Annotated in this window: 201 protein-coding genes, 1 tRNA gene and 17 pseudogenes (1 of these 219 cut by a window edge); 132 read left to right on the plus strand and 87 right to left on the minus strand. The window is 61.2% G+C overall.

All coding sequences use genetic code 11. The annotated features are described in order from the left end of the window. Positions 1–358: 358 nt before the first annotated feature. Positions 359–1,057: a hypothetical protein gene (locus AC3FMM_RS16020; RefSeq protein ID WP_488686212.1), complete on the plus strand. Its 699-nt coding sequence runs from the start codon at positions 359–361 to the stop codon at positions 1,055–1,057. On the opposite strand, the gene AC3FMM_RS16025 is transcribed toward AC3FMM_RS16020, so the two are convergent. From AC3FMM_RS16025 to AC3FMM_RS16065, 9 genes are all read right to left on the minus strand, one after another. Beyond that, the gene (locus AC3FMM_RS16025; protein WP_488686213.1) at positions 1,054–1,482 is read right to left on the minus strand and encodes a hypothetical protein; all 429 of its coding nucleotides are present in this window, start codon (positions 1,480–1,482) and stop codon (positions 1,054–1,056) included. The two genes, AC3FMM_RS16020 and AC3FMM_RS16025, sit on opposite strands and share 4 nt — an antisense overlap. Then, positions 1,439–3,436 (minus strand): integrase, encoded by a 1,998-nt coding sequence (locus AC3FMM_RS16030; protein WP_488686214.1) that lies wholly within the window; start codon positions 3,434–3,436, stop codon positions 1,439–1,441. The genes AC3FMM_RS16025 and AC3FMM_RS16030 overlap by 44 nt, the downstream gene beginning before the upstream one ends. Before the next feature lie 4 nt (positions 3,437–3,440). Next, on the minus strand, positions 3,441–5,081 hold the full coding sequence (locus AC3FMM_RS16035) for a hypothetical protein (RefSeq protein ID WP_488686215.1): 1,641 nt from the start codon (positions 5,079–5,081) through the stop codon (positions 3,441–3,443). Then, positions 5,078–6,274 carry a tyrosine-type recombinase/integrase gene (locus AC3FMM_RS16040; protein ID WP_488686216.1) on the minus strand — a complete coding sequence of 399 codons (1,197 nt, stop codon included), beginning with the start codon at positions 6,272–6,274 and terminating at the stop codon, positions 5,078–5,080. Before AC3FMM_RS16040 ends, AC3FMM_RS16035 begins: the two co-directional genes overlap by 4 nt. Before the next feature lie 137 nt (positions 6,275–6,411). Continuing rightward, positions 6,412–6,882: a toll/interleukin-1 receptor domain-containing protein gene (locus AC3FMM_RS16045; protein ID WP_367394840.1), complete on the minus strand. Its 471-nt coding sequence runs from the start codon at positions 6,880–6,882 to the stop codon at positions 6,412–6,414. Between the two features lie 606 nt (positions 6,883–7,488). Beyond that, complete coding sequence (locus AC3FMM_RS16050) at positions 7,489–8,010, minus strand: single-stranded DNA-binding protein (protein WP_488686925.1); 522 nt, start codon at positions 8,008–8,010, stop codon at positions 7,489–7,491. 12 nt (positions 8,011–8,022) lie between these two features. Beyond that, on the minus strand, positions 8,023–8,814 hold the full coding sequence (locus AC3FMM_RS16055; RefSeq protein WP_488686926.1) for a hypothetical protein: 792 nt from the start codon (positions 8,812–8,814) through the stop codon (positions 8,023–8,025). 2 nt (positions 8,815–8,816) lie between these two features. Continuing rightward, the gene (locus AC3FMM_RS16060) at positions 8,817–9,245 is read right to left on the minus strand and encodes a hypothetical protein (protein WP_488686927.1); all 429 of its coding nucleotides are present in this window, start codon (positions 9,243–9,245) and stop codon (positions 8,817–8,819) included. 98 nt (positions 9,246–9,343) lie between these two features. Then, positions 9,344–9,649 carry a hypothetical protein gene (locus AC3FMM_RS16065; RefSeq protein ID WP_488686928.1) on the minus strand — a complete coding sequence of 102 codons (306 nt, stop codon included), beginning with the start codon at positions 9,647–9,649 and terminating at the stop codon, positions 9,344–9,346. Positions 9,650–10,291: 642 nt separating this feature from the next. Here AC3FMM_RS16065 and AC3FMM_RS16070 point away from each other — a divergent pair. The 4 genes from AC3FMM_RS16070 to AC3FMM_RS16085 all read left to right on the plus strand — a co-directional run bounded on the left by AC3FMM_RS16070 (position 10,292) and on the right by AC3FMM_RS16085 (position 14,234). After that, positions 10,292–11,500, plus strand: a complete 1,209-nt coding sequence (locus AC3FMM_RS16070; RefSeq protein ID WP_488686929.1) for a hypothetical protein — start codon at positions 10,292–10,294, stop codon at positions 11,498–11,500. A 12-nt stretch (positions 11,501–11,512) separates the two neighbouring features. After that, positions 11,513–12,688 (plus strand): FlhC family transcriptional regulator, encoded by a 1,176-nt coding sequence (locus AC3FMM_RS16075; protein ID WP_488686930.1) that lies wholly within the window; start codon positions 11,513–11,515, stop codon positions 12,686–12,688. A 15-nt stretch (positions 12,689–12,703) separates the two neighbouring features. Beyond that, positions 12,704–13,039 (plus strand): PLDc N-terminal domain-containing protein, encoded by a 336-nt coding sequence (locus tag AC3FMM_RS16080; protein WP_488686931.1) that lies wholly within the window; start codon positions 12,704–12,706, stop codon positions 13,037–13,039. A 178-nt stretch (positions 13,040–13,217) separates the two neighbouring features. After that, on the plus strand, positions 13,218–14,234 hold the full coding sequence (locus tag AC3FMM_RS16085; protein ID WP_488686932.1) for a CAP domain-containing protein: 1,017 nt from the start codon (positions 13,218–13,220) through the stop codon (positions 14,232–14,234). 76 nt (positions 14,235–14,310) lie between these two features. On the opposite strand, the gene AC3FMM_RS16090 is transcribed toward AC3FMM_RS16085, so the two are convergent. From AC3FMM_RS16090 to AC3FMM_RS16165, 16 genes are read right to left on the minus strand one after another with little or no spacing between them, the layout of a single operon-like run. Continuing rightward, a complete protein-coding gene (locus tag AC3FMM_RS16090; protein WP_488686933.1) occupies positions 14,311–14,793 on the minus strand; it encodes a hypothetical protein in 483 nt (160 codons plus the stop codon). Positions 14,794–14,807: 14 nt separating this feature from the next. Beyond that, on the minus strand, positions 14,808–16,055 hold the full coding sequence (gene pilV, locus AC3FMM_RS16095) for a shufflon system plasmid conjugative transfer pilus tip adhesin PilV (RefSeq protein ID WP_488686934.1): 1,248 nt from the start codon (positions 16,053–16,055) through the stop codon (positions 14,808–14,810). Between the two features lie 7 nt (positions 16,056–16,062). After that, positions 16,063–16,542, minus strand: a complete 480-nt coding sequence (locus AC3FMM_RS16100) for a hypothetical protein (protein ID WP_488686935.1) — start codon at positions 16,540–16,542, stop codon at positions 16,063–16,065. 37 nt (positions 16,543–16,579) lie between these two features. After that, positions 16,580–17,080, minus strand: a complete 501-nt coding sequence (locus AC3FMM_RS16105; RefSeq protein WP_115737246.1) for a prepilin type IV pili — start codon at positions 17,078–17,080, stop codon at positions 16,580–16,582. Positions 17,081–17,113: 33 nt separating this feature from the next. Continuing rightward, positions 17,114–18,154 carry a type II secretion system F family protein gene (locus AC3FMM_RS16110; RefSeq protein ID WP_488686936.1) on the minus strand — a complete coding sequence of 347 codons (1,041 nt, stop codon included), beginning with the start codon at positions 18,152–18,154 and terminating at the stop codon, positions 17,114–17,116. Next, positions 18,151–19,956: an ATPase, T2SS/T4P/T4SS family gene (locus AC3FMM_RS16115; RefSeq protein ID WP_488686937.1), complete on the minus strand. Its 1,806-nt coding sequence runs from the start codon at positions 19,954–19,956 to the stop codon at positions 18,151–18,153. Before AC3FMM_RS16115 ends, AC3FMM_RS16110 begins: the two co-directional genes overlap by 4 nt. Then, entirely contained in the window at positions 19,953–21,215 is a 1,263-nt protein-coding gene (pilO2, locus tag AC3FMM_RS16120; RefSeq protein WP_488686938.1) for a type 4b pilus protein PilO2, read from the minus strand. Before pilO2 ends, AC3FMM_RS16115 begins: the two co-directional genes overlap by 4 nt. Positions 21,216–21,218: 3 nt before the next feature. After that, the gene (gene pilP, locus AC3FMM_RS16125; RefSeq protein ID WP_488686939.1) at positions 21,219–21,956 is read right to left on the minus strand and encodes a type IV pilus biogenesis protein PilP; all 738 of its coding nucleotides are present in this window, start codon (positions 21,954–21,956) and stop codon (positions 21,219–21,221) included. A gap of 16 nt (positions 21,957–21,972) precedes the next feature. Next, positions 21,973–23,631, minus strand: a complete 1,659-nt coding sequence (locus tag AC3FMM_RS16130; RefSeq protein WP_488686940.1) for a type II secretion system protein GspD — start codon at positions 23,629–23,631, stop codon at positions 21,973–21,975. Next, positions 23,628–24,134: a toxin co-regulated pilus biosynthesis Q family protein gene (locus AC3FMM_RS16135; RefSeq protein ID WP_488686941.1), complete on the minus strand. Its 507-nt coding sequence runs from the start codon at positions 24,132–24,134 to the stop codon at positions 23,628–23,630. The genes AC3FMM_RS16130 and AC3FMM_RS16135 overlap by 4 nt, the downstream gene beginning before the upstream one ends. A 28-nt stretch (positions 24,135–24,162) precedes the next feature. Next, positions 24,163–24,600 (minus strand): lytic transglycosylase domain-containing protein, encoded by a 438-nt coding sequence (locus AC3FMM_RS16140; protein ID WP_488686942.1) that lies wholly within the window; start codon positions 24,598–24,600, stop codon positions 24,163–24,165. Next, positions 24,597–25,844 (minus strand): TrbG/VirB9 family P-type conjugative transfer protein, encoded by a 1,248-nt coding sequence (locus AC3FMM_RS16145; protein ID WP_488686943.1) that lies wholly within the window; start codon positions 25,842–25,844, stop codon positions 24,597–24,599. Before AC3FMM_RS16145 ends, AC3FMM_RS16140 begins: the two co-directional genes overlap by 4 nt. After that, positions 25,841–26,635: a lysozyme family protein gene (locus AC3FMM_RS16150; protein ID WP_488686944.1), complete on the minus strand. Its 795-nt coding sequence runs from the start codon at positions 26,633–26,635 to the stop codon at positions 25,841–25,843. Before AC3FMM_RS16150 ends, AC3FMM_RS16145 begins: the two co-directional genes overlap by 4 nt. After that, positions 26,628–27,857, minus strand: coding sequence for a TraB/TrbI/VirB10 family type IV secretion system protein (locus AC3FMM_RS16155; protein WP_488686945.1), 1,230 nt, complete (start codon positions 27,855–27,857; stop codon positions 26,628–26,630). The genes AC3FMM_RS16150 and AC3FMM_RS16155 overlap by 8 nt, the downstream gene beginning before the upstream one ends. Beyond that, positions 27,857–28,753, minus strand: a complete 897-nt coding sequence (locus AC3FMM_RS16160; protein WP_488686946.1) for a TrbG/VirB9 family P-type conjugative transfer protein — start codon at positions 28,751–28,753, stop codon at positions 27,857–27,859. The genes AC3FMM_RS16155 and AC3FMM_RS16160 overlap by 1 nt, the downstream gene beginning before the upstream one ends. 16 nt (positions 28,754–28,769) lie before the next feature. Beyond that, complete coding sequence (locus tag AC3FMM_RS16165) at positions 28,770–29,477, minus strand: VirB8/TrbF family protein (protein ID WP_488686947.1); 708 nt, start codon at positions 29,475–29,477, stop codon at positions 28,770–28,772. 357 nt (positions 29,478–29,834) lie between these two features. Here AC3FMM_RS16165 and AC3FMM_RS16170 point away from each other — a divergent pair, with 357 nt between their 5' ends. From AC3FMM_RS16170 to AC3FMM_RS16230, 13 genes are all read left to right on the plus strand, one after another. Then, positions 29,835–30,887 carry a TadA family conjugal transfer-associated ATPase gene (locus AC3FMM_RS16170; RefSeq protein WP_488687153.1) on the plus strand — a complete coding sequence of 351 codons (1,053 nt, stop codon included), beginning with the start codon at positions 29,835–29,837 and terminating at the stop codon, positions 30,885–30,887. A gap of 18 nt (positions 30,888–30,905) precedes the next feature. Beyond that, the gene (locus AC3FMM_RS16175; RefSeq protein WP_115737233.1) at positions 30,906–31,253 is read left to right on the plus strand and encodes a TrbC/VirB2 family protein; all 348 of its coding nucleotides are present in this window, start codon (positions 30,906–30,908) and stop codon (positions 31,251–31,253) included. Positions 31,254–31,255: 2 nt separating this feature from the next. Then, the gene (locus tag AC3FMM_RS16180) at positions 31,256–31,585 is read left to right on the plus strand and encodes a VirB3 family type IV secretion system protein (protein WP_115737232.1); all 330 of its coding nucleotides are present in this window, start codon (positions 31,256–31,258) and stop codon (positions 31,583–31,585) included. After that, entirely contained in the window at positions 31,579–34,035 is a 2,457-nt protein-coding gene (locus AC3FMM_RS16185) for a VirB4 family type IV secretion system protein (protein WP_488686948.1), read from the plus strand. The genes AC3FMM_RS16180 and AC3FMM_RS16185 overlap by 7 nt, the downstream gene beginning before the upstream one ends. Before the next feature lie 10 nt (positions 34,036–34,045). Beyond that, positions 34,046–34,780, plus strand: a complete 735-nt coding sequence (locus AC3FMM_RS16190; protein WP_488686949.1) for a conjugal transfer protein TrbJ — start codon at positions 34,046–34,048, stop codon at positions 34,778–34,780. After that, a complete protein-coding gene (locus tag AC3FMM_RS16195; protein ID WP_488686950.1) occupies positions 34,777–35,826 on the plus strand; it encodes a type IV secretion system protein in 1,050 nt (349 codons plus the stop codon). Before AC3FMM_RS16190 ends, AC3FMM_RS16195 begins: the two co-directional genes overlap by 4 nt. After that, complete coding sequence (locus AC3FMM_RS16200; RefSeq protein ID WP_488687154.1) at positions 35,826–37,091, plus strand: TraI domain-containing protein; 1,266 nt, start codon at positions 35,826–35,828, stop codon at positions 37,089–37,091. Before AC3FMM_RS16195 ends, AC3FMM_RS16200 begins: the two co-directional genes overlap by 1 nt. After that, positions 37,091–38,947: a conjugative transfer system coupling protein TraD gene (traD, locus tag AC3FMM_RS16205; protein WP_488686951.1), complete on the plus strand. Its 1,857-nt coding sequence runs from the start codon at positions 37,091–37,093 to the stop codon at positions 38,945–38,947. The genes AC3FMM_RS16200 and traD overlap by 1 nt, the downstream gene beginning before the upstream one ends. 8 nt (positions 38,948–38,955) lie before the next feature. Further along, a complete protein-coding gene (locus AC3FMM_RS16210) occupies positions 38,956–39,462 on the plus strand; it encodes a hypothetical protein (RefSeq protein WP_414248241.1) in 507 nt (168 codons plus the stop codon). Continuing rightward, complete coding sequence (locus AC3FMM_RS16215; RefSeq protein WP_488686952.1) at positions 39,437–39,727, plus strand: hypothetical protein; 291 nt, start codon at positions 39,437–39,439, stop codon at positions 39,725–39,727. The genes AC3FMM_RS16210 and AC3FMM_RS16215 overlap by 26 nt, the downstream gene beginning before the upstream one ends. Positions 39,728–39,730: 3 nt before the next feature. Then, a complete protein-coding gene (locus tag AC3FMM_RS16220) occupies positions 39,731–40,348 on the plus strand; it encodes an IncC plasmid conjugative DNA transfer DtrJ family protein (protein ID WP_488686953.1) in 618 nt (205 codons plus the stop codon). A 59-nt stretch (positions 40,349–40,407) separates the two neighbouring features. Continuing rightward, entirely contained in the window at positions 40,408–41,274 is an 867-nt protein-coding gene (locus AC3FMM_RS16225) for an ATPase (RefSeq protein WP_488687155.1), read from the plus strand. 455 nt (positions 41,275–41,729) lie between these two features. Further along, a complete protein-coding gene (locus AC3FMM_RS16230; RefSeq protein WP_488686954.1) occupies positions 41,730–43,457 on the plus strand; it encodes an ATP-dependent helicase in 1,728 nt (575 codons plus the stop codon). Between the two features lie 95 nt (positions 43,458–43,552). On the opposite strand, the gene AC3FMM_RS16235 is transcribed toward AC3FMM_RS16230, so the two are convergent. Continuing rightward, complete coding sequence (locus AC3FMM_RS16235; protein ID WP_488686955.1) at positions 43,553–44,962, minus strand: replication initiation protein; 1,410 nt, start codon at positions 44,960–44,962, stop codon at positions 43,553–43,555. A gap of 1,272 nt (positions 44,963–46,234) precedes the next feature. On the opposite strand from AC3FMM_RS16235, the gene AC3FMM_RS16240 reads away from it, so the two are divergent. Continuing rightward, on the plus strand, positions 46,235–47,446 hold the full coding sequence (locus AC3FMM_RS16240) for a ParA family protein (RefSeq protein ID WP_488687156.1): 1,212 nt from the start codon (positions 46,235–46,237) through the stop codon (positions 47,444–47,446). Continuing rightward, positions 47,443–48,414, plus strand: a complete 972-nt coding sequence (locus tag AC3FMM_RS16245; RefSeq protein ID WP_488686956.1) for a ParB/RepB/Spo0J family partition protein — start codon at positions 47,443–47,445, stop codon at positions 48,412–48,414. Before AC3FMM_RS16240 ends, AC3FMM_RS16245 begins: the two co-directional genes overlap by 4 nt. Positions 48,415–50,188: 1,774 nt before the next feature. On the opposite strand, the gene AC3FMM_RS16250 is transcribed toward AC3FMM_RS16245, so the two are convergent. Further along, positions 50,189–51,001: a tyrosine-type recombinase/integrase gene (locus AC3FMM_RS16250; RefSeq protein WP_488686957.1), complete on the minus strand. Its 813-nt coding sequence runs from the start codon at positions 50,999–51,001 to the stop codon at positions 50,189–50,191. A 1,284-nt stretch (positions 51,002–52,285) separates the two neighbouring features. On the opposite strand from AC3FMM_RS16250, the gene AC3FMM_RS16255 reads away from it, so the two are divergent. From AC3FMM_RS16255 to AC3FMM_RS16265, 3 genes and pseudogenes are all read left to right on the plus strand, one after another. Then, a complete protein-coding gene (locus tag AC3FMM_RS16255; RefSeq protein WP_488687157.1) occupies positions 52,286–52,540 on the plus strand; it encodes an AbrB/MazE/SpoVT family DNA-binding domain-containing protein in 255 nt (84 codons plus the stop codon). After that, positions 52,540–52,902, plus strand: coding sequence for a type II toxin-antitoxin system PemK/MazF family toxin (locus AC3FMM_RS16260; protein WP_488686958.1), 363 nt, complete (start codon positions 52,540–52,542; stop codon positions 52,900–52,902). The genes AC3FMM_RS16255 and AC3FMM_RS16260 overlap by 1 nt, the downstream gene beginning before the upstream one ends. A gap of 1,084 nt (positions 52,903–53,986) precedes the next feature. After that, positions 53,987–55,567, plus strand: a pseudogene (locus AC3FMM_RS16265) (ATP-binding protein); the annotation flags it as partial. Between the two features lie 716 nt (positions 55,568–56,283). Here the strand turns inward: AC3FMM_RS16265 and AC3FMM_RS16270 are convergent. After that, the gene (locus tag AC3FMM_RS16270; protein WP_488686959.1) at positions 56,284–57,189 is read right to left on the minus strand and encodes a LysR family transcriptional regulator; all 906 of its coding nucleotides are present in this window, start codon (positions 57,187–57,189) and stop codon (positions 56,284–56,286) included. A gap of 228 nt (positions 57,190–57,417) precedes the next feature. Between AC3FMM_RS16270 and AC3FMM_RS16275 the strand changes: the two genes are divergently transcribed. From AC3FMM_RS16275 to AC3FMM_RS16295, 5 genes are all read left to right on the plus strand, one after another. Further along, complete coding sequence (locus tag AC3FMM_RS16275; RefSeq protein WP_488686960.1) at positions 57,418–58,476, plus strand: tripartite tricarboxylate transporter substrate binding protein; 1,059 nt, start codon at positions 57,418–57,420, stop codon at positions 58,474–58,476. A 113-nt stretch (positions 58,477–58,589) separates the two neighbouring features. Further along, positions 58,590–59,705 carry an NAD(P)/FAD-dependent oxidoreductase gene (locus tag AC3FMM_RS16280; protein WP_488686961.1) on the plus strand — a complete coding sequence of 372 codons (1,116 nt, stop codon included), beginning with the start codon at positions 58,590–58,592 and terminating at the stop codon, positions 59,703–59,705. Next, entirely contained in the window at positions 59,689–60,000 is a 312-nt protein-coding gene (locus tag AC3FMM_RS16285) for a (2Fe-2S)-binding protein (RefSeq protein ID WP_488686962.1), read from the plus strand. Before AC3FMM_RS16280 ends, AC3FMM_RS16285 begins: the two co-directional genes overlap by 17 nt. Next, a complete protein-coding gene (locus AC3FMM_RS16290) occupies positions 59,997–61,457 on the plus strand; it encodes an FAD-dependent oxidoreductase (protein WP_488686963.1) in 1,461 nt (486 codons plus the stop codon). Before AC3FMM_RS16285 ends, AC3FMM_RS16290 begins: the two co-directional genes overlap by 4 nt. A gap of 5 nt (positions 61,458–61,462) precedes the next feature. After that, positions 61,463–61,831 carry a RidA family protein gene (locus tag AC3FMM_RS16295; protein ID WP_488686964.1) on the plus strand — a complete coding sequence of 123 codons (369 nt, stop codon included), beginning with the start codon at positions 61,463–61,465 and terminating at the stop codon, positions 61,829–61,831. Positions 61,832–62,492: 661 nt separating this feature from the next. Here AC3FMM_RS16295 and AC3FMM_RS16300 read toward each other — a convergent pair. Then, the gene (locus tag AC3FMM_RS16300) at positions 62,493–62,807 is read right to left on the minus strand and encodes a LysR substrate-binding domain-containing protein (protein ID WP_488686965.1); all 315 of its coding nucleotides are present in this window, start codon (positions 62,805–62,807) and stop codon (positions 62,493–62,495) included. Further along, the gene (locus tag AC3FMM_RS16305; RefSeq protein WP_488686966.1) at positions 62,758–63,165 is read right to left on the minus strand and encodes a LysR family transcriptional regulator; all 408 of its coding nucleotides are present in this window, start codon (positions 63,163–63,165) and stop codon (positions 62,758–62,760) included. Before AC3FMM_RS16305 ends, AC3FMM_RS16300 begins: the two co-directional genes overlap by 50 nt. Before the next feature lie 107 nt (positions 63,166–63,272). On the opposite strand from AC3FMM_RS16305, the gene AC3FMM_RS16310 reads away from it, so the two are divergent. The 7 genes from AC3FMM_RS16310 (at position 63,273) to AC3FMM_RS16340 (ending at position 72,432) form a co-directional block, all read left to right on the plus strand. Then, positions 63,273–64,241, plus strand: a complete 969-nt coding sequence (locus AC3FMM_RS16310; protein ID WP_488686967.1) for a Bug family tripartite tricarboxylate transporter substrate binding protein — start codon at positions 63,273–63,275, stop codon at positions 64,239–64,241. A 141-nt stretch (positions 64,242–64,382) separates the two neighbouring features. Next, positions 64,383–65,630, plus strand: coding sequence for a CaiB/BaiF CoA transferase family protein (locus AC3FMM_RS16315; protein ID WP_488686968.1), 1,248 nt, complete (start codon positions 64,383–64,385; stop codon positions 65,628–65,630). A gap of 14 nt (positions 65,631–65,644) precedes the next feature. Continuing rightward, a complete protein-coding gene (locus AC3FMM_RS16320) occupies positions 65,645–66,427 on the plus strand; it encodes an enoyl-CoA hydratase/isomerase family protein (RefSeq protein ID WP_488686969.1) in 783 nt (260 codons plus the stop codon). Beyond that, positions 66,424–68,250 carry an acyclic terpene utilization AtuA family protein gene (locus AC3FMM_RS16325; protein ID WP_488686970.1) on the plus strand — a complete coding sequence of 609 codons (1,827 nt, stop codon included), beginning with the start codon at positions 66,424–66,426 and terminating at the stop codon, positions 68,248–68,250. The genes AC3FMM_RS16320 and AC3FMM_RS16325 overlap by 4 nt, the downstream gene beginning before the upstream one ends. Positions 68,251–68,517: 267 nt before the next feature. Continuing rightward, the gene (locus AC3FMM_RS16330; RefSeq protein ID WP_488686971.1) at positions 68,518–69,666 is read left to right on the plus strand and encodes a zinc-binding dehydrogenase; all 1,149 of its coding nucleotides are present in this window, start codon (positions 68,518–68,520) and stop codon (positions 69,664–69,666) included. A gap of 89 nt (positions 69,667–69,755) precedes the next feature. Continuing rightward, positions 69,756–70,919 (plus strand): acyl-CoA dehydrogenase family protein, encoded by a 1,164-nt coding sequence (locus AC3FMM_RS16335; RefSeq protein WP_488686972.1) that lies wholly within the window; start codon positions 69,756–69,758, stop codon positions 70,917–70,919. Between the two features lie 400 nt (positions 70,920–71,319). After that, entirely contained in the window at positions 71,320–72,432 is a 1,113-nt protein-coding gene (locus tag AC3FMM_RS16340; RefSeq protein WP_488687158.1) for a porin, read from the plus strand. Between the two features lie 1,848 nt (positions 72,433–74,280). Here the strand turns inward: AC3FMM_RS16340 and AC3FMM_RS16345 are convergent. Further along, positions 74,281–75,177: a LysR substrate-binding domain-containing protein gene (locus AC3FMM_RS16345; RefSeq protein WP_488686973.1), complete on the minus strand. Its 897-nt coding sequence runs from the start codon at positions 75,175–75,177 to the stop codon at positions 74,281–74,283. Positions 75,178–75,357: 180 nt separating this feature from the next. Here AC3FMM_RS16345 and AC3FMM_RS16350 point away from each other — a divergent pair, with 180 nt between their 5' ends. The 3 genes from AC3FMM_RS16350 (at position 75,358) to AC3FMM_RS16360 (ending at position 79,429) form a co-directional block, all read left to right on the plus strand. After that, positions 75,358–76,719 (plus strand): MmgE/PrpD family protein, encoded by a 1,362-nt coding sequence (locus tag AC3FMM_RS16350; protein WP_488686974.1) that lies wholly within the window; start codon positions 75,358–75,360, stop codon positions 76,717–76,719. Between the two features lie 3 nt (positions 76,720–76,722). Then, a complete protein-coding gene (locus AC3FMM_RS16355) occupies positions 76,723–77,727 on the plus strand; it encodes a Bug family tripartite tricarboxylate transporter substrate binding protein (protein ID WP_488686975.1) in 1,005 nt (334 codons plus the stop codon). A gap of 220 nt (positions 77,728–77,947) precedes the next feature. Beyond that, the gene (locus tag AC3FMM_RS16360; protein ID WP_488686976.1) at positions 77,948–79,429 is read left to right on the plus strand and encodes an amidase; all 1,482 of its coding nucleotides are present in this window, start codon (positions 77,948–77,950) and stop codon (positions 79,427–79,429) included. A gap of 240 nt (positions 79,430–79,669) precedes the next feature. On the opposite strand, the pseudogene AC3FMM_RS16365 reads toward AC3FMM_RS16360, so the two are convergent. From AC3FMM_RS16365 to AC3FMM_RS16385, 5 genes and pseudogenes are all read right to left on the minus strand, one after another. Then, positions 79,670–80,022: pseudogene (locus AC3FMM_RS16365) on the minus strand (CoA transferase). Between the two features lie 19 nt (positions 80,023–80,041). Beyond that, positions 80,042–80,272, minus strand: a pseudogene (locus tag AC3FMM_RS16370) (CoA transferase); the annotation flags it as partial. A 22-nt stretch (positions 80,273–80,294) separates the two neighbouring features. After that, positions 80,295–80,372 (minus strand): annotated as a pseudogene (locus tag AC3FMM_RS16375) (hypothetical protein); the annotation flags it as partial. Then, positions 80,369–80,482: a CoA transferase gene (locus AC3FMM_RS16380; protein ID WP_488686977.1), complete on the minus strand. Its 114-nt coding sequence runs from the start codon at positions 80,480–80,482 to the stop codon at positions 80,369–80,371. The pseudogene AC3FMM_RS16375 and the gene AC3FMM_RS16380, both read right to left, overlap by 4 nt. Positions 80,483–80,499: 17 nt before the next feature. Then, a complete protein-coding gene (locus AC3FMM_RS16385) occupies positions 80,500–80,859 on the minus strand; it encodes a tripartite tricarboxylate transporter substrate-binding protein (RefSeq protein ID WP_488686978.1) in 360 nt (119 codons plus the stop codon). Positions 80,860–81,350: 491 nt separating this feature from the next. On the opposite strand from AC3FMM_RS16385, the gene AC3FMM_RS16390 reads away from it, so the two are divergent. After that, the gene (locus AC3FMM_RS16390; protein ID WP_488687159.1) at positions 81,351–81,605 is read left to right on the plus strand and encodes a cupin domain-containing protein; all 255 of its coding nucleotides are present in this window, start codon (positions 81,351–81,353) and stop codon (positions 81,603–81,605) included. A gap of 263 nt (positions 81,606–81,868) precedes the next feature. Here the strand turns inward: AC3FMM_RS16390 and AC3FMM_RS16395 are convergent, their stop codons facing one another. Continuing rightward, positions 81,869–82,798, minus strand: coding sequence for a LysR family transcriptional regulator (locus tag AC3FMM_RS16395; RefSeq protein ID WP_488686979.1), 930 nt, complete (start codon positions 82,796–82,798; stop codon positions 81,869–81,871). Positions 82,799–82,895: 97 nt separating this feature from the next. On the opposite strand from AC3FMM_RS16395, the gene AC3FMM_RS16400 reads away from it, so the two are divergent. The 5 genes and pseudogenes from AC3FMM_RS16400 (at position 82,896) to AC3FMM_RS16420 (ending at position 86,269) form a co-directional block, all read left to right on the plus strand. Next, complete coding sequence (locus tag AC3FMM_RS16400) at positions 82,896–83,372, plus strand: Bug family tripartite tricarboxylate transporter substrate binding protein (RefSeq protein ID WP_488686980.1); 477 nt, start codon at positions 82,896–82,898, stop codon at positions 83,370–83,372. Between the two features lie 280 nt (positions 83,373–83,652). Further along, the gene (locus AC3FMM_RS16405) at positions 83,653–84,468 is read left to right on the plus strand and encodes an HpcH/HpaI aldolase/citrate lyase family protein (RefSeq protein WP_488686981.1); all 816 of its coding nucleotides are present in this window, start codon (positions 83,653–83,655) and stop codon (positions 84,466–84,468) included. Positions 84,469–84,556: 88 nt separating this feature from the next. Next, positions 84,557–85,408: pseudogene (locus AC3FMM_RS16410) on the plus strand (ATP-binding protein). Further along, the gene (locus AC3FMM_RS16415) at positions 85,405–85,833 is read left to right on the plus strand and encodes a hypothetical protein (protein ID WP_488686982.1); all 429 of its coding nucleotides are present in this window, start codon (positions 85,405–85,407) and stop codon (positions 85,831–85,833) included. The pseudogene AC3FMM_RS16410 and the gene AC3FMM_RS16415 overlap by 4 nt, the downstream one beginning before the upstream one ends. A 169-nt stretch (positions 85,834–86,002) precedes the next feature. Continuing rightward, positions 86,003–86,269, plus strand: a complete 267-nt coding sequence (locus AC3FMM_RS16420; RefSeq protein ID WP_488686983.1) for an alcohol dehydrogenase catalytic domain-containing protein — start codon at positions 86,003–86,005, stop codon at positions 86,267–86,269. 141 nt (positions 86,270–86,410) lie between these two features. Here the strand turns inward: AC3FMM_RS16420 and AC3FMM_RS16425 are convergent, their stop codons facing one another. Beyond that, positions 86,411–87,310 carry a LysR family transcriptional regulator gene (locus AC3FMM_RS16425; protein WP_488686984.1) on the minus strand — a complete coding sequence of 300 codons (900 nt, stop codon included), beginning with the start codon at positions 87,308–87,310 and terminating at the stop codon, positions 86,411–86,413. Between the two features lie 193 nt (positions 87,311–87,503). On the opposite strand from AC3FMM_RS16425, the gene AC3FMM_RS16430 reads away from it, so the two are divergent. Then, on the plus strand, positions 87,504–88,664 hold the full coding sequence (locus AC3FMM_RS16430; protein WP_488686985.1) for a CaiB/BaiF CoA transferase family protein: 1,161 nt from the start codon (positions 87,504–87,506) through the stop codon (positions 88,662–88,664). Beyond that, positions 88,661–89,506: an HTD2 family dehydratase gene (locus tag AC3FMM_RS16435; RefSeq protein WP_488686986.1), complete on the plus strand. Its 846-nt coding sequence runs from the start codon at positions 88,661–88,663 to the stop codon at positions 89,504–89,506. Before AC3FMM_RS16430 ends, AC3FMM_RS16435 begins: the two co-directional genes overlap by 4 nt. Before the next feature lie 573 nt (positions 89,507–90,079). Here the strand turns inward: AC3FMM_RS16435 and AC3FMM_RS16440 are convergent. Beyond that, a pseudogene (locus AC3FMM_RS16440) lies at positions 90,080–90,295 on the minus strand (IS3 family transposase); the annotation flags it as partial. Positions 90,296–90,307: 12 nt separating this feature from the next. Further along, positions 90,308–91,356: pseudogene (locus AC3FMM_RS16445) on the minus strand (IS110 family RNA-guided transposase). 365 nt (positions 91,357–91,721) lie between these two features. Between AC3FMM_RS16445 and AC3FMM_RS16450 the strand changes: the two are divergent. The 5 genes from AC3FMM_RS16450 to AC3FMM_RS16470 all read left to right on the plus strand — a co-directional run bounded on the left by AC3FMM_RS16450 (position 91,722) and on the right by AC3FMM_RS16470 (position 95,354). Further along, positions 91,722–91,883, plus strand: coding sequence for an ABC transporter permease subunit (locus AC3FMM_RS16450; protein ID WP_488687160.1), 162 nt, complete (start codon positions 91,722–91,724; stop codon positions 91,881–91,883). After that, a complete protein-coding gene (locus AC3FMM_RS16455; protein ID WP_488686987.1) occupies positions 91,883–92,233 on the plus strand; it encodes an ATP-binding cassette domain-containing protein in 351 nt (116 codons plus the stop codon). Before AC3FMM_RS16450 ends, AC3FMM_RS16455 begins: the two co-directional genes overlap by 1 nt. A 452-nt stretch (positions 92,234–92,685) precedes the next feature. Beyond that, the gene (locus tag AC3FMM_RS16460; protein ID WP_488686988.1) at positions 92,686–93,714 is read left to right on the plus strand and encodes a Bug family tripartite tricarboxylate transporter substrate binding protein; all 1,029 of its coding nucleotides are present in this window, start codon (positions 92,686–92,688) and stop codon (positions 93,712–93,714) included. 402 nt (positions 93,715–94,116) lie between these two features. After that, positions 94,117–94,575 (plus strand): hypothetical protein, encoded by a 459-nt coding sequence (locus AC3FMM_RS16465; protein WP_488686989.1) that lies wholly within the window; start codon positions 94,117–94,119, stop codon positions 94,573–94,575. Beyond that, on the plus strand, positions 94,569–95,354 hold the full coding sequence (locus AC3FMM_RS16470; protein ID WP_488686990.1) for a Bug family tripartite tricarboxylate transporter substrate binding protein: 786 nt from the start codon (positions 94,569–94,571) through the stop codon (positions 95,352–95,354). The genes AC3FMM_RS16465 and AC3FMM_RS16470 overlap by 7 nt, the downstream gene beginning before the upstream one ends. 128 nt (positions 95,355–95,482) lie before the next feature. Here AC3FMM_RS16470 and AC3FMM_RS16475 read toward each other — a convergent pair whose 3' ends face one another. The 8 genes and pseudogenes from AC3FMM_RS16475 to AC3FMM_RS16510 form a co-directional block, all read right to left on the minus strand. Continuing rightward, the gene (locus AC3FMM_RS16475; RefSeq protein WP_488686991.1) at positions 95,483–96,853 is read right to left on the minus strand and encodes an MmgE/PrpD family protein; all 1,371 of its coding nucleotides are present in this window, start codon (positions 96,851–96,853) and stop codon (positions 95,483–95,485) included. Positions 96,854–97,086: 233 nt separating this feature from the next. Then, a pseudogene (locus AC3FMM_RS16480) lies at positions 97,087–97,433 on the minus strand (tyrosine-type recombinase/integrase); the annotation flags it as partial. 161 nt (positions 97,434–97,594) lie between these two features. Continuing rightward, positions 97,595–97,840, minus strand: a complete 246-nt coding sequence (locus tag AC3FMM_RS16485; protein ID WP_488686992.1) for a hypothetical protein — start codon at positions 97,838–97,840, stop codon at positions 97,595–97,597. Between the two features lie 189 nt (positions 97,841–98,029). Then, positions 98,030–98,572, minus strand: a complete 543-nt coding sequence (locus tag AC3FMM_RS16490) for a DUF1016 N-terminal domain-containing protein (RefSeq protein ID WP_488686993.1) — start codon at positions 98,570–98,572, stop codon at positions 98,030–98,032. After that, a complete protein-coding gene (locus tag AC3FMM_RS16495) occupies positions 98,569–98,853 on the minus strand; it encodes a hypothetical protein (protein WP_488686994.1) in 285 nt (94 codons plus the stop codon). The genes AC3FMM_RS16490 and AC3FMM_RS16495 overlap by 4 nt, the downstream gene beginning before the upstream one ends. Positions 98,854–99,507: 654 nt before the next feature. Further along, a pseudogene (locus tag AC3FMM_RS16500) lies at positions 99,508–99,903 on the minus strand (citrate/2-methylcitrate synthase); the annotation flags it as partial. Positions 99,904–100,049: 146 nt separating this feature from the next. Next, complete coding sequence (locus AC3FMM_RS16505) at positions 100,050–100,733, minus strand: GntR family transcriptional regulator (RefSeq protein WP_488686995.1); 684 nt, start codon at positions 100,731–100,733, stop codon at positions 100,050–100,052. Between the two features lie 78 nt (positions 100,734–100,811). After that, the gene (locus AC3FMM_RS16510; RefSeq protein ID WP_488686996.1) at positions 100,812–101,642 is read right to left on the minus strand and encodes a shikimate dehydrogenase family protein; all 831 of its coding nucleotides are present in this window, start codon (positions 101,640–101,642) and stop codon (positions 100,812–100,814) included. A 119-nt stretch (positions 101,643–101,761) separates the two neighbouring features. Here AC3FMM_RS16510 and AC3FMM_RS16515 point away from each other — a divergent pair, with 119 nt between their 5' ends. The 12 genes and pseudogenes from AC3FMM_RS16515 to AC3FMM_RS16570 all read left to right on the plus strand — a co-directional run. Beyond that, positions 101,762–102,871 carry a glycerol dehydrogenase gene (locus AC3FMM_RS16515; RefSeq protein ID WP_488686997.1) on the plus strand — a complete coding sequence of 370 codons (1,110 nt, stop codon included), beginning with the start codon at positions 101,762–101,764 and terminating at the stop codon, positions 102,869–102,871. Next, complete coding sequence (locus AC3FMM_RS16520; protein WP_488686998.1) at positions 102,868–104,322, plus strand: NAD-dependent succinate-semialdehyde dehydrogenase; 1,455 nt, start codon at positions 102,868–102,870, stop codon at positions 104,320–104,322. Before AC3FMM_RS16515 ends, AC3FMM_RS16520 begins: the two co-directional genes overlap by 4 nt. Before the next feature lie 153 nt (positions 104,323–104,475). Beyond that, a complete protein-coding gene (locus AC3FMM_RS16525) occupies positions 104,476–105,288 on the plus strand; it encodes a transketolase (protein ID WP_431189932.1) in 813 nt (270 codons plus the stop codon). Beyond that, on the plus strand, positions 105,288–106,274 hold the full coding sequence (locus AC3FMM_RS16530; protein ID WP_488687161.1) for a transketolase family protein: 987 nt from the start codon (positions 105,288–105,290) through the stop codon (positions 106,272–106,274). The genes AC3FMM_RS16525 and AC3FMM_RS16530 overlap by 1 nt, the downstream gene beginning before the upstream one ends. Before the next feature lie 93 nt (positions 106,275–106,367). Beyond that, a complete protein-coding gene (locus AC3FMM_RS16535; RefSeq protein WP_488686999.1) occupies positions 106,368–107,633 on the plus strand; it encodes an ABC transporter substrate-binding protein in 1,266 nt (421 codons plus the stop codon). 85 nt (positions 107,634–107,718) lie between these two features. Continuing rightward, positions 107,719–108,603, plus strand: a complete 885-nt coding sequence (locus AC3FMM_RS16540; protein ID WP_135706810.1) for a branched-chain amino acid ABC transporter permease — start codon at positions 107,719–107,721, stop codon at positions 108,601–108,603. A 27-nt stretch (positions 108,604–108,630) separates the two neighbouring features. Further along, on the plus strand, positions 108,631–109,653 hold the full coding sequence (locus AC3FMM_RS16545) for a branched-chain amino acid ABC transporter permease (RefSeq protein ID WP_488687000.1): 1,023 nt from the start codon (positions 108,631–108,633) through the stop codon (positions 109,651–109,653). Positions 109,654–109,663: 10 nt separating this feature from the next. Further along, a complete protein-coding gene (locus tag AC3FMM_RS16550; RefSeq protein ID WP_488687001.1) occupies positions 109,664–110,398 on the plus strand; it encodes an ABC transporter ATP-binding protein in 735 nt (244 codons plus the stop codon). Next, positions 110,379–111,095, plus strand: coding sequence for an ABC transporter ATP-binding protein (locus tag AC3FMM_RS16555; protein WP_488687002.1), 717 nt, complete (start codon positions 110,379–110,381; stop codon positions 111,093–111,095). The genes AC3FMM_RS16550 and AC3FMM_RS16555 overlap by 20 nt, the downstream gene beginning before the upstream one ends. Positions 111,096–111,127: 32 nt before the next feature. Then, on the plus strand, positions 111,128–111,826 hold the full coding sequence (locus AC3FMM_RS16560; RefSeq protein WP_488687003.1) for an SDR family NAD(P)-dependent oxidoreductase: 699 nt from the start codon (positions 111,128–111,130) through the stop codon (positions 111,824–111,826). Between the two features lie 472 nt (positions 111,827–112,298). Further along, positions 112,299–112,379 (plus strand): annotated as a pseudogene (locus AC3FMM_RS16565) (hypothetical protein); the annotation flags it as partial. A gap of 99 nt (positions 112,380–112,478) precedes the next feature. Then, positions 112,479–112,990, plus strand: a pseudogene (locus AC3FMM_RS16570) (IS21 family transposase); the annotation flags it as partial. A gap of 129 nt (positions 112,991–113,119) precedes the next feature. Here AC3FMM_RS16570 and AC3FMM_RS16575 read toward each other — a convergent pair. Next, on the minus strand, positions 113,120–114,340 hold the full coding sequence (locus tag AC3FMM_RS16575) for a tyrosine-type recombinase/integrase (RefSeq protein WP_488687004.1): 1,221 nt from the start codon (positions 114,338–114,340) through the stop codon (positions 113,120–113,122). Between the two features lie 136 nt (positions 114,341–114,476). On the opposite strand from AC3FMM_RS16575, the gene AC3FMM_RS16580 reads away from it, so the two are divergent. The 8 genes from AC3FMM_RS16580 (at position 114,477) to AC3FMM_RS16615 (ending at position 123,084) form a co-directional block, all read left to right on the plus strand. After that, positions 114,477–115,679: a DNA-binding protein gene (locus tag AC3FMM_RS16580; RefSeq protein ID WP_488687005.1), complete on the plus strand. Its 1,203-nt coding sequence runs from the start codon at positions 114,477–114,479 to the stop codon at positions 115,677–115,679. Then, positions 115,663–115,932, plus strand: a complete 270-nt coding sequence (locus tag AC3FMM_RS16585; protein ID WP_488687006.1) for an H-NS family nucleoid-associated regulatory protein — start codon at positions 115,663–115,665, stop codon at positions 115,930–115,932. The genes AC3FMM_RS16580 and AC3FMM_RS16585 overlap by 17 nt, the downstream gene beginning before the upstream one ends. Before the next feature lie 814 nt (positions 115,933–116,746). Next, positions 116,747–117,664 carry a hypothetical protein gene (locus AC3FMM_RS16590; protein WP_488687007.1) on the plus strand — a complete coding sequence of 306 codons (918 nt, stop codon included), beginning with the start codon at positions 116,747–116,749 and terminating at the stop codon, positions 117,662–117,664. Next, positions 117,657–117,992 (plus strand): hypothetical protein, encoded by a 336-nt coding sequence (locus tag AC3FMM_RS16595; protein ID WP_488687008.1) that lies wholly within the window; start codon positions 117,657–117,659, stop codon positions 117,990–117,992. The genes AC3FMM_RS16590 and AC3FMM_RS16595 overlap by 8 nt, the downstream gene beginning before the upstream one ends. A gap of 834 nt (positions 117,993–118,826) precedes the next feature. Next, positions 118,827–119,072 carry a hypothetical protein gene (locus AC3FMM_RS16600; protein WP_488687009.1) on the plus strand — a complete coding sequence of 82 codons (246 nt, stop codon included), beginning with the start codon at positions 118,827–118,829 and terminating at the stop codon, positions 119,070–119,072. A 31-nt stretch (positions 119,073–119,103) separates the two neighbouring features. Beyond that, complete coding sequence (locus AC3FMM_RS16605; RefSeq protein WP_488687010.1) at positions 119,104–120,021, plus strand: hypothetical protein; 918 nt, start codon at positions 119,104–119,106, stop codon at positions 120,019–120,021. A gap of 981 nt (positions 120,022–121,002) precedes the next feature. Next, a complete protein-coding gene (locus tag AC3FMM_RS16610; protein WP_488687011.1) occupies positions 121,003–121,782 on the plus strand; it encodes a hypothetical protein in 780 nt (259 codons plus the stop codon). A gap of 423 nt (positions 121,783–122,205) precedes the next feature. Beyond that, on the plus strand, positions 122,206–123,084 hold the full coding sequence (locus AC3FMM_RS16615; protein WP_488687012.1) for a hypothetical protein: 879 nt from the start codon (positions 122,206–122,208) through the stop codon (positions 123,082–123,084). A 453-nt stretch (positions 123,085–123,537) separates the two neighbouring features. On the opposite strand, the gene AC3FMM_RS16620 is transcribed toward AC3FMM_RS16615, so the two are convergent. Next, positions 123,538–124,113, minus strand: coding sequence for a DUF1294 domain-containing protein (locus AC3FMM_RS16620; protein ID WP_488687013.1), 576 nt, complete (start codon positions 124,111–124,113; stop codon positions 123,538–123,540). 408 nt (positions 124,114–124,521) lie between these two features. Between AC3FMM_RS16620 and AC3FMM_RS16625 the strand changes: the two genes are divergently transcribed. Further along, entirely contained in the window at positions 124,522–125,277 is a 756-nt protein-coding gene (locus tag AC3FMM_RS16625; RefSeq protein WP_488687162.1) for a restriction endonuclease, read from the plus strand. Between the two features lie 267 nt (positions 125,278–125,544). Here the strand turns inward: AC3FMM_RS16625 and AC3FMM_RS16630 are convergent, their stop codons facing one another. Further along, positions 125,545–126,477 (minus strand): LysR family transcriptional regulator, encoded by a 933-nt coding sequence (locus AC3FMM_RS16630; RefSeq protein ID WP_488687014.1) that lies wholly within the window; start codon positions 126,475–126,477, stop codon positions 125,545–125,547. A 116-nt stretch (positions 126,478–126,593) separates the two neighbouring features. Between AC3FMM_RS16630 and AC3FMM_RS16635 the strand changes: the two genes are divergently transcribed. Together AC3FMM_RS16635 and AC3FMM_RS16640 are read left to right on the plus strand one after the other, a co-directional pair. Further along, a complete protein-coding gene (locus tag AC3FMM_RS16635) occupies positions 126,594–127,346 on the plus strand; it encodes an SDR family oxidoreductase (protein ID WP_488687015.1) in 753 nt (250 codons plus the stop codon). A gap of 14 nt (positions 127,347–127,360) precedes the next feature. Further along, positions 127,361–127,978 carry an NADPH-dependent F420 reductase gene (locus AC3FMM_RS16640; protein ID WP_488687016.1) on the plus strand — a complete coding sequence of 206 codons (618 nt, stop codon included), beginning with the start codon at positions 127,361–127,363 and terminating at the stop codon, positions 127,976–127,978. A 101-nt stretch (positions 127,979–128,079) separates the two neighbouring features. On the opposite strand, the pseudogene AC3FMM_RS16645 reads toward AC3FMM_RS16640, so the two are convergent. From AC3FMM_RS16645 to AC3FMM_RS16670, 6 genes and pseudogenes are all read right to left on the minus strand, one after another. Beyond that, positions 128,080–128,681: pseudogene (locus AC3FMM_RS16645) on the minus strand (tyrosine-type recombinase/integrase). 395 nt (positions 128,682–129,076) lie between these two features. After that, on the minus strand, positions 129,077–129,472 hold the full coding sequence (locus AC3FMM_RS16650; protein WP_488687017.1) for a ubiquitination-like system serine protease family protein: 396 nt from the start codon (positions 129,470–129,472) through the stop codon (positions 129,077–129,079). After that, complete coding sequence (locus tag AC3FMM_RS16655; RefSeq protein WP_488687018.1) at positions 129,462–130,679, minus strand: ThiF family adenylyltransferase; 1,218 nt, start codon at positions 130,677–130,679, stop codon at positions 129,462–129,464. The genes AC3FMM_RS16650 and AC3FMM_RS16655 overlap by 11 nt, the downstream gene beginning before the upstream one ends. Further along, positions 130,639–131,073: a multiubiquitin domain-containing protein gene (locus AC3FMM_RS16660; protein ID WP_488687019.1), complete on the minus strand. Its 435-nt coding sequence runs from the start codon at positions 131,071–131,073 to the stop codon at positions 130,639–130,641. Before AC3FMM_RS16660 ends, AC3FMM_RS16655 begins: the two co-directional genes overlap by 41 nt. A gap of 127 nt (positions 131,074–131,200) precedes the next feature. Further along, positions 131,201–132,421: an ImmA/IrrE family metallo-endopeptidase gene (locus AC3FMM_RS16665; RefSeq protein ID WP_488687020.1), complete on the minus strand. Its 1,221-nt coding sequence runs from the start codon at positions 132,419–132,421 to the stop codon at positions 131,201–131,203. After that, positions 132,418–132,729, minus strand: coding sequence for a type II toxin-antitoxin system HigB family toxin (locus tag AC3FMM_RS16670; protein WP_114158299.1), 312 nt, complete (start codon positions 132,727–132,729; stop codon positions 132,418–132,420). The genes AC3FMM_RS16665 and AC3FMM_RS16670 overlap by 4 nt, the downstream gene beginning before the upstream one ends. Before the next feature lie 848 nt (positions 132,730–133,577). Here AC3FMM_RS16670 and AC3FMM_RS16675 point away from each other — a divergent pair. From AC3FMM_RS16675 to AC3FMM_RS16735, 13 genes and pseudogenes are all read left to right on the plus strand, one after another. Next, positions 133,578–133,763: pseudogene (locus tag AC3FMM_RS16675) on the plus strand (DUF736 domain-containing protein); the annotation flags it as partial. 901 nt (positions 133,764–134,664) lie between these two features. Continuing rightward, positions 134,665–135,258 carry an integrase gene (locus AC3FMM_RS16680; RefSeq protein WP_488687021.1) on the plus strand — a complete coding sequence of 198 codons (594 nt, stop codon included), beginning with the start codon at positions 134,665–134,667 and terminating at the stop codon, positions 135,256–135,258. Then, a complete protein-coding gene (locus tag AC3FMM_RS16685) occupies positions 135,255–135,917 on the plus strand; it encodes an RES family NAD+ phosphorylase (RefSeq protein ID WP_488687022.1) in 663 nt (220 codons plus the stop codon). The genes AC3FMM_RS16680 and AC3FMM_RS16685 overlap by 4 nt, the downstream gene beginning before the upstream one ends. Before the next feature lie 791 nt (positions 135,918–136,708). Further along, on the plus strand, positions 136,709–137,680 hold the full coding sequence (locus AC3FMM_RS16690; protein ID WP_116379736.1) for a Bug family tripartite tricarboxylate transporter substrate binding protein: 972 nt from the start codon (positions 136,709–136,711) through the stop codon (positions 137,678–137,680). Positions 137,681–137,713: 33 nt separating this feature from the next. Beyond that, entirely contained in the window at positions 137,714–138,751 is a 1,038-nt protein-coding gene (locus AC3FMM_RS16695; RefSeq protein ID WP_115681675.1) for a TauD/TfdA family dioxygenase, read from the plus strand. A gap of 53 nt (positions 138,752–138,804) precedes the next feature. Beyond that, complete coding sequence (locus AC3FMM_RS16700; RefSeq protein ID WP_116379737.1) at positions 138,805–139,578, plus strand: class II aldolase/adducin family protein; 774 nt, start codon at positions 138,805–138,807, stop codon at positions 139,576–139,578. 210 nt (positions 139,579–139,788) lie between these two features. After that, the gene (locus AC3FMM_RS16705; RefSeq protein ID WP_488687023.1) at positions 139,789–142,530 is read left to right on the plus strand and encodes a winged helix-turn-helix domain-containing protein; all 2,742 of its coding nucleotides are present in this window, start codon (positions 139,789–139,791) and stop codon (positions 142,528–142,530) included. Between the two features lie 164 nt (positions 142,531–142,694). After that, the gene (locus AC3FMM_RS16710) at positions 142,695–143,831 is read left to right on the plus strand and encodes an acyl-CoA dehydrogenase family protein (RefSeq protein WP_115681673.1); all 1,137 of its coding nucleotides are present in this window, start codon (positions 142,695–142,697) and stop codon (positions 143,829–143,831) included. A 28-nt stretch (positions 143,832–143,859) separates the two neighbouring features. Beyond that, a complete protein-coding gene (locus AC3FMM_RS16715) occupies positions 143,860–145,053 on the plus strand; it encodes a lipid-transfer protein (RefSeq protein WP_488687024.1) in 1,194 nt (397 codons plus the stop codon). Between the two features lie 59 nt (positions 145,054–145,112). Beyond that, on the plus strand, positions 145,113–145,562 hold the full coding sequence (locus tag AC3FMM_RS16720) for a MaoC family dehydratase N-terminal domain-containing protein (protein ID WP_116379739.1): 450 nt from the start codon (positions 145,113–145,115) through the stop codon (positions 145,560–145,562). Positions 145,563–145,585: 23 nt separating this feature from the next. Next, on the plus strand, positions 145,586–146,005 hold the full coding sequence (locus tag AC3FMM_RS16725) for a MaoC family dehydratase (RefSeq protein ID WP_488687025.1): 420 nt from the start codon (positions 145,586–145,588) through the stop codon (positions 146,003–146,005). A gap of 38 nt (positions 146,006–146,043) precedes the next feature. Continuing rightward, positions 146,044–146,877, plus strand: a complete 834-nt coding sequence (locus AC3FMM_RS16730; RefSeq protein ID WP_115681669.1) for an SDR family NAD(P)-dependent oxidoreductase — start codon at positions 146,044–146,046, stop codon at positions 146,875–146,877. A 169-nt stretch (positions 146,878–147,046) separates the two neighbouring features. Further along, positions 147,047–148,597, plus strand: coding sequence for an acyl-CoA synthetase (locus AC3FMM_RS16735; protein WP_488687026.1), 1,551 nt, complete (start codon positions 147,047–147,049; stop codon positions 148,595–148,597). A gap of 24 nt (positions 148,598–148,621) precedes the next feature. Here AC3FMM_RS16735 and AC3FMM_RS16740 read toward each other — a convergent pair whose 3' ends face one another. Continuing rightward, on the minus strand, positions 148,622–149,446 hold the full coding sequence (locus AC3FMM_RS16740; protein ID WP_488687027.1) for an IclR family transcriptional regulator domain-containing protein: 825 nt from the start codon (positions 149,444–149,446) through the stop codon (positions 148,622–148,624). Between the two features lie 126 nt (positions 149,447–149,572). Here AC3FMM_RS16740 and AC3FMM_RS16745 point away from each other — a divergent pair, with 126 nt between their 5' ends. From AC3FMM_RS16745 to AC3FMM_RS16810, 14 genes are all read left to right on the plus strand, one after another. Beyond that, positions 149,573–150,559, plus strand: a complete 987-nt coding sequence (locus tag AC3FMM_RS16745; protein WP_488687028.1) for a Bug family tripartite tricarboxylate transporter substrate binding protein — start codon at positions 149,573–149,575, stop codon at positions 150,557–150,559. Positions 150,560–150,599: 40 nt separating this feature from the next. Next, positions 150,600–151,514, plus strand: coding sequence for an SDR family NAD(P)-dependent oxidoreductase (locus AC3FMM_RS16750; RefSeq protein ID WP_488687029.1), 915 nt, complete (start codon positions 150,600–150,602; stop codon positions 151,512–151,514). A gap of 18 nt (positions 151,515–151,532) precedes the next feature. Then, positions 151,533–152,405 carry a MaoC family dehydratase gene (locus tag AC3FMM_RS16755; RefSeq protein WP_488687030.1) on the plus strand — a complete coding sequence of 291 codons (873 nt, stop codon included), beginning with the start codon at positions 151,533–151,535 and terminating at the stop codon, positions 152,403–152,405. Between the two features lie 13 nt (positions 152,406–152,418). Next, positions 152,419–153,960: an acyl-CoA synthetase gene (locus tag AC3FMM_RS16760; protein WP_488687031.1), complete on the plus strand. Its 1,542-nt coding sequence runs from the start codon at positions 152,419–152,421 to the stop codon at positions 153,958–153,960. A 14-nt stretch (positions 153,961–153,974) separates the two neighbouring features. After that, positions 153,975–155,135, plus strand: a complete 1,161-nt coding sequence (locus AC3FMM_RS16765) for an acyl-CoA dehydrogenase family protein (protein WP_488687032.1) — start codon at positions 153,975–153,977, stop codon at positions 155,133–155,135. A 7-nt stretch (positions 155,136–155,142) separates the two neighbouring features. After that, positions 155,143–156,303 carry an acetyl-CoA acetyltransferase gene (locus AC3FMM_RS16770; protein ID WP_488687033.1) on the plus strand — a complete coding sequence of 387 codons (1,161 nt, stop codon included), beginning with the start codon at positions 155,143–155,145 and terminating at the stop codon, positions 156,301–156,303. 3 nt (positions 156,304–156,306) lie between these two features. Further along, the gene (locus tag AC3FMM_RS16775) at positions 156,307–156,717 is read left to right on the plus strand and encodes a Zn-ribbon domain-containing OB-fold protein (protein ID WP_116379747.1); all 411 of its coding nucleotides are present in this window, start codon (positions 156,307–156,309) and stop codon (positions 156,715–156,717) included. A 26-nt stretch (positions 156,718–156,743) separates the two neighbouring features. Further along, positions 156,744–157,736 carry a Bug family tripartite tricarboxylate transporter substrate binding protein gene (locus AC3FMM_RS16780; protein ID WP_116379748.1) on the plus strand — a complete coding sequence of 331 codons (993 nt, stop codon included), beginning with the start codon at positions 156,744–156,746 and terminating at the stop codon, positions 157,734–157,736. A gap of 123 nt (positions 157,737–157,859) precedes the next feature. Continuing rightward, entirely contained in the window at positions 157,860–158,975 is a 1,116-nt protein-coding gene (locus AC3FMM_RS16785; protein ID WP_488687034.1) for a CaiB/BaiF CoA transferase family protein, read from the plus strand. Positions 158,976–159,387: 412 nt separating this feature from the next. Next, entirely contained in the window at positions 159,388–160,941 is a 1,554-nt protein-coding gene (locus AC3FMM_RS16790; RefSeq protein ID WP_488687163.1) for an acyl-CoA carboxylase subunit beta, read from the plus strand. A gap of 89 nt (positions 160,942–161,030) precedes the next feature. After that, the gene (locus tag AC3FMM_RS16795) at positions 161,031–162,197 is read left to right on the plus strand and encodes an acyl-CoA dehydrogenase family protein (RefSeq protein ID WP_488687035.1); all 1,167 of its coding nucleotides are present in this window, start codon (positions 161,031–161,033) and stop codon (positions 162,195–162,197) included. A 15-nt stretch (positions 162,198–162,212) separates the two neighbouring features. Then, positions 162,213–164,315 (plus strand): acetyl/propionyl/methylcrotonyl-CoA carboxylase subunit alpha, encoded by a 2,103-nt coding sequence (locus AC3FMM_RS16800; RefSeq protein ID WP_488687036.1) that lies wholly within the window; start codon positions 162,213–162,215, stop codon positions 164,313–164,315. Positions 164,316–164,395: 80 nt separating this feature from the next. Continuing rightward, positions 164,396–166,249 (plus strand): acyclic terpene utilization AtuA family protein, encoded by a 1,854-nt coding sequence (locus AC3FMM_RS16805; RefSeq protein ID WP_488687037.1) that lies wholly within the window; start codon positions 164,396–164,398, stop codon positions 166,247–166,249. Positions 166,250–166,298: 49 nt separating this feature from the next. Further along, a complete protein-coding gene (locus AC3FMM_RS16810) occupies positions 166,299–167,348 on the plus strand; it encodes a Bug family tripartite tricarboxylate transporter substrate binding protein (RefSeq protein ID WP_488687038.1) in 1,050 nt (349 codons plus the stop codon). Between the two features lie 14 nt (positions 167,349–167,362). On the opposite strand, the gene AC3FMM_RS16815 is transcribed toward AC3FMM_RS16810, so the two are convergent. Next, the gene (locus AC3FMM_RS16815; protein WP_116381010.1) at positions 167,363–168,217 is read right to left on the minus strand and encodes a LysR substrate-binding domain-containing protein; all 855 of its coding nucleotides are present in this window, start codon (positions 168,215–168,217) and stop codon (positions 167,363–167,365) included. Positions 168,218–168,288: 71 nt separating this feature from the next. On the opposite strand from AC3FMM_RS16815, the gene AC3FMM_RS16820 reads away from it, so the two are divergent. From AC3FMM_RS16820 to AC3FMM_RS16830, 3 genes are all read left to right on the plus strand, one after another. Next, complete coding sequence (locus AC3FMM_RS16820; protein WP_488687039.1) at positions 168,289–169,188, plus strand: enoyl-CoA hydratase/isomerase family protein; 900 nt, start codon at positions 168,289–168,291, stop codon at positions 169,186–169,188. A 37-nt stretch (positions 169,189–169,225) separates the two neighbouring features. Further along, entirely contained in the window at positions 169,226–170,419 is a 1,194-nt protein-coding gene (locus AC3FMM_RS16825) for a CaiB/BaiF CoA transferase family protein (protein WP_488687040.1), read from the plus strand. 555 nt (positions 170,420–170,974) lie between these two features. Further along, positions 170,975–171,148: a hypothetical protein gene (locus AC3FMM_RS16830; protein ID WP_488687041.1), complete on the plus strand. Its 174-nt coding sequence runs from the start codon at positions 170,975–170,977 to the stop codon at positions 171,146–171,148. A gap of 1,002 nt (positions 171,149–172,150) precedes the next feature. Here the strand turns inward: AC3FMM_RS16830 and AC3FMM_RS16835 are convergent. The 5 genes from AC3FMM_RS16835 to AC3FMM_RS16855 all read right to left on the minus strand — a co-directional run bounded on the left by AC3FMM_RS16835 (position 172,151) and on the right by AC3FMM_RS16855 (position 176,690). Continuing rightward, complete coding sequence (locus AC3FMM_RS16835) at positions 172,151–172,498, minus strand: hypothetical protein (protein WP_488687042.1); 348 nt, start codon at positions 172,496–172,498, stop codon at positions 172,151–172,153. Next, positions 172,495–173,160: a helix-turn-helix transcriptional regulator gene (locus tag AC3FMM_RS16840; protein WP_488687043.1), complete on the minus strand. Its 666-nt coding sequence runs from the start codon at positions 173,158–173,160 to the stop codon at positions 172,495–172,497. The genes AC3FMM_RS16835 and AC3FMM_RS16840 overlap by 4 nt, the downstream gene beginning before the upstream one ends. Positions 173,161–173,899: 739 nt before the next feature. After that, positions 173,900–174,721, minus strand: coding sequence for an ABC transporter permease (locus AC3FMM_RS16845; protein WP_488687044.1), 822 nt, complete (start codon positions 174,719–174,721; stop codon positions 173,900–173,902). Between the two features lies 1 nt (position 174,722). Further along, positions 174,723–175,571, minus strand: a complete 849-nt coding sequence (locus AC3FMM_RS16850; RefSeq protein ID WP_488687045.1) for an ABC transporter permease — start codon at positions 175,569–175,571, stop codon at positions 174,723–174,725. Positions 175,572–175,664: 93 nt separating this feature from the next. Then, entirely contained in the window at positions 175,665–176,690 is a 1,026-nt protein-coding gene (locus AC3FMM_RS16855; RefSeq protein WP_488687046.1) for an ABC transporter substrate-binding protein, read from the minus strand. Positions 176,691–177,079: 389 nt separating this feature from the next. Between AC3FMM_RS16855 and AC3FMM_RS16860 the strand changes: the two genes are divergently transcribed. The 4 genes from AC3FMM_RS16860 (at position 177,080) to argE (ending at position 180,490) form a co-directional block, all read left to right on the plus strand. Beyond that, positions 177,080–177,493, plus strand: a complete 414-nt coding sequence (locus tag AC3FMM_RS16860; RefSeq protein WP_488687047.1) for a RidA family protein — start codon at positions 177,080–177,082, stop codon at positions 177,491–177,493. A gap of 7 nt (positions 177,494–177,500) precedes the next feature. After that, positions 177,501–178,172: a DUF1028 domain-containing protein gene (locus AC3FMM_RS16865; protein ID WP_488687048.1), complete on the plus strand. Its 672-nt coding sequence runs from the start codon at positions 177,501–177,503 to the stop codon at positions 178,170–178,172. A 109-nt stretch (positions 178,173–178,281) separates the two neighbouring features. Further along, positions 178,282–179,256, plus strand: a complete 975-nt coding sequence (locus tag AC3FMM_RS16870) for a LysR family transcriptional regulator (RefSeq protein WP_488687049.1) — start codon at positions 178,282–178,284, stop codon at positions 179,254–179,256. Between the two features lie 58 nt (positions 179,257–179,314). Then, positions 179,315–180,490, plus strand: coding sequence for an acetylornithine deacetylase (argE, locus tag AC3FMM_RS16875; RefSeq protein WP_488687050.1), 1,176 nt, complete (start codon positions 179,315–179,317; stop codon positions 180,488–180,490). A gap of 47 nt (positions 180,491–180,537) precedes the next feature. Here the strand turns inward: argE and AC3FMM_RS16880 are convergent, their stop codons facing one another. After that, the gene (locus AC3FMM_RS16880; protein ID WP_488687164.1) at positions 180,538–181,683 is read right to left on the minus strand and encodes an alpha-hydroxy acid oxidase; all 1,146 of its coding nucleotides are present in this window, start codon (positions 181,681–181,683) and stop codon (positions 180,538–180,540) included. 106 nt (positions 181,684–181,789) lie between these two features. Continuing rightward, the gene (locus AC3FMM_RS16885; protein ID WP_488687051.1) at positions 181,790–183,043 is read right to left on the minus strand and encodes a flavin-containing monooxygenase; all 1,254 of its coding nucleotides are present in this window, start codon (positions 183,041–183,043) and stop codon (positions 181,790–181,792) included. Between the two features lie 412 nt (positions 183,044–183,455). On the opposite strand from AC3FMM_RS16885, the gene AC3FMM_RS16890 reads away from it, so the two are divergent. The 5 genes from AC3FMM_RS16890 (at position 183,456) to AC3FMM_RS16910 (ending at position 187,824) form a co-directional block, all read left to right on the plus strand. Then, a complete protein-coding gene (locus AC3FMM_RS16890) occupies positions 183,456–184,604 on the plus strand; it encodes an ABC transporter ATP-binding protein (protein ID WP_488687052.1) in 1,149 nt (382 codons plus the stop codon). A 93-nt stretch (positions 184,605–184,697) separates the two neighbouring features. Then, complete coding sequence (locus tag AC3FMM_RS16895) at positions 184,698–185,675, plus strand: NAD(P)H-quinone oxidoreductase (protein ID WP_488687053.1); 978 nt, start codon at positions 184,698–184,700, stop codon at positions 185,673–185,675. A 13-nt stretch (positions 185,676–185,688) separates the two neighbouring features. Then, a complete protein-coding gene (locus AC3FMM_RS16900) occupies positions 185,689–186,309 on the plus strand; it encodes a glutathione S-transferase (RefSeq protein WP_488687054.1) in 621 nt (206 codons plus the stop codon). Between the two features lie 17 nt (positions 186,310–186,326). Further along, on the plus strand, positions 186,327–186,788 hold the full coding sequence (locus AC3FMM_RS16905; protein WP_488687055.1) for a type II 3-dehydroquinate dehydratase: 462 nt from the start codon (positions 186,327–186,329) through the stop codon (positions 186,786–186,788). A 79-nt stretch (positions 186,789–186,867) separates the two neighbouring features. Continuing rightward, positions 186,868–187,824 (plus strand): 2-hydroxyacid dehydrogenase, encoded by a 957-nt coding sequence (locus tag AC3FMM_RS16910; RefSeq protein WP_488687056.1) that lies wholly within the window; start codon positions 186,868–186,870, stop codon positions 187,822–187,824. Positions 187,825–188,198: 374 nt separating this feature from the next. On the opposite strand, the gene AC3FMM_RS16915 is transcribed toward AC3FMM_RS16910, so the two are convergent. The 3 genes and pseudogenes from AC3FMM_RS16915 to AC3FMM_RS16925 all read right to left on the minus strand — a co-directional run. After that, a complete protein-coding gene (locus tag AC3FMM_RS16915) occupies positions 188,199–188,465 on the minus strand; it encodes a hypothetical protein (protein ID WP_488687057.1) in 267 nt (88 codons plus the stop codon). Between the two features lie 653 nt (positions 188,466–189,118). Continuing rightward, positions 189,119–189,337, minus strand: a complete 219-nt coding sequence (locus AC3FMM_RS16920) for a hypothetical protein (protein ID WP_488687058.1) — start codon at positions 189,335–189,337, stop codon at positions 189,119–189,121. After that, positions 189,334–189,516 (minus strand): annotated as a pseudogene (locus AC3FMM_RS16925) (dihydrofolate reductase family protein); the annotation flags it as partial. The pseudogene AC3FMM_RS16925 and the gene AC3FMM_RS16920, both read right to left, overlap by 4 nt. 383 nt (positions 189,517–189,899) lie before the next feature. On the opposite strand from AC3FMM_RS16925, the gene AC3FMM_RS16930 reads away from it, so the two are divergent. Then, positions 189,900–190,367 carry a fumarate hydratase gene (locus tag AC3FMM_RS16930; protein ID WP_488687059.1) on the plus strand — a complete coding sequence of 156 codons (468 nt, stop codon included), beginning with the start codon at positions 189,900–189,902 and terminating at the stop codon, positions 190,365–190,367. Positions 190,368–190,497: 130 nt separating this feature from the next. Next, positions 190,498–190,576, plus strand: a tRNA-Ile gene (locus AC3FMM_RS16935). Between the two features lie 198 nt (positions 190,577–190,774). Here AC3FMM_RS16935 and AC3FMM_RS16940 read toward each other — a convergent pair. Beyond that, complete coding sequence (locus AC3FMM_RS16940) at positions 190,775–190,960, minus strand: hypothetical protein (protein ID WP_488687060.1); 186 nt, start codon at positions 190,958–190,960, stop codon at positions 190,775–190,777. Between the two features lie 447 nt (positions 190,961–191,407). Here AC3FMM_RS16940 and AC3FMM_RS16945 point away from each other — a divergent pair, with 447 nt between their 5' ends. Then, positions 191,408–191,719: an H-NS histone family protein gene (locus AC3FMM_RS16945; RefSeq protein WP_488687061.1), complete on the plus strand. Its 312-nt coding sequence runs from the start codon at positions 191,408–191,410 to the stop codon at positions 191,717–191,719. 212 nt (positions 191,720–191,931) lie between these two features. Continuing rightward, positions 191,932–192,246: an H-NS histone family protein gene (locus tag AC3FMM_RS16950; protein ID WP_488687062.1), complete on the plus strand. Its 315-nt coding sequence runs from the start codon at positions 191,932–191,934 to the stop codon at positions 192,244–192,246. Positions 192,247–193,422: 1,176 nt separating this feature from the next. Here AC3FMM_RS16950 and AC3FMM_RS16955 read toward each other — a convergent pair. The 3 genes and pseudogenes from AC3FMM_RS16955 to AC3FMM_RS16965 form a co-directional block, all read right to left on the minus strand. Continuing rightward, positions 193,423–193,566: pseudogene (locus AC3FMM_RS16955) on the minus strand (DUF808 family protein); the annotation flags it as partial. Between the two features lie 30 nt (positions 193,567–193,596). After that, the gene (locus tag AC3FMM_RS16960; protein ID WP_488687064.1) at positions 193,597–194,766 is read right to left on the minus strand and encodes an extracellular catalytic domain type 1 short-chain-length polyhydroxyalkanoate depolymerase; all 1,170 of its coding nucleotides are present in this window, start codon (positions 194,764–194,766) and stop codon (positions 193,597–193,599) included. 78 nt (positions 194,767–194,844) lie between these two features. Next, positions 194,845–195,246, minus strand: a complete 402-nt coding sequence (locus AC3FMM_RS16965) for a CopG family transcriptional regulator (RefSeq protein WP_488687065.1) — start codon at positions 195,244–195,246, stop codon at positions 194,845–194,847. Between the two features lie 851 nt (positions 195,247–196,097). Here AC3FMM_RS16965 and AC3FMM_RS16970 point away from each other — a divergent pair. Beyond that, on the plus strand, positions 196,098–197,246 hold the full coding sequence (locus AC3FMM_RS16970) for a Fic family protein (protein ID WP_488687066.1): 1,149 nt from the start codon (positions 196,098–196,100) through the stop codon (positions 197,244–197,246). Between the two features lie 343 nt (positions 197,247–197,589). On the opposite strand, the pseudogene AC3FMM_RS16975 reads toward AC3FMM_RS16970, so the two are convergent. Further along, a pseudogene (locus AC3FMM_RS16975) lies at positions 197,590–197,961 on the minus strand (haloacid dehalogenase-like hydrolase); the annotation flags it as partial. Positions 197,962–198,114: 153 nt separating this feature from the next. Here AC3FMM_RS16975 and AC3FMM_RS16980 point away from each other — a divergent pair. Together AC3FMM_RS16980 and AC3FMM_RS16985 are read left to right on the plus strand one after the other, a co-directional pair. Next, positions 198,115–199,782: an arylsulfatase gene (locus AC3FMM_RS16980; protein ID WP_488687067.1), complete on the plus strand. Its 1,668-nt coding sequence runs from the start codon at positions 198,115–198,117 to the stop codon at positions 199,780–199,782. 623 nt (positions 199,783–200,405) lie between these two features. Continuing rightward, entirely contained in the window at positions 200,406–200,585 is a 180-nt protein-coding gene (locus AC3FMM_RS16985) for a hypothetical protein (RefSeq protein ID WP_488687165.1), read from the plus strand. A gap of 449 nt (positions 200,586–201,034) precedes the next feature. Here AC3FMM_RS16985 and AC3FMM_RS16990 read toward each other — a convergent pair whose 3' ends face one another. From AC3FMM_RS16990 to AC3FMM_RS17005, 4 genes are all read right to left on the minus strand, one after another. Continuing rightward, positions 201,035–201,997, minus strand: a complete 963-nt coding sequence (locus AC3FMM_RS16990) for an alpha/beta hydrolase (RefSeq protein ID WP_488687068.1) — start codon at positions 201,995–201,997, stop codon at positions 201,035–201,037. Between the two features lie 386 nt (positions 201,998–202,383). Further along, the gene (locus AC3FMM_RS16995; RefSeq protein WP_488687069.1) at positions 202,384–202,737 is read right to left on the minus strand and encodes a type II toxin-antitoxin system HicB family antitoxin; all 354 of its coding nucleotides are present in this window, start codon (positions 202,735–202,737) and stop codon (positions 202,384–202,386) included. A 338-nt stretch (positions 202,738–203,075) separates the two neighbouring features. Next, positions 203,076–203,435 (minus strand): nucleotidyl transferase AbiEii/AbiGii toxin family protein, encoded by a 360-nt coding sequence (locus tag AC3FMM_RS17000; protein WP_488687070.1) that lies wholly within the window; start codon positions 203,433–203,435, stop codon positions 203,076–203,078. A gap of 128 nt (positions 203,436–203,563) precedes the next feature. After that, a complete protein-coding gene (locus AC3FMM_RS17005; protein ID WP_488687071.1) occupies positions 203,564–204,007 on the minus strand; it encodes a helix-turn-helix domain-containing protein in 444 nt (147 codons plus the stop codon). Positions 204,008–204,527: 520 nt separating this feature from the next. On the opposite strand from AC3FMM_RS17005, the gene AC3FMM_RS17010 reads away from it, so the two are divergent. Genes AC3FMM_RS17010 through AC3FMM_RS17020 form a run of 3 tightly spaced genes read left to right on the plus strand, consistent with a single transcriptional unit; the run spans position 204,528 to position 206,986 of the window. Next, a complete protein-coding gene (locus AC3FMM_RS17010; protein ID WP_488687072.1) occupies positions 204,528–206,036 on the plus strand; it encodes an ATP-binding protein in 1,509 nt (502 codons plus the stop codon). Positions 206,037–206,079: 43 nt separating this feature from the next. Beyond that, the gene (locus tag AC3FMM_RS17015) at positions 206,080–206,286 is read left to right on the plus strand and encodes a hypothetical protein (protein ID WP_488687073.1); all 207 of its coding nucleotides are present in this window, start codon (positions 206,080–206,082) and stop codon (positions 206,284–206,286) included. Next, on the plus strand, positions 206,279–206,986 hold the full coding sequence (locus tag AC3FMM_RS17020; protein ID WP_488687074.1) for a TOTE conflict system archaeo-eukaryotic primase domain-containing protein: 708 nt from the start codon (positions 206,279–206,281) through the stop codon (positions 206,984–206,986). The genes AC3FMM_RS17015 and AC3FMM_RS17020 overlap by 8 nt, the downstream gene beginning before the upstream one ends. On the opposite strand, the gene AC3FMM_RS17025 is transcribed toward AC3FMM_RS17020, so the two are convergent. From AC3FMM_RS17025 to AC3FMM_RS17050, 6 genes are all read right to left on the minus strand, one after another. Continuing rightward, positions 206,968–207,591, minus strand: a complete 624-nt coding sequence (locus AC3FMM_RS17025; RefSeq protein WP_488687166.1) for an ANTAR domain-containing response regulator — start codon at positions 207,589–207,591, stop codon at positions 206,968–206,970. The genes AC3FMM_RS17020 and AC3FMM_RS17025 overlap by 19 nt on opposite strands. A 71-nt stretch (positions 207,592–207,662) precedes the next feature. Then, positions 207,663–208,817 carry a transporter substrate-binding domain-containing protein gene (locus tag AC3FMM_RS17030; RefSeq protein ID WP_488687075.1) on the minus strand — a complete coding sequence of 385 codons (1,155 nt, stop codon included), beginning with the start codon at positions 208,815–208,817 and terminating at the stop codon, positions 207,663–207,665. Positions 208,818–208,938: 121 nt separating this feature from the next. Beyond that, entirely contained in the window at positions 208,939–210,483 is a 1,545-nt protein-coding gene (locus AC3FMM_RS17035) for a nitric oxide reductase activation protein NorD (protein ID WP_488687076.1), read from the minus strand. A gap of 274 nt (positions 210,484–210,757) precedes the next feature. Further along, a complete protein-coding gene (locus AC3FMM_RS17040) occupies positions 210,758–211,609 on the minus strand; it encodes a CbbQ/NirQ/NorQ/GpvN family protein (RefSeq protein WP_488687077.1) in 852 nt (283 codons plus the stop codon). After that, positions 211,609–212,091, minus strand: a complete 483-nt coding sequence (locus AC3FMM_RS17045; protein ID WP_488687078.1) for an AmiS/UreI family transporter — start codon at positions 212,089–212,091, stop codon at positions 211,609–211,611. The genes AC3FMM_RS17040 and AC3FMM_RS17045 overlap by 1 nt, the downstream gene beginning before the upstream one ends. A 69-nt stretch (positions 212,092–212,160) precedes the next feature. Further along, entirely contained in the window at positions 212,161–213,198 is a 1,038-nt protein-coding gene (locus AC3FMM_RS17050) for an aliphatic amidase (RefSeq protein ID WP_488687079.1), read from the minus strand. 533 nt (positions 213,199–213,731) lie between these two features. Between AC3FMM_RS17050 and AC3FMM_RS17055 the strand changes: the two genes are divergently transcribed. The 9 genes and pseudogenes from AC3FMM_RS17055 (at position 213,732) to AC3FMM_RS17095 (ending at position 225,012) form a co-directional block, all read left to right on the plus strand. Beyond that, positions 213,732–213,899: a hypothetical protein gene (locus tag AC3FMM_RS17055; protein ID WP_488687080.1), complete on the plus strand. Its 168-nt coding sequence runs from the start codon at positions 213,732–213,734 to the stop codon at positions 213,897–213,899. Between the two features lie 340 nt (positions 213,900–214,239). Further along, entirely contained in the window at positions 214,240–215,088 is an 849-nt protein-coding gene (locus tag AC3FMM_RS17060) for a MurR/RpiR family transcriptional regulator (RefSeq protein ID WP_488687081.1), read from the plus strand. Positions 215,089–215,109: 21 nt separating this feature from the next. Continuing rightward, positions 215,110–216,342 carry a diaminopropionate ammonia-lyase gene (locus AC3FMM_RS17065; protein WP_488687083.1) on the plus strand — a complete coding sequence of 411 codons (1,233 nt, stop codon included), beginning with the start codon at positions 215,110–215,112 and terminating at the stop codon, positions 216,340–216,342. Continuing rightward, positions 216,339–217,586: a M20 family metallo-hydrolase gene (locus AC3FMM_RS17070; RefSeq protein ID WP_488687084.1), complete on the plus strand. Its 1,248-nt coding sequence runs from the start codon at positions 216,339–216,341 to the stop codon at positions 217,584–217,586. Before AC3FMM_RS17065 ends, AC3FMM_RS17070 begins: the two co-directional genes overlap by 4 nt. A gap of 31 nt (positions 217,587–217,617) precedes the next feature. Continuing rightward, positions 217,618–218,565 (plus strand): N-carbamoyl-D-amino-acid hydrolase, encoded by a 948-nt coding sequence (locus tag AC3FMM_RS17075; protein WP_488687085.1) that lies wholly within the window; start codon positions 217,618–217,620, stop codon positions 218,563–218,565. A 122-nt stretch (positions 218,566–218,687) separates the two neighbouring features. After that, positions 218,688–220,022, plus strand: a complete 1,335-nt coding sequence (locus AC3FMM_RS17080) for an MFS transporter (RefSeq protein WP_488687167.1) — start codon at positions 218,688–218,690, stop codon at positions 220,020–220,022. Positions 220,023–220,041: 19 nt separating this feature from the next. Next, positions 220,042–221,202 (plus strand): YgeY family selenium metabolism-linked hydrolase, encoded by a 1,161-nt coding sequence (locus AC3FMM_RS17085; protein ID WP_488687086.1) that lies wholly within the window; start codon positions 220,042–220,044, stop codon positions 221,200–221,202. 178 nt (positions 221,203–221,380) lie between these two features. Beyond that, on the plus strand, positions 221,381–221,686 hold the full coding sequence (locus AC3FMM_RS17090) for a helix-turn-helix domain-containing protein (protein WP_488687168.1): 306 nt from the start codon (positions 221,381–221,383) through the stop codon (positions 221,684–221,686). A 387-nt stretch (positions 221,687–222,073) separates the two neighbouring features. After that, positions 222,074–225,012, plus strand: a pseudogene (locus AC3FMM_RS17095) (Tn3 family transposase). A 441-nt stretch (positions 225,013–225,453) separates the two neighbouring features. Here AC3FMM_RS17095 and AC3FMM_RS17100 read toward each other — a convergent pair. From AC3FMM_RS17100 to AC3FMM_RS17110, 3 genes are all read right to left on the minus strand, one after another. Further along, entirely contained in the window at positions 225,454–226,647 is a 1,194-nt protein-coding gene (locus AC3FMM_RS17100) for a M24 family metallopeptidase (protein ID WP_488687087.1), read from the minus strand. 9 nt (positions 226,648–226,656) lie between these two features. Further along, positions 226,657–227,625 (minus strand): Bug family tripartite tricarboxylate transporter substrate binding protein, encoded by a 969-nt coding sequence (locus tag AC3FMM_RS17105; RefSeq protein ID WP_488687088.1) that lies wholly within the window; start codon positions 227,623–227,625, stop codon positions 226,657–226,659. A 119-nt stretch (positions 227,626–227,744) separates the two neighbouring features. Next, positions 227,745–228,214, minus strand: partial view of a TetR/AcrR family transcriptional regulator gene (locus AC3FMM_RS17110; protein WP_488687089.1) — the 3' portion only. Its footprint extends 145 nt past the window's final position; only the last 470 of its 615 coding nucleotides appear in the window; its start codon lies beyond the right edge, outside the window; its stop codon occupies positions 227,745–227,747.

Consider the following 228,214-nt stretch of genomic DNA (forward strand, 5'->3'; position numbering starts at 1 on the left):
GAACGGTTCTGTTATGCAACGGCGTAAACATTGACCGCCAACCGGCGTGGATGGTCGCTTTGGGAGAGCTGCGACCCGGCCATCGTAAAGATTGAGGATCGTGGGGGCCCAGGCTAGGACCGAGGATCGATGCGCGGTTCGCGCTGCGGTGATGCTATTTTGCGCCGCTCGCGAGCTCATTTGGGCGTGAATGCTCGGCAATTTCAGGTAGCGTTCTCAGAAGCCCTATAAATCACATTTTCCAATGGCAGAATGCTGCAGTTCCCCCGCGCGAACGGAGTCGCCCGTGTCTGCCATGCCTAAAGGAATCGCCCCGTCGTCCCCTCGCGAACTAGTTGAACGCGCTATCGGCCACTGGATGAAGCAGTTGGAGACCTACCCCGGGTGGTCCGACTGGCGCAAGGGGCGCTTGGCGCGAACTCTCTACGACGACGACTTCCCGCTGCCAAAGGACGACATCCATCCAGAGGAATTCGCTTTCGCTCCGGAGATCGAGCAACAGCGCGACCTGGTTGTCCAGTACCTGGGCATCGAGCAAGCCCTTCAAGCCCTAAGGGACTGTGAGTACTATTTCCGCCGGTTTCCCTTTCATGGCCTGCCCGTGAGCAAGCACGAACATCTCACGTACATGTGCGAGATGTACTTCAATCGGTTCTACGAACTCAAGGAGCGGATCAAGAGATACCTCAATTCGATGAAGAAGGCTGAACCACATCACCGAATCGATATCGGACAGTTCCTCAAGTTGTTCGAGAGGGATTTTGACCAGGAGCTTCGCGAGCGGAACCAGGTGCATCACCACCGCCGCTTCGAGGATCTCGCCATTGACCGCGTCTACCTCGCCTACGTCATGTCCGATCGAAGCAGCGACTGGAAGGAGGAGTCCGAGCGTTTTTATCGCAAGGCCACCAACGAATGGGCACAGCGGGTTCGAAGGCGAGCAGCCCAAGCAGAGAAGTACGTCGATGCCGTTGCCCAGACGACGTTGGACGGCTGCACCTTTCTCAAGGCCGCGACACCGAACGCTGATGTCGCCGCAACCGCTAATTCCGCCTAGGCTTTCCGGTTCAAGGGATCCAGCGGACGATCCAGATCATCGATACTGAGTCCGCGCTGCAGGCATTGATTGGCAATGCGTTGCCAGCGCTGTAGCCACAGCGCTTCAAGGTTTTCATACCAGCGTATCTTTGCGCGCAGGCTCTCCACCGTTTGATCGAGATAGGCAAGCTCGTCGCGACGCGTGCGTGATCTGGATTTTCGGCCGCTGTCGGCCAGCGCACGCTTGGCCTCCTGGTATGCGTGCACGATCTCCGGATGACGGCTCAGCGCCTGGCGGGTGTATCCGGAGAACGCTTCGACACGCTCCCAGGTCAGTCGCGTACCCAATTCCCTGCCCTGCCAGCGCTCAAGCTCGGCGATGATGCCCGCCTTCTTACTCTCATTTATCTTTGCGCTTGCCCGGATGCTTTTCGGCACTTCCATACTCCTCTACGTATCGCACCAGATCAGCTTGATGGAAGCCTATCGTTGCAAGCTGCTCCGTCAGCTGTCCATATCGAGTCTCAAGATGCCGGTACCAATCCGAGTGCATCAAGGATAGCGACCTCGCACGTGCCGTCACTGCATGCAGGCTGATGTATGCCACCGCAGCCTGTCTTTTCAGTTCATGCGCTCTGGCCGCTTCGCCCTTGATCCACAGATATTCCTCGCATTTCGCCGTGCATTGCAGATGGCGCTCGCAGGGGGACATCTGGAAGTCGTGGACGCATAAGCCCGGCCCTACATCGTGGACTGCCTGGATGCGTGCAGTCAGGAATGTCTTTGCCACTTCAAGCGGCAGGGCTTTGGCAACCTCAACAATGCCTCCCGCCAACTTGTCTTCCAGAACCTCCTTAACCACCTGCGCCGCGCGTTGGGCAGTCGTCAGATGTTGATAGGCTCTCGTGTCCGCCTCATGCTTTCGCCCAAACCATTTCGTTTGCACGAGATCCGGCGCTCCACCTTCGTCCAGCAGATGGTTAAGGAAGTGCCGGAGTCCATGCGATCGCAAACGCAGTACCAGGCCGTCTTCACCCGCAAGCCCATATCGCTCGAACGCCGACCGAATGGCGGGCCGTCCGGTCAGGAAGTCCGTTACGTTCTGGTCCGATACGGGTCGAGCGGCATACTTAAGCGTTGTCCGCGTCCCGCGATGGAACTGATTCGCGTAAGCCACGCACAACGCTTCGTGAAGCTTGAGCCCTTGACCGGCAGGCCCCGGGATCATCGGCCCAAACCAATGGTCTTTGGCGATGCCACACAGCAAAGCTTCCCGATCAACACGTAGCCCCCGGTTTTCTATCTCGAATGGAATTTCCCTACTCCTAAGGAACTGCGCAATATTTCGACTCTCCAACCCAAGTGCAGTTTGTATGTCACACGTGTAGAGCCTCTCGGGAAGGGAGCGTAGTAACAGCAGCGACCCGCGGCGACTGGCTTTCAGGGCGACCTGCCGCGGCCCAGCCGTTGCTTTCTGCAGTTCCGCCAGCGCAGCCTCCACCAATTCCACCGTCTCGGATAGCAATGGCTTCGTATGCCATTCGACCATCACGTCGTCAGCTCGACCTTTCAGCCTTGCATAGCGCAAGTTCCGACTACCGTCCTTCGCAATGGAGATCGGATTCACCGGCAGCGTCAGCATCTCGCCAACTCTGAGGCCAGTGCATGCCATGATCGTGGCGATCAGAACCAGCATGCGGTCGCCGGTGCCCGCATCATCCGTGGGTTCGGCTTGCGGGATCTTCTGGTAAAGCCATCCAAGCGCCCGGATCGCTTCCTCTTTTGGCAGCCTGTCCGATACCTCTGTCGAGCGGTCTCCAATCCTGTCCGGCGTCAGTGATCGGGGCCGCGCTTTTCGCCTGCACCGCCAGTCCAGCCTCACGCGGCTGAGACGATATCGGTCCAGCATATCGGCGAACTCTTCCATGTGACCAAGGACCTTGTACGCGGATGTCTCCAGTTCTCTTTGGATAACCATGGCCGCCGCCCGGTCCAGGTCATCCTTGCGCAGTTCGCCGAGTTGATGCCCAGTCCTTCGGATTGCCTCACACACGTAGCGTGTAGCCCGGATGAACACGCTGTGGCTGCTCACAGACTGGCCTCGCTTCTGATGCCGGACGCATACAAGAGCCTTGACGAGATCCGCGAAGGCCTCTGGCAGCGGCTCGCCCACACCCTTGGCCGTTCGCCTATGCTGGGTGAATGGCAGTCGCAGTCCCCCGGCGTTGGCCTTGTATCCTCGCGTGCGATGTTCATAGGCAGCCGAGACATCCCAGACCGGTGCATCCCACTCGACATCACCGAACGGCATCAACGCTTTCGCCTTGCCGATCAGCTGCATTCCATTCTCGATCCAGTCATCTCCTGCGGGTGCTTCCAGGCGGCCGACGGCCGCCATCGTCTTACGCCTTCCCGCCGTTCCGTTTACCATGGTGGGCCACCAGTTGTACAACCTCCGCTACTGCGTAGATCACCTCATCCATCTGGACTGACAGGCGCATGCCGAGCCGACCACGACGCTCATCCCTCCCTTTGAGCAGCGCATCCAGTACGGCCTGATGGTCGGCTTCCAGGTACGGCTGGAACTTGGGACAGACGTAGCAAGAGAATGGTGGGTCCAGCAGGCAGCGAGGTGACTGGCCACATGCGCCGATCTCAACCGGCTCCACAGCGTCTACGTCACCGACGAAGCGGACCCTTTTTTCCTGGCAAACGTCCCTCGCCGCTTCGGAGTCCACTCCGATGGGCATCCCTTTGAACAGCTTCATGAGGGGGCCTAGCCGTAGTGCAGCGGCGCGGTTCAGAATGCGGGTCAGACGGGCTCCCTTCAAAGCGTAGTAGACCCGCACATGTTGCGTATCGGAATGGTCCAACATCGTGGCGAGCATGGTCTTGGATGCGCCGAGCTCCACCATCGTCGTGGCAAACGTGTACCGCAAGCGGCGTGAACTCAAGCGGAGCTGCCGTCCGGTGCGCGGCGATTGGATTGCCATTCGTGTAGCGAACCCCCGTATGAGTCTCAGGAATTCCTTTCCTGTCATGTGGTACGCATACTCCTCGACACCAGTACCGACCCGCCATTCGTCCACACTATCGCGCATAAACAGCGGACGCGGATACCCTTCACAATCGATACTCCCGTTGGCCACTAGCAGGTCATGTATCAACGGCAGCAGATCGTTGCTCACCCGCTCTTGCACGAACTGCTGGCGCACACCGATCCCCCATTTCTTGATGCGGGGAATGGACAGTCTCCACTGTGGCGGCACGTCGAACCCGGCCAACTGATTTGACAGATCCTCCTCTCTGAGGAGGCAATAGTTCGATGGATTCCGACCATATGCCAAGCTCAATGCAATCGCGGCACGCTGCATCACGTGCGAGCGCTCTTGGGAGCGATCACCCACCAATGCGGCACGCAGAACAGCCACCTCCGTGTCCCAGAGCGGTCCGCGCTCCTCGTCTTCCAACTCCACCGCAAGTAGAGACGAGCGTGCGGGTATGGAAACCTCATCTAGTTCAAGCGCGAACTGTTCATCGAACCCCAGGCTCGCAAGCATTGTTGCTGACCAACGATACCAGCTGCGCAGAAGGTAGAACTCGTCCATCGCCTTCCTGGTCCGTAGTGCGCAAACAGCTGCCTCGACATGCCGGCACAACGCATCCTTCAGATCTTCCGTCTGTTCCTCCGACGCCAAGGCTCGCCATTGCTCCAACAGCAATAGCCCCTGCGTACCAATGCCTGATGATCTTCCTCTCAGGGCCCCTAGCACTTTGGTCAACGCATTCATGACGCTCCGGCTCGCTTGTTGCGTCATTAGCATCGATGCCCATCGACGCAACGCGTAGCCCACTACGGCGCTTCCGTCCGACTGCCTCTCCCAGTGAAACGCGACGTTGTTGGTAGGCACATTGAACTTCCAGTACGTTCCACTCATCTCCATACGACGACCATCTCGGTCGATGACGTAGCTCGGCAACGGTGGAAGGTTGTTCTTTCGCAGCAACGACATGATTGCGCGATTGATCTCGGCGTTCGTCATTCGATATCCGACGTCGATGCATTAAAGACCGTGGACTGGTATTCAAGGCTGAGCTCACAGGACTCCCGCCGGATCGCATGCCAGACGTACGGCCGGATAGACTCTGACGAGCGCCAACCGAAGAAGTACATCATGTGTTTCTCGACGCGCTCCTCGTCCAGCCCGTTGCGCAACGCTTCCGCACGGAAGTTCGTTGCGCACGTGCTACGCAGGCAGTGCGGATGCAAATCGCGGAATTCGGCGTGTGCTGCGCCAACTTGGGTGAGCAATCCGTTGACGCGCGCCAGGCTCATCGGCATCCCATTCCGGCCCAGGAACAGGAACGGACTTTTGTCTGAACCCGGTATGGCTCGACGGGTACGACAGATATAGGCGTTCAACAGTCCAGCTAACGCCCGATCGCAAGGCAACTGTCGCGACTCCGTCTTCACCTGGGGTTCATTGCGACGAGGATCCCTAGCGTCGTCGGGCGAGCGCTCAACCCTGATCTCCGGAATGGCGCCCGATAGGACGCAGTCAGCAACGCGCAGTTTGAGGAGTTCGCCCCGCCTGATACCCAACAGCAGCAACACCAGGACGATGAGGTAATTGCGGTCCTGATAGGGGACCTTCCAGGGATTTTCGTCGTTGCCGGGACGGCAGATGCTCAGCAGACGGTTCACACGCTCCTCGGACAGCGGGGAGGCATGATGCACTGGCGCGGCGCGCCTTGGCCCGGCCGTGGCAATCGTGTGCTGCATCGTCGCCAGTCGTTGTCTGATATCAGTCAGTTCCCGGCTACCGATCGGCAGACGCCCCATGGCGCCTTCCACATGCCAACGAATGAACTGCATGACGACTTGAAGACGCTGCGCTACGGTGGTCGGAGCCACGACCAGCCGGCGTACCGCCCCTCGTGACTTGAAGTCGCGTCTTAGCCAGGGGTAAAGTTGGCTGGCAATTTCGTCCGGTGAGAGTCCCTCGCCGGTAATCAGTCTGGCCTGTAGCGGAATGCCATGCTGGACCGCCCACTGCCACAGCAACCCGATGACCTGCAGTGATTTTGACAGACTGTTGGCCGACAGCCGTGAACGCAGTCGCTGAATCGCATACTCGTTGATCCAGCCGATAGGTTGCCGGTCTGCGTCCAGCAGGATCGGCAGGCGCTCGCCGTCCGGATGCCGGACCGTCACCACATGAAATTGGGCATGCATTGGCGCTCCTTCGGCCGACGCGTCCCAATTACCGTAGACAATGTTTACGACTTTTCCATGTCACGAAGCGGTGATCGCAGCCCCAGAAGCAAAAAACCGGCTCTCGCCGGCGTTTCCCCCCACGGAAGCTTCACCTGTCAGCTCCAGATAGCGACCAGCTCGGCAATTTTGGTTGCGACCACCGCCATCGTGTCTTCGGACGTGTCAAGTCCGCTTCGCGAAGCAAGCATGGGGCTAACATCGCGGAGCGCAGTGTACGTAGTGCCATGCACGATGGGCACGAGACGGTTACCCTGCAGAAGAGTCGAAAGCTCTTTGTCGGCGACGCCCTCTTTCGGAAGGCGTGCCAACAATGCGGGGGTCACCAGGACGAGTCCAATTTTCGAGGCCGCCAAGCCTTTATCGATGGCTCGCATCATCGGTACGCCCAGACCTAGATCCTTCTCGCTGAACCAGACCTTGACCCCAGCCGCCTCGAGCAAATCGTGCAGCTCCTTGGCCGCGCCCTGCCTGTCATCCCAAGCGTGGCAGAGGAAGCAATCCCGAAGGTCCGGCTTCGCCGCCGCTTCTTTTTCAACAGCCTCGCGAATCGGAGTGAGGGACGCCACCTGAGCGGGCGTGTACGAAACGGACGAACCGGCACGCGACCAGCGCGGCCTTGAACTGCCGCCTCCGCTGGACCTGCCACCGCTGCTGTAGCTGCTCCCGCCACCAGAAGCGTAGGACGAGCCATAGCCACTGCCGTACCCGCCTCCATAGCTGCTGCGGTACCCGCCATAGCGGGAACTACATGCCGGACAGGCTGCTGCCGCGGCCGCCGAGTGGTGCCCTCGAACTGGTGCTGTGCATCGTGCCATTGCTGTGCAATCTCCCTTGTGGTGATGGCGATGTCTCTAATGATAAGCGCAGTAATGGAAGCGATCGCTGTCACAGCCCCAGCTGCACCTGAACAACAGCAGAGTGTCGTTATCCAAGTATCAGCAGTGGTGAGCACTAGCTCACGTTCTTCCCTCGTTGGAGGTTGAAGATCCCGCCTGAGATCTTAGCTTCTGGGCGCCGAAGTTGACACTTTCGCTTCCTGACGAAAATCTCATGCCCTTCCGCAAAACCACCTTCTGATCTTTCCAACGCACCACCGCCCATAAAGTACTGATCAAAAAGAAAAACCCCGCGCGAACACGGGGCTAATCTTTACAAGTATTACTTACTCAAGGTTAGAACGGGATGTCGTCGTCGAAGTCGGAGAAACCACCGCCGGACTGTGCGGGTGGCTGAGCCGTCCTGCGCTGCCCTTCTGGCGCAGCGCGTTGCGCAGTACTACGTCCCGTGCCGCCGGAACTGCTTTGTGAGCCGGCGCGACTGTAGCCATCGCCGGACGAACCTTCATCAGCGCCACCACCACTCCGGCCGCCGAGCATCTGCATCTGGTCGGCAACGATCTCGGTGGAGTACTTGTCCTGGCCGGACTGGTCCTGCCATTTGCGAGTGCGGATGCGGCCCTCGATATAGACCGACGAGCCCTTGCGCAGATACTGGGCGGCAATTTCGGCCAGCTTGCCGAACATCGCCACGCGGTGCCATTCGGTGGCTTCCTTCATCTCGCCGGACTGCTTGTCCTTGTAGCGATCGGTGGTGGCCAGGCGAAAGTTGGTGACGGCATCGCCGCTGGGCATGTAGCGCGTTTCCGGGTCTGCACCCAGGTTGCCAACGAGAATGACCTTGTTTACGGATGCCATGATCCTTCCAATTCAGAGTACGAGATTAATAGTCCAGACCCAACGGTCCCAGAGCTTTTGTTCTCCGGTCGTGCGATCCATGATGGGGGAGCCGCTCTTCTTGTCGAAGGCCGGCACCTTTTCCCTGTGCAGTCTCTTGACGGCAATTCGGTCGCCAAGCTTGCAGCGTGCATCGGCCAGCGCATCCTTGAGGCCTTCGCCTTGGAGGATCTTCTCGCCGGTGGTCGTGGCCAGTTTCAAAGCGAACGACGTGTAAGTACGCGGCCCGCTTGGCTTTCGGTTGGGGAACGTCATTTCGCCCCACTCGAGCAGCTCGCCGACGGTGTAGACCGAAGACGTGCCCTGATCGGCGCCAACATTCGTGGGGCCGGTGCCGGCCCTTTCTTGTCGACCAGGACGCTCGGCATCGGACGCACGGGCCGTCGGTCGCTCGCGTTGGCGGGCATCAGCATCGGCGCCAGCATGCGATTGCCGCAGAGCATCCTGCTGAGCGCCGTCTTGAATGACTTTGGCAGCCACTTGTTCCAGCGCCGTGTTCGGGTGCTCGCCGACCTTTTTCCACCGCGGGAAAACCTCGGGCAGCAGCTTGTCGCCAAACTGGGTGCGTTGAAGACGGTGTTCAAAGACACCTACGAAGTGAACCACGCGATCGGCTTCCTTTCGCAGAAGGTGGGGGACACCGTGAACATAGAACTGCCGTTCATTCGGGTCGCCTCTCCCAACTGGAATCGGATCGGAGGTGTCGGGTCGCCGCTCGGCATCGAGGGCACCGGCTACGCGCTTGATGAAATTGAGCCAGGTCATGATCAAAGAAGTGAGCCGCAGCACTGGCGACGGACCACTTCCAGGTCCTCGCGCAACCGGCGATGGTTAAGGATTACGTCTTGCAACGTCTCGGGATCGACCCCCGAGACTGCACAGACGTAGGTATAGGGCAGTGCGCCGTCCCAGTATCCAAAGATCCAGCCCAGCGTCATGGAGTAGTCCTCGACGTCGAGCGTGCGATTGCGCAAGCGGGCACGCAGCATCTCGGCGCAATCGATCAGGGACTCCGGCATGTTGTCGCCCCGCCTGCTGTCGCAGGCCAGGCTTATCAGGGCGTCGACCATTTTTTCCCGCACGGTCTCACTCCATTGAGACGGGTCGGGCAAGGGGTCGAGCTTGGGAGGTGGCACGACGATAGCGGCTGCTTCACCAAAGAAGTCCAGCTGCCATCCGGCGGTTGTTGTTTCCATGATGGTCTCCGGGTCGGGCACCCGAAAGACCCACCTGCCGGCGGGTATCGGATACCCGCGACAGGTGAAAAGCGCCGCCCAGATGGGGCGGCTTGGGATCAGGAACGGTCGTGTGTTCCCGTCCGTCGAATCGGCGTTACCACAGCCGAGCGCTCGTACTGCCGCTCGGGCTCCGCCATCAGCTCAACATCCGGCTTCGACTTGGACACGTCGTCCGGCATCGAAACCTTCGGGGCTTCAGGAATGGCTTTGGTCCAGGCAACACCCCTGTGATACAGGAACGAAAGCCCGACGACGGTCACAAAGGCACCGACGATGAACGACTGCGAGGCCATATACAGCACCACGCAGAACATGAGGAGTTGGAACGGACGCTTGATGAGGTTCGTGACAAAGGATTCCACGGTTTCTCTCCAGAAACAAAAAAAGGGATTTCCTGACGGATGCCAGGCGATTATTCGATGCTCGGTCGAGCAAGGAATCTCTGGAGGGAAGCTGCAGCGCTTCAACGTACTTGCGTCATGCGGTAGCGCATGGCGGAAGCACGCTGACGTGGATGAGCGGCTGCTGAATTGGAGCGCCAGTAAGGCCCGCGCTCATGTCGATGCGTAAAGGACGCTGAAGTTCTCTCAGATCCTAATAGGACTCTGACGCCCGAAACCTTCGGAAAGACCAACAAAAACACCCCGCTTTCTGGAAAAAAGACCTGAGCATGCTCACCAGTTTGTCGCGGCGCCGGCCCCGGCCGATCCTGGCGGCGAGTGTCCGCGCCCTTCTCATGCTGATATTACTTTCGTTTATTTCTGTTCTTATCGCCGCTTAATTCGACCCCTCACCTTAGGGGTAAACCCCTACATTTCGTCGATCGCTGGGCGATATGAATTGCATAAGCAACCTGCTTTCTGCCCTTTCCGACGAAAGCCACCCCTAAAAGAGGCGATTTCTGGGAACAACGCGGCTGTCTCGTTTCGTACTCTGCACGAGGCCACTTGACAACGTTTTTGGGTCGTTACGCTGGTTGTCAGGGTCCATTTCCGAGAGCAAAGATGCCGCAAAAAAAAGACCAGCCAAAAGAAAATCCGGCCGTACAGGCTGACATCGTCAACTTCCCCTTGCAACCGGAGGTGTCGCGTGCCGAATTGGCATTGCGCAACGCACTCGGCGGCGCACCGGTGGACGCGGACGCGTTCAGCCGGCTACTCCAGTGTGTGCGCAATCTTCAGCGCACGCGGGACAAGATTGAGCGGCTGCTGCGCGACCAAGGCGCAGATCTCCAACAGATGCATGACCACACCATGGACATTGCCGTCGCCATGTATGGCGACACGAGAGTCGCGCGAACGCGTGCGTTGGAGATGTTCTACACGATCGCGGAAGAGGTCCTGCACCTGACACGAAGCCAGGCTCATTTGCAGCTGAACCTTTACCGGCGCTTCCTGCAACATAACGGCGCGCTCACGAAGCTGAACATCGGTGAGCTGATGATCCTTCGCCGGAGTGATTACACCGCGGAGGAAATCGACGCGGTGATCGAATTCAAAGAGAACGATCCTTCCTATCGACGCAAGGACATTCGGGAGTTCGTCGAGCGACTGCGCCGCAAACAGGAAGAAGTCTTCGATGTCCAATCCAAGCTCGACGTCGCCACAGCCGAACTTGCAAGCACTATCTCCGAGAATGCCGACAAGGACCATGAAATCCGTCGGCTCAACACCGAGCTTTCCCGCTTGACGGCCGAACGCGACACCGATCGTCTGACCCTTACCCAATTGCGTGAGGAGATGACGAGGCAAAACTCAAGTTACAGCGCACTCGGAATGCAAGTTGCCGACTTGGAACGAGAGAAGCGCGAACTGCAGGAACGCATCGCCTTTGCAAAGGGCAACGTCCGCCCTGAATCTATCGAAGTGCCCGTCGTTCCACCCGGCTATGCCACGTTGGAAGACGCATTGGCCGCCAAGAATGAAGAGCTTGCGACCGCCAAGAGCGAGCTGAACAACGTCATCTCTCAACGCCAGAGAATCGAAGAAGAGATCGCCGAGCGTACCGCGGTTCTGGACAAACGAGCGCGCGCTCATGACGAGCTGGCGAAGCTAGTAGAAGCATTTCGACAGGCGGTCTCGAGCTTTGCGTCGGCCCAACTGACTGTGCAGATGGCCGGCGACATTTCCGAATTCCGCCCGACTCTGACAGTCCTCGACGGCATCGTCGGCCGCCTTCAATCCGAAATCCGCTCGGCCATCAAAGCAAAGTAGGAGCAACGACCCATGCAACCGCATTCCCCAACCGCTGAGTTCGAGCGTCTGCAACTCACCCGGATGACGTGCGACCGTATTCGCTCGGCAAACTATCACCTCACCGATCACCTCGCCGAACTCCTGGGGGCCCATCCCGAGCTGGAACAGCCCCTGCACATCAGCAAAGCAGCCGTCGACAGGGTGCGCAAAGCTGAAGCGACGCAACGCGATTTGATGGGCACGCCGTTCCTCGTTGTCGTGCCGACGCTGTCCGAAGTACAGGATTGGCGCTGCCTCACAGAGAACACCACAACGACCCTGGCCGTCGACGCATTGCGATCGCAGTTGCCCATCTGGAGCAACGACGACAAGCTCCGCTTGTTTTACAACAATCGCCATTACATTTGGCTGATCGTTGAATTGCTACACGTTAGCATTCTGGCCGCTCCTCTTCTCGGAATCACCAAGGAGCTGGCAGAGTATCTTCGATCTCTCCCACAACATGTGCTCGACATGGCCATCGCACGGGTAGATTTTCCGATCTTCCGCTGGCGCCTGCACAGCAAGACCTTCTGGGTAGACTTCGACTCGAAGCGGCTTGGGCCAGATTCCAATGGCCACCATTTCCTTGCCTCTACCCCGATGCGTGCCGATCGCATGGCAACGAAGCATAGCTGGACCAACCTCCGGTTGGAGCCGCTTCAGAAGAAGGTGTACAGCGAAATGATGGTTCGCAGTCACTGTCGAGCATCAACCATCACCTCACTGCTTGGGATTACATCCACGCGCACGAGAACGCTATTTCAGCAGATTCACGGCAGATCCTCTCCATCAGGCCAGCTGCCTACCTCGACCGCCTGGTACTTCGAGCACCCGACACACCGACTGCAGGCAACCATCATGGTTTCGCTCTACCGTATCGCATTGGCCTTCGGAGCGAACGTGCCAGAGGCTTTCATCTCGGCTTATGACCTCTTCGACAAGTTCTTCGGAACTACCTCGAAGATCTCGGCGGACCGCGCGTGTCACATTTGTCGCACCACGTCCACCGATGCGCAGCTGGAACTGGCCCCGTGCAGGGTATGCAGGACACCTTATCTCATTGCGAATACTGCGCCACGCATTGAACTTAGCCACGCGTTCTCTTGCCCTGGCTGCAGCGGCACTTTAGGCGGGCCCAATGGCTCAATGCGTCGTCGCAAGTGACCGAGGGAAACTGAAATGCATACCTCCATTCTTTTCGTCCTCCTCTTTGTCATCCCCCCGATCCTGGCCTACCGGCTGGCTCGACGCTGGGGTAGGAGCGGCTTCAAATGGGCGGCGATTTGCTTTTGCACGCACTATTTCGGACTGCTCCTGCTCATTCTGCTGCCATCAAAGGCGACGCCGACGCTTCAACGCTACCGACTGGACAATCCTCAATGCGCAACGAAACACGGCATGTCCTGTAACTCGTGCGGCTCGCGAAGCATCCGCATCTGGCGCAAGCAGTGGATGTTCTCGGTGAAGCAGTACCACGTCTGCAATCACTGCGGACAGTCGCTCTACACCACCTGAGACGATACCCCCCAATCAGGGGGTCAAGTTCCGGCTGCCCGTGCCGTCCTATCCAAGGTCCCTTCGTGTATTCTCACGCCCGGCTGGGGATTGCTGGCACTTGACTTCTCGTGCCGGCCTGTAAGCTAAAAGTAACGGTCGATCCCCGGCCGGCCCAAAGTCAGAGGAAGAAAAAAACATGCAACAGTCTAATCTCGCTCTCTCGGCCCTGGTCACGGCCATGACGCTTGCTCTCGCCGCTTGCGGTGGTGGTGGCGGAGGTGATGACGGCGGCTCCAAGCAGGAGCCCAGCACTCCCACTGCGCCGACGACGCCGCAAGATCCGACCTCGGTACCTCCTGCAACCTCCGTTCCTGCCCCGACTTACCCGGGAGGCGATCTGCGCCTGGCAGCATTTAATGCGCTTAACGATTACCGGATCAAGATGGGCGTGGGCGCCCTGAAACAAGATGCGACCCTCGATGTAGCTGCTGACAACCACCTCGCCTACATGAAAGCGAACTCCGTGATAACGCACGAGGAGACCGCTGGCAAGGTGGGCTTTACTGGAATTAATCCCTATGAACAGGGTATCGCGGCAGGCGCATCCAGGGCCCAGTGGATTAGCCAAGCCGCCAGCGGTTCTACCGATTGCGTGACGGTATTCAAGAACACGGTGTATCACCTCCAGGGAATTACCAGCAATCAAGAGACGGTTGGCATTGCTGTCCGAGATGGATATTGTGTAATCAACTTCGGGCTATCGACTGGAGCGAACGGCAGTGGTTATGGCCTGCCGTTGTGGGGCGGACAGCAGCTTCAAGGAAATGGGGTCGCCTACTCGCCAATTGATAATGAGCTTGTACCGGGCATCTTCACAGCCTCCGGAGAACAACCGAGCGCGGCCCCAGACCTCTCGAATGCAGGCCACCCTGTCATGTTCAGGGTTCCTGCACCGAATGCCAACGATGTCCTTACGGTCGTGAACTTTACGCTGACTGGCCCCGGTGGAAGCCTTGTGCCGGCACGCGTCCTGGTTGCAAGCGGCGCGAAGGCAAACTCTGCTGCAAATGCAATTTCCGACCCCAATGTCTACAATGGCGTAGCTTTCCTGCTTCCGACTCAACCTCTCATTGCAGGTACCTACACTGCCACTTTCGCAGGCGCACGCAATGGCGTTCCCATCAACAAGTCGTGGAGCTTTACGGCCTTCTAATCCTAAGACGCAGACTGATCGCAGCAAGAAAAAAGCCCGCTTTGCGGGCTTTTTCACGTGTATGGCCCCGCCCTACTTACTTGCAGACTTCATACATGGAGCTGTTTCCGTAGTTGCCGTTGCCGATCGTTGACAACTTCCACGCGCCCAACCGATATTGGCTTGTTGCAAGGGCGGCCATAGCTTTATTTGAGAAATCCTGTTCATCAGAAATTTCTGAGTTGGACCACATTCTCGACCAGGCTGGTGTATAGCTCCCATCATTGACGACAATCCCGTAGCCAGCGCAGCCGCCATCCGCTGAGCAGTTGCCCATGGGCCCCATCGTGATTGAGAAAATGGGGTTCTGAAACCGGCACGTCAGCGGCGGAGGCGGCGGCGGTGGCGGTGGTGGTGGTGGGGCCGGATAGTCGCACGTTGGGAGGTTATTCTTCATTATCCACATCTTGCCTACAGGACAATCAGCCACTGTCATCGGCGGCGCCGGAAAGGCATATAACTGAGCGTTAGCATCAACGTAGCACGTTGCCAGGATGGTCGCTAAAAGAAGGGGCTTCATAGACGTTCCAGAAACTAGTACAGGCAACCTGTGGTTACGGTACCGACAAGTTGACCTCCAATAGCGCCAACGTCGTTGCCGCTATACCATGCGGCCGGAGACATGGCACTCGCTTGGGCATACCAGTACGTGCCATAATCGTTCATCGCAAGATACGTCCCTTCGATGGGAGGCATCACACTCCCGGTAATGTTCACCATCTGCTGCTTCGGCGTGTAGAGCGCCCATGCTGTCCCCCCCGGGCAGTAGTCCTTGCCGAACGTCATCCCATCGGTCACGTTGTCGTACTTGCGCGTAACGGACATATTGCCGAGCGCATTGTTCAGCGACACATATCGGTTGCCCTTGCAGATAAAGCCGACGTTGGTCGCACCCGTCGCCAGCTGACCGCTGTTTGCGCATGCCATGCCCTCGTAGATGTTCGCCACCGCGGTGCCGATCGGCTGCCAGACGCCACCGAAGCAGATCACGAAGCCCGTGCCTGTGCTGCTTCTGCGCGTTGACGGCTCCACGTTGCATGCCGATCCTGGCACAGCAGTATTGGTGATGTAGGTCTCACCGTTGCTGGTCAGCGCCGTGGTAGCTGACACGCGTCGGGCGTTGTTCAGGTCATTGCCACCCATGTCGATCGACGTCTGCATCCTGTTCAGCTCGGGATGCCCTGGCACCTGAACCCGGTACAGGTAGCCGTTGTTGGCCTGCGTGCCGGTAAAGGCTAGCAACGACGCCAGCCTGCCGCTGCCGGGATTGGTGTAGCTGGCCAGCGGCACCTGCCAGGCGCCGTAGGCGCCATAGGCATTGCTGGCAACCATCGTCGGATCCCCGTTCTGCCCCGGATACGGTACGAACCCGCCCTGCGCCCCTGCCTGGGCCGCGATTTGCACCAGCTGGCGTGTGTCCGTGATGGGCCGGCCGCCTTGCGACGTCACGAGTGCCTGCAGCGTGTTCGGCGTCGGCTGCAGGACCTGGAGCAACCACGTCTGCCCGAATACGTTCGTCGCCGAGAAGCCGGCAGGCAGATAGCCCCCGTTGACGAGCATCGCCGGCGTGACGGACACCGGCACGCTCGCGGTGGCTTGCGCGGCAAGGGTGGCGGCTTCATCCTGCACAAACTGCAATGCCGCCTTGTCGAAGACCAGCATTTGGCTCGCTGCTGCCGCCGTCTGGACGTTGGTGACGCCAGCTTTTGCCCACGTCGCAAAGCCGGCGATGCTCAGCATCGACAGCATCAGCGCGACGAGATAACCGAGTATGGCTTCCATGCAACTCTCAGGTATTCAGCTGGACCCACTGGACCAGCGTGCCAACAGGAATTGAGGCCGGCACGCTGTAGGCCGTGCCGGTCGTGAGGCTAATCGCAGTGCCCTGGCTACGAACACGAAACCACGTTGCGCTACCTTGCGTGCTGTTGAGCAGCACCGCGCCGGCACCGGGAGAGACGCGTACAAATCCATAGACATCCCTGCCGCCCGCGGGATTGGCCACCGCCATGCAGCCGGCGCCAGAAGGTGTCACCATCCCCGACGGAAGGACTGGCGCCACGTTTGAACCTACGAGACCTGGCGTCGCGCCGGCGGTGGAGACGCACGCGGCACCATAAGCCTGCGCTTGCTGTGCAGTCACCGCAGCCAAGGCCTCCATGCGCCCGGGCTCGCCGGCACTGGGGACCGACTGCGAAAGTTGGCGGCTTTGCGCCACGATGCCCATACAGAAGAGCACCGTAGCGAGTGGCAGAATGAGATATCCCATGCGCGTCTCCTCAGATCCCGGCGTCACGCCGGTTTCATCACTGGAAGGTCAGGGCGAAGGTCGCGGTGGCACTGCAGGCTGCACTGGCGGTGACCTGGTCCGGCAGGTTGGTCTGGTCGAACGTCGTCGTTCCAACCGTCAGCGTCACGTAGTCCTTCATACCAAGCGTCGCGCTCACGCACTGCTTTGCCGTCTGCGCGTTGCCACCACCGAAGGTAATCACCCCGCGCGAACCATTGTTTGCCGATGCAAGCGTGACCGCGTTACCCCAGGGGTCAACCAGTGCATTGCCGCGGACCATGTCGGTGGGGAACATGCCGCCGTTGATCATCGCCGCAATGTTGGCCGTGGTGAAGTTGGTATAGCCATTGTTGCCTTGGGAAAATCCGGCGCGAGCGTTGGTAATCAATTGCGCAATATTGGTCGCCACTACGCTCGCCTTGTGATTCTGGAAGCCGTTGTAGCCGGCGTAGGCGATGCCAACAAGTGCAAGCAGGCCCAAGACAATGGCGACAACGCGCCCGAGAATGCCATCCATTTGAAACTCCTATGCTGTTGAACACGCCAAGATTTAGAACTTGCCCATCGACGACGTGAGGATCGATGAAAGAGAGTTAGAGCCCAGTTGCAGTACGACAAAGGCGAGGAACATGAGGCCGGTGAAGGCCGCCGACATGACCATCCCTTTCGCGAGCAATTGCCGCTCGATGACTTCAGCGTTCTGCCGCACGGCGACCGTGATCTTGTCGGTGAAGTCATCGAATCCAGCATACGCACCGATTTCGTCAATCAAGTCCATCGATGGGAAGCCATATCCGGTTTGCCGCATCGCCTCGGCCAGGTCCAGGCCGTCGGTGAGTCCGAGGCGGATGGGCTTGAGGCGAGACGCCATCCATGGCGAGGCGGTTTGAATCTGGCCCTCCAAGGCAACGACGTCCGGCACGTTGGCCCGCAACAGCGCTACAAACGACCTGAGCCAGGTGAATCCGTTGATCTCGCGATACACCGTAAATGGGAAGACATGCTTGTCAAGGAACCGCCTGCCCGAGCCATCCCATCGGGGTAGCGCCCACCAGCTCCATATCGCATAGGCCCCCAGGCTGCCGAACAGGACCGGCGCCGGCCAGCCCACCGCCAGCTGGCCCATCCAGTACATGGCATAGGCCCAGTCGGTCCACTGGTCGAGCGGCACAAAATCCAGGAATTGCGGCACGATCTGGGCACCGATTAGGAACAGCACCGCGTATAGCGTCAGCAGATAGACCGTTGGAGCAAAATAGCTGGCCTGCAACTTCTGACGCAGCCGCGTTGTCTGCTCGCGCACCTCAAGGACCAGACGCATGGCTTCTGGCAACTGCCCGGCGCGCTCGCCCGCATCGAGCACGCTGCGCTCAAGATCGCTGAGCCCGGCGCCCATGGCTGCCATCAGGGTCATGCCGTCCCGCACCTTGCGGGCGACATCATGCGCCGCCTTGGCCGCCCGCTCACGCCCACGTCGGGCGAGCCGCTCGCGGAAGTCCTCCAGGATCTGTGCGAGGGTGAGGCCGTTTTCAAGCTGGCTCGATGCCTGTTGGTACAGGCGGCGGCGCATGGTCCAAGAAAGTCCGCTCATGTTTCGTCTCGGTGGGGGATAGCGTCGACACTGCGCTCGGCATCAACAGGCGATAGCCTGCCAGCGAGCACCAGATCCATCGCATGGGCAATCATGGGCTTGTCGGCGCCGGCGCGATTGCGATGCTTCCGGCGGGCCACCAGCACCCCTTCCTTGATGCAGTCCTGCATCAGATCCTCGCTTGTCACCACAACTTCAGCCACGGCCTGTTGACCAACGATTGCATCGCCATGGCAATGGTCGCAACCTGCCCCGCGCACGCGAACCTCCGAAAGATCGCCCCAAGTCCGCATGGCACGCAGCATGTATTCCGGCAAGGCCTCCGGCGCATCCTCCAACTTCACGCTGCATTTCGGACAGAGCAACGGGACCACGCGCTGTGCAATCAGGCCGATGATCTGGTTGTGGTTGCAGATCACCTCCATGGCCAGACGGACGTGGTCCAGCATCACCAGACGCGAGAACGTTTCGAAGGGATCCGTCACGTGCAGCGTGGTCAGCACTAGGTGGCCGGTGGCCGCGGCTTGCAGCGTGGCCACCGCTTCCTCGACACCACGGATTTCGCCAAGCAGGATGGCATCCGGGTCCATCCGCAGCGTCATGCGCAGCATCTCGGGGAAGCGCTCGCTCTCGGTGGTGAGCTGGATCGCCCAATCCATCGGATACTCGGTTGGGTTCTCGATCGTGACCAGACGCTTTTCGGGGAACATTCGTGCCTGGTGCCGGGTGCACTCGAAGAGCGTCGTGGTCTTGCCACTGCCCGTTGGCCCCGTCACAACCACCACACCCATCGGCCGGCGCAGCAGTTGCGAGATCAGATCCACCTGCAGCGGCGTGTATCCCATCTGGCCTAGCATGAATTCGCCCGAAGGGCTCTTCGGCGTGCTCAAGTCCAGCCGCTTCGCCGCATCGATGGCGTCTGCCTTGCGGGCACCCTGGTGGTGCTCTCGGTACTGCAGGCGCGCCACGAGGAAGCCGCCGCCGCTCTCCACCGGGTAAGCCGGCCCGCGCACGATCCGCACGCTCGATAGCCCGGTGCCCGGCAGTGCATCGCCCGCAATCTGGGCATCCTGCACGTCGAGCGGGTTGTAGGTCGCGGCTTTAACGGTGGCCAGGCCGGTGTACATGGCGCGTACCAGCCGCTCCCCCTCCTCCCTTCGCATCGACAGCGCGCCGACAGTACGCAGGTCGCCCTGCACGCGTACCTGAATCTCGGTGTGGTGTTCACGCACCAGCACGTGAATATCCGAGGCAATCAGCGCCGCGCAGTCGGCCACCAGCCGGCGCGCGAGGCTCAACGTCTGGAGGTCGGCATCCTGTTGCTGGCCAGAGCCGCGCTGCTGCCGCAGGACCGCCAGCTCCTGGGCCGACACTTTGCGAACCTGAGGTGCAGCGCCGCTGCGGCGTACCTTGGCCTCCCAAGTGAGAAAGCGCGGGGTGCCGAAATGCCGGGCGTCCACGTATATGTCGCATGCGTGCACAGCGAGGGCCTTCTGGACGGTCTCATTGGTGAGCCCATGGTCCAGGGCAAGATCCTCGACGTAGAGGCCCGTCTCGGCTACGCGTTGGCGCAGCGCTGCCGCATCCTCTGGCCCAAGCAGATTCAGCATGCAGGCAACCTTGTCGAAGCTGCCTGCGAGCGTGCGCGGGTAGAGGATGTGCGGCGCCAGCACCTCTGGCGGGGGCGGCAGCGTCAGCAGGTCGGACTTTGCCGACGGCTCCGATCGCGCGGCGACGACCGCGGTACGGTCCCCCTTGCGAGCGGCACCGCCCCACAGGCGCGAAAGTGTCCCGATCATCATGGCTTTCCTTGGTGTTGAGGCCCGGCAGCCGGAGCAGCGGCGTTTCCGTTCCTTTGGGCGTACAGCTTTCCGACGCCCTTCCATGTCTGGTTCGCCGCTTCATAGCTGACTTCGGTCAGGCGCAAGCCCGCCACGTTGTCGAGACCAGTGCCCATACCCATCCATGGCGGCGTGCCAAATTGGATATCCGCAGTCATCACCAGCCACGGATCGACAGGCGTCTTGCCATCCGAGGGAAGCAACGGCGGCGGCATCGTGACCTGCAGCGCCATGCCGCGCGCCTGCGCGTATGTCCAGATCGCGCGCTGGGCCTCGCGAACGGTTTCGATCGCAGAGGGGGACGGCAGGAAAGCGGCGCTGGCAACGGCGGTTGCGTTCGCCTGGTTGCCGTCCGCCGACAAAGAGCCGGGCGCGTTGGCAGCCACGCCGCCGTCTCGCTTCCAGCTTGTCTCGATATTGAGGGTGGTAGCCGTCGCCGGTTTGCAGCTCCATGCGGCCATGGTCCAGCCGTTCTCTGCGAGCGGCTGCACCTCCCATGCGCGCCGGCATGCCCGCAGGAATGCCGACGGTAGAGCCTCCTCTACCCACGGAAGGATTCGGGGGCGGGAAGCTTCGTTCAGCTGCTGCGCAGCGGCGATTGCGCGCTGGCGCGCGCGCTGTGCCTCCCGCTCGGCCTCCTGTTGCGCGTCATACCAATGCCAGCCACCGCCGACGAGCGCGCCGACCACACCCACCGCGGCCAACGTATATGCGGTTGAGCGCCATGGGCCTCGCAACACATCGTGCATTGCCGACACGCCCTTACTTGCGCGCGCCATGGCGGCGAGGTCTCGTACGGTACCCTCGACCTCGGTCCAATCGCCCAGGATGCGATGGCGGGCCCGGATCGTGTCAAGCTCCTCGAGGGTGCCCACCCGATCGCCGCCCGAGATGATGGCGTGGCCCTGTCGAACCGCGACATACCAGTAGAGGTTGTCTTGAAGGTGAAAGAGGCCCATCCAAGGCTGGTGATGCTGGGCGGCCACGACGGCGGCGAGCGGCTTGACCGTGGCAACGTTGACACCAGCCATCGGCTCGCAAAAGCCGCTCTGCACAGCGCCTTCGGCGCTCTGGTGCACGACGCCCCAACGGAAGTGTCGGCCGAGCGCCATCGCGCTCCCGCGCACGGCACGCTTGCTCGGCTGAACCTCCTCGTGCTGCCAGGTCAGCCCGATCGCGAAGGCGCCCTTCAGCCCAGGAAACGACAGGATCTGCGCCATTTCTCAGGGCCTCAGCGTCCGCACGCGCTTGCCGTTGGCGAGCTTGACGCCCCCATCGTCGATGCTGACGACCTTCCAGCCACCATCCAGCGCGTCGCCGGTCGCGACTGGCACAGTGCGGCCGTTGACCTCGACAACCGCGTTGAACTGGCCATCGAACGCGCGCAACGCCACGAGCCGCGGTGCCTCGGCCGCTTGCCGAGGCATCCGTTCAGCAACGCCGGCCGCCGGCATGGGTGCCCCAAGCGAAATGGCCGGCGCTGCTCCAGCAGGCGCAGCTGCACCTGCCGTGCCCGTCAACAGCGATTCTTCCGCCCGCTTCACCTCGGCTTTGAATTTCGCAATCTCGGCCCGGGCCTTCCACAAGGCAATCTGCGACTGTAACGCCGCGAGTTCCGATGCATCGGTATGCCGCGGCGTTGTTGTAGCGTCGGCCGCCACTGCCGCATTGGCAGACGATGCCCCCGCCCCAGCAGCTGGGCCAGCAGCGCTGGGACTGGACGGCTGGGCCGCGGGCGTGGATGCAGGCGGCGCGGCCTCCTGCGTCCGCGCCGGCGGCCGAGCTGCCTGCTGCGAGGCTGGATGTGACGCCTGCTTGCGGCCAGCTTCCGCAATCGCCGCGGAGATCGGGTCGGTCATGGAAGACGCCGCGTTTGCCGAACCAGCCACCGATTGCAGCAAGGCTGCCGCGATAGCGATCCCGAACTGACTGCAACGAAGATTGAATGCGCGATTCTGCATGGGATTGTCTGAAGTGTTACAGCAAGCGGGCCGAGATCATGATTGCAATGACGGTATCGCCACGGGTCGCCCCGACCCCGCCACCGAGCGCGGCCATCCACGGCTCACCCACGCCGTTGTTGGTCGTCGCCGCCTTCTGGTTGCGCAAGCCCGTCAGCACGAGAGATTCACCAGGCTTCAGCGTGATGGACTGCGTGAAACGGTTGGTCGGCATGGTCCGCAGCTGCACGCTGGTCTGGTTGGCTGAGCCACCCGAGTTGAACGGCTGCAGGGGCAGAAGGTCCGAGAGCGTCATGTCGAAGTTCATCAGGATCCGGCCATCAACGACCTTGGGCAGGAAGTTGCTGGTGAAACCGTACGTGACCGTCGCGGTTTGAATCGAACTGGTGGAGCCGACATTCGCCGCCAGCGTCGTTTGCGCCTGTGCAACGTAGTCCTGCAGCGTCGCGGTCTGCAGCGCGAGGACCTTCCCGTTCTGCGTAACGCCCGAGCGGGACACCACCTGCGACACGTTCCCCAGCGTCGAGAGCGCCTGGATCACAGCCTTGCTGCCGGCAAATGGCCCGCTCATGATGGTCGCGCCGAGGTTCATCGGCGAAGCGCTGCCCGAGACATTCGGCATGCTGGCCGAATTGAACGTGACCCCGGGCTGCCCGCTGGAGCTCTGGTACGCGAGGGCCAGGTTCAGACCATAGTTATCCTCGCGCGTCACGCGGACCTCGTAGACCTGCACGTCGATGGCCACCTGCTTGCCATACATGGCGGCCAGGCTCTTGACGAACTGTTCGATGCGGTCGCACTGGGCCGGATCCCCGGTTACTGTGAGGGTGCCCAGGTTCTTGTCGACAACCACCTCGGCGCTGGCGCCGGCAACGGCCTTTGCGGTCACCTGGAGCGTCTCCCACGGCTTCATCTCGACCGACATGCTCATCGACTGCCCGCTGCGCCCTGCTCCGCTACTACCATTGCTGGCCCCGGTCCCGCCGGCGCCCGACATGCCGCTCGAGCTGCTGTCCGTCGTGGTGATCGATCCATTCATCGAGGACGAATCAGCGAGGCTCGGCAGCATGAAGGTGCGGGTTTCCGTCTTGAAGAACGTGACCGTGCCGTCGTTGTACCGAGACCACACCCCGAAATGCGCTTCCACGGCATCCAGGAAGCCCTTGAAACTGCCTTCGTACCGCAGGGTCAGGGGGGGCGCTGCGGCCCCGCCAGCGCTCGCACCCGCAGCAACGCTGAGCGGAGCGCCCAGATCTACCCGTGCCGTGCCACCCATCGGAATCGGCCCGCCCGGGCGGACTGCGCCTGCTGGCTGTACCCCCGGCGCCGCGCTTGACGCTGCAGCGACTGCCGACGGATCGACGGTAGCGCGCACACCAACACTTTGCGCGATCCAGTTGGCGGCTTCATTCAGTGAGCCGAGGGAGCCCTTGAACACCACATGCTTGCCGTAGATGTCAGGCTGCGGCTTGCTGGCGCGGATCTTTTCACCCATCAACCAGGCGCCTTCGTGCACGCGGAACACCGGCCGGCTGCGCGGCGCGTCGGCGTAGCGCGCCTGCGCCTCGCTGTTGATGGCGCTCTGAATCTGGCGCGTTTCCATCACGCCGCAGCCGGAGAGCAGGGTGGCTGCCGCCACGGCCGCCGCGGTATAGCGTTTGCCTTGCTTCATCATTGGACGATCCCGTTTTGGCTGATAATCACGGTGCGGTTTCCGCGCCAACTGTCGCCCACCACATCGGCGCCGTTGTTGGCCAGCTCCTCAACCACACGCTTGACGGCGAGTTCAAAGTCCCCGCCGTAGTCCTTGTCGCCCGGGACGATCCACCCATCGGGGACATTCCAGACCACCGTCCAGCCCGCGCGTGTAGCCCATTTCTGCAACTGTTGTTGCAGCGGCTCGCCTTTCACAAGGCGGTAGACGTCACCGACCACAACGGCGGCGGGAGGCGCGCTCACTGCGGCTGCGGCCGATAAACTCGCATTGGCAGCAGGCGAAGCGCCATTCGCTGCAAGCAGCGTGCGATCGATCGAGGCGGCATTCGCGCGGGAGGGCTGCAGTGACTGCCACCCGTCGTTCTGCAACTGAGCGGCGTGCAATGCCGGCGCGATGAACAGACCGCTCAAGAGCGAGCCCGCAGTCACGACTAGGCGGACGATTCGAAGGGATTGGGACATAGCTATGGTCTCGATTGAACGGGTAGGACTAGCGCAGGGCCGCGCGCTGCAGCGCTTGCCATCGGGCGTGAATCTGATTGGCGTACCGCAACTGCTTGTCGGGCGACGAGGCGTTGTAGGCCCCAACCGCCTTCCACGTTGGTCCGAAGCGCTGGATGTTCTCGCGCAGAATCCATGCGCCGACGTACGCATTGGTGCATCCATCGAACAAATGCGCGCGCGTGATGCCGTATCGCCCCAGCCGCGGCAGATGGATGGAGTTGATCTGCATGAGTCCGATATCTTCCGAACCGTTGGTATTGCGGTTGGTGACCCAGGGCCGCATGCCGGACTCCTGCCAGGCAATGCTGCGCAGCAGAGTCGGGCTCACACCGTGGAAGGTCGCAGCATCGTCCAGGCAGTCGGCACGGACAGCACCCGAGAGCATGGCCAGACAGAAGACTGTCCCGATTGCGAGGGCCCTCATAGCGACACCTTCCCGGGCTGCTCTTTAAACCGCACCTGCGGCACACGATCCACGTAGACCACGTTCCCGTCGGCAATCACGGTCATGCGCGCGGCAATGCCGTTGAACTTGTAATAGCGGTCCTTCTGTTCGCCGTTGCGCTGGTGATCGTCGCCGAACACCGACACGCTCACCATCGATTTCTTGAAGCTGAGGTAGGTGGCGCCGTCCTTCTCGAATACCATTTCCAAGCCGGCGCCGTTCTCGGCTGGGAATACATACTCGATCTCGGGGGAGCGATCCACCTGCACCGACTTTCCGTCCGCGGTAGCGGTGAAACGGTCGACCGTCGCAAACGACAGGATGCGCTGCGCCTCGTCCCACTTCGTCCAGATCTTGCTGTCGGAACCGTCACGCAGAGCCAGGTCCTTCGGTTCCTGCTCGAATCGGATCTCGATGCGGCCCTGCTTGTTGTCGCGGATCGCAACCGCTCCGAATGCGGAGGACAGTGTCGGCCCTTCTGGCAGCGGCGTCGCGGCCACTGCCAGCTGCGCTGTCGGCCCTTCGGTCGACGCTTGCAACGCTCCCCCGGTCGGCGTCCCCGCCGAAGGCTCTCCGACCACCGAGAAGCCCTTCGGCGGTGCAGCGCGCAGCGCGATGTTGCGCCGGGTGAAATCCACTTCCGCGTACAGGTTGCGGCGGTCCAGCACGCGCGCGAGCGCCTGCAGCCAGTTCTCCCCGCTGCCAAGCTCGACGGTGACATCCTCGGTCATCGGAATGTCCTTCTGCGCGGTGCCCGTCCAGCCTGCCGGCGCGATGGACTTGATCATCTGCGCGAGAGGCAGGGTCGATCGGCCGGGACGCACCACCTGGAGCGTGGTATGGCTTCCGATCAGCGCCAACCGCCCGGAAATGCCGGCCAGACTGCGTGGCAGGTCGCCTCCAGGATTCGCAGGCTCCGAAGTGAAGCCATTCGCGCGCTTCCAGCGCGCCACCACTGGCTGGCCGTTCACGGAATAGCGGACGACGTCGGGCACGCCATCGACGACCCAGTAAGGGCCAGTCTGCAAGGCACCATCAGCCTGGACAGCCTGGCCCGGCCGGGGCTGGATATAGGTCGACAGACCATCGTTGAAGATGAGCGCAGGACGATCGACCGCCCGGGCGACGATCTGGTAATCAAAGTCGAGCGGATCGGTATCGGCCGCCATGGCGCTGGCGCTCGCCGTCAATACCAAAGCGGAGAGAATGAGCGGCCTGATCATCGGAATTTTGCGACGTGGTTCATGAAGCGAGCGAAGTACGGACCACCACGCTCCGGGTTGGCGCTGTGGTACCAGGCCACAGCTTTCATCGTGGAGCCGCTGCGCCGCAGGTTTTCGGTCAGAATGTCTTCGGCCACGCGGATGTTGGTCGCCGGGGCCAGCGCGTCCCACGGCGACGAGAAGCGCTTGCCGTGGTAGCACCAGTTCACCTGCATGAGCCCGACGTCGAAATCGCAACGCTGGCTCGCCAGCAGCCGATTGATCGCCGCGTAAGCTTCCTCCCGCGTGGCGAAGAACATGCCGCGGCCGGCCACGTTCAAGGTCCAGGGCCAGGGCCGTCCGCGATAAGCCGACTCGTTCATCGCGATGCCCGCGGTGATCTTCGGGTCCACACGTTGCCCCATCTGCGCAAACGGCTCGGTTTTCGGCGCGCATGCCCATCCGCCACGGCGCTCAGCGAGTGCCTCCTGGGCTGCCTCAGTCAGCACAGCCGGGCGGAGCCAGCCTTCGCGCGCAAAGAGACCCGAGATCGGCACCGCCTTGCCGCCGATCTGGACAACCGGCCCGGCGTCCGCCCCCGCTTCGATCGATGCACCGATCAGGCGCGATGACCATGCGAGGAATGCGTCGAGCCCGCAGTAGAGCACCGGTTTTCCCGCGATCATGTGCAACAGGTCCTTGCCGTCGGCATTCACGATCACCGCATTCGGGCTGATGACCGCCTGGATGGTCGCGGCGGGCGCGTGGCTCGTCAGCAGACCAGCAACGAAGGCGACCAGCGTCTTAGTCACGGTAGGCCTCCAGCACCATGTCGTGCTTGACCTGCACCATCATCTTCTGGCCCGGCTCCGTCGTGATCGTCGGCCGGATGCCCTGGTTGCGGCTCAGGATCGTGGATGCGGTCTGGGCAGCGATTTGGCCGGCAGCAGTGCCATAGGTGGTCAGGCCATTGGCGCCGACTGTGGTCGCCGTGTTGTTGTCCTTAAAGGCATGCTCAAGCAAGCCGATAACCAGGGCAGCGCCGAAGATCCGCACGAAATGATTGTTGACGTCACCACTGATGCCGGAGTATCCGTTGGGGTCGGCACCCTGCATGCCCATCAGCGGCACGGTCTTGCCGTTCGGCAGCTGCATGCGCACGAAGGCGGCGAGGATGCGCTCCTGGCCCACGGCGATATCCGCGCTGTACGTACCCACCAGCGTGCTGCCGGCCGGGATCACCTTGCACCGCCCCGTCACCGTGTCGTAGACGTCCTGCGAGACGGTCGCGCGGAATTCGCCCGGCTTATCCGAGTTGAGGCCCCCTGCGAACGTCGCAGGAATGACGAAGCCTCGGCTAACCGTGCATTTCGGCAGTTTCCCGTCAAAACCGGTGCGCATGGTCTTCGCGGCGCTGGCATCGCGCAGGAACTTGTTGTCGGAAGACGCCGGAGCTTCGGCGGCTTCCGGGAGGCCGTTGCTTGCACTGGCGCGTACGACCGCTGCCTGCTGCAGGACGCGCATCTGAGCCGGGTCAGTCAAGTCCGCCATGCCAGCCGGCATTTTCGTGCCGCCCATCTGCGACTTGCGCATACCCTTCTTGTAAATCGATGAGGTGAAGATGTCGTCTTCCTCGTTTTTCTTCACCTCGGCAGTGGTTGGCTTGGCCGCGCCAACCAGGTCGCCAGCCTTCATGATCGGTGCCGTGCCGCTGTCCGGCTTCTCCGCGCGAGCCCGTTGCCGCTCAGCCTCTTCCCGTGCCCTTGCCGCCTGTTCGCGGATCGTGGCCTCGAGCGACTGGCCGTTGTCGCCGCTGCTGGCCCGCTGGCGCAGCTGCTCCGCGCGGTCCTGCTCGGCCTTGGCATCGGATTGTTCCTCGCTGACCGACTGGAAGTAGTAGCCGAGCCCGCCGACGAGGAACGCCGCGACGACGCCAAGCGCCATCACGATGTTGCGCGGCAGCTTCCCCTTGACGGTGCGTTCCTGCGCATCCGTCACGTCGGAGACGTTGGTGGACGACTTCCGATCGCGCATCAGAACAACCCCAGAATGCGGCGACGGCCGCGCTCGATCTTCACTTCATCCGAGCCCGAGCGCAGCGCGATCGCTTCGGCCAGGCGCTGGACGACCAGGAATTCGCCTCGGCGGATGAAGTTCACCACCACGAAGTCGCTGCCGTCCTTGACCAGGGCAACGGGCCAGTCAGCTCCCTTCGGGATGCGCAGCCAGATCGCCTTGCCGTCGTCAAAGACAGTGTCCGGGCGGAAGCCAGCACTGCCGGAGATGGAGTAGTCGAAGTTGAGTTGCTCCGGCGCCACCGCGACGGCATCGGCGCTGCGGCCACCAGCTTCGGCGGACAGCGCTTCTGCCCCGTCGGCACGCGATTCACTGCGCGCCTTCGCCTTGGCAGCAAAGGACGTCGGGATACGAAAGCGAACCTTCTGGTAGAAGATCCCACCCAGGGGCGAGGACACCAGCGTGAATTCGTAGCTGCGCTTGTTGGTGTTGACCGACAGTGTGTTGACCAGGCCGGCCGCCTGCGGCTTGACGTACAGGTGGTTCAGGCCATCGGTCTCGTAATCCCAGCGAACGCTCTCGCCCCACGCGGGCTCGCCGACGATCTGTTCGTCATCGGGGAACTCGATGGTGGTCATCTTCAGCGGTGCAGACAGGATGCGGAAGATCTGGTCGCGGTTATAGGTGAAGACGACAAGGCGGGAATCTCCAGGCAGCGCTATGGGGTCCACCCCACCATTGAAGGGATTGGCAGGATTCATCGCATCGCTGATGTCGCCGATGCCCAGCGCTGCTACGCCCGCGCCGGGGCGGCGCATCGGCTTGTCAGCAGCCTGGGTTTCGGGCACGGCAAAGCTCAGCGCCAGGACGGCGGCAGCCAAGGCACTCAGCGGGGATGACTTGCGAATTTCCATGAGCGTGGTCGCGGCCTCAGGCCGGCGATTTCTGAAGGCTGAAGAAGACGGGGTGGACACCGAACGGGTTGGTACCGAGCACGGCATCACTGGTCGGCGGCTTCACCTGGTAGCGGAAAGTCATCGCGTAGCGCATCTTGCGCGGCTTGTAGCCATCTTCCGTGGTGGTGGTGATGAATTCGACTGCGACCGTGCTGTCGGGCAGCACGGCGATATTGGTGACCTTCACTTCTCGCACCAGGGTGGCCGACGTGCCCACCTGCCGGAACGGCTCATCCTCGGTCACCCAATCCTCGAACTGCTTGCGCGAAGATCCGATCATCTGTTCTCGGACCGACCTCAGGTTCCGCGCCATGCGGGAATCCTCGACCTGTGTGGTCAGAATCGGCTCGATCGTGAACCAGCGCGTCACCAGGTCCTTGAATGCCCACTGCAGCTGAATGCCTTCCGGCTGGAACGCTTCCAGCTCCCGCACGATGGGCTTGCCGCTGGCGTCGGCTGACACGCCGACCGCCTTCACCACGGAGGGCGGCGGCTCGCGGGTCATGATTGCCGCGAGCGCAATGCAACCCAGCCCGAGCGTGGCCACCTTCCAGTGATTTCGCTCAATGGCAATCCTGGTCGTACGGTCGAAGATCACCTGTTCGGGACTCTCATTGCCGTACATCCCCGGGGATACCGCCAGGGTCTTGGCATTGCTGGAATTCTTGCGGAAGAGAGGCATGCTGCGGCAGTCCATTGGGATGCCGCTAATTGAAGCAGTGAACCCTCACCGGAGTACCGAGGAAAGCAGTGCGAATTTGCGCGGCTTTCTGAAATTGTTTCCCTCTACGCAGTCCGCATCCGCTTTGGATGCTGACTCCATTGGGAGAGCTAGCGAGTTTCAATAGTCCGAAAAGCTCGCAGTTTTGGTATGGCTTTCCGGAAATCCAGTATGAGCATGCTCAGCCTTACAAGCACGGTCTGCTTCGCTTGAGATCACTTCAGCAGGCGATGCGTGCGCAAGTTTTCTGGAAAGCTCGCAAAAATCACCCAGCTTTTGACGGCCCGCGTCATGGGCCGCCCGCCAACAATAGCGGGCATGCAAGTCTCCGATCCGAACCATCCCGTTCTGCAGCTCAGTCAGCTCGAAGCCAGCGCCGTTGCGATGTTCTTTGAGTCGCTGGCACCAATCCGCGCATTCATCGATGCGTCGGATGTGGCCGAAGTCATGGTGAACCGTCATGACAGCATTTGGGTCGAGCGACGCGGCGAAATGACCCGCTTGGACGTGCAACTGGAACCCGCCAAGCTCGAAGGCGCAGTCCGATCGCTGGCCTCCTCCGTCCAGAAGTCTGCCGTGCGTGGCACGGCACAGGGCATCATCAACGCGGGCCATAAGGGCCTGCGCATCGCTGCCGTAATGCAACCCACAGCCATCGACGGCCACGCCCTCAGCATCCGGCGTCACCGAGAGACTAACCTGTCCCTTAGCGACTACGTCAAGGCCGGCGCATTCTCGGCCCGGCATGCCCGCAGCAAACACACAGACCTGCCCATCTTCAAGGGGGCGGTCGAAGACGACGCGCTGAAGGATGCCCTCATCGAGTTGGTGCGCCAGCGCAAGAACATCCTCGTCGCCGGCGGCACCTCCTCCGGCAAGACCACCTTCCTGAATGCGCTCGTGGAGAACATCCCCGACGGCGAGCGCGTCCTGACCATCGAAGACACGATGGAGCTCAAGACGCGTGTGCCGAACGCGGTGCGCCTGCTCTCCAACACCGACAAGAACGTGACCACCCAGCAGCTGGTGGCCCTTGCACTGCGATTCCGCCCAGATCGCATTCTCGTTGGCGAAGTCCGCGGTGGCGAGGCCTTCGACCTGCTCCAGGCGCTCAACACCGGCCACGACGGCGGCATGGCGTCGCTGCATGCCAACAACGCCCGCTCGGCGCTCTCCCGCATGGAGAGCCTTGCGATGCTCGGTATCCCACATGGCTCACGGTGGGAGCTCGACGACATGCGCAAGCTGATCGCGGAGTGCTTCAACTACGTCGTCCATATGCGCCGCACCGGCGAGATGCGCCATATCTCGGAAATCATCGAGATCAAGGGCTTCCGCAGCAACGACTACGACCTCGAACGCGTTTTCTAACCACCAGGAGTCTCTCCCATGTCTCACCGCTTTACCCAACGTGCAGCCGCAACGGCGCGAAAATCCCTTCCCTCCATGCTGGTTCTGGTCGGCTTGATGGGCGTCGCCACCTCTGCCGCGGCTGCCGATTTCGGCTTCCTCGGCAACCTCGGCGAGTTCATCTGCGGCATTGCCACCTTCATCAACACCAAGTACCTCTTCGTGGCCGGCCTGATCCTGATCGTGCTGGGCGCCATCGGCATTGCCAACTCCGAGTCGACCATCATGAAATTCGTCTCGGTCATCTGTATCGGCATCGGCTTGGCCGCCGCTGCACCGGCAATCATGAAAACGCTGGGTGTCGCGGCCCAGTGCACCGGCTTCTGATCATGCGCGAGCACCACGTCAGCATCGGCCTCTCCCGGCCGCGCCAGATCGGCGGTGCCGTTCGCGGTCTAGCCATCGCCAATGGCACCGTTGTCGCCCTGCTGGTGTACGTGACCTTCCGTAGCGGCTGGAAGATCCCGGTGGCCGTCGTGGTGATGGGCATGGCCTTCCACGCGCTCCTGCGCTGGCTTACCAGTCGGGACCCGTGGTGGAACCAGATCCTGAACGTCTACAACCACTACGGCGACCTGTACGAATCAACCCCCTGGCACGGCAAGCTGAGCACCCTCTTTCGCCGCCCCTATGGCTTTGACAGCGACCTGCCATGCTGAACCTGAAACGCCGCCCGCTCTACGAAATCGCGCCGTGGCTGACGTCGATCACACCGGAGCTGATCCTAAACAAGGACGGGTCATTACTCGCGACCTACGAGTTCCTGGGTGTCGATGCCGACAGCCCAGACAGCAACGACATTACGTCGGCCCGCAATCAGCTGGACCAGGCGTGCCGGTCGTTCGATAACCGGATCACCGCATGGTGGAAGATCAGCCACCGGCGGGCTCGCAGCTATATCGACGGTGACTTTACGGCGGGGGCGGATGCCCGGCTCGACGCGCTGAACCGCGCGCACATGACGACGGGGAAGTACTTCCACAATACCCACTCGCTGGCGCTCGCCTATACGCCTGAGAGCGGGATCGCGAAGTTCTTCGACAAAACCGGCTACCACATGACGGTTGGCGGCAAGTCTGTCATTCCCGCCATTTTCGAGGCGACGAAAGACACCCTCTTTGCGCGCAGCGCCTTCGCCTTCGATCTGGAGAAGCTGACGACGGACGCGCGCCGCTTCGAATCCATGCTGGACGCGTTCACGGGGGGCGTACCGCGCCTGCGCACGCGCCGACTGGTCATGCAGGACAGCTACGCCGTCCTGCACCAGGCAGCTAACCCAAGCGTGCCGCCCCGCCGCATTCGATATCCGGTGACCCTTCTCGATACCCATCTGACGGAATCGGAAGTCACGGTCGGCTCCGAGCGGCTGCTGTTCGAATCCGCCCACGGGAAACGCTACGCCGCGATCGTTGCCGTCAAGGAATGGATGAGCTTCCAGGAAGCCGCGCTGGATAGCCTGATGCAGATCGATGCCGAACTCGACGTCTGCATCATGTACCGGTTCCTCGATACGGCGCGGGCGGCGGCCTACATTGAGAAGGTCCGGCGCTTCTACAAGATGGCGGCGCTCAATGTGCGAGCGATCCTGAAACAGTACTTTGCCAAGGAAGAAGCCGAGAACGACGAGGGGCGCGAAGAGCTGGCCAAGGAAGCGGGCAAGGCTCTTAAGCGTCTGACGGCAGAAGGCACCCAGCACGGCTTCGCGAATATCTCGATCGTCGTCTACGGCGATACCGAATCGGCTCTGGAAGACTCGGTGAGCGAGGTGGTGGGCGCACTCACCAACGCCGGCTTTGGTGCCATCCGGGAGAAGGCCAACCTGATGCCGGCCTGGAACAGCACCTTGCCCGGCCGATGGGATAAGCAGCGTCGTCTTCAGTTTGTTGAAACGCCCGCGGTCTCCGACCTTGCACCGGTGCGTTCCGTCATGCCTGGCCCCACCCACAACGCGTGGCTGTCGGACAAGGCCGGCAAGGAAGTGCCTCCCCTCACCTGTCTGCCCACGCGTCATCGCACCGCACAGCGTGTTGACCTGCACCAGCCGGGCGGCAACGGGCACCTGCTCATCATCGGCCCCATCGGGGCTGGCAAGTCAGTGTTCCTGAACTTCCTGGTCTCGCAGGCCGGGCGGCACGACGCGCGTCGGATCCGGTTCGACAAGGACCGCTCGACCCGCATCCCGACGCTCCTCAGTGGCGGCGCATTCGTCGACGTGACCGGCAAGTTCCAGGCGGCAACACACGTGAACCCGCTGTCGCTCCTCAACAGCCCGGCAAACTTCACCTATGTCACCGAATGGGTGACGCTGGCCCTGGAGGATGAAGAGTTTTCTCTCAGCCCTCAACAGTCGCAAGACATCTACGAGGCGGTGAAGATTCTCGCGACGTACCCACGCGAGCACTGGACCCTCGGCCGCCTGGCCACGTTGCTGCACGACAGCCTGCGCGAGCGGCTGCAGATCTGGCTGCAGGGCGGCCAGTACGGGCACTTCTTCGACCACGCAGAGGACGCATTCGACGTCAGTGACAACCTGTCGATCGAGATGGGCGACCTCTTCGAGAAGTATCCACGCGCCGCGGTGCTGTTCTCGGACTATGCGTTCTATCGGATCAGCCAGTCGATGGACGGCCTCCGGTACACCATCATCGAAGTCGAAGAGGCGGGCTTCTTCTTCCAGCATCCCCGCTTCTACAAGCGGCTGGAGACCTGGATCACCACCATCCGGAAGCTCAACGGCGCCGTCTGGATGGCCACGCAGTCGCTGCGGCAGCTCGAACGTGTCCCGGATTTCGAAATTCTCAAGGACAACGTCGGCAATCTGATCTACCTGCCGAACAGCCAGGCCAATACCAGCAAAGACCTCTACAAGGACAAGTTCGGCCTGACCGACGACCAGATCCAGATGATCAACGACGCGGTGCCGAACCGGGACTATCTGTGGATCACGCGGGCGCAGACGCGGATGCTTCAGAGCACGTTTTCCGACGAGATGGTGGCGATGCTCCGGTCCGATGGCGTGGCGCAATCGATCCTTGACCGGCATTACGCCTCTGGCGTGTCGGAGTGGCAACAAAACTACGTGCGCGAAATGCTCGCGCGCTCTGCATAAGGAGAAACCGATGAAAGGTTGGATCGTACGCGCCGCCATGGTGGCAACCCTTGCAGCTTCCGCGAATGTTCACGCCGCGCTTCCGGTGATCGATGGCGCCAACCTCGTGCAGACGACCAGGACGGCACTGCAGGCGCTCAAGACTGAAATCTACGAGAACACCAATATCGCCTACCAGTACCGCATGATGGCGAATCAGTTGCTGCAGGCCACCGGAATGGACCCGGCCCATCTTACCGAGCAGCTCGACGCGATCAAGGATGAGATCGGCAAGTTCGATCTCTACGGCGTGACGCTGAACGATCTCTATGGGGCCGTCTCCGACAACGCGGACTACCTTTCGAAGGTGCGCAGCATGGTCAAGGCTTCGGGCAAGCCCAGCGGGCAGTGGCTTGAGGACCAGCGCACGCTGCTGGCAAATGGAGACAAGACCGCGAAGAACCTGTTCGATCTGGGCAACTCGGTGGTCAAGAACGTGCAGACCCAGGCGAAGCGTCGGCAGAAGATCCAGAAGGAAATGAAGCTCACTGGCACGGCACAGGCCGCGGCGGAAGCGACCAACGAAATGCTCGACGTCCTGGCCAACCAGAACTCGGACCTGTTGCAGATGATGAGCGCCAAGGTGCAGTCGGATGCCGACAAGGACCAGAAAGCGCTGGCCATCGAGACCGAGTCGCTCGACACGGCGCGTCGTCTGCAAGCCGAGCGAGACCAGCAACGTCAGAAGATCCTCAACCTCAAATGAACTGGACCTCGATCACTCCCACACGGATGTTCTGGGGCTTTGTCGCGCTACTCCTCGCCACTCTTTGCGTCGTACCACAGCTGGCCGCGGCACAGGAAGCTACAGCGGGAAATCAACCGGTCGTAGCTGCAAGTGCAGGCAAGCCGGGCGACATCAGTGAGGGGATCAGGAAGACGCTGAGCAAGCTCGATGGGATGCGCAGCAGCCTGATTCAGGCGGCTACGTCGCTGAGTAAAGCCACCGTGGAGGACGCCAACAAGATCGCATTCGGGCTGGGGGTGATCACGCTGGTCCTGGCCGGGCTTCGATTCGCGGCTACTTCGGATCCCGTCAGTGCCTGGACGGATCTCTTCGAGACCTTTCTGGTGCTCGGCATTTTTGCTTCGCTGTACGCGAGCTACACAAGCTTCTCCTCGGGCCTGTTCCTTTGGTTCGACCATCTCGCCACGTCTATCAACGGAGGAAATAGCATCTATGACCTCCCCGCATCATTGGCCGATACAGGTGGCAAGTTTGTAGATTCAATCTTGAAGACGCTGAAGGCCGGAATTGTGAATCCCCTTTCCCTACTTGATGCCGTCGTCGCCGCAATTCTGTTCGCGTTCGCATTCATCGCTGTCCTGATTGCCGCATTGATCTACTCGTGGTTCATCCTGGTCGGGCATCTGTTGGTGGCCGTGGGTATCGTCGTGGGTCCGCTCGCCGTGGCATTCGGCATGGCGGAGATCTCCCGACGGTTCTTCAATGCCTGGCTGGACTACATGGTCACCGGTTCGATGTACATGGTGGTGGCAGCCATCATCTCGCAGCTGGTGAGCAAATCGCTCATCGCCATGGTCACAGACATCGGCAAAGTAGGGACTGACACCACCATTGCGGCCAGCTATGCGCTCAGCACCGCGATCATCCTGGTGTTCGTTGCCATGGAGATCCCGAAAATTGCAGGCTCCCTCTTCGGGACCGGCGGCGGCGTCGGTGCCACCGGCGGGATGAAGATGCTCGGCCGCGGTGCCTGGAACCTCGGCAACAAGCTGGCAGGGCGATGATGACTACACATGCACACCTGCCGGCGGATGCGCTGCTGGCATCTTTCTCCGACCGCGTCGCGCTGATCCGCCAGTACGCGAACGAGGCGGACAGCGCCGACTTCACCACCAAGTGGTTTGATGTGTTGGAGCGCTGCGCCACGTGGTTCTCTAGCATGCCGCTGCGACCCGGCGAGCACGCTGAGCCAGGCGGCGCATTCCGCGCTACGGTGGAAGCAGCCTATTTCGCCATGCGTCTATCCGGCGCGCAGAAGTTCGCCGCCGATCAGACCTCCGAGCGCCGCCGGAAGCTGGAGCCGCAGTACCTGTATGCGCTCTTCCTGGCCTCCTGCTGTTCGCGCCTGGATGAGCCATGCCGGCACTTCCAGTTTCATCGGGAAAGCGATGGCCTGGAATGGATGCCCGCCATCCACGGCGCGTTTGGTCCCTGGCTAGGTGGGAGCACCTACCGCGTCACGCGCCGCGAGACCGCCCTTCCCATCGAGCGCATGCGCACAGCGCTCCTCGCGCGCGAGATCCTCGGTGCGGAGCGCCTTGCGGGATTCGACGGCCAGGTGCTTGCCGACCTGTTCGGCGCCATCAATCCTGATCCCCGACCGAGCAGTCTCGAAACGCTTCTGCACAAGGTCGCTCGCCAAGCGATCGACACGGTTACGCAGTTCGAGATCAAGGCGCGGCGTGCCGCCTTCTCGCCCGATACGACGCCGGCGCCGAAGGCGGATTTGCTGAGCGCCGCTGCAGATGCCACAGCCCAAGCGAAGCCGCCTGCCGCAGCTGCAACCGAGCAAGCAGCGGCAACTGCGCCTGCCTCTGTCGACTCCCGTGCGCCCACCGAGAACCCACCTCCGGTAGGCGCTGATAGCTCTCCCCCGCACCCGCAAGCACCATCGACGGTACCGGTCCCCCGCGAAACGGCCCGGCCTGCAGTGCAGCTCGACGGCGCGCGATCGCTCCGCCCTGAACAGCCTGCCGACCCGTTCAGGGAAGCGCTGGCCGGCGCGTCGAACCTGATGCGTGAGTTCTTCCGAGCCCTGGCCCAGGACGTGGCGGCCGGCAAGGTAAAGGTGTCCTGGGTCGACAACCGGCTCGCGATCAGCAAACGCATGTTGAGCAATTACGGCATCGCGTCGGAAACGCTCATCGAGAACCTCCGCAAATTCCAGCTGCTGTACAAGATCGTGGGGCAGGACATCCTTCTGGTGGACAAGGTCGCGAACCTGATCGCAACGCGGCCGCAATCCGCCGGCAACGAGGTGGATGACTGATGCACCATTACATCAACCATTTCCGCCCGATCTATGAGTTCCGCGCAGCCATCGGATGGTTGCTGGCGGCCGTACTGATTCTGGCCAGCGGAATGCCGGGAGCGGGCTACTTTTCGCTGTTCTGCCTGGCCATGCTCCTGTTCCGCTCGGTGCAGGTCTGGCGGGCGCTGAAATTCCGCCTTGCCATCTCGACCAAGTGGCTCGCCGTGATTCCTGTGGGAAAGCTCCTGGCACTCAGCGCGCAGATGCGGAAGACGGACAATGCCATGTATCTCGGCACGGGATTCGAGTGGACACAGAAGCATTGCCAGATTGCGCACGACATCCTGCGTATGCCCTCCAGTGACATTCCCGGCCTGCCTCGTTGGCTGCCAAAGCCTATAGTAGAGCGAGTGGAGGCTGTGTTTGCGCCGGCTGGAAGCATCGCCGACCAGTCTCCGCAGGGAAAATCGTGGATCCACGGCATGGAACCACAGAAGATCCCGATCCCGTTCCATTACAAGGCGATGCCCGGCCATACCGCCGTGAGCGGCACGACCGGCGCCGGCAAGACTCGCACCTATGAGGTCATCTCGACCCAGGTGATCCACAACCCCAACGACGTTTTGATCGTCATTGACCCCAAGAACGATGCCGAGTGGGCCGCTCGGGTAAAGCGGGAATGCGAGCGCACGGGACGCAAGTTTCTCTATTGGAAGCAAGCGGCGCCGTCGCAGTCGATACGGCTCAATCCACTGGAGAACTGGGCCCAGCCGTCGGAGATCCCTACCCGCATTGCGCAACTGATGGAGGAAGGCCCGTTCCGGCAGTTCGCATTCCTGTTCATCGACCGCGCGGTGAAGGGCGAACTCTATGTCGGCGACAAGCCTAACCTGCGTTCGATCCTGCAGTACGCCCAGAACGGCATCAACAATCTCTTGGACCGCGCGCTCCAGCGCTTCTTCCCGGAAGCCGGCAAGCCGGATTGGGAGGAAGAGGTCACCGGCTACATGCAGCAGGTAGGACAGCGCGCCGGCGGCACAAAGCTCGATGCCATGGTCCGTCTCTACATCGAGAGGTTCTCGAACAAGGGACAAGGACATGAGGCCATTGACGGCCTGATCGCCACGTTCCAGCACGATCGCGACCACTACGGTCGGATTATCGCCTCTGCCCTGCCCTTGCTCCAGATGCTGGCCACCGGCGAAACGGGTCTGATGCTGGCCCCGAAGGCAGACGACTTCGAAGACGACCGGGAGATCTGGGACATCGACAAGGTCATCAAGCAGAAGGCGGTGCTCTATGTCGGCGCCGACTCGCTCTCGAACTCACTGGTTGCCCAGGCCGTCATGTCGATGCTGCTGGCGGACATCGCTTCCGTGGCCGGCGCCATCTACAACTTCTACGCCAAGCCGCCCGAGGTCGTGCTGATCATTGACGAGGCCGCAGAAGCCATCAACGAACAGATGCTCCAGATTCTCAACAAAGGCCGCGGCGCGGGCTTCAAGGCATTCGTCGCCTACCAGACACGCTCCGATATGACGGCGAAACTTGGAAACGTCGCCAAGATGCAGCAGGTTTTGGGCAATTTGAACAACCAGATCATCTTACGATTGGAGGACATCGACACGGCACAGTGGTTCTCCGAGAAAGCCGGCACCACCGCCATTCGGAACATCGTCGTGTCGAGCAGCACCAGCACCGGAACTGAGGCTCATGTCGGTGAATTTAGCGGCTCTGTGTCGCGCTCCATGCAGCTTGAGAAGGCGCCCCTGATTCCGCATGAGCTGATCATGCAACTACCGAACCTGCAGTACTTCCTGCGTATCTCTGGTGGCTCCGTCTACCAAGGTCGAATTCCAATCATCCAGGACTAATACGGTCAATGCCCTCCACCCTGTTCCGACAAATCGTCAAGGAATACAAGCTCTCGGCGAAGCTCTCACCGATGTTCATCGTGTCTCCCGACCTGGATGACGTCTGTACCCGTGTGGTCGACTACATCGGCGTGAATTTCCGGGTGCGAGAAGAACCGCTGGTCAAGGAAATGCTGACGGACGCCATTGCCGCGTGGCGCGCGGCGCGCAAACACGGCGACGCAAACGTCGCCTTTATGCAGGGCTTGTTCGGGCGCGCCCACGATCTTTACGCGAAGCGCTATGCCGCATTCAAGGGCGAGAAGTACAACGTCTGGTATCCCTACCACGAATCCATCCCTGCGTTCGAGCAGCGCCAACCCGCGGGCTATGTCTGCCAGGTGGTCGACGAACCCGTACCGGGAAACATCTCGCAACGGTGTGCGGCATTCCAGCTGGCCGCTCGCGTGCTGACTGGCTACAGCTTCACCCGCTACTTCGATACCTACGATGTCGCTCGAGACTTTGCACACTAAGGCCGCCCGGTCATTGGCAAGGTTGCGCCAGTTTCCGGTGCGGTGCGCTGCGTGGATCTTCCGCGTCGACCTCGCGCTTGCACTGGAAATGCACGCCTGGCTCAATCAGGAGACACCTGGGCCGATGCCAGAACACTTCATGCGCGGCAATGCCGCCCCTTGCTACGCCCTGACCAGTATTGCCACGCGCAAGCCGGTGGTTTTCTGGGGCGCGCTCGTCGCCATCCCGGCGCTGCCGGTGCTACTTCTGCTGCGTTGGGTGTGAACCATGGCTAGTTCCCGATTCGTCTCTCACGTACGCGTGTGGCTGCTTGTGTCGCCGCTGATGATCTGTGCACTTGTGCCGTTCATCCAGAACGATGCCGCCTTCGAAGTCAGCGATGCTGAACAGGCGTCGGTTTCGCAATGGATTGGCCAGGCCGGCGCGCGCGAGGCAGCATCGCAGGCGAACGACCGGTTTGACCGTTGGTTTGTCAAATCTGGCGCCCTGCAGGCATCGTTCACTGGCTCGGACGCAGATACTGCACTACCGGACGCCGGTGCGTCGGAGTTCGGCCGCGGCTGGATGCGACGTTTCTGGTTGACCGTCTACCGGGCAGTCTATCGCGCAGCCGTCGCCCATCACTGGCTGTTCGGTGGATTCATCCTTTTTGCCGCGCTGCTTAACGATGGGGCCGTGTCGCGCAAGATTCGCGCCGCGGGCGCTGGCTTCGCCAACCCTGTGACCTTCCACGTGGCCGCCCATGGCCTGCTGCTCTGCTTTGGTCTTGGCGCCACCGCCCTGCTCTTACCGATTTCCCTGCTCGCCCACTGCTGGACGCTCGGCGTCTGTCTCGTGGGCCTCTTCAGCTGGCGCCTGGCGGCGTCCTTCCATGTCGGCAAGTAGCTGACACCACGTTTGTTTGATCTCAATGGCCTCGAACGTTGGCCACTCCAGGAGAAATGATGACCACCACCGAACTGTCCATTGCTGAATCGCCTATTGGTGCGGCCGATATCGACGCTGCCCAGATGGGTGTTCCGACCGTTGCGCCGAGCACGGCTGGCAACGCTGCCGCCGGCGCATCGGATCGAGTTGATGACGTCGAAGCCGAACTGATCGAGATGGAGGCCTCGGCGAACGCGCTGCGCAAGGAAGGACTGATCTCGACGGCCGATCTCGAAAAGAAGAAGGCTGAGGTCGAGCGGACTCGCAAGCTCTTCAGGGAACTCTCGCCCGAAGACCGCCTGGCCATCGTGCGTCGCCGGCGCGAACTCGGTCGCCAGATTCTCGATCGCGAACTCGCTGGTGCGGCGGTGGTGGTGGTCAGTTTGAAGCTTAACCACACCCGCCTGCGTCCTCTCTTCGAGCAATGGTGGCCGTACATGAACCGCATGTCGCTGAACCTGCAGCGCTTCGGCCAGTCGACGTTTTCCAAAAGCGAGCTCACGACCATTGAGGCGTTCCTCGAGCGAGAACTCGCCAAGCTGGAAGACTATGTCGATGAGCAGCTACGCGTCGCCAAGGCCTACCGCGAGCAACGGGAGAGCGAGATGCGCGCCAAGGACGACATCATCTTCCAACCGACCATTACCCGTCCTTCGGTCGATATCGAAGTCCAAGCCTTCTCGCGGTTCGCTGTTCGCGCACTGCAGGTCCTGACCAAGTTCGACCAGGCCATGGACCAGTTCGATTTCATGGTCTGGAACGGCATTCGCGATATGACCGACGTGAACGAGGAAGTGACGCGATTCCTTCGCAAGTTCCAGCCCCTAGGACTGCGTAGCTACACAACGCATCTGAAGCTCATGACCACCGTTCGCAGTGTGTGATGGTGAAGCCTTGCATTTGGTGCCATGTTTCCACGTGAACCTCGATTTTTTTGGCACCAAATGCCACATGGATATCCGTTGTCGATGCTGTACCTATGAAGCGCCTGGAAGAGCCAGATGATCCTTCCTGCTGGGGGGCAATGGCACTCGGATCGCTCAAGGCCAATTGCATCGAACAATCTGCGGTGTCTTTCAGTCGCTGCATCTGGCACGAAGTGGCACTTGCTACCTTAATCTGGGAAATACCCTGACTTGGACGACTCAAGTGCCATTGATTGTCAGCAGTTTGGATGGATCCTCTGCCCGGAACTGGCACTTGATGGTACTTGCTGCCACTTGGGTCAACTTGATTCCCGTCGGGGGGACAAAGTCCGACAAGGTGGGACCGGCTGCCGAGTGCAATCGAGTCAATAGTTGTTGAAACCACGTGCCACTTACTGCCACAACGAATCGCCATGTCGCTCAACAAGGTATTGGAAGGACTAAACCCCGCCCAACGTGAGGTGGTCGACATGCGCCAGCACTGCGTCGCGGTCGCCGTGCCGGGCGCTGGAAAAACGGCGACGATTGCGGCAAAGGCAGCGGTACTCCTCGCCAACCCAGGCGTCACGGTCGGTGCGGTAACGTTTAGCAAGGATGCGGCGATTGAATTGCGTGACCGTATCCTCGCGCTAGCCGGCGCCGATGCCAAGAAGCGACTGCTCGCCGGCACCTTCCATTCGCTGGCCTATAAGCAACTCGGGAAAGGGGCCGGCAAGCTGGCCGATATCGTTCACGACGGCGTTCGGTTCGCTATCGTCGGGCAGATCCTGGAGGAAGGCGGATTCGATTGGAAGGTCGAGGACGCCATCGCCGCGATTGAGCGCGCCAAGATGCAACTATCCGATCCGCCTCCAGGAACGGTGGAGGCTCAATTGTATGACGCCTACCAGTGTGCCCTGGCTCGGAACGGCAAAATCGACTTTCAAGACATGCTGCGGTTGGCTGTAGCTGGGATGCAAAGCGGAACAGTCGCGCCCTACCGTGTGACGCACATGCTTGTCGATGAGTACCAGGATTGCGACGGCTTGCAATCACGCTGGACAGCGCTCCACGCAGCTGCGGGTTCGATCCTGACGGTGGTCGGGGACGACGATCAATCGATCTACGGATTTCGAAGCGCACTCGGATTTCGAGGCATGGAAGCGTTCATCAAAGAGTTCGACGCGCGGTCCGTCATCCTCGGGAAGAACTACCGCTCACATGCCGAGATTCTAAGGATTGCGGATCGTGTCATTCGAAACAACAAAGATCGTATCCTGAAGGAGCTGGTAGCCCATCGCGGGCCAGGCGGCGCCATCGAGTTCAAGCGTATGGAGGACGAGTACAAGGAAGCGGTTTCAGCCATTGAGGCGTTGACACCGGTTCTGCAGGCCGGCAAAACGGCCGCCGTGCTGGCGCGGACGAACCGCATTCTCGATCCATTGGAGGCTGTCTGTCGCTCGCAGGGTGTCAAGTATTACCGCGCTGCCGGCCGCTCGATCCTTGATCGACCGGAAGCCGCATTGATGGGGGAGCTACTGGAGCTGATCCAGAGGTGCAAGGACTCTGGCGTCGACGCGCTGCTAGGTTTCGCGGGAGTTGGCTCGCACGAGCTTCACCTTCTACACACGCAGACTGCGGCGAAGCCGGAGGGGCCGATTCCAAGAAAGAAGGACCTGGTGCAGGCTGGCATCGCAGAATCAACCGCCGACACGTATCGGGACTTTCTGAAGAGACTGGCGGAATGGCAAGCGCTCTGTGAACGACAGTTCTTTTCGCTCGTTCTCGATGGCGTCCGAGAATGGATGCTCAAATTTGTGGTGGAAGACCCAGGCAAGCGCGCTATCAATACTACGTATGACGTCCTGACGCGCCTGAACGGGCCATTCTCGGAACGCCTTCTGTTTCTGCGCCGAAAGAATAACGAACCGACCGACGACGCATTAGTGCTCACGACAATGCATGCATCCAAGGGACGTGAATGGACGGCGGTTGTTGTAATCCGGGCGGAGGAAACTTTGATACCTGACGAAGCAAGTTCGGAAAGTGAAGAGCGTCGACTGTTCTACGTTGCCGTCACACGTGCTCGCGACTGGCTGCGGATTTCTACGGCAAAGAAGAACCCCACGTCCCGATTTGTTATTGAAGCCGGGTTGACCTAGTTCTAAGGATCCGTTAGTTGACAGTGTTTGATATCTAAGGCTTTCATCTGCTGCCGAGCCGAGCAGAATTCGTACTCGCTGATGCTAAACGCGAATCAGGCCACAGCAGATGTCGCTTTGGATTTGATGCGCCCAAACACAAATTGTCCTAAGTACCAAGCCAAATCTGTATTGGCCAAGATGACCCTTTCATCCACGGATGAGACCTCCAGTTTCATCCGCCGCAGCACGAGTTTACTCTCCCTCGAAGTAAGCCACGCACGGACGAGTTCCTGGCGTACTTTCGCGTCCGATGCAGCGAAGTATTCCCGGCCTTGCCGAGATTCCTCATTCATGCGAGCGCGGGTCTCGTCCTCACGTGATGCCACGCTGCGCTCCACGCTTGTTTTGGCGGCAATCTTCGCGGTTTCCTTCTGTTCTTCCTCGACGAGCAGCTTGGTCTGTACCTGAACCATCGTCCGTTCGGCCTCTGACATGCGCCAGTTGTCGCGCAAGGCCTTCATCAAATAGCCAGCGGGGCTCTTTTTTATCTGACCGCGGTTGAGTTTGAATCGCGTGTACTCGATCGCCTGCAAGATGCGATCATCGTTCCACGTCTCACGGTTCTCGGAGATCTCGCCGAACTGTCGCGTGGAGAGGTTGAACTCTTCCTTTAATATCTTATAAATCTGACTAGCATCGGATAGGCTCGCCATGACGGCGTCCGCTGTGTCCTTCCGTTTGAGGATGAAGCGAATCCTGTCGACCTTCTTGGAGGAAGTTGATTCCGTCTTAGTCTCATAGGACAGCTCTATATCCGAGATCTCATTGATCTCGCGAACGGCGGGCTCCAGCCAGTCACGCTTGAAGTACTTGAAGATGGTCGCATTCGCGCCCATTTTCCCCGGCCATGTCCGCATCTCATCGAGCTTGATCCAATCAGTACGCCCGTTGGGCACACTTGGCAGTACCTTGTCATAGATAGCGCGCGCAAGACTGCGGGTAAAAGCCGTTGAGATGCGAAGGCTCAGCCAGTGAGACTTGCGGGGGTCTCGAATGTGTGGGATCAAGCTGTGATGCACATCGAAACGGACTCGGCCACGATGCATTGCAACCATGCCGATCAGCTGGACCTGGACCCAGATATCGTTCTCATCAGGCTCTCGGTCTGATGGTGTATTGGTTACCCTTACCTTAGCGTTCTGCGCTTCATCTGCGATGGTTCGAAGATGCTTCAGGTTACGGCTGTCATAACGCATCAACCACTTGAAGTAGTTCAGCTCGACATCGTATTGGTCCAAGATCTCGGGCTCTTGTGCAACGATGAAGTACGCGGCATCCAGGAATCGTCGAGCGGCTAACCCCATGTTGACAATTTCTGTGAAGAAATTGTTGCGCTGATATCCGATTTCGCGGTTGGCCTCATTGATGGGCAACCCGAGGTCAAACATGTCTTCGAACAATGCCAGCGCCATTTGGCGAGGCGTCGTTCTCGCTTTGACCTCCACCGGACTGTCCGTCGCCATACTCGTCTTCCCGCTCGTTTTATGCTTCGGCGACTCTAGCATGTGATGGTGAGGTCCTGTCAACACAACAAACCTCACCATCGCGGTGATCCTTCGCGCTCTCCGCTCACTTTGCAGCGCCGCGCACAATCGACCTCACTCGACGCACAACGAACCTCACCAGTCTCCGTTACGAGGGTGATCCGAGCCGCGGACGTGCCTGGGCAAAACGGACTTGTCCACATGTGCCGCACAATAGATCTCACCTTCGGGGTGGTCGCACAATGAGCCTCACCTTTCCGTGGAATAAACCTCACTTGGGCGACACAGTAAACCGCACCTTGGCAGCACAGAGAACCTCACCATGGACACAGTCGACCTCACCTTTGAAGGGTTAAGTATTTGAAATCAAAGGGTTTCGTGGCCCTCTGTTTGTTGGTTAGGATGTTTACTAAAAAAAATCAAACAAACAGCGCTTGCAGTCGGGAAGTGATCAACTAGCCAACGAACCACTGCTGTCGATACCGGTATTGCACTTCTCCGCCGCTTTTGATTTCCACACGGCCTTCACGGATGCGGATCGCCGGGAGTCTTGCACGGGCCGTGCTCAGGTTTGTGCAGGAGATGAAGGTGAGGTTTCTTGTGCTGATTTTTACTGCGGACCCGTAGACCTCACCGTGCCAGCAAAGGGGCCTTACCGATATGGGATGGTGAGGTCCATTGTGCATCAGTGAAGAGGTCCACGCTGATGCACTTTCGTCGATCGGAGGATTGCGTTTGTTGTGACGCGATGATGCCTCCAGCGTCCACGGATGCTGCAAAGCAACACAAAAGGGATCTCGACGTCGCAACATTTGCCTCGGATCTTTGCTTACTGGGTTGTACAAAGGTGAGGTCGGTTGTGCAAAGGTGCTTAGAAGATGCCCTTCTCCCATGCTAGACGGGCGCCCGGCTTGAACGGAGAGGAACGAAGGTGAGGTCCATTGTGCTGGTATTGTCCAACGCACTTCGCCAGTTCTGCCGAATTGCACAAGCGACCTCACCTTGCCAGTGGTGGACGGCGAATGACGCGACTCAAGGTGAGGTCGTTTGTGCCCGCTTTGGGAGTCTCCAAGATTTCGAAGGGGTTGCCCTGGTCCTGAAGTGGGCTCCAAGACGTACGGGTTCTGCCTAAAATTTAGGCAGAACTGTGGTTTTCAAAGAAACTTTGGTTCAAAAACAGAGATTTATCAGCCATTGCTCAAGCGTTTCATGTATTCTGAGCTTTATCGAATTATTTGGATAAACCTCAGAATGGTGAAAACAAGTCAACTTCCAGCAGTCGACCGAACTGTACCGCTAGAGCAGATATCCCAGTTCGCGGAAAAGGTCACCATTTTTACGGACGAACTTCGCGAGACGATCCTTGCACCGCGCCCGCGAAAAACTGCACCAATTTTCAAGACGGGGGAAATTGCAGACTTGTGCAACATCTCCCACTCGCAAGTTCAGTATCTCGCGACCAAGGGAGACGGCGAATTGCCACCGGGAAAGGCTGCGGGTACTGGGCGTACCAGAACCTTCACGCTCGAGGAAGCGCGTATCTGGGTGCAGAAGGTGTCCGACATTTACCAGACGCCGTTGGTCACGGGCACGCGAGAGCCGGAAGGAAAAATCATTATTACCGCCCAGCTAAAGGGCGGTTCAGCAAAGACGACCACGACTATGTGCCTGGCTCAGGGCCTGACATTGCGTGGTAGAAAAGTCTTGGTTGTCGACCTGGATCCTCAGGCCTCGCTGTCGGAACTGTGCGGCTTGTATGCCGAGAAGGACGTGACGCCAGAAGATACGGTCTTGCCATATATCTATGACCAGCAAATCGAGGGGGGACTGCAGCGTAGCATCCAGTCAACCTATTGGGATGGCCTTGACCTGATCCCTGCGCACACCGAACTGATTGGGGCAGAGTTCCACCTGCCCGCAATGCAGAAAATCAAGCCGGGCTTTCGCTTCTGGACGGTACTGAGGGAAGGGTTGGAGCCATTGCGAAAGCACTATGACTATATCCTTATGGATACCTCTCCCTCGCTTTCCTACATGAACCTGAACGCCTTGCTAGCGGCAGATGCGATGGTTATGCCGATGGTTCCTGAGAACCTCGACTTCATCAGCTCGCTGTCCTTCTGGCGCTTGTTTTCAGACGTCTCCAAGAGCTTCATCAAGTATGAAGCAGACAAGAAATACGACTTCGTCTCGCTGCTGCTCTCAAAGGTCGATTATGGGCGGACCTCTTCGGCACCCATTGTGCGTGCTTGGGCGGAGAGCGCTTATGAGAAGTGGCTGCATTCGATCGAAGTGCCGGCGAGTTCGGTGATGAGCACTGGGGCGCTGGCATTCTCGACGGTGTTCGACGTGAGTAGCACACATAGCGCGGCCAAATCGCTGCAGCGCGTGCGTCAGCCGATTATGGACTATTGCCGGTGGTTGGATGAAATCTATGCAGAAAAATGGAGAAGCGCGCAATGAGCAATATGCGAGAACAGCTGCTTGCTAAGACGGCGGGCATCCGCAAGACCTCGGCGATTCAGCAGGACGAAGTCAAGCGTAGCGAGCGAACCCAGACGGCGCCTGGCCTAACGGGAGCGCTTGCTGTTGCGCAACTCCGTGTCCAAGAGTTGGAGGCAGCCGGCGTCGCGTCGCAACTCGCTGTCGCTGACATCGTGCCGAACCCATGGCAGCCCCGGCGCGTTTTTAGTGAAAACAAGCTGTCGGAGCTTGCTGAGTCGATTCGCGAAGTGGGACTCATGCAGCCGATCGTGGTACGACGCGCTGAATCCGGCTACCAAATTGTGGCAGGGGAGCGCCGGTGGCGCGCCCACAAGATGCTTGGGCTCGATACCGTCAAGTCCGTGGTCGTGGAGTGTTCTGATGCGGATATGGCGGTGCTCGCCATGGTCGAGAATATTAGCCGCGACGATCTTTCTGACTATGAAATCGCGCTGTCGGTCCGGCGCACTGAGAAGGAATTTCCGTCCCGCGTGCGGCTTGCGGAGGCACTTGGCTTGTCCAAGAGCGGTCTTTATCGGTTCCTTAGCTTCGCGCAGTTGCCGGATTTCGTTCTACAGGATCTCGACCTTCAACCGCGGCTGCTTGGCGGAAGCGCTGCCGAAGCCATTGTCGCGACGATCAAGAAGTATGGTGAAGCAGGCAAGGATGCAGCGAAGGAGATTTGGCCGCTTGTGGCATCGGGAAAGATGGAGCAAGGGAAAGTAGCCGGCGCGATCAAAGCACTTGCAACCCGGCGCGCGTCGGCGCCAAGTTCCGCGAGTGAGCGCAGCATTGACAAGTTCTTTTCCGGGAGGGAACAGGCTGGCTCCATTACGAAGGACGCTAACGGCTTCACGGTGAAGATAAGAGCTGGGGTTTTGTCCGAGGCCCTGGAGACCCAAATCCGACAGCTCATTAGCGAGTCGTTTCACCCCCAGCCCAAGTAGGCATTCCTGAGAGTTAATCGGCCCGCTTCGAGCGGGCTTTTTTTTGCCCGAGCTCAACGTGGGCGATTAGTGATGACCTTCCCAAGTTAGCACGCTGCTCGGAGCCTTCGCAAGCTGGGACGGGCCGGCGCGGCATACCGCCCCTCTGAGTCAAGACATTCCGGGTGGGACTCGCTGACCTTTCAGCTTGGGACGGTGCCGGAAACGGCTCGCTGATATTCCCAAGTTGGGACAGCGCCTGGCGCGAATCACCGACCTTTTTCGAGTTGGAACACTCGGACATGTGACTCGGCGACTTTCCCAAGTTGGGACGTGTTCGCCACGGGCTGACCGACCTTCCCAAGTTGGGAGGGCTCGCAGCACGGCCCACCGGCTTTCCCAAGTTGGGACGGTACCTGGCGCGGATCGACGACTTTCCCAAGTTGGGACGGCGCCCGGCACGGCCCAACAGCTTCGCCAAGTTGGGACGCGCCGCACGGCTCACCGGCTTTCCCAAGTTGGGACGGTGCCTGGCGCGGCTCGCTGATATTCCCAAGTTGGGACAGCGCCTGGCGCGGATCACCGACCTTTTCGAGTTGGAACACTCCCACATGTGACTCGGCGACTTTCCCAAGTTGGGACGTGTTCGCCACGGCTCGCCGACCTTCCCAAGTTGGGACGGCTCGCAGCATGGCCCACCGGCTTTCCCGACTGGCTGGCGCGGGCCACCGACGGCTGGCGCGAGCGGCTGGCCACGCTGCCGGCATCGGTCTAGCCGCCGATCGAGTAGGGTGAGGGGTTACCCCCTCAGCCCTCTCACACCACCGTACATGCGGTTCCGCATACGGCGGTTCACGAACGAGACTGCAAGCGCCGCTGAGTATCCAGCAGCGAGATCAACCCCATGGCGTCGAAGTAGCCCTTCGGGAAGGCCGCGTTCATGTGGCTTGCCCCGGCATTCCACCATGGGCCTCGCCCATTGCGGGCCGATTGCCACGCGCGATCCTCCGTTAACCCCTGTCGACGCAGCATTAGTTGGGACGAGGCTTGGTGCGGCTCGCCGACCTTCCCAAGTTGGGACGATTTGAAAGTGGGCCTTCGGCTGCTGGTTGACTCGCAAAGTTTGCCACTGACGGCTAAGCGTGGCCTCGTCTGCAAATTGGGGGACAGTCCCGAGAGTCGTCTTTCTAAACGTGAGCTGCGACTACCCACAGAGCACCCAAACCGCTCGACTCGTTGGCGTGAATTGACCGACCAAGGCCTCCTCGTGAAGAACTGCGAGGTACGACCTTTGGCCTGTCAGCTGTCCCAAGTTGGGACACCTTCTCAGCAAAAGCGACTCCTAATTCCCTAAGTGCTTTTCGAACTAGTTTGGGGCCAGCCCAAAACGACAGGCTGCCAAGTTGGAACCAGCGGAAAAGCTTCGCTGTGGCCGCCAGAGCCGAGCGCGTTCTGGCCGGATGTGCAACGAGGTCGTTTGCTACGAGGTGTGCCCCATGAGCCGTTGCGGGACATCGGTGGGCGTCTCATTGGTGACGCGTGCGTTGGCGCAGCCGGGCTCGCTCCGTGTCGGACAAAACTCGCGCGGCTGGCCGACTGTCCCGAGTTGGGCACGGACGAGGCCACACACCACATGCACCTACGCAGGTCAACCTGACCTGGAATTACTGCAGGGGGATTGCCCATCGCGCCGAGCCAAAGAGGTGCCCTTCCACCTGCATCGTCACTACCTTTCGCAGCCGGCCGAACCCGACAGGCAGTCCCAGCGAGGGAATTGCAGGAATAGCTGGCGTCGCTACGCGGTGCCCGGGATCTTGCCGGCCAACGCAAGAGCTACGTCTTCTAGCGCTTCATGGGTGTACCGCCGCGTGGTGTTGATGTCGCGGTGTCGCAAGGCGCGCTGCACGTCGGTTACCGGCACGCCGGCGCGTAGCAGATGAGTGGCATGCGTATGCCGCAGCCAGTGTGTCGACGCACCTCGAAGCCTGGTCGCCTCTTCGCCACGCTCCTCCCGCTCCAGACGGTCGGCCGCATCGGCAAATGCTGCACGCACAATGGCATAGATTCCCTGCCGGGTACGGAGCGGCCGGCTCAACTTTCGCTGGAGCTCGGACGGATCGATCGGCGGCGCTGCGCGTTGGCGCCCTCCCGCAATCGCCGGGATGACAGCCGTGGTGTCAGTAGCGCTAGGCATGGGGGGCAAACCTATCAAGCAGCGAAAGCGTGCCAGTTCGGGCATCGCGTTGTCGCACGGCACCAACTGATCATTGCCACCCTTGGCCTGACGGATACGCACGGTCCAGAACGCATTAGACCGGCCAGGATGGCGTTCGAAATCTGCCCAAGTCAGTGCTGCCACCTCGGAGGCGCGCAGCCCTGTCTGGAACAGCAGGGCAAGAAGGAGGCGGTCGCGTGCCTGGTGAATTTGCGCCCACTGTGTCGGCGCCGGACGTGCTCCAATCGCTTCGAATACCGCTGCGACCTGTTCCAGTTCGAGGAAACGCCGCTGAGAGCCTGGCCCTGTGATAGAGCGCTCTCGTGGCATTGGGGCGAACGGATTAATCCGCAGCGCCCCCACCCCTACCAGCCAGTCGAACAGGCCACCCACGATGACTGCACTCTGGCGTCGCGACGCGTCGGAAAGCGGCCCGCGCAGGGGCCGCCAAGCCGCGCTACCGCGGCGCGCTCGGCCCTTGCTGACCGCATGCACGGGCGGGTCACGCAAGAAGGCAAGGTAGTCGCTGGCATGGGTAACCTGCCAAGTGGCCAGAGGGCGGCCCTCAACGTGCGCATACCAGAGCAGGCGCCGCGCCTCGAGCTCATACTGACTGCAAGTGCTGGCGCGTAGGCCGAGACCCGCGGCGGACTTGGCGTTTAGCCATGCACCCACCAATTCGGAGTCGGAAAGTCCGCTGGGCAAAACGGGGCTTGGCAGTGCGTTCGGCGGGAGCGAAGCCGTATTCATTAGAGGCTGGGCGGGAGGGCAGGGAGACAGTCCGATCTATATTTGCAGGCCGCCGGCGGCGTAGCTGCGGCACAGAACGGGGCCCCGCACCGGGATTCTCGGCCTGTTGTCCATTATGCCATGTTATTTACCATTATTCGGATAATGGTAAGTAATGCGGCAGGTGGACCGGAGCGAGGCACCGAAGCGGCTGGACCCCATCGCGGGGGCGGAGCATCCCCTGGTTGGACGCGGCCGCCGCGGCCAACGCCGCGCTGCGGAACGCATTCGTCGCAAATGGCATCGTGACTCTGGCAGGGATTGACGGCCGTTCTCGCAACCGGATTCGGCGCGGGCCGCCGCAGAGGCTATTAGGCGGCTGGCACACAGTTGAGGGTCGGGGCCAGCCGGTGCTCCGTCGCGACTTCCCGCTGGCTCAGCAGGCCACTTGGCCATGGTAAGTTACTGATTCTTAACAAATTTTGTGGATGCCGCCGCATTACCGGCTAAAAATGTGTAGCAAAATGCAATGCCGATAATTAATACGGAGGCGAGGTCGCTCGCGCATAGTTTCCCCAGACATGGCGGGGTAGGCGGGCCCTTCATTCATCGCTCCGGCTTGTATGGTCGACAGCGGTGAACGCCATTTAGTACTGGCACGTTGTGCCGTGATCCGATGAGGGACCGATGAAAAACATCGACGTCGGCCCCCAGTGGCAACCGCGGCCACTGCACTTTCGTCGCCAGCCGGGCGTCGACGGCTCCGGTACCATATACAGCTTGTGCTGCGCTCGCGGCTTGTTTCGACATGCCGTATGCATTCTGAATACAGACGTGGCCAAGGGCGAAACCGAGCGATGGCGAGCAACGTCGAGGGCGCGAGGTAGATACGCGCTGAAACATGAATCACTCATGTTTATCCTTGTATCAACATTGTTTGGAGGTCTCATGCCAAAAAGCGCAACTCTGACGATTCAAAAGTGGGGCAACAGCTTGGCTGTTCGTATCCCCACTGCGGTGGCTCGCTCTGCACATTTCGCCGAGGGTCAGGAAGTGGAGGTATCTGTCGATGAGATTGGCGTAACTGTTCGACCAGTTGGTCGTCGTGCCCTCACGCTGGCGGAAAAACTTGCTCTGTTTGATCCCATCAAGCACGGCGGCGAAGCCATGTCCGCGCGGAGTGTCGGCGTGGAGGCCATGTAATGGCGGGCAAGCTATGGGCGCCTGAACGACGCGACATTATTTGGATCGACTGCAACCCGCAAGCTGGCCGCGCGATGAAGGATATGCATCCGATGCTTGTTCTTTCACCGCGGCCGTTTAATGAACGGACTAGTATCGTAATTGGCTTGCCGATGACTACGGCAGCCTACAACGAGACCAATCCATTTGCGATCAAGTTTCAGGGACCGAAGGGAAAGGACAGCTACGTCCTGGCCCATCAACCTAAGACGTTTGACTGGCGAGCCAGAAACGCAAGGGCTCACCCTTGGAAGCAAGCGCCCCTGGAAGTTTTTGCTGCCGCTTGCGAGCAGCTAAACCAGATTATCGTTATCGCAGAGTAATTTCCGTGCTTGACCGAACGGCGCGTTGTTTCGGTGAACGCGCCGAGCCGTTGGGTCCGAGCATTTCTGGCCAGGTCCCTTCGTCGCGCGGCGGAACAACTGTCACATCGCCTCGGGTACAGGGGCGCGGTAACTGCGGACAGGACGCGCAGGGGCAATGCTAGGCGGCTCCGACGATCTATCGCGGCACCGGTGCCTGCTCTACGTCCTTTCCAGCCGTCTCGATGATAGCTGGGCCTTTCCGGTGGATGGCGTGCGGCAGGAGATTGCGGTGGGCGGTTCGATGTCTTGTGACGACGCCGATGTGGCCCGGCGCCTCGACGTATGTCTCTTGCGGGCATCGAGCGGTGTAGCCCATTTGCTAGCTTATGCTGCTTGAGGTGCGCGTAGCACTGGACACGCAGAACCTCAAAATCAGACTACGTCAACGAACGCGCTACCTTGGGCAGGCACGAGCAACCCGCATTGTGTGCCAGGATCATGCAGGTAGGGTCCAGGGCCGACAACGCTTACGCAAGAGCCGGCCGATCAATACCGGAGCGGGAAGAAGGCCATCGACCTCAGTCACATTGAGAATGCAGCGCGACCTCGCTCTCTTGAGGTGGTCAGGCCATGGCCTGTTGCTCTGCGCGCATTCGATGACGAAGCGGTTGGCAGTTGGCTCGGTCGCCTGGCCGCAAGGTAACAGATCAGTGTTGACCAATTCTGGCTGGCTGCTATTTCCCCCGATGGACGAGCAGGCACTGTGCCGCCTTGCGATGCTGACTCATATTGGTATGCCAAGGCTTGAAGCACTTCAAACACCTATGGCGTGGGTGTCAGACCGAGATCAGGTCCCATACTGCTTCGACTGCCTGGTTCTGAATCCCGTCGACGTTTTCTCGCCCCGCTGGAAGCGGGATTGGCTGGATCCGCACACGGCTGTCTGCCAAGTCTCTGGCCATAGGTTGAATTCGCTCCCACCATGCACGCTACGCATCTGCCGCAACCTCACCGCGGTGCTCCGTGCGATCAGTAAGCGTCAGCACAAGGGGTAGGAAAAAGCGGTCCATATTGGCGGAAATAGTGACCACCATTGGCGGAAATAACGATCTGCAACAACTACTTCCAGATCACGCCGCGGGATGATGAGCGTTGATATCGCGAGAAGGCTACCGGCAGACTGCTCATTCTGGACCGGGCGCCGGAGGATCAACTGCCTTACTTGCTTTACCTGCTGAGTGCCGTTGAGCTCGGGTCGGCATTGCCGACGATGGATCCCGTCATCAGGCGACAGCGTACCTTCGAGGCGATCGCGCGCTTGCTAGTGCGCGAGAGTCAAAACCAGTCGCTCATGGTCCTGTTCGAGGATCTCCAATGGTTGGATAACGAGACGGAGGCTTTCCTGAATGTGCTTATCGTCGAGGTGCCGCGCGCCAAGATGTTGTTGCTGGTCAACTACCGCCCCGAGTACCGGCATGACTAGGCTCAGCACGCGTGCTACACCCAACTGCAGCTCGAACCGCTCGGGCGGGCGGAGACGCAAGGCTTACTGACCGCGCTGCTGGGTGCAGATCCATCCCTTACGACACTGAAGCAACTGATTTTGCCGAAGACTGAGGGGAGCCCGTTCTTCATGGAGGAAGTTGTCCATACCCTGGCCGAGGAAAACACGTTGTTCGGCCCTCCTCGGAGCTACCGGATCGAGAAGGCGCCAGTGGCACTCCATATTCCGACGACTGTGCAAGGCGTGTTGGCAGCGCGTATCGACCGGCTACCGCTGCCGCAGAAAGAACTGCTTCAGACGCTGGCAATCATTTGCGCGGAGTTTCCTTCCAGTCTGGTGGGGCATGTCACAGGCCAGTCCGAAGCATCGCTTCACCCGTTGCTGGCTGACCTACAGGGCGGTGACTTTATTTATGAGCGCCCGAGCTTTCCTGACGTGGAATACGCGTTCAAGCATGCGCTAACCCAGGAGGTCGCGAGCAATTCCTTGCTCTCGGAACAGCGCAGCGCTCTACACGAGCGTACCGCCCAAGCCATTGAGGCGCTATTTCCCGACCGACTGAGTAAATATTGTAGCGAATTGGCGCACCACTACAGCCGGAGCGGCAATGTGCCGAAGGCAGTCGAATACCTACAGCGGGCCGGAAAGCCGGCGCTCCAGCGTTCGGCCCAGTCCGAGGCGATTTCACATCTCACCGCGGCCCTCGATCTCCTGAAAAGTGTGTCTGAGACTGCCGAACGCAGGCGCGAAGAACTCACGCTTTTGCTGACCCTTGGTCCGGCCTGGATGGCCGCGAGAGGCTATGGGTCACCGGAGGTGGAGGCGGCCTACACCCGAGCACTTGCCCTCAGCGAGCAGGGCGGGGAAAACGCCGCAGCTCTTTTCTGCACAACTCGAGCTGTGGTCCTTTTATCTGTTGCGTTCCGAGCTCAAGACGGCGCAGACGCTGGCCGAGCGGCTGCTTGGCCTCGCTCAGGAGTCGCACGACCCGGAACAGCTTGCGGAGGCGCACCGCCTGCTTGGCTCGACCGTATTCCGCCTGGGCGAACTCCGGCAGGCCCATACCCACATTGAAAAGGCGCTGACGTGTCACTGTCCAGAGCGCCAGTCCTACGGCCATCTGCTGCGCTATGTAAAAATCCTGCTGTTCATATGCGTAGTTCCCTGAGCTGGATGCTCTCGTTTCTGGTGTAGGAAACCGGAATTAGCTGGACTACAGATCAGTTTACTGGACTGGAAATCCGGAATTAGCAGGACTGCTGTGCAACTTTCGCCGCCGTTGAGCATCTGTAGGTCGGTTCGCCTTTGCTCACTGGGCATAGCTCGAGAAGTCGGCGGAGCGGCCGTCAATATGGGACGCCACTCCGTGTCTTCGCCATGCGTTACATCCCTATCCGCGACAAGCATCTCACTATCCTTGTCCGCAACCGCGATGCCAGGGCTCGGGCGGAGCGAGTCTTTGACGTCGAAGATCTCATTCGGGCATGCGTTCCGGATGCCGCCACTTGCGATCCAGGCACTGTGGCCGACGCGATCCGGGAGTGGTTCGATAGTTTCGATTACGGTATTCCGGCATGGCGGCAAAGCTTCTAGTGGCCCGGGGCCATTGCTCACACTGAGCAGCAAGTAACGACTGGAATTCCTCCGCCAGAGCCGTGGGGACCGCACCGTCTGGCCCCAGGCAGGCGTACTGTGATTGCAACGACTCTGCGAGCGGCCTTGCACTCGTATCGCCATAGGGGGAAGGGGCCCATGCCGACACCAAACTCACGCCAAGCTCTTGGCGGTGTTCGTGGTTGACACGAAGGAGATCGGACCGACGACCCCATTCGGCAAACTGATTTTCACCTCTCCAGCAGAGATATTGAGTCTCGTAAAGCTCTGCTGGCAAGCTGCTATCGTCGCTTCGACTTACGGATCTCCTCTCTTAGATCTTCTGCGAAAGCCTCTGCCAACAACAGACGAGCCCCGGGGTAGGGGAAAATAATCGCTGAGCGCGAGGTCAATTCATCTCTCACCGGCCGTACCACCACGTCGGCCGTCGAAAACGCCTCAGCAGCCCATCTCGAGACAAGTGTTATGCCTACGCCCGCGGCAACCAGCCCACATGCGACCAACGAATGCGGCGTCTCAAGAATCGCATCAGCAGATACACCATACTTCGAGAACGCATCGTCAATCTGGTGGCGCAAGAAGCTATGTTGCGAAAGCAAGATCATCCGCTCACCGGCCAAGTCTCTGATCGAGACGTGTCGCTTAGCCGCAAGCCGGTGACCAACCGGAATCACTGCCATGGCTGGGGTTGGGTCTAACGGTTCGATGGATATAGCGGGACGCGACAACGGCAACTCGATGAGCCCAATATCAAACTGCCGCGTAGCAACTAAGTCCGCAATCTGGCGAGATGGCAAGCTTTGCACATACACGGACACTTTAGGTCGAGTCGATAGGAAGCGCGCTATCGCTCTCGGAAGAAGCGACTGTGAGACAGATGGAAGGGTCGCAATACGAAGCGCACCTGCTCGTTGGTGCCGAATGTCCTCTGCCAGCTGGGCAATGCGGTCCAGACTTCCGTAGACCGGCTCAATCTCTCGGTAAAGTGCATCGCCTTCCGGGGTGGCCACCAGTTTGCGCCCCCGACGCTCGAAGAGCTTATAACCGACACGGATCTCCAATAGCCCTATAGCTCGGCTAACGGCTGGCTGCGTAACGTTCATTAGTTGGGCTGCGCCAACAACCGTGCCTGTCCGCATCACCGCGTAGAACGACTCAATCTGCCTAAGGTTCAGCTTTGGTTTCATACATAACATCCATGCATAAGGAGCCTGCCTGATTTGAATTGTTGTACAGAACGGGCAGGCTTAATATCAACGTGCCTCCTCTCGGAACGCCCCTAAACCGCTGAGTGAGAGCCTAGTAAGGCACTGAGGCCGCAGATAGGCATTGGAACATAACAATAGCGATCTAACGTCGAGATCGACGGAAATATCTGCGTAGCGGCGCACCCCTGGACCATTAGGATTGAACAAATGAAACTAGCACTGCCTGCCGCGCGTTCCTGGACGTGGCCTTTTCCTATGCTTGCAGAACTACGCTACGTGCGCGTACTTCGCTTGGCTCGCTCGCTTGCAGTAGCTGGCGTCACTGCAAGCGCAGTATTCGGAGCGCCTAGCGTCCATGCGGAGTCCACGTCCTACCCTAATCGTCCTATCAAACTGGTCGTCGGATTTCCTCCAGGTGGCTCTTCCGATGCCACAGCAAGGTTACTAGCCGCTGCACTTAGCGTGAAGCTAGGACAGCAAGTCGTTGTCGAGAACAAGGCAGGAGCAAATTCGATCATTGCGACACAGTATGTACGCAGCCAGGCGGCGGACGGATATACCCTGCTCTCCGTGTCCTCTTCATTTGCCATCAACCCTGCGCTACAAAAGCTGAACTACAACATCTACAAGGACTTCACTCCCGTCGCACTGCTCGGGGTCATCCCCTTATGGCTGGTGACACCCAATACCGTGCCGGTGAAGTCAGTGCAGGACCTGGTGTCACTGGCGAAGGCTCAGCCCGGCAAGCTGCCTTATGCCAGTTACGGTCCCGGCAGTGCAGGACATCTCGCGTCTGAGCTTCTCCTGTCCATGACAGGGACGCGCATGGTTCATGTGCCGTACAAAGGTTCGGGTCCAGCGTTGGTCGACGTGATGAGCGGCCAGGTCACAATGATGATGCCCACAGTTGCGTCATCTATTAGCTTGGTAAGGGAAGGAAAACTGCGAGCGATTGCCGTTTCAAGCAAGAGCAGGGTCGCTGCAGTCCCTGACATCCCGACGATCTCCGAGTCCGGCGTTCCAGGCTTTGAACTCGTTGCCTGGGAGTCAATCCAGGCTCCTACAGGGACACCGACAGAAGTCGTAGCGAAGCTCAATACAGCGATACGCGAGATCATTGCGACGCCGACGTTTCGGGAGAAGCTGATCAAACTTGGGATCGAACCGGAATCTTCAAAAGAGCCCGCCGAAGTAGCGAAGTTCATCCGCGGTGAGGCAGAGAAGTTCGCCAAGATCGTCCGTGAACGCGACATTAAACCGGAGTGACGGAAGTGGGTGTGCAATGTTTTGAGGGTGCTGTCACGAGCGGCCAAACTCCGCTAGTGCCAATCTGGCGAGTTAATCGCACTCATGATCATCACTCTGCTGGGAAGCAAAAAATGACAAGTCGCCTTATTGACACCTTGGTGATTGGTGGAGGCGTGGTGGGCATGTCGGTAGCCTACGGCTTCGCGAGGGCTGGCGAGTCAGTCTGCGTGCTTGATGGAAGCGACGATGCCTTCAGGGCCTCGCGCGGCAATTTCGGCTTGGTATGGGTCCAAAACAAGGGACTCGGCCGGCCAGCATATGCGCGTTGGACCATGTCAGCCGCTCGCATGTGGCCGTCTTTGGCCGCCGAACTGTCAGACGTAACCGGTGTTGATGTCGAACTGCAGCAGCCTGGCGGGCTGAGCATGAGTTTCGACGAAAGCACGCTGGCCGCGTCCAGCGAAAAGCTGAAGGCACTAGCGAAAGATCTCGGCATCACCTATCCGTACGAAGTGCTGGACGCCTCTGGATTGCGCAAGCTGACACCGCAGATCGGCCCGGACGTTGTTGGGGCAATCTATTGCAAGCTGGACGGCCACGTCAGCCCACTACGGACGCTGCGTGCTTTAGTACATGGCTTCATGGCGCGGGGCGGTCAGATCGTTTCCAACGTCAACGTCGACAAGATCGAGCATAAACTCGGTGAGTTTCGCGTTACCGTGGGCGGTGAGACTTTCACTTCGGGGCGCGTGGTATTGGCCGCTGGCTTGGGGAACGGCGAATTAGCCGCCCAGGTCGGCTTGGCGGCACCAGTACGACCGATCAGGGGCCAGATCCTAGTAACTGAACGCGTTGAGCCGTTCCTTCGCTACCCCTGTCACTTCGTAAGACAGACCGGTGAGGGCACTGTGCAGATCGGCGACTCAAAGGAAGACGTCGGCATGGACGACAGCACCACGCTCCCTGAACTCGCACGCATCGCTGCGCGCGCGGTGCGTTGCTTCCCGATGCTCGCAGATGTCAACCTTGTGCGTACATGGGGTGCACTGCGAGTGATGAGCCCCGACGGTTATCCCATTTACGACGCCTCGACAGAATGTCCTGGCGCGTTCGTCGTGACATGCCATAGCGGCATCACGCTGGCCCCGGCTCACGCCGGGCCTCTGGTCGACTGGATGCGCACCGGAATCGAACCGGCCGATATCCTGGATTTCAAAGCGAAGCGATTTCATGTTCAAGCAAGTTAGCCTTCCTTCTGTTGAGCAGAAGAAGACCGTGCTTATCAACGTCGACGGACGCGAGATCGCCGTACCCGACGGCCAATCTCTCGCCACGGCCCTGCTCGGCGCGGGGTTCATTCCTTTTCGCCACACAGCAGTGTCCGGTGCCCCCCGCGCTCCGCTGTGCCTGATGGGCGTGTGTTTCGACTGCCTGGTCGAAGTGGATGGTTCGCAGAATGTCCAGTCATGCATGGTAGAGGTTCGCGAAGGCATGCGTGTGCGACTGCCGTCCGGCGCACGACGCACTGGAGACGTAGCATGAGCGAACCCCTCAAAGTGAACCCTGATGCCGACGTGAATGTACACGGTGGCTTTACCCATGACCTTGTCATTATTGGCGCTGGGCCTGCCGGTATGTCGGCGGCTGCTACAGCATCCGCTTACGGCCTCAGAACAGTGGTGCTTGATGAGCAGCTACGTCCAGGTGGCCAGATTTACCGGAACGTAACTGCTGCACCGGGCGCGATCGCTGAACTTCTGGGTCCGGATTACCTCCATGGCATCAAACTCACTCAGCGTTTAGGTGCTTCTGATGTTGAGGTGCATCACAACACACTGGTTTGGGATGTGGGGCACGATCTTACGGTGTCCGCCCAGCAAGCCGGTCGATCTTTTCAAGTCCGTGCCCCTCAGCTGTTAGTGGCGACTGGCGCTATGGAGCGGCCTTCGCCCTTGCCAGGCTGGACCCTGCCGGGCGTGTTGAATGCAGGGGCAGCGCAAATCGCTCTTAAGACATCAGCACAGGTGCCTAGCGGAAACGTCGTGCTTGTCGGCGGTGGCCCGCTGCTTCTGCTCGTTGCGTGCCAGTTGTTGCAGGCCGGAGCGAAGATCGCCGGGATCGTGGAGACCACGCCGGCATCCAACCGCGCCCGGGCATTGGCCCATGTTGTAGGCGCGCTAGGAACGCCGAGAATGCTCGGCAAAGGGTTAAGGATGTTGTGGAAACTGCGACGGGCTAGCATTCCCGTTTGGAAGCAATCCACTGGTGTCCGCATCGAAGGTGACGAGCGAGTACGAGCCGTATCTTTCACAGCGGGCAGTGCGACTTTTCGCATAGCCGCGGATACTGTGCTCTTGCACCATGGAGTAGTGCCAAATACCCAGATCAGCCGACTATTGCGGGTGAAGCACGAATGGAGCGACGAGCAGCTTGCGTGGCAACCCATTCTGGATGACTGGGGACAGACCTCGTTGGCAGGCTTCCGCATGGCGGGTGACGGTGCGGCAATTGCCGGTGCATTGGCCGCCGAGGCAAGCGGGGCCATCACCGCGATCGGAGCAGCAGCCGCGCTCGGTAAGTTCGACATGACCCGAGCCCAGCACCTAGCTGGACACTGGCGCACCCGCCTTGCGCGCCAGAGGCGCATTCGGCCTTTCCTCGATACTCTGTATCGGCCACCAGAATGGCTGACCGATTGCCCCGACGAAACGGTGGTGTGCCGGTGCGAAGAGGTGACGGGCGGTAGCGTGCGGGAGATGGCGCGTCTCGGGTGCGAAGGTCCGAACCAGACCAAGTTCTTCAGCCGATGTGGCATGGGACCGTGCCAAGGTCGCATGTGCGGCATCACCGTGACCCAAGTATTGGCGAAGGCGTTGAATCGCACGCCAGCTGAGGTAGGCGCCTACCGCATTCGCGCTCCCCTCAAACCGGTCAGTCTTGGCTCCGTTGCAGCGTTAGCCCAGACCCCCCAACCTGTAGATTCCACATCGAAACAATAAGCGCCATGACAGAAATCCAGCGACACCATACCAACGCACGACTCAGTAAGATCGTACGCCATGGCGGACTGATATACCTGTGTGGGCAGACCGCAAAGGGTAGCCCCGTCGCGAGGGCAGAAATTGGAGCGCAAACGGCAGAAGTGTTAGCTCGAGTCGAGGCATTACTTGCTGAAGTTGGCAGTGATCGTACGCGCTTGCTCGCCGTCACGATCTATCTGGGTGACATGGCCGATTTTGGCGGGATGAACGACGTCTGGGAGGCATGGTTTGCGGAGAAGCAAGCAGAAGCACCGGCGCGAACTACGGTCGAAGCCGCGCTTGCTACGGAAGGCTTGCGAATCGAAATGACCGTAGTCGCCGCCGAGGCCTAACACCTCGCGTCGGCCGGTTACTGGGGCGATAGACAGTCCGTTCCTGCTGGAGGAAAAAGAGTGATCAGAATCTCAAGCCCGATTGAGATCTGGTCCGGCGAGGCAGTGTAAGCCAGGCACGAGCGCCCTGCCAGGACGGGGCGCGTAGGGAAGGTCCTGACTGCGCCAGCGTTCGTACAGCGACGCGCCGTTCTGCTCGGACCACAGAGTGTCTCCTTCCCGAGGGCAGGTAAAGCCCATCTGGGAATTCGCGTCCCTGCCTTACGATGGCATGGGACGTTTTTTTATATGTATGACTCTGTTGCTCGCATTGGGGGAGAGCGAACATTCCGGCTACGTCTCGCTCGCTATGGCCATCGCAAATGGATGAAATATGCCCGCAACATCACCTGAGAAGCAGTCCGGCTAACTCGCGCCTCTTGTCACTGCAGTCCAGCTAATTCCGGTTCTAAGACTGTCGTGCGGCGACGGAATTAGCTGTTAAGTCATTGATTTTTTGGAAAACGTAGTCCAGCTATTTCCGATTCCCTACACTGGGCTTGCCGGACCAGGCTTTGACCCGAAGCGAAGAGGCATTGGAGATGGCGAGAAATGTGTCCGATCCGTTTGGCCTGGCTCTCGCTCGAGCGCGAGCAGGTCGACATGCTCCGCCCCGCCAAGCTCAGGATACCAATCCGGCGCTGCATGACCGGATCGCAAGGACCGCGCGGCTAAGCCAACTTGTCCCAGGGGGGCGAAGGTGCTTCGAGCCAGGTGTAACAGCGATGAAGGGGCGGCTAGCAAACACCCGCCAGCTCAAAGCTTGCTCTCGCGCATTGTGATCGTTCAACGGGTCATCTCGCGCACACACCAGCTTGTAACGATCATCGTACAGGTGGCGATAGTTGAATCGGCCATCCGGCGGGGGTTGTACGCCCAGCCCAACGTCAATTTCGTGGCGCTCCAGCAGAGCGAGTATTTGATTCTGCTGTATCAACCCTTAAGGTGAACCTGACGCCTGGATAGTCGGTGCAGTAGCTCTTGACCGAATCCAGGAGGAGGTATTGGGCAATGGATGGCAGTGCAGAAACCCGAACCCGGCCCCTATTGCCTTCCATAAACTGGTACAGCTCGCCCGTGGACGCGTTGAACTCGTCAACCACACGCGTTGCAATGGGAATCAACTCCTCGCCCTCAGGGGTCAAGGTCACGCTGCGGGTGTAGCGGTCGAAGACTCGCGTTCCAAGACTTTCCTCCGCCAGGCGCACTTTCCGGCTAAGTGCCGGTTGAGATACACGTAAGTTGTTCTGCGGCGGTTGTGAAGTTGGCTGCCTCAAGGTCAGACTTGTGCGCATCTATGCAATCCCGTTATCGATTCCATCCGATTATTCTACTTCTTCTCTTGCCGGCGTTTCCGCAGAATAGCTGAAACCGCAAAAAAGCGGGAACGTCGGAGACAAAGGTGAAGGAATCTATTTTGGGACGCCTTGGATGCGCCATGGCGGCCGCACTCGTCACATCGACCCCGGTTTGGGCAGACAAATATCCGAGCAAACCGATCACACTTGTCGTTCCGTTCGCCGCCGGCTCCGGAACCGATCAGGTTGCCCGCGCCGTAGCCGCGTCGATGCAGGCCGCGTGGCCGGGAACGCCAGTTGTCGTTGATAACAGGCCGGGTGCAAATGGCTTCATGGCGGCAGCGGCTGTAGCCAAGGCCGCCCCCGACGGCTATACATTGTTCGTGACAACGAACACTACGCAGTCGGCTAACCCACATCTGTTCAAGAAGTTGCCCTATGACCCGGTAGCGGATTTCGCTCCCATAGCGGCATTGGCACGAGGTTCCACCGTACTAGTGGTACCTCCGTCAAGCCCCTACAAGACGGTGGGGGAACTCACAGAAGCAGGAAAGAAGCACGAATTGAGCTATGCCGCCGCCAATTCGTCCGGCCGTGTGAGTGCCGAGATGCTCGGTCAGATGACAGGCGCGAAGTTTCTGTATGTACCTTATAGGAGCAGCCCCCAAGCCATCACCGATCTCATGGGAGGACAGGTTGACTTTATGTTTGCCGATGCTCCCACTGCCACGCCCATGGTAAAGGCGGGGAAACTCAAGGCCATTGGATATGCAGGGGCTGCGCGCTCCGAAGCCTTACCGACCGTGCCGACGCTCATTGAGTCGGGCATCAAGGGCTACGAACTCTACTACTGGGTCGCGGCTTACGCACCGAAAGGCACGGCACAGGATGTAATCCAGCGCCTAAACGAAGTTATCGTGGCTGGTGCAAAGAGCCCGGCAATCAACACCGTCTTTAGCAACGCTGGGCTCGCACCGTACACGACCACTTCGCAAGGGTTGGCGAAACTCCAGCTTAGCGAGACCGAAAAATGGGGAAAGGTGATTCGAGCGGCGGGAATTCAGCCGGAATGACTTCCCAAACTTGTCGCGTGAATACGTAAGACGTCCCGTATAGAAGGGGACTCTTCTTACAGTCCTGGGTGCATGACTGACACTGGGTCGGATCCGCTTCTCCGCATGCGGGGATTGCGCCCAAAACACAAAGGAATTTCCGTGCCATCGCCTTCCACATTGAGCAACGTTTCAGGCCCGCTACAAGGCGTGCGGGTGCTGGATTTGACCACCGTATTCATGGGGCCTTCAGCTACCCAGATGCTGGGCGACCTAGGAGCGGACGTCATAAAGGTTGAGGCACCCAACGGCGATTCAACACGTGGCATCGGGCCGTCAGGCGATATCGGGCTAGGTCCAATTTTTCTCGGGCTAAACCGCAACAAGCGCAGCCTCGTGCTGGATCTGAAGAAGCCTGAGGCTGTGGATGCGCTGCTGCGGCTGGTTGAAGGGGCGGATGTATTTGTCACCAATGTGCGACCCGCCGCCATGAGGCGACTTGGCTTAGGCTATGACCGGCTCACGGCAATCAATCCGCGGTTGATCTACACAAGTTTGGTAGGTTTTTCGCAACGCGGCCCTTATGCCGCGAAGGCATCGTATGACGATCTTATTCAGGCCGCTACTGGCTTAGCCGCGGCGATGGGAGAAATCCAGGGGGACGTGCCACGCTATGTGCCCAGCACAGTCGTAGATCGCTCCGTGGGGCTCTACGCCTTTGGGGTTATCACTACGGCGTTGTACGCGCGCGAGCGAACAGGGGAGGGTCAGTTCATTGAAGTGCCGATGTTCGAGGCCATGGTGCCCTTTGTTCTCGGTGACCATCTTTATGGCAAAACATTTGTGCCCGCAAAGGGCGCATGTGGGTATCCGAGGGTAATGACTCCGAACCGACGCCCCTTCAAGACCCGAGATGGCTATGTGTGCTGCATCGTCTATACCGACAGGCAATGGGAGATCTTCCTGCATGCCGTAGGCAAAGGCGATTGGCTCAGGACGGACGCGAGATTCAGAGACATTCGTTCGCGTACCGAATCTATTGATGAACTCTACCAACTCATTTCCGATGAGCTGGAACAGCGGACTACCGCAGAAGTGTTTGAGCTGCTGCCCGTCAATGAGATTCCTACTTTCCCCATGCACACCTTCGACACGCTTCTCGAAGACGAGCATCTCCGTGCCACGGGATTTTTCAAGGAGACCGAGCATCCAGTAGTAGGTCGGATTGTGGAGACCGCTGTTCCCAGCGAATGGTCAGGCACACCTCCGGCTAGCCATAGGCCAGTTCCAACACTGGGCGAGCACACGTTCGAGGTGCTTCGCGAAGCAGGCTTTACCGATCAAGAAATCACGGGCTTTATTTCCAAGGGCGCTGCGCGCGTAGCTTGTGCTAGGTCTGACATCAGCTAGGAGAGGGGGCCGACATGAATACGGAAAGATCAACCGTCGGACTGAACAGCCGAGAGCGAGACGGCGTGTTATGGCTAACCATAGATCGCCAAGAGCGGCGAAACGCGATGAGCGCCGACGTCATAGTCGGGATGACCGAAGCGCTCGAGCGCTCACGCACTGATCGCCAACTGCGGGCCATCGTGCTCAGCGGGACGGGTGACAAGGCTTTTTGTGCGGGGGCGGACCTGCAGACCGGCCAATCGTTCAGGTTTGACTACTCCGAACCACAGCAGGCTTTCGCCAATCTCTTACGTACCGCCAGGTCTGCACGAGTTCCCTTGATCGCACGGGTGAACGGTGCTTGTATGGCTGGCGGCATGGGCCTGCTGGCGATGTGTGACTTGGCGATAGCGGCACCCCACGCCCGCTTTGGATTGCCAGAGGTAAAGATCGGTGTTTTTCCAGCGCAGGTACTGAGCGTGCTTCAAGGCTTGATAGGCAGGCGCGCACTAACGGACATGTGCATCACAGGTGAGTCCGTCGACGCGCCCACGGCACTGGCTTACGGGTTAGTCAACGAGGTCAGTTCGGATCTCGATGGAGCCGTGCAATCTCTGTTGGACCGTATCTTGGACAAGTCACCGGCTGCGGTCCGTCGAGGCCTATACGTGATGAAGCATGTCGAAGATATGACATTTGAACAGTCCATGGCCTTCACAGAAGGACAGATAAGCCTGTTCGCGCTGACCGAAGATGCGGCCGAAGGTCAGCTTGCTTTTCGCGAAAAGCGGCAACCGCAATGGAGCGGCCGATGAATCAAAATAGAGTGATACGAATTGGGGGCGCTTCGGGGTTCTGGGGCGATTCGGGCGTGGGTGCACCGCAGTTGGTGGCCAGCGGTCAGATTGACTACTTGGTGTTCGATTACCTGGCCGAACTGACCATGTCGGTCATGGCGTCAGCACGACTAAAAAAGCCCGAGCTAGGCTATGCCACGGACTTTGTCACAGTGGCGATGAAAGCTGTCCTTCGTGATGTGACTGACAAGCGTATACGAATCGTCAGCAATGCTGGCGGGGTCAATCCACAAGGTTGCGCCGACGCCTTGCGCGCACTGGCGGCAGAGCAAAATGTCTCTCTCAAGATCGCCCTGGTCACGGGCGATGATGTTATGCCGCTGGTCGAGCAGCTGCGAGTAGCAAAGCCACCAGTGACCGAACTGCAAAGCGGCGCGCCGCTGCCGGATAAGCTGCTCACAGCAAATGCCTATTTGGGTGCGGGGAGCATCAAAGCGGCGCTGGATGCGGGTGCGGACGTCGTCATCACAGGCCGATGCGTCGACTCAGCTGTCACGCTAGGCGTTCTAATGCACGAGTTCGGCTGGTCGGAATCCGACTGGGATAAATTGGCTTCCGGCAGCTTGGCAGGTCATATTCTTGAATGCGGGTGTCAGGCGACGGGTGGGCTGCACACCGACTGGGAGAGCGTGCCAGACTGGGCCCATATTGGCTATCCCATAGTCGAATGTAAGTCCGATGGTAGTTTTGTTGTCACCAAGCCCGAAGGTACGGGAGGGCTGGTTGCACCACAGGCGGTGGCCGAGCAAATGCTCTACGAGATCGGAGATCCGGCGACTTACCTATTGCCCGACGTCGTTTGCGACTTTACCCAAGTGCAGATTATCGGCGACGGACCGCAGCGTGTGCGGGTGCAAGGTGCCCGCGGGCGCGCCCCCACCAACAGCTACAAGGTCTGCGCCACCTACATGGACGGCTTCAAGACGTCCGCGCAGATGACTGTCATCGGATTCGATGCCGCGGCCAAAGCGCACCGCACCGGCGAAGCGATTCTCGAACGAGTCGGCGAGATGCTGGCGGCCCAAGGGTTCGCGCCGTTCAGCCGAACCCACGTGGAAATGCTCGGCGCGGAAAGTTGCTTTGGTCCACATGCGAAAGCGCTAGGCACCCGTGAAGTTGTCTTGCGTTTGTCAGCATGCCATACGGACAAGGCTGCGCTCGAACTACTATCGCGAGAGATAGCGCCAGCAGGCACGTCTTGGGCCCCGGGCACTACTGGATTCTCCGGGCGTGCGTCGGTGTCGCCCATGATCCGACAATACGCCTTCCTCTTGGATAAAGACAGTGTTGAGCCGCGCGTCCATTTGGACGGTGTTCAGGTCCAAGTCACGCCCGCACCGCGGACAGCCAGCGGCACACCTCCCGCGCCCGAGGGGCTCAATATTGGGCCTGAGTCGGAAAAATTGGCCCTGCCATCAATCACTGTGCCATTGATTCGGCTAGCTTGGGCTCGCTCTGGCGACAAGGGAAATACTTCCAACATTGGTGTCATCGCCCGCCAACCCAAGTGGCTGCCGCTACTGCGCGCTCAATTGACTGCCGAAAGCGTGGGCCATTACCTGAGGCACCTTGTCGAGGGTCCCGTGACCCGTTATGAGGTGCCGGGGATCGACGCCTTTAATTTTGTGTGCGAGCGGGCACTCGGGGGCGGAGGGATGTCCTCGCTGCGCAACGATGCACTGGGAAAGGGGATGGCTCAGATTCTGCTGACCATGTCAGTGCAAGTCCCCGAAGCCTGGTTTCCGGAAGAGACATTGCAGCGCAGGAAGATCGCCGATTAGAAAACGGGATGTTCGTGCAACAAAACGGAATTTGGCCGCGGCGATACTCGTCGCGCCGGATTGATACGCCTACACATCCGAGTAAATCTGTTGCGGCACCCCAAAAGTGTCCCATGGGACAAGGGAGGCTCGCGCGAACTCGTGTCGCTGCAAGGCAGTGCTCCTGGAGACCCGTGCGGGCAGTGATTCGTGTGACCTCGATATCGCAACGTACCAAAGGCGCTGAGGTATGTACCTCTTCGGCGCGACATTTGACCAGAGCAAACCATGAATGAAGCATTGCCCCCAGGAATCCGCGCGATGGTGTCTCACTTTTCGGAGACCCGAGAAGAAGCGCTCGCTACAGGCGTCAAATTGGTTGAGCAGCCGGCTCCGAATATTGCCTCGTTATCGGAAACGGAGGTGCTCGTCGAGGTTGAAAGCGCTTGTGTGGCGTATGTCGACCTCCTGATGCTCACCGGCCAGTATCACCATCGTGCACAACTGCCTTACACGCCAGGTCTTGAGTATGCTGGCGTCGTACGCGGCGTGGGATCTGCGGTTCCGCCGTCTATGCTGCGGCCAGGGGACTTGGTAATGAGTGACTACATGCTGACAGGTCCACGTAGCGCCGGAGCGCATCAAGCTTGGGGCGGATGGGCTCGATACGCTGTCGCCCCGCACAATGCGCTGATCCGCAGGCCGGCCACTTTGTCCGCGGATGCGGCCTGTAATCTGCTGCTTAATGTCGAGACCGCATACTTTGCGCTAGCTCACCGCGCCAAGTTAACTCACGGAGAAACCGTCCTGGTCACTGGAGCTACCGGCGCAGCCGGTCTCGCCGCGGTTCAGGTCGCCAAGCTCCTTGGCGCCCGGCAGGTGATTGCGGTCGGTCGTGGGGCAGAACGCCTGCAAGCTGCTGTGCAGCAAGGCGCCGATGATGTCATCGACCTGCACACTATAGAGCGCACAAATAAGACGGCGTTGCGCGATGCGGTCAGAGAGCTCACCCGGGGGCGCGGCGTCGATGTTGTGATTGACGGCGTGGGTGGCGAGTGGCTGGTCGACTCGCTACGGACGCTGACATTTGGCGGTCGCATGGTCATTGTTGGTTGGGCCGCTAACACTGGCGTCTCCGCCGGCGGCGGTCGCGGCGGGTCTCTTCAACCCGACGTGCTGCCCACCAATCTCGTCCAGCTGAAAGGACTAACGGTAATGGGATCGCCGATGGTCATTACGGGGCAAAGAGATCCCGTCGCTCGTGACGCTCGGCGGGCCGTCATTATCGATTGGATGAGAAAGGGAAAACTGACCCCAGTGGTTAGTAGCGCCTTTTCGCTTACGTCTTTAGAGCACGCGATGCGAGCACGGCATGCGGGAGGAATCATCGGCGGCTGTGTCGTTCGGCCCGTCGACGCAGTTGCCATCTCAATCTAGCCATCAAGGCTATCTAGCGGCCAAGTTCCGGATATGACTGCCAAGCAGTCACCACGCGGCTGCTGATCGTTAAAAACTGGAAGTCTTCAATGTTCAATCTGACAACAGAGCAGCGCGCCATCCGTGACGGCGTCGCTTCAGTCTGCCAACGGTTCGGCGATGAGTATTGGGCTGAATGCGATCGAGATGCCCAATTTCCACACGACTTTCATCGGGCTATGGCACAGGATGGATGGTTGGGCGTGACCATGCCCGAGGAGTTTGGCGGTGCTGGGCTCGGCGTTACCGAGGCGGCGATTGTTATGCACACCGTAGCCTCTTCAGGGGGGGGCATGACCGCTGCTTCATCCATCCATATCAACATGTTCGGTCCGCACCCGCTGGTCGTGCACGGATCAGCCGAGCAGAGATCTCAGTGGCTGCCGCGCTTGGTGCGTGGAGAAGACCAAGTGTGCTTCGGGGTAACCGAGCCAGACGCGGGCTTAAATACCACCAACATTAAGACGTTCGCGCGCAAGGTCGATGGGGGTTACCGCGTTACCGGCCGAAAGATGTGGACGTCCACCGGACAAGTCGCCAATAAGATCTTGCTACTGACGCGCACCGTGCCGAGATCCGAAGGGAAGAAGCCAACCGACGGCATTACGCTCTTCTATACGGATCTGGACCGGGACAAAGTCGAAGTGCGACGGATCGCAAAGCATGGTCGCAACGCAGTGGACTCCAACGCGGTGTTTATCGATGACCTGTTTGTGCCAGACGAGCACAGAATCGGGGAGGAGGGAAAAGGTTTTACGTATCTGCTCGACGGTATTAATCCAGAGAGAATTCTCGTCGGAGTTGAGGCCATCGGCATCGGGGAGGACGCACTTCGGCGTGCGGTCCGCTATGCACAAGAACGCATCGTGTTTGATCGGCCGATCGGCCAGAATCAAGGCGTTCAGCATCCTCTGGCTGAATGTTGGCTCAATCTCCAGGCAGCGCTGATGATGGCTAATCGTGCGGCCCATCTTTACGACGCTGGACAACCGTGTGGCGCCGAAGCCAACGGAACTAAGCTGCTCGGTGCACGCGCCGGATATCAAGCGTGCCTCCAGGCTGTCATGACCCACGGCGGCATGGGCTATGCAAAAGAGTACACGGTGGAGCGACTCTTGCGCGAAGTCTTGATTGCGCGACTTGCACCGGTGTCGGAACAGATGATCCTGTGTTTTATCGCTGAGAAAGTGCTTCACCTTCCGAAGTCCTACTGAAGGATGCATGTCTAGTCACAGCTAGTAAAGTGCGCGCCAGTTTCGACAACGTTGCAATTGGCGTACCTTTATGACCACTGGCCATTCTTTCTCGACTCCATGAATCTCAGTAAGAAATCCGCATTGAGTCTGTAAAAACTTACGCACTAGACACAAGAGTCTTCGTCGTGGCTGACCACAGTCAAAGACCAGTATGCGCCCAGCTTCGGGGGTGATATCCGGCGCCCGACCCTGGGTAATGGAGAACGGCAAAGCGACGATGTGTTCCGCTCATTCTGCATAAGACGTAACGTAAATCCGTCGCTGAACATAAATCTATTCGCCGATGTCCACGTGCAATGATTCTGTAAGAAACGGTCATTTCAAGGAGGAGATTTATGCTGTTGAAAAAAAAGGCACGATGCTGAAGTGTGTCCCATTAGCGGTATCCCTGTTTCTGCTTAACTGCGCAAATGTGCAGGCGAGCATTGCTATCTATGGTGTCGCCGACGCAAACATCGAATACGCGACAAACATGTCTGCTGTTGTCCCAAACGCAGCCAATGGCTTCAAAACTGGACTAGGACACAGTGTCGCCCGACTCAGCTCGGGCGGGCAATCTGGGTCTCGCTGGGGCTTGCGTGGAATAGAGGATCTCGGTAGCGGATTGCGAGCCATGTTCATTTTGGAGGGGGGATTCGGTGTCGATACAGGTAGTATGCAGCAGGGGGGGCGGCTTTTTGGTCGGCAAGCCTATGTCGGGATGGGCGCTGAAAAGGTGGGTAATATCACGTTCGGCCGACAGTACACCGCAATCTTCGATGCGTTCGCAAATTTTTCGCCGCAGGGCTACGCGTCCCAGTATGACCCGCTCTGGCTGCAACTGGGTTTAAATGCGCGTTCGGATAACACCGTGAAATACGTCGGCAACTTCGGCGGATTTACGGCAACCGCGCATTGGTCGTTGGGAAATGGTGTCGCGGGAAATGGTGAAACGCCCGGACAATTCCGACGCGACAAAGGTTATGGCGCGGCAATTGGCTATACATCGAATTCCATTGGTGCTGCGCTTGTCTACGACCAGTATGATCCTACGCTTAATGCGACAACCGGAGCCACAGGTTCCAACAAGAAGGCCGGTGTAGCCGCCAGCTATGTAGTCGGTTCCGCTAAGATAATGGCGGGCTATCGTTGGGGAAAGAATGAAGGCGCGGCGAACCAGACGATTTCGCGGGATGACTACTATTGGATTGGTGTTAATTATCATATTTCTCCAGTTACCCTGACGCTAGCATACTACTACGATGACTGGAGGAATTTCAATTCGATCAATCCAAAGAACCCGTGGCAAATCTCCTTTGCAGCGAACTACGCTTTCTCCAAGCGTACCGATTTGTATTTGACGACTTCATTGGCTAAAAATGCCGGTCTTGCGCTAGACACGCAGTTGATAAATAACGTAAACGGTTACTACCTCGCTAGCGATAAGACCAGCATGGTTGGCGTCGCGCTCGGTATTCGCCATAAGTTCTAGCGCTGCAGCTATAGAGCGCCCGCCACCATCGCGGTCGCCCCCTGCGAGTGGGCCATCCCATTCGCTATTCGGTTCGGAGTTGTTCGAGCGAGTCCCATAGCAAAGCGCGATAGGGGACCTTTATGCCTGGCAAGGTTGCTTCCGGAGAAAAGCTGGTATCAGGGCTGTCGAGACTGCATAGGGAAGTCCGCCGGGTGACACGTGGTGTGTCAGCACAGGCAGAGAAGATTTCCAAAGGCAATCATAGGAGCTTTCTAGCTTGTGCGACCGTGCTGATGGATCAACGCATGATGGATGCCAATAGTGATGGAAAGATTATCTGCTTGGCGTCCGCAGTCGAGTTGGGCCTGACGATGCCGCACCAATGGTCAAGCTGCCGAGCTGCCGTGCTTGACGCGAGCTCGGATGCTGTCCGCGTTCTCTTCTATACCGTCGTTCGTCGCATCCAAGAACTCAATGCGAAACAATTCAAAACAGCGGGTCCCCGGGGGAAAGGGTATGCAGTCAGCTACTCACCTGCACGCATATTGTCGGCGAAAGCGTCTCATGCACGTACGCCCGTCGCACGCAGGGTTGGTGAGGCTTGCTACAAGTGCGAAGAACTGTTGATGGACGCGCGCCGATCGGAGGGCCACGGGGAGCTGCGTCCGATGTCTGGAGGCGGGCTACGAAGCACCGGCGCGGGCTTTGTGTCAGCTTTCCAAAGCTATGAGTGCGCAGTATGCGCCACTGAATGGACCCGATACAAAATCGAAGCGAGCCTTTTCGTCACGTGGGTTATGAGTACCTAGGATATGCCAGGCACTCATGATATGGGGTTCCGCCGATGCTTTAGTCCGCCAGGGATCGAAACGTTGAGTAACGGCAGCCACAATTCGTCCACGATTTCTCGGATGGACTCGTCCGACACGGGCTGGAACGTCATATGGATATCATGCCGGAGCAAATCAATGGGAGATTCACAATCCTGGGAGATTTCGGCAGTTCCGCAATCTCGGCGCGTTCGATTCCAGGCTCCAATAAGATTTCGAAAGCTCCCGCCTCCCCCGCGCGTAACGACTCCTAAGCTCATCGAAGCTGGAGCCCGTGTGCGGAAATATGTGATGAGTTGGGCGCCAATCAGAGCCCTCGTCGAGGGCAGCTGGGATCTGCGCCACTGCGTTATTTGACCGTTGCGGAAGAGCTGCATTTCGCTCACGTCGCTGAGCGGCTTCTTATCGAACAGACGGCTCTTTCGACGACGATTAAATTGGAAGAAACAAATCGCGATTGGGAACAGCGTGATTGCGTTGAATGCATCACGGTTCGTCGGCAAAACTATCGAACCACTCCCGGATTGCGTCGGCCACAATGCTTGGATCGCAGGTGGCGGCACCGGAATGTATGCCCGAATGAGACCTTCGACGTCAAAGAGTCGTTCAGCCCGCCAGGCCTCGCAGTTGCGGGCGAGGATAGTGAGGTGCTGGTGGCGGATCGGAATATAACTGAGGAAACCGGAATTAGTTGGACTACAGATCAGTTTGCTCGACTGGAAATCCAGAATTAGCAGCACTGCTGTGCACTTTTCGCCGCCAAGAGCATCTGTAGGTCGGTTCGCCTTGGCTCACTGGGCATGGCTCAAGAAGTCGGTGTAGCGGCCGTCAATACGGGACGCCACTCCGTGTCTTCGCCATGCGTTACATCCCTATCCGCGACAAGCACCTCAGCGGAACGACTCTTTGACGTGGAAGATCTCATTTGGGCATGCGTTCCGCATGCCGCCAGCTGCGATCCAAGCATTGTGGCCGACGCGATCTGGGAGTGCTTCGATGGTTTCGATTACGGTATTCCGGCATGGCGGCAAAGCTTCTAGTGGCCCGGGGCTATTGCTTCCATCTGTGTGGCAAGTAACGACTGGAATTCCTCCGCCAGAGCCATGGGAACGGCACCTTCTGGCCGCAGGCAGGCGTACTGCGATTGCAGCGACTCTGCGAGCGGCCTCTGCACCGTGCGCGTATCGCCATAGGGGGAAGGGGCCCATGCCGACACCAAACCGATGCCGGCGCCTTCCGCGACTAGCGCGCACACCAGAGGCGATGTCGGAGTCTCCGCCACGACGTCGGGCACCATGCCGTCGCGGTTGAAGGCGTCATCAATTTGGTAGCGTAGATAGCTTTGCGGCGATGGCAGCACAAGCCGCTCTCCGGCTAAATCACGCATGGTGATTTTCTCTAGGGCCGCCAAGCGGTGCTCAAAGGGCAGCACCGCCACGATGGGCGAGGGGGGCAAGTTCCGCACGCTTACGCCGGACCGGGACATAGGCAATTCGACAACGCCGAGGTCAAACTGCCTTGTCGCGACAAGTTCGGCGATCTGCGTCGACGGTAGCGTCTGCACAAAGATGCGAACCTGCGGCCGGGTTGCTAGGAACTTGGCAAGCACTGCCGGGATTAGCCATTGTGCCAGCGCGGGCAGGCTGGCCAGTCGTAGCGCTCCAGCGCGATGGTACCGGATGTCGTAAGCCACCTGCGTTATCCGATCTATGCCCACATAGAGATGCTCGACCTCGCGGTACAACGCCTCTGCCTCCGAGGTGGGTACCAATCGCCGGCCTTTGCGCTGAAACAACGCATAGCCCAGTCGCAGCTCGAGCAGCGCAATTGTGCGGCTGACCCCGGGCTGCGTCACGTTGAGCAACTTGGCGGCTCCCACCACGCTGCCAGAAATCATGACCGCTCGGAAAGCCTCTATGTGGCGCATGTTCATCTCGACTTTCATAAATACCTATAAGGCATAAGCAGAGGAAGGATTGTTACTGTATCAGCGCCCCGGCATTCTATAGCATTCATCTCAAATGCAGTGGCACCGCGGCCTAGTAATCGGCGCGCCACTTAGAGGAGGATGATGAGGTATATGCCAAAAGGTAATGAGCAGGCTTCCGCAGCCATGAGGCCCAGCAGCGCCACCGCTCTACATTTCGGTCGCTATGTCACTGAGCTGGACGCCGGCAGGATCGATGCCCGCACTCGGGAGACGGTATTACGCTGTGTCCTTGACGCGCTCGCCAGTGCGGCGGCTGCGCTACGGCAACCCGGGGTGATTGCCTCGCAGCAGGCGGCGCTGGCCATGTACGGCGCAGGTTGCTCACCGATGTGGTTCACAGGGCGCACCCTGACTGCGACCGGTGCACTATTTGCAAACAGCGCCGCCGCGGCAGCGCTGGACCTAGATGATGGCTATCGTAAGGCCAGGGGCCATCCCGGGGCGGCCATCATCCCCGCAGCGCTGGCGCTTGTCTCCAATCGGCCTGAAATATCTGTGCAGGATTTTATGGCCGCAGTTGTGGCGGGATATGAAGTCGGAGTCCGGATGGCCATGGCGCGCCCCGGCTATGCACCGTCTGGGACTTGGTCTGGGTTCGCAGTTGTGGCGACCGCTGGTAAGTTGCTGGGCGCAAATGCCGAGGTCATCGCCCAGGCACTTGCCATAGCCGCCCAGACGGCCCCTGCGCTACCTGCGCTGGCTGGCCTTGTCGGCTCGGATGTGAAGGAGGGCATAGCCTCGGGCGCTGTCTCGGGCTGGGCGGCCCTGGAATTGGCCTTCGCCGGCTTCGCCGGCCCTGTCGCTGTATTCGAGGATCGCCGGCTATTTGACGCTGATATGGCGCTGGCTAACCTCGGGGGCCAGCCGCTGATCAATGGCACCTATTTCAAGCCCTTCGGTTGTTGTCGCCATATTCACGCTCCGCTGGAGGCGCTCCTTTATCTCCAGAGGTTGCATGGCTTTGCGGCGCGCGACATCGAATGCATCGAAGTGTACACGTATCGAGCGACCTTCAACCTAAGCAACAAGTCCAATCCTGAGACACTGGTGGAAGCGCAATATAGCGTGCCTTACTGCTTGGCCTTGTGCGCGTTGCACGACGCCGACGCGCTGCTGCCCCTCGATACGCATCGTCTCAATGACGCGAAGGTGAGGGACCTGGCAAAGCGAATCAAGGTGGTGCATGACGCCGCAATTGAATCTCTGTTCCCCGCACGCTCACCGGCCTGGGTCGCCGTGACCCTGTCCGACGGTCAGCGGCTGGAATCGCCGCTGACCGATCCTCGCGGCGACCCCGATCGCCCCATGTCTTGGCAGGATCTCGAACGAAAGCTCTTGGTCGCCACCCGGTCCACCCTATCACCAACGAGCCAACAAGCGGTGCTCGAGGGCATGGCGGGGCTGCAAGCAGGCTCATTAGATCCGCTGCTGCTCGCTTTGAGCGCTCCAGATAGCTGCGTTTCTGCAATTGATACCGAGGTTTAAATCATGAATTTGATGGCGATGAATTCCAAACTGAGCCGGCGGTTTCTTTCCGCCGCAGTCTTGGCGACCGCTCAGTCGGTGACGGGTCACACGTTGGCGGAGACCTTCCCAGCCAAGCCGATCAGGCTCATTATCCCCGCTCCGCCAGGGGGTGGAACTGACGGCATGGCGCGTTTGACGGCCAATGCCTTGACGGAATCCGTGAATTGGGCGTTCGTACCCGAGAATCTTCCTGGCGCCGGTGGCAATATCGGCTTCGACCAGACATTCAAGGCGCCGCGTGACGGATATACCTTGGCGATGGGTGAGTCAAGCAATATGGTGGTGAACCAGTTTTTATACCGCCGCATTCCCTTCGATATCGAAAAGGATATGCAGCCCATCGCACTGATTGCGAAGGTTCCGCTGGTGCTGATCGTCTCCGCCAACGGCCCCCATGCCAATGTTGGCGGCCTTGTGGCCGCCGGCAAGAAGGTTTCACTCTCCTTCGCTTCTTCAGGCAATGGCACTCTGGCTCACTTAGTTGGCGAGATGTGGAAGCGCAAGGCCGGAATCGATATGCAGCATATCCCGTACCGCGGTGCCGCTCAAGCGATGACGGATCTGATAGGAGGTCAAGTCGATCTCTTCTTCGCATCGATCCCCGTAGCGCTTCCGATGATACAGGGCGGCAAGGTGCGGGCCCTCGCAGTAACGTCGGACAAGCGTGTGCCGGTGCTCAAGGACGTACCCACCATGGCCGAGGCGGGCTTCAAGGATATGGAGGCAAGTGTTGTGTTCGGCCTGGTTGGACCGGCAGGAATTCCAACCACAGTCGTAAGCCGGGTCAATGCCGAGGTAAACAAGGCGCTAGTGCGGCCGGCGGTGGCGCAGCAACTCGCGGCCATGGGGGTGGATCGGACGAGCGGTTCCTTCGGAGGCGATCCCGCGTCGTTCGGCAGACTGCTGCGCGAAGAGCGGGCGAAGTGGGCGCCAGTCATCAAAACATCCGGCGCAACGGTTGACTAGCGCAGAGCCTAAGGACGCAGGTACCGGGGAGCACGAGGACTGCCCGGCAGCGTTTCACACTACCGTAACGAACAATCAAGCCATGCATCCCCAGCTAACTTCTCAGCTCGCACACCGCCAGCTTTACCTGGCGAAGCGTATTAGAACTATCCTGACGGCGGCCTTGATCGCGGCGCCTACGTGGGCTTGCGCGGGCATGCCGACGGACAAGATCATAGACATGAGCCTAGCCGAATTGCGAACGGCGTTGGACAGCGGTGCAATCACCTCTGCTGAATTGGTCGGCGCCTATTTGAAGCAGATCGAAACTTACGACCGTCCTGTCGACGGAATCCATGCGGTGCTGGCCCTTAACAACAAGGCCATGGAACAGGCTAAGGCGTGGGATGCGCGTAGGGCCCAACGCAGCACGAACGAGCGTAACGCGCCGCTGGCCGGCATACCGTTTCTTGCGAAGGACAATTTCGACGTAGCCGGAATGCCCAACACTGGCGGGTCCCTCGCGCTCAGAAGTTCGGTGCCGGCATCCAATGCATTCGTCGTTCAGAAACTACTGGACCAGGATGCTATCTTGCTGGGCAAGACCAATATGTCGGAGATGGCGGCATCCTACGGTTGGTATGGTTACAGCTCAGTAGGTGGCCAGACGCTAAATCCGTTCAATCGTTTGCGAACCGCAGACGGCTCCAGCAGCGGCTCGGCAGCCGCCGTGGCGGCCAAGCTTGCGCCATTTGCTCTGGGCACCGACACCACGGGCTCCATTCGTTCGCCAGCCAGCGTCACCGGCACTGTAGGCATGCGGACGACCCTTGGGCTTGTCAGTCGCTCAGGAATCATACCAATGTCACTAACCGCCGACGTTGCTGGCGTTATTACGCGGACCGTCGAGGATCAAGCCATTGTTCTCGACGCCATTCAAGGCGTGGACAAAAATGATGCTGCAACCGAAGACGTGCTGCACCCGCAAGAGTCGCTGGTGACGGGATTGGGCATCGGCAGTCTCGCCGGTAAGACCATCGCGGTAGTAGACAACTTCGACGGCGCGAACCCCGAGGTCGACGACATCAAGAGGCGCTCCGTGGCGGCAATGGAGAACGCCGGGGCGCGCATCTCGCATATCCGGTTGCCAAAGGTCTATGAAACGCTGCAGCCCGCCCTTCTTGGCCCCATCGGCGCTGCCGAGTTCCGCCCTCAATTTGAGGCGTACTTAGCCGGGCTTCCGGATGGCCAGCCGCGGGATCTGCGGGAGTTCATGCGCAGGCTCGACGACTTGACGGGTAAGGGTACCCGAACGATCAACCCGGGCCGCTACAAAGGTTTGGTGGAGAACCTGGAGACGCGTGCGACGGATTCGCCTGAGTACATACGGATGTTGAGTGTTGTGATTCCGTCGTTGAGGCGTGAACTGGTCGAGCTGATGTCCCAAGGGGATTATGACGCCCTCTTTTTTCCGACGATTGGTTGTAGCGCTCCAGTCGTCCCCGGTAAGGTCGACCCGTCCTTTGTGTGCAAGTCATACGCTTACGCCGCTGCGAAGATCGCCTCAGCCACCGGTTTCCCGGAGATCACCGTAAACGCTGGTAGGTCGGTCAGTAACATTCCCGTTGGCGTGTCATTCCTCGGCAAGGCAGGAGACGATGCAAAGATTCTGAAGATCGGAGCCGCTTTTGAGCAGATGCGCCGAAGCGAACGGAAGCATTGAATACGTTCCTATCCGGGGTTTGCATAGCGGCCTTTGCCTGCATGAGCGCGGCACCGGCATGGCGAGCGTATGCGGCCGAGAACGGTGTTGCCAATGTCAGCAATCAAGGGGGCGGCGTGACCGTGCTGGATGCGCGCACAGCCCATCGCCGACATCGCGGTAGGGCGAGATCCCCGCGGTCTGGCGGTATCGCCTGATGGCCGCTGGCTGCTCACCGCCAACCAGGGAAGTTCGGACGTATCAGTGGTCGACACCGGCACGCGCAGGGAAGTCAGCGAACAAGGCGTCGTTGCCGACCGCGATGACGATAAAGCCATCCTGGGTGGCGAACATGTCGAACGGGGTAATCGAGGGGTGGCGGGTGCCGAGCGGCTTGGGCACGCCCCCGGTCGCGGAATAGCGTGCGATCGGGTATTCCAGCAACGCGACCTGCAATCCAGCATGGAAATGTCGACACGTTCGCCCGGGCGGTGTGCACCCACTTTGAGGAGCGCCGACTGGCTGCCGATTGTCGCGTACAGGCCGGCGCCGATGTCGCCGATGGAGACGCCAACCCGCACTGGATTGCCGCCCGCCTCGCCGGTCACGTTCATCAGCCCGCCCCATGGCCTGCACCACCATGTCGAAGGCCGGGCGGTTGCGATACGGGCCGGTCTGGACGAAACCGGGGATAGAGGCGTAGATCAGCCGCGGGAAGCGCGCGGGCAGATCTTCCCACGTGTACCCAAGCTTCTCCATGACGCCAGCGCGGAAGTTCTCCACCAGCACGTCCGCCTGCGCGAGCATGCGGTCGAGCACCTCGCGGCCCTCGGTCTTCTTTGAGGTCAAGCGCGATCGATTCATTGTTGCGGTTGATCGACGCAAAGTAGGCCGGCTGACCGTCGACAAACGGGCCGACCTGCCGCGAATCGTCGCCGCCAGCGGGATTTTCGATCTTGATCACCCGCGCAGCCAATCGGCGAGCATCATCGTGCAATACGGGCCGGCAAGCACCCGAGTCAGGTCCACTACGGTCATTCGCGCCAGGGGGAGTTGGCCACTTGCTGTTGTCATTACACTCTCCGCATGGTTCAGTCCATCTTTGCGCCGCTCGACACCGCCAGGTCGACACCGAGCTTGCCTTCGCGCGCCGCATACTCGCGGAACTCTGCCACCGACCGCGACACCCAGACCTCATCGCCTTGCGCCACGAACTTCTTCTTCAGCTCGGAATCGGCCATGACCCTGGTCGTGGCGGCAAACAGCTTGTCGATAATTTCCGGGGGCGTCTTGGCCGGCGCAAACAATCCACACCAGGCGGACAGGTCGTAGCCCTTGACCCCGCCCTCGGCGATGGTTGGCAACTGCGGGTTGGCCGGCGAGCGCTGGCCGCAGGTCACTGCGATGGCGACGACCTCGCCCGTGTCGGACGAGCAGGCGCTGTGCCGCATTGCGCTGCTGACTCATTATTGGAATCCAAAGACTTGAGGTACTTCAAACACCGATGGCGTGGGTATCAGACCGAGATCAGCTCCCATACTGCTTCGACTGGCTGGTTCTGAATCCGTCGACGTTTTCTCGCCTCGCTGGAAGCGGGATTGCTGGATACGCACACGGCTGTCTGCCAATCGCGCGGCCAATATGAGCTTTGCATGCCGCAGCGGGTCTCTGGCCCATCTGCACCGAATGGCAGAACGCATGGCCCTTCAATTCACTTTAGTTATCAAATCGTTTCAACTTTGCTATTTCCTGGTTCACTAACTCTCTGTTAGCCTCCTCGCTGTTACAAGAGCGGAAAAGGCATGTAAAACAAATGAGAACTAGACCTACGCGTGGGGGTGTGATCAGGCCTTCGCAGTTATCAGCCTATAGCCCGGCCAACCATCTTGGTACAACGAACATTCGGCTAATTGGGCCCGATACCGGCGCGCGTCACTTGGAAGTGTTGGTTGGCGAAATCTCGGCCGGAGGGAGTGCGTTGCCGCATGCCCACCCGGGTCTGGAGCAGGCCGCTTACATCCTAGAAGGATCTGGAGTCGCCACAATTGACGGTACGGAACATGAGGTGTTCTGTGGCGATGTACTGTTCTTCCCCGAGGGTGTCTTCCATTCCGTCAAGGTTATCCACGGCGTGCTCAAATTGCTGGTGATTTACGCCCCTCCCTATGGCGAAGATCCTGCGAAGGTACTTAGGTAAGTGAACCGCCCTTAGAAGGGATGTCTAACAAGCGCTTTTAGCTGACGGCAGTTTGCCTCAGCTTCTGCGAGGCGAAACATAGCCGCATTTGGCAGGATAAGCCGATTCATCGCCGCATTGCTTAAACTACGCGTGAACAGTTAAGCGTCTCAGCTAAGGCATTGTCATAAGTGCCGTCTCGGCTGCGCACATGTCGATCAAAAATGTGACGTACAGCCACCCTTGCCACGTCGAAACGTAGCTGACGTGCGTCGGTCCAGACTCTAATTCCCAACATCGTGGGAAAGCGCGTTTTGCACAACATATGAGCAAAAGCGCTCCACGGCGGTCGACATGCTGCGCCCCGCTAGGCTTAAAATTCCAATGCGACGTTGCATGACTGGATCCTTCAGGGAACGCGCTGCTAAGCCCGATTGTCCCAGATGGGCGAAGGTACTTCGAGGCAAAGCCGTCAAGCCTAAACCAGAGGCAACCAGTCCACCGATCAACTGCAAGTCCAGGCTCGCAACTTCTAGCACTGGGCGGATCGTAACTCCGGCTTCTGTAAACGCAGCATCCGTTGCGGCGCGGGTACTGGTGCCGGGTGTAACAGCGATGAATGGGCGGCTTGCGAAGACCCGCCAGCTTAACGTCTGCTCTCGCGTCGTGTGATCGTTCAATGAGTCATCTCGAGGACACACTAGCACGAAGTGGTCGTCGTACAGGTGGCGATAGTTGAATCGACCGTCCGGCGGTGGTTGCACGCCCAGCCCGACATCAATTTCGCGGCGCTCCAGCAGAGCCAGGATTTGGTCCGCTGTATCTACCCTCAGGGTGAACCCAACTCCTGGAAAGTCGGGGAGGTAGCGCTTGACGGAATCCAAGAGGAGGTATTGGGCAATGGACGGCAGTGCAGAAACCCGTACGCGTCCCCGCTTACCTTCCATGAACTGGTACAGCTCTCCCGTGGATTCATTGAACTCATCCAATACCCGCGTGGCAATAGGAATCAACTCCTCGCCCTCCGGGGTTAGCGTCACGCTGCGGGTGTCGCGGTCGAAGACCCGCGTTCCGAGGCTTTCCTCCGCAAGGCGCACAATCCGGCTGAGTGCTGGTTGAGAAATATGTAGCTGTTCCGCCGCCGTTGTGAAATTGCCATGCTTCGCAATCGCAAGTATGGCTTCCAGCTGCTTTAAGGTCAGATTTGTCCGCATCTATGCCATGTTGTTTATCGATTGCATCTGATTATTCTACTTCTTCTCTTGCTAGTATTTCCGCAGAATACCTGAAACCGCACCACAAGCGGGATCATTGACCACCCCGGTTTGGGCTGATAACTATCCCAGCAAACGAATCACACTTGTCGTTCCGTTTGCCGCCGGCTCAGGTACGGACCAAGTGGCCCGCGCGATGGCTGCCTCAATGCAGACTACAGGGCCAGGAACGTCAGTAGTCGTTGTTAACAGACCGGGTGCAAATGGCTTTATCGCAGCACTGGCTGTAGCTAAGGCAGCACCTGACGATAACACGCTGTTTGTGACGACCAGCACCACCCAGTCGGCTAACCCACACCTGTTCAGGAAGCTGCCCTATGACCCGGTGGTTGATTTCGCCCCCATAGCGGGGCTGGCACGGGGTTCTGCTGTGCTGGTGGTGCCTCCGCCGAGTCCCTACAAGACGGTGGCGGAACTAATAGAAGCAGGAAAGAAGCACCAATTGAGCTATGCGCTGGGCAAGGGAATGGCGCAGATTCTGCTGGCCATGTCAGTGCAAGTCCCAAAATCTTGATTTTCCTCCTCGGCGATGCGTGCAAAGAGCCTCAAGTCGGCGAAGTCGAAATGCATGTGAAATCCTCCCTCGTCACTGTACCAATCAGCTAGAGGTGGCGTAAACGTCGCTGAGCTGCGTGATTCGAGAATCTAGCGTTCGGCTTAGCCTAACGGTTCTTTCGCCAAATCTTGATTTACCAAAAGCAGACGCGCTGCGAGACTCAATCCGCCTTCCCTCGCTTTCGGAGTCTTTGTCTGGGACGACGGGTGCGTTTGCTATTACAAAACCCTCCGACGTCATGACTGCCTCCGTTAGCCCGCGCTCCTATCTCTTCGTTCCCGGTAATCGACCGGAGCGTTTTGTAAAAGCCCAGCAGGCGGGTGCTGACAGGGTCATTTTGGATTTGGAGGATGCAGTAGCAGAGTCCGATAAGGATGCCGCTCGCCAGCAGGTATCAGCGTATCTGGAAGGGGGCGGCTCCGGCCTGGTTCGAATCAATTCAACAAAGGCGCGCTGGACGGACGATGCACAAGCGGTCGGAAGAGCTGGCCTGCAGGGCGTAATTCTCCCGAAGGCTGAAAGTGCCGAAGTCATCGAGCGAATCGTCAAACTCCTGCCTCCGGGCGTCAAAGTTCTGCCGCTGATTGAGACTGCACGGGGTATGAAGAATCTCGATGAGATTGCATCGGTGGTAGGAGTCGAACGTCTAGTGTTCGGAACCGTTGACTTCCGCACCGAGTTTGGCATCGAAGGGGACGACCAAGAATTGCTGTTCTTTCGGTCGATGATTGTTCTGGCGTCGAAAGCTGCCAACATCGGGGCGCCTGTCGATGGCGTGACCGTGACCATTAATGACGCCGAAGAACTTCAGCGGGCCAGTGTTCGCGGCCGCCGCCTTGGCTTTGGCGCGAAGCTCTGCATTCATCCGTCGCAAGTCCACGAGGTTAACAAGGCGTTTCGTCCTTCGGACGAGCAGATTGCCTGGGCTGAGCGGGTTGTGACTAGCGCAAAGACTTCGCCGGGCGCTTTCAAGCTCGACGGCGAGATGATCGATGCGCCGGTTATTGCAGGAGCCAGTGAGCTACTCCGGCAAGCCGGCATCACGGCCGACTGAGGCCGAAATCCGATAACGACTCCCCCGAAAGATGAACAAGATTCGTAGCCTGCTCGTTGCCAATCGGAGCGAGATTACAATCCGCGTCATGCGTGCCGCCAGCGACCTAGGCATCCGCACGGTCGCGATCTACTCGTATCAGGATCGCTTTGCGCAGCACCGGTTTAAAGCGGATGAAAGTTACTTGGTTGGCCAGGGAATGAAGCCAGTCGACGCCTACCTCGATATCGAGGATATCTTGCGCATCGCAAAGGAGGCAAGGATGGACGCCATCCACACAGGCTACGGATTCCTCTCGGAGAACCCAGATTTCGCTGAGCGTTGTGCCGAGGAAAGGATCGCTTTCATCGGTCCGAGTCCCGAGGTAATGCGCGAGCTTGGCGACAAGGTCGCAGCGCGAGGGTTGGCGGAACGTCTTGGTGTTCCAGTCGTGCCCGCCACTAGCGGCTTGCCCGCCGACATTGGGGAAGCAAAGGCCCTGGCTGCCAAAATTGGCTATCGCCTCATGGTCAAGGCGAGCTGGGGGGGCGGTGGCCGTGGAATGCGGGCTATCCACAAAGAGGAGGAGCTTCCCGACGCCGTCGCAGCGGCGAGACGCGAGGCGAAAGCAGCCTTCGGCAACGATGAGGTCTACCTCGAGAAATTCGTCGGCCGTGCCAAGCATGTCGAAGTTCAAGTACTTGGAGACATGCTCGGCAATATCGTCCACCTCTTCGAACGCGATTGTTCGGTGCAGCGCCGCAACCAGAAGGTCGTAGAGCGTGCGCCGGCTCCGTATCTGGAGGATGCCCGGCGCAGGGCGCTATGCGAGAGGCGCTGAAGCTCGCCCGTGCGGTACTCGTACGCGCACGCCGGCACTGTCGAGTTGCTAATGGACGGTGACACGGAGGATTTTTACTTCATCGAAGTCAACCCGCGTATCCAGGTGGAGCATCTGTGACTGAAGAGGTCACCGGCGTGGACATCGTCAAGGCACAGATTCGCGTTACTGAAGGCGAGGTCATCGGGAGTCCGGACTCGATCGTGCCGAAGCAGGAAGACATCAAACTTCGCGGTCATGCAGTGCAATGCCGAGTCACGACGGAGGATCTGGAGAACGGCTTCGCGCCGGACCACGGGAAGCTGACGGCATATCTAGCGCGTGGCGTTGCCACGAACCTCGCTTTTTTGGACAACGTTATTGGACACGGAGAATTCCGCTCGGGACGTTGTACGACTCGGTTCATCGACAACACGCCGGAGCTTTTCAATTGCCGCCAACGTCGGGACCGAGCTACGAAACTCCTGAAGTTCATCGCCGACGTGAATGTCAATGGCAGCTGCCGTGAACGACTTCATCCTGGCTGCAGCCTCGAAGCTCCTTAGCTGAATGAGCGGGATTTGGTCCATGGAGGTTCATCTGTGAATTGAATTCAATGGCCTGTGCAAACAGCGCGTTTGTCAACAGGTTGGGCTGCCGCGAGAATCGCTGCACTGTTTGACCACGCCCACTACCGCGGCTCTTGTCAGAGCCATAATCACTACAGGAGCGCACATGCTCGGTATTGTGTTCGCTGGAGACAACAAAATTTCCCTGGAACGATTCGATGACCAGACCCCAGGGCCATACGAAGTTGTTCTGCAGATCAAAGCGTCGGGAATGTGCGGGAGCGACTTGAAGGTGTACCGCGCCCCGTTTGGCGAGGGGCCAAAGAATTTCGGCCATGGCGGCGCAAAGATTGTTATTGCAGCCCATGAGCCGTGCGGCGTCGTGGTTGCCGTCGGTACCAACGTCAATCCGAAGCAAGCCTACGTTGGTTAGCGTGCGATGGTTCACCATTATCGCGGTTGTGCAGCGAGCCCGCATTGAGGAGTGCAGCGATTTCGTTGCCGACCGAAGAATCGACGTAAGGGCGTCTTTGTGATGTAAGCCCGAGGTGATTCGGCTGGAATCGCAGCCGAATCACGCTTTCTCGGCGTTGGCCAAGGTGTCGACCAGGTAGTTGCGGATGAGGTTGGGAACCGCGGGATTGCGTCGAATGCAAATGTGCAAATGACGCATCGACCACGGCTCGTCGATGGTGACTATCGCCAACTCACTCAGGTCGTCCTGCTGAATAGCCGAACGGGGCACAACGCCGATGCCTGCGCCTGAGGCCACGAGCCGGGCAATGGCTCGGTAGCCCGAAACCTGAACCCGCACGTCAAGCCGCCCGCCGAGAGCGGCCGCGTGGTTCATGAGGAAGGTGTGCAGGGCCGCGCCGTGCTGAAGGCTAATGAATGGTTGTTTCAGGCAGGCGGAAAAATGGGCCGAGTCCTGTTTGGACAGTTCGCTGCCGAGGGGCGCCAGGATGATTAGTTCGTCGTCGCGATAGGGGATGAACTCAAGGTCGTTATGCAGCGGAGCCTCCACGGCAACGATACCAATGTCCGCGCGTCCTGCTGCGACGGCCGCAATGATGTCGTGGCTCATGCGCTCTTCCAAGGTGATCCGTGCGTTTGGGTATGCCCGGAAAAACTGGGAGAGGTCATCTGGAAGGAACGAACTGATGGCGTTGTTGTTGGCAAACAGCGTGACGTGGCTGGGCATCCCTTGGCTGAACGGTAAGAGGTCGGCGTGCATTTGCTCCAGATGAGCGACACAGCGACGGCAGTGTTCGAGCAGAACTTGCCCGGCCGGCGTGATTCCGACGCCCCGTGCTTCGCGAGTTAAGAGCGGCGCGCCAATGGTGTATTCCAGTGCCTTGATTCGCAGACTGACGGAAGAGGGAGCCAGGTGTACTCGGGCGGCGCCGCGCGTGAGATTGCCTTCTTCTGCTACCGCGAGGAAGACCCGCAGGTCAGTTAGGTCGTAATGAAGCATCGTTGCATTTTCACAAAGTCTTGCACGATTGTAGTACCGTTTCGCAACGGTGTTGTTCAGGAAAACACCGACTTTGCCCAAGTTTTTGGGGACTGCGTTTGTTGATATCGAACGCTGAGTTTGCTACTTCCCAATTCCGTCTGAGCGGTCCGTTGCCCATACTGCGGAGCGTTGACGTAGACCAACTTAAGTAATGGACATAGACAAGAAAGTGACGAAGCCGCTGGAAGGCGTGCTAGTGGTGGCAATAGAGCAGGCGCTGGCAGCACCGCTCTGCACTAATCGGCTCTCAGAGATGGGCGCCCGTGTCATCAAGGTTGAGCGCCCAGAGGGCGACTTCGCCCGCGGATATGACAGCGCTGCGAATGGCGAGTCGTCGTATTTCGTGTGGACCAACCGCGGCAAGGAGTCGATCGTCCTCGATTTCAAGACGCCGGAAGACGCGGCGCTGCTAAACAACATCGTTGCCAAGGCGGACATCTTTATCCAGAACCTGGCACCGGGCGCCCTTAAGCGTGCGGGGTTTGACAGTGCCTCTCTTCGCGAACGCAATCCCCGCCTGATTACTTGCGACATCAGCGGCTACGGTGACGCGCCGGAAGTGAGCCACCTGAAGGCCTACGACATGCTGGTGCAGTGCGAAAGTGGTCTGACTGGTGTTAGCGGTGCACCGGAAGCCTACGGCCGAATCGGTGTGTCCATTTGTGATATCGGCGCCGGTATGAACGCGACTATCGGCGTTCTCAGTGCACTCGCTCAGCGGGCCCGTACTGGAAAAGGCTTGGGAATCGAGGTGTCGCTCTTCGATGGAGCGGCGGACTGGATGACGATTCCTTACCTGCACGAAACCTATGGGGCTGGCGCTCCGACTCGTCAGGGTCTGCGTCACCCGTCGATTGCCCCTTACGGTGCCTTCGCAACGGCTGACGGCGGTGAAATTGTCATCAGCATTCAGAACGAGCGCGAGTGGGCGAACTTCTGTCGGGTCCTCCTCGAGCAGCCGGAGCTGGCCACCAGCGCCGAGTTCTCGAGCAACAACGCCCGCGTCAAGAATCGCGATCTGCTGGAAAGCACGATAGGCAAGGCGTTCAGCGCTCTGACGACCGAGGAAGCTCTGAAGCGGCTGGCCGAAGCACAGACTGCGTTTGGGCAAGTGCGTAGCCTCGCTGAGTTTGGCAGGCATCCCGCGCTCCGTACCTGGCCCATGCCAGTTAAGGACGAGGTGCTTTCTATGATTGCCCCAGCCGTTCGTACCCCGTGGGACGAGGGGTTTTTCGAGAGCGCACCGGCGCTCGGCAGTGATACCACTCGTATTGCGGCTGAATTTGGCGCCGCCCTGAAGGAGACAGCATGACCCAGGTTGACTTGGCCCACCTTGAGCAGTGGATCGGTAGAGAACAGGAGGACCGGGATCTCCTGTCAGCTCGCCATGCTCGCCTGATGGCCGCTACAGTTGGCATTCCGAACGAAGGAATTGTTGATGGTGCGCCGCTGCCGCCGCTGTGGCACTGGATCTACTTCCTCGAGGGGCTACCGCCCGAGTCGCTCGGGCGGGATGGCCATTCCGCCCGTGGCGGATTCCTGCCGCCCGTACCGCTGCCTAATCGGATGTGGGCAGGCGGCCGTCTTGAATTTCATGAGCCGCTGCGAATCGGCAGCGTTGTCGAGAAGACGTCCAAGGTCGTTTCCATCAAGCACAAGCAAGGCCGCAGCGGGGACTTGGTCTTCGTCAGCGTTCTGCATGAGTTGAGCTCGGACGGCAAGCTGGCGATCAGCGAGATTCACGACATCGTCTACAAGGAAGCGACTCCTCCTGGAGCTAAGAAGGAGGCTTTCGCCGCACCGGCGGCGGCATCGCATAGCCGTCCATTTGCGCCGACTTCCACGACGCTGTTCCGATACTCAGCTCTCACGTTTAACGGTCATCGGATTCACTACGACGCCGACTACTGCCGGGAGGTTGAGGGCTACCCGGATCTGGTCATTCATGGCCCGCTGCACGCCACGCTGCTGGCGAACTATGCAGAAGAGGTAGCAGGCAAAGCGCTGAAGCGGTTCGAATATCGAGGACTGCAGCCGAGCTTCCTTGGTGAGCGCCTTTCGGTCAATGCCCGGCAGGACGCAGACACTCTTTCGCTGTGGACGGCCCTCGCAGACGGTCAACCTGCAATGCAAGCTCAGGCTAGCTTCGAATAGCCTAACGGCGGATCAGTGTAACGACTGATCTCTTCGGCGCTGGAGGTAATTCGGCTGCAGGCGCGGCGATTGCAGCGCCTCCCCAGACACTGCCGGCAACCGCCACCGAACTGACCAGCTTACCGAAATGAACCTTTACTTCCGACATAATGTGCTCCTCTAAGTTATTCTTCTTACACAGATTGGCAGCGCCACTCTCTATGGAAGAGCGTCTGCCTGTCGCTAAGCGTGGATAGGGTCAACGCGCCGAGGCTGTATGTGCTGGATTGTGTGACTTTGGTCTACAACAAGCCGGAGTACTATAACTGACGCGGGAAGAGGTGAAGGACATCAATATGCCGGTAACTTGTTACCTCGTCGTTCATCCGAAGGGCATGTTGTTGTACGACACGGGCCTCAACGATACGTTAGTGGGGCGCCCACTTTACGAAAACTACCAACTCGGCTACGCCCGAATCAAGTGGCTCACAATTGTGAGGTATCCACGACCCTCGGCATTAACGTACGTCGCGTGTGTTTCCTGACGTTCGTTGTTGAGCTTCCCTCTGTTTTCCGCCTTCCAGAGGCCGCAGCTTATGCAGCCGCATCCTCGGTCTGTTGAGCCTTGAGCCAGTTTTCCAGGAACTGAACCGGCGATACAAAGCCCAGCGATGAATGACGGCGACTGCGGTTATAGAACACTTCGATGTATTCGAACAGGTCCGCCATTGCTTCCTGGTGCGTTCGGTAGCGCGTGGCGTGTACCCGCTCGTTCTTCAGGCTATTGAAGAAGCTCTCCGTTGGGGCGTTGATGCTCCTATGTCAAGCGGCGCGGCTCGAATTGGCCAGATCGGCCAAGATGAGGGGGTAGAGTTCCCTGACGATATAGCGCTTGAGGCAGCGATGAATCTCCTTCTTCGACATACCTTCCTTGGTCCGGCGTTCGACGTATGTCCGTGTCCTGGGATCGCTGCGCATTCGCACCATGGCGATGGTCCACAAGGCGTCATTTGCCGACCGATCTCCGCCCCTGTTCAAGCGATGCCGGACCGTTTTTCCGGACGAAGCCTGCAGAGGACTTGTGCCACAAAGCGCTGCCAGTGCGGCTTCGTTTTCCAGGCGCTCCGGGTTGTCACCAGCAACGGCAACGAGCACTGCCGCCGTTTGAGGCCCTACGCCAAACCGCTCCCGAAGCCGCTTGGCATGCTGGCTGGTCAGGCGATCAAGCATGCCGTCGAGGGTGCTCAGTTCGTCTGCCAAGCCCCGCCAGCGCTTGGCCAGCAGGCGTAGGGTGCAGGTCAAGGTTTGCAGCAATGGAGTGTCGCCTAACGAGCGCAGACGGGCGCAACTCGCGACGCATTCCGCCGTCTTCTCTTTCAGAAGCCGTTCACGGACTTTCTGAGGTACGCTGACCAACAAAGCCCGCGACTGGTTGATGGCCTGCGTCTTCGCCTTTACGGCACTGCGCCGGGCAACAGAGACAGCATGCATCGCTTCGGCTGCTCCAGACTGCGCCTTGGGAAGGGCCGTTGCCTCCCCCGAGAGGACTGCGCGTGCGGCGTTTTCCGCGTCAGTGGGATCAGACTTCCCGCGAGACCGGCGCGCCGCCCAGTCGGGACGATTGACTGCCAGTACCTCGAGTCATGATCGCGTAGCACGCGGACTAGGCCAGCCCCGTAAGTTCCTGTCCCTTCGACTCCAGCGCGGCACAAACGTCCCAACGAGTTCGCCTAGGTGAAGAGATTGAGATAGCCATTGGTGTCGGCCGAGACCGACTGCGTGCCGAGGAGCTTGCCCGTGCCGCTGATCACCGCCCCAACATGCGTATCCAGATGCGTGTCGACACCCAGAATTACTTCGTCTTGTTCCACGCCTGTTTTCCGTTGTAGTGGGCACATCGCCAACCCCACTCGCAGGACAGGAGACTCACGGTGCAGGACAAGGCTCCTATCAGGTCAAAAACGTTGGGCCCGGCAATGCTCGGGAACGCCGGAACCCGATCGACAGCTCAACGAAATGGCAGCTCGGCCAATCCCAGCACGGGTCAGATCGGTCCGACGTTCGAAGCGTATTTTGGACTGAGTGTCCCAACAATTTCCTTTGCGGCTCATCGAGCAGCGCGTGCCATATTGCGCCAGCTTCCGCTGGAAGTCGTGACTGGCATACTGGCTGCCTCGGTCACGAGTGATGCATCGCGTCGGGCTACCGCTACTACCGGTCACCGGCAGGCGAAGCGCTGACGGCGGTCAAGACGAACGAAACTCGCTTGGAGTACGTTGGCATTTCCACCTATCGCGTTTTCCTCTTTGGCTACGTTCTTTCTGCGACGCTGTGCGGCCTGGCCGGCTCCATCTTCGCGATTAGCCAAGGTCTTGTCACGCCTGTTTCGGGGCGGTAGTGGTAGCAGACCATATCAATTTTGAGCTGACAGAAGGCGAGCGTCTGGCGGTAATCGGACAGCACGGGGCCAGTAAGACTACCTGTATCAATATCTGCACTGGCCTGATTCGTCCGAACGGCGGGGAAGTCAGATTCCGTGGCGAGAAGGTAACGAACTTGCCTCCGCGGGTGATCGCTCGCAAGGGGATGGTTCGGAGCTCCAGAAATAACTGCGGTAACTGGAAGCGCATTCGCTTCGCGATTGCGTGCGAATTGCAGCCGCGAGGCGTGCGGGGAAGCTGGGCATCTGGCGTTCCTTGGAGAATTCCGCATCTTCCACGACCATCGAGCATGTCCTGGAACTGGTAGGACCTGTGCGACCGCGCAGACGCCCCATGCGAATCGTTGCCTGAAGACCAGCGAAAGCTACTGGATATCGCGATGGCACCGGGTTCTGGCGTGCCTTCTGAAGCAGTTCGCCTGTACTCATACCACTGTTCTTTTCGGCAACCAAGAGCAGAGATGCTTGTCACTTCCGGCGTCCCTTGTACCCCGGGGCGCTGGTCTTCGATTCCGGAATTTCGCACTCGCAATGGGACAGCGCTTTCCCTAAGCAGCGTTGCGAAACAGCAAAAGTCCGTCGCTTAAAGTGCGCTAAAACATGCTCTACAGCGCATTCCGCTATCATTTCATCCTTATTGTTCGTCAGCTGCAAACGCTGACTTTGTGTCTTCTCACTTCCGCCGTGTAGGCAGTTGTGGACATACTTCGGAAAACCTTCACTGGCTGCTTGCCTTCTACGTTCGGGACCGGCGCGGAAAATGAAGGTGGTGACGCTAGCAACTAGCGCGCTAAAAAAACCTGTTGGGAGACACATGATGTTGGGAAAAAGCATAGTCGTGGCTGCTGCCACGCTGGTCGGAATTGGTGCGTCGCCGGTTCATGCTCAAACGTATCCCTCGAAGCCGCTTACGCTCGTCGTACCATTCACACCGGGCGGTACGACCGATATCGTAGGGCGCATCGTAGCTGAGGGCCTTGGCAAGAAGTTGGGACAACCGGTCGTTATCGACAATCGAGGCGGCGCTGGCGGTAACATCGGGGCAGCCCTTGTTGCCAATTCCAAGCCTGACGGCTACACCTTGCTGATGGGTTACATCGGCACCAATGCCGTCAATCCCTCGTTGTATAAGAGTCTCACTTGGGACCCGGTCAAAAGCTTTGACCCTGTTGGAATGGTCGCCCGCGTTAACAACGTTGTGGTCGTGAACCCTTCGCTGCCCATCAAGACTCTTCCTGAACTCGTGGCCTATGCCAAGGCGCATCCGAATGAACTGAACTACGGATCGGCAGGTCCTGGCAGTATTTTTCATCTCGCAGGCGAGATGCTGGCCAATCAGACCAACGTGAAGATGTCGCACGTACCGTATAAGGGTGCCGCGCCGGCGTTGAGCGACTTGATGGCTGGCCAGGTTCAGGTGATGTTCTCAACAATTCCTACTGCGTTGCCGTTTATTAAGGCTGGCAAACTGCTCGCGATTGCGGTGACTGGCGCAGTGCGATCGCCTGTGTTCCGGCAACTGCCGACGGCCAAAGAGGCAGGTTATCCGGGAATGGTTGTTGATTCCTGGTTTGCCGTTTTCCTGCCGAAGGGGACTCCGGCAGACGTTCGTAGCAAGCTCGAAAAAGCAGTGAAGGAAGTTGTAAGTGACCCAGTGGTGGCGGAGAAGCTGCGCGCTCAAGGTGCGGAGCCCAAGAGTTCCACGCCAGCTGAGCTGGCGTCGACCCTGTCGGCAGACCTGGCAACGTGGCACAAGGTTATTGCAGCCGCAAAGGTTAGCCTGGACTAACGAGTCAGGACGAAGCCTCAAGAAAACCAGAAGAGTGAAAGAGATCGATGAATCTTCGTAAATGTGTTGCCCTGGCTGTCGGAGCGCTGGCAGCCGGGCAGGTTTGGGCCGGCGGGGCGTTTCAAGACAAGTTTCACTCGAACACGTTGGGGCGAGATATTCCGTTTACGGTGTATCTCCCGGACGGATACGCCGATGCGCCTGGGCCATTCACTGCAACTTACCTGCTTCACGGAGCAGCAAACAATGAGTAGGGCTGGCTGAACAAGGGCGGTGCTGCCGTTACGCTAGATGGCGAAATCAACCGTGGGAAGATCCCCACCAACAGTGGCCAATTATGCCTACGTTCGGTCCGCAATCGTGGTACATCGATGGCACGAAGGAGAAGGTGGAACGGCCATCTTGGATGAGCTGATCCCATTCGTCGAAGCAGTACAAAGTCAGCCGTCGCCGCGAGAATCGCTCGATCGCGGGACTTTTCCATGGGCGGCTATCCTCTCCGGGCGCCAAGGGTTTGGGCATCCCATCTTCAAAGTGGCAGATGAAGCGCAGTTCGAAGCGCGAGCGTTTGTGCGCGTCGAACGCTGGCTTTGCGAATGCCCGCTTTTCGCGCCCCACGGTTTCTTCGATATTAAAGTGTTTGTAGTTGTTTTGAACTTATCGAAGGAATCAGGATGCTTACTAGACGTGAATTCTCGCTGGCCGTTTTGGCTGCCGGACTTGACATGCGGAATGCTTGGGCCGCGTTCCCGGATCAGCCGCTCAGGCTCCAGGTCAGCTTTGCTGCAGGCGGACAATCAGATGGTATTTTTCGGCAGTTGGCCGCAGCTTGGTCGCGGGAGCTGGATCAAACCGTGCTGATCGAGAACAGACCGGGTGCTGGTGGCAATATTGCCGCTAAGTATGTAGTCACGGCCTCGCCCAACGGCACAGTCATCCTTGCTGGTGGCATTGGAACCATCGGAGGTTTGAACAGCTATTTGTATAAGGCCCCCGGCTTCGACGCCCAGAGCGACCTCCAGTTGGTCGGCGTGGCTACTACGGAACCTGGCATCCTGTGCGCGAGCCGTACAGTGCCGGTTTCGAATTTGAAGGAATTCCTTGCATACGCCAAAGCCCACCCTAAGGCTATCAACTTCGCATCTGCCGGGTCGGGGTCTTCAAGCCATCTCACGATGGAGTATCTGAAGACGAAGGCGGGCATCGACATGGTGCACGTCCCGTACCGCCAAAGTACTCAAGGCACGACCGACTTGATGGCTGGCGTGGTGCAGGCGCGACTCCTCGGCGTTACCGAGGCGCTGGCGTACAAAGAGGATTCCAGGATTCGACTTATCGGCGTCACGGGTACGAGCCGGCTCAGTCTGATTCCGGATGTTCCGGCCATCGGCGAACAGGTTCCGGGGTATGAAGCCACGTTCCCGTCCGGGTTCGCCGTCCCGGCGAAGACTCCCGCCGACGTGGTGTCCCGCCTGCGGACAAGCTTGACGGCAGCACTCAAGCGTCCAGAGTTGCGGGCCGGGCTCGAGAAGTCCGGCGTATCCGTCTACTCGAGTAAAGAAGCACCAGATGCCTATCTCGCGAAGGAAGTCAAGAAATGGCAGGCCGTCATAGCGTCTGCAGGCATCGTAAAAGAATAAGACTGCGCTTTCAAATTTTGCTGTGGTGGCCTTGGGGCTGCTAGCTAAGGCGGCTCCGGGACCAAGCACGGCGTTGGTGCGGAGCGGCTGACTTAGGTAAAGGGCAGCAGACGAGGGCCCACCACGACTTAAGCGCTTAGGGCTTCTTGCGGGCAGAATTGATTGTCAACGTCATCTTCGACTAGCGCTGACCACAGGCCTTCAGCGGCCTCGTTACCCTTGACGGGCGAGACGCAATCCAGGAACTTGGACCGGAACTCTGCAACGCTGATGGGGTTCTTTGGGTGGCCCTTCTGAATGGCGGCCTCTCCGGCGAAAGCTTGGCCATTTTTGTGTCGAACTTCAACTCGAGTAAAGGCTTTGCCTGCGACATACAGACGCTCAAAGGATTCCTTGTCGGCTTGGTCAGGAGCAATGCTGACGTGAATTCGACTCATGGCTTGTCGAATACGGCTGTCATGGATCCGGTCGGCCGCAAACCATTCATTTGTAACTTTTCCTTCTAGAAGGGCCACAGCCAAGCAGTACTCGATGCTGAATCGTGCCTGAGGAATGCTGCGCGGGTCGGGATATCTCATGATGTTGAGAGCGTGGTAACTCGCTTGGCACTCGATACGTTCGACTTCCGCGGGATCCACTTCACCGGATGCAATTCCGCCTAGCAGGACATCGAGGGCTTGGTGCACCATGGAGCAGGTCGGGTAGAGTTTCGGGAAAGATTCGCAGACATCAAACTGGATGAGTTGGTACGAAGCGTCATCGCCAACCCGGACTCCCGAGAACAAAGGAAGAAATCCCTCCGCTCCGTAGATCGCGTCTTCTGCAGCAGTGATGCCCGCAGCTGCCAGTTTCGCCGCGGTTACGCCGTTCTTCGCTGCGGTGCCGGCGTGTACTGCCTTCGTCATGCTTGGGAAGTTCTGACGGATGCCGCTGGCGAGGGATGCGGCAATGCCCAAAGCGTCTTGCGTCGCGGCCTGGTCGAGTTTGAGCAAGCTGGCGCAGGCGGCTGCGGCGCCGAAAGTGCCTAGCGTCGCCGTCGTATGCCAGCCACGGGCGTTGTGTTCCAGGCCAGCGATTCGTCCCAGCACGCTTTCAATTTGAACGCCAACAATGTAGGCGGTCAGGATATTCGCCAGGGAGTAAGGCTTTTCGTCAGCGAGCGCGAGAATGGCTGGCACCACAGGGGCAGACGAATGGCCGATCATCGCCATATTGTTGTCGTCATAGTCCAACGCGTGCGCCATTGCGCCATTCACGAGGGCTGCGGTTTCTGCGCTTGTACGCAGGTTAGTATTCCAAATGGCTGCTTGCCCCGCATTCTGTGCGGCGTAGCTTCGCAGTTTTGCGACGACGCCTTCCTTCTCGGCGGCGATTGCCACAGCGATTGTGTCCGCCAGCATCAGCCGGGCATGGGTAACAACTTCCTTCGGAACATCGGCCAAGTTCAGGGCGGCAGCGTAGGTGGCCAACTGACTGGCGAGGCTTTGAGTCTTGTCCATGCGTCCAGTCTGCCTGACGGGGCAGCGCTTGGACAAACGAGTTCTTACAAACGTAGCGTACGTCTATGGCAAACGCACAAAGGCGTACCATGTGGGAAGATGTCCGGGCCCCTGCCGGAGGAATGCAGGTTCAAAATTCCGTGTGCGGGCAGCCCGTGCTGGCACATTTCGTCATGCTAGCGACTCTGGAGGCCTTCATGATTCATCACCTAGACCATCTTGTGCTGACCTGTCGCGGCCGGTTGCGGGTCGGCGAGGAAGCGCTCGTAGGTGAGCAGGTCTTCATGCGTGAGCGAGGACAGTGGCTTGCCGAGCTGCAGCACCGCCCACACGATCAATCGCTCGATCTCGCGCCGGTAGGCAGTCAGGGTCGCCGCGCTGTCCGCATAGCGCGCGAGCCAGGCGGTAGCGGTGGCAACATCGTCGGCGGCGCCCATGCGGACGGCGCTGCCCGGGCGCGGTTGCTGCCAACGACGCCGGACAGTGCCGGGGGCAGGCGCAGGTGCTCCAGCGGGGTGAGGTGCGCGGTGGGGAGCGGGGCGGCAGGGCCGTCCAAAGGTGGGAGCGATAGCAGTTCCATGAGTAGCGCCCTATTGTCGAGAATCGGCGAGAGCGGTCGAATCGGGCGGCCCTCCGCTGACAGGCGTTCTCCTTCGGCGTCACGCACCAGTCGATGCCGTGCGATTCCAGTAGCGCGATCAGACCTGCGTTTTCTGCTTGCAGGCGGCGAACGCATCATGATCAGCCATCGACTCCGTACCCGGCCAGCAATCCATCCATGTCATCGGCCACGTCATAGCCGAAGTTGTCACGGGTGCGGCGCACTTCGGCAAGGCGTGCCCAGAGCGCCGGCCGCCGTGTCTCGGGCAAGGTAGCGATCATTTTCAGGGACCGCTCGCACATCTGCGCCAAGGCATCAAAATAGCTATCGTCCTGGTAGCGAATGTCAGCGCTGAAGCCGCACGCCCGTTCGGAATAAAAAACCACCAGTTGGGCTATCCCATTGGGCTAGCCGATGACCTTTTTGAAATTCACGACCTTCTTGTTCGCCTTGGCTACCGACATGTCATGGTTCTTGAACGCATCCGGCCGCAGCCACCTTTCGATGGCCCCTTGTCGTGCTTTAGCACATCGCCGCCCAGCATAAACCGGCCGTGCAGGAAGGCCTGGTTGTCCTTACTTGCCATGTACAGGGCCGCAGCGCAGCGCTTCGGTTTCGTAGAATCGGCGCGCCATCTCATTGCGCACAGAGAGCAGTCGGACGTACGCTGACCACGGGAGCGGGAAAGCTCTGGCCAGGTCGGACAGGTCGACGGAATCCCGGGACAAGGCGCTGGAAAGCTCCTCCCCTGTGCGAATGGCAGACGATGTCTGCGAAATCCGGGCGGTGGGCAATTTCGCAGACGGTGTCTGCGATATGTGGTCGATGGGCCAAGCCTGGTAGAACAGCCGCATCTGCTCCAGGTTGCGCTCCGAGAAGTCACGCCCGAACCTCCTCGAGAGATCAGCCGAGAGCCGCTTGCGCAAGGCTTGCCCATAGCCAGCGCGGTCCTGCCCGCCTTGCTCAAACTCGACGATGCGGCGGCCGATTTCCCAGTAGGTCGCAGTCATCAGCACGTTGACACTGCGGGCGGCGGCACGACGGGCGGCTTCCAGCAAGGCGACGATGCGGCCATGCATGCTGCCATAGTGGGGACTGCCCGGAACAAGTTCGCTCATGCCGGCACCTCATCCACCAGTTCATCGTTCTCGCCAAAGAGGCGCACATTCTCGGCCTCGTGGCCGAGAATGGAAGCAATTTGGTTCTTCGGACTGGCATCCTTGAGGCCGGCCTTGGCGTTCGGGTACTGCAACTCGCCGGCTTCGCGCGTGGATGTTCCTTGTTTGCTTATGGGGGACAGTGCTGCCGTCCGCCCGTCCTCAACCAGTTCGCGCGCCCCGCATTCGAGGCAGCGGCCCGCTGTGGTTATCACCCTTTCGCGCGTAGCCACCTTTGCCATCGTCCTCTTAGAAGATAAATAGATCGCGTTCGATTGTATCAATGTGGAACACCTGCGACCGGCATTTGCTGCCCAACGAAGATGTCCGCTTTGCCTGCCGATAGGTGAGGGGGACCAGCTCTCCATTGAATCAGCAACCTGGCTTGCTGAATGTGCCCGAGCCGATTCGATGCCGGCCCTATGTGGACTGATGTCCCGCATCCTCCTCGCTGTGCAGGTGGGCGCTGGTGGCGGCAATCCGTCTCACGGCCAATCACCGGCAGCACCAGAGCGCGCGTCTCCCCAAAGCTGCGGGATCGGCGCCGGGCCGTGGGCATGGCGGTAGCGCGCAAGTTCGGCGACCAGCTTGTCGGAGGTCGGCACCGGTCGGGTCTTGTTGCTCTTGCCGCTCACTTACAGCCACCAGCGCTCCACGCCCGCGCCGTCGCGCCGACAGAAGAACGCGCCATGGGGCGCGCCTGCCACCTCGGCGGCCCGCAGCCCGCCTAGGTAGAGCACCGTCAGCACCCCGCAGCAGCGCGTCGCATGCAGGCGCTCGCGCTCGGCCGAACTTTATCGTATCCGGCCATCGCCTCGACAGTTTCCTTGGCCGTCGCCCCCAGCTCGTGGCTCAAGTAGGGCGTAATCCGTGGCCAGCTGCGGGCGCGCCGGGCGCCGCGCGAGCGCAAGTGGGCGGCCCGACAAGTAGCCGGCCTCGGTCAGCCAAGCAAACAGCGCATTCAGGATGACAACGGGATGGAAGCGGTGACCGAACCCGCAGACAAATTGCCCATGTTGGTCGCGATAATCCTGAAGCGCCGCCGCGACGGCCTCATCCACCATCCGGCCGCCGGGATCGACACGGTGGGCGATGTCCCCGTATAGGGCCACCGCCTGTTCACCGGCGCCGCCATGCACGTCGCCCAGCACGTTCACGGCAGAGGCCATCGCCTTGTTCAGGCCCACGCCGCAGGGGGCGGCCATGCGTGTGATCGCGATGCTTGGCGCCTGCGGGCCGTGGTCGACGGCGGCCATCAGGGCCGCGTCCAGCAACTCGCCGTGTCCAAGGCCGCAGGGCGCCACGCAGCCACGGCCGGCGCTTCCCGGTTGACCTTGTATGAATGGGGATCTTCACCGGCCCTAAATTGCAATTAATCGCAAAGAAGGGGGCCCCAACCCAAAACGAGGCCGCCAGAGACGCGGCCACAACCCATTGACTAAGCCGTTTCCCGCTCTTCGCGTGCCGCCATCCATTCAAGCAAGACAACCTTCCCCCATTGGATGTCATCACGGATGGCCTGCGACGCGGTGGCCGGGTCATGGCGCTCCAGTCCGTCCAGCACGCGATAGTGAGGGTGAGATTTCAAACTTTCACGGCTGGCGCGCAGTTCAGTATGGAAGATGTGCAGGAGCGGACCCATGCGTACCCACATGCTCTCGACGACCGCGTACAGGTTGGTCAGCCGCGATGCCGCCATCAGTTCGAAATGGAACTTGCGGTTCTGCGCAGCGGCCTCGCGCGGGCTGACCGCCACGGCCTTGATAAACGCCTCGTGCGTCTTGCGCAGCCGGGCGATTTCCTGCGGCGTGATGCGCTGCGCCGCGGTCTCGGCAGCGGCGCCCTCCAGCAATGTGCGCATCAACTGGATTTCCGCGACGGTGCCGGGATCCAATTCGGGGACGGTGATCGAGGTGGCAGCGGTCATGGTAAGCGCTTGCTCGCTGACCAGTCGGAAAATCGCCTCGCGCACCGGCGTTGAACTGGTGCCAAGCGACTGCGCGAGATCGGCCACGCGCAGCCGTTCGCCGGGCACGTACTTGCCGCTCATCAGCGCAGAGCGGATTTCATCGTAGACTCGGGAAGAGAGATTGCCTTTTTCCACCCGTGCAAGTTCTTTCATGGGTCCTGCCTCAGCCATAGGTTCATGGGAATATCATATATGATGTGCCGGCGCCGATTTCCCGCTGCGGCGATGGCGCTACTGCGCGGGGGTTGCGCTGAGCAGGAAGTCGGCTAGCAGCCTAATCTGCGAAGTGACCATGTGCTCTCCACGATGCACGCGGCAACCGCGCTGCCGTGCCGCAATCAGCAGGGCGGTCTCGACCGGCTGCATGATGACCTCGGCGACGATGGTGCCGGGACGCAGCAGGGCTGGGTCGAGCGGCAACGGGTCGTCTGGCTTCAGGCCCAGCGAGGTGCCGTTGATGACCAGATCCCAGTCGCCTTCCAGGCTGCCGGCGGCCTGAACCGCGGCACCGGGCCGGCGTGCCCGCAGCAGGGCGGCGAGTTCCTCCGCCTTTGCGCGCGTACGGTTCGCCACCGTCAACTGCGCGACACCGGCGTCGAGGAGTGCGGCAGCCACCGCCGTGGCGGCTCCCCCCGCACCGAGCAGCAGGGTGCGCTTGCCCGCCGGGTCGATGCGGTTGTTGCGCATGCCTTCGACAAAGCCGATGCCGTCGTACATGGCGCCAATGAGGCGGCCATCGGCGGTGCGCCGCACCACGTTGCATACGTGCAGGTCGGCGGCAATCCCCTCCAGTTCATCGCAAAGGCCGGCAATAGCCTGCTTGTGCGGCACCGTGACGATCAGGCCTGCGAGGTTCTCAACCTCGCGCAGGCCGCGTACCGCGTCGGCCAACTGTGCCGGCGCGACCTGCCAGGGCACGAGGACCGCGTTGGTGCCGGTCTCGGCCATATAGGCATTGAAAAACGATGGCGTGCGCACGTGGTGGGTCGGGTAGGCGAGGATCATGATGACGCGGGTATGGCCATTGATGGCGGCGCGGGGATGAAGATCGGGTAGCTGCATAAGCTATGTCTCCTGAAGCGGGTTGGATTAGTCCGAAAGAAATTCCTTGCCTGACAGGATATATCCTATATGATGTATCGAAATTCGGCGAGCGCCGGGGGAACGCGAGAGGAGACAACGTGCAAGCAGTATTCGGATCGCCCGGACGCTATGTCCAGGGTGCGGGAGCCATCGAAGTATTGGGCGAGCACGCAGCGCGCCTGGGCAGCAATGCCTTGCTGGTGGCCGACCGCATGGTGATGGGCATGGTAGGGGAACAGCTGGTGCGCCTGTGCGAACAGGCTGGCGTGGCGACGCGCAGCGTCAGCTTCGACGAAGCCCTGACACCTGGCCTGGTGGCGCGCCTGGCGGCAGAGGCCGGACAGCCAGGCCCCGACCTCGTGGTTGCGGCTGGCGGCGGGCGCAGTATCGATGCGGGCAAGGCGCTGGCCGACCACTTCGGCGTGCCGGTGATCACCGTGCCCACCGTTGCGTCAAACGACGCGCCGACCAGCAAGAACTATGTGCTGTATGACGAGGCGCACCGCCTGCTGGCCGTGCGGCATCTGCCGTACAGCCCCAGCAGCGTGATAGCCGACACCGCACTGATTGCCCAGGCGCCTGCCTCGATGTTGCTCGCGGGCATCGGCGACGCCATCTCGAAGATGTTCGAAGCCGAACAGTGTGCGCGTGCGCGGGCGGGGCGGAATATGTTCGGCACGCGTCCGTTGCTGTCGGCCGCCGCGCTGGCGCGTGCCTGTCATGCGGTGCTGATGGCGGATGCGCAAGATGCGCTGGCCGCCGCCGGCACCGGCACGCCGACGCCCCCGTTTGAACGCGTGGTGGAGGCCACCATCCTGATGTCGGGCCTCGGCTTCGAGAGCGGCGGTTTGTCGATCGCCCATGCGCTGACCCGCGGGCTGTCGGCGCTGCGCGGGGTCAGCCACGCGCCGCACGGCCTGCAGGTGGCGTACGGCCTGCTGGTGCAGCTGGAACTGGAGCGGCGCGACGATGCGGCGCGCACTGAAGTCGAGGCGCTTTACCGCAGCATCGGCCTGCCATTGTGCCTCGCTGACCTGGGTTTGCCCGACGCGACGGTGGAGGAGCTGCGCCACGCCGCGGAACTCTCGCTGGCCGCGCCCCATATGCGCAATTTCATGCGCGAACTGGACGCCGGCGACCTGGTCGCGGCGATGGGCGCGGTCAACGCGCGCGCGCTGCAGATGCTGCAGGCTGCGGAGGCATCATGAAGCTACGCGATGCTGAACTGCTGCGCACGCGCGGCCTGATCGGCGGCGAATGGTGCGACGCCGACAACGGTGCCCGCTTCGCCGTGACCAACCCCGCCACTGGTGCAGTCATTGCCGAAGTCGCCGATATGGGTGCCGACGAAACCCGCCGCGCCATCGCCGCGGCCGAGCGCGCCCTGGCCGCGTGGCGCAACACCACAGCCAGGCATCGTGCCGAATGCCTGCGGCGTTGGTACGAGCTGATCCGCGCGCATGAGGCGGATTTGGCCGCGTTGATGACGGCAGAGCAGGGCAAGCCGCTGGCCGAGGCGGCAGGCGAGGTGGTCTACGGCGCGTCCTTTGTCGAATGGTTTGCCGAAGAAGCCACGCGCACCTACGGCGAGTGCATTCCCACGCCATCGCCTGATCGGCGCCTGATGGTGATCCGCCAGCCAGTGGGCGTGGTGGCGGCGCTCACGCCGTGGAATTTCCCGATTGCAATGGCCACGCGCAAGGTGGCGCCGGCGCTGGCCGCGGGCTGCACCGTGGTGCTCAAGCCGGCCGCGGAAACACCACTGAGCGCGCTGGCGCTGGCGGAACTGGCGCAGCGTGCCGGCGTGCCCGCGGGCGTGTTCAACGTGGTCACCGGCGCCAGCGCACCGGCCATTGGCGAAGTGCTGGCGCGCAACGAAACCGTGCGCAAGCTGACCTTCACCGGCTCCACGCGCGTCGGCCGCCTGCTGATGGAGCAGTCGGCGTCCAATATCAAGAAGCTGTCGCTGGAACTGGGTGGCAACGCCCCCTTTATCGTGTTCGACGATGCCGATATCGATGCCGCGGTACGCGGTGCGATGGCCTCGAAGTACCGCAATGCCGGCCAGACCTGCGTCTGCGCCAATCGGATCTTCGTCCATGACGCGGTCTACGATGCCTTTGCCGCGAAGCTGTGCGCGGCGGTGGCGGGGCTGAGGATGGGCGACGGCAGCCAGCCTGGCGTCACCATCGGCCCGCTGATCCATGCCGGCGCGGCACGGCGCGTGCACGGTATGGTCGACGAGGCGGTCGGACTGGGGGCGCGCGTGCTGGCGGGCGGAACGCCGCCGCAGGATGGCTCTGCCTTCTATGCGCCCACCGTGGTGGGCGAGGTCAGCGCGCAGATGGCGCTGGGCCGCGACGAGATCTTCGGCCCGGTGGCGCCGCTGATGCGCTTTCATTCGGACGAGCAGGTCGTGCAGATGGCCAATGACACGCCGTTCGGGCTGGCCGGCTATTTCTACACGCAAGACCTGCGCCGCGTGTGGCGCGTGGCCGAGGCGCTGGAATGCGGCATGGTCGGCATCAATGAAGGCCTGATCTCGACCGCCGTGGCACCGTTCGGCGGTCTCAAGGAATCCGGGCTCGGGCGCGAAGGGGCGCGCCAGGGCATCGAAGACTACCTGGAAGTGAAGTACCTCTGCATGGGGAGCCTATGACGGCCGCCATGGCTGCCAGAGGCCAATTTTTTGCCCAATTAAAGGATATATGATGCATCATAAAAATGGAGATGTGAGATGAACCAGCCTGTAGCACCTGCGCTCGTCAGCACCGCCGCCGACCCGTTTGCGCCCAGCGCCGAACAGGTCGCAATGCTCAAGGAGCGCGCCACCTTCGTGCGCCTGGAGACGATCCGCCTGATCGAGATCGCCAAGACCGGCCACTACACCTCGGTGTTCTCCGCGGCTGAGACCTTTGCCGCGCTGTACTACGACGTGATGAATCTGCGCCGCGGCGAGCCCGCCTGGGCTGGGCGCGACCGCTTCCTGATGGGCAAGGGGCATGCCGCAGTGGGGCTTTTCCCGATCCTGGCAGATCTCGACTTCTTCCCCAAAGAATGGCTGGACGACTACACCCGGTTGGGGAGCCCCCTGGGCGACCACCCCGACATGCGCAAGGTGCCCGGCATCGATTTCAGCTCGGGGTCAATTGGGCACGCACTGTCCGCGGGCTTGGGCATGGCACTCGCAGGCCGGCATGCGGGGCAGGACTTCACCACCTTTGTGATGCTGGGCGACGGCGAGATGCAGGAAGGACAGGTATGGGAAGCAGCGCTGTCCGCCGCGCACCATGGTACCGGCAGGCTGATTGCGATCGTTGACCGCAATGGCTACCAGCTTGACGGCGCAGTCGACGAGGTCATGGGCATCGAGCCGCTCGACGCCAAGTGGGAGGCGTTCGGCTGGGAGGTGCACAAGGTCGACGGCCACGATGTGACCGCGCTGACCGCGCTGCTGCGGCGGCTGCGGGCCGACACCGCGCGCACGCGCCCCGTGTGCGTGATCGCGAAAACCGTCAAGGGCAAGGGGGTTTCGTACATGGAGACCGAGCCGGGCTGGCACCTGGGCTACCTGGCCCCGAACGACGCCCAGCGCGCCATCGAAGAAATTCTCGCAAAGGACTGATTGCAATGAACCAGCCACTCTCCAAGGACTCCTGGCAGTACCGCGGCCTGAACGCGATCACCCCCGGACTCAGCTACCTCTCCGACGGCCTGATCGACCTGGTCGAAGCGGGCGCGCCGGTGCTCGCCGGCTCCGCCGACCTGCAGTACTCCAACGGGCTGATCCGCTTTGCCCAGCGGCATCCGGACCGCTATATTCAGTTCGGCATTTCCGAGCAAAACATGGTGACGGCCGCCGCGGGCATGGCCACTGCCGGCTATACCCCTTTTGTCGCCACCTTTGCTTCGTTCCTGGCGTTGCTGTGCTGCGAACAGATCCGCATGGACGTCGCGTACTGCGCGCTGCCTGTGCGCCTGATCGGCCATCACGCCGGCATCTCGCTGGGGTTCTACGGCACCTCGCATCATGCGACCGAGGACCTGGCCATCATGCGCTCGATCGCGGACCTGACCGTGGTCGCCCCCGCGGACGGCCCGCAGTTGCGCGCGGCGATCAATGCCTCGAAGGACCATGCGCAGCCGATCTACTTCCGCATCGGCCGTGGCCGTGAGCCCGCCGTCTACGAGGAGCGCACCGTCTTTGAGTTCGGCAAGGCGATCGAGCACCTGCAGGGCGAGGAACTGACGCTGATCGCGACCGGCTCGACGGTGCATCCGGCGCTGGAAGCGGCTAAGCGCCTGAATGCCGCCGGCCGCTCGGTCGGCATGATCGACATGGCCACCGTCAAGCCGCTCGACCGCGAGGCAGTGTTGCGTGCGGCAGCGCGCTCCAAGGCAATCATGACCGTCGAGGAGCACAACGTGCTGGGCGGCCTGGGCGGCGCGGTGGCCGAGGTGCTGGCCGATGCGGGTGCGGGTACGCGGCTGGTGCGTCACGGCATTCTCGACGAGTACAGCCTGATCGCGCCACCGACCCACCTGTATGCGCACTACAAGCTTGATGCCGCCGGCATCGGCGAACTGGCGCAGCAGGTGATGGCGGCCTGACCGGCAGGGCGCGGGCCGCGCGCCCGCGCCGGATCACAGAAGCAACCCAGAGTTGCACCGGGCCGTCGGGTCCGGACCAAACCAGGAGACACTATGCATACGCACCCACGTTCGTCCCGCCGTCGCTTTATCGGCGCCTCGGCCTTGCTGCTGGCGCTGGCGGGCGGCAATGCCATCGGGCAAGTCAAGGAGATCCCGATCGGCTTCGTGCTGCCGCTGTCGGGCGGCGCCGCCACCATTGGCAACCAGACGAAGCTCGGCGCGGAAATCGCCGCCGAGCAAATCAATGCCGCGGGCGGCGTCAAGGCGCTGGGCGGCGCGCGCCTGAAGCTGGTGTTTGCCGACAGCCAGTCCAAGCCCGACGTCGGTGTCGCGGAAACCGAGCGCCTGATCCAGCGCGAGAACGTCACGCTGATCGTCGGCGCCTACAACAGCGCGGTGACCTTCCCGGCCACCGAGGTCGCCGAGCGCTACAAGGTACCCTGGCTGGTCACCGGCGCAGTCAAGGACGAGATTACCGAGCGCGGCTTCAAGTATGTGTTCCGGCCCAACAACAAGGCCATCTATGACGCACGCGAGCAGATCGACGCGCTCGAGCTGCTGAAGAAGGAGACTGGCAAGGGCCCGAAGAGCATCGGCCTGTTCTACGAGGGTACCGACTGGGGCCGCTCGCATGCCGCCAACGTCAAGAAGCTGGCGAAGGAGCGCGGTTACGCCATCTCGCTGGATGAATCGTACCCGCCCAACCAGACCGACCTGTCGGCGCAACTGCTCAAGATCCGCAGCGCCAAGCCCGACGCGCTGATCGTCGTGGCCTACACGCCGGACCACATCCTGTTCACGCGCCAGCTCGCCGAAAGCCGCGTGTACGTGCCCTATGGCATCCACTCCGTGGGCGGTGGCTCGGAGGATCCGAACTTCTACAAGGCGGTGTCGCCCAAGGCCGTCGAGAACATGTTCGTGCAGGACGACTTCCAAGTCGACATCATGCGCGCCGCCAAGGATCCGGCCATGATCGCCGCCGATGCCAGGTTCAAGGCGGCGCTCGGTTACGGCATCAATTCCTACGGCGCACAGGGCGTGTCCAACGTCTACATCGTCAAGGACGCGCTGGAGCGGGCTGCCTCGACCGAGCGCGGCAAGGTGCGCGACGCCCTGGCCGCGACCGACATCAGCAGCGGTCCCGCGCTGATCACCGGCTACCAGCGCATCAAGTTCGACGCGCAGGGCCAGAACACCTTTGCCCACGGCGTGATCTCGCAGAACCAGAACGGTGAGCGCCGCACGATCTGGCCGGCATCGAATCGCCTGGCAGGCGTGGCGCCGGTGTGGCCGCTGCCCGCACCCGGCGCGCGCTGAGGCACCCGGCAGGACGGTCCGGCACGCCGTGCCGGGCCGGATGTATCGCAACACGGGCGCTGCCCGTGCTTATCGAGATAGTGACATGGACCCAACCATTCTGGCCTACGCCGTGGTCAACGGCGTACTGCTGGGCGGCATCTACGGCGGCATTGCGCTTGGCCTCAGCCTCATTTTCGGCGTGCTGAGGGTAATCAACTTCGCGCATGGCTCCTTCCTGATGCTCGCCATGTACCTGAGTTACCTGATCTGGTCGGTATTCGGCCTGCATCCTTACCTTACCGTGCTGTTCACCGTGCCGCTGCTGTTCCTGCTCGGCTATTTCACCCAGGCGGTAGTGATCGCCCCGCTGTTCCGGCGCGAGGCCACCATGGTGGTCGAGCCGCTTGGTGCCTTGCTGCTGACCACCGGGGTGTTCCTGGTGATCGACAACGGCATTCTGATGGCCTTCGGGCCCGATGTGCGCACGGTCACCACCGATGCGCTCAGCGGCTCGATCGACCTGGCATCGCTGCCGGTCAACGTGCCGCGGCTGATCGCGTGCGTGGCGGCGGTGGCGGTCGCGGCCGGCCTGTCGTACTGGCTGCGCGCCACCGACACCGGCCGCCAGATCCGCGCAACCGCCCAGAACCGCGACGCCGCAGCGCTTTCCGGTATCAACGTTGGCCAGGTCTACAACGTCACCTTCGGCATCGGCGCCGGCATCCTCGGACTTTTCGGCGCGCTGCTGGTGCCGTTCCTGTCGGTATCGCCGACCACCGGACTCGGGTTTGGCATCAAGTCCTTCCTGGTGGTGGTGCTGGGCGGGATCGGCTCGATTCCGGGTTCGCTGCTCGGCGGCCTGGTGCTGGGCGTGTTCGAGTCGGTCGCCTCGCAGTTCGTCACGGCCACGTCCGCATCGGTGTTCTCGTTCTGCCTGTTCATCATCGTGTTGCTGTTCCGCCCCAACGGGCTGCTCGGCCGCAAGTAGGGGAGGGCCATATTTATGACCGTATCCATGACCTTATCCAGGACCAATGTCAACGCCGTGATCGGGATTCCGCTGATGGCCGTTGCCGGCGCGCTGCCGCTGTTCGTGCAGGACAGCTACGCGCTCCACTCGCTGATCATGATCCTCTACTTCGCCTACATGGCGTCGGCATGGAACTTCGTCTGCGGCTATGTAGGTCAGCTGTCCCTGGGCCATTCGGTGTTCGCCGGGGGGGCCGGCTATATCACCGTGCTGCTATTCACTCAGTTGGGCATCTCGCCCTGGTTCGGCATGCTCGCCGGCGGGTTGGCTGCGGCGCTGCTGTCGGTGTGCATCGGCTATCCCACCTTCAAGCTCAAGGGGCCATACTTCACGCTGACCACGATTGCCTTTGCCGAGATCGTGCGTATCTGGATCGAGAATACCGATGAGTTCCTCGGTATTCCCCTCAAGGGCGCGCAGGGCCTTGTCATTCCACCATCGCAGACTGGCTGGTTGGCGTTCCAGTTCGACGGCAAGGTGCCGTACTACTACATCATCTTCGCCATGCTGGTGGCGATGCTACTGGCCACGCTGGCGCTTGAGCGCTCCCGCCTGGGCTACTACCTGAAGGCGATCCGCGGCGACGAGGCCGCCGCGCAGGCGGTAGGTGTCAGCACTACGCGCTATCCGATCATCGCGCTGGCCATCAGCGCGTTCATGACCGGGCTGGGCGGCGCCTTCTATGCGCAGTTCTTCCGCTACATCAACCCGGAGCGGAACATGGGGTTGGACCTGTCGATCGATGCCGCCATCATGGCCATCGTCGGCGGCCAGGGCACCATCATCGGCCCGGTGCTGGGCGCCTTCGTGCTGCACCCCATCGCCGAACTTGCCCGCGCCTGGTTTGCCGGCAAATTCCTCGGCCTGCACCTGGTGATCTACGGCCTGATCCTGATGGTGGCGGTGCTGTATTTCCCCAAGGGCATCATCGGCCCGCTCGCGCGGCTGCTGCGCTACCGACGCGCACCGAATGCCCCGGTCAAGGCGGTCGTCGCCAAGGACGCGTGAAGGAAGAGCCATGGAACGTATTCTCGAAGTGAAATCGATCTCGAAGCGCTTCGGCGGCCTGCAGGCGGTCAGCAAGCTTTCGTTCTCGGTAGGAAAGGGCGAGATCCTCGGACTGCTTGGCCCAAATGGCGCTGGAAAGACTACCGCCTTCAACCTGATCGCCGGCGCAATCCAGGCCGATGAAGGCGACATCCTGTTCGGCGGAGAGCAGATCCGCGGCAAGCGGCCGCACCAGATCTGCGCTGCCGGCATCGCGCGCACGTTCCAGCTGTCGAAGCCCTTCGGCGGGCTCAGCGCGCTGGAGAACGTCATGGTCGGCGGCTTTTCGCGCAGCCGTGTGCGGACGCGCGTGCGCGACGAGGGCTACGCCTGCCTGGAGTTCCTGGGCCTGGCCGCGCGCGCCGATACCGATGCCAGCGACCTGACTGCCTTCGACAAGCGCAAGCTCGAACTGGGCCGGGCGCTGGCCACGCGCCCGCGCCTGCTCCTGATGGACGAAGTGGTGGCGGGCGCCACGCCCAACGAGGCGCGCGAGATGGTCGAACTGGTGCGCAAGATCCGCGATACCGGCGTGACCGTGCTGATCGTCGAGCATGTGATGAAGGTCATCATGGGCTTGTCGGACCGCGTGATCGTGATGGAGCAGGGGCGCCTGATCGCCGACGGGGCGCCGGCTGACGTGGTCCGCATGCCTGAGGTTCTCAATGCCTATTTCGGAGATGGCTATGCCAGCAGCAGTATTTGAAGTGGAGGACCTGTGGTCCGGCTATGGCGAGCAGCAGGTGCTGCGCGGCATCGACCTGTCGCTGGCACCGGGCTCCATCACCGCGCTGATCGGCGCCAACGGCGCTGGCAAGACCACATTCCTGCGCACCGTGTCGGGGCTGGTCCGGCGCAAGCGCGGCGCGGTGCGCATGGACGGACGCGAGCTCGATGCCCAGGCGCCGCACCGTGTGGTGCTGGACGGTTTCGTCCAGTCGCCGGAAGGCAAGCAGCTGTTCCTCGGCATGTCGATCCTGGAAAACCTGCTGATTGGCGCCAGCAATCGGCGCGCGCGCCAGCGGCGCGCGCAGACGCTGCGCGAGGTGTTCACGCTGTTCCCGATCCTGGAGGAGCGCCAGCACCTGGCGGCCTCGACACTGTCCGGTGGGCAGCAGCAGATGCTGGCGGTCGGCCGCGCGCTGATGGCGCTGCCACGCGTACTGGCGCTGGACGAGCCATCGCTGGGGCTCGCGCCGATCATGGTCGATCGGCTCTTCGACAGCATTCGCCAGCTGCGCGAGCGCGACATGGCCATTCTGGTGATCGAGCAGAACGTCAACCAGGTGCTGGACATGGCCGACTACGGCTACGTCATCGAAAGCGGCACCATCGCGCTGTCCGGGCCAGGCAAGGAACTGCTTGCCAACCCGCACCTGCGCGCAACCTACCTGGGCGTGTAGCGCCCCCTTTCTTCAACAGGGAGTGAGGCAGTATGAGTCAACGGATTGCAGTGGTAACGGGCGGCGGAACCGGAATCGGCCGCGCCATCGCCGAAGTGTTTGCACAGGATGGCCTGCGCGTTGTATGCCTGGGCATGGACGCCGACGAAGACCTGCCAGGTGCACTGGACTTCCGACGCGGCGATGTCACTACCGTGGACGCCATGCGTGACGCCGCGGCGGACCTGGATGCGGTGTCGGTGCTGGTCAACGCAGCCGGCATTATCCTGCACGAACGCAAGGAGTTCTCACCGGAGGGATTCCGAAAGGTGGTCGACGTGAACCTGAACGGTTCGCAGGCAATGATCAGCGTGCTGGAGGAGCGCCTGGCCGCTGCACGCGGCGCCGTCGTCAACGTGGCGTCCATGTGGAGCTACTTTGGCTCACCCAACAATCCGGCATACACGGCCAGCAAGGCCGGCGTGCTTGGGCTGACCCGCGCCTACGCGGCAGCGTTGGCACCAAAAGGCGTCCGCGTGAACGCGGTCGCCCCGGGCTGGATCCGCACGCGCTTGTCATCGGGCGCGCTGGATAACCCGGAGCGCAGTGCGGGGATCATGGCTCGTATTCCGATGCAACGGTGGGGCACGCCGCGCGATGTGGCGCGCGTGGCGCGCTTCCTGTGCTCCGACGACGCAGCCTATGTGACCGGTGTGATCTTGCCGGTTGATGGCGGGTTCGGCATTGCCTGATTCAGAAGAACCCAGGTCCGGTTGAAGGTGCTGTTGAAGCTCGAGCAGGTCCCGTGCACTGAATGCCATGTGGTCAATCACCCCCAATGGGGGTGCTGAAGTATCGCTGGAGATCAGATGCACGATCGGCCCACCGTTGCAGTACAGCCATGCGCCAGGGAACGATAGTCCCGGGCACGGTTCTTTCGAGAGCCAAAGTACTTGCGCGTAGAACTGCACGCTGGACGCCAGCAGGACAGTGAAGTGATTCATGCCAGTGACTTCCATCGCCTATTCCTTCGTGAACGATTGTCATTGATGCATGATATATCCTAGTGGAGATCGATTGTGATGAAATACATCAGCCATGTCTCGGGGGCCGGGGCCGACTCCCTGGCCTTGCGGGAATGGGAGATCCCGGTCGTCCAAGACCACGAGATCCTGATCCGTGTCGCGTATGCGGGAATCAATCGGCCCGATGTTTTACAGCCGCATGGGACTTTACCAACCACCGGCTTCTGCCAATCCATTCCTGGGTCTGGAGGTCTCCGGAGTCGTCGCACAAGTAGGCAGCACCGTGACTGGCTGGAAGGTAGGCGATGAGGTGTGCGCGCTGACGCATGGGGAGGCTACGCAGAATTCTGCACGGTGGATGCACGCCATTGCCTGCCACCCGGGCGGACGGGTGACGCCCGACTATCTGCATCGCGAGTTGCGCCGCAAGGGCGTGACACTGCAGTTGATGGAGGATTACCTGGAGGCGAGTCCCGGGGTTCCCATTTACCAATACACGCAGTTCTGCTGCCGTTACCGGGATTGGGCAGCGACGCTCAAGCGGTCGATGCGCCAGCAGCACCGCGCCGGCGAAAAGCTGTTTGCTTCACCGGTCAGATCGTGCCGATTCTGGATGCCGAGGGCGGCCTTGTCTTCGAAGCCAGCATCTTCGTCGCTGTGCTGGGCGCATCGAATTACACATACGCGTGCGCTACCCGGGGGCAGACCACCGCAGACTGGATCGGGGGAATGGTCTGCGCGATGGAATACGCAGGCGGCGTGCCCGAGCTGCTTGTGCCGGATAACCCGCGCGCGCTGGTGGCTCACCCTGATCGGTATGAGCAAGTGCTGTCCCGTACTGCGGAAGACTTCGTTCATCACTACGGCACCGTCATGCTGCCGGCGCGGCCGCCTTCGCGCGGATTTACGCTGCGCCGAAAACGCAATTAACCACCTGGATCGACAGCAAACCAACCCATTAGCTTTGCAATAAGAGAGGTCTCCATAGATTCACGATCGCGAAATAATCCTTCCGGCCGGCTATTGCTTCGTACCCCAGCCAATTCGGTGCCGCGCCTGCGTGGCCTCGTGGCGCGCGTCCTCCTCGCTGTGCAGGTAGCCGCTCGTCGTCGACAGTGAGCTGTGCCCGAAGTTGTCGCGCACAAAGCGCAGGTCGACCTGCCGGTCGGTCATGTGCGAACCGGCGGTGTGGCGCAGCCAGTGCGCCGAGGCGCTGGCCAGCACCGCGGCTTGCGCCTCCCATTCCGGCCCACGTGCCCGCAGGCGCGCCGCGGCCATGCCGAACACCTCTTTCAGGATCAGATGCAACGCGCCGCGTGACAGCGGTTTCTCGCCGCTGCCGATCACCGGCAGCAACAGTGGACGCGTCTCTCCGAACTGCGGGGTAGGCGGCAGTTCGTGGGCGCGGCGGTAGCGCGCCAGTTCGGCGATCAGCTCGTCGGTGGCCGGCACCAGTCGGGTCTTGCTGCCTTTGCCGGTCACCTCCAGCCACCAACGCTCAGTGCCCTGGGCATCGCGGCGACAGAAGAACGCGCCCATCGTGGTGGCGGTCAGCTCCGACGCGCGCAAGCCGCCCAGATAGAGCACGCTCAGCAGCCAGCGGCAGCGTGCCGCATGCAGCCGTTCCCGCGCGGTCTCGGTTGGCATCCCAGCGACCGTCTCCTTGACCGTCTCCCACAGGTCGTGGCTCAGATAACGGGTGATGCGCGCCTTGGTGGGCGTGCGCCGGCGGCGGGCGAGGGCGAGGGGGTTGCCGGCCAGGTAGCCGGCCTCGGTCAGCCAGGCGAACAGTGCATTCAGGATGACCATCGCCTGGCGCACGCTGCCTTGCGACAGCGGCCCGGCAAACGGGCGCCAGTCCGGATGGCCGCGCGCGAGCTTCTTGCTGCCGGCCAGCACCCAGCGCGCGGACGGTTGCGGGTCGGCGAGGAAGCGCTCGTAGGCGAGCAGGTCTTCATGCGTGAGCGAGGACAAGGGCTTGCCCAACTGCAGCACGGCCCACAGGATCAGGCGCTCGACTTCGCGGCGGTAGGTGGCAATCGTCGCCGCGCTGTCGGCATAGCGCGCCAGCCAGGCGGTCACGGCGCCCAGGTCGTCGCCCGCGGCGATTCGCGCGCTAGCGGCAGGCGCGCGATTGGTGCCGGCGGCCCCGGAAAGCGGCAGTGAAAGGGTTAACCGCTCGAGCGGTGTGGGAAGTGAGTCGGTAACACGCCCAAGCGGTTTGACTGGGAACAGGTCCATGCAGAGCCATCGAGATTCACACTTATCTCGACATTATAGACATAAGCGCAGTTATGTCTAAAGTATGCCAGTTGGAATTGGCTTTAGTACGTATTACGTTGTAATATTTATCTTCACTTTCCGCTTTCTTCTCCAGATGCCTGCCGTCGACCTGGATATCACCGACGCTGCGCTACAGGCCGACTTGGCCGAGTTGCGCAGCCGCTTCCCCGAGACTCGCGCGCTCTACCGCGAGGTCTGTGGCCTGCTGTTCTTTCGCTACGGCGTCACGCCCACCGCCAACAAGCTCTACAGCCTGGTGCGCAAGGGCAGCATGGGCACGCCCGCCGAGGTGTTGCAGGCGTTCTGGCAGGAACTGCGCGGACGCACGCGCGTGACCATCGACCATCCCGACCTGCCGGAGGCGTTGAAGGACATCGCGGCCGGGGCGGTCCAGACCATCTGGCAGGCGGCCAACGAGGCCGCCACCGGCGAACTGGCCACGCTGCGCGCCGAGGCGCGCGCCGCGGCCAGCGCGGCCGAGGCTGAGCGCGATGCGGCCTGGGCCGAGACGGCGGCGGCGCGCGAAGAGGTGGCGGCGGTCTCGGCGCAGTTGGCCGAAGCTGGGCAGGAGCATGACGTCGTGCAGGCGGAGCTGGCCGCGGAACGCCAGGCGCACGCGGCGACCCAGGCGCGGCTGGAAGCGGGGCGGGCGGAGCTGGAGGCCGCCGGGCGGCAGCTGGCGGAACTGCGTACGCAATTCTCGACCGAGCTCGCGCGGGCGCGCGAGGCGGTGACCCTCGCGCAGGAACGGGCCGAAGCCAGCGAGCGGCGCAGCCTGCGCGAAGTGGACCAGGAGCGGACCGCGCGCCAGCAGAGCGAGCGCACGGCCGAAGCGTTGCGGGGCGAACTGGTGGCGGCGCGCAGCGAAGCGCGCGATGCGGCCGTGGCGCAGGCCGAAGTACGCGCCCGGCTCGAAGCCCAGGCCGCGGCGCTCGCCGATCGGCTCGCCAGCGCCAAGCAGGCGCAGCGCAAAGCGGCGCACGACCTGGACGCCGTGCAGGCGGAACTGGGCGCAGCACAGCGCCGGGCCGAACGGGCCGAGGCCGAAGCGGCGCTGGCGCGCCAGCTGCTGGCAGAATTGCGGACGGGGCCGCCCGAGCGAGAGGGGGGTGGGCGGCCGCGCAAGGCCGGCGGCCCGGCGCCGACCGACAAGGAGGCGCCAAGCGCAAAACAGGACCAACAGTTGGACGAACGGCAGGACGACAAGCAGGGCGCGCCGACGGCCGCCTCTAACCCGGAAGACGGCAGCGCCAGCAGTGACGACAGCCACGACAGCACCGATGACGGAAATCAATGAGCGGGCGGCGGCGATCCGCTGGATCCAGGCGGAGATGGCCGACTACGGGCTGACCATGGAGGAGCTGGCAGCGGCGGGGTGCTTCGACCCGCCGCCCCCTCGGCCACTGCCCCCGCCGCCGCCCGCGCCCCCGCCGGTGGTCTGCTATCGCAACGCCGCGGGGCAGAGTTGGGACGGGCAGGGCGAGATGCCAGATTGGCTGCGGCGCGCGGTCAATGCGGGGCAGAGTAAGGAATTTTTCCTGGTTGGATAGGCTCGCAGAGGCATTCCGCCCTCTGTCCAACGCGAAGTGACGAGGGCTAGCGTGTACTGTGGAACGGTTTGCCGTGCCACGTACCCATTACGACCTCCGTCGGTGCACAATACGGCACCGCCTCGCACCCAATCCTTGTGCTGACTTGATGCTTGGCCTGTAGACCCCTTCTCCCACAATTCGGGACATCTAGAAGAGATTCGCGAGATGAGTGCGTTTTATGAGGGAATCGAATTAAAGACCTTCTTCGACTTGGCCAATGGAAGTGGCAATGCAACCCAGTAGCTGTCGCGGGCTGGGGCGCCTGACTTTCGAGTCAGCTTTCCCTGCGGTCACTCGGAATGTGCCGAAAAACACCCTTCTTGGTGTCGATTCTGGATGTGGATCAACTCTCGACGGTCTCTGGGCATCCGGGCTTTCAATATACCTATGTGGAGCCAGCCGCCAGCGGAGTTGGCGCAGATGCAGGGGCGCTATTTGCTCGATCCCCATTGGTGTCGCAGCGGGAAATGGCCCACGGTGCGGGTGGCGGGCTGGAGAGCGTCGCAAACTTGGTATCAGGAGATGTCACGAGCCTTTGGAGACACGCTGAAACTCTAGTTGGAGAAGCTTATTATCGCTAAAGCTCATATTTTATGAGGGGCAGCGAGTCTCCGGCGTGAAAAAGAAAAGGCCCCGCATTTTTGCGGGGCCTTCAAGAAACGGGGGCTTGAGCCGATTGGATTTGAACAGCAAGCTGTCGCTTCCGCAGGGGTCGCGCCCCACCTAGACGGTGTACCAACCTTTGGTTGGCCGAACTGACATAATAATTCCCATGTTCACAATTGTCAACGAGCGTGAGAGGGCTGCAGTAGCCCGATTGCTCGAATTCCTCTCTGACCGCCAACCTTGGCACCGCTCGCTGTGGGGCATCGGTGTGGTGCTGGCCATGGAAGAGCTATATGAGGCGTGCGTCGCAATGCAGCAAGGGCACCTCAGTGACGCTGCGCTAAAAAGGATGGCGTCCTCGCTGCAAAAGCGCGTGGGAGTGCACCCTGCCTTTACAGAAGACGAGAAGACCTTCCTACGCCAACAGGTCCAACAGGTTCCCCGAGCCGAGGGGGCGGCGCATTTCGGCATTAGAGACCTCTCCGCGCGGGTATCAGCGGACTATCTCGCGCGATGGGGACGGGTTGTCCATGCCGGAAACTTCGAAGTGGAGCATTTTGCGCGCAGTGTTGCCGCCTACCTTCTTGATGAGGGATTCGCCGGCCAATATCTGCACGATTTCATCAAGGCTCGCGTGAATGTCGAGCCTCCGATCACGCTGCCTCAACTTTGCGACGCAATTCAGGCCGAGATGGTAGTGAGCAGTTGGCGAGAGTTTGAGGTCCTGCTCGCCTTTGCCAGCATGCCGACACTACCAAATGGCATTCCTTCCAACTGGTTGCAGGGTCCCGCAGTCATCGCTTGGCTTAAGGAGCAAAACTTCGATACGGCAGGCGTGCGGGCTCCGGTTGCAATGGTACTAAGAGTGAGTGCGCGCGATGTGGTTGGCGCCGCCAGGGCTGCCCGGAATGAATCGGACCGCTATGCCGCCCGGGCGTTAATCGCAACGGGAGAGCCTCTGAATCGTGTGCCATTTCTGTGGGTGAAGGGCTCAACGAGTGCCATGCCGATCAAGAATGACTCCCGAGGAGTGGGTGTCAAAGAGTTGTTCCGAGAGGACCGTGTATTCTCGAGGGATGCGTGATCAAGCCGCCGTCGCACGCCTAAGTAAGCTGTTTGCTAATCCAAAGCGTGAACTTCAGATCATTCGAGATGCAATTGGAGAGTCGTTTCACCGCCTCTACCGCCAGCGCAACCTCATTTTGCATGATGGACGACTCGACAGTGTTGCGCTTTCAGCAAGTTTGCGCACCGCAGCGAAACTCGCGGGCGCTGGAATGGATCGCATCACCCATGGCCACTACGTTCAGGATCTCAGGCCTCTCGAACTCGTCGTCAAAGCAAACCTTGCGCTGGCGATAATGAGCCGAGAAGACCCCCTGGCATGTGTCGAAATGCTGGAATTAGGGTAGGTTTCCGGCGCGACAATAAGGGCAGCTGCAGCTGAGAGTTGTCCACCGTGCAGCCGGAAGTGCGGGAAGAAGTAGACTACAGTCCGTGCCGCGAGCACCGCGGCATCGGGCAGTAGGTACCGCGAAACCATCAGGTCAGGCCGAGGTATCCCGCATCGCCTTGGCAATTCCTGCAGCGGCCACTTCGACACCGACCGTGACTGCTCCAGTGCTTGCCTTGCCTATCAGCTTTCCGAGCCATCCTTCCGGCTTTCCGCTCTTGCCCGTACCCTTGGCCCGCGCGTCGTCGAGGTCAGCCTGTAGCCCTTTAAGGTCCGCGCCCTGCAGACCGGCCGAGCACAAATAGCGACGCAGCCTTTCCCAGTCTGATCTGGGAGCCATATTTAACCGCCAGCCCGAGTGGCCACGGGATTTGTACGCTGCGCGGCTTGTCGCCTTGAAGCAGGTTTTCGTAGGTACTGATCGATGTGTCCAGACGCGCCGTACGATAGTTTTCCCTTCGCGGTTCCGGCAGCACTGTTACTGGAATTTGCATGTACGAGGCTTGCGTGCCGAAGCCGCCCCACGAAGTTGCCATAGGACAACGGTAACGCAAGCCGGTAGGTCAGGCGGCACTGCGTCGCGAGAAGCGAGACCAGGCCAGGCGCTGTCCGGGGGACGCTTTCCGTTCCCTTGCGAACCTGCGACGATTGTGCGTCAAATGGGATCGCAAATGGGAAGATCGTTGCCTACTACGGCGAGAATGGCGGAGGAGAATCTGTGCACTCTTGATCGGCATCCGTTACCTCAGCCAACTTGAAGGATGCCGCGGAAGTGGAGAAGGCCTGGGCCAGGATGATGCCGTTCGACGAGGACGTGCTGCGCCTGTACTACATCTGGGAAGCGCAGCGCACACATGTGCCGCAGGCTGCGGAGTCGATACAAGCTGGCAAGCGCACTGCAACTGGCCATCGCGCGCGCAACGCAGGAGATTGGCAAGACGCTGAAGGCAATGGTCGAAATCCAGGCGGTGGTCAAGGAACATCAAAGGTTTGCCTGACCAGCATGCTGAGTGCAGAGCCATGGATTTGGGTAGAATGAACTCATACCCAATTAGCTTTTTAGATAAGAAATGATTCCCCTCGACATTATCGCGACATTTGGCATTGCGATAGCCCCCCAGGCCACTCTATCTGGAAGCGCAACAATCAAAGCGCGGTTCAGAGGAGAAATGGTTGCAAATGTTGATCTCGATTTTGACAATCGACAATGCGCTGTGCGTTTGAACGGTATCGGATTCACGGAGGAGATCGTAGATCGGTTGACAGCCACACCAGCGATGAGCGTTCGCGATACCTATCCACAATTGCTGATCTCCCTCAGCGAGAATATTCGCGAGACCGCTGAGTCCGTGCTCATGATTTGGAAGTACATCATTTCTAGGGACGAAGCAATTCCTGAGGGGGCTCTAGCAGGCGTTTCCATTCAATGGAGAAAGTCGGGATCTTTGGGGCCCTGGGCGCGATTTCCTTCGTGGATAGGTGGGGTTGTATCAATTGGCCAAATCCTCCCCCTGCGAGACGGCGCCGCGAAGCATCTGCAAGAGGCAGTTGTCGATGGTATGGTGCCCCTCGTCGGAATGACGTATCTGCATCGAGCAAAGGCTGAGCGAAACCCAAAATACAGGTGGGTAGATGCAACGATTGCGGCGGAGCTTTGCATCAAGGAAATCCTGATCTCTGCGAGGCCAGAGGCAGAAGTATTGCTTAACAATCTACCTTCGCCCCCTCTTAATAAGCTCTACGGAGAAGTCTTGGCGGCGTACCTTGGCGAACGGTCTCCGCATCTGAAAACGATATCCAAAGGGGTAGAAAAGCGCAATCAGCTTGTCCATCGACCTGGATCTACTGCAGTCTCCGCCCTTGAGGCCCAGGAGTACGTAATGACTGTGGAGAAGGCGATCTTCCATGCATGGAAACTCGTTTGTGGCGGCAAGGATTATTTGTCTCCCATGGATCTGTGCCGCCCCGCGATGATCGCTGAACTGTAGTTGTAAACTGTGAAGTAGCGCCCGATCCTGTCCGCACAATCTGATATCGCTATGAGCGAGAAGGCACCCGGTAGGGTGGCGGCGCTCGGCCCAATATGACCCGCTGAGCAATCCGCGCGGGAGGGGTATCCAGGTGCTGCTAACCCTTGTATATTGCGTCCCCGCGCGGTGGAGCAGTTGGCAGCTTGTCGGGCTCATAACCCGGGTGCCGGCCCGTCGCCTGCCGATATGACGGGCTTGAAAACCTCCGCCCATTGCTCGAAAGCGGTGCCGATAGTGATATGTCGTGGCCGTCGAGGAGGCCGCCATGGTCCTCGGTGCGAACGCGGACCACAGGGAAGGGGCTTATCTATCAATAGGTCGGGAATACCCAACAAGCAGCCGTACGCGTCGAGGAGCGAAAATCTCACCGTTACGGCCGTCCACAAGGGCAAGGCTGGGCAGGCTGACATACAACGGCATTCCGCGGCAGGTGACGCAGAAGGTAACGTGCTTCAGGTGGTGGGAGGCCAGTCTCGAGTTGACGTTGAGCCCTGATGAAGGAGCGGCCGGATGCGTTCTGGCAGGAACTGCGCGGACGCACGCGCGTCACCATGACTATCCCGATCTGCCGAATGCGTTGATGGAAATCGCGGCCGGAGCGGTGCAGACCATAAGGCAGGCGGCCAACGAGGCCGCCACCGGCAAGCTGCCCGGCTGCGAGGCAGCCCGCTACGCGGCCAGCGGCCGCAGACGCCGAGCGTGACATTGCCCCGGACGAAACCGAGGCGGCACAGGACGAAGTGGCCACAGTCCGCGCAGTTGGCCGAGGCGCCCCAGGCGCAGGCGACGAGCCAAGCCCGGCTGATCCGCGCGGCACCCTGACGGATGCTGCGTCGGACTGTGGAGCCTTAGATGTCCATCGAGATGCGAACCATATCTCGATTCGGCATTAGCCGAGTACCGTTAGAATCACTATTCGCCGTTCCCGGAGTAGCGCGTATGCATGATGTTCTGGTGCCAATGAGGAATCGACCGAAGCTTCTGCGTCACGGCGATGCCGCTATCAGGCTGCCGAAAGGGCTCGTAGAAAAAAATGACGAAGTAGCGCTTGTAGCCCGTCTAGTATGTGATCGGCAGCTTTTTGGAGAATGCTACCGCGGGCTCCTGCCGGTCCGTTTCAACGAAATGGGTGTTAAGGGCGGTGTAATGATAGCGGGATCGGTTCCCTCTGCCGAGGTATTGCCGGACATGATTTTTCCCGGCGACATTGATCTCCTGGTGATTCCGTACGAGGGAGACCAGTTGATAGCATCCGAAGCTTTGGCGATCGAGTTCAAGGCCGTCAGGGCAAGTTTCAAAAAACAGGGAAAATCACCTAACGAATTTGGCTTCTCACAGGCGAAATCTCTTTTGAAACATGGTTTCCCCTACGTTGCTGTTGGCCATCTGGTGGTTTCAGATGATAGCCCGATCGAAAACTGGAGGCGCGCCCTTGTTACGGAAGTTTTGGACAGCGACGGACGTGTAAGTCCGCCGCGCGAAGTTTTTACCGATATGTTGGCAGGAGATCTCCTCTCGCGCTCCTTCGGACGTCTGACGAAGTCGAGTGACATCGATTCGTTAGGGCTGCTCGCAGCATTCGTAACTAACCGCGGGATGTGGTACCCGTTATCGAAGGCGGCTCCGAAAAACTCAGAAATATCTGTCAATACTTGTCACGCAATTGCCGACTGTTTTCAACGGAATTATAAAAAATTTATGGATATTCCAAAATATTAGGTATTGCGATTATCACACCGTAGTCCGCGAAGTCAACGACCACGAATCATGATTCGTCGTGCATAGAGGTCGCGAAGTCTCATATGCACTGATAAGCGGCTGCATATTCCTGACCGCTGTCCATCTTACCGCAGTCGCCCATTCCAACTTGCCCAGCGCCCAATCCTCATACGCTTTCCTTAGCTGCGAAGAGCCTCAGCGAAGCAGTCCAGGCGTCGGTGATGCTCTCCATATTTACGTTGGGTGCTAGCGCGGAAAGAGCCAGGTTCTGCGATTGCCGCTTGGCTCTGCAGATCTGGATATCTGCTTTCCTAAATTCGTTCGCGGTTGTCGCACGCCAGCACGTCACCCTTCTTTGTGAGGGTTCAGATCTTCTGGTGGCAGTCGTTCTACAGAGATAAGGCCTATGGAGAAAGATTACAAATGCACTTACCACAGAAGGATAGTTTAGAGTACTGGCACACTACATCGGGACTAGTCTTCAAAATCGCCGTGGCTGCCGGTGGATTGTTGATGATGGTCTACTGCATAGGCGAAGGGGTACTTCCTGAAAACGTCGCCTTGGGAGACAGCGTCTTCTTGATTTGGTGCTTGGTCAGCTTCGGCTTCGTTTCGATTGTCGGCACGTTCTATGGAGCAGCTGCTTCGCTGTGGATCATTTGCATGATGTTGAAACTGGGAAACGCGTTCCAACGGCTCAGGGGAAAATCGCAGGCAAAGTTCGTGGAGCAATTGCGATCTGGTCCCATTATCTATGCTGCTTCGCCCTTGTGCTTTTCCGTGTTTCTGCTCGTCGCGATTACGACCGACGCACGAGCTGACATACGACTCGCTGAGACCATGGGCTTCTTTGTCCTGTTCGGCGGCTTTCTCGTAATGGCCTTTGGAGTCATACCTGTCGACGGCAAGCGGATTTCGTGGCGACTTGGAGTGTTGATAATTGGGGGAGTGCTTGTAATGGCAGCTGTAGGTACGCGGCCAGCTCTACTTAACGTGACGATGAGCATGCTTGGGGTTCGGTCGCTGCCTGGTGAAGCGGTGGTGATCTCCGACTCGGAGCGAGCCAGGATAGCGGGGTACGCTAAGCTCTATGGGATCGACGTAGCGTTCTGTGAGCTTTCAGGAACAGGTCAGGCCGCTATTTCAGACGCGTATGTCGTTTGGCATGCTGTAGGTGCAACAAGCTTTGTACGACTTGCAGCGGCCCCAAAGAGTTTTAACAAGGGAATCGTAGTTCCTACGCCTCGGAAAGATCTTACCGTGATTGGCCGAGATCAATTGACTCCAGAATGTCGTAGCTGATGAGCGGGCCGGACCACAGGTGGTGCACGGCGCATGCAAGGAATTAGGCCGCAAGAGATGCAATGCGGGTCAGCCGTGCTCGCTGCCAACGTGCGTAGTTGGCCTGAATGGGGATGGTCCAGCCGCTGTTGCCCATAGCGCCCCCTGCCTAGCCCGCTTTGCGGCCACGTTTCGTGTAGCGCAGACATACTTAGACCGCCTGGTCTTGCCTTCGCTTGCCCAGTCAAGCCTTGCCGGGGACAATGCCAGGGGAGTCTGCGGCGGACCTAAACAATGGCTTTACCCCTGAAGAAGACGCACTGCTCGCTCGGCACCGTCCCAATTTGATCAGGCCGTCACGCTTGCGTGGACGGATCAGGGAGGCCCTGCACCGAATGCGTGGAATTGAACATAACGCTCGTAAGCCGAAATTTGCCGGGACATGGCTCACCGCGGCCTTCGGCTTTCCTGTTCTCAGGTCGCCATGACGGCTCGCCAAAGCACCATCGCGCCAATGTTCACGACGACAGTGCCCCAGAACGTCGCCTGAAACGCCCGCTTGCGATTCTTGTGTCGCAGCAGGTGCTGGGCGGCGAGCGCGCCCGGCCAACCGCCGCAGAGTGCCAGCAGGTGCAGGGTGGTCTCGGGCGTGCGCCACGTATGCCGGCTCGCCCGCGTCTTGTCGTCGCCATAGGCGAAGAACGTGATGAGGCTCGCCACGAGGCTGACCAAGCCGGCCTGGTGGGGAAAATATCCCAGCAGGGCGCCGCCGGCGATGAACCCCAGCGCCGCGAGACCCGCGAACACCGGCCAAAGACTCGCGTCTGACCGCGCCTGCGGTGCACCGACGATGGCAACGTTCAGGGCTTGTAGCCGGCCGTCCCGGCCTTTGCCGAGCTCGAAGCTCACGCGGTCGCCAGGCCTTGGCGTCACGGCACGCGCTTGTAGGGCGGTGATGTGAAAAAACACATCCTTCGTGTCCGCGTGGACGTTGATAAAACCAAAGCCCTTGTCTGCATGCCACGTCTTGACCCGACCTGCTTTTCTCATGGTTTTTGTCTGGTGTTGCGCGAAGGCTGCAGTGTAAGGGATGCCGTCAAGCGAAACGATGGCGGCATCCGTGAAGTTACCGGGTATGAGCGGGCGGCTCCGCCACCCGTAGTCGGTGGGGTGTTGGCTCCTTGCAACCCGTTGAGTGTGTCAGATCGAGTAGATTTGCCGGTAGGGGGATGGCGCGGGATGCAGTGAATAACAACAACAGGTAGAGAAATGGGTCGCAGAAGGAAGGAGCCGTCGCTTAGCGAGATATTGATCGATGCGCCGTGGTGGGTCTCTGCAGCGCTGGCCGTGGGTGCCTACATTGTGTTGCGCGGGGTCGTCCCAGCGATATTCGGATCGCGCCCATTGTTGACGGGCATTGCCGTGTTAAGCCAGTCGTTAGCCTGGGTTCCCGCCGCCATGTTCTGCTTCCTGGGGGTGCTGTCATACATCCGTGCGCGGGGTAGGGAAGGTGCAAGGCAGCAAGAATTCCCCGTGAGAGCACGGACCTCCCGCGCTAGTCGATCGTCGTCGCGGTGGAAGTCGCCTCAATCCTCCGGGGAATCCGTCGAGTCAAGGGAGGACGTTGGCCCGCCGTCGCGCACAGTCCCCTTAGCGGAAAAGCCGGAAATCAATAGTTGGACGCTCGATGCCCTCCGGCAGCTGGAGTGGAAGCGATTTGAGCTGCTTTGTGTTGGGTACTACGAGGCGATGGGATTCACCGTCAAGACCGTGCCCCATGGTCCCGATGGCGGCATCGACGCAACCTTGTACAAGGCTGGCCGGGACGGTCCGGTGGCCGTGGTCCAATGCAAGGCATGGCGCAAGCCGGTGAAGGTGGAACAGGTCCGTGCGCTTGCCGGGGTCATGCACGAATACAAGGTGCGTCGGGGCGTTTTCTGGTCGTTGTCCGGCTATGTCGGGCGACCGGTGCAGGAGTCGGCGGAGCGAGCCGGCATTCAATTGCTTGATGGTGCGGGAATTGTCGAACGGATTCGCGCACTCGATCAATACAAGCAAGCGACGTTGCTGAAGCAGGCGTTTCGGGGGGACTACCGCACGCCGACATGCGCGGCCTGCGGAATCAAGATGGTGGAGCGGAAAGGGCCAGCTGGCGCATTCTGGGGTTGCCTGAACTATCCCGGTTGCAGGTTCAAGCTGTCTCGCAACGTCTAAGAACCGGTTCGCCAATCATGGCGGCCGCCGTTCACGAAAAGGCCACTCTCGGGTGCTGGCCTTTCGGCAGGCTGGAGGGTTGATTCTCTGCCTTGATACCGGCACGGTGCCTTTGCGCAAGTTAGCACCCCCCAGAGCGCCGCAAGAACGTGCCATCTCCTATCCAGCGGCTCTTTCCGACCCACTCCTGCCCTACGTTAAAGCTAGGCGAGTGACTCAGGTTTGGGCCAGAGCGGTCGTCGAAACGGCGTGCCGCGTTATACAACGCTAAAGGCCGAGGCTGCCTGCCAGTCGCTGCGCTAGTCCATTGCGGCGGAAGGCTTCCACAACGTGGTCGATGAATGCGCGTGTCTTGCCGGGCATAAGGGTGCGCGTAGGGTAGTACAACGAAATGGCGCCGGCGTCGGCGTACCAGCGCGGAAGTACGCGTACGAGTTCGCCACGTTCGATCCATGGCAGCACATCGGGTACCGCCAGCAGTGCCACGCCCAGACCCAGCAGCGCAGCTTCCCGCATGGCGGCCGGGTCGCTGACGACAATGCGTTCTTGCATGGTCGCGGCAACCTCGTTGCCGGCGGCATCGCGCATGGTCCAGTGGCGCGTGCGTCCGGTGCGCCCGGAGCGCATGACGATGCCGTCCATGACGTTCAGCATGGCCGGATCGGCAGGCAGCGTGCGTTCCCGCAGATACGCAGGCGACGCCACCGCGACGATATGCGCGGGTGCCAGTGGGCGCGACACAAGACCCGGCGCCAGTTCGAAGCCTCCGCCTATGGCTGCGTCGAAGCCCTCGGCAATCAAGTCGATGGCGCGATTCTCGAAATGCCATTCCGGGCGGATCGCGGGGTAACGCTGCAGGAAATCAGGGAGCAACGGCATCACGTAAGCCACGCCGAACGACGGCGCCAGGCTGACTTTCAGCACGCCGGCCGGTTCGCCGTGGTCGTTCGACATGGCGGCGATGGCGGCTTGCAGTGCATCGAGGTTGCCGCCGATGGAGGCCAGGAAGCGTTCGCCAGCCTCGGTAAGGGTTAGCTTGCGTGTCGAGCGCTGAAACAGTCGCACGCCCAGATTGCGCTCGAGGATCGCCACGTTGCGGCTGACGGCAGCGGGCGTCAGGGCCATTCGACGACCCGCCGCAGAAAAGCTGCCGGTTTCGGCGCTGCGCACAAAGGATTCGAGGTTGGCGAGGGTTTCCATCCAGCAAAGCTTACACGATTGCTTGAAAATGATTTAAGTCATTCATCACTAATCATCGCGCAATCGGACAACCATACTCCGTTCACACCTTCTGATTCACCCCAACGGAGAAAGAAATGACTCAACAGACGCTTCCCCTGGCCGGCAAGATCGCCCTTGTTACTGGCGGTTCGCGCTCCATCGGCGCTGCCATCGCCCGCCGCCTGGCTGCCGACGGTGCCGTTGTGGCGCTGACCTACAGTGCCTCACCGGACAAGGCCGCCACGGTAGTGAGCGAGATCGAAGCAGCCGGCGGCCGCGCCATCGCGCTCGCCGCGGACGCCGGCGACGCAGCCGCGGTGCGCCGGGCCGTGGCAGCAACGGTCGACACCTTCGGTGGTCTCGACATCCTCGTCAACAACGCCGGCCTGGGCCTGGGAGGTGCCATCGAGGACATCGCGTTCGACACCTACGAGCGCATGATTGCTGTGAACGTGACCGGCGTATTCGTGGCCACGCAGGAAGCCGTGCGCCATATGAAGACGGGCGGGCGGGTGATTCACATCGGTTCGTCGATGGCGCGCTACGCGGCGTTTCCCACCGCATCGGTCTACACGCTGACCAAGGGTGCGATCGCAGGCTTCAATCGCAGCCTGGTGCGCGACCTGGGGCCGAAAGGCATCACGGTCAACACGGTCCTCCCCGGCCCGACCGACACCGATATGAATCCCGCCGGCGGCCCGGTCAGCGAGATCGTCGGGCCCGGCATTGCCCTGGGCCGATACGGGCAGCCACATGAGATTGCCGGCGTGGTTGCGTTCCTCGCCGGTCCGGACGCAACCTTCGTCACCGGTGCTGAGATCGTTGCCGATGGCGGCTTCACCGCCTGAAGCAGGAGTACGTCATGGAAGCAAGCTACGGAAAGACCATCGGCATCATCGGTGCGGGCGCAATAGGTACTGCGTTCGCCACGGCGCTGGCACGCCAGGGCATTCACGCGGTCTTGGCCAACAGCCGCGGGCCTGAAACGCTGCGCGATGCCGTGAAAGCAATCGGGCCTTCGATTCGCCCTGGCACGCGCGAGGAAGCCGCAGCGCAGGAGATCGTGCTGGTGGCCGTGAACTGGTCGAAGCTGTCGCAGGCGCTGGGCGAGTTGCCGGACTTTGGCGGGCGCATTGTCGTCGATGCCAACAATCCAATCGAGGCGCCGCTGTTTCGCCCCGCGGACCTGCATGGCCGCTCCTCGAGCGCAGTGTTTGCAGGCCTGGTGCCCGGCGCGCGGGTTGTGAAGGCGTTCAATCACCTGCAGCCCGCGCTGGTTGCCGGCGACCCGCAAGCCGAAGGTGGCCGCCGCGTGATGTTCATGTCGGGTGACGATGCGAACGCCAAAGCCGAGGTGGCCAGGTTGATCGATCGCCTCGGGTTTTTCGGCATCGATCTCGGTTCGCTCGATGCGGGCGGAAGGCAGCACCAGTTTCCTGGAGGACCGCTGGCCGCGCTGAATCTGGTGAGGTTGGGTTGACTTGAAGGGCGCGACTGGAGCAATCGAAACAGAAACTCGCTATCGATAGTCCGGCAAGCTCCACATAGTGAACCCGTCCGCTGTCTCAGAGCTTCGGCAATTCAGTCTGAAGGCCCGGCCGTCGCTTTCTGGCTGGCAACCGTGCTCTCCAGCTTCGTGTGGCCCAGCAGCAATTGCACTGCGCGAAGGTTCTTGGTTCTGCGATAGATAAGGGATGCCTGGTCCGCCGCATAGTGTGGGTGCCGTACGCTGTGTCGTCTAGGCCAATGGACGCGATCCACCGATGTACAAGCTGGGCATACTGGCGGGTGGACAGATGGGCTGAGGCGCGAATCCGGCTTGGAAAAAGAGCATCCGACGAGCGCAAACCGCGATGGGCAATCCATGCCTCAAGGCTTGAGCGGGTCTGCTCCGTAATCTCGAACTGAGCCGGTCTATGCGTCTTCTGCTGGATCACCATCGCTCGGGCACTAACGCGGCTGCCCTGACAAACGTCTCGTACGCATAGCCTTGTGAGATCGCACGCTCGAAGCTTGCTATCGATCGCAAGATTGAACAGTGCGAGCTCACGAAGGTTTGACGACATCTGCAGCCTTGTCCGGATGGCCCAGATCTCGCAGAGCTTCAGCGGCGGCTTTTGTCCGGTGAGCTTCCCCTTATTCCACGGCGCCCGCGGCGTTGCGGGTGAATTGGACGTCTCCATGATCATCTCCTTTCGAACGAAGGGAGGATCAGTTTGCTCGCCTGCAGATCTTCGCTGATGACTCTGTCAGTCGGGCGTGCAACGCGTGCCTCGACACCTGTGCCGCAGACGGGCGCTGACCGACCCGAAGCGGACGGTTCTATCGCCGGGTGTACAGCGGCAGCTTTGCAATGCGGAGCGGCCTTTCAGTCGAGCTTACTTGCCTACTTGAAGAAACCGCCGAGCGCGCCGCTGTCGTTCGTACCCGCTCATAAAGGAGTCACTGCGGCCCTACCGACGTGCCGCTACCGTCATTGCGCTAGGTTCGCCCACGGTCACCGACGGGCCATTTGACGCGAGAAAATCCGGGCGCGGCGATCGCCGCACCCGGTGTCAAAGGCCTGCAGTTCGCTGCATCAACTGCGGATGCCCAGCCATTGCAGAAGCCTGCTCCACCAACCAGGACGCTTGTGATGCCGGCTGTCCAGATAGGTTTGAAGCCGTTGCTGGTCTCGGGCTCTACCTCTGACAATCTGCGCATCGCTCCACTGATCGGCCCACACCACCTGACCTCGCTGAATCAGGTAGTGGGACCGACAGGGTAGTTGCCAACTGCCTATCGATGGACGCAGCGTCACACCTTGCGGTGTTTCCTGTACTTCCCATTCGGCGGGACTCAAGGGTGTACGGATCTTGTGTCCGCAGCCGCATGCACAGAGATGGTGTGCCGTTTCGAACTCCATCGAAACATACAGGATGCCGGGCTGGAGGTTTTGTGGCATGACTTCAACGTGCTGGACCTCAAATCTCATGGTCGGTCTGCCCCACGATTTTTAGATCAGCCAAGTCGAAGAGCAGATGACACAGGGGATCAGCCTCCGTATAGAACCCGCGCAGTTGCTTGTAGCGCATCACGGCCAGAGCCGCGTTGAACGCATTGAGCTCGGCGATCTGCACGTTTGTACGGTATAGATTTTCCGGGCCATCATGCATCTCCGCTAAACCCTTGCCTCGCATCTCCTGCGCCCGTTCTGGGGCGAAGTAGGTGGCGCGCAACATTCCGCTCAACGGCCCTCCTGCCCGCTTCAATCCCATCCCGACATCAATGAACGGAATGCCGAGGCTTATCAGCAGATCGAAGATCTCCGCCCGAGACGACCCCTGGTCAACGCACACAAAGGCGAAGGTGACGCCTTCGAATGACTTGCCAGAATCAGAGTCGACATAGTGCGGCACCAGTTGAACTCCGTCGCGGAAGCTCGCATAGCGGCCCTGATAGACGGCAGCCTTGGATTGGCCCAGCTCCGCTTCATCCAGCTTGCCGGGTGACCGATAAGCGTTGTGGATATGGAAGGCGTCTCCGTCAAAGCCGCGGATTTCGCGAACCGGGGTTTTCGCCATGTAGTCCAAGATATAGGCGCCGGTTCCCCCTAGACCAATGATGGCGATGACGTCATCATGCAGCTTGCGTGAGAGATCGGAAATCTCCGCCTTGGATGTCAGACTGTCCTGGTAGCGAAACACGGAGGGCTCCGGCGCGTCTTCAACCGACTTGAACGTCAAAGGGTTCGCGTTGTGGGCGGTCATCGCCGGGCCCGCGATGATGCCCACGTAACTCTCTATCTTGTCGTAGAAATTGTCGAAGCTCTGCAGGACGCCCGCCACGCGAGGCTTGTTAGAGAAGCGCCTCTGCACCACGACATCCACACACGCGCTAGACAGCTGCAACTGGTGTGAGCCAGCATCGATCAGTGGAATCGGCAGACCATCCAGGCCGCAGGGATGGCTCCCTGCGAACAGGATGGTATGGTCCTCCTGAGTCACCAGACCGGTTGCATCGACAGGCACCAGCTTGGTCGCAATGGCGCCCCAGTGCAGCACGCCTTGCTGGTCGAGGTAGGGAATATCCCGCAGGATCATCCAGCCACCGTCAAAGGTGACCGCATAACCCTTCTCGACCAGCTTGGCCAGGTCCTGGTTACGACTGACCAGTTTCTGAAACTGTGAAACGGATGCCATCTTTCACCTTTACGGATGCGCCAGGGACCAAAATGCCTTCCGGCTTTTCGCCATTACCACGAGTCCATTTCACCGAGTAGGTGATATTGGATTGAGGGGTGTAATCCGGTACTTCAAGCCGCACGACTTGTGCGTACGAGATCGGCTCGTTCTTCGGCCATTGGTAAGGCTTGGCCTCGACGTAGATGGTGACAAGCTTGTCGTTCTTGTCCTGGCCGCTTTTGTCGTCGTCGCGGCTGCGTTGGTTCAGGTTTTCGTTACCCAAGGTGTTATTCCAGTTAATGGGCATTGAGATATGCCGTGGCAAGCCGTTGGCAAGCTGTGGCGGATGTGGCCGGCTGACCTGGCCGGCAACCGAATGCACACTTGACTGGAGGAAACGGGCAATGGACAATCGCAGACGCCAATCCGGCGAGTCACAAGCTCGTCACCCAGCGGCCGGGTGCTTCGGTATTCGGCCGTTTTCTATTTCTGGCTCGTCATTCGGTCCTCCGTTTTTGTTGGGTTGGAAATGGCAGCATTCATTGCCCCCGCTCCGAGAAGCAAGCCTTCACGGAGCCTGCCTCAGTGATGAGCCCGCTCAGCAAACGCCAGTTGCCCGTTTCATAGCGCATTCGGCCAGCCACGATGCACGGATGCACGCCTGCCTGACTGGCTAATGCCTTGGCGTCTTCGGCATCGTGGGTATCCCGAACTTTTGCTTTCGACCAGAATTCCGGTGGGATCAGCGCATCACGAGCACCAGCATCTGCCTCATCTTCTTGGGCCTGCCCGGCGCGGCCCTTGTCATCCAGGTTGTCTGCGATGAAGCGGCAGGCCGAAGTCAGATGCTTTTGTACATGCACCACCTCGTGCAGCAGTGCGAACCAGAAGTTGTCGAGCCGATCATGGCGCAGGGTCAGCCCGATAATCGGACGGTCGCCATCCAGCATGGCGCAGCCATCAAGGTAAGTTTTCTTGAAAGGCGGCTCGATCACGAGGCAGATGCCGTGTTGACTCAGATACTCCTGGGCGAGCAGCGGACCACGCTCGAAGCGCGACAGCTTGGCCAGGTCGCGAAGCCAGGTTGGCGTGATGGAGTCTGCCCGGTAGATGCCCTGCGGAGGGTTGCAATGCGCCTTGTCCACGACGACCGCTCGCCAAATCAGCAGCGCGTAGGTATCCATGGTGCGTGCGCCGCTTTGATGCAGGGGAGCTCGCAGCAGTGCGGGCTCAACATCCAACTGCGCGACGCGCTGCAGAAATGCGCGCACCTGCTCCCGTGCCTTGTCCTTGGTATCGCTTTTCAGCAGACCGCGCTCGCGCATCTCCTTCAGGGGAAATTTGTCGTAGGCGTAATCAGCTTCCTCGTCTATGGCGTCACCCTTCAAATTTTTGGACGAGCCGAGCAGGGCTTGGGCAGGAATGCCCAAGCCATCGTGCAAACGACGGATCATTTGGAGGCTCAGAGGGCGCTTGCCAGACAGCACCTCCGAAACCTTGGACTGAGAGCCGATATAAGGCTCAAGATCCTTGCGGGTCAACCGCTGTTGCTCCATCCGGAATTCAATGGCTTGTAGAGGTGTGACGACTGGGCGGGCAACCCGCTTGGACTCGTAATCGCTGATGACCAGTTTCAGCAACTCGAACTCTGCCTCGTCTTCGGAGCCGGGCAACAACTCCTGCTCCATCAACGTGGCCATGCGCTGCAGTGCGGCTTCAAGCTCCTGATCGCTCTTCAGTATGCGGACCATATGCGTCATGCCTTGCTCCTGAGGGCTGCGCTCTTGGCGGAACTGCGAGCCGGCTTGGATGTGGTGGCCATCCAGACCTTCTCGATCAGCAGAACTCCGTGCTTGAATCTAGCTTTCACATCAATCTTGTATAGATTCTTGATGCTGAACACTACTCGGTCGGGTTGGACAAACGCGTCGGCATATCGCGCTTGTACATCGTCCGGTCCAGCCCACTGCGCTTCCTCGACTTCCAGGCGCCAAGCATCGAAGGGCGCGCGGGAATCCTCGCGCTCTTGCATGAAGTTCTCTAGCCTGGATGTGCCGAGGAGTTGCATGATTTATCCCTGTTAGGGATGAATAGTATAAATCCCTAAATGGGATGTCAAGTCGGCACTGCTTCGTGGTTGGGTTGACTAGGTACTTGGCTCAGTGCCAATGCTGGTTCGAGCCTACGCAGGCGATCGCTTGAGGTCGTTTCCGCCGCTGTCCTACCCAGCTTGGATACCTTGGGCGTGTCGGCGCAAGCGCCGCCGCCCCGTGCCGCCGATAGCGTCACGGCCATTCGGTTTCAATCCAGCCGCGCCTGCGGTTCTGCGGGCAGTCGCTTGCCTTTAGAAGGGGCTGGCCCGGAGACGCCTCACCGCAATGCGCTGGGCTCGGGACTGCGCCCCGGTTTGCTGCGGCAGGTTGTTCGAAAACGTGCTGTGACGCTGGCGGTACACCGCTCACCTGTCACGAAGGATGGTTCCCCGACATACTTCGCGGCCTTGCCCATGGAGGTTCCACGTCGAGCCTCAAACATGGCGCTGCCGCATGCGGCCGGGACGTTCTCATCTGTCGTTGCGGGGATGGACCTCGCCCGCGCCAGGGTGTAAGTCGGTGAAGCTATGCAGCAGGGATGCCGAGTCGGCCACGACTCCTTTCGGAGTTGGTCGGCCCATGGCGTCCTTGTCTTGTGTGAATCCTGGCGGGGGCACGGCTGCGCCTCGGACTTCACGACTCAACAGTCCGGCGAAAACAATTTCCCCTGCGCTGCGCGCATTCCTCGTGAGACAAATTCTTTTCGCCTCCCGGTCTTCCACTGCGTTGCGGCCGCAAGCGGTGCAGCCGGCCCGTCCCCCGCCGGCCGGATCACAACAAGGATGCGATTGGCGCGAACCTTGTTCAACCGAAAGGAGAACGCATCATGAACATCGGCACTTTCACCGCAGACAAAGACGGTTTCACCGACACGCTTCGCACCTTGACGCTCAACGTCAAGGTCAAGCTCCTGCCCAACGACAAGGGCGACAACGAGTAAGCCCCCGACTTCCGCCTGCAGGCGGCCGGCCACGACATCGGCGCGGCGTGGAAGAAGACCAGCGAGGCCCGTGACAGGAACGCCAGGCATAGGCACCTTGAACTCCGGCACTGCCACGAGCGGAATCAGATCTTCTAGCAGCGCTTCGCCCGACTTTGACATGGAAGCGGCAACTTCGGACGGAAAACCCGCGGTCACTGCGCAGGCCAGCGTCTCGTAGCTGAACAGAGCCGACATTCGAATGTCTGGCTGAGAGGGCAGGCGAACGGCAGGACTTGGCCGACAAGCACCGTCCCCTCGAGTGAAGCAGGGCTGTTTGCGACAAGGCGCGTCCGGCATTTTTGGTCGCTATAAATTCTGTTGACGCAGGGCGGAAGAGGCCAGGTCGTCAGCCGCCATGGCCGGCAGTGCCTTCAACTTCCCATAGGGACGAAAATAAGGTCCGATAACGCTGCCTTGTCGCGTTTCGTCAGCAAGCGAAAACGGTGCATCAGACTTGGACGTGGAAAACCAGGTGCAGAGACTGGGGCGCTGCTGGCCGGCAGTTGGCGGATCGGCAATTCCGAATATCGAGTGCGAGAAAGGGCATGGACATAGTGCGGGCCCGCGCAAAGCTGCGCGAACTGAGCAGGAAAAGGGCTCCTTCCTCTGTGTGACTCGGCCAACGCGGGACGCATCGCACCTTGGCTCGATAGCGCGCGTGGAAGCAAATAATGTGCTTGTCGATGCACATTCGCGCCATCCGACCTACGCTGGACGCCAGAATTCGGTTGGCGTCATGAACTTCATGAACTAGAATGGCTTCATGACCATTCCCCGCCGTATTTCTCTTCGCGCGCGTTTCGCTGCCGGCCCGGTTCGATTCGAATCTACCCAGGTTTCGATTAGCCGGGTCCGCGCTCGGCGGGCGACCACCTCAGCAGCACGCGAGTCGCAACACGCCACGCCCAGTGAGCTAGTTGAGACCGCCGTGGCTCTCGTCAACGACGCGTCGCGGGAGGTCGCCTTGTCCGTCGAAGTCCAGCACGAACTGGATGCTGCACTTGGCAGGATCGTTCGCATCTTTGCGAAGCCGAATCGTCCGTTCCGCCAACGTCGTTCTGTTGCTGCCGGAGAGCCTGTCGCACATACGGGCGAGACCGCACATTCCGATCCGTTGCAGGCGGCGCGCGAACGTGGTCGACTGGCAGCCGCACGGGAGTGGGAGCAGCCGGAAAACCTGTCCCTTAAGGACGCCGCGCTTTATGCAGGACGTTCGGACCGCGCCATCAACCAGGACCGCCAGGGGGGGCGGCTCTACGCACTCGTGTTGCCGGGGCGCGAGCGCGGGTTTCGCTATCCGTCGTGGCAGTTCCACGTCGATTCCGAGCGGCTGGCCGCTGTGCTTGCGCCGTTCGTGGCGGCGGGAGCGAGCAGTTGGGTCATCCACAACTTTCTGCATCGCCCGCAAGAAAGCCTAGGCGGGCGCACGCCGGCGGATTGGATCGCCGACGCAGTGGCCCCGATAGACGCCGTTGTGAAGCTCGTCGACGCGCGGTACCGCGATGAGCAGGGCGCCGCATGACCTTTAGCGCAGAAGAGTTGGGTTGCCCGCTGCCGCCGGCCGACCTGGCCGACCGAAGGCTTGCCACAAAGACACTCGATATCGAGAGGATAGCGCTCTGGCGGATCCATCGCGTGCATCTGGACCCCATTTACTACAATCGCCGCGCGCCGGGCGTAACCCACTACCGGTTCGATGCGGCAGGCGGCGAGTTCGGCGTCCTCTATGCGGCTCCGAGCTTTGCCGCGTGCATGGCTGAAGCAGTCATTCGCGAGCGCTTCCAGGGGCAACGTCTGCCGCTAATGCTCGATGAGCATGAACTGAGCAGCCGATGTGTTTGCAGGCTCGCCTTGGCCAATCCTCGGCCTCTCGTGCTCGCGGATCTTACCGGTGCGCTGACCGCCCTTGGCATGGACGCTCGAGTGTTTTCGGTCACCGACTACCTTGGCCCGAACCTGTGGAGTTCGGCATTGCATGCGGCATTTCCTCGGATCGACGGGCTGTATTTTCACTCGCGCCTGGCGGGCGAGCCCAGCGTCGCGATTTTCGATGACCGTGCACGACTGGTGCCAGCAAGTACCCCAACTCCGCTGCTCGACTTTCCCGAATTGGGCCCCTATCTGACGGCCAATCAAATTGCCCTAGCGCCGACCGATGACGATTGGACGTCGAACGCCTAGCGCGGTCAGGCGAGACACTGTAGCCGGGGCGGCGGACTGACTGACTCCTAGCGAGACAATCCTCCAAAGCATTGGGCAGGTACCGCGGTTAGCGCCGATCCATAAACTTCATGAAATGGATTTTTGTGAACGGCGAGATTCCCGCCCACCCGTTTGTCTCCTTGCGACCCTGAGCCGCCGGTCGTCAGATTGAAGGCAGATGTCCGCTTCTGGCCAGGTAGCTGCCACTGGTGATTGTTCATCTGAATGACGCATTACAGCCGTGTGGTGGCCAGCCTCGGGCGGCACGCAATTGCCGCTGCGCATCCGGATGGGACAGTCACATCGATAGGTCACGGCTGGCAAGGTGCTGGCCAATCGGGGAATGGACGGGCTTTGCCGACCGAACTCTAGCCCACTTGTTCGAAATTCGTGACGGCCAGGGCACGTAACTGCTCATCCATGAACGCGGATGTGGTACTGCACCCTAGGGTAATGCGCAGGACCTGATTTGCCCTGGCGTTGTGCTGCGTAGCCCTTTCCATCGCTGCCAGCCACCCATTTATGGGGGGGTAGGGAGGTGTCCGCCGCAGCCATCATTGCCAACAAGGCCTGCAACCTCCAAGGAAAATCTGGAGATGCCTTGACCGGCAGGGGTGGGAACCCTTGCGCCCTTGTTTCCCCCCGGATCACCGCCTCACCCTTGCGCCCCGGTCTCGCAGGGCAGATTTGTCGATCTCTTTTCAGTAAATTATCAATGGAAACAAGCAATTATTGATTTTAAAAATATATCAATTACAGGAGGGAGATCGATGTCTTTGCAATGGATGCTTAGGGTTGTACTGATGAGCTGTTCCATATTCTCGGCAGGCCAGAGTCACGCGTTCCCGGACAAGCCCGTCACCCTGGTGATACCGTTCGCCGCCGGTGGCAGCGGCGATGTCATCTCCCGCGCAATTGCGGCGCGACTCAGTGCGCGTTGGGGGAAGCCTGTGATTGTGGAAAACCGTCCCGGCGCGGGAGGTGCAATCGGCACGGTCTATGTGCATCGGCAGCCTGCGGATGGATATACCATCCTCATGAATTCTCCGGCCGTGATGATTTCCACCGAGCTGCTCCGCGGCAACCCTGGATACAAGACTCTCAGCGATTTCATACCCGTTACCGAGGTATTCAGAACCCCGGTAGTGCTGGTTGCCAGCAACACTACCCGCTCCCGCGATGCCGTTTCATTTTTCGATGAGGCACGCAAACATCCCGAATACAGCTTCGCCTCGCACGGAAGCGGCAGCTCCACCCAATATCTCGGGGAGCAACTCAAGGCCTCAATCGGGATCAACCTTATTCATATTCCGGTTTCGGGGGAGGCGCAAATGATCACGAACATCGTAGGTGGTCATGTGACGTCCGGCCTGATGAGTGTTTCCGGTGCGCATAAGGCAGTGAACTCAGGAGGAGCTTGGGTGGTTGCCGTAACCGGGACCAGTCGATGGCAATCCCTGCCACAGGTTCCGACATTCCGGGAGCTGGGGTACCAGGGTGGCGACAGGATGTCTGGGATGTCGTATTTCGTTCGCGAGTCAACGCCTCGCAAGATTGTCGATCAGCTGGCGCAGGACATGGCTCTGGCCATCAATGACCCGAAGACAGCGGAAGCGACTGCGGCACTTGGCGTCAGGCTGATCAGTACCACGCCAGAGCAAACGATGAATAGCCTGAAATCCGAGTATTCGGAATGGCAGGGTTACATCAGGAAATTTGGCAACGTGACAGAGGAAAAATAGGATCGACTGTCTTTTGATCTGATACTTGGAGAAATGATGAACGCTGTTAGGAAGACCGTGATCGTCCGAGAGCTTGGCGAACTGGTTCGCTGCAACGCCTTCGAGCCCGGTACCCCGCCACTATTCATCGAGCCCGCATCCGACGCGCTCAAGGAGCGTGAAAGGTTTCTTCAGTGGGCAAAGGAATGCCGCCCGACGCTGGATGCATTGATTTGCGAGTATGGCGGCATTGTCCTGCGAGGCTTCCCCATCTCGGAAACCGCACACTTCGCCGCGCTCATGGCGCTCTTCCCGACCTTTCATGGCGACTACAAGGGTGGCGTGGCCCCTCGCATGCGAGTCGAGGGGCAGGTGATGGAGGCGACGCGCCTCGACCGCGCTGTGCGACTGCGGCTGCATTCGGAAATGGCTTACCTCAGGGACTACCCGTTACGCATTGCCTTCTTCAGCAAAAAGGCCGCTGATATCGGCGGAGAGACCATCATTGGTGACGTTAGAGGCCTGCTGGAGAGCCTGCCGCAGCCTTTGCGCAAGAAGCTCGAGGAACACGGCATCATGACCGTGCGCAACTACGCCCCGCGCACCGCGGCGCTGGACGCAGCCGTGCCTCACATGGACCTGCGCGGCTGGAATCTCGCCTTCGAGACCGATGACCCGGCTGAAGTCGAAGAGGTCTGCCGGTCCAAGGGACTCGAGCCGTTGTGGAACGAAGACGGCGGCCTCACCGTGATAAACCGCACCGGAGCTGCCGCCGCGCATCCGAAGACTGGCCAACTCCTGTATCGGTCCAATCTTCATTCCTACAACACCGTTACCGTCAGCGAAGGCCTGGATGCCGAGCTTGTCGAGAGTATCCGGGCCTCCCAGAAGCACCCGACCGGGACATTCTTGGGTAACGGCGAGCCACTGACACTGGAAGACGTGCAGCACTTCGAGCACTTCCTGGATCAGCGCACGCGCGCCTGGCCCTGGCTGGATGGGGATGTCATGATTCTCGACAATCTCGAGACCTGGCATGGCCGGAACCCATATCAGGGCAGCCGCGATGTACAGGTAGCCATGCTCGATTGAGTTGCCTGGTTTCCCTGCCTTGACGGTACTTCTACTTGTCACCCCCCAAGAAAATGAAAATTCCTATCTCCCAGGTCAGGCAAGTGGTTTCTTGTGAAGAGTGGGAAATGCGCGTGGAACTGGCTGCATGCTATCGGCTGATGAGTCTGTATGGCATGACGGACATGATCTACAACCATATATCCGCCCGCATTCCAGGAACGGATCATCTTCTCATCAACGCGTACGGCTACCTTTACTCGGAGATTACCGCTTCGAATCTGATCACGATCGACATGAGCGGCGAAGTCGTTCTTCAGCCGGAGAATGAACTCGGTTACGTTGTAAATCCCGCCGGGGCGATCATCCATACCTCGGTGCACAAAGCCCGTGAAGACGTGGGATGCGTGATTCACACCCATACGCGTGCCGGCATGGCGGTTTCTTCGCTGGAGGCAGGATTGCTGCCTCTGACCCAGACCGCGATGCGCTTCGAGGGTTATGTCGGATATCACGACTATGAAGGCCCGGTGCTCAACCGCGATGAAGAAGAACGTTTGCAACGCGATCTCGGCAGCAATGAGGTTCTGGTCCTGCGAAACCATGGCATGCTGGTGGTCGGGCCCACGGTCCCGGAAGCCTTCAATCGTTGCTACTGGCTCGAAATAGCTTGCAAGGTACAGGTGGATGCCATGCACATGTCCGGGAACCTGCGTCTCCCTGCCCGGGAGTTGTGTCAGATGACGGCCAAAGTATTTCACCCGGAAGGGCGGCTCGTCGGCCATTCGGCCTGGCCTGCGATGCTGCGCTTGCTCGCAAGTTCGGGTGCGTCGGACTTTGCTACTTGACCATCCGCTGGGTTGCGTTGTTGGCTGCATAGGCCAGTTGTACACCGAGGGCTGATTACCCCCGGTTTCTTGTTGCCACCGACCCTCAGTTGTCGTCGAACGCCACGGCCTTGCCCCGGGCCTTATAATGTCCCATTCGCTAAGTGCCCTGCGTGAGCAGTGAGTTCTGCGCAACGGATACATGCCCCCATTTATCCAGGGTCGACGCAATTGCCAAACGTACCCAAGAGCCCGCCCGAGCCGATTGCCGGTACGAAGCTGACGCCGCCGCGCCCGGCCCGGCGGCTGCTGGCCCGCGAAGCGCTGGTTCACAGGCTGCTCGACGCGCGGCATCGGCGATGTGTGGTGGTGCAGGGGCCGGCCGGATGCGGCAAGACGTCGGCGCTGGTCGCATGGCGTCAGGGATTGGTTGCGCTGGGTTTTGACGTGGCTTGGTTCTCGCTGGAAGAAGAGGACAATGATCCCGTCCGCTTCTTCGACTGTCTGCTTGCCAGCATCGCGCTGGTGAACGCCGATATTGCGCAGAAGGCTGCCGGTCTTGTCGGAGTCCGTGGCGATTTCTCTGCGGCCGAAAGCTGGGTGGTGACGCTGATCGAGGCGATTGCCACTCAGCCGCGCGACCTGGTGCTGATGCTCGACGACGTCCACCACATCGAGGACGTGCGCATCTGGCAAGCCCTGCAATGGCTGCTCGACTACGCGCCACCGCACTTGCACGTGGTTCTCTGTTCGCGTAACCGGCTTTCACTTTCACTGGCCCGCATGCATGCGCAAGGCTTGCTAAGTGTGTTCGATTTTCGCGATCTGCGTTTTAACCCGGTGGAGTCCGAGGCATATCTGCGCGAGCAGCTCGGCGTGGTCAGTCCGCGCGAAGCCAGGCAGCTGCATGAGCTGACCGATGGCTGGATTGCCGGCCTGCAATTGTTTGCCCTCGACATCAAGGCCAAGCGTGGGGCCGGCTTTTCGCCCACTGCGCTGCGCGATGCCGGCACGTTCGCGCAGTACTTCGACCGCGAGGTGCTGAGTCAGCTGGATGCCGACGACCAGAAACTACTGACCTGCGCGGCCATCTGCGACCGCTTCAGCGCGCACCTGTGCGCGACCCTGGTGGGCGAGCCGCGCGCGGTGGCACGCATGATGACGCGTCTGGTCAGGCTCGACAGCAGCAATCTGTTCCTGATCCAGGTGAGTGACCATGACCAGGAGAGCTGGTATCGCCTTCACCCTTTGCTGCGGGAAGTCCTGCTCGCGCGCGTCGCCGCCATGCCGGAAGAACGGCAGCGCGCGCTCCATGCCGCAGCCTGGCGTTGGTTCGAGCAGCGCGACTACGTCGAGGAGGCGGTGGCGCACGCGGTGCTCGCCGGGGAGGCGGGCGCCGCGGCGGATGTGATTCTGGCGCGGGCTTCGGAGCTGCTTGCGCGAGATGGTCTCGGCCGGCTGACCCGGTTGCTCCGTTCGCTGCCCGCCGGGCTGGTCGAGTCGTACTTTGTGCTGCAGACCATGCAGGCGCACATCGATCTCCGGTCGCGCCACCTCGCTGCCGCAGAACAGGCTATCGAGCAGCTGGCCCTGAAGGCAGCCACCCTCGGCGAGCGTGAACGGTATGCGGTGACGGTATTGCGAGGCGGACTGGCGCTGATGCGGGACGACATCAGTGCCGCGACGGTGCTACTGCCGGAGCTCGAGCGCGTGCCGCCGGACGCGGACGATTTCATGCTGACCACGCGTGGCAATGTCGTGGGCTGGATTCACATGCACCGCGGCGAATATGAGCGCGCCAGGGAGGTGCTGGCCGACAGCACCGAGCAAGGTGGCGCGATGGTCAGCAGCCTCGTGGGGCGCTGCTTCGCCGGCCTCAGCCTGTCGATTGAAGGACGGTGCCTGGAAGCCGAGCCGGTATTCCGCCAGGTCCTGCACGAAGCCGAGCAACTGGGCGGCATCTACGTGGGCGCCGCACACATGGCTGCGGTGTTGCTGAGCGAAACGTTGTACGAGCTCAACGAGATCGAAGCCGTCTGCAAACTGCTGGAGAAGCGGATAGAGCGACTCGAAGCGGTGTCGGTGCCCGATGCCGTGCTGCGCGCGCTGCAGATGCTCGCCCAGGCTCACCGGGTGGCGGGACGGAGCCTGGAGTCCGTGGCGTACCTGGACCGCCTGGAAGACTACGCGGTTCGGCACAGCCTTGACCGCCTTCTGGTGATTGCCCTTGGCGTCCGCTCGCGCTGGCTGCTGCTCGAGGGGGAACTCGATCCGGCCGAGGCAGCCGTCGCCCGAGCGCAGGCGCTGGCCGGTGATGGCACACGCCACGCCGCAACGTGGAGCGTTGACTTTGTCGCGACACTGGCCGTGAGCGGATTGTGCCTGCATCGCCATGACTACGATGGTGCCTTGTCGCATCTGACGCCATTGCTGGAGAGTGGGAAGCTGGCCTCGCGCGGCCGATACCTTGCGATCGTGCTGATGCAGTGTGCGGTTGCCGAGCGCGGGCGCGGCAATGCACGCGTTGCGTACGAGCGTCTGCGCGAGGCGCTGCGTTACGGCCAGCGGTTCGGACTGGTGCGCAGCTTGCTAGACGCCGCCCCCCATGGTGCGAGGCTCATCCAGGAGGCGCTTCAGGCGCAGGTGTTCGACCCTGTCCTTGCCTTCTTTGCGAGACGCCTGCTCGAAGCGTCGGAGCGATGGCGCGCTCGCGTGGTGCCGCCCGGCGCTGTACGCCGCGCTTCGCCGGTCCTGACCCTGAGCGAGCGCGAGGCCGAGGTGCTGAAGCTGATCTCGCAGGCGATGTCGAACAAGATGGTGGCACGCACCCTGTCCGTCTCCCCGGAGACGGTGAAGTGGCATCTGAAGAACATCTTCATCAAGCTGGGCGTCACCTGCCGCGACGAAGCCGTGGCGTTGCTGCGGGATGTCGAAGCCGACGCCTCGATGCAAGGGGCAGGCCAGTCGCGCTGACGGCGCGTCAGCGCTTTCGTGATCCCTTCCGGTTTTCATCGGATGGACTACCCAATTCGGGGAGGGGGCAGGGGGTGGCCCGAGACCCATCATTGACTCACCGCGGACCGGTCAGATATCTCAGCCGGTCGGCGCCATCCAACGCCGAACAGGGGGGAGTCTTCGTGCAGGTCGTTCGTAGTGTCTATCGTGAAGATCATGAGCAGTTCCGAACCACGGTGCGCCGGTTCCTGGAGCGTGAATGCCTGTCGCGCCAAGAGCAGTGGTGGGAGGACGGTATCGTAGACCGCGCGACCTGGATCAAGGCTGGCCGCGAAGGCTTGCTGTGCACGGGGCTGCCGGTGGAATACGGCGGTGGAGGCGGCGACTTCGGGCACGCGGCCATCATCGCCGAGGAAATGGCCTATGTCGGCTGCAGTATTTCCTTCGGGCTTCACTCCGATATCGTTGCGCCGTACATCGTCCGGCTGGGTACCGAAGCGCAGAAGCAGGCGTGGCTGCCCGGCGTCTGCTCTGGCGAGACCGTGCTGGCCGTTGCCATTACCGAGCCTGGTGGCGGCTCGGACGTGAAAGCCTGCCGTACCACTGCAGTGCGGGATGGCGACGAATGGGTCATCAACGGCAGCAAGACCTTCATCTCGAACGGCTTCATCTCCGACATGGTGATGGTGGTGTGCAAGACCGACCCGTCGGCCGGCGCCAAGGGCATCAGCCTGATCATGGTCGAAACCAATCGCGAGGGCTTCCGCCGCGGCCGCAAGCTGCAGAAGGTCGGCATGCACTCCCAGGACACCGCCGAACTGTTCTTCGACAACGTCCGGGTGCCGGCTGGCAACCTGCTCGGCGAGGAGAATAAGGGCTTCGGCTACCTGATGCACGACCTGGCCCAGGAACGCTTCATCATCGCCGTCTCCGCTGCCGCCAAGCTCGAGCGCCTGCTGGAGCAGACCATCGAGTACGTCAAGGACCGCCAGGCCTTCGGGCAGACGGTCTGGGACTTCCAGAACACCCGGTTCAAGCTCGCCGATGTCAAGGCACAGGCGGTGTCCTTGCGCACGATGGTGGATTACTACCTCGGCGAGCACATGCGGCGTCGTCTCACGGGAGAAGAAGCCGCCATCGCCAAACTGCATGCCACCGAAGTCCTGTGGAGATGCATCGACGATATGACGCAGTTGCACGGTGGCTACGGCTACATGCTTGAGTACCCAATCGCCCGTGCTTTCGTCGACATGCGCGTGGCCCGAGTCTACGGTGGGTCCAACGAGGTCATGCGCGAACTGATTTCGCGGAAGCTGTAATTCCCGCCGCTATGCAAGGAGACAAGGAATGACCAAGCACGTGGTAGTCGCCGGCGTCGGCATGATCCCGTTCAGGAAACCAGGCCAGAGCGACCCGTACGCCGTGATGGGCGCCAATGCCGCCAGACTGGCGCTGGAGGATGCCGGCCTCTCGTACGACAAGATCCAGCAGGCCTATGTCGGTTACGTCTATGGCGACTCGACCTGCGGCCAGGCGGCGCTGTACAAGGTAGGGGTGACCGGCATTCCCATTGTCAACGTCAACAACAACTGCTCGACCGGCTCGACCGCCCTGTTCCTGGCGCGCCAGGCGGTCGAGAGCGGCGCGGTGGAATGCGCGCTGGCGCTCGGCTTCGAGTTCATGCAGCCGGGCCCGCTGAAGAGTGCCTGGACCGACCGCGAGGCGGCGATGATCGAGTTCACCAATATCGCTGCACCCATGGTGCAGGACGCGCTCGAAGCCGGCGTGCCGCGCGCGCTGACATTGTTCGGCGGCGCAGGCCGCGAGCACATGCAGCGGTACGGCACCAGGCTGGAGACATTCGCAAAGATTCGCGCCAAGGCCAGCCGTCACGCGGCCAATAACCCGCTGGCCGTGTTCCGTACCGTCGTCACGGAAGAGGATGTGATGAACGAGAAAGTGATGTGGCCTGGGGTGATGACGCGCTCGATGGCCTGTCCGCCAACCTGCGGCGCCGCCGCCGCCATTATCTGCACGGAGGCGTTTGCGAAGAAGCACAACCTGCGCACCGGCGTCCGCATCCTCGCCCAGTCGCTGACCACCGACGTCGCGCCGAGCTTTGATCCGCCGTCGATGATCGGCCTGGTGGGCTTCCATATGGCCGAGGCGGGCGCGAACTCCGTGTACGAGCAGACCGGTGTCGGCCCGTCCGACATCCAGGTTTGCGAACTGCACGATTGCTTCGCGCAGAACGAATTGCTGACCTACGAATCGCTTGGCTTTGCCAGGGTCGGCGAGGCCGAGAAGATGGTGCTGGACGGTGACAACACTTACGGCGGCAAGGTGGTGGTCAACCCGTCGGGCGGCCTGCTTTCGAAGGGCCATCCGCTGGGCGCCACGGGCCTTGCGCAGTGCTTCGAGCTGACCCGCCAGATCCGCGGCACCGCCGGCCCGACCCAGGTTGAAGGCGCTAAGCTGGCGCTGCAGCACAACCTCGGCCTCGGCGGCGCCTGCGTGGTGACGATGTACGGCCGCGGCTGAACCGGATCCGGGGGCAGCCGTTCGGTCCGTGCATTGCCCGACTATCGAGAGGAGATGAGATGGCTGACAAAAGCATGATCGGGATGGATCTCGGCAAGGGATCCATCGAGGTGGAGAAGGGGCGCCTGCGCTTCTTCGCCAAGGCAACCGGCGAAACCAACCCGGTCTATACCGACGACGCCGCGGCCCATGATGCGGGCCACCGCTCGCTGCCGGTGCCGCCTACATTTTTCATGTGCCTGAACAGCGATGTGTCGGCCGTTTCCGGCATTGACCGCATGAAGGTGCTGCAACTGGACCTCGGCCGCATCCTGCATGCCGAGCAGGCCTTTGACTATCACCGCATGGCCTACGCCGGCGATACGCTCCATTTCACCACGACGGTCAGCGACGTCTATGACAAGAAGGGCGGGGCGCTGCACTTCGTGGTCAGTACCACCCGCGTGACCAACCAGGCCGGCGAGCACGTCGGCGACATGCGCAGCACTCTCGTGGAACGCCGTGGCTGAGCACCGGCAAGGAGAACAGAACCATGCAAGCACCCCGCTATAGCGACGTGAAGGTGGGCGACAAGCTGCCCGCGCTGGCGCTGCCGGCGATCAACCGCACCACGCTGGCCCTGTACGCCGGCGCTTCCGGCGATCACAACCCGATCCACATCGATCTCGACTTCGCGCGCAAGTCGCGCATGCCGGACGTGTTCGCGCACGGCATGCTGTCGGCCGCCTACCTGGGCCGGCTGCTGACCGGCTGGGCGCCGCAGTCCACGTTGCGCAACCTGTCGATCCGCTTCACCGGCATCACGCACCTCGGCAACCAGCCGACCTGCAAGGGCGAAATCGTCGAGAAGTTCGAGATCGACGGCGAAAAGCGCGTGAAGGTGGCGCTGAAGTGCACCAATCAGTACGGCGAAGACAAGCTGGTGGGCGAAGCCACCGTGGCGCTGAGCTGAATCCGGAAAACCAGATACCTGTAACCAGGGAGGAAAGCATGAGCAAGCTCGCAGGCAAGTCTGCCATAGTCACCGGCTCGGGCCGAGGCATCGGCCGTGAGGTGGCCCTGAAGCTGGCGTCCGAGGGCGCGCGCGTGGTGGTGAACGACCTCGATGCCGAACCGGCCAACGAAGTCGTCGATCTGATCCGGTCGCAAGGCGGCGAGGCGGTGTCCTGCGTCGGCAGCGTGACCGCCACCGACTTTGCCGATCGGCTGGTGGGCACCGCGGTGAAGCACTTCAACGGCATCGACATCATCGTCAACAACGCCGGCTACACCTGGGACAACGTGATCCAGAAGATGACCGACGAGCAGTGGTATGCCATTATCGACTGCCACCTGACCGCGCCGTTCCGCATCCTGCGGGCGGCCCAGCCGGTCATTTCGGCTGCCGCCAAGGCCGAGGCCGCCGAAGGGCGGGAGGTGTTCCGGAAAATCGTGAACATCTCGTCGGGCGCCGCCGGCGGCAACGCCGGCCAGTCGAACTATTCGACTGCCAAGGCCGGCATCCTCGGCCTGACAAAGACGCTGGCGAAGGAATGGGGCCGCCTGAAGGTCAATGTGAACGCGGTTGCTTTCGGCCTGATCGAAACGCGATTGACGCAGGCGCTGGCCGGCGACCAGTCGAAGACGGTCAGCATCGAAGGCCGGGAGATCAAAGTGGGCGTGCAGCAGGCGATGCTGGACAATGCCAGCCGCGTAATCGCGCTGGGCCGTGCCGGCAAAGCGGAAGAGGCGGCGGGAGCGGTGTATCTGCTGTGCACGCCGGAGTCAAACTTCCTGTCGGGCCAGGTGCTCTACTGCGGCGGCGGCCCGGGCGCCAACTTCTGAGTCGGAAGAGTCAAAAGAGTCGGAAGGCCGGTGCAACTGCCCTGTGCCCGATCCGCCCGCGAATCGGCGGGCGCTTGCAGCCGGCAGCGACAACAACACAAGAGTCGCGCGTTTGCGGACGCAGCGGCCTGCACCGCCAGGGCACGCGGCGGACGAAGGAGACCACGACATGTACATGACTCAGGCGCTGCACCGCTCCATGCAGCAGCGACCCAATGCCGAAGCGGTGCGCTACATGGGCCGCAGTCTGACCTATGCCGGGCTGGGGGCGCGCGTCGCGCGGCTGGCTGCGGGGCTGCGCAAGCTGGGCGTGCAGGACGGCGACCGCGTCGCGATGTTCTCGCTGAACTCGGCGCGCTATATCGAGTACTACATGGCCGTGCCATGGGCCGGCGGCGTGCTGAATCCGGTCAACATCCGCTGGAGCGCCGCGGAGATTCTCTACTCGTTCGAGGATTCGAGCACATCGGTGCTGATCGTCGACGACAATTTCAAGACGGTAGCCGTCAGGGTGGCGGCCGACAGCAAGGGCCTGCGCCACGTCATCTATGCGGGTGATGGCGAGGCGCCGCCGGGCATGATCCCGTACGAGGCGCTGATTGCCGAAAACCCGCCAATGGAAGACCGCCTGCGCCGGGGCGACGACCTTGCCGGCATCTTCTATACCGGCGGCACCACGGGCTTTCCGAAAGGCGTGATGCTTAGCCATGCCAATCTGGTCTCGTCGTCGACCAACAGCCTGATGGCGGGCACGACGACCATCGGCGGGACCTTCCTGCACGTCATGCCGATGTTCCACCTGGCGTGTCTCTCTGCAATCAACAATGGATTCCTGGCCAACGGGACGCATGTCCCGATGGCTTTGTTCGATCCGGGCCGCGCCATGGAAACCGTCGCGCAGGACGAGGTCACGGACGTGGTGCTGGCGCCGACCCTGATCCAGATGTGCCTGGACTGGCTGGACCAGAATCCGGCGCGTGCCGCGGAACTGAACTTTGCGTCGCTGCGCGCGCTGCGCTATGGCGCGTCACCGATGTCGCTGTCGCTGCTGCAGCGTGCGCAGGCCGCGTTCCCGGAGGCCAGGTTCAGCCAGGGCTACGGCATGACGGAGTTGTCGCCGGTGGCGACCATGCTGGGGCCGGAATACCACAACGAGGAGTCGCTGGCCAACGGCCGCATGCGCTCGGTGGGCAGGCCGGCATTTACGACCGAGGTCAGGATCGTCGATCCAGAGGGCAGAGAGGTGCCACGCGGCACGGTCGGCGAGATCGCGGTGCGCGGACCCGGGGTGATGCTGGGCTACTGGAACCAGCCCGAGCAGACCGCCGCGGCCATCCGCAACGGCTGGATGCATACCGGCGACGGCGGCTACATGGATGAGGACGGCTTCGTGTTCCTGTGCGACCGCATCAAGGACATGATCATTTCCGGCGGGGAGAACGTCTACTCGGCGGAGGTCGAGGCGGCGCTGGCGAGCCATCCCGCGGTCGCGCAGTCGGCGGTCATTGGCGTACCACATGAAAAATGGGGCGAGTCCGTGCATGCGGTGATCGTGCTCAGGCAGGGAGCCAGTGCGACATTGGAGACGATCCAGTCCCACTGCCGAGAACGCATTGCCAGCTACAAGGTCCCCCGCAGCGTCGAATTCGTGGAGGCGTTGCCTTTGTCGAGCGTCGGCAAGGTGCTCAAGCACGAGCTTCGCAAGCAACACTGGAAGTAGGCGTCTGCTGGCATGCAGCCTTGCTCAAGCTTGCATGCTGACCGCTGCTTCACGCTGCGTGGGCACCACGACTGGGCTCAGGAATGCCGGCGCCAGGCCGGTCAACTGTTCCGCGGCCGCTCGCAAGGGCGGCAGGAAGCGCTTCACCGCTTCCTCCCTCGTGACTTCGCCCGAGGGCAGGTTGACGCTGATCGATGCCACCACGTTGTGGTGTTCGTCGCGTACCGGTACTGCGAGGCCTGCGATGTGCTGGTCGAATTCTCCATCCACCCACGCATAGCCATCGCGGCGCACGGCGGCGAACGCTTCAAGCAATGCCGCCTTGTCGTGCACGGTGCGGTCCGTGTAGGCGCGCAGGGAGGCCTCGTCGAGAAACTGCGAGAGAAATTCTGTGGTCTGGAATCCTAGCACCGCCCGGCCTGGTGCCGTGGCGAAGGCCGGCACATGGCTGCCCACGCCAAGTCCCAGTGAGCGGATCTTCAGCGACGGAATGCGCAGGACATATACCGCATCGTGCCCGTCGAACACACACATGCCGCATGACTCGGTGACCTGCGTCCACAGGGTTTCCAGCGCGCGTTGCGCGTGTCCCCAGAAGGGCAGCGAGGTCAGATAGGTCATGCCGAGGGTAAGGATCTTCGGCGTCAGGCGAAAACCCCGCGTTTCGGATTCCGCCGCATAGCCCAGCTCGCACAGCGTGAGCAGGATCCGGCGCACCACGGTCCGCGGCAGGCCAGTGGATGCCGTGATGCTGGCAACGGTGTGCGTGCCGCTGCGCCCCAGCGCGTGGATAACGGCCAGTCCGCGGGCAAAAGAGCGTACGAAGCCATCGTTGTCGGCAGTAGTCATGTTCGTGGGAGGGTCTGATTTCAGGTTGACATTGTAGCAAGCTCGGACTTAAAGTTCGAAAAAACGGGCGATAATGACCGCCAGGCGGACACAAATGTCCGAAAAATAATTAAACAGGAGACAACCATGAAGCGGCGTTTTCTTTGCCAGGCGCTAGCCTGCCTCGCTGTCGTGTCCACCTCGGGCCTTGCATTCGCCAACCCGGCCCCCGAGACCTTCCAGGCCAAGCGTCCTTTGCGCCTGATCGCGCCAAGTTCGCCCGGCGGCATCCTTGACCTGACCAGCCGCCTGCTCGGCAAGACGCTGTCTGAGCAGCTGGGGCAGCCCGTCGTCGTGGAGAACCTGCCTGGCGCGGGCGGCGTGATCGGGATGCAGGCCATGCTGCGCGCGGAACCGGACGGCCACACGCTGGTGATGGGCAGCCTTGGCCCCAATGCGGCCAACTACGCATTGCACGACAAGCTGCCTTACAAGTTCGAGGACTTCGCACCGGTGGCGCATGTGCTGACGATGCCGGACGTCGTTGTAGTTAACCCGAAACTGCCGGTCAAGACCATTGCCGAGCTTGCGGCTTATGCCAAGACGCGCCCCAACGGCTTGTCCATGGCCGTATCGACGAGCGGCTCTTCAGGCCATCTCGCCGGGGACCTGCTGAAGCAGCGCGCGGGCATTACCGCCGTCGACGTGATCTATCGGGGCGCTTCGCCGGCGCTGACCGATCTAGTGGCAGGGCAAGTCGATTTCATGGTGGATAACCTCATCACCGCACTGCCGCTGGTGCGCGCAGGCAAGCTACGTGCGCTTGCCGTCACGACCAAACAGCGTGCCCCGGAACTCCCCGATACGCCGACCATGGCCGAATCCGGTTACCGCGACTTCGACGTTTCGGTCTGGCTCGGTCTCTTTGTCTCGTCCAGGACCCCGCCCGCGGTAGTGCAGGCATTGAACGCTGCCGTCAACAAGGCGCTGGCAGATCCTGCGCTGCGCGAGAAGCTGGCGCAGCAGGGCGGTACGGCGGCGGGCGGGTCGACGCGGCAGTTCGACAGCTTCGTGCGCGCCGAAAAAACCCGCTGGGAGCAGGTCATCAAGGACGGGAACATCAAGCCCGAGTAAGCCCGAACAAATTCATCACTCTCTTCTCGCAGACAACGCCATGCAAAACAACTTCAAGGACAAAGTCATCGTCGTCACCGGAGCCGGCAATGGCATCGGCCGTGCCATTGCCATGCTGCTGGGCGCGCAGGGCGCCAGGGTGGTCGTCAACGACCTGGGCTCCAGCGGCAGCGGCGAGGGCAGCGATGCCGGACCAGCCCAGAAGGTGGTTGACGAGATCCGTGCAGCCGGCGGAAAGGCCGCGGCGAACACCGATTCGGTCGCGACTGCCGAGAGCGCGCAGGCCATTGTCGATACCGCCATCCGCGAGTTCGGTCGCATCGATGGCGTAATCAACAACGCCGGCATCCTGCGCGACCGCATCTTCCACAGGATGAGCACCGCTGAATGGCAGGCGGTACTGGATGTGCACCTGGGAGGCGCTTACTTTGTCAGCCGTGCGGCGGCGCCTTATTTCAAAGAGCAGCAAAGCGGCACCTACGTCCACATGACCTCCGCCACCGGCCTGGTCGGCAATTTCGGGCAGGCCAACTACGCCGCCGCCAAGCTTGGCATCGTGGCGCTGTCGAAATCCATCGCGCTGGACATGGCCCGCTTCAATGTCCGTTCCAACTGTATTGCACCATTCGCATGGAGTCGCCTGATCGGCACGCTGCCCAGCGAAACCGAGGCCGAGAAGAAGCGCCTTGAGCGGATGCAGGCGATGAAGCCGGAGCAGGTTGCCCCTGTTGCAGCGTTCCTATCCGGCGATGCTTCGGCGGACGTCAATGGCCAGGTGCTGGCCGTGCGCGGCAATGAGCTGATCGTCATGAGCCAGCCGCGCCCGGTGGCGTCGGTGCATCGCGCCGAAGGCTGGACGCTGGAGACGCTGGCGGAGCATGCCGTGCCGGCGGTGAAGCGCGCGTTCACGCCGTTGGAGCGCTCGCCCGAGGTCTTTTCCTGGGATCCGGTCTGAGAACGGAGGTACGCAGCGATGGCCATCGACTATCACCGCCTGCGCTCTTGGGCGTTTTTTGACCAGATTTCCAACTATGCGGCGAATGACAATATTCGCTATGCGCTGAGCCTCGGCTTTGGCACCGATCCGATGGACGAGGCGGACTTGCCCTTTGTCTTTGAGGAAGGACTGAGCGTGGTGCCCACCTTCCTCGCCACCGTCGGCGCGCCAGGTGCATGGGCAAGTGACCCGGGCACGGGCATCGACTGGCTGCAGATCCTCCACGGCGAGCACCGGATGCGCTTTTTTGCAGTGCCCGCGGCGTCTGGCGCAGTACGCAGCCAGACGCGCGTCAGCCGCGTGGTGGACAAGGGCGCCGGCAAGGGCGCGCTGGTGGTCACTGAGCGGCGCATCGAGGACCAGGCCAGCGGCGAGTTGCTGGCGACCGTCGAGCATGTGTCGTTCTGCCGGGCTGATGGTGGCTTTGCCTGCGCCGCCACGCCCGGCGATGCACCGCCCGAGCCATTGCCGGCGGTGCCGGAGCGCGCGCCTGACATGATCATGTCGATGCCGACCCTGCCTTCAGCGGCCTTGCTGTACCGCCTCAATGGCGATCGCAATCCCATCCACGTACTGCCCGCTGCCGCCCGGCAGGCAGGCTTCGAGCGGCCGATCCTGCATGGCCTTTGCACTTACGGCATGGCATGCCGGGCGCTGCTGAAGCAGGCTTGCGGTGGGGATCCATCGCGCCTGGCCAGCCTTTCGGTGCGCTTTTCATCGCCATTCGTGCCTGGTGAAACGCTGCGCGTGGAGATGTGGCGCGGCGAAGGGCAGGTCCGGTTCCGTGCGCTCGCCGACGAGCGCAATGTGGTGGTGCTGAGCCACGGCGTCGCCGACCTGCATCCGTAATCAAGGAGTCAAGATGTCCGTAATCGAGCAATTCGCCCGTGCCACGCCCGACCGGGTTGCCTACCGCATGGTGCCGTCCGGCCAGGCGGTGACGTGGGCCGAACTGGAGCAGCGTTCGCGCCGGTGCGCTGCCGCACTGCTGGCTGCTGGTCTGCGCGAGGGCGACGGCATTGCCGTGCTGCTGGAGAACCATGTCCGCTATTTTGAGATCCTTTGGGCCGCGCACCGGATCGGCTTGTACTACACCACGATCAGCCGTCACCTGAAAGCCGATGAGGTGGAGTACATCGTGCAGGACTGTGGCGCCCGGGTACTGTTCTGCTCGGCGCAGACCCTTGGCGACCTTGCCCCCGGCGCGCTGGCATCGCTTCGGGTCACGCGCGTGCTTCTGGATGGGAGCGAGCCGGGCTACAGCAACTATGAAGCGTGGATGGAGCAGATGCCGGCCGATGTCACGTTGCCGCGCACGGTGGAGGGAACTGACTTCTCATATTCGTCCGGCACCACGGGCACGCCCAAGGGCATCAAGCGTCCACTGCAAGGCGCCAACGCTTTCTTCCGCACCGGTGACGATGCTCGCCTGGGCTGGAAATCGCTGGACCGCGACACGGTCTATCTGTCGACCGCGCCGTTCTATCACACTGCCCCGGTGCGCTGGAACATGGCCACGATGCGCGCCGGTGGCACCTCGATCCTGATGGAGAAGTTCGAGCCGCTGGCGGCGCTGGATGCGATCGCGCGCTACGGCGTGACACATAGCCAGTGGGTGCCGACCATGTTCGTGCGTTTGCTGCGACTGACTGCCGCGGAGCGCGAGCGCTTCGACTTGTCCACTATGCGCTATGCGATCCACGCCGCCGCGCCGTGTCCGATTTCGGTCAAACAGCAGATGATCGACTGGTGGGGGCCGATCCTCTATGAGTTCTACAGCGGCACCGAACTGGTCGGTCGCACCTCGCTGGACTCAATGGAATGGCTTGCGCACAAGGGGTCGGTCGGACGGCCCGAGTTCGGACAGGTACACATCGTCGGCGACGATGGCAATGAAGTGCCGCAGGGCCAGACCGGCGTGGTCTACTTCTCCGGCGGCGGAACCTTTGCCTACCACAATGACCCGGAGAAAACCCGGCAGGTCTATAACGACCGTGGGTGGGCCACCTATGGAGACGTTGGCTACGTCGATGCCGATGGCTTCCTTTACCTCACGGACCGCCTTGCCAACACCATTGTCTCGGGCGGTGTCAACATCTATCCACAGGAATCCGAGAATGTGCTGATGAGCCATCCGGCGGTCTTCGACGTGGCAGTGGTCGGCGTGCCGAATACCGAATTCGGCGAGGAAGTGAAGGCGGTGGTCCAGTTGCACGAGCCTGAGCGGGCGTCGCCGGTCCTGGCCGAAGAACTGATCGCGCTTTGCCGCAGCAGGATCTCCCCGATCAAATGCCCGCGCTCGGTCGATTTCGTCGCGGCGCTGCCGCGCACCGAAACCGGCAAGCTGCTCAAGCGCGCCGTCAAGGCCAGCTACTGGCCAACCGAAAACCGAATCGCGCATTGAGCGCAACTGATGCCATGTCCCGACAAGAAGCCAGCTATCACGCGCCGCGCAAGATGTTCGCGCCGGAGCACGAGATGTACCGCGACAGCGTCGCCCGTTTCCTGGCTGACAAGGTCATGCCCGGACACGCCGAATGGGAAGCCGCCGGCCTGGTTCCGCGGGATCTCTGGCGCGATGCCGGCGCCCACGGCCTGCTGTGCCCCGGCTTGCCCGAAGCCTACGGCGGTGCCGGCGGTGACTTCCTGCACAGCGCCATCGTGGTGGAAGAGATCGCCCGGGCCCTGGCCAGCGGCGTGACCGGGTTCACCACGCACTCGGAGAACGTCGCGCCGTACCTGCTGGAATTCGGCACCGAGGCGCAGAAGCATGAGTTCCTGCCGCGCATGGCCAGCGGCGATGTGGTTGGATCGATCGCGATGACCGAGCCGGGGGCTGGCAGTGACCTGAAGGCCATCCGCACCAGCGCTGTCAAGGTGGATGGTGGTTACCGGCTCAACGGCCAGAAGACCTTTATCACCAATGGCTACCACGCTGACCGTGTGCTGGTATTCGCCAAGACAGAGCCGGCCGCCGGTGCGCGCGGCATCAGCCTGTTCTGGGTCGACACCACCAGCCCCGGTTTCAGCCGCGGCCGTCTGTTGGACAAGATCGGCCAGAAAGCCCAGGACACCGCTGAACTCTTCTTTGAGGACGTCTTCGTGCCGGACGACATGCTGGTCGGGGAGCGCAATGCCGGCTTCGGCTACGCCATGAGCGGGCTGGTGCGTGAGCGCCTGCTGATCGCCTTGCGTTGCGCCGTGGCGCTGGAGGTGGCGCTTGACTGGACCATTGCGCATGTCAAGGAACGCCGTGCCTTCGACAAGGCGCTGATCGACAACCAGTTCATTCGCTTCCGCCTGGCCGAAATCAAGACGCATGCGTGTGCCACGCGTGCCTTCGTCGACAGCTGCCTTGAACAATACCTGGCCGGCACGCTGACGCCGGATGGCGCTGCCATGGCCAAATTCTGGGCCGGCGAGGCCACGCGCGCCATCGATGACCTGATGCAGTTCTTTGGCGGCTACGGCTATATGCGCGAATACCCCATCGCCCGTGCCTACACCGACGTGCGCCCGAACCGGATCTACGGCGGTTCGGCCGAAATCATGCGCGAAGTCATCGCGCGTGCACTCTGAATTCACCATGACCAAGAACCTTTCTCGCTCGGTCGCCATCGTCGGTGCCGCGGAATCCGACCTGGGCAAGGTGCCCGGCAAGACGGCACTGGAGTTGCAGGCGCAGGCCGCGCGGCTGGCCCTGCAGGACGCGGGGCTGTCGCTGCGCGATGTGGATGCCGTGTTCGCGCATACCGATGACCGCTTTGCCACCGTGCAGCTGGCCGAATACCTCGGCATCCAGCCACGGTACGTCGACTCCAGCAACGTCGGTGGCATGTCCAACCTGATGCACATCCGTCATGCGATGGCGGCCATTGCCGCCGGCATGTGTTCGGTGGCGCTGGTGACCTATGGCAGTACGCAACTGTCCGACGGCTCGCGCAAGAGTGGCGCCGTCGCCGCGGATACACCGGACTCACCGCGTGGACAGTTCATCGCGCCCTATGGCCAGCTCAGCCCGATCGGCTATTACGCGATGGTAGCCCAGTTGCACATGCATCGCTACGGCACCACGACCAGGGACCTTGCCGAGGTGGCAGTGGCGGCGCGGCGCTGGGCACAGCTCAATCCCAAGGCGTACCGAAGGGAGGAAACCAGCATTGAAGAGGTCATGACGTCGCCCGTCATCGCATCGCCGCTGCGTACGCGCGATTGCTGCCTCGTCACCGATGGCGGTGGCGCGCTGATCATCACCTCCGCCGATCGTGCACGCGACCTGAAGTCGAAGCCTGTCTACGTGATGGGCGCGGCCGAGACCTTCTCGCACCACTACACCCCCTTCAATACGGCCGACTGGCTCGACACCCGCGTTGCTCAGACGGCGGATGAAGCGTTCCGCATGGCCGGCGTGACCCGCGACGATATCGACGTGGTGCAGATCTACGACCACTTCACCATTGGCGTCATCCAGTCGCTGGAAGAACTCGGCTTCTGCCAGCGTGGCGAGGGCGGGGCGTTTGTCGCCGACGGCGCGCTGGGGCCGGGTGGCCGCTTCCCGATCAACACCTCGGGCGGCGGACTGTCCTACGGGCATCCGGGCATGTTCGGCATGTTCGTGCTGATCGAGGCCGTGCGCCAGCTGCGCGGCGAGTGCGGCGAGCGGCAGTTGCCCGGCGCCGAACTGGCGCTGTGCCATGCGCCGGGACTCGTCTTCTCCTGCAACACCACCATGATCCTCGGAGTCTGAAGCATGAGCGAAGCACAACGTCCCCTGCCGCGTCCCACTGAGATCACCGCAGGCTACTGGCAAGCCGCGGCGCAGGGCCGCCTTGTGGTGCAAGGCTGCCGCGCCTGCGGCCACCGCCAGTTCTATCCGCGCACTCTGTGCGTGGCGTGCGGGTCGGACCAGGTGGAATGGGCCGAGGTCTCCGCATTCGGCTCGATCTACACCTTTACGGTCAACCACCGTGCCCCCAACGCCTTCATGAAGGCGCGGCTGCCCTATGTGGTTGCCATCGTCGAACTGGACGAGGGCGTGCGGATGATGGCGAACATCATCAACGCACCGCCCGAGGCCGTCGCCATCGGCAAGCGGGTGCGCGTGGTGTTCGAGAAGGCGAGCGAAGACGTGAGCCTGCCGCAGTTCGAACTGATCGACTGACCCGATCCTGATCCGAGGAGACGTCCATGGCTGTTATCACTTCACCGCGGCGGCGGGCCGCGCTGCTTGCGATCGCCTGCTTCGCAGCGCTGCCGGGCCTGAGTCATGCACTCGATGGTTTCGCCTATCCGCAGAAGCCCATCCGGCTGGTCGTGCCATTCCCGGCCGGCGGCGGATCCGACACCCTGGCCCGCCTGCTCGGCCGCGAGCTGACGGCGATGTGGGGCAAGCCGGTGGTGGTCGAGAACAAGCCGGGTGCCAGCGGCACGATCGGCACAGGGGTGGTGGCAAAGGCCGCGCCGGACGGCTATACGCTGCTGTTGGGCGCGACGCCGCTGGTGCAATTGCAGGGCGTGTACAAGTCACTGCCCTACGATACATTCCGCGACCTGGCTCCGCTGGCGCGCCTGGCGCTCTCCTCGGACGTGTTCGTCGCGCCGGTATCGTCCGGCGTCGGCAGCGTGGGGGAGCTGGTGGCCGAGGCCAGGGCCAGGCCAGGCAAGTTCAGCTACGGCTCCTATGGCAACGGGACCTCCTCCCACATGCACGGCGAGTTGCTGCGCATGCAGGCGAAGGTGGACCTGACCCATGTTGCCTACAAGGGCGGCTCGCCGCTGGCCCAGGACCTGCTCGGCGGGCAGGTGAGCTCGGGGTTTGTGGATGTGGCCAGCAGCAAGGCCGCGCTCAGCTCGCCGAAGATCAGGGTGCTGGCCGTGACGGGCGAGCGTCGGCTGCAGCTGCTGCCGGACGCGCCGACGTTCACCGAACTGGGCTATCGCGATTACGAGCCCAACGGCTGGTACGGCCTGTTCGTGCCCGCGGCCACGCCGAAGCCGGTGCGGGACAAGCTTGCCACCGCGGTGCTGACCATCCTGGCCAGGCCCGCGATGCAGACCGCGATTCGCGAGCTGGGACTGGAGCCGGGAACGCTGGAGCCCGAGGCGTTCCTGAAGCTGATGCGGCGCGATGCGGAGATCTGGGGACGGATCGCCAGCGAGGCGCGCATCACGCTTGACTGAAGGATACCGCCCGCCAGGACTCCCTGTCGTTTCGGGCGAGACTGGCGTGGCAAGGCCCCTGCGGAAAGGCTCCGAAATACAGTCCCAAACCTCCACCTTCATGCTGATTGAGGAGAACTGCCCATGCTTTCCGGTGTAAAAGTCGTCGAGATTTGCGGAATCGGCCCGGGCCCGTTCTGCGCGATGCACCTTGCCGATCTCGGCGCCGACGTCATCGCGGTGGAGCGCGCCACGCCGGCCAACGGCGCAGCGCCGTCCGCGGACGGCTATGTGCTGAACCGGGGCAAGCGTTCAGTGGTCGCCGACCTGAAGACGGCCGAGGGTCGCGAGCTCGTGCTGGCGCTGGTCCAGGATGCCGATGCGCTGATCGAGGGCATGCGTCCGGGCGTCATGGAGCGGCTGGGCCTGGGCCCGGACGTTTGCCTGGCGCGCAACCCGCGTCTTGTCTACGGGCGCATGACGGGGTGGGGCCAGACCGGTCCGCTGGCACAGGCGGCCGGGCACGACAACAACTACATTTCGCTCTCCGGCGCGATGTATTACCAGGGCGGGCCCGTTGAGCCACCATCATCGGCCATCACGGTGGTAGGCGATGTCGGCGGCGGTGCGTTGTACCTGGCAGTGGGATTGCTTTCGGGCATCCTCAATGCCCGCGCCACGGGCAAGGGCACCGTCGTCGACGCATCGATCGTCGATGGCTCGGCCCATATGCTGCAGTTGCTGCTGTCGACGGCCCGCAAGGGCTTCATCACCGGCGAGCGCGGCAACAATATCCACGATGCCTCTCATTTCTATTCGACCTATCGCTGCGCGGACGGCAAGTTCGTCACGCTCGGCTCGATCGAGCCGCAGTTCTACGCGTTGCTGCTGGAAAAATTAGGGCTGACCGAGGATCCGCGTTTCGCCCGGCAATGGGACCGCGAGCGTTGGACCGAGCTGCATAGGCACTTTGAGGAACTCTTTGCCACCAAGACGCGCGCGCAATGGTGCGCACTGCTGGAAAACACCGACGTGTGTTTCGGCCCGGTGCTGAGCCCGGAAGAGGCCGCCGGGCATCCGCACCTGGCCGCGCGAGGTGTCTACTTCCAGGCGGAGGGCCATCTGCAGGCTGCGCCCGCGCCGCGTTTCGATGGCAAGGCCATGGCGGCGGGCGCGATTCCACGGCGCGGCCAGCACACTGGCGAGATCATGGCCGCAATCGGCACCGGCCAACCTGGCGACGCCTGGAAAGCGACCTGACTATTGCTGTTGCTTCCTGCGGCGTTCCGGTATTCGCAACCGCCGCGTGCGGCTGCGACCGTCTCGCGTCGCCACTGCCCTGGGTGATTCTGCGCTTGGGCAGTCCTTCTTGCTTTCCACGCACACCTCAGTCACAGCACCTGATTCGCCGCGCCGATGCGTGCGATGCCGTCGCTCCCGCGCATGTCGTCGACACATAAGATTCTCTTATTAAATCCGGAGGGATTTCTAACTGGAACTCCTGGTGCAGGCAGATCATCATCCAGTCATCAGACCTGCTTCGAACTCTCGTACCAGCCAGCAAAAAAGGATGTCATAAAGGCAGAAAATGGACGAAAACAGTTTCACTCAAGCGGCATCGATTCCGGGCTTGCGCGCTACGGTGTCCGCAGCAGAACGCAACCGCGAGCACATGCTGGCTATGCTGAGCCAAGTGCGCGAGCTGGAGCAACGGGCGGTCAGCAAGTCCGCAAGCGCGGCAGACGCATTCCACGCGCGAGGCAAGCTACTGCCACGCGAGCGGCTCGCGCACCTGCTGGACGCCGACCGGCCGTTTTACGAACTCATGACCCTTTGCGGCTATTGCGGGATCGAGAATCCGGACCCGTCCACCAGCGTACCCGGCGCCGCACTCATTGTCGGCATTGGCTTCATCGAAGGCGTGCGTTGCATGGTCGCCGTGAACGATTCGGGCATCAGCGCCGGCGCGATGCAGGCGCTGACCGGCCAGAAGCTGATTCGGGCGCAGGAAATTGCGCTCGCCCAGAAGCTGCCGTTTGTCCAGTTGGTGGAAAGCGCGGGCGGCAACCTGCGCAAGTATCGGGTCGAACGCTTTGTCGTGGGTGGCGGCATGTTCTACAACCTGGCGCGGCTGTCCGCAGCCGGCGTGCCGGTCGTGTCTCTCATCCATGGATCTTCGGCGGCCGGGGGCGCCTACCTGCCGGGGCTGTCCGACCACGTCATCATGGTTCGGCGCCAGGCCCATGCATACCTGGCCGGCCCTTCGCTGTTGCGCGCCGCGACCGGCGAAGAGGCCACCGACGAGGAACTCGGCGGCGCCGACATGCACGCCAGCGTCTCGGGCCTCGCGGACCACGTGGCCGACAACGACCTTGATGGCATTGCCCGCCTGCGCGAGGTGATGGACACGATCGGCTGGCGCGATGCACCGGGCGGCGAGAGCTGGGACGAGCCGCTCGAGTCCGCCGAGGATCTGCTGGGACTGATGCCGGCCGACACCCGCACGCCGGTCGACATGCGCGCAGTGATTGCACGCATCGTCGATGGATCGCGCTTCAGGGAGTTCAAGGCAATGTACGGGGTCCACACGGTCTGCGGCCACGCCCGCATCCAGGGGCACGAGGTTGGGGTCCTGAGCAACAACGGGCCGCTCGACTGCGACGGGTCGACCAAGGCGGCGCAGTTCATCCAGTCGTGCGTCCAGCTGGGCCGGCCGCTTGTCTTCCTGCAGAACATCACCGGCTTCATGGTCGGGCGCGAGCATGAGCAGGCAGGGATGATCAAGCACGGCGCCAAGCTGATCCAGGCACTGTCCAACGCGCCGGTGCCGCGCCTGACCGTGTTGTGCGGCTCGTCCTTCGGCGCCGGCAACTATGGCATGTGCGGGCGCGCGTTCCGCCCGGACTTCCTATTCTCGTGGCCGAATGCGCGCACTGCCGTCATGGGCGGCGAGCAGGCCGCCATGACCATGCGCCTGGTCGCCGAGAACGCCGCGCGCCGCAGCGGGCGCCCCGTCGACGAAGCGGCGATCGAAGCCGAGAGCCGCGACATCGTCGCGACGTTTGAACGCCAGTCCAGTGCCATCCACACCAGCAGCATGCTGCTCGATGACGGGATCATCGACCCGAGGGACACGCGCTCGTGGCTCGGCATGGCGCTCGCCACGGTGGCACAGGCCAGGCAGCGCGCCGTACAGCCGATGCAATTCGGCGTCGCCCGCCTCTAAGCACAGCGGCGGGTGCGCACCGCCTGAGGCCGCATGTCTGGCAAGCGGCCTGCGCCCCATCCCTTCGAAAACACAAGGAGACACCACCCATGATGACCCCCGAACACATCGCGCTGCAGGACAGCGTACGCAGGCTGATCGACCGGGAGATCGAACCGTTTGTCGAAAAATGGGAGGCTGACGAAATCTTTCCCGCGCACGAAGTGTTCAAGAAGCTCGGCTCGGCGGGCTATCTCGGCGTGAACAAGCCCGTGGAATTCGGCGGCATGGGGCTGGACTACTCCTACGAGATTGCATTCTGCGAGGCCATCGGCGGCATCAGCGCGGGCGGCGTCGGCATGGCCATCGCCGTGCAGACCGACATGGCCACGCCGGCGCTGGCACGATTCGGCTCGGACGAGTTGCGGGAGACCTTTCTCAAGCCGACCGTTGCGGGAGATTTCGTGGTGTGCCTGGGCGTGTCAGAAGCCGGGGCCGGTTCGGACGTGGCATCGCTGAAGACCACGGCGCGCAAGGATGGCTCCGACTATGTGATCAACGGCTCCAAGATGTGGATCACGAACGGGCTGCAGGCCGACTGGATGTGCCTGCTGGCGAATACCAGCGAGGGCGATGTCCACCGCAACAAGTCGCTGATCTGCCTGCCGCTGAAGGAGAACGGTAAGCTGCGTCCCGGCATCACGATGAACAAGATCAAAAAGGTCGGCATGTGGTCTTCCGATACCGCCCAGGTATTCTTCGACGACGTTCGGGTGCCCCAGCGCTATCGCATCGGGGAAGAAGGCATGGGCTTCACCTACCAGATGCGCCAGTTCCAGGAGGAGCGCCTCAGCGGCGCCACCCGCCGGGTCACCGCGCTCACCAATGCGATCAACGAGACCATCGAGTACACCCGTGAGCGCAAGGCGTTCGGGCGTTCGATCCTGGACAACCAGGTGGTCCATTTCCGGCTGGCCGAACTGAAGACGGAAGTCGAACTGCTGCGCTCGGTCATCTACCGCGCGGCCCAGGTGCATATGTCCGGCGGCGACATGACCGAGCTGGCCTCCATGGCCAAGCTCAAGGCCGGCCGCCTGTGCCGGGAGGTGACCGATTCCTGCCTGCAGTACTGGGGAGGCATGGGTTTCACCTGGGATAACCGCGTGTCGCGCGCCTGGCGCGACCTGCGCCTGATCTCCATCGGCGGCGGCGCCGACGAGATCATGCTGACCATCATCTGCAAGCACATGGGAATCCTGCCGAAGCGGGCGGCCTGATCAGGGGAGAATCACATGCGCTTCGACACCTTGCTGGTCGCCAACCGGGGAGAAATCGCGCTGCGGGTCCTGCGCAGCGCGCGCAAGCTCGGCTTGCGCACGGTCGCCGTCTATTCGGACGCCGATGCCGGCAGCCTCCACGTGCGCGAGGCCGACCTGGCCGTGCGCCTCGGACCGGCCGACGCCGCCCGCAGCTATCGGAATGGCCATGCGCTGATCGAGGCATGCCGGCGCACCGGCGCCCAGGCGATACATCCGGGCTACGGCTTCCTGTCCGAGAACGCGGAGTTCGCGCGGGCGGTCGCCGATGCGGGCCTGACCTTCGTCGGACCCTCGGCAGACGTCATTGCCTTGATGGGCAACAAGGCCCAGGCAAAGCTGGCCATGCAAGAGGCCGGCGTGCCGACGGTGCCGGGGGAACAGGGCTGTGCCACCGACGAGGCGGCCCTCGCCGCGGTCGAGCGCATCGGCTTGCCGGTCATCCTGAAGGCCGCGGCGGGCGGGGGCGGCCGTGGCATGCGGGTCGTGCGCGATGCCACCGCCTTGCAGGCGGCGCTGCGACAGGCGCGCTCCGAGGCGGCGGGCGCGTTCGGCTCTGACGAGATCATCATCGAGCGCGCCATCGAGCGCGGAAGACATATCGAGATCCAGGTGCTGTGCGACGAGCATGGCCGTTGCCTGCACCTGGGCGAGCGCGACTGTTCGACACAGCGACGCTTCCAGAAGGTCATCGAGGAAGCGCCTTCGCCCGCGGTGAACGCCGGGCTGCGCCAGGCGATGGGAGAGGTCGCGGTGCGCGCCTGCGAGGCCATTGGCTACACCGGCGCCGGCACCCTCGAATTCCTGCTGGATGGAAAGGGCCGCTTCTATTTCATGGAGATGAACACGCGGCTGCAGGTCGAGCACGGCGTGACGGAGTTGGTCACCGGGCTTGACCTGGTGGAGCAGCAACTGCGCATCGCCCAGGGCGAGCCGCTCGCGTTCGGGCAGGAGGATGTGCGCATGCGCGGCCATGCCATCGAGGTGCGGCTGTGCGCGGAGGACCCCGCCGTGGGCTTCCTGCCCCAGGTGGGCCGCGTCGATGTCTGGCGCCCGGCGCCCGACATCCGCGTTGACTGCGCGCTGCGCGGCGGCATGGAGATCGGGTCCGATTACGACTCGATGGTCGCGAAGATCATGTCCTGGGGCGAGACGCGCGAACAGAGCATTGGCCGCCTGGTCCGTGCCTGCGAGCGCACGGCGCTGCTGGGTGTCCGAACCAACCTTGGCCTGCTTTCGCGCTGCCTGCGCCATCCGCGCTTCGTGGCCGGCGAGGTCACCACGGATTTTCTGGCTGGCGAAGACATGGGCGGTCCGGCGTGGCGCGCGCAGCCGTCGGTGCATGTACGTGCCGCGGCGGCCTTGCTGCTGTCGGGCGCGGTCGGCCGCGGCGCGTCCGGCATGCAGCGGCTGCCGGCCGGCCCGGCGCAAACGCGGGCGCTGTGGCTCATGGATGCCACGCACATAAGCGGCGCAGGCGCCGCGGCGCAAGGGACGGCCAGCGCGGTGGAACTGCGGCCATCGGCGGACCAGGGCGAAGTCGTCATCCGTTTCCGATCGGGCGATCCGACCCCCGCGCGCAAGGCGACGGATGCGCAAGCGCGCGAGGCAGAGCCCGCCTGCAGCGTTGCCAATGTGCATTGGGAGCCGACCGGGAGCTCGGCCGGCGGACATGGCGGCACGCTCGGGCTTGCGGTCGATGGCGTGTACCGCCAGCTGATGTGCAGCTCGCCCCGACGCGACGAATGGTGGCTGCAGGATGGCGCGGACACCTTCGTGTTCCGGCGGCTGGCGCGCTTCCTGGCGAGCGACGGCGAATCCCTCGGCGGCAGCGTACGGGCGCCGATGAGCGGGCGCGTGGTTGCCGTCATGGTCGCCGAGGGCGACGCCGTCGAGCGCGGCCAGACTCTGCTCGTGCTGGAGTCGATGAAGATGGAAATGCCGCTGGCCGCGCCGGGCACGGGGCGCATCGTGCGCGTGCTTGCCCGGGAGGGCATGCAGCTCAATGCGGGCCAGGTGCTGATCGAAGTCGGCGTGGGCGTCGAAGCGGAAAAGGCCGAAGCCGGGGGCGCGGCCTGAGCGCGCGGAAGCCGGGATGCAGGGCGGACACGCGGGGGCAACGCCGCGGACGCGTCCAGACACACTACAGGAGAGCATGAATGGTCCAGAACGCAAAATCCGGCCGCGCGATCGTCATTGGTGGCGCATCGGGATTCTGGGGCGACTCGCAGATCGCCGTCCCGCAACTGCTGCAGGAGCCGGGACTGGGCTACCTCGTCTTCGACTACCTCGCCGAAACCACCATGGCGATCCTTCAGCGCGCGCGCCTTCGTGCGCCGGAACTGGGCTATGCCACGGATTTCGTCAGCGCGGCGCTGAAGCCCAACCTGCAAGCGCTGAAGCAGCGTGGGGTGCGCCTGGTGTCCAACGCAGGCGGCCTTAACCCGGCGGGCTGCCGCGATGCCATCCTTGCCCTGGCGCGAGAGCAAGGACTGGACCTTAAGGTCGCTATCGTGTCCGGCGACGACGTGCTGGCACTTCAGGAAAGCTTCCTGCCCTGGCCCGGCGACGAGGCCGATGCCGGGCTTCCCCGGCTGATGTCAGCCAACGCCTACCTCGGCGCCCTGCCCATCGCCCAGGCACTGGACGCCGGCGCGGACATCGTCGTCACCGGCCGCTGCGTGGATAGCGCCGCGCTGCTCGGGATCGCCATCCACGAGTTCGGGTGGTCAATGCAGGACTACGACCGGCTGGCGCAGGGCAGCCTTGCCGGCCATCTGGTGGAGTGCGGCGCGCAGGCCACGGGTGGGCTGTTCACGGACTGGGAGCGCGTGCCGGACTGGACCAACATCGGATATCCGCTGGTCCGCATGACCGCCGACGGCGTGTTCGAACTCTACCAGCCGGGCGACGCGGGCGGGCTGGTGACGCGCCAGACCGTGGGCGAGCAATTGCTCTACGAGATCGGTGACCCGAAGGCATATGCGCTGCCCGATGTCATCTGCGACTTCTCCGAAGTCCGGATCGAGGATCTGCCGGGCTTCGAGGCCAGCGGCGGGCGGGTGCGCGTCAGCGGCGCGCGGGGGAGGGCGCCCAGCGATTGCTACAAGGTGACCGCCACCTACCAGCAGGGTTACCAGATTGCGCTGATGATGGCGATTCGCGGGCAGCGGGCGCTGGAGAAGGCCGAGCGCACGGCGCAGGCCCTGCTTGCGCGCAGCCGCACCCTGATGGCCAGGAGCGGCCACGCCGACTACAGCGACACCCTGGTGGAACTGCTGGGCGCTGAATCCATGTACGGGCCGCACCGCCGCGTGCGGGACAGCCGCGAAGTGGTGCTGCGCATTGCCGCCCAGCACAATGACCGGCAGGCGTTGGCTTTCCTGCAGAAGGAGGCGGCGTCAGCCGGCACATCGATGGGGCCGGGTACGCGCAGCCATTTCGGCGGACGTTCCGATATCCAGAGCGTGATCCGCACGGTCTCGTTCCTGCTTCCCAAGCAGGAAGTGACGGTGCAATGGAAGATGGCCGACGAGCCGGCGACAACCGTGGAGGTGCCAGCGGGGGGCACGTCCTCGGAGCGGCCGGCAATCACTGCGCACGTGCCCGTCACATTGGCTGGGGATGCACAACGACAGGACGTGCGCAGCCTGGTGCGTATTTCGCTTGGCACGCTGGCGGTCGGGCGCAGCGGTGACAAAGGCAACGACGCCAATATCGGATTGATGGTGCGGGACCCCGCCTGGCTGCCGGTGGTCACCGCACAGGCGACGGCGGAGCGGGTACGCGACTACTTTGCGCACTTGATTGAAGGACCGGTGACACGGTACGAACTTCCGGAAATCGGCGCCTTCAACTTCGTACTGGAAAAGGCACTGGGCGGCGGTGGCTCCTGCAGCCTGCGTTCCGATCCGCTGGGAAAGTGCTACGCACAGATGCTGCTGGACATGGAAATCGAATGCCCGGCAGAGCTGTTGCCCGAAGGGAGCCGGGAAGCAGCCGCCGCTCGCTGACCGGGCGGCAGGCACTTCGCGACACACAACGAACCAGGAGACACGAGTGATGCAAGCGATTTACCCATCAGCCTGGCAGGCTCAGAGCAATGCGCGGCGGCGTCCTCGGCAACAGTATGGCGCGGCCGTGGTGATCGGCCTGGCTGCCCTCCTTTGGGGCGCCGCAGCCATCGCCCAGCCATCGCCCGCTGCCGGCACCGAACGCCTCGACAAGCCCGTGCGCATCATCGTTGCCTATGGCGCGGGCGGTGCCTCGGACAGTATCGCCCGTTTCGTGGGCGACGGACTCTCCAGGCGTGCCGGTAAGCCCGTGATCGTGGAAAACAAGGTCGGCGCCGACGGCAACATTGCGGCGGAGACCGCGGTCCGAGCCGCCCCTGATGCGTACACGCTGCTGGTGTCCGGTTCATCGACACACGCGGCAAATGCCACCATCTACCGCAAGCTTCCGTACGACCCGGAAGCCGACTTTACGCCATTGGCGACCATGGCCAGTACCCCGTTCGTGCTGCTCGTGAATCCCAAGCGGGTTCAAGCGGCGACGTTCAAGGAGTTCCTGGCATTGGCGAGGAAGGAGAGCAGTTCGCTGTCCTTTGCGAGCGCCAACGTGGGTGGCCGCATCACCGGTGAACTGTTCAAGCAGCGAGCGGGTGTCAAGGCGGTGAACGTTCCTTACAAGAACAGCAGCCAAGCGATGACCGACCTGATCGGCGGCCAGTTCGACTACTACCTGTGCGACATGGTCACGGCGCTGCCGCAGATCCAGGCTGGCACGGTGCGCGCCCTGGCGATCTCCAGCGCCGAACGCGCGCCGTCATTGCCCGATGTGCCGACGCTGGCGGAAAGCGGCTTCCCGGACTTCGACGTCAGTTCGTGGATCGCCATCTGGAGCGCCAACGCGTCGACCCCCCAGCCCGTGGCCAGGCTGTTGTCGCGCTGGATCGCGGAAACGCTCGACTCGTCCAGCGGACGCCAGTTCCTGGTGGGCAAGGGGCTGATTCCGGCCAAGGTCGCGCCGACGCATCTGCAGGAGCTGCAGCGGCGCGACACCAGGCTTTGGGGAAAAATCATCGTCGACGCAGGGATGCAGCAGCCATGAAGCCCGTAGCTCGTTCAGCGCGGCGAAATCAGGCGGCTGATGCTCAGTGCGCTCTCGCTAAGCCTGCCGGTGCGCGCATAAAGCCGGTAGCTGATGGTCGGCAGCGCTGGCATGCCCGAGTGAGGGTCCAGGACTTTCAGGTCCGGGGCCAGCATCTCTACGGTGCGAGGCGTGATCCCCATGCCCGCTCGCAATGCAGCCCGAATACCTGCCAGCGTCGAGGTCTGGAAGGCAATACGCCAGGGGATGCTGGCTTCCGACAGGGACTTGATTGCCATGCTGTGGAACGGGCAATCTCTTTCGATGAGCACAAGCGGTACCGGCGCGCCGGGCTGATGGTGATACCGCGCGCCGGCGATCCAGGTGACGGGAGAGGTGCGCAGCACGACCTGATCGAACTCCGGATTCGGCACCGGATCAAGCATGACGACCAGGTCAATCTCGCCCCGGCGCAGGGACGAGGTCAGCCAACGGCGGCGGCCAACCTGGATGTCCACGCGCAGACCGGGAAAAACCTCGGCACACATCTTCAGGTACTCGGGAATCAACGAGTCGACGGCGTCAGCACAAGCTCCGACTTTCACAGGCTCGTCGAAGGCTCTCTGGGTCATGGCGCGATAGGCCTCATCGTTCAGGCCGACGATGCGACGCGCGTAGTCGAGAAGTCTGCTGCCCGCCATGGTAAGACGCTTGCTGCGCCCGACACGCTCGAACAATTCGCAGTCGAGCGCGGCCTCCAGTTTCTGCATCTGCTGGGACACGGCGGCCTGGGTACGGAAAACCTGTTCCGCCGCCACAGCGAAGTTTTCTTTTTCCGCCACGGCAACAAAGGTGCGAAGCAGGCCGATGTCAAGGTTGCGAAAGCTCATGTCGAATAACGTTGCGGCCTCGGCTTGCAAGAGGCGTTGATTCCTAACATTAACCTTCAGGATTGAACAGCGTGACTTCCAGCGTATCCCCCACACCCATCGAAGCTGCAGGCCGGTCTGCCGCCGCGGCGGCGCCATTCGTTCGCACTGGCGTTCACGGCGCAGTTTTTCGCATCGAGCTTAACCGATCCGATGCGAGGAATCCACTGGGTGCCGACATGGTTGCCGCATTGGCAAAGGCGGTTGACCGGGCCGAACAGATGGATGACGTACGGGTCATTCTCTTCACCGCGGCAGGCAAGGCCTTCAGTGCTGGTGGAGATCTCGGCAATATCGCGGACCGCCTGGCAGTGAAGCCTGGCGCGGATGGCCAGGACCCGATTGCGGTTGGCAACCGTCGCTATGGCGAGTTCCTGTCCCGGCTCACTCGGTCGTCGAAGGTTACGGTAGCGAGTGTGCATGGGGCCGCCATGGGCGGTGGTGCTGGCCTGGTATGCGCGGTGGACATCTCCGTCGGTTCTCCCGGCACACGGTTCGGGTTCCCGGAGGCAGGTATTGGTCTGGTGCCCGGGCAAATCCTCCCTTTCGTCAGCGCACGCGTTGGCGTTCAGGTTGCGCGCCGCCTCATGCTCACCGGTGAACGGATCAATGGAGTGGAGGCGCACCGCATCGGCTTGCTGGACTACCTTGCACAATCTGAGGAGGCACTACCAGCGCGCGTGCAGGAAGTTCTGGAATTCGTCGTGGCCACGGCACCCGCGGCCAGTGTCTTGACCAAGTCCCTGCTGACACAGGCTCGCTCGCTGTCAGCCGAGTCGCACAAGGCATTGGAAAACTACCTCGATGCCGCCTCGATCAAGTTTGCACAGCAAATGCGTTCGGAGGCGGTGGAAGGCGTGACAGCGGCGCGGGAGCGCCGGCCAGCGCGCTGGAACGTGGGAGCCGAACTGCCGCCGTTGGCGGCGAATTGAACAAAAGCGTCGAACAACATTCAGGAGGCACGGAACAATGGCATCACTGGACGGCGTGAAGGTCGTGGATCTCTCACGGGTACTTGGCGGTCCCTTGTGCGCGCAAATTCTCGGAGATCATGGGGCAAACGTGATTAAGGTAGAGGGTCCGATGGGCGATGAGACGCGTACCTGGGGCCCCCCATTCAATGAGGCTGGGATGGCGTCGTACTTCGCCGGCATCAATCGTAACAAACGCACGGTATGCCTCGACTTGGCATTGCCAGAGGGACGCGCAGTGCTGATGCGATTGCTTGCTGACGCGGATGTGCTGATTGAAAACTTCAAGGTTGGCACGCTGGAGCGTTGGGAGATGGGCTATGACGACGTGCTCTCCACACGCTTTCCGAAGCTCATCCATTGCCGTGTCACCGGCTTCGGTGCGACAGGGCCGCTCGGCGGGCTGCCCGGCTACGATGCCGCGGTGCAGGCGCTCGGTGGCATCATGAGCATCAACGGTGACCCGGATGGCACGGCCACGCGTGTCGGGGTGCCGATCGTCGACGTGACGACCGGGTTGAGCGCCGTGATTGGTGTGTTGCTGGCCTTGCATGAGCGTGAGCGCAGCGGTAGGGGACAGTCCATCGAGTCGGCTCTGTACGACAACGCTCTATTTTCGCTATACCCACACTCCATCAACACACTATTCACCGCCAAGGCTCCAATGCGGTCCGGCAATGGCCATCCGAACATCGCACCCTACGATACCTATGTGACCGCCACAGAGCCCATCTATCTCGCAGTCGGCAACAACGGCCAGTTTCAGCGGCTGTGCGAAGCGGTGGACCGCACTGAACTGGCGGTTGATATACGCTACGCTACAAATGCTCAGCGAGCCGTGCATCGGTTTGATCTTAAGCGTGATCTTGAGGCAGCCTTCAGCTGCTTCGAAGCGCAGTCGCTGTTCGAGCGCTTGGTGGCGGTTGGCGTGCCGTGCGGTGTCATCCACAACGTGGTCGAGGCGCTGAACCACCCGCATACCGCGCACCGTGGCATGGTGGCAGAAATCGGCAACTTCAAGTCGGTCGCCTCTCCTGTCAAACTAAGCCGCACGCCGGCAACGTACCGTGAGGCGCCGCAAGAGATCGGCGCCAGCACGGTGGAGGTGTTGCGTGAGGCAGGCCTTACCGATTCACAAATCGAAAGGCTAATTGACCAGGGCGTGGCGCTTCAGCGAAGGCATATTCCGTAATAAGCAGCAATTTTCTTAACCAACCCATGTATGGCCACACGGGTGATAGAGTCACCGCGGAATACCACGAGCTTCACCTCGTGGATAGCGGCCCGTAACCGTCCGCTGATGGCCGTGTAGACGCGAGAGGAAATCTATCCAGAGTAGTTCCCATCAGAATCTGGCGGGGACTACTTTGGAGACTGTGGAAAGCGTGGTGGCCGCATGCATGGCAGCCGCAATCACCCGATCGAACTGAAGCTAAGACTTGCAGAAGCTGCGTGCGTGCCAGGCGTGTCGGCTTCAAAGCTGGCGCTGGAACACAGTCTGAACGTGAACATGGTCTTTCGGCGGCGTCGCATGCTCAGAGCAGAGCAATTCGGTGCCCCAGGTTAGCGACGCCCCAATGCTGCTACCCGTTGTAGTCAGAGGATCGGAGTCGAGGAATCGTCCGCCGCGTCGCTCACGTGAAAGCCGTGCGATCGGCCGAAAGCGTCGCCAAACGGGATCATCCGATTGCAACTGGTCAGGGCAAACGTGGCGATCTACTAAAGTGTCTGTACGCGGGACGGTGGTTTGTGCCTGTTTGGCAAACGTTGGAACGAAGTCGGATCGCCGCTGTCGCCGGCGTTGCTGCATGTGCAGGGCTTTCTGGGCCTGAATGGCTGGCAATGGCTACTCCTCCTCGAAGCATTACCCACGGTATTGCTCGGCATCGCCTGCCTGTTCGCGCTGACCGACCGGCCGTAGCTTGCCAAATGGCTCGACGAGACCTCGCTGGCACAACGCCTGTACAGTGAACGCGCGGGCAAGACACTAAACTTCGATACACCGGCTGAACGATTCCATCAAGCTGTTGCGTTGAGCGGTTGAATCTGCAAGCCGCAACTGACGTTTGGATTGTCGACGTTCGAAACCGGCCTGATCAACGCGGTGCCGTACCGGCTGGCTGCATCGTGGGGTGCTCTGGGGTCGCATTCCGACAAGACCAGCGAGCGCCGCTGGGATAAGGCCATCCCTCTGGCCCGTATCGCCGTGGGACTGCTGGGGAAGATGGTGGCTCGCCCCTTGCCGCTACGCAGCTGGGCTTGAGCCTAGCGCCGTGCGGCGCGTACTCTTTCAAAGGTCTGTGGACACTTTCGTCGGGTTGGTTCGATTCCGGCTCCGCTGCGGCAATGCTGGCTGGTATCAATGCGGCATCGAATTGTCGGTAGCGGAATGGTCTCGCTGGTGGGCCTGATAAGACTGCGACGGGGTAGCTACCGACTTGCACTACTTCCGGTTGTTGCGCTGGCATTGCTAGGTAGCATGAGTCTGTTATGGATTAGCGGGAGTGCCAGCTCCGATGGCAGCAGCGCAAAACAATAGCTGAACACGACTGCCGTCCTGAGGACACGGTTCGTTGCGGAGGCAACATACCGGGCGTTGAGGGTTGAGCGACCGACGCCTGGCGGGCCGTCAAGTAAGCTGATCTCCGGTCACAGATCGGCCAAGTAACTTTAGGCCTTCATGTGACAGCGCTGTTGCTATCAAGGTCGACTACTATGGCCGACACCACTGCGACAAAAAATGGGACGATTCCGATGAGTCCCTTGCCGAAGGGGGACATCGCAGACTGCTCGGGCCACCTACCTGACAACCCGTTTCGCGTGCACGCGGGGCTGAACGATGACCGTAGCCCCACTGGCTCCGGGCAATTCTTTGGTGGGTTGATAATCGTCCAGAATTCTAAGGTGATGAATGGCCGATGATTCAGCAATAGGGGACGTTCCTTCGACTAGTGCGAATGGCTGCCCCTGGCCGACAAGCCCGTCCCCTCGAGTGAAGCAGGGCTGTTTGGGACAAGGCGCGTCCGGCATTTTTGGTCGCTATAAATTCTGTTGACGCAGGGCGGAAGCCTTCGCCAATCGCCGCGTCGATCGCATCCGCCTTGTGGGTAGCATTGAGCGGATAGATGTCGGCCTCTGCGGACATCGTGAAAACCGCCGGGGGATTCGGGATGAGCCCCAGGATGGACTGACTGCCAACGACAACGAACTCATATTCATTCGTGATGTCGGCAGCAGCTCGAATGATGTGCTCCAGATCCTCCCGCTTCATGCCTGGTTCGCAAGGACAACGCCTTTTTTTAAGGCCTGAATCTGTGCTAGCACTTCTTGGCGAAGGGCATCTGGTAAAAGCGTGGGCAAAGGAGACGCTTGGCGCAACTCTTGGGCACGCCGAGTTCGGCCAAGCGCTTTGCGCCACGACTGTTTCGCGAGAATCGTTTCCCACTCGGACCAGAGAGAATCAGACCGCGAGTCTCCCTGCGCGCGCCATCGTCTGAGGACTTCTCGTGCCCGGTCCAGTAGCGCGGGGTCGTCCTGAATCAGGCGGATCGCTTCCTTGTGCAGCGCCATGCTCTGCAAGTCCTGAGCCTCATGACTGCCCGGATCCGTCCTGACCCGAACCTGGACCTGCGGTATGGCGCGCTTCGATGAGGCGGCCGCAGAGTTCGCCGGCGCCGGTTGAAACGTATCGCTGACTAACAGGGCAAGGTCACCGGCAACCCCCAGCGCGGACATGACACGCAGATATGTGCCCATGGTCGGCGCGGGGTCGCCTGCCTCAACGGCAGCGAGAGTCGTCCGGGAGATGCCGACGCGCTTGGCCATCTCGACCGTGCCAAGGCCCTGCGCCTTTCGCAGGCGTTTGATGCGATCGCCCAGTTGCAGGAGCAAGTGGCGCTCAAGAACGGAGGTGGCATCGGTAAAGGCTGGCATATGTCCAGTATTCTAGTCAAAAACCCATACTCTGACTAGTTCAGTGAACACTTACGCTCTGTAACGGATTGGGCATCAACCTTCACATACGTTGAACAATGAGATGCATACATCACGCCGCCGGTGATAGTGAGCTTGCGGCCTCCAAGGAGCCTGTACGCAGTGGGTCGTGCCGAGTCAAAAGTCGATTGCAGGTTCGACTATCGCTCCCGGAGCCAGTATCCGCTACAAAGGCAAACAGGACTGTAGCCAGATGGCTTCCTCCGCGGAAGGCCGCTTCAATCTAAGAGACCTGTCCAGCCCCCGGGAGGGTAACGCTATTCCATGTGAGACGCCGCCCTGAAGTGCGTGCTTCGAGGCGCCGCAAGACCCGCTTCAGCGGACTTCGGCCCCTATCCAGGCCTGAGTGGCTCTAAAGGGCAGGCCAGCCGTCTTTCGAAATCGCTTCACTATGATTGCTGAGGACGGAGCTGTCCTCCGTGTTAATGCAATGCTCCTGCCAAAAACTGGGAAAGATAACACCGCCTGTGGTGCCTGAGGATGCGGAGACCGCTAGCACGTATTTCGACCAAGATTCTTATAGCTCCTTTGGGTAGCTGCCTTGAAAATTACAGGGCTGCTTACGCCAAAGGCTGATGCCCCATGGCCGTCTGCAGGATTCTCAGATGGGCGGATGCCACGATGTGGTCCGGCCTGCTGGCTACATACCGCCAGCAGGCTTTTAGCAGCGCATGCCCTGTCAATGCCCTTCCTCGATATTGAGGATTTTCCCCAAGCCGAGAAAATAGTTCGCAAAGGCAAGCACGCTAGCGGTCACGGCAATATAGACGACTGACAGTGCGGCCAGCGTCGGATCGGCAAACTCCCGGACATAGTTGTACATAGAAACGGGCAGGGTCTGCGTGTCTTGCGTTGTGACAAAAAGGGATGCGGTGAATTCACTGAACGACATGATCGCCGCAAACAACCAGCCGCCAAAGAGCCCCGGCGCGAGCAGCGGAATCGTAATCGTGAAAAGCACCTTGAGCGGCGACGCACCGAGGCTTGCTGCCGCCTGTTCCAGCCTTGCGTCCAGGTTTTCCATGGAAACATAGACGCTCTTCAGCACGAACGGCAGCACCAGCATCACGTGACACAGGATGACGACGTCATATGAGCGGTGTATGGAGGCCTGTGACACCAGGATGAGTAGGCCCAACCCCAGCGTGAAGTGCGGCACCACGAGCGGAGAATGCAGGATGGCCAGCAGCGTCTGCTTGCCGGGAAACTCCAGCCGTTTGACGGCAATCGACAGGCAGGTCCCGATCACCAGCGCAATGAACGAGGACCATCCGGTGATGACGAGGCTGGCGCGGAATCCATCCTGGAAATCCGGATAACTGAAGACGCGTGCGAACCATGTCAGCGAATAGGATTCAGGCGGGAACGTGATGATCGCCTTTTCGTTGAAGGCGGCGATCGTCACCACCACGACCGGCAGCAGCACGAACGCAAGCAGGATGGCGACGAGCAGCGGGCCTGCGACACGCAGCGGCAAGGGCAGAGCGCTTTTGATTCTCATGTTAGTGTCCTCCCACGGCTTTCAGTCGCCTGGTGAACAGCCCCAGGGAAAAGAGCGCTGCGGCCGTCAGCAGCAAGCCCATCACACTAAGGCTGGCCGCCAGCGGGAAGTTCATGGAAGCGAAGCCAAGCTGGTACACCAGCGTCGAGACCGTCGGCACGCGGCCTCCGCCAATCATCTGAGGCGTCGCGAAGGCGCTGAAGGTCCAGGCGAACGCAGTTGTGATGCCAGCCAGGATACCCGGCATCGAAAGCGGCAGCGTGACCGTGAGGAAGGTCCTGACCGGGCCGGCACCCAGGCTCTGGGCGGCTTTTTCGTAGTCGCGGTCGATATGCGAAATTGCCGTGGCAAGCATCAGCACCACGACGGGAATCGTCACGTGCACCAGCGCGACCAGCACGCCCAGGTGGGTGAACATGAGTTCCAGTGGCCAGTCGATCAGGCCGAACTTTCGCAGCGTGCCATTGATGAAGCCATTGCTGCCCAGGACGGCGATCCAGGAGTAGGTCCGGACGATTTCCCCCAGAAACAGGGGCGTAATGGACACCACGAGGATAAAGGACTTGAGCGCCCGGCTCCTGACGCGCACCAGGGCATAGGCCAGCGGGTACGCAACGAGCAGCGAAAACACGGTCGTCTCGACGCTCAGCCACAAGGTGTTGGAGAACGCGTCGAGATAAATCGACTTGGTCAGGTCGTTGAAATTGGCGAACGTAAATCCACCGACCTCGAGGGAGCCGGGCACATACGCCCGGAAGCTGAACTGCAGGACCGCAATCAACGATACTGCGATGCACAGCGCGACAAGTACTGCCGGGGAGACCAACCAGGCTCGTGGATCGGGGCGCATTCTTAGACCTTATTCCAGATGCTCAATCGGCGAGGGAGGATCGGCGCGGTGCATGGCCGCGCCGACCCTCCCTCCATACTCTTGCTGGCGGGTTCAGTTCATGACGTTTTCAGTGAACCACTTGCGCCATTCCGCCGTCTTCTCGGCGCGCAGCTTGTGGTCCACGAGGATGGCCTTGTCCCACTGCTCCTTCGTCGTGAACACGCCGGGCAGCTTGGCGTCTTCAGGCGAAACCTTGGCGTCGTCGACGACGGGGCTGGCCTTCTTCAAGGCCACGATCTTCGACTGGACGTCCGGGGACAAGGCGATGTTCATGAACTTGTAGGCCAGATCGGCCTTGGTGGAGCCCTTCGTGATGGCCATGGTATCGATGCCGAGCACAGCGCCTTCCTTTGGCGTGACCAACTTGACGGGCACACCCTGGCTGATCATGTGATAGGCGTTGATCGACAGGATGACCTGCACGGGCGTTTCGCCGGTGGCGATCAACTGCTGCGCATTGGCGTCATTGGTATAGAACGCCTTGAAGTTGGGCTTTAGCGCCTTGAGCTTGTCCTGCCCCTTTTCCCAGCTTTGCGCATCGCCACCCGACAGCATGGCCGAAACCGCGACCACATGGCTCGGATCGAAGTCAGGCACGCCAATCTTGCCTTTCAGGGCCGGGCTCCACAGGTCGTTCCAGCTCTCGAACTTGACGCTGGGCGGCACCAGGTCGGCGCGATAACCGATGGTATAGACATAGGCCCAGCTGCCGATGTGATACGGGCTGATCTTGGCGCGCTCGACCAGATGCTTGTAATTCGGAATCTTGCTCGTATCCAGCTTTTCAAAGAGATTGCCGTTGGCGTAGAGCCAGCCGACGTGGGAAGTCGTGAAGGTAACGTCGCTCTCGGGCTTGGAGGCAAGCTTGGCCTTGTTCAGGCGGTCGATGGTGCCGCCCGTGATGTACTTGACCGGCACGCCGGTTTGCCGTGTGAACTCCTTGCCGATGCTTTCATCGATGAGGTCGCGGAAACTGCCGCCCCATGTGCTCACCACCAAGGCTTCCTGGGCCCATGCCGCGGTACTGCCAAGCGTGGCGGAGAGCGCGCAAAGTGCCAAAAGCTTGCGAATCGTCATTTACTAACCCCCAATCGAAAAAATAACGTCTGATAGAACTGGAAATACGCCGGAAGGTGCCACCGGGAAATGCAATCACAAGCAGCGCCGCGTTGCTGACGCAACCACGCTGGCGCAATGACTTCAAGTTACGGAGCCTATGATGTGAAAGTCGTACCAGGCGGCCAAGTCGGCTTTTTCGTAGGGGTGCCTCACATTTCCTGATGGGGGTGTGGATGGTTCCGCCGTCTGGAGCAGGTTAGCGGCCGTGTGAGGTGGGGTGGTATTCGGAAATTCCTAAACGGCCGGCAGGAAAATACAAATGGCGCCGCCGGCGGCTGCACCTGACCATGGAGTCGGGTGCATCGCCCCCAATCTCCCGCCACCTGCCGAATCGATCCGAATCGACCATGAAGCATACCCGCATCCGCACCTTCAACACCAAAGTCACCTACCCGGAACAGAATCTGGACAACGACCTTTGCCAGGCCGTTGTCGCGCGAGGCAGTACCGTTTTTCTGCGAGGGCAGATCGGCCAGAACCTCGACACCTCGGAGAGCGTGTGCATCGGGGACGTCGCCGGACAGGCGGAGCAGGCCATGGCCAATATCGCGATGCTGCTCAGGGAAGCCGGCGGCGAGCTCGAGGACATCTGCAAGATCACGATCTACATCATCGACCCGCGCTACCGCGAGGCGGTCTATCGCGTCGTTGGCCGCTGGCTGAAGGGTGTCTTCCCGGTCTCGACCGGCATCGTCGTATCGGCTCTGGCCCGCCCCGAGTGGCTGGTAGAGATCGACGCCACCGCTGTCATCCCCGACTGAGCCCGCCATGACCTTTTCCATCATTGCACGGTGCCCCGCCACCGGCCAGTTCGGCGCCGCCGTGGCGTCCTCGTCACCGGCGGTTGCCTCGCGCTGCATCCGCGGCCGCAGAGGGATCGGCGCCGCCGCGAGCCAGAATATTACCGACCCGGACCTGGGGCCCCTTGCCCTGGACCTGATGGCCAGCGGCCTGACGCCGGAACGCGCCCTCGCAGAGCTGCAGAAGCGCCCCCATATCGAGTATCGCCAGCTCATGGCCATCGATGCGCACAACCCGCCAGTGGTATTCACGGGTGCCAGGGCGCTGGGCACCCTGGCAAGCGTGGTCGGCACCCATGCCGCATGCGCGGGCAACATGCTGGCGACGCGTGAAGTGCCCAAGGCCATGCTGTCGGCCTTCGAGCAGGCCGAAGGCGCGCTCGCGGAACGGCTGATGCAGGCCATGCTCGCCGGCCAGGCCGCCGGCGGCGAGGAGGGCCCGGTGCATTCGGCAGGCCTGTTGGTGTACGACGCACAAGACTGGCCTGTCGTGGATCTGCGCCTGGACTGGATAGAAAGCGATCCGGTCGGGGCTCTCTATGCCGCCTGGCAGGTTTATGCGCCGCAGCTGAAGGACTATGTCAAGCGGGCGCTCGATCCCCGTGCGGCGCCCAGCTTTGGCGTTCCCGGAGACCTGTGACCAGTCCGACGCATCGAATGCAGCGTGGCACCGCCGGGTAAGCGGCCGGCACTCGAAAGGGCAAACCTTCTCCAGTACACTGGGCCGTTCCCCTTTTCCCGATCTCGACATGCTCAATCGCATTTCCCTGCGCCAGATGGAGTATTTCGTCGCAACGGCGAAGCACGGCAGCATCGCCGCTGCGTCGACGCAAATCCACATCTCCTCGCCCTCGATCTCCGCAGCGATCGCCCATATCGAGGCCGAACTGGGCGTGCAGTTGTTCGTGCGTCATCCTTCCAAGGGCATTGGCCTGACCACCATCGGCAAGCTGGTCCTGCATCATTGCGAAGACATGCTCGGACGGTCGTCCCAACTCTATGAAATCGCCTCCGATTCGAGCGACGTCATCCAGGGCACCTTGCGAGTGGGAAGCTTCCAGTCGCTCACGGCCATGATTGCGCCCGAGGTCATCTTCGGCTTTGCGCGCGCGTTCAAGAAAATCGAGCTGCAGATGATCGAAGGCGATCAGGAGGTCTTGATGAACAAGCTCCATGCGCTCGAGATTGACCTGGCGATCACCTACGACCTGCACCTTGACGATGACATCCAGTTCGAGAGCCTGGCGACGATGCCGCCCTATGTGCTGGTGAGCGAGGTCCATCCGCTGGCGCAGCAGAAGGTCGTTTCCTTCGAAGAGCTGGCGCCCGAACCCTACGTCCTGCTCGATATGCCGATGAGCCGGGACTATTTCACCTCCCTGTTTGAAAAGGCCGGTGTGACGCCGAACATCGCGGCGCGTTCCCAGTCCACGGAAGTGGTCCGGTCCATGGTCGCCAACGGCATTGGCTACGCACTCTTCAATGTGCGCCCCAAATCCGATCAGTCGCTCGATGGAAAGCGCTTGGTGCGGGTCCGCCTTGCCGGTACCCATCGGCCCATGTTGCTCGGCCTGGCGACTTACAAACCGATGAAACAGTCAAGATTGACGAGGATCTTCATGGAACGCTGCCGTGCTTATATCTCCGACCAATATATCCCCGGAATGAGCGCTCCAAGTTTCTTCGATCCCCATATAGCAGCGCCGCTGAAAGCGGCGTCCTGAAGCGCCAGCTGCATCGGTCATGCCGTGTTCGGCAATGGCCCGTCAAGAAAAGCCAGAGATGGAAAATCAAGCCTCCTCCGCTAGCGTCTCTCTCCTGGAAACGCTCGTTTCTTTCGCATCGGTTTCCCTGACGCCAAACATCGCGCTCATCCACAAGGTCCGGGACATCCTGGCGGAAGCCGGCATCGAATCGATGCTCGCGCCCGACCCACAGGATCCCGGCCGCTCCAATCTGTTTGCGACGGTTGGTCCGGTGGGCGTTCCGGGCGTGCTGCTCTCCGGCCATACCGATGTGGTGCCGGTGGAAGGCCAGCCCTGGACTTCGCCCCCTTTTGAGGCAACGCACCGGGATGGCCGCATCTACGGACGTGGCACAGCGGACATGAAAGGCTTCGTGGCCTGCGCCGTCACCGCCATGGTGGCAGCCGCCCGGGAGCCGCTCCAGCGCCCCTTGCAGCTGGCGCTGTCCTTCGATGAGGAAATCGGTTGCGTTGGCGTGCGCCACCTGCTGCGCCGCCTGGAGAGCAGCCTTCCCGCACCCTACCTGTGCATTGTCGGTGAGCCGACCCTGATGCGGATCGGCACCGGTCACAAGGGCAAGGCTGCCTACCGGGCGGTCTGCTGTGGCCAGGCCGGCCACTCAGGCCTGGCGCCCAGGTTCTTCAACGCCATCCACATGGCCAGCGACCTCGTCGCATCCCTGCGGGACGTGCAGGGTGAACTGGCGCAAAGCGGCCCGCGCGAGGAGGGCTACGGCGTGCCCTACAGCACGGTCCACGCCGGCGTCATCCACGGCGGCCGCGCCTTGAACATCGTGCCCAGCGAATGCGAAGTCAGTTTCGAAATTCGCAACGTCTCGGAAGATAAGCCCGAGGAGATCCTGAAGCGCGTGCTGGAGCGCCTGGCCGAGCGCGTCAAGAACGAGGCGCTGGATCCTGCGGCGCCGTTACCAGACATTCAGATGACGAACAGCTATCCCAGCCTGAACACGCGCGAGGATTCGCCTGCTGTCGGCCTGCTCGCTTCGCTGCTCCCCGCGGGCACCCCATGCGCCAGGGTGGACTATGGCAGCGAGGGTGGATTGTTCCAGCAGAGCTGGACCGAAACGCCAGTGCTGATCTGCGGGCCCGGAAGCATTGAAGTCGCACACAAGGCCGACGAGTATGTGGAGCTGGCGCAGATCGAAGCCTGCGACCGCATGCTGGGCGGCCTCGTCGAGTTTCTCTGTCAATAAGTCCCGGCGTCCTGGCCGGCCTCGGCCCGGACGTCTCACGGGCGCTATCAGAATGAAGTCAGCAGGATGCTGCGGTCGACCGACTGGATATCCGTCTTGCCGCAAAACGCCATGGAGAGATCGAGCTCGTTCTGAATGATGTTCAAGGCCATGGTCACGCCTGGCTCGCCAAAGGCGCCCAGGCCATACATCATGGCGCGACCGATATACGTGCCACGCGCCCCGAGCGCGATGGCCTTGAGCACATCCTGGCCCGAGCGGATGCCACCATCCATATGGACTTCCACCCGATCCCCGACCGCTTCCACGATGCGCGGCAATGTGGAGATCGATGACGCGGCCCCGTCCAGCTGGCGCCCGCCATGGTTGGACACGATGATGGCATCGGCGCCGCTTGCCACCGCCAGTCGCGCATCCTCCGGGTCCTGGATGCCCTTGACGATCAGCTTCCCATCCCACCGCTTCTTGATCCATTCGACATCCTGCCAGGACAGGCGCGGATCGAACTGTTCCCGAGTCCACTCCACCAGCGACCCGATATTGTCGACGCCCCTGGCATGCCCGACGATATTGCCGAACTGACGGTGTCTGGTACCCAGCATGCCCATGCACCAGCGCGGCTTGCTCGCCATGTTCACAAGGTTGCGCAGCGTCGGCCTGGGCGGCGTGGACAGGCCGTTCTTCTTGTCCTTGTGCCGCTGGCCGAAGACCTGCAGATCCATCGTGACCACCAGCGCCGAACAATTGGCATTCCTGGCACGTTCGATCAGGCTTTCGACAAACGCGCGGTCGCGCAGCACATACAGCTGGAACCAGAACGGATGGCACCCGGTCGCTTCTGCCACCGCCTCGATCGGGCAGATGCTCATGGTGGACAAGGTGAACGGGATGCCGTGCCGCTTCGCCGCCCGCGCGGCCAGGATTTCTCCATCGGCGTGCTGCATGCCGGTCAGCCCGGTGGGCGCGATCGCCACCGGCATGCTGACCGGCTGGCCCACCATTGTGCTGGCGGTGCTGCGCTCGGTAATGTCTACTGCCACGCGCTGGCGGAATTCGATACGCTGAAAATCCGCCTCGTTGGCACGGTAGGTATATTCGGTCCACGAACCGCCGTCGACATAGTCATAGAACATGCGCGGCACGCGCCTTCTCGCCAGCCGGCGCAGGTCTTCAACGCACGTGATCTCGGTCATGGGAGCTCCCTTAAAAAAAAAAAGCTGCCGGATCACCCGATCCGGCAGCTCGCGCATGCAACCTCGTTACCAATGACAGGTCACCGTGCAGCCTCGAGCAACAGGCTCAAGACCGCTCATACGTCATATATCCGTTCTGGAGCACGATATGGTCAGCGATGTATTTCGCATCGTGCCAGACGCCATAGATGAAGGACGACGCCCGGTTGACCAGATTCGGCAGGCCCAGGAAATAGATGCCGCTTTCCGCGGAGATGCCGCGCTTGTGGAACGGGTCTCCCTTCTCGTCGAAGGCATTCTTCACGTTCAGCCAGTTGAAATCGAACTTGAAACCGGTCGCCCAGAGAATCGTGGTGATGCCGGCTTCAGCCAGGTCGAGGCTGAGAATCGGGTGCTTGAGGCATTCCGGGTCCGGCAGCAGCTCCCAGGCGTCGGGTTCCGGCGGGAACGGCAGGCCGTTCTCTTCGATGTAGGCATCCGCTTCGCGCAGTACATCGAAGTAGGCACGGTCGCCTTCGGCGATGTTCTCGGGCAGGCCTGGCTCGAACGTCATGACGCCATCGTTGTAGGCCTGGGTCAGGCCGACCAGGTTGATGCCCGCGTGCGCCAGGCGCCGGAAATCGACGGTCTTGCCGCCTTCATAGCCGCTTACGGCGAAAGCGACGTGCGCTTTCTTGGGCCGGATCCTCACTTCATCCCACAGCCCGAGTGCGCCTAGCCACCAGCAGTAGTCACGGCCACGGTACGCGCGCGGCGGGCGGTAATGCTCGCCGACCGAGAGATAAACCGTCTTGCCGGCCTGGCGCAGCTCTTCGGCGATCTGTGAGCCGGAAGCACCCGCGCCCACCACGAGCACTCCGCCTTCGGCCAGCTGGCCCGGATTCTTGTAGGCCGAGGAATGCAGCTGCCGGATCTTTTCGCTCTCAGGCACGATCTTCGGATAGGCCGGCGTCTGGAACGGGCCGGTTGCGGCAACGACGTTGTTTGCCTCGATGATGCCGTCGGAGGTCGTCACCCTGAAACCGGGACGCCCTCGATGCCGTTCCACCTGCCTGACTTCCACGCCGGTACGGACCGGCGCCTTCAGCATGGCGGCATAGCTCTCGAAATACTGGGCCATGCGCTCTTTTGACGGAAAGGTCTCCGGCGAAATGCCTTCGAACTTCATCCCGGGAAAACGGTCATGCCAGGCCGGTCCATTCGCGACCAGAGAATCCCAACGTTCCGAGCGCCAGCGTTCTGCGATGCGGCTGCGTTCCAGCACGACATGCTGCACACCCATGTGCGCGAGATGCTCACTCATCGCGATGCCCGCCTGGCCAGCACCGACCACCACGGTGTTGATTTTTTCCACTGACATTTGAATTTCCTAAGAATAATCGCCCCGGTCAGTCGCCCCGGCACGGAAGCTTCGACAGCAGGGCCGTACTGGCGCCCTGGAGACATCGCTCATCGACGGTGGCCAGTTTGGTGAAGCCCACATCGTTTGAAAATCACGTTTTTCAAACTCAGGACTTAGGAAAAAGTAAAGCGCCGGCAGAAGGGGGCCGCACCGCCCCCCGAACCCGCGCACCACAAGGCGTTACCGGCCATCGCATCCGCGCCGCCTGCGCTTGGGAACGGGCATTTCGTTTTTTCCGAGGGACCGCATCAGTTTCGGCAAAGTCCCGATACTGGCTGTTTGCCTTATCCTGCTTGCCAGTACCAGCTCGGCCTCGATGTCATTGGGCCCAAGCCTGGAGCACGGCCTACTCCTCAATCTCCGTACAGCCATGAACGTAGCCAACTCCGAGCCTGCCGCACAGCAACGCCACGCACAGCCCGATACCGCAGTCAGCCTGGAGCGGGTGGTCAAGAAGTATCACGACCACACCGTGCTGCACGAGCTCTCGCTGAAGATACGGCGCGGGGAATTCCTCACCCTGCTGGGCCCGTCCGGCTGCGGCAAGACGACGCTCCTCAATCTCATCGCCGGCTTTGCGGAAGCCGACACCGGCGAGATTTTCATCGATGGTCAGCCGGTGACCTGCGAGCCGCCGCACAAGCGGCAGATCGGCATCGTCTTCCAGAACTACGCGCTCTTTCCCCATATGACCGTCGAGCGCAATATCGGCTATGGCCTGCGCATGCGGGGCGTGGGCAAGGACGAAATCGCACAGCGCGTGAAGCAGGTGATGGACCTGGTGAAGCTGGGCGGCCTAGGGCACCGCAAGCCGCGCGAACTCTCGGGCGGCCAGCAGCAGCGCGTGGCGCTGGCGCGGGCGCTGGTGATCCAGCCCAAGGTACTGCTGCTGGACGAGCCCTTCTCGGCCCTGGACAAGAACCTGCGCGGCTCCATGCAGGTAGAGATCCGGGAAATCCAGCGCCGCTTGCGCCTGACCACGGTATTCGTCACCCACGACCAGGGCGAGGCGCTGGCCATGTCAGACCGGATCGCGGTGATGTCGAACGGCACCATTCGCCAGATCGCGTCGCCGGCCGAGCTGTATCAGAACCCGCAAGACCCGTTCGTGGCGTCCTTCCTGGGCGACGTGAACATCCTGCCGGCGCATTATCACGGCCAGACGGCAACGGATGTGCAACTGCGCCTGGGCTCGGGGCTCATCAGCGTCCCGCATGCCCGCCTGGCCGACGCATCGCACGACGGGGAAAGGCTGGACGTGTACGTGCGCCCGGAGCACATCAGGCTTGAGAATCTGCATTCGGGATCGGTGTTGAGCGGCACGGTGATCAATCACGTCTACCAGGGCGATCACATCAATACGTTCATCGACGTGGACATTCCGATGACGGCCCGTCAGGTCGTCACGGTGCGCAGTGCAGGCCTGGGCGCCATGCAGCAATGGCCCATCGGCTCGGTCGCGGGACTTGCGCTGCCCGATGAGGGCGTCAGCATTTTCAGTCCGCACAAGCGGACGTAAGCACAGATGCAAGCGCGCAACGCGAAGGCATGACACAACGCGTCAGACAACGCCGCCTGAGATAACACACACATGACCAGTCTTCCCCGTTCCATGCAAGCCATCATCGCCCGTGAACCCGGCGACGCCGGTGTGCTAACGCTGGCCGAGCGCCCCATGCCCGAGCCCGGTGCTGGCGAAGTCCTGCTGCGCGTGCTTGCCGCCGGCGTCAACCGGCCCGACATCATGCAGCGTCAAGGTATCGCCAAGCCCGCGCCCGGCGTCACCGACGTGCTCGGCCTGGAAGTCTGCGGCGAAGTGGTCGCCTGCGGTCCCGGTGTGGACAGCCAGCTGATCGGTCAGCGGCTGATGAGCCTGGTGCCCGGCGGCGGCTATGCGCCATGGTGTACGGCGCCGGTCGATCAGTCCTTCATCGTTCCCGGCACGCTTTCCGATGTCGAGGCAGCCGCCTTGCCCGAGGGGCTGTTCACCGTGTGGCACAACCTGTTCGAGCTGGGTCGCCTGACCATGGGCGAAACAGTCCTGGTCCACGGCGCAGCCGGCGGTATCGGCACGCTCGCGATCCGGATGGCGCATGTCGCCGGCGCAACCGTCATCGCCACGGACAACGACGAAAGCCGTTTTCCGGAACTGCGCGTCATGGGCGCCGATGCGACGATCTGCTGGCCCACCACCGATTTCACCAAGGCCTGCCTGGACTACACCGATGGGCGCGGGGTCGACGTGGTCATCGACATCGTCGGCGGCGACTATGTCCGCCGCAATCTTGCCGCCATGGCCTTCGGCGGCCGCCATGTCAGCCTGTCCTTCATGCAGGGCTCGGCGGTCAATGTCGAACTGCTGACGCTGATGCAGCGCCAGGTGAGCCTGCACTCGTCCACCATGCGCCCGCAGAGCCATTACGAAAAGACCCGGATGGCCCAGAGCCTTGCCCGCCATGTCATCCCGCTGCTGAAAAACGGACGGGTCAAGCCGCGCATCCATGCCACCTTCCCGCTCGCGGAGGCGGTCGCGTCCCACCAGATGCTGGAAAGCGGCAAGGTCTTCGGCAAGCTGGTCCTGATCCCCTAGAATCCAATAAAGCATGCTGAAACTTCTTTTCGCTCCGACCTCGCCATTCGTGCGCAAGGTCATGGTCTGCGCGCACCTGACGGGCCAGGCCGAATCGATCGAGCTGCTGGACAGCGCCGCCCATCCGGTGCGGCGCGACCCGCGCATCGCGGCCCACAACCCGCTCGCCAAAGTTCCGACGCTGATCCTGGAAAATGGCCAGGCCATCTATGACAGCCGGGTGATTTGCGAGTACCTGGCCAGCCGGGCAGACGCCGCGAATATCTTTCCCGCCTCCGGCCCAGCGCGCTGGGCGGCCCTGACCCGTCAGGCGCTCGGCGATGGCCTGCTCGACGCCGCGCTGCTCGCGCGCTACGAACGGACGGCGCGCCCCGAGGAAGTCCAGTGGCCCACGTGGCGCGAAGCGCTGCTGACGAAAGTCAGCGCCTGCCTCGAGTCAATCGACGCCATCGCACCGGAGCTGGCGGAAGAACAGCCCACCATCGGTGAAATCACCATCGGGTGCGCTCTGGGGTATCTGGATTTCCGGTTTCCCGAATTCGACTGGCGCGCCCAATGTCGCAACGCGGCACGCTGGAATGAGGCTTTCCAAAACCTGCCGGCCATGCAGGCCACGCGCCCCCACGAAGGTTGAGATAGAGAGGTCAGAACATGAGCGAGAAGATCACCATCTGGTTCCTGAACGGCCCCAACGCCAATCTCTATGGCCTGGACGCCAACAAGACGTACGGCAGTGACAGCTTTCCGGTGCTGCAGTCACGATGCGAGCAGAAGGCCGCGTCCCTGAATGCCGACCTGCGCTTCCTGCAGTCGAACTACGAGGGACAGCTGGTCGACTGGATCCAGGAAGCGCGTGGCGTGGCGGACGGCATCATCATCAATGCGGCCGGCCTGACCTACTCCTCGATTCCGATCCTCGATGCCTTGCTGTCTTTCCCCGGCAGGATCATCGAAACCCATATGAGCAACATCTGGAAGCGCGAGCCGTTCCGCCACCACTCCTACATTTCAAAGGTGGCGGATGGCGTGATCGCCGGGCTGGGCGGAGACGGCTACGAATTTGCCATCGAGGCCGTCACGCGGCTGGTGCAGAAGGGCAGAACAGCGGCCTAATTTCCCGCGCGCACGCGGAACGGTAGCAAGATGTACTTTCGCTGCCGTCCTTGCCATCATTCTCAATGCAGTTGCCAAGATGCCAATCTCTGAAGACACTCCCTCGGGCGCGCTGGCCTTTTACAGCGCCTTCGACGATTTCGACAAGTGGAAGCGCGCGCTCCAGGCCCAGCTCCCGAACCTGAAGGTCATTCACTCCAGCGAAATCACCCGGCCGGCCGACGTTCACTACGCGCTCGCCTGGAAACCGCCGGAAAATTTCTTTGCCGAAATGACGAACCTGCGCCTGATCGTAAATCTGGGCGCAGGGGTTGATTCACTGGTCCAGCGGCAGGATCTTCCCCAAGGCATTCCGATCACACGGCTCACGGACCCGCAGATGGCGCGCATGATGGCGGGGTACGTGCTGTTCTCTGTGCTGCGGCACGCCCGTGACATTCCCTACTTCGAGCAGGCGCAGCGGCGGGGTGAATGGGCCTACCGTCATCCACGTTCTCCGGAAGACATCCGCGTTGCGGTTCTGGGGCTCGGTCAGCTGGGCGCGAAAGCGGCCCACGAACTGGAGCGCCAGGGGTTCAAGGTGATCGGCTGGTCGCGCAGCCCGGCGCGGATCGAAGGCGTGGAATGCTTTGCCGGACTGGAAACGCTCGACACCGTCATCGGACAGGCGGACATTGTCGTCGTGATGCTGCCACTCACGCCGCAAACGGCCGGCATCCTGGATCGGGCGCGACTCGAGCGGCTGCCGCGAGGCGCGGCCTTCATCAATGTTGCGCGGGGCGCCCTGGTCGATCAGGCTGCGCTTACGGACCTGCTCCAAAGCGGCCACATCGGCGGGGCAACCCTGGACGTCTTCGAGCGCGAACCGTTGCCTGCCGGGGATCCGCTGTGGAGCATGCCCAATGTGCTGATCACACCCCACCTGGCTTCGGTGGCGATTCCGTCGTCTGCGGCAAGACAGATTGCGGAGAATATTATTCGGGTTTCCGCCGGTGGATTGCCGGACAACATCATCGACCCAGCACGTGGCTATTGAGGTATGGACCACGTCTGGCGCAATGCGACGGACGCGCGGACGGGACGAAAGACGCGATCAGAATGAGGCAAAGCGGTTCTGGCTAGGGGAAAGCAGGGTGTGCCTCTGAGCAGAATGGCAAAGCTCTGGGATCATGTGGCAAACGACAGCGCACCAAGGCCATGTCGCGTTGTATGTAGCGTTCCCTCAAAAGACCCCCCTCACCGGGTACTGTCATACCACTACCGTTGCTCTCCCAGCGTGCGGGGCCAGACCAACGCCGGCGTTACAGTGACGCAGCGATAGGCACGATAACGGTTACGTTAAAGCGGCTCGACTGCTGCAGCGCCATGGCGACACTATTTGGCCATGGGATGGAGTTAGGCGATCCCGATTTAACGCAGATGCTTCCCCGGCAAGGTGGGCCTTGCGCGCCGTGCATTCCCTTCAGACATTTCGGCATCGCGCGCGCGCAGTGTCTTGTCCGAGGGTTTCTTCGGCAAAATGGTCCCCGTAAGACGGCTCTCCGGTCTCGCGCCAAACGCACCGATATGGATCGACTCGCCCATACCACCTGTCACGTGTTGCGCGAGCGCCGTGCTAACACAGCTCCATAGCGTCACTGCCGATGCCAGTAGGCCCAGTGCGCGAATCTTCTTCACTTACTCTCTCCTCGTTATGCGCCCATCAGCACTAGCCGCGGGCGCCCGCAAGCATATCGACATCGCGCTTACGAGATTGTAATCATTTGTGACTGAGAGCTAAACCGCAGCGGTTGGGTTTCAGTCTTTGCACGAAATTCGGCATCTTGCCGCTCGCAGCCCGAGTCATCTGAATCGCGACGTTCGAGCTGGAGAAAATATGGCCCTTGGTGGCACATTCCCTCTTCTCCTTCTCTGCGACAGCTTCAATAGAGTATTTCTTGACCACGTCGGTCCCGAAGTGCTCCTAAGCGGCTTCACCACCGCTGGAGCATGTGGAGATGCTGAGGCGGGCGTCACGACTTTGTTGCAGGGGGGAGGCACATGTCTCTTCGTTCTCGAAAGATCCTCTATCAACCGTCGACGCGATGCGGCGTGGCCCAGTAGTGGCCGCTCGGCAGTGGCGCGCCCCCTCGCTCGACTCTGATGACCGAACTCCCGAAGCGCATAGGACAGGTGCCTGGGCGCTTCGCAGGGCCAACGGTTGAAAGCGGAGTCTCCCTATAGTCATGGCAAGGGCAATGCCTACAGCGTGGCCAAGCAGCCCTAGCCCATGTGCCCGATAGAAGAGGGGCAATGTGCGCATGGTGTCGAGAAATTTGTATGGAACCGCATCAGTCCGCCTCGTGCGAAACCTTCATGCGCCTTCCAACTTCCTTTGCGCTCGGCGCGGCCTGAGCAAACGATCCAAGCGGGACATCGCCAGTCGGCACGTAAGTGCTCATCACGACGCCGGTGGTCGAGGCTTCCGAAGCTACGAGCCGCAGTCCGCCGGGCGTCGCGCCGGCTTCGAACAACCGCTTGGCGCGGCCCAATACTACGGGGAAAGTCACACGTTGTACTCGTCAATCAGAGATGCCGCCCTCAGCGCCTGGATCAGGTTTGCGCTGCCGATAATCTGCAGATCTTGTCCCATCTCCGCCTTGAGCGCCGTTAGCACCGCGATTACGTCGCCATGCAACAGTGATGAGTTGTTCCAAGCCAGCGTCTTGAGCGTGCGCGAGGCGACGTATTTCCTTGTCGCGTTGAACGTCCGAGATGAGAGGGGTCGAGTACCCTGACAAGTTTATGCGTTTGCCTCTGGCAAAGCCCGCTGGGCAGTATCGATCATGCGTGTACAGGATGCCCTTTCCATCCTGATATTTTATCGCTAGGGCCGAGTCCGACAGCTGAAGCGGGAGGGATGCAAGGAGAAGTCAGAGCATGCTTGACGTCGTTGTTGTTTCGACAAAAGACCATCATCTCGGCGAGCGGACCGTTCGGCAACGAACGGGATATGCCGTACCGTTACATGGCTTACCGAGAACAGATCACAACGACAAAGTGTAGATAGATTCCATTGTGTCCAGCGTGTGAGGTTATACTCCGCACTCCACAATACTATGAACAATCAACATGGTCGCAGCAAATAAATCGACAACCCCGGGAAATACGGTCTCCAAGCGCAAGCCTGCCGCAAAGAAGGTTACCGTGCCGACAAAGAAGGCCAGCGTGCTCGCGCGCGAAGCGCTGGCCGCTAAAAAGCGTTTGCTGAAGCTGCGCGCCGACACGAAGAAGGCAATCGAAGCAGCAAAGCGGGAGGTCACCAAGGCAACGGAGGACGCAAAGGCTGCCGCTCGCTTTGAAAAGCAAGCGGCAAAGGACAAGGCGGCTGCAAAAAAAGCGAAGGCCGTCAGCGCAAAGAAGGTAAGGGCTGGTAAGGTGGCTGCCAAGAAGCCGACTGCAAAAAAGGCAGTGCCCGGCAATAAGGTCGCTATCAAAAAAGCGGCTCCGAAAGCGGCCACAGTGAAAGCCGCGACGAAAAGGCGCGCCCCCGCAAAGAAGGCGGTTGCGCCGGCGGCATCGCCTGCAGTGGCGGCCTGATTAATTGCCTCGGCTGGCATGTGACAGTGCCAACTAGTCCAGTACCGAAAGATGCGGGGCGCTGGCCCTGCATCGCTACGGAACGCAAATTGCTGCGCATGGCGCAAGCTGTTTCTGCTTCCGTTTTATTGGGCCTCTAGCTCATGCCTGGTTAGAGCAGCGGACTCATAATCCGTTGGTGCCGTGTTCGACTCACGGGAGGCCCACCATTCCATGTCCAAAGGCGATCAACTTCCGTCGGAATAAAGTTCGATCCGTTTGATAGGGTGCTAAGGGCGTTGTCAGGCCACTCAACGGGACCGCGTACGAACTGAATGGCTCTTCGCGTCATAGCCAACCGGTCCGCAGCCGACTACTTCCAAGTGACTGCGGAATTGCCGTGGTTCCCGCAGGTGCAGCCCCAACGCTCACCGAATGCGGCGCACCATCTCAATCATCGAATGCCCCTGACTCGTCAGGCGAGGGCAGGTGCCGTGCTCCATCGTAACCAACTTGTGCACCAGCAAGCCATCCAGCTGCTCGGGCTCTAGGTCATCGATATCTTGTGTGTCACCAAGTAAGAGCAGCGCGGCAATTTCATGAGGACTAAGCATGTCGGCCTCCTTTATCTGATCCAAAAGGGAACTACGACTGCTATCCGTGGATTGTATGCACGGAAGTAAGAGAAAAGCGGGGACAGGGCGGTGCTAAGACGCGCGGAGGGCGCTCACCGCGTTCTAAGCTAAGCGGTCTTGTCGTAAAGATCAAGCAACTGACGTGTTGCGATGCGGCGAAGAGATGCCAGAGCTGGGCGCGCAAAGGGATCCATGACAGCACAGGCAAGCTTTCATTGCAACCAATAGGCTTCTGGATCACAAAGGATAGCGGCTCGGGTCCGCTTACACGGCTGCGGCATTCCCCCCAGCCCACATTGACGCGCTGAGTTTTTGTTTTTCCTATTGACTTTGTGCGTATGTGATAAGGTGAGCGCTGTTGTACATTTCAGTTTTATCGCTTTTAGACTATTTGTTCGCTGACCTAGACCAGAAAGGATGAATCGTATGGCTACATACAAGGAATTGATGGCACAAAAGCAGGCGCTCGAAGCCCACCTCGAAGAAGTGCGCGCCAATGAAGTTGCAGGAGTCATCGAGCAGATCCAAACTTTGATGGCAGAGTATGACCTGACAGTCGACGACATTACCAAGCGCCGCCGCGGACGCCCGGCAGGCAGCGGTGCAAGCAAGTCGAAATCCGAGCTACCTCCGAAGTATCGCGACCCCAAAACCGGAAAAACTTGGTCCGGTCGAGGCCGCGCACCGGCATGGCTAGGTAAAAATCCAAACCGGTTTTTGATCGCTGAAGAAGCATAAGTTCGTTCGACGCACGACTCGACGGATGGATTCCGACCCCTGCGCAGCTGCAGGGGCTCCGCTTTTCCGAAACTAGCGGCAGGCTGTTAGTGCCAAGAGATCGGATCAGTAACGGGCATGCGTACCAGGTGGGAGGTTGCAGTACCCCACAGCTTTCTGCTTATCTTAGAAATGCGTATAAAAACATGCGTAGCTCAATATAGGAGTCAAGGATGGCAACGTATGAAGAACTAATGGAGCGGAAGCAAGCATTGGAGGCTCAGATTGTCGCGGCGCGCGCTAACGAGGTACCGGGCGTCATCGAGCAGATTAGGGAACTGATGCTTCGATATGAGCTTACGCCAGAAGACATAGCGCCACGACGCCGCAGGGGACGGCCGGCTGGTAGTTCGTCTGCCGTTGCGGAAAAGGCGCCCCTGCCACCCAAGTACATGGACCCAAAAAGCGGAAAAACTTGGTCGGGACGCGGCCGGACCCCTGCATGGCTGGGCAAGCGGCCTGAGCGTTTCCGGATTCCGCAGGAATGACGGTATCGCCCAACGGGTCAGTTACTGGTCCGGCTGATAGTTCCAGGCGCTGCATTGAGCTAGGGGTTACATGGACGCCGGACCAACGATTTCTTCTGCTGTAAAAAGACCGGCGCCATCGAGACGAGCGGCGCCGGAAGCGTCCATGAAGAAGTTGAATAGCCGTCTACGGCTACCCACTGTCAGTATCCGCTCAATCGGCTGCCCGGGCAAACGTCGCGTTAGCTTCTACGAAAAAATCCCGCGCTCACCATTGAGAGGCGGCGCGGGCGGTAGCAGGACAGCCCTGTCAGGATACGATGACCTCAGCATTGCTAATGCCTCAATTAAACTGAGTTTCGTAGGCTGATTCTGCCTCCAGGGCAGCGCCTCGGCAAAATTGTGACGCTCTGCAGGTTTCTGGTCGCTCTACCGCACGGGCAATCTGCATCCGCTGGACATCGAGTTTCGCGCTGGAGAGCAAGCCAAGCCATCCTATTCTTCCCCCAACAGCATCAGTCAGCGACCGATGAACAGCCGCTCGAAACGGGAGCAAAGTCGAAATGAGCAGCGGCATACATGGCATTGCATGCCCATACCTCATGCCCGTTCTTATAGAAGGTGACCCATTTGCCGTCGCTGACGCAATGGGCTCCAGGGAAAACTTCGTCATGCCCGTTCGGACCGTCCAGCGGGAAGGGCGCGTGTGGCGTGGCCCAGTACTGGCCACACGGAAGGGGCGCGATTGTCTTTGGCATGCTTATCAGGCCCGGTGTGGTGTTACAGACGGCGCAGTCCGGTCCTCGCTACGGCGAAACCAAGGGCGGTGTCAATCCTGCAACGGACGTAGCTGCGATGCGCGGCATCTTCGTGTAGTCTCGCCAACAAATCACCTTCTGTCCAGTGCGCGCTTCTATGCCACGATACCTTCGATTTGCGGCCCAGACCTTCTGCGTGGGCGCCCTTATCGTGGTCGCCGCCATCGTTTCCCGACAAGTATATCTGCGGAGTGACGCAGCGCCTGACGTTGCTGACGCGCAAGAAGAACCGGCGAGATTAATGTTGATCCGCTGTGAGTCGATGCATGACCAATTGCAGAATCGGCATAGTATGGCTAGAGATGACGATGAGTGGCATCGCACTCGCTGTAGGGAACTATGAGTTCGAGACAGTCAGATTAGACCCAGATTCACGCTACATCAGGATGCCGCCGCCCAGCAGGAACATCGCCGCCGTTCCGGCGACCGACAACGCTTTCATCAGCCAGGGCGCCAGCCGCAGCAACCCTCGGCCCAGGCCGCGGATGCCGGCCGACGGACGCCGGCTCAGGTACTGGCCGGCCGGGCAACCGGCGCGCGGGCTTGCGCCGGCTCAGCCCGGCAGCGGATTGGCGAGAAAGAACCGCACCATTTCCGCACTGGCATCCGGCCCCTTCGGATCGGTATAGCTGCCCTGGGGGCTACCGCCCGCCCAGGCGTGCCCGGCGCCATGGATGACCCAGTATTCAACATTGACGCCAGCGGGCGTGGTGATTCTTTGCCGCGTGTAGTCATGGCCGCCGGCGACGTTCCTGCGTTCGGTCAGCTGGCGCACGTGATCGCTCCTGAATGGCGCAACAAGACGGTCGCCGTTCGACGGATGCACCGTATGGTCCGCATCGCCGTGGAACACGATGAGAGGCCGCGCGGTGGAGGCAGGCGGCACCGCGCCTGACCTGGACCGGCCTAGCCCCTTGCCGCCCTTCATCGCGCCCAGCGCCGAGGGCAGGTCATGCGCGGACCCGGCGGGCAGACCGGAATGCACGCCGGCCGCCGCGAACAACTCCGGATAGCGCTGGATCAGCACCGCGGCCATCGCGCCGCCTGCGGACAGGCCGGCAACATAGACGCGCCTTGCGTCGATGCCGTGGCTGGCGATCACCTCGCGCACCATGCCGGCAATGATGGACGGTTCTCCCTTGCCGGCCTGCTGGTCGCCGGGCCGGAACCAGTTCCAGCATTTCGACGGATTGTCCGCGGTGGCCTGGACCGGATACAGCACCACGAAGCCAAGCATGTCGGCAAGGGTGTTCATCTGGGTGCCGGCCGCGAAATCGTTGGCATCCTGCGTGCAACCGTGCAGCATCACGACCAGCGGCATCGGCTCGGCCTGACGGCCAGCGGGCACGTAAAGCTTGTACGCGCGGGATCCCGCCCGGTTCACGAACGTGTGCTGGCTGAAATGTCCGACATCCTGCCGGGACGCTTGCCTGACGTCCGGGCGTAGCGAGTGAGTGCCGCGCGCGGATGCCGGGGAGGCTGCGTTGTCGGCGCTTCCGGCGGCATCGGCCGGGCGGGCCTGCACGCGGGCATCGGTGAGCAGGCGTTCGACCACCTGTGCGGGCATGGGAGCGGAGGGGGACGACGGGGCGACCGCCGCGCCCATCGACGCTTGCTCGCGCAGCGCACGCTGGATAGCCTCGGTGGCCTCGAGCGGGCCCGCGGTCTGCAGCAAGTGCATGGCTTCTCGCATCGAAGCGAGGAAGGCATCATTCATTCTCATACTTGTTTCCAGGCAAACCTGGCGAGCCAGGGCGCGGCGGCATTGCCGCGTTACTACCGCGCGTTACTAGTGCGCTTACTACCGTATTCGCCCGGCGAGCGCAGTCTTGACTGCCGCGGGGGCATGAAAGGCGCCGAGCACCACAATCGATTCAATCGTTGCCAGGGCCAGTTCCGGGCTGACATCCGAGGCGATGCTCGCCAGTCCGAGGACATGGATGTCGAGCTTCTCGTTGGCCGCGCGCGCGGCCTCCAGGTCGCGGCGGGTGAAATGCTGGAGTCCGAGGACAAGGGCCCGGCGCGTCACCGTTTCCTGTATGGCCTGGGCGTGCATGGCCAACTGGTTGCGAATGGCGGTCCGGATCAGGTCAGTCCGATTCGAATAAAAGCCTTCTTCCACCAGCAGGTCGATCTGCCCCAGGTCCACCGGGCCGAGGTTGATCGTGATTTTTTCCGTGTCACCGGGCTTTGGTTTGCTCATCGGGTTTGTTATTGCCAAGCGTCTGCGTCGATGTGATCGTTGGGGCTCAAACCTTCCATACGACATCCATATGCCATCCATCTGGATGGTGAATTTATAGACGCTGAGGGAAAGCAGGTCAAGGGGAAGCTTCGCAACAGGGAGACTTGGAAGCGCTGTGTGCCACCGCACACGGACGCGTGAGTGGTCACAGCATCATTCTTGCGGGGTGCACGTCAGCCGGGGGTGGCTGCGGTCATTTCGCGCCCGCAGGCCTGGGGCAGCGATGATTCGCGGCTGGGCGCGAAGGAGGGAAATGCTGGAAGGGATAATTCTGCGTGGTTTCGTGAACCTGATCGTATCGACCCGGTGCTTGCGGGACCCTGGGGCGGGAGGCACGGCTCGGATTCTCCCGCTCCGCCCATTTATGATGGGGCAACGAATACCGTCGGGCCGGCTCAAACCGCTGGGAGGCCGCCGCCTTGCTGCGCGGCTGCCGCTGACGGCGGCGCCGTGACAATCGAGCGCAGCTCCGGCTGGGCGGGTTTCAGCGATGCCAGATCCGGCACCGGACGGCGCAACGCCGGCGACGCAGCGAACGCCGCTTCCATGGCCCGCGCTTCCGATAACGTTTGCAGGTCGCCGTGTCGAGTGATCTGGATTGGCAGCGCTCAGCCCGAAGCATCGAGCGCTGGCCAGCTTCGCCGACGTTCCGGGCACCGTGTAGCAAATAGAGGGTTGCGCCGGCGCACGAAAGCGGCATGCTAGTTTTCCCGGCTTGTGGGGCGCCTGCGGTGTATAGCGGTGCCATTCACCGCATGTCATGCGGCGATTAAGTTGCCCTTGCGGCCAATGCAGGGCATAATCTCCGCATGAATCGCAGCGAATACACCTATGTCTGGCAGGCTCCAGACTGGCCCGTTTGGCGGTACGACCTGAGTTCCCTGGCTTGGCCCATGGCTGAGGTCAGCCGAGCCCAAGGCATGCTGATGGGGCGGTTGGCGGACCTCGGTATGGGGCTGCGGGATCAGGCTTGCCTTGCGGCGCTGACAAACGACGTGGTCAAGACAAGTGAGATCGAGGGTGAGCAGCTCAACGTGTATTCGGTGCGCTCATCTATCGCGCGCAGGCTGGGTGTCGACATCGGCGCGCTGGCGCCCGTGGATCGTCACGTTGAAGGGGTGGTCGACATGGTGCTCGACGCGACTGCAAACAGCCATGCGCCAGTCTCGAAGGAGCGCCTTTTCGGCTGGCACGCGGCGCTGTTCCCCACAGGTTACTCCGGCCTGTCAAAAATCAACGTCGCCCAATGGCGAGACGATTCAGCCGGACCCATGCAAGTGGTTTCCGGCCCGATCAGCCGGCAACGCGTCCATTTTGAGGCGCCGCCCGCCGATCATCTGGCGGCAGAGACGGGGCGATTCATCGATTGGGTCAACGCGGCGCCCACCGACCCGCCGCTGATCCGCGCAGGGCTTGCACACCTGTGGTTCGTCACGCTGCACCCGTTTGACGACGGCAATGGCCGTATCGCGCGCGCCATCGGCGACCTGATGCTTGCGCGGGCAGATGGCAGTCCACAACGCTTCTACAGCCTGTCAGCGCAGATACAGCGCGAGCGCAAGGCATACTACGACATCCTCGAACGCACTCAGAAGGATTCGATGGACGTCACGCCGTGGTTGTCGTGGTTCTTCGAAACGCTGCACCGCGCGGTAGACCAGGCGCAGGTCACGCTCGACGAAGTACTGGCCAAAGCGCGCTTCTGGCACCACTGGGGAATGCAGGCACTCAATGCTCGGCAGGTAAAGGTTTTGAACCGGCTGCTGGACGGTTTCGAAGGCAAGCTCACGAGCAGCAAGTGGGCGGCCATTGCCAAGTGCTCCAGTGATACGGCACTGCGGGACATCAACGACCTAGTTGAGCGCGGCGTCCTACGTAAGGCGGTCGGGGGTGGGCGAAGCACCAGCTATGAGCTGAACGATGTGCCATCCGGCGCGGACGGGAACGAGGGGGGCTGAAGCTTAGGAACCGAAAGCGTTCGGCAGTGTTGCTCGGTGGATCTGGACGATCTTGCGAACAACAACGACATTCCGGGTTGGAATTGGTTGAAACTTCGAAGGAAAACGACAATTCAAGAATCGGTATGCGGCTCGCCGACCATAGTCGCCGAGATGCACATTTGGGGCCAGAAGTCGGAGGGCTGTTGTCGACCCATCGCTGCCGTTCGAATCCGGGTTGGCCAATGGCGGCTTTAGGCTGCTCTACGGTCATCGCGCTTTCCCGGGAATTGAAATGGAGTGCCGGCTTAGGCGCCATGAGGAGAAAGTCGAACGAATTCTCCCTCGCGTCAATTGCGGCCTGCGATGGATAGATTTGCTGCCAATCTTGCTTCATGCTGATAACAAGCTTTCCGATCTTTGAAGCGCGTCATAGACGAACTCCCGCTCCGCATCATCATGGTGAACCAAAATGGCCCATCGGCGCCCGTCTCCGCTGGTGGTGTACTCCAGCATATGGAAGTCGCCGACCGAATTGCCAAGGGCAAGAATCGGGCGGCGCCCCGATCTGGCGATAAATGCCAACCGGCTTGCCGGGGCCATCGTTGATGAATTCCATTTTGGATCGCGCATAAGGGCAGGTCGGCGTTCAGACGTGGCATAGCGCACCGTCTGCGTGGATCCGATGATCCTGCTCGGGTGGAATTCCGTAAGCCTGCTCCACCCGGGGTCGCACCGCATCGCCTGGCGGCGACATCTTTTTATTCGCCTATCGAAAGAATTCACTTGGGGATCGCACCAGCATAGTAGAGGCTGGATTGGCCGCAGCTCCGGAAACCGAACTCCGGCCAATAACCAAGAACACCCAAGCGCGCGCTCGGAGGAAGCCATGAATCAGGGAAACTACGTCACCCGAATGAGCCATACGGCATGGCACTATGCCTCCGTAAGCATTCTGATTGCGCTGGCGGTGATGATCCCCGCACTGGCTTTTGCCCAGACTCCGGCCACAAAGCCAAACATTGTTGTTATCTTCGGTGACGACATTGGCATGTGGAATGTCGGTGCCTACGCACACGGCATCATGGGCCGAACACCCAATATCGATAGCCTTGCCCGCGAAGGCGGGTTATTCACCGACCATTACGGCCAACCCAGTTGCACTGCGGGGCGGGCGGCTTTCATCACGGGCCAGATGCCGATACGCACCGGCATGACGACTATCGGCATTCCTGGATCCACGCGCGGCATCCAGAAGGAAGACCCTACGCTGGCCGAAGTGTTGAAGTCGCAAGGCTATGCGACTGCCCAGTTTGGCAAAAATCACCTAGGCGACCGTAACGAGTTCCTACCTACAGTACATGGATTCGACGAATGGTTTGGGAACCTGTACCACCTGAATGCAGAAGAAGAACCGGAGGAGCTTGACTATCCAGGTCAGCGCAACCCGGAATACCTGAAGAAGTTTGGACCACGCGGAGTACTGCATGCCTGGGCTACCACACAGGACGATTCCACAACCGATCCGAAGTTCGGCCGCGTCGGCAAGCAACGGATCGAAAATACCGGCCCGCTCACGCGCAAGCGCATGGAAACCTTCGACGCCGAGGTGCTGCAGCACACGCTTAACTGGATGGACCGGGTCGGCAAGGACAGCAAGCCATTCTTCCTCTGGTTCAACGCCACCGCGATCCACATCTGGTCGCATCCGCAACAGCAGTATGTGCAGAAAGCGGTTTCCGAAGGACGCGCGGAGCAGGACGTGGTGCGCGCCAGGATGATTGAGCATGACGAGCACGTCGGACGCATTCTGACAAAGCTGAAGGAAATGGGCGTTGCCGACAACACCATCGTCGTCTACACCACCGATAATGGCAATGAACTGATGATGTGGCCGGACGGCGGCTACGCGCCTTTCCGCGGAGAGAAGGGCACCACATGGGAAGGGGGGGTCCGAGTACCGTGCCTGATTCGCTGGCCTGGCAAGATTGCTCCGGGCACGGACTTCAATGGCATCCAGAGCCACGAAGACCTGTTTGTCACCCTGGCTGCTGCGGCTGGGTTGCCAAATCTCAAGGATGACATGCTCAAGGGCACACGTATGGGAGGCAGCCGTTACAAGGTGCACTTGGATGGCTACAACAATCTCGATTACTGGATGGGCAAGACCGATCAATCGGCGCGGCGCGAGGTCTTCTACTATGACGAAACAGACCTGATGGCGATGCGCGTCGATGCGTGGAAGATGCATGTCGGGGTCAAAAAGGATGGTAGCTGGTTCAACTCGAAGGTATATCCGAGTGCGCCGTACATCTTTAATCTGCTGATGGACCCTTTGGAAAAAATGGATCCTGAATCGCACGAATGGGGCTATGCGGGCCGGCGCTTTGTTGCACAGAAACTTTGGGCGCCGTCGGCGAGCGTGCCGTTTCTCCAGGCGCACCTGAAGACCCTGGAAGACTATCCACCACGGCAGGCTGCCGACACCCTCAGCATGAAGAAGGCGATCGATGAAGCCATGAGAAAGATGTCGACGCCCAATAAGAGCAGCAACTGAATTGCCATAAGCTGGATGACCGTTAGTGGCCGGGCCGATTTCCATGGTCCGGCATGCACCAATGGCCAACTCGGCCACGGGCGGAAAATTGTGCCCACGCAGCCATCCTGCACTCCGTTGAGATCATGGCTCACCGCACTGATTTCCACGGAGTGCAGAGCGAGACCGACATCCGCGACGAGTCCGTGAGGCAACAATGCTGTGATATCGCTGTCAATGCCAGACGCACCCACGTGTGCAAAACGTCGCCCTCCATAGTTGCCAGCCTTAGTGGCCAAGACGGGCGGGAGTTCCATAGCATTTTGGTGGGTCGGCACTCGAAGCCGTGCGGGCTCCAAACAGGGGGCCTCCTCTTGAGCGCCTACAAAGAGGTGACGGAAATAGAATTTCGCTTACTCCTTTTACGGGCCAAGCATCGTTCACCCACGGATGTCGGTAATCCATTGCGGAGCAGACCATCAATTATTTATGTAAGCCTGGTTGGAAGGTCCGCAACTGGCCAAATCCGGCGGTTCGCTGTCGGGGACGCGCGGCATGGACGGCATTGAAAGGCAACAATTGCTGAAGTACCTAAAAAAAACGACGGTTACCGACTGCTGGCCACTACCGGCGACTCGCCGCGGCTGAATTCCCGCAATGGGGCAAACACCACCGTCTGGTTCCCTGAGCTTATCGAAGCCTTGGCCACGCTGCCCGCCGGCAACATCATTGACGGCGAGGTTTGCGTGCTCGACGACATCGGCAAGAGCGATTTCGAGCGACTGCACGCGCGCCAGGCGCAGAGGCTGGTACCGCGGCGCTGACCCCGTAGCGTATTGCGTCTTCGACCTGTTGGTCGGCAAGGGGAGAAACCTACGAGAGCAGGCGATCGAGCCGCGCAAGGCCGCGCTGCGGAGGCTTTGGCTGAGAGCCGCCCGAGCTGCTCTATGTGGAAAGCGTCGAAGATGGCGTTTGGCTGTACGGCCATGCACTGACGCTGAGCTTGGAGGGAATTGCGGGGAAGCGCTCGGGCTCTACCTACCGAGCGGGGGAGCGCTCGCGCGACTGGCTGAAGGTGAAGCGGCCTGCGGCGGTGCCGCCGCAGCGCTTCCAGAGATAGGAAGCGAAGGGACCGTTTATGTCATATTGTTCCCAATTCGACAATTCTCAACGCACCGCACTGGGTAAAAAAATCGGGAATTCGGATAGAGACGGGACCTCTCTAAGGCAACAATGCAAATATGGCGCTTCGCGATTGTTACGAGGCGCCCTGTCAGACGCGAAGACGCGCATTGGCAATAACATGAAGGCAAAAGTCATGAATCGCGCTAACCATCTGGCTCAATCCAGGTTGCTCAAGTGGATAGTGTCCCGCGTTCTGCAGCATCACGACTTTCACGGGCGCATGTCGAATCCGCTTGAGAAACAGGTCGCTCAGATGCAATGGCGTCCAGTGGTCCTGCTCCGGCTGGGTCAGCAAGATAGGGCAGACGTCGAAGTTCTCTGGATCCACCGCCGGCACGTAATTGATGTAGCTGGCCATGAACCCCATCGTCACCCACTTGCCGGCAGAGGTCTTGTCAGCCAAGCAGACCCTTAATGCGGCCTTGTTGTTGACTAACGCCCGCATTTTGCTAATGCCGGCGATAGGGAGGCGAAATCCACTGAACGCCGTGCGCGCAGTCACTTCTGCAAAGTAACTTCCCACGCGGCTCATGAACCAGCTGGTCGCGGTCTCGTCACGCACCTGTTGAATGCGCGGATCGAAGAACGTCATCCCCACGATACCTTTTACCTTCCGATTTTTCGACGCGATGTGGTAAGCCTCCAAGCCTCCCGCGCTTAATCCGTAAAGCACGATGGGGCGGTCGTCCTTTGCCGACTCCGCATCAACCAGGTCGCTGCCGGCCTGCACCCAGTCGTCGTACCTGATCAGCTTGCCGCGGCCGACCTCCGTCAGGCCGTACTCCGGCATGTCGATGGCAATGGTTTCGAGGCCGCAACTCGCAAGTGGTGCGCCGATAATCGTTGACATCTGCCGGCCGTTGGTCCCCAGGCCATGGAGAAGAATGACTTTCAACGGCGCTGCGGCGTTGCGATAGCAATCGAGGTGAATGCGATGATCCCGCCATGCCCACCATTCCTCTTTGGGCTCATTCGCCTCAGTCAACTGAAATTCGGAAGGGAGAAAATTCTGAATCTCACGCCAGTTGGATTGCTGTGCATAGGTAGTCATTTGCGTTCCTTCCTAGGCAGCATCGCCAAAGCGTGAGAGATTGCTCTAAAGCAAAGGATACTGGATTGAGAGGCGCATTGTGCTAGGTAGTGATTCGAGGCCACCTGAATGAACGAGCCATCCGCTTGGCCGACAGAGGTAAAGCCGTTCACCGATAAATCCGAGCCATCACGATTCTTGGCGACAGGAATATGGGTCCGAACTGAGATGAATGAACCGAACTACCTTTCGGCGGGAACTCACTGTGTCCAGAAAAGACGATCAACGTCCTGCCTTTGCCCCGGACCGGCTCAACTGGGTGTCCTATCCAGAGTTCCAGCCCCATTGGTGGCGCTGGCCGCCGGCTGCGTGATTGGTGCATGGGGGCACCATCGAAATCGCTGGTCCTATTGAAGCGGCCCAATGACCGATGAAGCCGCAGCCTCTAACACCTCAGTAACCCACTGCTCGACGGTAACCCCATTCGCCGTCGCTATGACGGCCGCAGCTTCATGAAGCTTGGTAGGGATGTTTAGCGCGAGCTTACCCGTGAACGCTTGAGCGGGGGTCGCACCGCTGTGCTCGCATTCAGCTAAGAATGCCTCTAACTCCAGCTCGCCGGCGTGTTGTAGCGCAGCAATGTCAGTGCCCTCGAACACTACTTCGCTTGTCAAACCAACAAACTGGCCGCGAAACTTTGCCGATTCCGTGTCGAACAAGAGGACGGCCTTGTAGCCGCCGATGGTCATGACATTCATCATGGTGGAATTCCAATTCAGTGATCAGCCAAATAACCGCCGATTCGAAGGCAAATGATGCTTGTAGACCGCACAGTCGTCAAATTCGACGGCGACCAAAAGGCCCGCAAGCCGTGAGTCGCTGTCTTGCGGTCCACTGCGGGTTGAGGGAGCATAGTACCGAGCAGCGCACCGCCCACCATATTTAACATAATTATTATTATGCGAAACATGCTCTATAAAGCACTTAGCGTTGGGTAAGAGATCGCAAAAGCACGCTGCTTTCGGTCTAATGCTGAGGCTTACCGGTGCTCTCTGTCCCACAGCGTCAGCAGCGCGGCGTCAGTTTTTCTCCAGGGAGTCTAGAAAATCCCCTGCCAGCTCGACACAGTCAACGAAGCTCCGATCGAAGCTGATGCGCTGTATCCGGTCAAACTGCTCGCGCATGATGGGTGGCCCGGCTTGGACCTGACTAACAAACGTGGCCGCGTGCCGAAGCAATAACGGCGCAGCAGGCGCACCAGCGCCGTTGGCTCCTTTTCGACCACGACGCAGAGGTCGAAGAGATCCCGTGCCGTGGCCCGGTCCCCGCGGTGGTAAAGCTTCTTGGCAACGACCTCGGCTGCGGTTTCCGCCTTAACGTGAAAGCATGAGGAAAGAGTCTCTCCCAAACAGCGCCTCGGAGTTCGATCTTCATGCCCACAGGCTTCCGCGTGTGGCAATCAGTGATTGCGCAAGCCGCCTGACATGCACCGCAATCGTCACACAGAAGCTTTGGATGGAGCCCCGGCCCCTTTAGAGCGCATTCGCTTTCGGGCAGCCGGGCTGCCGACGCCAATCTGCGGGCATGCTATTCCCAAGTTGCTGAGTCATCCGTTGTGAGCGCATGTGTCGCCGCCATCTCAAGCAAACCTGCATGCGCTTTGGGCACGACCAGCATTGTCAAACCCAGTCCGTCCAGTGCACGCAGGACATGCTCAAAATTAACACCTTTGCCATTCTCTAACTTAGACAGCATGCCAACCGAGACACCGCAACTCCTTGCCGCCTGGTCAATGGGCATCCCGTCCCCGGCCCGAGTAGCTCGGATCCGGTCGCCCAGTTGCTGAATGGTACGGATGGTTGCGCGCGATGGAGGCGTCGAATCAGGGAGTGGTCGTGGCATTCGGACTTGTTCCGACAGGCTTTTATTATTGTTTCGTGATCGTGAAATTATAATCAACAAGCTGTGCTCGAGAGGCGAATCACTTCGCGACACGATACGAACCGAATACGTCGACCTGTACATCCCCATCGGGAAGGCACGGCACTGCCGGAGTTGCAGGAAACCATCGGCGGCATTGGCACACAGCGGCGCAAGTCAGCGCCTTCTTCAATGGGCTGGAGCCGGCGCTTTGCGATCGGATCGGGCAGCATCCCAACGGCCTCTATCGGCGGTATGGCTGGAATCGAAGCAGGCGCTATCGTCAGCGTGGCTTACCGTGCGGCGCCACCTCTGCTCGCACGTAAGGGCCGAAGTCCTGGCTCTCTTTGAGGGGCGCAACCATAGTGCGTCATGGTGGGCGTGGCTCCTGAGGCACTTTCGAGCCCGTTGCATTTTGCACAATTGCGGTAGCGCACAAAATACTTATTAGTCATTTAGTTGTAAGATACATGCGTGTATCTTACAGTAAAAATCGAAATTTGCGCGTTTCCGGAGGTCACCCCCTCCGTTGAGGGAGCTGATTTCCGTCGCCCGAAAGCCATCTCCTACCTAGCTTTGCGGGCATTCACGCGTTAAGATACTTCGATGTAACTAAAAACTAGATACCATAATGGCTTGGGAATTCTACGGACGGATGGGCACGTTGGAGACGCTGGACCGGATTGTCCATGGCCCATACTGGTTCTTTTGCCGCATCCAAGGCCGACGACGCATTGGCAAGACGACCCTGCTGCGTGAGCTATCCAAAAGCGAACCGTCGCTACTCGCCAGGATGGTTTACATGCAAATACCAGACTCGGACGAGCGAGATGTGGCGGCTGGGTTCCGCCGGGCGCTGGAAGACTGCGAATCCGAGATCGCCAATGCATTGGCCCCTCAAGTCACTGATTTCGCCTCGATGGCCGGCGTAATCGGTCATCTATGCCGTCGTGGCCTAATCGTCGTGTTGGACGAATTCCAGTATTTCACGCAGGCGAGGCTCTACGCCTTCAACTCCTTCCTGCAGGAGCAAGTTGACCGGTTGCGCGATACGCACGGGGGTGGACTGTTTGTCCTTGGCTCCCTGCAGTCGGAAATGAGCGCTCTACTCGACGACAAGGGTGCGCCGCTCTTTGGGCGGCTCACTGCGACCATCGATCTGCAGCACTGGGATTTTGAGGACTTAATCGAGGTGTACCGGGCACACGATATCCGCGATCCGCAACATTGGCTCACGCTCTGGGGCTTCTTCGAGGGCGTTCCCAAGTTCTATCGGGACGCGTATGACCAAGGCCTGTTTCAGGTGGGCGCCCGGTTTCAGGAAGCCTTGCTCGAGCGGATGTTCCTTCGCGAAGGCAGTCCTCTGGCCGAAGAGGCAGACACATCCTTCCTCCGTGAGGTGAAGGGCAGACTCCTCTCAGTCTTAAACTTTCTCGCGGAACATCCAGGCTCGAGCCACGGGCAATTGGTCGGCACACTGCTGCGGGATGAAGACGAAGCGTCGTTGAAAGTCACAGTCAAACGCTTGGTCGAGAATTACCATATGGTCGACAAGCGCCACCCGGTGTTCTCGGAGAGCAAGAGCCGCAATGCCCGCTATTACATCACAGACAACTTTTTGCAGGCGTGGCTGTGGGTCGTGAAGCCGGCGAGGGACGCTTCCCGCATGCGCCCGCTATCGAAAGCGATCGATCTGACGCTCCCTCGGCTCCACGGGCACGAGGGATACGCATTCGAGAAACTGATTCGTCAGTTGCACGTAGAGTGCTCGCGAAAGGGCGTCGGCGATTTCTCGCTGACCTCGATCGAGCTGGGGTACTGGAATCGGCCGCGAGACGAACAGAACGCGATCGAAATCGACATCGTCGCACTCGACGAGGACGCGCGGCGCATCCGCTTCGGCTCGTGTAAGCGCAGTGCGAGCAAGCACATCCGGTCCTCGCTTTCTGAATTTGAGCGACACATCGAGCGATTCATGTCGACAAAGGAAGGACGCCGGGTGAAAGGGTGGACGTTGACCAAGGCGCTGTTCTCTCCGGTCTTTTCTGACGAAGAGGCTCGGGTGCTGACGGCCGCCGGCTACCAGTGCTTGGACTTGCCGGCGTACGTCAGGATGCTTACGTCTTCGCGGTCCGTGTGATGCTCGGGCCGGCCCTAGCTTCTGACCGCCCCGGCGGTGGGTGTTGAAGGAACCGGTGACGATTGTTCGTCCACTCAATGGCAATCCAACCAGCGACTATGAGAGGATGATGACAAGAGTGGCTACGCGCAAACGCAATAACGCGGCTGACACGTTCCGTGAATGCGGCACGTCGGAACAAGACAGTTTCGGCTACAGGGTGGGCGATGACATGGATGCATTGCTGGCCGAGTATGGCATCGATGGCTGATCGTAATTCGTTCGCCGCGCTGCAAACCGAGAACGCCCGCCTGATCGCGCTGCTGGAAGCGCATGGCATCGACTGGCGCTTGCCGCCGAAGGAAGCCGCGCCTGCCGTTCAGGAGACGGAACAACGGCACCTTTCCACGGTCGACAAGGTGGCGCTGTTTCGCCAGCTGTTTCGCGGCCGCACGGATGCCTACCCGATCCGCTGGGAGAGCAAATCCACCGGCAAGTCCGGCTACGCGCCGGCTTGCGCCAACGAATGGCGCACCGGCGTCTGCGAGAAACCGCGCATCAAGTGCGGCGACTGCGGCAACCGATTGCTGATCCCGCTCTCTGATCAGGTCATCTACAATCATTTGACCGGTGAGCACACGGTGGGCATCTATCCGCTGATGGAAGACAACACCTGCTATTTCCTCGCCGCCGATTTCGATGAGTCCGAGTGGCGGGACGATGCCGGTGCCTTCGTGCAGTCCTGCAGTGAACTTGGTGTGCCAGTCGCGCTGGAGATTTCCCGTTCCGGCCAGGGCGCGCATGCCTGGGTCTTCTTCGCCGGCAAGGTCTCGGCGCGCGATGCGCGCCGCTTGGGCACGGCCATCATCAGCCACACCTGCTCCGCACCCGGAAACTCTAGCTGGCCTCCTATGACCGTCTGTTTCCCAACCAGGACACGGCAGGAATTGCGCTATCCATTATGTGGCTGATCCCTTTTCTTCATCGAGAGTAGTTCGCTCGCTTGCACGATTGCCTCGGAGACGTCCTCAATGGAGTTTCGCTTGTTCATGGCTTGTTCGCGTAGCAGATCATAGGCTTCATCCTCGCTCACCTGGTGGGTGCGCATCAGGATGGCCTTGGCTTCGGCAACCCGCCGCTGTCCCAGCAGCTTGGTCTGCAGTTTGGCAATGCGCCGCTGTTGCTGGCAACTTTCCTTGTGCGCTTTGCGAGCCACCACCAAGGTGGAGAGCAAACCAAATGAGCGGATGGGCGATGGCAAAACGGCTTGCACCTTAAGGTCGAGCACCGCCGAGACAATGGTTGGGTTTTCGTAGTTCACGATGGCGATGAGGGTGGGCGCGTGCTCCCCGTCGACCCAGCCAAGGCGAAGGTGCAGATAGTCGGGCCGCACCACCATGAACACGATATCGGTCGCGTCGGGCAGGCTTTGCACTGGAGGCCAGATGGTCTGTACTTGGCAGCCGATGCGCTGCAACTGCTGGGTAAGCAGCCGGCTGTCAGCATCATCGGGATGGATGACAACCACCTTCAACAGGCGCAGTTCCCTGAGCTGGGGCGGCGTGGCGTGCAACAGGGGCCGCTTTCCCTGGTGACGCTTGCCCGTATTTTGCGGCGCGGCACTGTGGGAGGGATGTTGATCCACGCTCAGGCCTCCAAGGTATCGAGCTTTGCCGTCCAGTCGCCAAGCGAATGGGTGACCAGATAAGGATCCGGCGAAACGGGCCGCGTAGCCTGCCGCACAATGGTGAAGCCGCCTTGCGCATTGGCCCGGCCCACGCGCGGATACAGCCAGGTATGGTGATTGCCGGGGTCCACCCGCACACGGCCCTGGGGGGCATTGAACTCGCTGCCCAGCAGGTGAGGCAACAGTTCGCTGATGTTGTCACTGCCCACCTGGCAAAACGCATTCGCAAACAGATACGTCTGGAAGTAGGCAGCTTCCCAGCACAGGTTGGGCCGGCAATGGTCGCCGAGTCGCTTGCGAAGATGGGTCAGGCAACTGTGATTGGTGGGTGAGTCGATGGACTGGAAATATGGCGCCGCTGTGAAATGGCCATTGGCCACGTCATAGCCCATCTGTGCAATCTCCGCCTCGGAAGTAGTGAGACTGGCGATCGGCATGGTCTTTGGGTTGAAGCCTGCATCGGCATAGGCCCGGTACAGGCTGGCGGTGGAGTCGCCGACGACGGTGGAGAAAATGAAATCCGGTTGCTTGCTGCGGATGTCTTCCATGATGGTGCGATAGTCGCGCTCGGTCGCGTCGAGCGGCAGGTAATACTCACCCAGGATCTCGCTGTCGGGGTATTGCATCACCAGTTCGCGCATGATGCGGTTGGACTCGTAGGGATAGATGTAGTCGGAGCCGATTAGGTAAACTCGCGCGCCGAAATTACTGGTCATGAAGTCTGCCAATTGCACGCTGTTCTGGTTGGGCGCTGCGCCGGTGTAGATGACGTTGCCCGAGAACTCGAAGCCTTCGTACAGTGTGGGGTAGAAGAGCAGCTTGTTCCATTTTTCCACCACGGGAATCACAGCCTTACGGCTGCTGGACATGTAGCAGCCAAAGATCACATTGATGCCGTCGCGCACGATGAGCTGCTCGGCCAGCTCGGCATAGCGGCCAGGCGTGGATGCGGGGTCGTAGCACACGGGAACCAGTTCCCGGCCCAGCAAGCCGCCCGCGCCATTGATTTCGTCGATGGCCAGCAGGGCACCCTGCAGCTGCGATTGGCCAATGGTGGAAGTGGCGCCGGTTTCCGAGTAAAGGATGCCGATGCGTATGGGATCAGTCTGTGCCAAGGTTTGTCTCCTGTCCGTGCCGCTGGCATGGCGAATCGATGTGCTTGTCGCAATCCATCGCGGTCGCACGCCAGATTACTTCAAATCGGGGCCATGACGTACCGCTGCTGCGCGCCATTACCTAGCGGCCTGCCGCCAGCCGCGCGCTCATGTGAGCCAGCCGCTGCGGCAGGTGTTGCGCATCATCGGCAATGCCGAAGTTGCGCCAGCCGAAAATATGGCGCACATAGTCATCGGCATGGGGATCCACCGCCAGGCAGCAGATGCGTATGCCGGCATGCCGCGCATGCAGTACCGCCTGCCGCGCATCCTCGACGAGGTACTGGCGGTCATGCACATCGATGTCCGACGGCGCACCATCGGTGATGATCAGCATCGTTCGCCGGCCGTCGGGTTCGGATTGCAGCAGGCTGCTGGCATGTCGCAGCGCCGCCCCCATGCGCGTGGAATAGCGCCCCAGTAGTGCACTGACCGTGGTAGCGACTGCCGGCGTGCAGGGCTGTCCGAAGTCCAGAAGGCGGTAGTAGTTCACCTCGGCCCGGGTATTCGACGAGAACGCGTGGATGGCGAGCCGGTCGATGCCCTTCGTCGCGGACTGCGCCAACAGAAGAGCAGCTTGTTTTTCGATGTCCAACAGGCTCAGGCCGTCGGCGGCCAGATCGTTGACCGACGCCGATACGTCTAGCAGAACCAGCAGGCTGGTGGGCCGCGGGCCGCGGCCGGCCCGCAAGAACAGGCGCGGATCTGGCCGCAGATTCAGCCGCCGGCTCACATGCACTTCGATCGCGGCGTTAAGATCCACATCGTCGCCTTCCCATTGGCGGCGTTGCCGATAGCGCCGGTCAAGACGGCGAGCATGCGGCAGCAGCATGCCGCCAATCTTGTGCGCCGCTGGCAGCCCGCCTGCCGGCGCGGCATCCTGGCCCTGCCAGGCCGGCAGCTTCTCGATCACGGTGCACCAGTCGGTCTTCATCCGCTGGATCCTCCGATCCCACTCGGGATAGGTATAGCGCGCCAGCGCGAACTCCTGGGGCGCGACTGCTTGGACGGGCTGCCCGACCGGCGCGACGCCCGCGGGAGGCGGCGTGGCAGCGGGCTGTTGCAGCGACAGCGTCGCATCATCACCCGGCTGGGACTCTGGGTGTTGCCACAGATAGCTGTTGTCATCCCGGTAGGGAGTCGGCACGCAGTAGTGCTGCGGTTCCATCCGCACACGCATCTGGCCCAGGTCATTGGCCAGAATCGAAGCGATGGCCCGGAAAGCAGCGTAGTCTTCCAGGCCATGCCTGCTCGCAGTTTGCTCGAACAGATCGCGAGCCTTGTTCACCCAATGGCTGCCGCTGCTACTGGCGCGCAGTAAGAGGATACGGTCCAGTCGCGCCATGAAGGCAGGAAAGGTGAGGTCTGACGGTTCGGGCTCGGCGCACAGATGCGCCTCGAACCAACAGCGCACACCCGGATAGGCCAATATCAACAGGCGCTCGACCCGCGCATCCTCGATGGCCGAAACCACGGCCTGCCCCATGGGCTTGAGTGCGCTGCCCGGCTGGCCTGCGGGTGAGTAGCGCAGATGCGCTGTGGCATGCGCCACCATGGCTTCCTGCAAGCCTGCCTCCCGGTGTGCTGGCGCGCCATCCACCATCGGCGGCACCAGCAAGCCTGGCATGACCTGCCCCGCGCGCCCGTGGCCTGCTACTAGCACGGCACGTGAGGGAGGCGGCTTGGGCGCGCCTGAGGGCGAAGCCGGCGCCTCCCTCATCTGCAGCGGTTGTGCGCTGACGGGCTGCAGCGCCAGACCGCAAGCGAGCATGCTCAGGCGATGCCAAGGCTGCGTCTTGTCATCCAAGGGCCATGCGGACGGCAAGGCCTGCGAATTTTTGCACGGCGGCCGGCCCTGAAAGCTACGACTGGATGCTGGGCGCGTAACCATATGTCGCACGTCAAGCGCCGAACTGGGCATGGGTCAACTGACGCAGTGCCTGGGTGGTATCCGGATCATCGGTGAGCGCCCGGATGATCGTCATTTCGCAACTGTCCTGCGCAGAAACGCCGTTGCGCATCAACTGTCCGGCATAGATCAGCATGCGGGTGGAGGCGCCTTCATCCAGACCGCGGTTTCTTAGCTCGCGTGTGCTGTGGGCCAGGGCCACGAGCCTGTGCGCATACTCGGGCGCGATCCCTGACTCGTGCGCCACGATGTCGGCCTCGATGTCAGCAGCCGGGTAGTCGAACTCCAGCGCCGCGAACCGCTGGCGGGTGGACGGCTTCATGTCTTTCGCGCTGCTTTGGTAGCCGGGGTTGTAGGACACCACCAACTGGAAATCGGGGTGCGCATGCACCACTTCGCCCTTTTTGTCCAGCGGCAAGGTACGCCGGGCATCCGTCATCGGATGGATCACCACCGTCGTGTCCTGGCGTGCCTCTACCACTTCGTCCAGGTAGCAAATACCGCCATACCGCACCGCCATGGTGAGCGGACCATCGTGCCATGCGGTGCCGTCGGCATCCAGCAAATATCGGCCCACCAGATCCGAAGCTGTCATGTCCTCGTTACAGGCGAGTGTGATCAACGGGCGGTTCAGGATCCATGCCATGTGCTCCACGAACCGGGTCTTGCCGCAGCCCGTAGGCCCTTTGAGGATGAGCGGCATGCGATGGCGGTAAGCCTGCTCGTAGAGTTCTCGCTCGTTGCCGTTCGGACGGTAATAGGGCTCCTTTTCGATGCGGTATTCCGCCAGCGGATCCGAGCGTTCCGCGCTCGCGCGCAAGAAGCCTTGTGCGTACCTATTCATCACCACCTCCCCATCAACATCAGCAGTCCCGGCACCCAGCACGTCGCGATACCGACCACTATCGTGTAACGGGGCAGGAATCGCAGCGACTTGCCCAGCCCCAGCGCGAGAAAGAAGAAAAACCACAGGCTGGCCCATAGAAGCCACATGACGATCAAGCGAACGTCGCCCGCGGCGGCGGCAAAAGCCAGTGCGCTGGCCGCTACGAACAGGCAGTACCAGCCCAGCCCCACGCCTTTCAGCGCCCACCACTGCACCACAGCCAGGAACAGGTAGGTGAAGGCGAACAAAAGACCGCCGGCCGTTGCAAAGAAGTCCGGCGTTGCGGCCGCGCGGTACAGCCCCAGGCCATTGATGAACAGCGCCAGCAAGCCCACCAGCAGATTAAAGGGGGCGACGTCCTTGCCCTCGATGCGACCGGTAAGCCCAACGCCGTTGACGATCAGAACCGCTCCAATAAAAAACAGTGCCACACCCAGCATGATGAATGCCCCTTTTGCGAGTTGAGATTTGGCCCCGGAAAATGCAAGTCTGCCGGGGCCTGGGCTGGCTTAGCGGTGCCGGGGCGCCTCGTTGGGAATGCCGTTGATGGGACATTCTGGCGTACCCACCGTGGTACGGGTGAACGACTCGACCATCTCACGTGTGCCCTCGGGATCGTTGACCCACTGGCTGTAGAAGCTGTACGGGCAGGCGGCAACGCCCCGGTCTCCGTCGCCCGAGTTGATGGTGCCGGTGTAGCCGCGGTGCACCAGCTTGAAGAGATGGTTTTGCGACTGACCGTTCTTGCGCGCGTCGCGGATCAGGCTCTTGGACAGCTCAGCATATTGGATGCCCATTTCCTCCTCGCCTGTCTCGCCCAGCGTGCGGCCGTCGAAGCCGATGATGGCCGAGTGCCCAAAGTACGAATACACCCCGTCGAAACCTGCGGCATTCGCTACCGCGACATAGGTGTTGTTCATGAATGCCATCGCCTTGGAAACCAGGATCTGCTGCTCCTTGGCGGGGTACATGTAGCCCTGGCAGCGAATGATCAGCTCGGCGCCGCGCATGGCGCAGTCTCGCCAGATCTCGGGGTAGTTGCCGTCGTCGCAGATGATAAGGCTGATCTTCATCCCCTTAGGGCCTTCGCTAACGTATGTGCAATCGCCGGGATACCAGCCTTCGATCGGCACCCAGGGCATGATCTTGCGGTACTTCTGCACGATCTCGCCCTGGTTGTTCATCAGGATCAGGGTGTTGTAGGGAGCCTTGTCGGGATGCTGCTCATGCCGCTCGCCGGTCAGCGAAAACACGCCCCACACATTGGCTTTGCGGCAGGCGGCGGCGAAGATCTCGGTTTCCGCGCCCGGGATGGCCGAAGCAGTGTCGTACATCTCTTTGGCGTCGTACATGATGCCGTGCGTGGAATACTCGGGAAAAATCACCAGATCCATGCCGGGCAGGCCCTGCTTTATGCCCATCACCATGTCGGCGATGCTCCGGCAGTTGTCCAGCACTTCCGCCTTGGTGTGCAGGCGAGGCATTTTGTAGTTGACCACTGCCACGCCTACACAGTCGTTGCTGCTGGAAATGTCTCCGTGTCTCATGTCGATGCTCCTTTAGGAATGGAAAAATCCACGTTGAACCCGGCGCTCTAACACGCATCGCTACGATCCATCATTCCTGCAGGCAAAGCTGCGCCCTCGGACCCGGTCATCCGCTTTGAAAAATGGCAGCAAGAGGCACAAAAAAAAAGCCCGAACCGGTCCGGGTTAGGGACCAGTTCGGGCTTTATTGCCCAACATCTACGCTGGCAACTTTGGCAGCTGATGTCGTGTACAGGACTGAAACAGAATGGCGATTGAACGCCGCGAAAACATTGTTCTTTCTTGGGGCAATCTCCGCCAACGGGTCATACGCTAATTGCGTTGGTTATGTTTTCGTGATAGCGGGCGCCCTCCCTGGTGTGAGGGAGTCTCGGCCTGTAGCTCCCCAAGCAGTGTCCCAATCTCCTGCAAGTCGGACTTCTGCCGGGCGCGTATTGTCACAAACGAGCGCTTTGATCGCGACCAGTTGTTGTTGATATTCGACTGCAGAGCGAGCCTGTTTCGTTGTGGTCTTGTTGTAGGCGTGCCGTCAGGTGGAACGTCTGGTACTGCCCTACCGTGAGGGCGGTCCCTTCGGCCTGGGCTCGCGCAAGCGCGGTTGTGATAGCAACCGCCAGCTCTCCCGGCTGGAATCGCTTGTCCGCAGGATGATTGGCGACAGCTACGCAGACTTCGGCATGACCCTGGCCGCCGGGACCTGAGCACCATGGCGCAGTGCGCAGGATCATGCAGCGCTTCGACATGCTCGCGTTGTGCCCTCGCGGGAATGCAATTGACGGCTGATGCGGTTGACGCAGCTGATGTACTCGGCTGCCAACTTGGGTGCCTGGGGCGTATCACGCTACGGGCGGGCCAGGATGTGGGCTGAAGTGCCACGCGAGCCGCATTTGTAACAAAGGGGTGAGAGAGTCACCACTCTCGCCCCGGCGCACCCAGTACGCGACAATCTGGATGAAACTCGTGTTTCATGCTGAATTTTATTTGACACAATAGTTTCATAGCCCTATATTTCTGAAACCGAAGTTTCATTCGGACCAAATTATGACCTCATCGTTGCAAGACAAGATCCTCGGGCTAAACGACCAGCTCACTGAAAGCGAGCGCCGCCTGGCCGCCGTGACTCTGGAATGCATAGGCAACCTTGCCGCCTACTCGGCCACCGAGCTGGCGCAGAAGGCTGGCGTATCCAAGGCCACTGCCGGCCGCTTTTTCCGCCGCCTCGGTTACGAGAACTTCAACGAAGTCCGCGCCCTGCTGCGTGACGAGGCCGATCGCGGCTCGCCGCTGTACGAGCTGGCCGGCGTGCAAGCCCCCGCCGACGAACATGCGCCGCTGGCGCGCCATCTCACCAACGACTTGCAGAACCTCGCCCAGACCTTCGACCGTCTGAACCAGGCCGATGTCGAGCGCGCGGTCGCCCTGTTCGCCGACGCCAGGCGGGTGATTATTGCCGGCTTCCGCAACGGCCGCGTACTGGCGCAATACGCGTGGGCGCTGCTGACCCAGTTGCGGCAGGGCGTGACGCTGGCGCCGGGCGCTGGGCTGAACCTTGCCGAAGACCTGGCCGACCTCGGCGCCGACGACGTGCTGCTGGTCATGGATTTTCGCCGGCGCGTGACTTTGCTGTGGCCCATGGTGGCCCACGCCAACCGCGTCGGCGCCAAGGTCGTGATCCTGACCGACCCCAGCGCGACCGACCTGCCGGCGCGCTCCGACGTGGTGCTTCGCTGCGTCAACCACGGCGCGGCGGTGTTCGACTCCTATGTCGCGGCCGTCAGCCTGATCAACCACCTTTGCACAAGCCTCGCGCTGATCCTCGGCGACGCGGCGCGCGAGCGGCTCGAGGAAATCGAATCGCTACATGACCACTACGGCGACTTACATCGCTAGAACTCACTTTAGGAGACTGTCTTGAACCACCCGCTCCCCCACCTGAAGCTGCAGTGCGCGCTAAACCCGGCTGCCACGCCCGGCGCGCCCTATGGCGCGCGACAGCAAGCCGTGCTCGGCGGCGAAGCGTTTGTCCGCGCCGCCGAGCAGATCCGCCGCTGGCCCGGCTACGCACCAACGCCGCTGGTCGCCCTCGATGGCTTAGCGCACGCCGCCGGTGTCGCACAGATCCTCTACAAGGACGAAGGGGACCGTTTCGGATTGGGCAGCTTCAAGGCGCTGGGCGGTGCCTACGCGGTCAGCCGCCTGCTGCTGCGCGAGATCGGCATCCGGCTCGGCGTGGGCGACGTGTCGGTTGATGACCTGCTGGCGGGCCGCTATGCCGACGCGGTGCGCGATATCACGGTCACCTGCGCCACTGACGGCAACCACGGCCGCTCCGTGGCCTGGGGCGCGCAGCGTTTTGGCTGCCAGTGCGTGATCTATATCCACGCCACCGTCAGCGAAGGCCGCAAGGTCGCCATCGAGCAATACGGCGCGCAGGTGGTCCGCACCGCCGGCAATTACGACGACTCGGTGCGCCAGGCGGCCGAGGATGCGGCACGGCTGGGGCGCTTCGTGGTGTCCGACACCTCCTATGAAGGCTATATGGAAGTGCCCAAGGACGTGATGCAGGGCTACGCGGTGATGGCGGACGAGGCGCTGCGCCAATTGCCAGACGGCCAGCTGCCGACCCACGTGTTTCTGCAAGGCGGCGTGGGCGGTCTTGCCGCCGCCGTGTGCGCGCACTTCTGGGAAACGCTCGGCGACAAGCGCCCCCGCTTTATCGTCGTCGAGCCGGACAAGGCCGCCTGCCTGTATGAAAGCGCGCGCGCTGGCAAGCCGGTGGCCGTTCATGGCGACCTCGACACGGTGATGGCCGGGCTCGCCTGCGGCGAAGTCTCACTGCTGGCGTGGGAAGTGCTGCATCCGGGCGCACATGCCTTCCTGACCATCGACGATACCTCAGCGCTGGAAAGCGTGCGCCTGCTGGCCGACAGTCGCTATGGCGATGCCCCAATTGTCGCCGGCGAATCGGCAGTGGCCGGGCTAGCCGGCTGCCTTGGCGCTATGGCCGACCCTGCCGTGCGTGAACAGCTTGGCCTAAGCGCGGCGAGCCGCGTGCTGGTGTTCGGCAGCGAAGGCGCAACCGATGTGGCGCTGTACCGGCGCATCGTCGGCCGCCTGCCGGAAGACGTGAGGAAGGCAGCGTGAACGCGACGCTTGACCTTGCACGGACCGCGCGCATCGACGTGTCTCGGCTGCTGCGCCGCATCGCCTTGCTCGGCGAAGTCGGCGCCATCGATGGAGGCGGAGTCTGCCGGCTCGCACTGACCGACGAAGACCGCGCCGGGCGCGACCTGGTAGTGTCGTGGATGCGCGAGCTGGGACTGGCGGTCAGCATCGACGGCATCGGCAACGTGGTCGGCGTACGCGCCGGCCGCGAAGACCTGCCGCCGGTGATGACCGGCTCGCATATCGACACCGTACGCACCGGCGGGCGCTATGACGGCAATCTCGGCGTGCTCGCCGGCCTGGAAGTGATGGCCGCACTGGACGATGCCGGCATCGTCACGCGCCGTCCGCTGGCAGTTGCCTTCTTCACCAACGAGGAAGGCGCGCGCTTTGCCCCCGACATGATGGGCAGCCTGGTGTTCCAGGGCGACCTGCCGCTGCAACAGGCGCTGGATACGCGGGGCATCGACGGCACCACGGTTGGCGAGAACCTTTCCCGGATCGGTTATGCCGGCCCGGCGCCAGTGGACCGCAACCGCGTGCATGCCTTTGTAGAACTGCATGTCGAGCAGGGCCCGGTGCTTGAGCACGAGAACATCACCATCGGCGCGGTCACCGGCGTGCAGGGCATCCACTGGACCGAGTTCACCGTAGCGGGCACGTCCAACCATGCCGGCACCACGCCGATGGGGCTGCGCCACGATGCCGGCCTGGTCGCCGCGCGCGTCGCCTGCTTCGTGCGCGACCTGTCGCGCGAGCTGGGCGGCGCGCAGCTTGCAACCGTCGGGCAGGTGCAGTGCTTCCCTAACCTCGTCAACGTGATCCCGAACCGCGCGGTGTTCACGGTCGACCTGCGCAATACCGATGGCTCCGTGCTGGAGCATGCGGTGCAGCGCACGCTGGGCTATGCGCAGGAGGTGGCGCAGGCGGAAGGCGTTCGCCTCAGCCAGCGCACGCTGGCCGACTTCGCACCGGTGGCGTTCGACGCCGGCATGGTCGACCGCGTCGAAGCCATCGCGCGCCGGCATGGACACAGCGTGCGGCGCATGCCGAGCGGCGCCGGGCACGACGCCCAAATACTTGCCCGCATGTGTCCCGCCGGCATGATCTTCGTGCCGAGCGTGGCCGGCCTGTCGCACAACGTGGCCGAACTGACCCATGACCGCGACATCCAGGCCGGCGCCGACGTGCTGCTCGACCTAATGCTCGAACTTGCCGCCTGACATTCCCCCGCATAACAGGAGACCTACACTCATGTCCCGCTTCGTCCACGTCGCCGCAGCCCAACTCGGCCCGATCCAGCGCAGCGACTCGCGGCGCGACGTCGTCGCCCGCCTGCTGGCCCACCTGCACCATGCCCACGAGATGGGCTGCCACCTCGTGGTGTTCCCCGAACTCGCGCTGACTACCTTCTTTCCGCGCTGGTACATGGAAGACCCGGAAGCCCTCAACGCCTTCTACGAGCGCGAGATGCCCGGTCCCGAGACGCGCATCCTGTTCGACACCGCCGCGCAGCTCGGCATCGGCTTTTACCTCGGCTATGCGGAACTGGCGCTCGAGGGCGGCGCGGAACGGCGCTACAACACCGCCATCCTCGTCGGCCGCGATGGCAGGATCATCGGCAAATACCGCAAGGTGCATCTCCCCGGCCACGACCAGCACGAGCCGTGGCGCGCCTTCCAGCACCTGGAAAAGCGCTACTTCGAGCCGGGCAACGACTTCGGCGTCTGGCAGGGATTCGGCGGCGTCATGGGCATGGCGCTGTGCAACGACCGCCGCTGGTCGGAGACCTATCGCGTGATGGGCCTGCAAGGCGCAGAAATGATCCTGCTGGGCTACAACACGCCCGTGCACAACCCGCCCGCGCCGGAGCACGATGACCTGTCGATGTTCCACAACCACCTGGTGATGCAGGCCGGCGCCTACCAGAACGGCACCTGGGTGGTTGGCGTGGCAAAGGCCGGCAAGGAAGAAGGCTGCGAGATGATCGGCGGCACCTGCATCATCGCGCCGTCGGGCGAGATCGTCGCGGCCTGCTCGACCAAGGGCGACGAGCTGGCCATTGCGCGCTGCGACCTCGACCTGTGCCAGTCATACAAGACCACAACCTTCAACTTCGAACGGCACCGCCGCCCCGAAGCCTACGGCCGCATCACCAGCCAGCGGGGCGCCACGCCGCCGCAAGCGCTAGCCGCTGCGTAGCCGGCGCACCTTTCCGCCCCCTTCCCTAGTCGACATAAAAAGAACATGCAGGCGCCCGTGGGCGCCCGCAGGGGGCGTTGTTGTCTCACCAAATCCAAAGGAGGAACATTGTGAGCGATTCCCTGCATTCCGCGCCGGCGCTGCACGCCCCGGCCGCAGCTCCTGACACGACGTCGGACACCATGGCCGCGCACGACAACGCGCTCTACCGCAAGGTGGCCTGGCGACTGCTGCCCTTCCTGATGGCCTGCTACGTGGCAGCCTTCCTGGACCGCGTCAACGTCGGCTTCGCCAAGCTGCAGATGCTGGACCAGCTGAAATTCAGCGACACGGTGTACGGCCTGGGCGCCGGCATCTTCTTCATCGGCTACTTTCTGTTCGAGGTGCCGAGCAACGTGTTGATGCACCGCATTGGCGCCAAGAAGACCCTGGCGCGCATCATGATCCTGTGGGCCTGCATCTCGGCCGCCATGGCGCTGACCAAAACGCCGACGCAGTTCTACATCCTGCGCTTCCTGCTGGGCGCCGCCGAGGCCGGCTTTTATCCCGGCATCATCCTGTACCTCACCTACTGGTTTCCGTCGCATCGCCGCGGCCAGGTGATCGCGGTCTTCATGACCGCGGTGCCGGTGGCCGGCATTCTTGGCGGCCCGCTGTCCGGCTGGATCATGGAGAGTATGCACCAGCACTACGGCATTGCCGGCTGGCAATGGATGTTCCTGCTCGAGGCGATTCCGTCTGTAGTGCTGGGTCTTGCCGTGCTTTGGTACCTGGATGACAGCCCCGCCGAGGCACGCTGGCTAGGCGCGGCCGAGAAGCACCGCCTGGCGCATAACATCGCGGCGGAAAAAGCAAACAAGACCGAGCATGTATCGTTGCTCAAGCTGTTCCGCGACCGCCGCGTGATCCATATGGCGCTAATCTGCTATTGCACGGTCTCCAGCCTGTCCGGCCTGGCGTTCTGGATTCCGTCGGTGATCCGCTCGACGGGCGTGGTCTCGCTGCTTGACGTCGGCCTGCTGACAGCGATCCCGAATGCATTCGCGGTGGTGTCGATGATCCTGGTATGCCGGCATTCCGACAAGACGCGGGAGCGCCGCTGGCACATGGTCATTCCCTTTCTCGTCGGCGGCACCGGCCTGGCGCTTAGCACGATGTTTAGCCATAACCCTGCGTTCGCGGTCGCGATGCTGTCGGTAGCGGCGGCCGGGTGCATGGTCTGCTCGCCGCTGTTCTGGAGCCTGCCAACTGCTTTCCTCGAAGGGCGCAGCGCGGCGGCCGGCATTGCGGCGATCAATTCCTTCGCCGGCCTCGCCGCCTTTGCCAGCCCCTATGCGATCGGCTGGATCAAGGACCTGACCGGCTCGACCGACTGGGGCATGTACTTCCTCGCCTCCTTCACCGTGCTCGGCGCGCTGCTAGTGTTGCGCGTGCCGGCCGCGCTGGTCAGCCGCTGATAACAAGGGAAACACTAACATGATTGATCCCGTAGGCAATCTCAGCGATGTCACCGCGCTGACGCGCGAGATGGTGCGCATTCCCAGCCTGTCCGGACAAGAGGGCGACCTCGCCGCGTTCCTTTCGCGGCGCATGGCCGAAGCCGGCTTCACGTCGGTGACGACGGACCGCAACGGCAGCGTGATTGGTCTGATCGGCCCCGAGGACGCGGACGTGGCACTGCTCTTCGACGGCCATATGGACGTGGTACCGGTCACAGGTACGTGGCGCTACGACCCATTCGGCGGCACCATCCACGATGGCCGGCTGTACGGACGCGGCAGCACCGACATGAAGGGCGGCATCGCCGCAGCCATCTGCGGCGTGGCAGCGGCGGCGCGTGAACGGCCGCTGCGCAGGCGCATCGCGGTGTCCGCCAACGTGCTGGAGGAAGTCATCGAAGGGCACGCGCTGGCCTCTGTGCTGGGCCGCTGCGAGCCTGCGGCGGTGGTCATCTGCGAGCCATCGAAACTGCAGGTCAAGACAGGACAGAAGGGCCGACTCGAAATCCAGCTCACCTTCCACGGCAAACCCGCGCATGCGGCAACGCCGCACCTCGGCGTCAATCCGCTGCTCGCCGCCGCGCGTGCGCTGACGGCGCTGCAGGGCCTGCAACTGCCGGCCGATCCGGTCCTTGGAGCCGCGTTGCTGGTCCCGACGGACATCGTATCGTCGCCTTATCCGTCGATCTCGATGATCCCCACATCAGCCACCATCCGCTTCGACCGCCGCACACTGGACGGTGAGACCCGCGAGGACATTCTTGGCCAGATTGAAGCTTGCCTGCGCAACAAGGGCGTGGAGGGCTTCGCACTGGCCGTCTCCGACGAGGAGGTGCGGACCTTTACCGGTGAATCCGCGCGGCCAACCCGCTGGCTGCCAGCATGGCAGCAACCGGAAAGTACACCGTTCGTGCAAGCCGCGGTGCGTGCCATCGCGCAAGCCGGGCGCTCGCCGCAGATCGGAAGCTGGGCGTTCTGCACCAATGGCTCCGAATCGGCCGGTCGCCGCGGAATCCCTACCATAGGGCTGGGCCCGGGGTGCGAGGAGGACGCTCACACCATCGATGAATCGATCGCGCTAGAACAGCTGGAGGCGGCACGGGACATCTATCGCAACTTGGTGCTAGAGATGGCCTGACGTTTCCGCTCGCCGCTCCCTGTTTCCCAAGTTTATTGACGCGCGCGTTGGGAGGTCATTACAGTAAGCATGCGCGAGATAGACAGGCCCAAGACCGTTCAGGGGTCATGGATGGTCAGTTGCAGCCTGGCGTGACCACCGAACGGTTGGAGATCACTGACCGGCAACGGCGGCGGTACTGGAGCGCTACCGGCTGGAAGGCTCAGCCAGGCTAATCTCGCGCAAGCGCGGCCGACCCAACGACAACCGCCTGACTGGCGAGCGCGAAGCAGCAGCGCTAGGCTGGCTTCGGGAACACTATGCCGACTTCGGCCTGACCCTGGCGGCCGAGAAGCTGCGCGAGCGCCGCGACATCAACGTGACCACTGAAGCTGTGCGCCGGATCTTGGCTAGCCTCCCTTTGGGACGCATCGAAGGGCGCTATGGTGCATGGGACCGAATCGCCCGTTTCAGCTTGGTGCTGCCCCGCAGGCTACGCCGCTAGCATGCCCGAGTGAAAGGCCTCGCAACGAGGCACAAAGCGGCGGGCGGAGTCGGCCCCTCCCTTCCCCGGTATCTCCGGGGTTGTCAGCCTTTCTTAAGAAATCAGCCGCAGCGCTTCCGCACTGTGTCCGCAGAGTCCACAGACCGCGGTCGACTGATATGGCGGCGGCGCGGCGCGAAGACCTGACGGTATCCGGCGCATATGTTGCGCAAACCTTTACCTACCTTGCCGACGGCAATGGAAGGATGGAGTCTCCTTGATTTTGCTGCAATTTACCAGGATAGCGATCCCTAGCATCCATGCGGGTTTCCGGGCGACGACCGGCAAAATACCCATGTAAATCAATTAGTTGCTGTCTGGCGGTCCGTCTCACGCTTGGAGAGCGCGATGGATCACTGGCAGCTGGCGTATCTGGGCATGCGGCAGATTCCGCGCGAACTCAGCGAGTTCGAGCTTGCCACATTCTTCACGTTTTCCGCCAAGGAGCGGGCCCTGATCGACACGCGGCGCAGCCATCTGTACCGCCTGGCCTGTGCCGTCCACATCGGCTTTGTCCGCATGACTGGGCGCACTCTCGATGCCTACAAGCAGGTACCCAAATTCCTTTGGGCCCATGTTGGCGCGCAACTCGGCATCACGCCGCCTGATATGGGCACGCTGGGCGCGCTCTATGACGGGCGCACAGATACTCTGGTGGACCACCAGATGCTGGCCTATCAAGCCCTCGGGTTCAGCCCGATGGCCGAGCATCAGCGGCGTTACGTGACGCGCTGGCTCAAGGAGCGCCTGGCAGGCCAACCGAGCCGCAGTGATCCGCTGCACGAACTGAAACGTTGGCTGTACGAGCATCGCATCCTGATCCCGCACGACAGGGCGCTGAAGCGGCTGATTAGTCAGGCGGTGGAGGCCTGCGAGGCAGCGCTGGCTGAAGCGCTGATGCAAGCCTACGGCGAGGCCTCTCTCGACGCGTGGGGCAACTTGCTCCCTCGGCCGTCAGGCGATCGCACTAGCCTCCAGCAATGGCTGTGGGCGGTTCCGCTGCGCAATTCCACGCATCAGATGGGCGAGCTGTTTGACAAGATCGACCGGCTGTACCAGTTGGGCGTCCACCAAGGCTGGCCGGTGGTCTGGAATGAGGCAGTGGTTCGCCACTACGCGCGGCGTTGTGCGAATCGCCCGGCGTCAGTCAGCAAGCGGGTTGCGCAACAGTCCCGCCGCTTGGAAGCCGCATGCTTCTTGCGCTATGCATTGTGTGCGGCCACGGATCAGCTGTCGTCCATGCTGCGGCACTGGATTCGCAAGTCCATCAACGATGCAGGACGCCTGATCGACGCCGGCCGGCCTGATCCTGGCGTCAAGCTGCGGGAATTCGCCGCTGCGGTCAAGGCGCTGGTTGCCGACGAGACGCTGACACGAGAGGCCCTTTGCCAGCAATTGGGCGCCCTAGCCGATGCGGCGACCTCCCAGAATCTGCCAAGCCGAGCCAGTCTGATCCGCGCACAACTCCTGTCACGACACCGGCAAGCCAGGGCCATGCTGGGCAGGCTGGTTCGCCTGCCATTCGCCGCCCAGTCGGCCCACCCGGTGATCGAGGCCATGGAGGTGCTTCGCAAGCTCTATGCGCGCAAGGCCGACTGGCTGCCCGATAAGGTGACGATTCGATTGGAACGCGCCTGGCAGCCAGCATTGGAGGGCCAGGATCGCAAGCGAGCCTTGGCCGCCTTCGAATGGGGGACGCTGTTTGCCCTGCGGGTGGCGCTGCGTAATGGCTCGGTCTTCCTGGACCACAGCTTCGCCTACCGTAGCCAGGCGGCCCTACTAATTTCCAACGAGGCTTGGCAAGCCCGACGTAATCACTTCTACGGCCACCTCAAGCCGCCGCAGGACGCCAAGACATTCCTCGAGCCCGTCGTGGCACATTTGGATGCGGGGCTCGCCAGGCTGCGCGACGCTGTCCAGCGTGGCGAACTGAAAATCGATAGCGCGATCCATATCGATCCGCTCACGGCAATGAAACCGGAAGCCTCCGTGGAGGCGCTGCGACGCGCGCTGTTCGAGCGGCACCCCGGTGGGCAATTGCCGGAAATCCTGCTGGAGATTGACAGCAGCACGCACTTCAGCTGGCTCCTGCTGGGCCGGGAACCGCATTCTCGCACTGAGCTGCTGATGGTCTACGCCGCGGTGCTGGCGCACGGCACGTCGATGTCGGCGGCAGACCTCGCACGCATGGTGCCGGAGTTGTCGCCCAGCGCGATCCGCGCAGATGATGCATCGCATCGCAGACGAGCGCAAACTGCGCCAGGCCGCCGATGCTGTCCTGGTCTTCATGCACCAGCACCCGATCGCTCAGCACTGGGGACGCGCCGATCTGGCGTCGTCGGACATGATGTCGCTGGAGACCACGCGCACGGTCTGGCGGGCCACGGGCCGATCCGCGCCGACGCACGGCATCGATCGGCATGTACGCGCATGTCCGCGACCGCTGGGGCATCTTCTATGACCAGCCGATACTGCTAAACGAGCGGCAGGCCGGCGCAACCATCGAGGGCGTCATCCGCCAGAGTGGCTCGGAAGACGTGGCGCAGCTGGCGGTCGATACCCATGGCTTTACCGACTTCGCCATGAGCCTGTCCCGGCTACTAGGCTTTGATCTTTGTCCACGGCTAGCGCATCTGCGCGACCGCCGTCTCCATGTGCCCAGGGACCACGATGTACGGGCGGAATTGGCTGCGGTGACGGACTCGGATGTCCGGCTGGATCTAATCGAACGCGCCTGGGACGAACTGGTCCGCATTGCGGCATCGGTGCAGAGCGGGCAATGCACCGCCGTCCAGGCGCTCACGCGCTTTGGCGCGGCGGCGAGGGGTCAGCCCGTCTATGAAGCCGGCGTTCATCTCGGCCGACTGTTTCGCACGATCTTCCTGATCGACTACTTCACCAATCGCGCCTTCCGCCATGAGATGCAGCATGCCTTGAACCGTGGCAAGGCGGTCCACACGGTGCAGCGGGCCATCCACTACGGCAAGATTCCAATCGAACTGACCCGGCATGATGCGTCGCTGGCTGCGGTGTCGTCGGCCCTGACTTTGCTGTCCAATGCCGTGATGGCCTGGAACAAGCTGCACATGCAGCGCGCGCTGGACGCGATTGAGGCCATCGGTGGCGAAGCCATGCGTGCCGAAGATCTGCGCCAGATTGCACCGACTCGCTTGGATGGCATCAACTTGCGCGGCACTTTCGACTTCCCGATTGCACGCCACGCCCATCGGCTGCTGCCGAGTGCGACAAGCACACCGGGCCCACTGTCACGGTGGCGCACTGCATAGCCCAACCTTTTTCGGATAGAGAGGTACAAAACCTGGCGCGTGTACTCTGACCGATGAAGTCTGCTTGAAATGCGGCGCCGGGCAGTGGCTCCACCGGCCAATTTCCGTCATTCAGCGTATGACCGGACAGCGGCCCGGAAAGCAGCCACTCAAGGATTGCCAGCCCTATGGGCACTAGCGCCCCTGAGCCGGCCTGCGCACTCCGAAAAATGCATGGTCGGCCGCTGAAACCACGAATTTTCACACGTGACTCTCTGCCTGTTGCACCGCATCCCCCAACTTTCTGAAAACGACTTTGGCCTCAAACCATCACATACTAGAGATCGTATGCGAGTGGCGCCATCCCGCTACGCTACTGTGTCGAGCGACCTGGCTTGGAGAAGTGGCTTAGCGAGGAAAGCCACTGTCTCACCGAAGGGTACTGGGAAAGGTTTCAGTCCCTTAGATTCTGATAGTCGCGTACTCCAGCGTCTTCGGCGTCTTGATAATTACTTCCGGCTTGTCGCCGACAATGACGGTGTCATCCAGCCGGAAGCCGCCCAATCCGTAGACGTACAATCCTGGCTCCGACGAGTACACCTCCCCTGCCAGAAGCGGGCGGGTATTGAAGGCCATGTCTTCCGGATACTCATGCAGCATCAGCCCGACGGCGTGGCCGGTACGGTGGAACACATGCTGCCCGCAGCCGGCTGCCTCGATCACCGCCTGCGCCGCCGCGTCCATGTCGCAGACGGGCTTGCCCGGCACGGCCGCGGCAACCGCGGCGTCGGTGGCCCGTGCCGCGACCTGGTAGAGCCGTGACTGCTCGTCGCCGGGCTGGCCGCAGAACCACGTGCGTTCGTTCTCGACATAGAGGCCATTCAGCCGCGGCAGCACGAGGTTGACGATGGTGTCGCCTTTGGCAATACGCGACCCGCACGCGGCGCCGTCGCCGTGCGGTGAGGCCGAGGCGGGGCCGGTGAGGGTCCAGCATTTCAGGATGTCGAAGTCCTCGCCCGGAAAGCGGCGCGCCGCCTCTTCGACCATCAGCGCTGCCATCGCGTGATCCAGTTCCTGGACCAGGCGGCCGGGGCGGATGTTTTCCCTATAGCGGTCCTGCACCCAATCCGTCAGTGCACCCAGGTCGCGCATGACCTGCAACTCTTCCGCATGCTTGACCCAGCGCAGGCTGCGCAATTCCGCCAGCGACGGACGCAGTGTCAGTTCTGGCAGATAGCGCTGTGCCCCGGCGAGGATGGGATGCTGGACGTCGACCGCAATCCGCGACATACCCAACCCTTTCGCACCCAGCAGTGCGGCAACGACCTCCGGCAACTGCGACGGCAGTGGCAACCGGTTCGAGACGCGCGGATGCTCGGAATAATAGGTCACGTCAGTCATCCAGACCGTGCCCTTCTCCGTGGCAAAGCGCATGTGATTGGTCGACAGCTCGTTCATCACCGCGAAGGTCTCGCCGTTGCGCGGCACCACCACGAACACGGGCCGCTCCCACGGCCAGACGTCGAGCTGGAAGTTGGTTGCATATTGGAAGAAGTCGGGCGTGCCGAACACCAGCGCGTCGACGCGCAGCCGGTCCATCAGCCGATGCATGGCCGACAGCCGGGATTCGTGTACCGCCTTGGTCAGATGTGGCATGGCAGGCTCTCAGAGGGAAATGTTCAGGCGCCGGATGATCGGGCCCCAGGTATCCGCATCGCGCTTCATGTAGCGTTCCACCTCGGACGGCGGCCCCTTGATCCCATCGAGGAACTGGAAGCCGAGTTTCTCCTTGAACTGCGGGTCGTCCAGAACATGATTGATGTCGGCATTGACCTTCTGGATTACGCTTGCCGGCGTGCCGGAGCGGGCAACAATCGCATACCACCCTGGCACCTGCACGTCGTAGCCGAGTTCCTTGAAGGTCGGCACCGTTGGCAACACAGGTTGGCGCTTGTCGCCGGTGACGGCCAGCGGCACCAGCTTCTTGCCGACAATGAATGACTGCACCCCGGCAATGACATTCATCATCACCGGCGTCTGCCCGTTCATCAGACTGGTAGAGCCACCGGGGCCGTTGAAGGGCACATGCTGCATCTTGACCCCCGTGCGCTCCGCGACCAATTCCATCGCCAGATGCGTGGAATTACCGATGCCGCCCGACGCAAAGCTGATCTCGCCCGGACGCGCCTTGGCCATGCGAACGAAATCCTGGAAGCTGTCGACCTTGAGCGATGGCGCTGCGACGAACACGAACGGCGAATTCGCAAGCATCGCTACACCTGTCAGATCCCTGGTCGGGCTGTATGGCAGCTTCGGATACAGGAAAGGATTGAAGCTGAGGTTGGAAACACCGGCAAAGAACAGCGTGTAGCCATCGGCCGGCTGGCCCAGCACATAGCTGATCGCCAGCGTGCCGTTGGCGCCCGGCTTGTTCTCCACCACGACGGGCTGCTTCCAGGCCTGCCCCAGCTTTTCCGCCAGTGCGCGTGCCAGCACGTCATTGCCGGTGCCGCCGGCCTGCGGCACCACCAGCCGCACGGGTTTAGAAGGAAAGTTTTCAGCCTGCCCAATACCCGGCAGCGTCATCGCCACCGCGGTACCGGCCGCCCAGGCCAGTAGTTGTCGCCGGTCCATATTTCACCCTGAATCGTTCACCAAGACGCCCTGACTGCCAAGGCGTGAGCGCAATGTACCACGTGGTACACGCACGGGCGAAATCGGGGTTTACACTGAATTCACCAGCGAGGCGGGATTTACTTGCCGGTCTTGTTGGAACGGGGTGGCGTTGCCATCATGCTGGCGAAGTACTTCAGCGCAGCCGTGGTGCCCTTGCGGTCGCCGGTGGTGACCAGATCCAGCAGCAGCCCACGCATGGTCGCGACTTCGACACGCGCGCGCAGACTGGCCTCAGCCTCGCTGAATCCCATGCTCTGCTGGAAGCGTTCGGCGAGCATGGCGGTCCAGCTGCCGACGACGTCTTCCAGAAAGCCGCTGAAGCGCTCGCGATCCCGGATGGCCTTGCCATAGATCTCGAACAGGAGCTGCATGATCGGGAGGTAACTCTGCGCGGAATAGCGTTCCCAGGCGGCCTCCATCGCGGCCTTGGGATCCATGCCATCGACGATCACGCGTTGGCGCGCCCCCTGCTCTGCATGCCGGATCCGGTGCAGCAGCGCCTGCCAGAAACCGTCGGCCGAACCGAAGTAGTAGATCAGCATCCGGT

The organism is Cupriavidus sp. 207A1 (assembly GCF_057798955.1).

Excerpts from the sequence above, each read along its gene's own strand:
- AC3FMM_RS16020 (WP_488686212.1), top strand. The coding sequence starts at position 359 with ATGAAGCAGTTGGAGACCTACCCCGGGTGGTCCGACTGGCGCAAGGGG.
- AC3FMM_RS16025 (WP_488686213.1), bottom strand. The coding sequence starts at position 1,482 with ATGGAAGTGCCGAAAAGCATCCGGGCAAGCGCAAAGATAAATGAGAGT.
- AC3FMM_RS16030 (WP_488686214.1), bottom strand. The coding sequence starts at position 3,436 with ATGGCGGCCGTCGGCCGCCTGGAAGCACCCGCAGGAGATGACTGGATC.
- AC3FMM_RS16035 (WP_488686215.1), bottom strand. The coding sequence starts at position 5,081 with ATGACGAACGCCGAGATCAATCGCGCAATCATGTCGTTGCTGCGAAAG.
- AC3FMM_RS16040 (WP_488686216.1), bottom strand. The coding sequence starts at position 6,274 with ATGCATGCCCAATTTCATGTGGTGACGGTCCGGCATCCGGACGGCGAG.
- AC3FMM_RS16050 (WP_488686925.1), bottom strand. The coding sequence starts at position 8,010 with ATGGCATCCGTAAACAAGGTCATTCTCGTTGGCAACCTGGGTGCAGAC.
- AC3FMM_RS16055 (WP_488686926.1), bottom strand. The coding sequence starts at position 8,814 with ATGACCTGGCTCAATTTCATCAAGCGCGTAGCCGGTGCCCTCGATGCC.
- AC3FMM_RS16060 (WP_488686927.1), bottom strand. The coding sequence starts at position 9,245 with ATGGAAACAACAACCGCCGGATGGCAGCTGGACTTCTTTGGTGAAGCA.
- AC3FMM_RS16070 (WP_488686929.1), top strand. The coding sequence starts at position 10,292 with ATGCCGCAAAAAAAAGACCAGCCAAAAGAAAATCCGGCCGTACAGGCT.
- AC3FMM_RS16075 (WP_488686930.1), top strand. The coding sequence starts at position 11,513 with ATGCAACCGCATTCCCCAACCGCTGAGTTCGAGCGTCTGCAACTCACC.
- AC3FMM_RS16080 (WP_488686931.1), top strand. The coding sequence starts at position 12,704 with ATGCATACCTCCATTCTTTTCGTCCTCCTCTTTGTCATCCCCCCGATC.
- AC3FMM_RS16085 (WP_488686932.1), top strand. The coding sequence starts at position 13,218 with ATGCAACAGTCTAATCTCGCTCTCTCGGCCCTGGTCACGGCCATGACG.
- AC3FMM_RS16090 (WP_488686933.1), bottom strand. The coding sequence starts at position 14,793 with ATGAAGCCCCTTCTTTTAGCGACCATCCTGGCAACGTGCTACGTTGAT.
- pilV (WP_488686934.1), bottom strand. The coding sequence starts at position 16,055 with ATGGAAGCCATACTCGGTTATCTCGTCGCGCTGATGCTGTCGATGCTG.
- AC3FMM_RS16100 (WP_488686935.1), bottom strand. The coding sequence starts at position 16,542 with ATGGGATATCTCATTCTGCCACTCGCTACGGTGCTCTTCTGTATGGGC.
- AC3FMM_RS16105 (WP_115737246.1), bottom strand. The coding sequence starts at position 17,080 with ATGGATGGCATTCTCGGGCGCGTTGTCGCCATTGTCTTGGGCCTGCTT.
- AC3FMM_RS16110 (WP_488686936.1), bottom strand. The coding sequence starts at position 18,154 with ATGAGCGGACTTTCTTGGACCATGCGCCGCCGCCTGTACCAACAGGCA.
- AC3FMM_RS16115 (WP_488686937.1), bottom strand. The coding sequence starts at position 19,956 with ATGATGATCGGGACACTTTCGCGCCTGTGGGGCGGTGCCGCTCGCAAG.
- pilO2 (WP_488686938.1), bottom strand. The coding sequence starts at position 21,215 with ATGGCGCAGATCCTGTCGTTTCCTGGGCTGAAGGGCGCCTTCGCGATC.
- pilP (WP_488686939.1), bottom strand. The coding sequence starts at position 21,956 with ATGCAGAATCGCGCATTCAATCTTCGTTGCAGTCAGTTCGGGATCGCT.
- AC3FMM_RS16130 (WP_488686940.1), bottom strand. The coding sequence starts at position 23,631 with ATGATGAAGCAAGGCAAACGCTATACCGCGGCGGCCGTGGCGGCAGCC.
- AC3FMM_RS16135 (WP_488686941.1), bottom strand. The coding sequence starts at position 24,134 with ATGTCCCAATCCCTTCGAATCGTCCGCCTAGTCGTGACTGCGGGCTCG.
- AC3FMM_RS16140 (WP_488686942.1), bottom strand. The coding sequence starts at position 24,600 with ATGAGGGCCCTCGCAATCGGGACAGTCTTCTGTCTGGCCATGCTCTCG.
- AC3FMM_RS16145 (WP_488686943.1), bottom strand. The coding sequence starts at position 25,844 with ATGATCAGGCCGCTCATTCTCTCCGCTTTGGTATTGACGGCGAGCGCC.
- AC3FMM_RS16155 (WP_488686945.1), bottom strand. The coding sequence starts at position 27,857 with ATGCGCGATCGGAAGTCGTCCACCAACGTCTCCGACGTGACGGATGCG.
- AC3FMM_RS16160 (WP_488686946.1), bottom strand. The coding sequence starts at position 28,753 with ATGGAAATTCGCAAGTCATCCCCGCTGAGTGCCTTGGCTGCCGCCGTC.
- AC3FMM_RS16165 (WP_488686947.1), bottom strand. The coding sequence starts at position 29,477 with ATGCCTCTCTTCCGCAAGAATTCCAGCAATGCCAAGACCCTGGCGGTA.
- AC3FMM_RS16170 (WP_488687153.1), top strand. The coding sequence starts at position 29,835 with ATGCAAGTCTCCGATCCGAACCATCCCGTTCTGCAGCTCAGTCAGCTC.
- AC3FMM_RS16175 (WP_115737233.1), top strand. The coding sequence starts at position 30,906 with ATGTCTCACCGCTTTACCCAACGTGCAGCCGCAACGGCGCGAAAATCC.
- AC3FMM_RS16180 (WP_115737232.1), top strand. The coding sequence starts at position 31,256 with ATGCGCGAGCACCACGTCAGCATCGGCCTCTCCCGGCCGCGCCAGATC.
- AC3FMM_RS16185 (WP_488686948.1), top strand. The coding sequence starts at position 31,579 with ATGCTGAACCTGAAACGCCGCCCGCTCTACGAAATCGCGCCGTGGCTG.
- AC3FMM_RS16190 (WP_488686949.1), top strand. The coding sequence starts at position 34,046 with ATGAAAGGTTGGATCGTACGCGCCGCCATGGTGGCAACCCTTGCAGCT.
- AC3FMM_RS16195 (WP_488686950.1), top strand. The coding sequence starts at position 34,777 with ATGAACTGGACCTCGATCACTCCCACACGGATGTTCTGGGGCTTTGTC.
- AC3FMM_RS16200 (WP_488687154.1), top strand. The coding sequence starts at position 35,826 with ATGACTACACATGCACACCTGCCGGCGGATGCGCTGCTGGCATCTTTC.
- traD (WP_488686951.1), top strand. The coding sequence starts at position 37,091 with ATGCACCATTACATCAACCATTTCCGCCCGATCTATGAGTTCCGCGCA.
- AC3FMM_RS16210 (WP_414248241.1), top strand. The coding sequence starts at position 38,956 with ATGCCCTCCACCCTGTTCCGACAAATCGTCAAGGAATACAAGCTCTCG.
- AC3FMM_RS16215 (WP_488686952.1), top strand. The coding sequence starts at position 39,437 with ATGTCGCTCGAGACTTTGCACACTAAGGCCGCCCGGTCATTGGCAAGG.
- AC3FMM_RS16220 (WP_488686953.1), top strand. The coding sequence starts at position 39,731 with ATGGCTAGTTCCCGATTCGTCTCTCACGTACGCGTGTGGCTGCTTGTG.
- AC3FMM_RS16225 (WP_488687155.1), top strand. The coding sequence starts at position 40,408 with ATGACCACCACCGAACTGTCCATTGCTGAATCGCCTATTGGTGCGGCC.
- AC3FMM_RS16230 (WP_488686954.1), top strand. The coding sequence starts at position 41,730 with ATGTCGCTCAACAAGGTATTGGAAGGACTAAACCCCGCCCAACGTGAG.
- AC3FMM_RS16235 (WP_488686955.1), bottom strand. The coding sequence starts at position 44,962 with ATGGCGACGGACAGTCCGGTGGAGGTCAAAGCGAGAACGACGCCTCGC.
- AC3FMM_RS16240 (WP_488687156.1), top strand. The coding sequence starts at position 46,235 with ATGGTGAAAACAAGTCAACTTCCAGCAGTCGACCGAACTGTACCGCTA.
- AC3FMM_RS16245 (WP_488686956.1), top strand. The coding sequence starts at position 47,443 with ATGAGCAATATGCGAGAACAGCTGCTTGCTAAGACGGCGGGCATCCGC.
- AC3FMM_RS16255 (WP_488687157.1), top strand. The coding sequence starts at position 52,286 with ATGCCAAAAAGCGCAACTCTGACGATTCAAAAGTGGGGCAACAGCTTG.
- AC3FMM_RS16260 (WP_488686958.1), top strand. The coding sequence starts at position 52,540 with ATGGCGGGCAAGCTATGGGCGCCTGAACGACGCGACATTATTTGGATC.
- AC3FMM_RS16270 (WP_488686959.1), bottom strand. The coding sequence starts at position 57,189 with ATGAAACCAAAGCTGAACCTTAGGCAGATTGAGTCGTTCTACGCGGTG.
- AC3FMM_RS16275 (WP_488686960.1), top strand. The coding sequence starts at position 57,418 with ATGAAACTAGCACTGCCTGCCGCGCGTTCCTGGACGTGGCCTTTTCCT.
- AC3FMM_RS16280 (WP_488686961.1), top strand. The coding sequence starts at position 58,590 with ATGACAAGTCGCCTTATTGACACCTTGGTGATTGGTGGAGGCGTGGTG.
- AC3FMM_RS16285 (WP_488686962.1), top strand. The coding sequence starts at position 59,689 with ATGTTCAAGCAAGTTAGCCTTCCTTCTGTTGAGCAGAAGAAGACCGTG.
- AC3FMM_RS16290 (WP_488686963.1), top strand. The coding sequence starts at position 59,997 with ATGAGCGAACCCCTCAAAGTGAACCCTGATGCCGACGTGAATGTACAC.
- AC3FMM_RS16295 (WP_488686964.1), top strand. The coding sequence starts at position 61,463 with ATGACAGAAATCCAGCGACACCATACCAACGCACGACTCAGTAAGATC.
- AC3FMM_RS16305 (WP_488686966.1), bottom strand. The coding sequence starts at position 63,165 with ATGCGCACAAGTCTGACCTTGAGGCAGCCAACTTCACAACCGCCGCAG.
- AC3FMM_RS16320 (WP_488686969.1), top strand. The coding sequence starts at position 65,645 with ATGAATACGGAAAGATCAACCGTCGGACTGAACAGCCGAGAGCGAGAC.
- AC3FMM_RS16325 (WP_488686970.1), top strand. The coding sequence starts at position 66,424 with ATGAATCAAAATAGAGTGATACGAATTGGGGGCGCTTCGGGGTTCTGG.
- AC3FMM_RS16330 (WP_488686971.1), top strand. The coding sequence starts at position 68,518 with ATGAATGAAGCATTGCCCCCAGGAATCCGCGCGATGGTGTCTCACTTT.
- AC3FMM_RS16335 (WP_488686972.1), top strand. The coding sequence starts at position 69,756 with ATGTTCAATCTGACAACAGAGCAGCGCGCCATCCGTGACGGCGTCGCT.
- AC3FMM_RS16340 (WP_488687158.1), top strand. The coding sequence starts at position 71,320 with ATGCTGAAGTGTGTCCCATTAGCGGTATCCCTGTTTCTGCTTAACTGC.
- AC3FMM_RS16345 (WP_488686973.1), bottom strand. The coding sequence starts at position 75,177 with ATGAACATGCGCCACATAGAGGCTTTCCGAGCGGTCATGATTTCTGGC.
- AC3FMM_RS16350 (WP_488686974.1), top strand. The coding sequence starts at position 75,358 with ATGAGGCCCAGCAGCGCCACCGCTCTACATTTCGGTCGCTATGTCACT.
- AC3FMM_RS16355 (WP_488686975.1), top strand. The coding sequence starts at position 76,723 with ATGAATTTGATGGCGATGAATTCCAAACTGAGCCGGCGGTTTCTTTCC.
- AC3FMM_RS16360 (WP_488686976.1), top strand. The coding sequence starts at position 77,948 with ATGAGCCTAGCCGAATTGCGAACGGCGTTGGACAGCGGTGCAATCACC.
- AC3FMM_RS16380 (WP_488686977.1), bottom strand. The coding sequence starts at position 80,482 with ATGACAACAGCAAGTGGCCAACTCCCCCTGGCGCGAATGACCGTAGTG.
- AC3FMM_RS16385 (WP_488686978.1), bottom strand. The coding sequence starts at position 80,859 with ATGCGGCACAGCGCCTGCTCGTCCGACACGGGCGAGGTCGTCGCCATC.
- AC3FMM_RS16395 (WP_488686979.1), bottom strand. The coding sequence starts at position 82,798 with ATGCGGACAAATCTGACCTTAAAGCAGCTGGAAGCCATACTTGCGATT.
- AC3FMM_RS16405 (WP_488686981.1), top strand. The coding sequence starts at position 83,653 with ATGACTGCCTCCGTTAGCCCGCGCTCCTATCTCTTCGTTCCCGGTAAT.
- AC3FMM_RS16420 (WP_488686983.1), top strand. The coding sequence starts at position 86,003 with ATGCTCGGTATTGTGTTCGCTGGAGACAACAAAATTTCCCTGGAACGA.
- AC3FMM_RS16425 (WP_488686984.1), bottom strand. The coding sequence starts at position 87,310 with ATGCTTCATTACGACCTAACTGACCTGCGGGTCTTCCTCGCGGTAGCA.
- AC3FMM_RS16430 (WP_488686985.1), top strand. The coding sequence starts at position 87,504 with ATGGACATAGACAAGAAAGTGACGAAGCCGCTGGAAGGCGTGCTAGTG.
- AC3FMM_RS16435 (WP_488686986.1), top strand. The coding sequence starts at position 88,661 with ATGACCCAGGTTGACTTGGCCCACCTTGAGCAGTGGATCGGTAGAGAA.
- AC3FMM_RS16460 (WP_488686988.1), top strand. The coding sequence starts at position 92,686 with ATGAAGGTGGTGACGCTAGCAACTAGCGCGCTAAAAAAACCTGTTGGG.
- AC3FMM_RS16475 (WP_488686991.1), bottom strand. The coding sequence starts at position 96,853 with ATGGACAAGACTCAAAGCCTCGCCAGTCAGTTGGCCACCTACGCTGCC.
- AC3FMM_RS16490 (WP_488686993.1), bottom strand. The coding sequence starts at position 98,572 with ATGAGCGAACTTGTTCCGGGCAGTCCCCACTATGGCAGCATGCATGGC.
- AC3FMM_RS16495 (WP_488686994.1), bottom strand. The coding sequence starts at position 98,853 with ATGGCAAAGGTGGCTACGCGCGAAAGGGTGATAACCACAGCGGGCCGC.
- AC3FMM_RS16505 (WP_488686995.1), bottom strand. The coding sequence starts at position 100,733 with ATGAAAGAACTTGCACGGGTGGAAAAAGGCAATCTCTCTTCCCGAGTC.
- AC3FMM_RS16510 (WP_488686996.1), bottom strand. The coding sequence starts at position 101,642 with ATGCAGCTACCCGATCTTCATCCCCGCGCCGCCATCAATGGCCATACC.
- AC3FMM_RS16520 (WP_488686998.1), top strand. The coding sequence starts at position 102,868 with ATGAAGCTACGCGATGCTGAACTGCTGCGCACGCGCGGCCTGATCGGC.
- AC3FMM_RS16525 (WP_431189932.1), top strand. The coding sequence starts at position 104,476 with ATGCTCAAGGAGCGCGCCACCTTCGTGCGCCTGGAGACGATCCGCCTG.
- AC3FMM_RS16535 (WP_488686999.1), top strand. The coding sequence starts at position 106,368 with ATGCATACGCACCCACGTTCGTCCCGCCGTCGCTTTATCGGCGCCTCG.
- AC3FMM_RS16540 (WP_135706810.1), top strand. The coding sequence starts at position 107,719 with ATGGACCCAACCATTCTGGCCTACGCCGTGGTCAACGGCGTACTGCTG.
- AC3FMM_RS16545 (WP_488687000.1), top strand. The coding sequence starts at position 108,631 with ATGACCTTATCCAGGACCAATGTCAACGCCGTGATCGGGATTCCGCTG.
- AC3FMM_RS16550 (WP_488687001.1), top strand. The coding sequence starts at position 109,664 with ATGGAACGTATTCTCGAAGTGAAATCGATCTCGAAGCGCTTCGGCGGC.
- AC3FMM_RS16555 (WP_488687002.1), top strand. The coding sequence starts at position 110,379 with ATGCCAGCAGCAGTATTTGAAGTGGAGGACCTGTGGTCCGGCTATGGC.
- AC3FMM_RS16560 (WP_488687003.1), top strand. The coding sequence starts at position 111,128 with ATGAGTCAACGGATTGCAGTGGTAACGGGCGGCGGAACCGGAATCGGC.
- AC3FMM_RS16575 (WP_488687004.1), bottom strand. The coding sequence starts at position 114,340 with ATGGACCTGTTCCCAGTCAAACCGCTTGGGCGTGTTACCGACTCACTT.
- AC3FMM_RS16580 (WP_488687005.1), top strand. The coding sequence starts at position 114,477 with ATGCCTGCCGTCGACCTGGATATCACCGACGCTGCGCTACAGGCCGAC.
- AC3FMM_RS16585 (WP_488687006.1), top strand. The coding sequence starts at position 115,663 with ATGACGGAAATCAATGAGCGGGCGGCGGCGATCCGCTGGATCCAGGCG.
- AC3FMM_RS16590 (WP_488687007.1), top strand. The coding sequence starts at position 116,747 with ATGTTCACAATTGTCAACGAGCGTGAGAGGGCTGCAGTAGCCCGATTG.
- AC3FMM_RS16595 (WP_488687008.1), top strand. The coding sequence starts at position 117,657 with ATGCGTGATCAAGCCGCCGTCGCACGCCTAAGTAAGCTGTTTGCTAAT.
- AC3FMM_RS16600 (WP_488687009.1), top strand. The coding sequence starts at position 118,827 with ATGATGCCGTTCGACGAGGACGTGCTGCGCCTGTACTACATCTGGGAA.
- AC3FMM_RS16605 (WP_488687010.1), top strand. The coding sequence starts at position 119,104 with ATGATTCCCCTCGACATTATCGCGACATTTGGCATTGCGATAGCCCCC.
- AC3FMM_RS16610 (WP_488687011.1), top strand. The coding sequence starts at position 121,003 with ATGCATGATGTTCTGGTGCCAATGAGGAATCGACCGAAGCTTCTGCGT.
- AC3FMM_RS16615 (WP_488687012.1), top strand. The coding sequence starts at position 122,206 with ATGCACTTACCACAGAAGGATAGTTTAGAGTACTGGCACACTACATCG.
- AC3FMM_RS16620 (WP_488687013.1), bottom strand. The coding sequence starts at position 124,113 with ATGAGAAAAGCAGGTCGGGTCAAGACGTGGCATGCAGACAAGGGCTTT.
- AC3FMM_RS16625 (WP_488687162.1), top strand. The coding sequence starts at position 124,522 with ATGTTCTGCTTCCTGGGGGTGCTGTCATACATCCGTGCGCGGGGTAGG.
- AC3FMM_RS16630 (WP_488687014.1), bottom strand. The coding sequence starts at position 126,477 with ATGGAAACCCTCGCCAACCTCGAATCCTTTGTGCGCAGCGCCGAAACC.
- AC3FMM_RS16635 (WP_488687015.1), top strand. The coding sequence starts at position 126,594 with ATGACTCAACAGACGCTTCCCCTGGCCGGCAAGATCGCCCTTGTTACT.
- AC3FMM_RS16640 (WP_488687016.1), top strand. The coding sequence starts at position 127,361 with ATGGAAGCAAGCTACGGAAAGACCATCGGCATCATCGGTGCGGGCGCA.
- AC3FMM_RS16650 (WP_488687017.1), bottom strand. The coding sequence starts at position 129,472 with ATGAGATTTGAGGTCCAGCACGTTGAAGTCATGCCACAAAACCTCCAG.
- AC3FMM_RS16655 (WP_488687018.1), bottom strand. The coding sequence starts at position 130,679 with ATGGCATCCGTTTCACAGTTTCAGAAACTGGTCAGTCGTAACCAGGAC.
- AC3FMM_RS16665 (WP_488687020.1), bottom strand. The coding sequence starts at position 132,421 with ATGACGCATATGGTCCGCATACTGAAGAGCGATCAGGAGCTTGAAGCC.
- AC3FMM_RS16670 (WP_114158299.1), bottom strand. The coding sequence starts at position 132,729 with ATGCAACTCCTCGGCACATCCAGGCTAGAGAACTTCATGCAAGAGCGC.
- AC3FMM_RS16685 (WP_488687022.1), top strand. The coding sequence starts at position 135,255 with ATGACCTTTAGCGCAGAAGAGTTGGGTTGCCCGCTGCCGCCGGCCGAC.
- AC3FMM_RS16690 (WP_116379736.1), top strand. The coding sequence starts at position 136,709 with ATGTCTTTGCAATGGATGCTTAGGGTTGTACTGATGAGCTGTTCCATA.
- AC3FMM_RS16695 (WP_115681675.1), top strand. The coding sequence starts at position 137,714 with ATGATGAACGCTGTTAGGAAGACCGTGATCGTCCGAGAGCTTGGCGAA.
- AC3FMM_RS16700 (WP_116379737.1), top strand. The coding sequence starts at position 138,805 with ATGAAAATTCCTATCTCCCAGGTCAGGCAAGTGGTTTCTTGTGAAGAG.
- AC3FMM_RS16715 (WP_488687024.1), top strand. The coding sequence starts at position 143,860 with ATGACCAAGCACGTGGTAGTCGCCGGCGTCGGCATGATCCCGTTCAGG.
- AC3FMM_RS16720 (WP_116379739.1), top strand. The coding sequence starts at position 145,113 with ATGGCTGACAAAAGCATGATCGGGATGGATCTCGGCAAGGGATCCATC.
- AC3FMM_RS16725 (WP_488687025.1), top strand. The coding sequence starts at position 145,586 with ATGCAAGCACCCCGCTATAGCGACGTGAAGGTGGGCGACAAGCTGCCC.
- AC3FMM_RS16730 (WP_115681669.1), top strand. The coding sequence starts at position 146,044 with ATGAGCAAGCTCGCAGGCAAGTCTGCCATAGTCACCGGCTCGGGCCGA.
- AC3FMM_RS16735 (WP_488687026.1), top strand. The coding sequence starts at position 147,047 with ATGTACATGACTCAGGCGCTGCACCGCTCCATGCAGCAGCGACCCAAT.
- AC3FMM_RS16740 (WP_488687027.1), bottom strand. The coding sequence starts at position 149,446 with ATGACTACTGCCGACAACGATGGCTTCGTACGCTCTTTTGCCCGCGGA.
- AC3FMM_RS16745 (WP_488687028.1), top strand. The coding sequence starts at position 149,573 with ATGAAGCGGCGTTTTCTTTGCCAGGCGCTAGCCTGCCTCGCTGTCGTG.
- AC3FMM_RS16750 (WP_488687029.1), top strand. The coding sequence starts at position 150,600 with ATGCAAAACAACTTCAAGGACAAAGTCATCGTCGTCACCGGAGCCGGC.
- AC3FMM_RS16755 (WP_488687030.1), top strand. The coding sequence starts at position 151,533 with ATGGCCATCGACTATCACCGCCTGCGCTCTTGGGCGTTTTTTGACCAG.
- AC3FMM_RS16760 (WP_488687031.1), top strand. The coding sequence starts at position 152,419 with ATGTCCGTAATCGAGCAATTCGCCCGTGCCACGCCCGACCGGGTTGCC.
- AC3FMM_RS16765 (WP_488687032.1), top strand. The coding sequence starts at position 153,975 with ATGTCCCGACAAGAAGCCAGCTATCACGCGCCGCGCAAGATGTTCGCG.
- AC3FMM_RS16770 (WP_488687033.1), top strand. The coding sequence starts at position 155,143 with ATGACCAAGAACCTTTCTCGCTCGGTCGCCATCGTCGGTGCCGCGGAA.
- AC3FMM_RS16775 (WP_116379747.1), top strand. The coding sequence starts at position 156,307 with ATGAGCGAAGCACAACGTCCCCTGCCGCGTCCCACTGAGATCACCGCA.
- AC3FMM_RS16780 (WP_116379748.1), top strand. The coding sequence starts at position 156,744 with ATGGCTGTTATCACTTCACCGCGGCGGCGGGCCGCGCTGCTTGCGATC.
- AC3FMM_RS16785 (WP_488687034.1), top strand. The coding sequence starts at position 157,860 with ATGCTTTCCGGTGTAAAAGTCGTCGAGATTTGCGGAATCGGCCCGGGC.
- AC3FMM_RS16790 (WP_488687163.1), top strand. The coding sequence starts at position 159,388 with ATGCTGGCTATGCTGAGCCAAGTGCGCGAGCTGGAGCAACGGGCGGTC.
- AC3FMM_RS16795 (WP_488687035.1), top strand. The coding sequence starts at position 161,031 with ATGATGACCCCCGAACACATCGCGCTGCAGGACAGCGTACGCAGGCTG.
- AC3FMM_RS16800 (WP_488687036.1), top strand. The coding sequence starts at position 162,213 with ATGCGCTTCGACACCTTGCTGGTCGCCAACCGGGGAGAAATCGCGCTG.
- AC3FMM_RS16805 (WP_488687037.1), top strand. The coding sequence starts at position 164,396 with ATGGTCCAGAACGCAAAATCCGGCCGCGCGATCGTCATTGGTGGCGCA.
- AC3FMM_RS16810 (WP_488687038.1), top strand. The coding sequence starts at position 166,299 with ATGCAAGCGATTTACCCATCAGCCTGGCAGGCTCAGAGCAATGCGCGG.
- AC3FMM_RS16815 (WP_116381010.1), bottom strand. The coding sequence starts at position 168,217 with ATGAGCTTTCGCAACCTTGACATCGGCCTGCTTCGCACCTTTGTTGCC.
- AC3FMM_RS16825 (WP_488687040.1), top strand. The coding sequence starts at position 169,226 with ATGGCATCACTGGACGGCGTGAAGGTCGTGGATCTCTCACGGGTACTT.
- AC3FMM_RS16835 (WP_488687042.1), bottom strand. The coding sequence starts at position 172,498 with ATGAAGCGGGAGGATCTGGAGCACATCATTCGAGCTGCTGCCGACATC.
- AC3FMM_RS16840 (WP_488687043.1), bottom strand. The coding sequence starts at position 173,160 with ATGCCAGCCTTTACCGATGCCACCTCCGTTCTTGAGCGCCACTTGCTC.
- AC3FMM_RS16845 (WP_488687044.1), bottom strand. The coding sequence starts at position 174,721 with ATGAGAATCAAAAGCGCTCTGCCCTTGCCGCTGCGTGTCGCAGGCCCG.
- AC3FMM_RS16850 (WP_488687045.1), bottom strand. The coding sequence starts at position 175,571 with ATGCGCCCCGATCCACGAGCCTGGTTGGTCTCCCCGGCAGTACTTGTC.
- AC3FMM_RS16855 (WP_488687046.1), bottom strand. The coding sequence starts at position 176,690 with ATGACGATTCGCAAGCTTTTGGCACTTTGCGCGCTCTCCGCCACGCTT.
- AC3FMM_RS16860 (WP_488687047.1), top strand. The coding sequence starts at position 177,080 with ATGAAGCATACCCGCATCCGCACCTTCAACACCAAAGTCACCTACCCG.
- AC3FMM_RS16865 (WP_488687048.1), top strand. The coding sequence starts at position 177,501 with ATGACCTTTTCCATCATTGCACGGTGCCCCGCCACCGGCCAGTTCGGC.
- AC3FMM_RS16870 (WP_488687049.1), top strand. The coding sequence starts at position 178,282 with ATGCTCAATCGCATTTCCCTGCGCCAGATGGAGTATTTCGTCGCAACG.
- argE (WP_488687050.1), top strand. The coding sequence starts at position 179,315 with ATGGAAAATCAAGCCTCCTCCGCTAGCGTCTCTCTCCTGGAAACGCTC.
- AC3FMM_RS16880 (WP_488687164.1), bottom strand. The coding sequence starts at position 181,683 with ATGACCGAGATCACGTGCGTTGAAGACCTGCGCCGGCTGGCGAGAAGG.
- AC3FMM_RS16885 (WP_488687051.1), bottom strand. The coding sequence starts at position 183,043 with ATGTCAGTGGAAAAAATCAACACCGTGGTGGTCGGTGCTGGCCAGGCG.
- AC3FMM_RS16890 (WP_488687052.1), top strand. The coding sequence starts at position 183,456 with ATGAACGTAGCCAACTCCGAGCCTGCCGCACAGCAACGCCACGCACAG.
- AC3FMM_RS16895 (WP_488687053.1), top strand. The coding sequence starts at position 184,698 with ATGCAAGCCATCATCGCCCGTGAACCCGGCGACGCCGGTGTGCTAACG.
- AC3FMM_RS16900 (WP_488687054.1), top strand. The coding sequence starts at position 185,689 with ATGCTGAAACTTCTTTTCGCTCCGACCTCGCCATTCGTGCGCAAGGTC.
- AC3FMM_RS16905 (WP_488687055.1), top strand. The coding sequence starts at position 186,327 with ATGAGCGAGAAGATCACCATCTGGTTCCTGAACGGCCCCAACGCCAAT.
- AC3FMM_RS16910 (WP_488687056.1), top strand. The coding sequence starts at position 186,868 with ATGCCAATCTCTGAAGACACTCCCTCGGGCGCGCTGGCCTTTTACAGC.
- AC3FMM_RS16930 (WP_488687059.1), top strand. The coding sequence starts at position 189,900 with ATGGTCGCAGCAAATAAATCGACAACCCCGGGAAATACGGTCTCCAAG.
- AC3FMM_RS16940 (WP_488687060.1), bottom strand. The coding sequence starts at position 190,960 with ATGCTTAGTCCTCATGAAATTGCCGCGCTGCTCTTACTTGGTGACACA.
- AC3FMM_RS16945 (WP_488687061.1), top strand. The coding sequence starts at position 191,408 with ATGGCTACATACAAGGAATTGATGGCACAAAAGCAGGCGCTCGAAGCC.
- AC3FMM_RS16950 (WP_488687062.1), top strand. The coding sequence starts at position 191,932 with ATGGCAACGTATGAAGAACTAATGGAGCGGAAGCAAGCATTGGAGGCT.
- AC3FMM_RS16960 (WP_488687064.1), bottom strand. The coding sequence starts at position 194,766 with ATGAGAATGAATGATGCCTTCCTCGCTTCGATGCGAGAAGCCATGCAC.
- AC3FMM_RS16965 (WP_488687065.1), bottom strand. The coding sequence starts at position 195,246 with ATGAGCAAACCAAAGCCCGGTGACACGGAAAAAATCACGATCAACCTC.
- AC3FMM_RS16970 (WP_488687066.1), top strand. The coding sequence starts at position 196,098 with ATGAATCGCAGCGAATACACCTATGTCTGGCAGGCTCCAGACTGGCCC.
- AC3FMM_RS16980 (WP_488687067.1), top strand. The coding sequence starts at position 198,115 with ATGAATCAGGGAAACTACGTCACCCGAATGAGCCATACGGCATGGCAC.
- AC3FMM_RS16990 (WP_488687068.1), bottom strand. The coding sequence starts at position 201,997 with ATGACTACCTATGCACAGCAATCCAACTGGCGTGAGATTCAGAATTTT.
- AC3FMM_RS16995 (WP_488687069.1), bottom strand. The coding sequence starts at position 202,737 with ATGATGAATGTCATGACCATCGGCGGCTACAAGGCCGTCCTCTTGTTC.
- AC3FMM_RS17005 (WP_488687071.1), bottom strand. The coding sequence starts at position 204,007 with ATGGGGATGTACAGGTCGACGTATTCGGTTCGTATCGTGTCGCGAAGT.
- AC3FMM_RS17010 (WP_488687072.1), top strand. The coding sequence starts at position 204,528 with ATGGCTTGGGAATTCTACGGACGGATGGGCACGTTGGAGACGCTGGAC.
- AC3FMM_RS17020 (WP_488687074.1), top strand. The coding sequence starts at position 206,279 with ATGGCTGATCGTAATTCGTTCGCCGCGCTGCAAACCGAGAACGCCCGC.
- AC3FMM_RS17035 (WP_488687076.1), bottom strand. The coding sequence starts at position 210,483 with ATGCCAGGCTTGCTGGTGCCGCCGATGGTGGATGGCGCGCCAGCACAC.
- AC3FMM_RS17040 (WP_488687077.1), bottom strand. The coding sequence starts at position 211,609 with ATGAATAGGTACGCACAAGGCTTCTTGCGCGCGAGCGCGGAACGCTCG.
- AC3FMM_RS17045 (WP_488687078.1), bottom strand. The coding sequence starts at position 212,091 with ATGCTGGGTGTGGCACTGTTTTTTATTGGAGCGGTTCTGATCGTCAAC.
- AC3FMM_RS17050 (WP_488687079.1), bottom strand. The coding sequence starts at position 213,198 with ATGAGACACGGAGACATTTCCAGCAGCAACGACTGTGTAGGCGTGGCA.
- AC3FMM_RS17060 (WP_488687081.1), top strand. The coding sequence starts at position 214,240 with ATGACCTCATCGTTGCAAGACAAGATCCTCGGGCTAAACGACCAGCTC.
- AC3FMM_RS17075 (WP_488687085.1), top strand. The coding sequence starts at position 217,618 with ATGTCCCGCTTCGTCCACGTCGCCGCAGCCCAACTCGGCCCGATCCAG.
- AC3FMM_RS17085 (WP_488687086.1), top strand. The coding sequence starts at position 220,042 with ATGATTGATCCCGTAGGCAATCTCAGCGATGTCACCGCGCTGACGCGC.
- AC3FMM_RS17100 (WP_488687087.1), bottom strand. The coding sequence starts at position 226,647 with ATGCCACATCTGACCAAGGCGGTACACGAATCCCGGCTGTCGGCCATG.
- AC3FMM_RS17105 (WP_488687088.1), bottom strand. The coding sequence starts at position 227,625 with ATGGACCGGCGACAACTACTGGCCTGGGCGGCCGGTACCGCGGTGGCG.